Annotated in this window: 143 protein-coding genes, 6 tRNA genes, 3 rRNA genes and 4 pseudogenes (2 of these 156 running past the window's edge); 75 read left to right on the forward strand and 81 right to left on the reverse strand. The window is 35.2% G+C overall.

Annotated elements, in window-relative coordinates; translation table 11 throughout:
* On the forward strand, positions 1-1,433 hold the end of the coding sequence (rpoC, locus tag QLQ94_RS10310; protein ID WP_271334892.1) for a DNA-directed RNA polymerase subunit beta'. 2,878 nt of this gene lie to the left of the window's left edge; the window shows 1,433 of its 4,311 coding nt (coding positions 2,879-4,311); its start codon lies beyond the left edge, outside the window; it ends in the stop codon at positions 1,431-1,433.
* Positions 1,434-1,443: 10 nt separating this feature from the next.
* Positions 1,444-1,755, forward strand: coding sequence for a DUF3467 domain-containing protein (locus QLQ94_RS10315; RefSeq protein WP_072959407.1), 312 nt, complete (start codon positions 1,444-1,446; stop codon positions 1,753-1,755).
* 254 nt (positions 1,756-2,009) lie between these two features.
* Here QLQ94_RS10315 and QLQ94_RS10320 read toward each other — a convergent pair whose 3' ends face one another.
* On the reverse strand, positions 2,010-3,599 hold the full coding sequence (locus QLQ94_RS10320) for a peptide chain release factor 3 (RefSeq protein WP_482499662.1): 1,590 nt from the start codon (positions 3,597-3,599) through the stop codon (positions 2,010-2,012).
* A gap of 159 nt (positions 3,600-3,758) precedes the next feature.
* A complete protein-coding gene (locus tag QLQ94_RS10325) occupies positions 3,759-5,201 on the reverse strand; it encodes an alpha-amylase (RefSeq protein WP_271334890.1) in 1,443 nt (480 codons plus the stop codon).
* 540 nt (positions 5,202-5,741) lie between these two features.
* Here QLQ94_RS10325 and QLQ94_RS10330 point away from each other — a divergent pair.
* From QLQ94_RS10330 to QLQ94_RS10340, 3 genes are all read left to right on the forward strand, one after another.
* On the forward strand, positions 5,742-7,172 hold the full coding sequence (locus QLQ94_RS10330) for a peptidylprolyl isomerase (RefSeq protein WP_271334889.1): 1,431 nt from the start codon (positions 5,742-5,744) through the stop codon (positions 7,170-7,172).
* A gap of 78 nt (positions 7,173-7,250) precedes the next feature.
* Positions 7,251-8,204, forward strand: coding sequence for an AAA family ATPase (locus QLQ94_RS10335; protein ID WP_271334888.1), 954 nt, complete (start codon positions 7,251-7,253; stop codon positions 8,202-8,204).
* 147 nt (positions 8,205-8,351) lie between these two features.
* Complete coding sequence (locus tag QLQ94_RS10340) at positions 8,352-9,800, forward strand: IS1182 family transposase (RefSeq protein ID WP_482499663.1); 1,449 nt, start codon at positions 8,352-8,354, stop codon at positions 9,798-9,800.
* Positions 9,801-10,021: 221 nt separating this feature from the next.
* Here the strand turns inward: QLQ94_RS10340 and xrtN are convergent, their stop codons facing one another.
* Together xrtN and QLQ94_RS10350 are read right to left on the reverse strand one after the other, a co-directional pair.
* The gene (gene xrtN, locus QLQ94_RS10345) at positions 10,022-11,329 is read right to left on the reverse strand and encodes an exosortase N (RefSeq protein WP_482499665.1); all 1,308 of its coding nucleotides are present in this window, start codon (positions 11,327-11,329) and stop codon (positions 10,022-10,024) included.
* On the reverse strand, positions 11,257-13,755 hold the full coding sequence (locus tag QLQ94_RS10350) for an XrtN system VIT domain-containing protein (RefSeq protein ID WP_482499667.1): 2,499 nt from the start codon (positions 13,753-13,755) through the stop codon (positions 11,257-11,259). Before QLQ94_RS10350 ends, xrtN begins: the two co-directional genes overlap by 73 nt.
* 454 nt (positions 13,756-14,209) lie before the next feature.
* Between QLQ94_RS10350 and QLQ94_RS10355 the strand changes: the two genes are divergently transcribed.
* From QLQ94_RS10355 to QLQ94_RS10365, 3 genes are all read left to right on the forward strand, one after another.
* Positions 14,210-16,981, forward strand: a complete 2,772-nt coding sequence (locus tag QLQ94_RS10355) for a bifunctional aconitate hydratase 2/2-methylisocitrate dehydratase (RefSeq protein WP_482499960.1) — start codon at positions 14,210-14,212, stop codon at positions 16,979-16,981.
* Between the two features lie 124 nt (positions 16,982-17,105).
* Complete coding sequence (locus tag QLQ94_RS10360) at positions 17,106-19,370, forward strand: aconitate hydratase (protein WP_271337839.1); 2,265 nt, start codon at positions 17,106-17,108, stop codon at positions 19,368-19,370.
* A 355-nt stretch (positions 19,371-19,725) separates the two neighbouring features.
* Positions 19,726-21,159, forward strand: a complete 1,434-nt coding sequence (locus tag QLQ94_RS10365; protein ID WP_271337836.1) for a peptidoglycan endopeptidase — start codon at positions 19,726-19,728, stop codon at positions 21,157-21,159.
* 2 nt (positions 21,160-21,161) lie between these two features.
* Here the strand turns inward: QLQ94_RS10365 and QLQ94_RS10370 are convergent, their stop codons facing one another.
* The 4 genes from QLQ94_RS10370 to QLQ94_RS10385 all read right to left on the reverse strand — a co-directional run bounded on the left by QLQ94_RS10370 (position 21,162) and on the right by QLQ94_RS10385 (position 24,448).
* A complete protein-coding gene (locus QLQ94_RS10370; protein ID WP_271337835.1) occupies positions 21,162-21,554 on the reverse strand; it encodes a response regulator in 393 nt (130 codons plus the stop codon).
* Positions 21,544-22,965 carry a sensor histidine kinase gene (locus QLQ94_RS10375; protein ID WP_482499670.1) on the reverse strand — a complete coding sequence of 474 codons (1,422 nt, stop codon included), beginning with the start codon at positions 22,963-22,965 and terminating at the stop codon, positions 21,544-21,546. Before QLQ94_RS10375 ends, QLQ94_RS10370 begins: the two co-directional genes overlap by 11 nt.
* Positions 22,966-23,500: 535 nt before the next feature.
* Positions 23,501-23,911, reverse strand: coding sequence for a DUF5958 family protein (locus tag QLQ94_RS10380; RefSeq protein WP_482499672.1), 411 nt, complete (start codon positions 23,909-23,911; stop codon positions 23,501-23,503).
* Positions 23,912-24,016: 105 nt separating this feature from the next.
* The gene (locus QLQ94_RS10385; protein ID WP_482499674.1) at positions 24,017-24,448 is read right to left on the reverse strand and encodes a hypothetical protein; all 432 of its coding nucleotides are present in this window, start codon (positions 24,446-24,448) and stop codon (positions 24,017-24,019) included.
* Positions 24,449-25,063: 615 nt separating this feature from the next.
* Here QLQ94_RS10385 and QLQ94_RS10390 point away from each other — a divergent pair.
* Positions 25,064-26,473, forward strand: a complete 1,410-nt coding sequence (locus tag QLQ94_RS10390; protein ID WP_271337828.1) for an APC family permease — start codon at positions 25,064-25,066, stop codon at positions 26,471-26,473.
* A 283-nt stretch (positions 26,474-26,756) separates the two neighbouring features.
* Here the strand turns inward: QLQ94_RS10390 and QLQ94_RS10395 are convergent, their stop codons facing one another.
* The 6 genes from QLQ94_RS10395 to dinB all read right to left on the reverse strand — a co-directional run bounded on the left by QLQ94_RS10395 (position 26,757) and on the right by dinB (position 34,531).
* A complete protein-coding gene (locus QLQ94_RS10395) occupies positions 26,757-27,218 on the reverse strand; it encodes a DUF1810 domain-containing protein (RefSeq protein WP_271337826.1) in 462 nt (153 codons plus the stop codon).
* Between the two features lie 155 nt (positions 27,219-27,373).
* Positions 27,374-28,000: an alpha-ketoglutarate-dependent dioxygenase AlkB family protein gene (locus QLQ94_RS10400; RefSeq protein ID WP_427402896.1), complete on the reverse strand. Its 627-nt coding sequence runs from the start codon at positions 27,998-28,000 to the stop codon at positions 27,374-27,376.
* A 7-nt stretch (positions 28,001-28,007) separates the two neighbouring features.
* Positions 28,008-28,808, reverse strand: coding sequence for an exodeoxyribonuclease III (gene xth / locus QLQ94_RS10405; protein WP_427402897.1), 801 nt, complete (start codon positions 28,806-28,808; stop codon positions 28,008-28,010).
* Positions 28,809-28,855: 47 nt separating this feature from the next.
* Entirely contained in the window at positions 28,856-30,235 is a 1,380-nt protein-coding gene (locus tag QLQ94_RS10410; protein WP_271337821.1) for an exonuclease domain-containing protein, read from the reverse strand.
* A 48-nt stretch (positions 30,236-30,283) separates the two neighbouring features.
* A complete protein-coding gene (locus tag QLQ94_RS10415) occupies positions 30,284-33,346 on the reverse strand; it encodes a DNA polymerase III subunit alpha (protein WP_271337819.1) in 3,063 nt (1,020 codons plus the stop codon).
* A 3-nt stretch (positions 33,347-33,349) separates the two neighbouring features.
* Positions 33,350-34,531: a DNA polymerase IV gene (gene dinB / locus QLQ94_RS10420; RefSeq protein ID WP_271337817.1), complete on the reverse strand. Its 1,182-nt coding sequence runs from the start codon at positions 34,529-34,531 to the stop codon at positions 33,350-33,352.
* Between the two features lie 85 nt (positions 34,532-34,616).
* Between dinB and QLQ94_RS10425 the strand changes: the two genes are divergently transcribed.
* Positions 34,617-35,390: an XRE family transcriptional regulator gene (locus tag QLQ94_RS10425; protein WP_072965029.1), complete on the forward strand. Its 774-nt coding sequence runs from the start codon at positions 34,617-34,619 to the stop codon at positions 35,388-35,390.
* 315 nt (positions 35,391-35,705) lie between these two features.
* Here QLQ94_RS10425 and QLQ94_RS10430 read toward each other — a convergent pair whose 3' ends face one another.
* The 10 genes from QLQ94_RS10430 to QLQ94_RS10475 all read right to left on the reverse strand — a co-directional run bounded on the left by QLQ94_RS10430 (position 35,706) and on the right by QLQ94_RS10475 (position 49,169).
* Positions 35,706-36,467 carry a phosphatase PAP2 family protein gene (locus QLQ94_RS10430; RefSeq protein WP_271337815.1) on the reverse strand — a complete coding sequence of 254 codons (762 nt, stop codon included), beginning with the start codon at positions 36,465-36,467 and terminating at the stop codon, positions 35,706-35,708.
* A gap of 727 nt (positions 36,468-37,194) precedes the next feature.
* Positions 37,195-38,916, reverse strand: coding sequence for a sensor histidine kinase (locus tag QLQ94_RS10435; protein WP_271337813.1), 1,722 nt, complete (start codon positions 38,914-38,916; stop codon positions 37,195-37,197).
* A 102-nt stretch (positions 38,917-39,018) separates the two neighbouring features.
* Positions 39,019-40,146 carry a sensor protein KdpD gene (locus tag QLQ94_RS10440; RefSeq protein ID WP_271337811.1) on the reverse strand — a complete coding sequence of 376 codons (1,128 nt, stop codon included), beginning with the start codon at positions 40,144-40,146 and terminating at the stop codon, positions 39,019-39,021.
* A gap of 218 nt (positions 40,147-40,364) precedes the next feature.
* Positions 40,365-41,441, reverse strand: a complete 1,077-nt coding sequence (locus QLQ94_RS10445) for a porin (protein WP_482499680.1) — start codon at positions 41,439-41,441, stop codon at positions 40,365-40,367.
* A gap of 731 nt (positions 41,442-42,172) precedes the next feature.
* Positions 42,173-42,739 (reverse strand): K(+)-transporting ATPase subunit C, encoded by a 567-nt coding sequence (locus tag QLQ94_RS10450; RefSeq protein ID WP_427402900.1) that lies wholly within the window; start codon positions 42,737-42,739, stop codon positions 42,173-42,175.
* Positions 42,740-42,864: 125 nt separating this feature from the next.
* The gene (gene kdpB, locus QLQ94_RS10455) at positions 42,865-44,898 is read right to left on the reverse strand and encodes a potassium-transporting ATPase subunit KdpB (protein WP_427402901.1); all 2,034 of its coding nucleotides are present in this window, start codon (positions 44,896-44,898) and stop codon (positions 42,865-42,867) included.
* A 152-nt stretch (positions 44,899-45,050) separates the two neighbouring features.
* Positions 45,051-46,772: a potassium-transporting ATPase subunit KdpA gene (kdpA, locus tag QLQ94_RS10460; protein WP_482499683.1), complete on the reverse strand. Its 1,722-nt coding sequence runs from the start codon at positions 46,770-46,772 to the stop codon at positions 45,051-45,053.
* 107 nt (positions 46,773-46,879) lie between these two features.
* Complete coding sequence (gene kdpF / locus QLQ94_RS10465; protein ID WP_016362011.1) at positions 46,880-46,957, reverse strand: K(+)-transporting ATPase subunit F; 78 nt, start codon at positions 46,955-46,957, stop codon at positions 46,880-46,882.
* A 168-nt stretch (positions 46,958-47,125) separates the two neighbouring features.
* Complete coding sequence (locus tag QLQ94_RS10470) at positions 47,126-47,407, reverse strand: DUF7674 family protein (protein ID WP_089352131.1); 282 nt, start codon at positions 47,405-47,407, stop codon at positions 47,126-47,128.
* 418 nt (positions 47,408-47,825) lie between these two features.
* The gene (locus QLQ94_RS10475; protein ID WP_482499685.1) at positions 47,826-49,169 is read right to left on the reverse strand and encodes a sigma-54-dependent transcriptional regulator; all 1,344 of its coding nucleotides are present in this window, start codon (positions 49,167-49,169) and stop codon (positions 47,826-47,828) included.
* 284 nt (positions 49,170-49,453) lie between these two features.
* Here QLQ94_RS10475 and QLQ94_RS10480 point away from each other — a divergent pair, with 284 nt between their 5' ends.
* From QLQ94_RS10480 to QLQ94_RS10515, 8 genes are all read left to right on the forward strand, one after another.
* On the forward strand, positions 49,454-50,461 hold the full coding sequence (locus QLQ94_RS10480; RefSeq protein WP_271337797.1) for an LLM class flavin-dependent oxidoreductase: 1,008 nt from the start codon (positions 49,454-49,456) through the stop codon (positions 50,459-50,461).
* 979 nt (positions 50,462-51,440) lie between these two features.
* Positions 51,441-52,954 (forward strand): 16S ribosomal RNA (locus QLQ94_RS10485).
* Between the two features lie 126 nt (positions 52,955-53,080).
* Positions 53,081-53,154, forward strand: a tRNA-Ile gene (locus tag QLQ94_RS10490).
* Between the two features lie 100 nt (positions 53,155-53,254).
* Positions 53,255-53,328 (forward strand) — tRNA-Ala (locus QLQ94_RS10495).
* Between the two features lie 193 nt (positions 53,329-53,521).
* A 23S ribosomal RNA gene (locus QLQ94_RS10500) occupies positions 53,522-56,405 on the forward strand.
* Positions 56,406-56,557: 152 nt separating this feature from the next.
* Positions 56,558-56,667, forward strand: a 5S ribosomal RNA gene (gene rrf, locus QLQ94_RS10505).
* The 16S, 23S and 5S rRNA genes sit together here with 4 tRNA genes alongside, the layout of an rRNA operon.
* A gap of 73 nt (positions 56,668-56,740) precedes the next feature.
* A tRNA-Phe gene (locus QLQ94_RS10510) sits at positions 56,741-56,813 on the forward strand.
* A 6-nt stretch (positions 56,814-56,819) separates the two neighbouring features.
* A tRNA-Leu gene (locus QLQ94_RS10515) sits at positions 56,820-56,905 on the forward strand.
* Between the two features lie 83 nt (positions 56,906-56,988).
* Here QLQ94_RS10515 and QLQ94_RS10520 read toward each other — a convergent pair.
* The 6 genes and pseudogenes from QLQ94_RS10520 to QLQ94_RS10545 form a co-directional block, all read right to left on the reverse strand.
* Positions 56,989-57,129: a transposase gene (locus QLQ94_RS10520; RefSeq protein WP_482499961.1), complete on the reverse strand. Its 141-nt coding sequence runs from the start codon at positions 57,127-57,129 to the stop codon at positions 56,989-56,991.
* 36 nt (positions 57,130-57,165) lie between these two features.
* Positions 57,166-57,606 carry an ISL3 family transposase gene (locus tag QLQ94_RS10525; RefSeq protein WP_482499962.1) on the reverse strand — a complete coding sequence of 147 codons (441 nt, stop codon included), beginning with the start codon at positions 57,604-57,606 and terminating at the stop codon, positions 57,166-57,168.
* Between the two features lie 48 nt (positions 57,607-57,654).
* Entirely contained in the window at positions 57,655-58,638 is a 984-nt protein-coding gene (locus QLQ94_RS10530; RefSeq protein ID WP_482499963.1) for an ISAon1 family transposase, read from the reverse strand.
* A complete protein-coding gene (locus QLQ94_RS10535) occupies positions 58,631-58,978 on the reverse strand; it encodes an ISAon1 family transposase N-terminal region protein (RefSeq protein WP_482499687.1) in 348 nt (115 codons plus the stop codon). The genes QLQ94_RS10530 and QLQ94_RS10535 overlap by 8 nt, the downstream gene beginning before the upstream one ends.
* Positions 58,979-59,041: 63 nt before the next feature.
* The gene (locus QLQ94_RS10540; RefSeq protein ID WP_482499689.1) at positions 59,042-59,185 is read right to left on the reverse strand and encodes a transposase; all 144 of its coding nucleotides are present in this window, start codon (positions 59,183-59,185) and stop codon (positions 59,042-59,044) included.
* Positions 59,185-59,313, reverse strand: a pseudogene (locus QLQ94_RS10545) (proline iminopeptidase); the annotation flags it as partial. The pseudogene QLQ94_RS10545 and the gene QLQ94_RS10540, both read right to left, overlap by 1 nt.
* 119 nt (positions 59,314-59,432) lie before the next feature.
* Here QLQ94_RS10545 and QLQ94_RS10550 point away from each other — a divergent pair.
* A complete protein-coding gene (locus tag QLQ94_RS10550) occupies positions 59,433-59,723 on the forward strand; it encodes a hypothetical protein (RefSeq protein ID WP_482499691.1) in 291 nt (96 codons plus the stop codon).
* A 255-nt stretch (positions 59,724-59,978) separates the two neighbouring features.
* Here QLQ94_RS10550 and QLQ94_RS10555 read toward each other — a convergent pair whose 3' ends face one another.
* Together QLQ94_RS10555 and QLQ94_RS10560 are read right to left on the reverse strand one after the other, a co-directional pair.
* Positions 59,979-61,595, reverse strand: coding sequence for a hypothetical protein (locus tag QLQ94_RS10555; protein WP_482499692.1), 1,617 nt, complete (start codon positions 61,593-61,595; stop codon positions 59,979-59,981).
* A 34-nt stretch (positions 61,596-61,629) separates the two neighbouring features.
* Positions 61,630-62,190: a hypothetical protein gene (locus QLQ94_RS10560; protein WP_271336484.1), complete on the reverse strand. Its 561-nt coding sequence runs from the start codon at positions 62,188-62,190 to the stop codon at positions 61,630-61,632.
* A gap of 175 nt (positions 62,191-62,365) precedes the next feature.
* Between QLQ94_RS10560 and QLQ94_RS10565 the strand changes: the two genes are divergently transcribed.
* Entirely contained in the window at positions 62,366-62,773 is a 408-nt protein-coding gene (locus QLQ94_RS10565) for a helix-turn-helix domain-containing protein (protein WP_271336483.1), read from the forward strand.
* 507 nt (positions 62,774-63,280) lie between these two features.
* On the opposite strand, the gene QLQ94_RS10570 is transcribed toward QLQ94_RS10565, so the two are convergent.
* The 3 genes from QLQ94_RS10570 to QLQ94_RS10580 form a co-directional block, all read right to left on the reverse strand.
* The gene (locus QLQ94_RS10570; protein WP_271336482.1) at positions 63,281-63,952 is read right to left on the reverse strand and encodes a hypothetical protein; all 672 of its coding nucleotides are present in this window, start codon (positions 63,950-63,952) and stop codon (positions 63,281-63,283) included.
* Positions 63,953-64,362: 410 nt separating this feature from the next.
* Positions 64,363-66,408: a transketolase family protein gene (locus QLQ94_RS10575; protein WP_482499695.1), complete on the reverse strand. Its 2,046-nt coding sequence runs from the start codon at positions 66,406-66,408 to the stop codon at positions 64,363-64,365.
* A gap of 83 nt (positions 66,409-66,491) precedes the next feature.
* Entirely contained in the window at positions 66,492-69,119 is a 2,628-nt protein-coding gene (locus QLQ94_RS10580) for a beta-glucosidase (RefSeq protein ID WP_271336480.1), read from the reverse strand.
* Between the two features lie 245 nt (positions 69,120-69,364).
* On the opposite strand from QLQ94_RS10580, the gene QLQ94_RS10585 reads away from it, so the two are divergent.
* From QLQ94_RS10585 to QLQ94_RS10720, 28 genes are all read left to right on the forward strand, one after another.
* Entirely contained in the window at positions 69,365-70,405 is a 1,041-nt protein-coding gene (locus tag QLQ94_RS10585; RefSeq protein WP_271336479.1) for a LacI family DNA-binding transcriptional regulator, read from the forward strand.
* Between the two features lie 296 nt (positions 70,406-70,701).
* Positions 70,702-72,867 carry an alpha-glucuronidase family glycosyl hydrolase gene (locus tag QLQ94_RS10590; RefSeq protein ID WP_482499697.1) on the forward strand — a complete coding sequence of 722 codons (2,166 nt, stop codon included), beginning with the start codon at positions 70,702-70,704 and terminating at the stop codon, positions 72,865-72,867.
* A gap of 16 nt (positions 72,868-72,883) precedes the next feature.
* The gene (locus tag QLQ94_RS10595) at positions 72,884-73,621 is read left to right on the forward strand and encodes an SDR family NAD(P)-dependent oxidoreductase (protein ID WP_271336477.1); all 738 of its coding nucleotides are present in this window, start codon (positions 72,884-72,886) and stop codon (positions 73,619-73,621) included.
* Positions 73,622-73,639: 18 nt separating this feature from the next.
* Positions 73,640-74,824 (forward strand): mannonate dehydratase, encoded by a 1,185-nt coding sequence (uxuA, locus tag QLQ94_RS10600; RefSeq protein WP_271336487.1) that lies wholly within the window; start codon positions 73,640-73,642, stop codon positions 74,822-74,824.
* Between the two features lie 37 nt (positions 74,825-74,861).
* Entirely contained in the window at positions 74,862-75,980 is a 1,119-nt protein-coding gene (locus QLQ94_RS10605) for an endo-1,4-beta-xylanase (protein ID WP_271336476.1), read from the forward strand.
* A gap of 265 nt (positions 75,981-76,245) precedes the next feature.
* Positions 76,246-77,679: an MFS transporter gene (locus tag QLQ94_RS10610; RefSeq protein ID WP_271336475.1), complete on the forward strand. Its 1,434-nt coding sequence runs from the start codon at positions 76,246-76,248 to the stop codon at positions 77,677-77,679.
* A 28-nt stretch (positions 77,680-77,707) separates the two neighbouring features.
* The gene (locus tag QLQ94_RS10615) at positions 77,708-78,742 is read left to right on the forward strand and encodes a glycoside hydrolase family 43 protein (protein ID WP_271336474.1); all 1,035 of its coding nucleotides are present in this window, start codon (positions 77,708-77,710) and stop codon (positions 78,740-78,742) included.
* A 47-nt stretch (positions 78,743-78,789) separates the two neighbouring features.
* Positions 78,790-79,509 (forward strand): NUDIX hydrolase, encoded by a 720-nt coding sequence (locus QLQ94_RS10620; protein WP_271336473.1) that lies wholly within the window; start codon positions 78,790-78,792, stop codon positions 79,507-79,509.
* Positions 79,510-79,666: 157 nt separating this feature from the next.
* Positions 79,667-80,677: a GntR family transcriptional regulator gene (locus tag QLQ94_RS10625; protein WP_271336472.1), complete on the forward strand. Its 1,011-nt coding sequence runs from the start codon at positions 79,667-79,669 to the stop codon at positions 80,675-80,677.
* A 3-nt stretch (positions 80,678-80,680) separates the two neighbouring features.
* Positions 80,681-82,165 (forward strand): xylulokinase, encoded by a 1,485-nt coding sequence (locus QLQ94_RS10630; RefSeq protein ID WP_271336471.1) that lies wholly within the window; start codon positions 80,681-80,683, stop codon positions 82,163-82,165.
* Between the two features lie 4 nt (positions 82,166-82,169).
* Entirely contained in the window at positions 82,170-83,495 is a 1,326-nt protein-coding gene (gene xylA, locus QLQ94_RS10635; protein WP_271336470.1) for a xylose isomerase, read from the forward strand.
* A gap of 383 nt (positions 83,496-83,878) precedes the next feature.
* On the forward strand, positions 83,879-84,535 hold the full coding sequence (gene fsa, locus QLQ94_RS10640; protein WP_271336469.1) for a fructose-6-phosphate aldolase: 657 nt from the start codon (positions 83,879-83,881) through the stop codon (positions 84,533-84,535).
* 515 nt (positions 84,536-85,050) lie between these two features.
* Positions 85,051-88,140 (forward strand): SusC/RagA family TonB-linked outer membrane protein, encoded by a 3,090-nt coding sequence (locus QLQ94_RS10645; RefSeq protein ID WP_482499700.1) that lies wholly within the window; start codon positions 85,051-85,053, stop codon positions 88,138-88,140.
* A 12-nt stretch (positions 88,141-88,152) separates the two neighbouring features.
* Positions 88,153-90,096, forward strand: coding sequence for a RagB/SusD family nutrient uptake outer membrane protein (locus QLQ94_RS10650; protein ID WP_271336467.1), 1,944 nt, complete (start codon positions 88,153-88,155; stop codon positions 90,094-90,096).
* Between the two features lie 206 nt (positions 90,097-90,302).
* On the forward strand, positions 90,303-92,036 hold the full coding sequence (locus QLQ94_RS10655) for a glycoside hydrolase family 43 protein (protein WP_482499702.1): 1,734 nt from the start codon (positions 90,303-90,305) through the stop codon (positions 92,034-92,036).
* A gap of 152 nt (positions 92,037-92,188) precedes the next feature.
* Positions 92,189-95,164, forward strand: coding sequence for a glycosyl hydrolase 115 family protein (locus QLQ94_RS10660; RefSeq protein ID WP_482499703.1), 2,976 nt, complete (start codon positions 92,189-92,191; stop codon positions 95,162-95,164).
* 72 nt (positions 95,165-95,236) lie between these two features.
* Entirely contained in the window at positions 95,237-96,475 is a 1,239-nt protein-coding gene (locus QLQ94_RS10665) for an SGNH/GDSL hydrolase family protein (protein WP_271336464.1), read from the forward strand.
* A gap of 86 nt (positions 96,476-96,561) precedes the next feature.
* Positions 96,562-99,279 carry an alpha/beta hydrolase-fold protein gene (locus QLQ94_RS10670; protein ID WP_271336463.1) on the forward strand — a complete coding sequence of 906 codons (2,718 nt, stop codon included), beginning with the start codon at positions 96,562-96,564 and terminating at the stop codon, positions 99,277-99,279.
* Between the two features lie 82 nt (positions 99,280-99,361).
* Positions 99,362-101,899, forward strand: a complete 2,538-nt coding sequence (locus QLQ94_RS10675) for a glycosyl hydrolase 115 family protein (RefSeq protein WP_482499706.1) — start codon at positions 99,362-99,364, stop codon at positions 101,897-101,899.
* Positions 101,900-101,941: 42 nt separating this feature from the next.
* Positions 101,942-104,656, forward strand: a complete 2,715-nt coding sequence (locus QLQ94_RS10680) for a T9SS type A sorting domain-containing protein (RefSeq protein ID WP_482499708.1) — start codon at positions 101,942-101,944, stop codon at positions 104,654-104,656.
* 76 nt (positions 104,657-104,732) lie between these two features.
* Positions 104,733-107,030, forward strand: a complete 2,298-nt coding sequence (locus tag QLQ94_RS10685) for a glycoside hydrolase family 127 protein (protein WP_482499710.1) — start codon at positions 104,733-104,735, stop codon at positions 107,028-107,030.
* 11 nt (positions 107,031-107,041) lie between these two features.
* On the forward strand, positions 107,042-108,172 hold the full coding sequence (locus QLQ94_RS10690; RefSeq protein WP_271336459.1) for a glycoside hydrolase family 43 protein: 1,131 nt from the start codon (positions 107,042-107,044) through the stop codon (positions 108,170-108,172).
* 45 nt (positions 108,173-108,217) lie between these two features.
* Positions 108,218-109,789, forward strand: a complete 1,572-nt coding sequence (locus tag QLQ94_RS10695; protein ID WP_271336458.1) for a glycoside hydrolase family 43 protein — start codon at positions 108,218-108,220, stop codon at positions 109,787-109,789.
* A 55-nt stretch (positions 109,790-109,844) separates the two neighbouring features.
* The gene (xyl3A, locus tag QLQ94_RS10700) at positions 109,845-112,439 is read left to right on the forward strand and encodes a xylan 1,4-beta-xylosidase (protein WP_482499712.1); all 2,595 of its coding nucleotides are present in this window, start codon (positions 109,845-109,847) and stop codon (positions 112,437-112,439) included.
* A gap of 149 nt (positions 112,440-112,588) precedes the next feature.
* Positions 112,589-113,926 (forward strand): glycoside hydrolase family 43 protein, encoded by a 1,338-nt coding sequence (locus tag QLQ94_RS10705; protein ID WP_482499714.1) that lies wholly within the window; start codon positions 112,589-112,591, stop codon positions 113,924-113,926.
* Positions 113,927-113,991: 65 nt separating this feature from the next.
* A complete protein-coding gene (locus QLQ94_RS10710) occupies positions 113,992-115,359 on the forward strand; it encodes a glycoside hydrolase family 43 protein (protein WP_271336455.1) in 1,368 nt (455 codons plus the stop codon).
* 222 nt (positions 115,360-115,581) lie between these two features.
* Complete coding sequence (locus QLQ94_RS10715) at positions 115,582-117,462, forward strand: glycoside hydrolase family 97 protein (protein ID WP_482499716.1); 1,881 nt, start codon at positions 115,582-115,584, stop codon at positions 117,460-117,462.
* A gap of 131 nt (positions 117,463-117,593) precedes the next feature.
* Positions 117,594-120,038 carry a glycoside hydrolase family 31 protein gene (locus QLQ94_RS10720; RefSeq protein ID WP_271336453.1) on the forward strand — a complete coding sequence of 815 codons (2,445 nt, stop codon included), beginning with the start codon at positions 117,594-117,596 and terminating at the stop codon, positions 120,036-120,038.
* A gap of 178 nt (positions 120,039-120,216) precedes the next feature.
* On the opposite strand, the gene QLQ94_RS10725 is transcribed toward QLQ94_RS10720, so the two are convergent.
* The 8 genes from QLQ94_RS10725 to QLQ94_RS10760 all read right to left on the reverse strand — a co-directional run bounded on the left by QLQ94_RS10725 (position 120,217) and on the right by QLQ94_RS10760 (position 134,638).
* On the reverse strand, positions 120,217-123,336 hold the full coding sequence (locus QLQ94_RS10725) for a glycoside hydrolase family 2 TIM barrel-domain containing protein (protein ID WP_482499718.1): 3,120 nt from the start codon (positions 123,334-123,336) through the stop codon (positions 120,217-120,219).
* A gap of 335 nt (positions 123,337-123,671) precedes the next feature.
* Positions 123,672-124,391: a RagB/SusD family nutrient uptake outer membrane protein gene (locus tag QLQ94_RS10730; RefSeq protein ID WP_482499720.1), complete on the reverse strand. Its 720-nt coding sequence runs from the start codon at positions 124,389-124,391 to the stop codon at positions 123,672-123,674.
* 78 nt (positions 124,392-124,469) lie between these two features.
* Positions 124,470-124,670, reverse strand: a complete 201-nt coding sequence (locus QLQ94_RS10735) for a hypothetical protein (protein WP_482499964.1) — start codon at positions 124,668-124,670, stop codon at positions 124,470-124,472.
* 7 nt (positions 124,671-124,677) lie between these two features.
* Positions 124,678-124,956, reverse strand: a complete 279-nt coding sequence (locus QLQ94_RS10740; protein ID WP_482499722.1) for a RagB/SusD family nutrient uptake outer membrane protein — start codon at positions 124,954-124,956, stop codon at positions 124,678-124,680.
* Complete coding sequence (locus tag QLQ94_RS10745; protein WP_482499723.1) at positions 124,947-125,165, reverse strand: hypothetical protein; 219 nt, start codon at positions 125,163-125,165, stop codon at positions 124,947-124,949. The genes QLQ94_RS10740 and QLQ94_RS10745 overlap by 10 nt, the downstream gene beginning before the upstream one ends.
* 8 nt (positions 125,166-125,173) lie before the next feature.
* Entirely contained in the window at positions 125,174-128,182 is a 3,009-nt protein-coding gene (locus tag QLQ94_RS10750) for a SusC/RagA family TonB-linked outer membrane protein (protein WP_271336450.1), read from the reverse strand.
* A gap of 626 nt (positions 128,183-128,808) precedes the next feature.
* Positions 128,809-132,942 (reverse strand): hybrid sensor histidine kinase/response regulator, encoded by a 4,134-nt coding sequence (locus QLQ94_RS10755; RefSeq protein ID WP_482499725.1) that lies wholly within the window; start codon positions 132,940-132,942, stop codon positions 128,809-128,811.
* Between the two features lie 211 nt (positions 132,943-133,153).
* Positions 133,154-134,638, reverse strand: a complete 1,485-nt coding sequence (locus QLQ94_RS10760) for an MFS transporter (protein WP_271336448.1) — start codon at positions 134,636-134,638, stop codon at positions 133,154-133,156.
* 932 nt (positions 134,639-135,570) lie between these two features.
* On the opposite strand from QLQ94_RS10760, the gene QLQ94_RS10765 reads away from it, so the two are divergent.
* The 7 genes from QLQ94_RS10765 to QLQ94_RS10795 all read left to right on the forward strand — a co-directional run bounded on the left by QLQ94_RS10765 (position 135,571) and on the right by QLQ94_RS10795 (position 144,399).
* The gene (locus QLQ94_RS10765) at positions 135,571-138,030 is read left to right on the forward strand and encodes a glycoside hydrolase family 95 protein (RefSeq protein ID WP_271336447.1); all 2,460 of its coding nucleotides are present in this window, start codon (positions 135,571-135,573) and stop codon (positions 138,028-138,030) included.
* Positions 138,031-138,125: 95 nt separating this feature from the next.
* A complete protein-coding gene (locus QLQ94_RS10770; protein WP_482499728.1) occupies positions 138,126-139,370 on the forward strand; it encodes a family 8 glycosyl hydrolase in 1,245 nt (414 codons plus the stop codon).
* A gap of 17 nt (positions 139,371-139,387) precedes the next feature.
* Positions 139,388-140,005, forward strand: coding sequence for a hypothetical protein (locus QLQ94_RS10775; protein ID WP_482499729.1), 618 nt, complete (start codon positions 139,388-139,390; stop codon positions 140,003-140,005).
* Positions 139,957-140,511: an alpha/beta hydrolase gene (locus QLQ94_RS10780; protein ID WP_482499731.1), complete on the forward strand. Its 555-nt coding sequence runs from the start codon at positions 139,957-139,959 to the stop codon at positions 140,509-140,511. The genes QLQ94_RS10775 and QLQ94_RS10780 overlap by 49 nt, the downstream gene beginning before the upstream one ends.
* A gap of 137 nt (positions 140,512-140,648) precedes the next feature.
* On the forward strand, positions 140,649-143,225 hold the full coding sequence (locus QLQ94_RS10785; RefSeq protein WP_482499732.1) for a glycoside hydrolase family 9 protein: 2,577 nt from the start codon (positions 140,649-140,651) through the stop codon (positions 143,223-143,225).
* A gap of 15 nt (positions 143,226-143,240) precedes the next feature.
* Positions 143,241-143,846 (forward strand): hypothetical protein, encoded by a 606-nt coding sequence (locus QLQ94_RS10790; protein WP_482499734.1) that lies wholly within the window; start codon positions 143,241-143,243, stop codon positions 143,844-143,846.
* A 28-nt stretch (positions 143,847-143,874) separates the two neighbouring features.
* Positions 143,875-144,399, forward strand: a complete 525-nt coding sequence (locus QLQ94_RS10795; RefSeq protein WP_482499736.1) for an alpha/beta hydrolase — start codon at positions 143,875-143,877, stop codon at positions 144,397-144,399.
* A gap of 80 nt (positions 144,400-144,479) precedes the next feature.
* Here QLQ94_RS10795 and QLQ94_RS10800 read toward each other — a convergent pair whose 3' ends face one another.
* From QLQ94_RS10800 to QLQ94_RS10825, 6 genes are all read right to left on the reverse strand, one after another.
* Entirely contained in the window at positions 144,480-144,812 is a 333-nt protein-coding gene (locus QLQ94_RS10800; RefSeq protein ID WP_271336442.1) for a GNAT family N-acetyltransferase, read from the reverse strand.
* Positions 144,813-145,089: 277 nt separating this feature from the next.
* Positions 145,090-145,174 (reverse strand) — tRNA-Ser (locus QLQ94_RS10805).
* A 360-nt stretch (positions 145,175-145,534) separates the two neighbouring features.
* Positions 145,535-145,963, reverse strand: coding sequence for a DUF5958 family protein (locus tag QLQ94_RS10810; protein WP_482499738.1), 429 nt, complete (start codon positions 145,961-145,963; stop codon positions 145,535-145,537).
* A 6-nt stretch (positions 145,964-145,969) separates the two neighbouring features.
* Positions 145,970-152,668: a DUF6443 domain-containing protein gene (locus tag QLQ94_RS10815; RefSeq protein WP_482499740.1), complete on the reverse strand. Its 6,699-nt coding sequence runs from the start codon at positions 152,666-152,668 to the stop codon at positions 145,970-145,972.
* Between the two features lie 12 nt (positions 152,669-152,680).
* Positions 152,681-155,869: a hypothetical protein gene (locus tag QLQ94_RS10820; protein ID WP_482499742.1), complete on the reverse strand. Its 3,189-nt coding sequence runs from the start codon at positions 155,867-155,869 to the stop codon at positions 152,681-152,683.
* Positions 155,870-155,946: 77 nt separating this feature from the next.
* Positions 155,947-157,608 carry a T9SS type A sorting domain-containing protein gene (locus QLQ94_RS10825; RefSeq protein ID WP_482499743.1) on the reverse strand — a complete coding sequence of 554 codons (1,662 nt, stop codon included), beginning with the start codon at positions 157,606-157,608 and terminating at the stop codon, positions 155,947-155,949.
* A 1,348-nt stretch (positions 157,609-158,956) separates the two neighbouring features.
* Between QLQ94_RS10825 and QLQ94_RS10830 the strand changes: the two genes are divergently transcribed.
* The gene (locus QLQ94_RS10830; protein ID WP_482499965.1) at positions 158,957-159,277 is read left to right on the forward strand and encodes a DUF1016 N-terminal domain-containing protein; all 321 of its coding nucleotides are present in this window, start codon (positions 158,957-158,959) and stop codon (positions 159,275-159,277) included.
* A 72-nt stretch (positions 159,278-159,349) separates the two neighbouring features.
* Positions 159,350-159,526 (forward strand): annotated as a pseudogene (locus QLQ94_RS10835) (PDDEXK nuclease domain-containing protein); the annotation flags it as partial.
* Positions 159,527-159,567: 41 nt separating this feature from the next.
* On the opposite strand, the gene QLQ94_RS10840 reads toward QLQ94_RS10835, so the two are convergent.
* Entirely contained in the window at positions 159,568-159,777 is a 210-nt protein-coding gene (locus tag QLQ94_RS10840) for a hypothetical protein (protein WP_482500008.1), read from the reverse strand.
* A gap of 1,194 nt (positions 159,778-160,971) precedes the next feature.
* Here QLQ94_RS10840 and QLQ94_RS10845 point away from each other — a divergent pair.
* From QLQ94_RS10845 to QLQ94_RS10885, 9 genes and pseudogenes are all read left to right on the forward strand, one after another.
* Positions 160,972-162,177: a helix-turn-helix domain-containing protein gene (locus QLQ94_RS10845; RefSeq protein ID WP_482499745.1), complete on the forward strand. Its 1,206-nt coding sequence runs from the start codon at positions 160,972-160,974 to the stop codon at positions 162,175-162,177.
* A 927-nt stretch (positions 162,178-163,104) separates the two neighbouring features.
* Positions 163,105-177,063, forward strand: a complete 13,959-nt coding sequence (locus QLQ94_RS10850; RefSeq protein ID WP_482499746.1) for a PKD domain-containing protein — start codon at positions 163,105-163,107, stop codon at positions 177,061-177,063.
* A 61-nt stretch (positions 177,064-177,124) separates the two neighbouring features.
* A complete protein-coding gene (locus QLQ94_RS10855; protein ID WP_482499748.1) occupies positions 177,125-178,030 on the forward strand; it encodes a PorP/SprF family type IX secretion system membrane protein in 906 nt (301 codons plus the stop codon).
* 12 nt (positions 178,031-178,042) lie between these two features.
* Entirely contained in the window at positions 178,043-179,977 is a 1,935-nt protein-coding gene (locus tag QLQ94_RS10860) for an OmpA family protein (RefSeq protein WP_482499750.1), read from the forward strand.
* 211 nt (positions 179,978-180,188) lie between these two features.
* Positions 180,189-180,446: pseudogene (locus tag QLQ94_RS10865) on the forward strand (transposase); the annotation flags it as partial.
* A 635-nt stretch (positions 180,447-181,081) separates the two neighbouring features.
* Complete coding sequence (locus tag QLQ94_RS10870) at positions 181,082-181,291, forward strand: helix-turn-helix domain-containing protein (protein WP_482499752.1); 210 nt, start codon at positions 181,082-181,084, stop codon at positions 181,289-181,291.
* A 3-nt stretch (positions 181,292-181,294) separates the two neighbouring features.
* Positions 181,295-181,609, forward strand: a complete 315-nt coding sequence (locus QLQ94_RS10875; protein WP_072964549.1) for a HipA N-terminal domain-containing protein — start codon at positions 181,295-181,297, stop codon at positions 181,607-181,609.
* Positions 181,602-182,525, forward strand: coding sequence for a HipA domain-containing protein (locus QLQ94_RS10880; protein ID WP_482499753.1), 924 nt, complete (start codon positions 181,602-181,604; stop codon positions 182,523-182,525). The genes QLQ94_RS10875 and QLQ94_RS10880 overlap by 8 nt, the downstream gene beginning before the upstream one ends.
* A 493-nt stretch (positions 182,526-183,018) precedes the next feature.
* Positions 183,019-183,126, forward strand: a pseudogene (locus tag QLQ94_RS10885) (PDDEXK nuclease domain-containing protein); the annotation flags it as partial.
* Between the two features lie 1,266 nt (positions 183,127-184,392).
* Here the strand turns inward: QLQ94_RS10885 and QLQ94_RS10890 are convergent.
* The 23 genes from QLQ94_RS10890 to QLQ94_RS11000 form a co-directional block, all read right to left on the reverse strand.
* Positions 184,393-185,379, reverse strand: a complete 987-nt coding sequence (locus tag QLQ94_RS10890) for a PDDEXK nuclease domain-containing protein (RefSeq protein ID WP_482499754.1) — start codon at positions 185,377-185,379, stop codon at positions 184,393-184,395.
* A gap of 19 nt (positions 185,380-185,398) precedes the next feature.
* Complete coding sequence (locus tag QLQ94_RS10895) at positions 185,399-186,622, reverse strand: site-specific integrase (protein WP_482499756.1); 1,224 nt, start codon at positions 186,620-186,622, stop codon at positions 185,399-185,401.
* A gap of 261 nt (positions 186,623-186,883) precedes the next feature.
* Positions 186,884-186,971 (reverse strand) — tRNA-Ser (locus QLQ94_RS10900).
* A 139-nt stretch (positions 186,972-187,110) separates the two neighbouring features.
* Positions 187,111-187,509: an acyl-CoA thioesterase gene (locus tag QLQ94_RS10905; RefSeq protein WP_271335530.1), complete on the reverse strand. Its 399-nt coding sequence runs from the start codon at positions 187,507-187,509 to the stop codon at positions 187,111-187,113.
* 9 nt (positions 187,510-187,518) lie between these two features.
* Positions 187,519-188,652, reverse strand: a complete 1,134-nt coding sequence (ribB, locus tag QLQ94_RS10910) for a 3,4-dihydroxy-2-butanone-4-phosphate synthase (protein ID WP_271335529.1) — start codon at positions 188,650-188,652, stop codon at positions 187,519-187,521.
* Positions 188,653-188,654: 2 nt separating this feature from the next.
* Positions 188,655-190,109, reverse strand: a complete 1,455-nt coding sequence (locus QLQ94_RS10915) for an LptF/LptG family permease (protein WP_271335528.1) — start codon at positions 190,107-190,109, stop codon at positions 188,655-188,657.
* A gap of 8 nt (positions 190,110-190,117) precedes the next feature.
* Complete coding sequence (gene lolA1, locus QLQ94_RS10920; protein WP_479686985.1) at positions 190,118-190,744, reverse strand: outer membrane lipoprotein periplasmic chaperone LolA1; 627 nt, start codon at positions 190,742-190,744, stop codon at positions 190,118-190,120.
* A 73-nt stretch (positions 190,745-190,817) separates the two neighbouring features.
* Positions 190,818-193,265, reverse strand: a complete 2,448-nt coding sequence (locus QLQ94_RS10925; protein WP_271335526.1) for a DNA translocase FtsK — start codon at positions 193,263-193,265, stop codon at positions 190,818-190,820.
* Positions 193,266-193,283: 18 nt separating this feature from the next.
* Positions 193,284-193,658, reverse strand: coding sequence for a diacylglycerol kinase (locus QLQ94_RS10930; protein ID WP_427401873.1), 375 nt, complete (start codon positions 193,656-193,658; stop codon positions 193,284-193,286).
* A gap of 10 nt (positions 193,659-193,668) precedes the next feature.
* Complete coding sequence (gene tpx / locus QLQ94_RS10935; RefSeq protein WP_271335524.1) at positions 193,669-194,166, reverse strand: thiol peroxidase; 498 nt, start codon at positions 194,164-194,166, stop codon at positions 193,669-193,671.
* A 717-nt stretch (positions 194,167-194,883) separates the two neighbouring features.
* Complete coding sequence (locus QLQ94_RS10940) at positions 194,884-195,141, reverse strand: DUF6952 family protein (RefSeq protein WP_017495510.1); 258 nt, start codon at positions 195,139-195,141, stop codon at positions 194,884-194,886.
* A gap of 108 nt (positions 195,142-195,249) precedes the next feature.
* Positions 195,250-195,558 carry a thioredoxin family protein gene (locus QLQ94_RS10945; protein ID WP_041519142.1) on the reverse strand — a complete coding sequence of 103 codons (309 nt, stop codon included), beginning with the start codon at positions 195,556-195,558 and terminating at the stop codon, positions 195,250-195,252.
* Between the two features lie 175 nt (positions 195,559-195,733).
* On the reverse strand, positions 195,734-196,372 hold the full coding sequence (locus QLQ94_RS10950; RefSeq protein ID WP_271335518.1) for a peroxiredoxin: 639 nt from the start codon (positions 196,370-196,372) through the stop codon (positions 195,734-195,736).
* Between the two features lie 135 nt (positions 196,373-196,507).
* Entirely contained in the window at positions 196,508-198,115 is a 1,608-nt protein-coding gene (locus QLQ94_RS10955) for a glycoside hydrolase family 3 protein (RefSeq protein WP_276598210.1), read from the reverse strand.
* A gap of 10 nt (positions 198,116-198,125) precedes the next feature.
* Positions 198,126-198,575 (reverse strand): GNAT family N-acetyltransferase, encoded by a 450-nt coding sequence (locus QLQ94_RS10960; RefSeq protein WP_271335517.1) that lies wholly within the window; start codon positions 198,573-198,575, stop codon positions 198,126-198,128.
* Positions 198,576-198,599: 24 nt separating this feature from the next.
* Positions 198,600-198,941, reverse strand: a complete 342-nt coding sequence (locus tag QLQ94_RS10965; RefSeq protein WP_271335516.1) for a hypothetical protein — start codon at positions 198,939-198,941, stop codon at positions 198,600-198,602.
* 20 nt (positions 198,942-198,961) lie between these two features.
* Positions 198,962-200,227, reverse strand: coding sequence for an MFS transporter (locus QLQ94_RS10970; RefSeq protein ID WP_271335515.1), 1,266 nt, complete (start codon positions 200,225-200,227; stop codon positions 198,962-198,964).
* A complete protein-coding gene (locus QLQ94_RS10975) occupies positions 200,214-201,785 on the reverse strand; it encodes a glycoside hydrolase family 10-like protein (RefSeq protein ID WP_271335514.1) in 1,572 nt (523 codons plus the stop codon). The genes QLQ94_RS10970 and QLQ94_RS10975 overlap by 14 nt, the downstream gene beginning before the upstream one ends.
* A 299-nt stretch (positions 201,786-202,084) precedes the next feature.
* The gene (locus QLQ94_RS10980) at positions 202,085-203,293 is read right to left on the reverse strand and encodes an anhydro-N-acetylmuramic acid kinase (protein WP_271335512.1); all 1,209 of its coding nucleotides are present in this window, start codon (positions 203,291-203,293) and stop codon (positions 202,085-202,087) included.
* Positions 203,294-203,362: 69 nt separating this feature from the next.
* Positions 203,363-204,868, reverse strand: a complete 1,506-nt coding sequence (locus QLQ94_RS10985) for a sodium:solute symporter (protein WP_427401876.1) — start codon at positions 204,866-204,868, stop codon at positions 203,363-203,365.
* A 25-nt stretch (positions 204,869-204,893) separates the two neighbouring features.
* Entirely contained in the window at positions 204,894-205,715 is an 822-nt protein-coding gene (gene murQ, locus QLQ94_RS10990) for an N-acetylmuramic acid 6-phosphate etherase (protein WP_271335509.1), read from the reverse strand.
* 68 nt (positions 205,716-205,783) lie between these two features.
* Positions 205,784-207,061, reverse strand: coding sequence for a RagB/SusD family nutrient uptake outer membrane protein (locus QLQ94_RS10995; protein WP_271335508.1), 1,278 nt, complete (start codon positions 207,059-207,061; stop codon positions 205,784-205,786).
* A gap of 15 nt (positions 207,062-207,076) precedes the next feature.
* A complete protein-coding gene (locus QLQ94_RS11000; protein ID WP_271335507.1) occupies positions 207,077-210,139 on the reverse strand; it encodes a SusC/RagA family TonB-linked outer membrane protein in 3,063 nt (1,020 codons plus the stop codon).
* 224 nt (positions 210,140-210,363) lie between these two features.
* Here QLQ94_RS11000 and QLQ94_RS11005 point away from each other — a divergent pair, with 224 nt between their 5' ends.
* The 4 genes from QLQ94_RS11005 (at position 210,364) to QLQ94_RS11020 (ending at position 213,380) form a co-directional block, all read left to right on the forward strand.
* The gene (locus tag QLQ94_RS11005; protein WP_271335506.1) at positions 210,364-211,113 is read left to right on the forward strand and encodes a DeoR/GlpR family DNA-binding transcription regulator; all 750 of its coding nucleotides are present in this window, start codon (positions 210,364-210,366) and stop codon (positions 211,111-211,113) included.
* 115 nt (positions 211,114-211,228) lie between these two features.
* Positions 211,229-211,687, forward strand: a complete 459-nt coding sequence (locus QLQ94_RS11010; RefSeq protein WP_271335505.1) for a hypothetical protein — start codon at positions 211,229-211,231, stop codon at positions 211,685-211,687.
* Between the two features lie 179 nt (positions 211,688-211,866).
* Positions 211,867-212,424: a LemA family protein gene (locus QLQ94_RS11015; protein WP_482499762.1), complete on the forward strand. Its 558-nt coding sequence runs from the start codon at positions 211,867-211,869 to the stop codon at positions 212,422-212,424.
* On the forward strand, positions 212,424-213,380 hold the full coding sequence (locus tag QLQ94_RS11020) for a DUF3137 domain-containing protein (protein WP_271335503.1): 957 nt from the start codon (positions 212,424-212,426) through the stop codon (positions 213,378-213,380). The genes QLQ94_RS11015 and QLQ94_RS11020 overlap by 1 nt, the downstream gene beginning before the upstream one ends.
* Positions 213,381-213,395: 15 nt before the next feature.
* Here QLQ94_RS11020 and QLQ94_RS11025 read toward each other — a convergent pair whose 3' ends face one another.
* The 4 genes from QLQ94_RS11025 to QLQ94_RS11040 form a co-directional block, all read right to left on the reverse strand.
* Positions 213,396-214,292 carry a hypothetical protein gene (locus tag QLQ94_RS11025; RefSeq protein ID WP_482499765.1) on the reverse strand — a complete coding sequence of 299 codons (897 nt, stop codon included), beginning with the start codon at positions 214,290-214,292 and terminating at the stop codon, positions 213,396-213,398.
* A 78-nt stretch (positions 214,293-214,370) separates the two neighbouring features.
* Entirely contained in the window at positions 214,371-214,823 is a 453-nt protein-coding gene (locus tag QLQ94_RS11030) for a hypothetical protein (RefSeq protein WP_427401879.1), read from the reverse strand.
* A 368-nt stretch (positions 214,824-215,191) separates the two neighbouring features.
* On the reverse strand, positions 215,192-215,332 hold the full coding sequence (locus tag QLQ94_RS11035) for a hypothetical protein (protein WP_427401880.1): 141 nt from the start codon (positions 215,330-215,332) through the stop codon (positions 215,192-215,194).
* A gap of 65 nt (positions 215,333-215,397) precedes the next feature.
* A complete protein-coding gene (locus QLQ94_RS11040; protein WP_427401881.1) occupies positions 215,398-215,538 on the reverse strand; it encodes a hypothetical protein in 141 nt (46 codons plus the stop codon).
* Between the two features lie 533 nt (positions 215,539-216,071).
* Between QLQ94_RS11040 and QLQ94_RS11045 the strand changes: the two genes are divergently transcribed.
* Positions 216,072-218,978 carry an FAD-binding and (Fe-S)-binding domain-containing protein gene (locus tag QLQ94_RS11045; RefSeq protein WP_427401882.1) on the forward strand — a complete coding sequence of 969 codons (2,907 nt, stop codon included), beginning with the start codon at positions 216,072-216,074 and terminating at the stop codon, positions 218,976-218,978.
* 491 nt (positions 218,979-219,469) lie between these two features.
* Here the strand turns inward: QLQ94_RS11045 and pgl are convergent, their stop codons facing one another.
* From pgl to gndA, 3 genes are all read right to left on the reverse strand, one after another.
* Entirely contained in the window at positions 219,470-220,189 is a 720-nt protein-coding gene (gene pgl, locus QLQ94_RS11050; RefSeq protein ID WP_271335496.1) for a 6-phosphogluconolactonase, read from the reverse strand.
* Between the two features lie 78 nt (positions 220,190-220,267).
* Complete coding sequence (gene zwf / locus QLQ94_RS11055; protein WP_427401883.1) at positions 220,268-221,779, reverse strand: glucose-6-phosphate dehydrogenase; 1,512 nt, start codon at positions 221,777-221,779, stop codon at positions 220,268-220,270.
* Positions 221,780-221,818: 39 nt separating this feature from the next.
* Positions 221,819-223,225: an NADP-dependent phosphogluconate dehydrogenase gene (gndA, locus tag QLQ94_RS11060; RefSeq protein ID WP_482499768.1), complete on the reverse strand. Its 1,407-nt coding sequence runs from the start codon at positions 223,223-223,225 to the stop codon at positions 221,819-221,821.
* Positions 223,226-223,507: 282 nt separating this feature from the next.
* Between gndA and QLQ94_RS11065 the strand changes: the two genes are divergently transcribed.
* Positions 223,508-225,439 carry an amino acid permease gene (locus QLQ94_RS11065; RefSeq protein ID WP_482499770.1) on the forward strand — a complete coding sequence of 644 codons (1,932 nt, stop codon included), beginning with the start codon at positions 223,508-223,510 and terminating at the stop codon, positions 225,437-225,439.
* Between the two features lie 278 nt (positions 225,440-225,717).
* Entirely contained in the window at positions 225,718-226,812 is a 1,095-nt protein-coding gene (locus QLQ94_RS11070) for a DUF695 domain-containing protein (protein WP_271335492.1), read from the forward strand.
* A gap of 204 nt (positions 226,813-227,016) precedes the next feature.
* Here the strand turns inward: QLQ94_RS11070 and QLQ94_RS11075 are convergent, their stop codons facing one another.
* Positions 227,017-228,219, reverse strand: a complete 1,203-nt coding sequence (locus QLQ94_RS11075) for an aminotransferase class I/II-fold pyridoxal phosphate-dependent enzyme (RefSeq protein WP_271335491.1) — start codon at positions 228,217-228,219, stop codon at positions 227,017-227,019.
* A 421-nt stretch (positions 228,220-228,640) separates the two neighbouring features.
* Here QLQ94_RS11075 and QLQ94_RS11080 point away from each other — a divergent pair, with 421 nt between their 5' ends.
* Both QLQ94_RS11080 and lpdA read left to right on the forward strand, forming a co-directional pair.
* Positions 228,641-229,096: an Lrp/AsnC family transcriptional regulator gene (locus tag QLQ94_RS11080; RefSeq protein ID WP_133509395.1), complete on the forward strand. Its 456-nt coding sequence runs from the start codon at positions 228,641-228,643 to the stop codon at positions 229,094-229,096.
* 495 nt (positions 229,097-229,591) lie between these two features.
* On the forward strand, positions 229,592-230,686 hold the 5' portion of the coding sequence (gene lpdA, locus QLQ94_RS11085) for a dihydrolipoyl dehydrogenase (protein WP_427401886.1). Its footprint extends 309 nt past the window's final position; 1,095 of the gene's 1,404 nt are visible here — the first part of the coding sequence; its start codon is at positions 229,592-229,594; the stop codon falls past the right edge of the window.

The following is a 230,686-nucleotide window of genomic DNA, read 5'->3' on the forward strand; positions in this document are numbered from 1 at the left end:
CTGAAGAATCTAGTATTGTTACAAGATTTAACGGTAGACTTGAGATTGAAGATTTAAAAACTGTAAAAGGTGAGGATAGTGAAGGTAATGCGGTAGATATCGTAGTATCACGTTCAACTGAATTAAAATTAGTTGACGAGAAAACTGGAATCGTTTTAAATACACATAATATCCCTTACGGATCTAGTATTTTCGTTAAGGATGGTGAAGTAGTTACTAAAGGATCTACTATTTGTAAATGGGATCCATATAATGGTGTAATTGTTTCTGAATTTACTGGTAAGATTGCTTACGAGGATTTAGAGCAAGGACAATCGTTCATGGTTGAAATCGATGAGCAAACAGGATTCCAGGAAAAAGTAATTTCTGAAGCAAGAAATAAAAAATTAATTCCAACTTTATTGGTTTACGGTAAAGAAGGTGAATTAATTCGTTCGTATAACTTACCAGTAGGAGCCCACCTTATGGTTGAGAATGGAGAGAAAATTAAAGCAGGTAAAGTATTGGTTAAGATTCCACGTCGTTCTTCTAAAGCAGGAGATATTACAGGAGGTTTACCAAGAATTACTGAGTTGCTTGAGGCTCGTAACCCTTCTAACCCAGCGGTTGTTTCTGAAATTGACGGTGTTGTTTCTTTTGGAAAAATCAAAAGAGGTAACCGTGAAATTGTTATCGAATCTAAATTTGGTGAGATTAAAAAGTATTTAGTTAAACTTTCTAGCCAAATCTTAGTACAGGAAAATGACTTCGTAAGAGCAGGAGTACCATTGTCTGACGGTGCAATTACACCAGATGATATTTTAAGAATTCAAGGACCGGCTGCTGTTCAACAGTACTTGGTAAATGAAATTCAAGAGGTATACCGTTTACAAGGGGTAAAAATTAATGACAAGCACTTTGAGGTAGTTATTCGTCAAATGATGCGTAAAGTAAGAGTTCAAGATCCGGGAGATACATTGTTCCTAGAAGATCAATTAATTCACACTAAAGATTTTATCGTTCAAAATGATAAATTATATGGTATGAAAGTAGTTGAAGACGCTGGAGATTCTGCGGTATTGAAACCAGGTCAGATTATTTCGCCTCGTGATTTACGTGATGAAAATTCATTACTTAAACGTAATGATAAAAATTTAGTAGTAGCAAGAGATGTAATTACTGCAACTGCAACACCAGTTCTACAAGGTATTACAAGAGCTTCGCTACAAACTAAATCATTCATCTCTGCTGCTTCATTCCAGGAAACAACAAAAGTACTTAACGAAGCTGCAGTAGCTGGTAAAGTAGATAATCTGGAAGGATTGAAAGAAAATGTAATTGTTGGACACAGAATTCCTGCGGGAACTGGTATGAGAGAATACGATAATACTATCGTAGGATCTAAAGACGATTACAATGAAATGATGGCTAATAAAGAAGAATATATCTATTAATTAGGAAACTATGAGTAATCCGAAACAACAACAGGAGCAAATTAATATTGAGTTAGACGAGACTATTGCAGAAGGAATTTATTCTAATCTTGCGATTATCAACCACTCATCATCAGAGTTTGTTTTAGATTTTGTGAGTATTATGCCAGGTATTCCTAAAGCCAAGGTAAAGTCAAGAATTGTCTTGACACCACAACATGCTAAAAGATTATTAAAAGCAATTGGAGAAAATATTCATCGTTTTGAAGCAGCCCACGGCGAAATCAAAGAGACGGAACAAGCACCAATACCGCTTAATTTTGGTCCGGCAGGACAAGCATAAATTATTAAAGCCCCATTATTTTTTTAATGGGGCTTTTTTTTTAAGGTAAGAGTAAAATGTAATTCAACTGATTTAGTTTTACTTTCATCGACTAAATTTCTTAGTATGAAACTATTGTGCTAAATTGGTTTCTCCTTGTAGAAAAGGATTAATTTTTGGAATATAATAACTTATAAAGGTTGGTTTAATTCAAATTAAAAAAAAGCGCTAATTATAAATTAGCGCTTTTTTTATGTTGTATTTTAAATAAAAACTTAGTCAAATTCTGAAGTAAAGAATAGCTTCACGCTTGGATATTTACTTTGTGTCATCTGAATCGTAAAGTCAGAATCAGCTAAGAAAACCAATTGACCGTATTTATCGTGCGCTAGGAATTTTTGTTTAATACGTCTAAATTCTTTGAATTCATTGTTTTTAGCATCATCAGGTTTTACCCAGCAAGCTTTATGAACAGGGAAGTTTTCGTAAGTGCATTTTGCACCATATTCATGCTCTAGACGATATTGAATAACCTCATATTGAAGCGCTCCAACAGTTCCAATTATTTTACGGTTGTTCATTTCTAATGTAAACAACTGTGCTACACCTTCATCCATTAACTGATCGATACCTTTGTCCAATTGTTTGGCTTTCATAGGATCAGCGTTGTTAATATATCTAAAGTGTTCCGGAGAGAAACTCGGAATTCCTTTGAAACTCATTATTTCGCCTTCGGTTAAAGTATCTCCAATTTTGAAATTTCCTGTATCGTGCAAACCAACAATATCACCGGGATAAGAAATATCGACAATTTCTTTTTTCTCAGCAAAAAAGGCATTCGGGCTAGAAAATTTTAAATTTTTCTTCTGACGAACGTGGTAATAAGGCTTGTTTCTTTCAAAAGTTCCGGAAACAATTTTGATAAAAGCTAAACGGTCTCTGTGTTTAGGATCCATATTAGCATGGATTTTAAATACAAAACCAGTCATTTTTTCTTCAGTAGGATCTACCAGACGAGTTTCAGAATCTTTAGGTCTTGGAGACGGAGCGATTGCTACAAAACAATCTAACAATTCTCTAACTCCAAAATTATTTAATGCAGAACCAAAAAATACAGGTTGTAATTTCCCATCTAAATAATCCTGACGATCAAATTTAGGATACACTTCATCGATTAATTCTAATTCTTCACGTAATCTATCTGCTGGTTTCTGACCAATTATTTTTTCTAATTCCGGACTTTTTACATCAGAGAATGCGATCGTTTCCTCGATATTTTTACGACTGTCTCCACTGAAAAGATTAATGTTTTGTTCCCAAAGATTATAAATTCCCTGAAAGTCATAACCCATACCAATTGGGAAACTCAAAGGCGTAACCGTAAGACCAAGCTTTTGTTCTACTTCATCCATTAAGTCAAAAGCATCTTTTCCTTCACGGTCTAACTTATTGATGAAAACAATCATCGGAATATTTCTCATTCTACAAACAGCAACTAATTTCTCTGTTTGTTCCTCAACCCCTTTTGCAACGTCAATAACAACAATAACACTATCAACAGCAGTTAAAGTTCTAAAAGTGTCTTCAGCAAAATCCTTGTGACCAGGCGTGTCAAGAATGTTGATTTTTTTATCCTGGTAATTAAAAGCAAGCACAGATGTTGAAACCGAAATACCTCTTTGGCGTTCGATTTCCATGAAATCACTCGTTGCTCCTTTTTTAATTTTATTGTTTTTTACAGCACCAGCTTCCTGAATAGCCCCTCCAAACAATAATAATTTCTCCGTTAATGTTGTTTTACCGGCATCAGGATGCGATATAATTCCAAATGTTCTTCTGCGTTGTATTTCTTTTAAAAAGCTCATATTTCGTATAAATAGGTTGCAAAAGTACTATTAATTACGGCTTAATAAAAATATTCACTTCTTAAATTAGGAAGACTTTCGTTTTATTACAAATCAGCCAGCATTCAAAAAAATAAGGCTGTTTTTATTCAAACAGCCTTAAAATTATTAAAATTTAAATTATTGGTTAACTGACCAAACTGAATAACCTTTGGGTGGACATTGAATTTTTACCCATTTATCTGCTTGTGTGGTTGGTACCCATGTTGAATTTCCTGTAAAGTCTTTAATTTGAGTGTTTGCCCAATTGGTCTGGATCCATCTTTCTTGCCAAGTGTTTGAATTATTGATGTACACTACTAATCCAGGGTTTCCATTATATCCATTTCTGCGGGCTACATATTCGTCATCATCTGAATATAAAATCGAAGTTGTGCCTGTAGCCTTGTTATTATGAATCCAAATCAGATTGTTCAATTTATTTTTATCCAGCCATTCTTCATAATCTCTATAGAAAATTGTAGGATATCCTTCGTGAGTTAAAATATAAGAATAGGCTAATAATTTATTAGAAATTTCATCAGTATCATGATTTGTTACAAAAGTCACCGCTTTATAGGGGTTTCTTTTCCACATCATATCGTCATTTAATAATGCAAGATTATTTCCGTCGAATGCATCATTCATTTTATAATAACAAGCAAAATCAAAAACAGAACTATTGGCGTTATTAGCCCAGTCATTTAATACGTTTACATTTGAATCCCATAATTCCCCAACCGAAAACCCGCCTACATTAGCATTCCAGGCATTTACAACCCAAGCACCAAATCCTTTAACGTAATCGAATCTCCAGCCATCAAATTTCATGGTGTTTTTATAATATTTTCCAACCCCGTCAGCTCTTCCCCATAACCAATCCTGTACATACGGATTTGCATGGCATAAATCCGGAAATCCGCCAAAAGCACCTTCATCATTATTACCATAACTGTTTTTATAAAAGTCATTATAAGAACGTTTAAATTTTCCAGAAGCAATTCCGCTAAAATCTGTCCAGGTATTTGTTCCTGTAAACGGATTAGCTTCTGATTGACCGCCACTGTTATGATTGATTACTATATCTGCATATACTTTCATGTTCTCCGTATGTGCATTTGTGATCAGACTTACCAATTCGGTTTTAGAGCCAAATCGGGTTTCTACAGAACCATTTTGGTTGTAATCTCCAAAATCAAAATAATCCGTTGGATCATATCCCATAGAGAATGCCCCATTTTGAGCTTTTGAAGCAGGAGGTAACCAAATAGATCCTATCCCGGCATTTGACCACGCGGTTAATTTACTATTTACAGTATTCCACCAATTTCCTCCGGCAGGAACATCCCAATAAAAGGCTTGCATCATAACTCCTCCGCCCGGATTATCGACATATTTTCCTGTTAGGGATGAACTGGAAGTTCCGGTGCTGAATGGTTTTCCGTCATGATGGGTAACATTAATGATCTCAAATTGCTGACTTGAAGCTTTTAGATCTGTTTCATTTGTTTCGTTCTGCGAGCACGAATATAGGAATATAGTAATTGCTGCAAGCAGATAAATCTTTACAATAGGTTTTTTCATAGTTAGACTTGGGTTTAGGTTAGATAATAAAGTTTGTAATTTGATATTTATTAAAGGTTTTGTAAATGCTATTCGTAATTTTATCCCCTAATAATTATCAATTATTTATCTAAAGTATGTGTTTTTTGATTCGGTTTGTTTTTATAAGAAAATGTTTATACAGCGAAAACGTTGTAGTATTGATAACTTTTTTATTTTATCAAAAGTTGCTTCTTTTGAATGTATATAAAATATTCATCAAATCGATCTTTGTGAGCATTGTGGTAAAGATTACTGCCGTTTTTTTAAAGAGATTAATCCCATAGAAACAGTTGTCCTGTATGAAATTCAACGATCATCCATATAATTTTTTGTTAATAGTATAGCCGATAGTTGTATTATGTAATTGAATTGTTATTTTTGTTCGCTATAAGGTAAATTGAACTAGATCTTAATTATTTAGTATTTTCAGGATAAACATTGAAAATACATTGTAAAGTGATTTTAGTTTAAAACGAAATTCTAAAGCAAGATCTTTACATTCAAATTAAATTTAAAATAATGTTATTAAAAAAATTACAGTTAAAAACAATTGATTACAAGTTAATATTGACAATGTGTTTTTTATTTTTTTTCACCTCAATTATCTCAGCTCAGGAAATTATAAAAGATACTGTGATTAAGAAACCAGTTGAAATTCCTTCTGGACACAAGCAAAAAATTGATGGTATTATTGCTAATGTTGGAGATTATATTGTTTTAGATTCTGATATTGATAAAGGATATTTAGAAATTTCTGCATCAGGAGGTTCTACAAAAGATATTACAAGATGCCAGATGTTAGGTAAGCTTTTAGAAGATAAATTGTATGCGCACCAGGCAATTCAGGATAGTATTGTGGTTAGTGATGCTGAAGTTAGAAGTATGATGGATGACCGATTGAATTATATGATTCAACAAGTTGGGGATATCAACAAGGTTGTTGCTTATTATAAAAAGAATTCAGTAGAGGAATTCAAAACCTATTTTTCTGATATCTTGAAAGAACAAAAATTGGCGTCAGAAATGACTAAAAAAATTGTTGATGCAGTTGAAATTACACCAGAAGAAGTTCGTAATTTTTTTAAGAAAATACCAAAAGACGAATTGCCAACTTTTGGAGCTGAAATGGAAGTAGCACAGATTGTTGTAGAACCTAAAGTTTCAAAAGAAGATAAACAAAAAGTAATCGACAGATTAAACGCGATCAGAAAAGATGTTCTTGAAGGATCAAGCTTTGCGACAAAAGCCGTTTTATATTCGCTGGATCCAGGATCAGCACCTAATGGAGGGTATTACAAAATGACCAGAAAAACTCCTTTTGTAAAAGAGTTTAAAGATGTTGCTTTTAGTTTAGGTGAAGGTGAAATTTCTGAGCCATTTGAAACTAATTTTGGATATCATATTATTATGATTGATAAAATAAAAGGTCAGGAAGTTGAATTACGTCATATTTTAATTTCGCCTACAGTATCTGAAGATGCTCTAAAGGATGCTAAAGAAAGAATTACCAATATAAGAAATAAGATAGTAAACAAAGAAATTACTTTTGCTGAAGCCGCAAGAACTGAATCTGATGAAAAAGAAACCAGAGCAAACGGAGGAACTTTAGTAAATCCTAATACTCAGGATACTCGTTTTGAGTTGACTAAAATGGATCCAACTTTATACAGCCAGGTTTCTAATCTAAAAGACAATGAAGTTTCTCAGCCAATTCTGAACACTGATGATAAAGGTAAAAAAACATATAAGTTAATTACTATCACTAATAGAATTGATGCTCATACAGCAGATTATGCTAAAGATTACACTAAGATTAAAGAATTAGCATTGAAAGAAAAACAAATCACAACCATCTCAAAGTGGTTTGATACTAAAATAAAAGATACTTACATTAAGATTATTGGAGAATACAGAGATTGTAATTTTGTATACAATTGGTTGAAAAAATAATTTTTATTAAATAAATAAAAAGAGTTAGTTTTATGAATTCATAAAGCTAACTCTTTTCAATTTTAAAAACATATCTAAATGTCTGACGTAGCAGCAATTCATAATTTAGTTCAAAAAAGAAACGAATTAAAAACCGAAATAGCAAAAATCATTGTAGGCCAGGATGAAGTTGTAGATCAAATTTTACTTTGTATATTTTCAGGCGGACACGCACTTTTAATAGGTGTTCCGGGATTGGCAAAAACGTTAATGATAAATACTTTGGCGCAGGCTTTAGGATTAGATTTTAAAAGAATTCAGTTTACGCCCGATTTAATGCCATCTGATATTTTAGGAAGTGAAATTCTTGATGAAAGCAGGCATTTTAAATTTATCAAAGGTCCAATTTTTTCTAATATTGTTCTGGCAGATGAAATTAACAGAACGCCCCCAAAAACTCAAGCAGCTTTACTTGAAGCAATGCAGGAACGTTCAGTTACAATTGCCGGACAAAATTATAAACTGGATTTGCCTTATTTTGTTTTGGCGACTCAAAACCCAATTGAGCAAGAAGGAACGTATCCGTTACCAGAAGCTCAATTAGACCGTTTTATGTTTGCTATTAAGCTGGAATATCCAAGTTTTGAAGAAGAAGTTCAGGTAGTTAAACGTACCACGTCTGATGTTAAAACAATAATTAATCCTTTGTTTACTGCTCAGGAAATTATCGATTTTCAGCATTTGATTCGCAGAATTCCCGTGGCGGATAATGTGATTGAATATGCAGTAACTTTGGTAAGTAAAACACGTCCGGACAATGCATTGTCAAATGATTTTGTGAAAAATTATTTAGATTGGGGAGCGGGGCCAAGAGCATCACAAAACTTGATTTTGGCAGCAAAAGCACATGCAGCTTTTAATGGTAAATTCTCACCGGATATCGAAGATGTAAAAGCGGTAGCAACCGGAATTTTGCGTCATAGAATTATTAAAAACTATAAAGCAGATGCTGAAGGAATCACAGAAGAGATTATTATTCAGAAACTGATGTAAAAAAAGAATAAATAGAAAAGCCCGAATAAATAAATGAGGGCACTGAAAAAGTCCTTTTCAGGAATAATTTTTAATTAAAGGAGTAGAAGCTAAAAGTTTTCTACTCTTTTTTTTGTATCTTTTGGGTGTAATCATAAGGCTTTTTAGATGTTAATTCAACAGCAACAAATTCAGTTTAGTCCCTATTCTTCATTATATGATTTAATCGTTCCAAAGGATAATCTGCTAAGGAAAATCAACGAACTAATAGATTTTTCATTTATCTACGATGAGTTATTAGATAAATACTGTTCCAATAACGGTCGCACAGCAGAGAGCCCAGTGCGCATGTTTAAGTATTTGCTTCTAAAAACAATCTATGACGTTTCTGATGTTGATGTAGTAGAGCGTTCGCGTTTTGATATGTCTTTTAAATATTTCTTAGAAATGGCTCCGGAGGAAGGCGTCATAAATCCAAGCTCCTTGACAAAGTTTAGAAAATTGCGTCTAAAGGACACCGACTTATTAAATCTACTCATTGGCAAAACAGTATCTATAGCTGTTGAAAAAGGAATCATTAAATCCAGATCTATTATAGTTGATGCCACACATACTTTATCGAGATCCAATCCATTTTCAGCAATTGATGTATTGAGAGAGCGATCTAAACTGCTACGAAAAACGGTCTATTTATTTGATGACCAATTCAAAGAGCAGATGCCCAGGAAAAATGATACCAATGAATTAGAAAAAGAATTAGCCTATTGTAAAGAACTGGAACAACGCATAGAAAAAGAAGAATCTTTGAGTTCTATACCAGCTGTGAAAGAAAAGCTAAATCTTCTTAAAGAAACGATAGAAGATACTCAGGAAAATTTTATTTTATCAAAAGATACAGATGCTAAAACAGGTCATAAATCTGCTGATAGCTCTTTCTTTGGATATAAGACTCATTTAGCGATGACAGAAGAGCGTATCATTACAGCAGCTGTAGTAACTTCAGGAGAAAAAGGAGATGGTCCAGAATTACCAAAACTAGTAGAGATTAGCCAAGAAAACGGAATTGATGTAAACACTATTATTGGAGATGGAGCTTATACAGGAACAGAAAATATCAAGCAAGCGAGCGATCAAAATATTAAAGTGGTAGCCAAACTAAATATTACAATAGCGCAAGGAGCTAGAAAAGAGGAAGATAAATTTGATTACAATAAAGATGCCGATAGATTTGTTTGTCCTGCAGGGCATATAGCTATACGAAAAGCCAAACAGGGCAAAAAAAATGTCGGAAAAAATCAAGCAGAAACCCATTATTTTGATGTCGAAAAATGTAAGTCTTGTCCATTAAAAGAAGGATGTTACAAAGACGGATCAAAGACAAAAACATATTCTGTAACAGTAAAATCTAATTTACATCAAAAACAAATTGCCTTTCAGGAAACTGACTTCTACAAAGACAAAGCAAAACACCGATACAAAATAGAAGCCAAAAACAGTGAACTAAAAAATGTACATGGGTATGACAGAGCAACATCTTATGGGATAGATAGTATGCAAATGCAAGGTGCAATGGCTATTTTTACGGTCAATTTAAAAAGAATACTGAAATTGATATAAAGAAATTACAACCCAAACATGATTACTCAAAACACCTCTCTATAAGTCAAAAACAGACTCATGTAACCGCAAATAAAAAACAGTTATAAAACGAAAAACGCTTATAACGGATATTTTTAAATCCTGTTATAAGCGTTTTTTATTGTCTAAAAAATAAACCTGATCAAAAATAAGGGATGTTTTTCAGTGCCCTCGTAAATTATGATCAGACTTTTTTTATGTCATTTGGTAGTACTCGTTTCATTTATCAAACGTACAGATTTGTTGTAAAAAAGTTTTATTAAAAGCACCTCTACAAGCGAAGTATGTTTTTTGTGATCGCATTCGTACCACCAATAAGATGAATATTGAATGTTATTTTTCTCCATTCGAACCATCCATACTTTTTCATTATTTCTCTTAATCATTTTTGATTCAATAATTTTATAGCCAGTTCCTGTCCAGCAAACTAAAGGATTGTGAGATGGAGTTTTAATATAAATAAGCTTTTCCGGAGTTACGATTTTATAAACTTCATTATTAACCCATATTCTATCTTTGGTGTTGTATTCAGGATTTAGATTCTCAAGTAAATCATGTTTAATCTCTTTTTTAATCTCTACACTCGTTACGAATAGTATTAAGAACCCTATTATAATTGGAATAAAAGTAAATTGGGCAAGATTTATATGTACAATTTCTTCCTTTTTAGGTTTTAAGTAACGAATGAAAAACAACATTGGCACGATCTGATAAAATGCAAAGCAAAGCAAACCTATTGTATGATGCAGCGTATTTTCCTCGGTACAATTAAATAGAATTAATGTTATGATTCTAAAGTAATTCGAAATAATATTTAATCCGATCACAAGACAGCAAAAAAGGAAAATCTGTTTTACGTTGTAGTACTTTTGTTGTTTTCGTTCTTCTAATGTTAGTAAAAAAGCCCCAACAAGCAAACCTGTTTTGAACATAGATAATCCCATGCATGCAGTGTCGACTGTAATTTTTGCATTATTGATGTAGAAATTCACACCTTCTATTTTAGTAATCGGAATGAAATTTTTTAAGGTTAAATAAACAACATAACAAAGAGACTGTTTGATTTCTACAGTCAAATAATCGAAAAAAGTATTAAAAAGCGACGAGAATAATAGAATACAGATAAAAGCAATGAATGAAAATTTTTGAGTAAAACTATAATAGATGAAACATGCTAAAAGTGCCAAAGCTAAAAAATGCAAAGATTTAGTGTGCAAACGATAGCTTATAAATTCTAATAGAAAAATGAGACCCCAAAGAGGGTAGTTCATATTAAATGAAGTTTTTCTACCCCCGATAAGAAATAATACTATAGAAAATACAATTCCAAAAAGATTGCTGTCAAGACCTGATATAACTATATTCGAGTTTATAACCAATAAGCAAATCAGAGTCAATAGCACAATTGCTTTTTTATATTTAAGTAGTAGCTTCATTAAATCGCTTTCTTTTTGTTTTTTGCATAATAAATGAAAAGCATTGTTGATCCAAGAATGATTAATAACCATTCATGAGGTTCAGGAACTGATCCGTCATTGTTGATAGAAGCATTTCCTAAAGTATCTACGTTTTTCTCAATTCCATTGTTTTTATAATCATCATCAGTTTCAAGAACAATTAAAGATGAAATAGGGGTGACAATATTTGCGTCTTTTGCCAGTTCTACATATGAATTACTGGTTAATGTGTCGTTCTGGATTTTTACCTGTTCCTCAAGAACTTTTCCAAAAGCGTACATTCTGTAAATATGGTCCGGACCATTAATTTTTAAAGTATTGTTTTGAGGGTTTTGGGTAATAGAAATATTCGCCGGCTCAATATTGACACTATTGATGTCATTTTTAAATAAAACAAATTGATTCTCATTGATTAGTTGTAAAGTATTTTTTAGACTAGTCTGATAGTAATCTACATATTTTTGCTCCTTGGCAGTTTGCCAAAACGGATTGATATCAGATGATATATTAATTATCTTTAGGTTTCGCTGCTTAGTTTCGGTTCTTATTCTTCTTAAATAATTCGAGTCTTCAAGTTCTTCAAAATTGGCAGAAAAAGTTCCGCATTTTGTGATGATTAAGCTGTTTTGGGTAATTTTATAAAGAGGCAGTAAAGAATAATGGAGATCTTCAAATTCTAGTTCTATAGCCCTGAAATTATCATTATTGATTGCTTCTTTCTTTCCGTTTACAAAAACAAATACATTTTTTTTATTTAAGTTCACAAGAGATTCTATTTGTTTGGTAGTCCAGCTGCTGTTCAAATCCAATATGATTTCTACGGGTGCAAAAGGAATAACAGTTTTCTGGATGTCTTTTACTTCATAAACTTTGTTTTTCCACGTAAACGAACTTGATTGCAAAGGCTTGGTCAAAGGCATCAAAGCTTCCCAGTTGTCTAGGCCTTTTGATTGATTGATGTAAAAATCCTTTTTAAGCTCAAAATCTTTACTGGTCACGATTTTTGTATTTCCAACAGTCTGAATTCTTGAAATAGTTTCTGCATTTGAAATATTCGGGCCTTTTATAGAGAGACTTTGGTATTTCATTTCGTTATCTTCGACTTTTAGCGGAGTTGTAAAACCGCATTTAAATGTTCGTGGATTCTTTTGATTTATGGGGAAAACTCTAACAACAACTTTGTTTCCTTCTTTCCATTGCATTAATGATGGATCGCGGCTTTCTACACCAACAATTTGTTTGTATGCTTTATGAGCTTTTTCTTTAGTAGTCAAAACACCTTTCCTTTCAATTCCGTTAACCCATAACGAAAGAGATGTTGCAACAGAGCCTTCCGGTAGTTGAAAAGAATAAATGGCTTCCTGATCTCGCCATGAATCCTTAGAACATTCAATCTTCATTGTAATTTCGGTATAAGCCAAACGAGCTTCGGGATAAAGTTTTACATCTTCTTTGATCGTTTTGGTAAATAAATCTTCGCCGCTCCATAAGTGCTCCTCAGTTTCTAAACGTTTGTCAAAGTTTGATTTCAGGATATTTATTCTGTCATCGTTACTTAGATTAAGATCTTTACAAAATAAATAGGCAATAGAGATAAACGGATTGTGTGTTTTTTTATCATTGTATTGTTTGCTGCCAAATGAATTGAAACCTCCAAAAGAAAACAGATCGTGAAGCGGAATGTAGACGATGTCTTTTTTTAATAGAATTTCGTTAAAAAAATTAGGTTTTAAATGCTGTGAAATCGTAATGTAATTAGGAAGATCTGCATTTTGATCAAATGAATTTAGTCTCGCTGTTTGAGCTATTTTTCTGCTTTCAATACTTAATCCTATCGTAAAAACAGCTAAACTTATTAATATAAGTAAGAAGCCTGCACTAAAAGAAACAGCATATATTTTATTTCTGTTCAGGTATCGGGCAATTGTTGCTGTATGAATAATTAATACCAATGCAGGAACTAAACCGTAGAATCCTAATCCTAAGTCTATTATTCCGACAAAAGAAATTGGCATAACAGGAATTAAATATGCTGTGAAATATAAAATGATTCCAAATGACAAACCATTTATAAAAAACGGAATGGCAATATTGCGGCTTTCGTCTGAATTTCTGTAAATGAAAAAATTAGAAAGGCAGAAAGCAAGAGTTGCGAAATAAACCCAAATTGGCAGATCTTGAAAAACTGGGATAAAAATATTTAGGCAGAAACATCCAATAAACCAATTGAGGATTAAGAATGGGGTTAAGTGAATATAGGTCTCTTTTTTTCTAAGAATTATAAAAGAAAGACCAGCTCCGTAAACTAATTCAAAAATTAGACTCAGTATCGCAATTGAATCAAAATTGTGAAATCGTAATTCTTTAAAAAGAAGCGTGCCCATTAATAGAAGACTGCTAATAACAGTTACGATTAAGCTAATTACAACTTCAGGTTTTTGAGTGTAATATTCTAAAATTTCTAATTTGTATTTCATAGTTGTATTTATTTAAAAGTACTTTGAATTGCAAAGTTATAAGAAAAATTGAATTACACGTTTTTTATTTCATTTATTTGGCTGATGTAAAATTTTTAAAAATGCAGTCTAAGTTTTCTTTTAATTATGATGCAGCGAAGACGTACAATTAAAAACTATAACGTTGTAAATGCTAATTTAGAAAGGTTCTTAGTGAAAAACGGGATAAAATCTGACTTCGTTTGTAACATTAAATTTCGACTTTGTTAAAGAAAAGATTTTAAAATATCAATAATTTATTTTTTTAATGCAAAACTGATATTTTGATAAAAACAAGCAGTCAAAATCGTTTTTTAGCAATAATAATTTTTAAAAAGGCGACTTCTGTTATATTCTTTTTAATTCTCGGCTTTAATTTTTAAATTTGCGTACAAAAAAATAAAAATACCTATTTACTATGGCTTTTGATAATGAAATGAATATTTACAAAGATTATATTAAAGAAATTGAAGAGCGAAAAGAACAAGGACTTCATCCGAAACCAATTGATGGTGCGGAATTGTTAAGTGTAATCATCGCTCAGATTAAAGATTTAGATAACCAATATAGAGAAGACTCTATTAAACACTTTATCTACAATACTATACCAGGAACAACAAGTGCTGCCGGTGAGAAAGCTAAGTTTTTAAAGGAGATCATCCTTGGTGAGTCTGTAGTAAAAGAAATAACACCTGCTTTTGCTTTTGAATTATTGTCACACATGAAAGGCGGACCTTCTATTGAGGTACTTCTGGATTTAGCTCTTGGTGATAATGCGGCTATTGCAAAAGAAGCGGCAAATGTTCTTAAAACACAAGTTTACCTTTATGAGGCAGACACGGATCGTTTAAAGGAAGCATTTAAAAATGAGAACCCAATCGCTATCGAGATTATTAAAAGCTACGCACAAGCGGAGTTTTTTACTAAACTGCCGGATGTTGTAGAAGAAATTAAAGTAGTTACTTTTATTGCCGGAGAGGGTGATATTTCGACTGATTTACTATCTCCTGGTAACCAGGCTCACTCACGTTCTGACCGCGAACTTCATGGTCAGTGTATGATTACTCCTCAGGCACAACAAGAAATTAAGGCACTACAAGCACAACATCCTGATAAAAGTGTGATGTTGATTGCAGAAAAAGGAACTATGGGTGTAGGTTCATCCAGAATGTCAGGTGTAAACAACGTGGCACTTTGGACAGGTAAACAAGCAAGTCCATACATTCCATTTGTAAATATTGCTCCAATTGTTGGAGGTACAAACGGTATTTCTCCAATTTTCCTAACAACTGTTGACGTTACAGGTGGTATTGGTTTAGATCTTAAAAACTGGGTAAAAAAGCTTGACGCAGATGGTAACATTATTCGCAATGAAAATAATGAGCCAATTCTGGAAGAAGCATACTCTGTTGCTACCGGTACAGTACTTACAATAAATACTAAAACCAAGAAACTATATAATGGCGACAAAGAGCTAATTGACATTTCTAAGGCATTTACTCCTCAGAAAATGGAATTTATAAAAGCTGGTGGATCATACGCAATTGTATTTGGTAAAAAACTACAGACATTAGCAGCAAAAATTTTAGATATTGAGATTCCTCTTGTATTTGCTCCGTCAAAAGAGATTTCTTATGAGGGACAAGGTCTTACGGCAGTAGAAAAAATCTTTAACAGAAATGCTGTTGGTATACCTGCAGGTAAAGTGTTACACGCTGGATCAGATGTTCGTGTAGAAGTTAATATTGTGGGTTCTCAAGATACGACCGGTCTTATGACTGCTCAGGAATTAGAATCTATGGCAGCTACTGTAATTTCGCCAATCGTTGATGGTGCATATCAGTCTGGTTGTCATACAGCATCAGTATGGGATAAAAAAGCGCAGGCAAATATTCCAAAATTAATGAAATTCATGAACAACTTTGGTCTTATCACAGCTCGTGATCCTAAAGGTGTTTATCATGCAATGACAGATGTAATTCATAAAGTTTTAAATGATATTACAATAGATGAGTGGGCTATCATTATTGGTGGTGACTCGCATACAAGAATGTCTAAAGGTGTTGCGTTTGGTGCTGACTCAGGAACAGTTGCTCTTGCACTTGCTACGGGTGAAGCTTCAATGCCAATTCCGGAATCAGTGAAAGTTACGTTTGTAGGAGATATGAAAAGCTACATGGATTTCCGTGATGTAGTTCATGCTACACAATCTCAGATGCTTAAGAAATTTGGTGGAGAGAATGTATTCCAGGGTAGAATCATTGAGGTTCATCTTGGGACTCTTAATGCTGATCAGGCATTTACCTTTACAGACTGGACTGCAGAAATGAAAGCAAAAGCTTCTATCTGTATTTCTGAGGATGATACTCTAATTGAATCACTGGAGATTGCAAAAGGCAGAATCCAGATCATGATCGACAAAGGTATGGACAATGAAAAACAAGTTCTACAAGGCTTAATTAATAAAGCAGATAAGAGAATTACAGAGATTAAATCAGCTGAGAAACCAGCTTTAACTCCAGATGGAAATGCGAAGTATTATGCAGAAGTTGTTATTGACCTTGATCAGATTATAGAGCCAATGATTGCTGACCCGGATGTAAACAACGTTGATGTTTCTAAACGATATACTCACGATACTATCAGACCTCTTTCTTTTTATGGAGGAGTGAAAAAAGTAGATCTTGGATTTATTGGTTCTTGTATGGTTCACAAAGGAGATATGAAAATTTTGGCTCAAATGCTAAAAAACATAGAAGATCAACAAGGCAAAGTAGAGTTCAAAGCGCCGCTTGTAGTAGCGCCGCCTACTTATAACATTGTAGACGAACTTAAGGCAGAAGGTGACTGGGAAGTTTTGCAAAAATACTCTGGTTTCGAATTTAATGATAGTGCTCCTAAAGGTGCAGCACGTACAGAATATGAAAATATGTTGTACTTAGAGCGTCCGGGATGTAACCTTTGTATGGGGAACCAGGAAAAAGCAGCAAAAGGAGATACAGTAATGGCAACATCTACACGTCTTTTCCAGGGAAGAGTTGTAGAAGACTCTGATGGTAAAAAAGGAGAGTCATTACTTTCATCAACACCAGTTGTAGTTTTGTCGACAATCCTTGGAAGAACTCCAACATTAGAGGAATATACAACTGCAGTAGAAGGTATCAATCTGACTAAGTTTGCGCCATCTAACAAACAGTTAGTAATGTAATCATATGATTAGTTAATGATAATTGAAAAGCCCGAGTCACAAACTCGGGCTTTTTCTTTTCTAGCTCCTCAATTTTTTGTAACTTGTGATGATCAAATAAAAAAAACAAAAACAATTATAACTTATGGCTTTTGATATTGAAATGATTAAAAAAGTGTATGACAACATGCCAGGTCGTGTTGATAAAGCACGAGAAATTGTTGGTCGTCCACTTACTTTAACAGAGAAAATTTTGTACAATCACCTTTGGGATGGAAATCCAACCAAGGCGTTTGGAAGAGGAGTAGATTATGTTGATTTTGCTCCGGACCGTGTAGCGTGTCAGGATGCAACAGCTCAAATGGCATTGTTGCAATTTATGCACGCCGGAAAATCTAAAGTTGCAGTTCCTACAACGGTACACTGTGATCACTTGATTCAGGCAAAAGTTGATGCTGCAACAGATTTGGCAAGGGCAAAAACACAAAGTAATGAAGTTTTCGATTTCTTATCGTCAGTTTCTAATAAATATGGAATTGGTTTCTGGAAGCCAGGAGCAGGAATTATTCATCAGGTAGTACTTGAAAATTATGCTTTCCCGGGCGGAATGATGATTGGTACCGATTCTCACACTGTAAATGCAGGTGGTTTAGGAATGGTCGCTATTGGTGTTGGTGGAGCTGATGCTGTAGACGTTATGTCCGGTATGGCTTGGGAACTTAAATTCCCTAAATTAATTGGAGTAAAACTAACTGGTAAATTATCCGGTTGGACAGCTCCTAAAGATGTTATCCTTAAAGTTGCCGGTATTCTTACTGTAAAAGGTGGTACAGGTGCAATCGTTGAATATTTTGGTGAAGGCGCAACTTCGATGTCTTGTACCGGTAAAGGTACTATTTGTAATATGGGTGCTGAAATTGGAGCTACAACTTCAACTTTTGGTTATGATGATTCAATGAGTCGTTACCTGCGTTCTACAAACAGAGCAGATGTTGCAGATGCTGCAGATAAAGTAGCTTCTTACCTAACAGGAGATCCGGAAGTTTATGCTAATCCGGAACAATATTTTGATCAGGTTATCGAAATTAACTTAACTGAATTAGAGCCACACTTAAACGGTCCTTTTACACCGGATTTAGCTACTCCGATTTCTAAAATGAAAGAAGCAGCGATCAAAAACAACTGGCCATTGCAAATTCAGGTAGGTTTAATAGGTTCTTGTACCAACTCTTCTTACGAAGATATTGCTCGCGCAGCTTCTTTGGCAAGACAAGTAAGTGCTAAAAACTTAAAAACTAAATCTCAGTTTACAATTACTCCGGGTTCAGAAGTAGTTCGTTATACAATCGAAAGAGATGGATTTATTGATACTTTCGAAAAAATTGGTGCTACCGTTTTTGCAAATGCCTGCGGACCATGTATTGGTATGTGGGACAGAGAAGGAGCAGAAAAAGAAGAGAGAAACACAATTGTTCACTCATTCAACCGTAACTTCTCAAAACGTGCAGATGGTAACCCAAATACTTTAGCTTTCGTAGGTTCTCCAGAATTGGTAACTGCTATGGCAATTGCGGGTGATTTAGGTTTTAACCCATTAACAGACACTCTTATCAATGAAGATGGAGAAGAAGTAATGTTAGAAGCTCCAACAGGAGATGAACTGCCTCCAAGAGGATTTGATGTTAAAGATCCGGGCTTCCAGGTTCCGGCTGAAGATGGTTCCGGAGTTCAGGTTGTCGTAAGTCCAACATCTGAACGTTTGCAATTATTAGCTCCGTTTGATCCTTGGGATGGTAAAAATATCACAGGTGCTAAACTGTTAATCAAAGCCTTCGGTAAATGTACAACAGATCACATTTCTATGGCTGGACCATGGTTACGTTTCCGCGGACACTTAGATAATATTTCTAACAATATGCTAATTGGTGCAGTAAATGCATTCAACCAAAAAACAAATTCAGTTAAAAATCAATTAACGGGTACTTACGATGCGGTTCCTGCTGTTGCTCGTGCATACAAAGCAGCCGGAGTACCATCTATTGTTGTGGGCGATCACAATTATGGTGAAGGTTCTTCACGTGAGCATGCTGCTATGGAGCCACGCTTCTTAGGAGTTAAAGCAGTATTAGTGAAATCTTTTGCACGTATCCATGAAACAAACCTTAAAAAACAAGGTCTTTTAGGATTAACATTCGCTAATGAAGCTGATTATGATAAGATTCAGGAAGATGATACAATTAACTTCGTTGATTTGGTAGATTTTGCTCCCGGAAAACCATTAACGATAGAATTCGTTCATGCTAATGGTACTAAAGATATTATCTTAGCTAACCATACTTACAACGCCGGTCAAATTGGCTGGTTTGTTGCAGGCTCAGCATTAAACTTAATTGCTGCCGGTAAAGCTTAATCTTTAAGATTTTAATATACAAAGAAAACGCTCTGTGAAAACAGAGCGTTTCTTATTTAGAGCAGGTTCTCGACAACTTTGGTATTTGCTTTATTAAAAAAAGATATTTTTTTATCGTTTTTTGGTTTAAAAGTTGGTTTTGGTAATAAAAAGAGGAAGTAGTTGTAATATTCTTATTTCTAAGTTGTTGGCTCTGTTTTTATTTCGAGAATGTTAATTTGAACAAAATTAGATGTTAAAAAAGGTGTGTTTTTTACTTTAAAAAGTTAAATTCGCTTTTTAGGTAATATATTCACTTTTTTCGAGTTTAAATATTGTCTCAACTTAAAAGAGTATTCATTAAACTTTAATAGGTATGGTTTTTAGATTAATTATAGTGTTGTTTTTTTTTAGCGTTGGTGTCTTTTCTCAGGAGAAATTTATCAAGCACAAAATATCAAATGGAGAAAACCTTACTGTAATTGCTAAAAAATATGGTGTTAAAACAAAGGATATTGAAGATGCTAATCCAAATGCACCTAAAGTTCTAAAATTAAATTCGGTTCTGTTAATCCCGAATACCAATAAAAAAGCTACTACAAAAAAAAATGAAATTGTTGCTAAAACAACTCCTGCAATAATTTCAAATTCAGGTTTGCACGAAGTACAAGAGAGAGAAAGTCTTTGGGCGATTTCAAAAAAATATAATATCTCTGTTGATGATTTAAAAAAAGCAAATCCATCATTGGAAAGTGAAGGTTTGAAAATAGGACAGAAACTTAATATTCCGTCTAATGCTATTGTTTCAACTGAAAAAACAAAGAAAAATCCGCAAACAGAAAAACCAGAGCTAATTGCTTCAACAGATGTTGAGGTTAAAGTGAAGCCAAAGGAAACAAAATACCTTATTGCTAAAAAATACGGAATAACAGTCGCAGAACTGGAAAGACAAAATCCCTCTATTAAAAAGAAACTTCCTGTAGGGTATGTTTTAAAAATTAGAACTTCAAAAGAAAAAGCAGATCAGCAAATACAGGATATTGCTGTTGGATCTGAAACCCAGATTGCTGAAAATACTGTTTTGACATCAGAAAATATAATTAAAAATGATGAAGCAAAACCGGAAATTATACCTGCACAAAATGTAGATGTAGTTGTTGAGGTACAGCCAAGAGAAACTAAATATGCTATTGCTAAAAAATACGGATTAACGGTTGCAGAATTGGAGCGCCAAAATCCATCTATTAAAGGGAAATTGCCAGTAGGCTTTTTGTTGAAAATTAATGCTTTAAAAGAAAAAGCAGATGCAGCAGGATCAGTAATCACTCCGGATGTTAATGAAAATTCATCAACAACTACACAGGTTGCTGATAATTCTGATTTCAAGAAAGACACAACTTCAGTTTTTCATGTAAGCAATCATTCAGAATTAGTTAATCAATTGATTGATAATGCAACAGAAAATATTGGAACCCGTTACAGATCGGGCGGCACCACAAAAGCTGGTTTCGATTGTTCCGGATTAATGATTTGTACTTTTAATAATTTTGATATCAAATTACCAAGAAGTTCGATTGAGCAATCCCGCGTTGGTACTAAAGTGGGGACAGAAGAAGCTCAAAAAGGAGATTTGATTTTCTTTAAAACAAACGGCAGACGCCATATCAATCATGTGGGAATGGTTGTAGAAGTAGTTGATGGTGAAATTAAATTTGTGCACTCCTCAACTCATGGCGGTGTTATAATTTCATCTACAAAAGAACCTTATTACCAAAGAAGTTTTTCGCAAGTAAATCGTGTTTTACAATAGTCTTATTCCTTTAAATTAGCCTTGTTTTTAAACTCATCAATTTGGAATGGTTTATTTAAAAAACCGTTTACATAATTGATTTTCTTTATTCTTAGAATTTCATCAGAATCTAAAGTTGATGAAAGCACATAGATTTGAGTTTCTTTTTTAATCTCATCATTAAGTTTGTCAAACTCATTCAAAAATTCAAATCCATTCATTATTGGCATCTGAATATCTAATAAAATGACTAACGGTAACTGCTTCTGATTTCTATTAATCCATTCCAGACCTTCTCTTCCATTATTAGCAATTGAAATTTGATCAATATTAAGTACTTTCTTAAATAATTGTTTTATAATCAGCTGATCAATCAAATTGTCTTCAATTAATAAGAATGTAGTGTTAGATTCCATGTGGTTTTGGGATTGTTACAGTAAACTTACTTCCAATAGTACTTTCTGAGCATACAGAGATATTTCCTTTAATGTTCTCTACAGCTTCTTTAACAATATAAAGTCCTAATCCTGATCCTTTGTTTTTATTGGTTCCAAAGTACATTTCGAAAATAGAGTCTTTGAATTCATCGCTAATTCCAATTCCGTTATCAGTAATTTCAATTTTATAGTCATCAGCGGCATACGTTTTTATGGTAATAAACATTTCCTCTTTGCTAGTATCTGCATACTTTATTGCATTAGAAATTAAATTGCTAATGATAATCTTTAAACGAAATCCATCGCTCTGAATTTGATCGACAAGTAATTCTTGTGTAAAAGTAATTTTGTTTGCATTTTCAATATGCATTAATTGAGAAATTGCCTCATCAAATAATTCACTTAAATTAACAGGTTCAATTATTACCTGCTTGCGCTTGTTTTTAGAATAGTCAATGATGTCGTTGAGAAATTGATCTTGTTTGGCAAGACTTTGATACATCAAACGCAGGTAATCTTTTATTTGGTCAATATCATCTTCCAGTTGTGTAATTTCGATCAAGCCCTTTAATGAAGTTATTGGTGATCTTAAATCGTGGGATGCACTATAAACAAACCGATCTAATTCGCGATTCACGACTATAAGATCTTCATTTTTAATTTCAATTTCTTTTTTAGAAGCAAGAAGTCTTTTTACCATTATCGAATAGTAAGAGCAGACACTTAAAATAATAATTAAGATAAAAATAATATTAGCAATGATTAACAGGCTCTTGATTTTTCTTGTTCCTTCTCCCAGAGTATTTGAGAAATTACGTTCATTGATAGTTAGTTTATCACTAATGTTGCTAATTTGAGAAAGAAATTCCTGCTGATTAGTTGTTGTTAATACATTATACTTGATTTTAGCATTAATTTGTGTTCCAATAACAAAAAGTTCATCTATTAAATTATCGCCTTCTTCCCATTCGTGAATGGCTTTTGCTAAAAACGATATGTTTTTAAAATTTACAAATAGCCAAACAATATCATCTATGTCATCTTTATGATTGCGACCAGTAATAAAGCCTTGTCTTGCTACCTGATTGTCTCCAACCGCTAAAAGTGTTTTGCGGGCAATGCCATCGCCCTGAGGAACTTTTAATTCTTCAGTATATAATTTCCATTGATCAGGTTCTTTTGTATACAGATAGGTTATAAGATGGCGCGAAGCATCTTTTTGGCCTTTAGAATAATGAGATTCGCCATTGACATAAGCTCTGTTGGCCGATAATATTTTTATGGTAAAAAAGTTGATACAAATTAGTAAAGCGCAGGAAATGAAGACAATTATTAAAAGAATAAAAACATTCGAAAGACGAAAATTTTTTAAAAACTGACCTTTGGGCATAATTTTCGGATTTGTAGGTTTAAGATTCTAATTTTCTGCCTTGTAAAGTCTTTTTTTGTTTAATTATTCAATATTGATAATCGTTGAGGTTCAATTATTCTGCGAATAAAAAATAAACAATTGTTAATGAGATTTTTGGTATTTATGACTGTTATCACTTCTCTCAAATTTAATAAAAAAAGAATCTTGTTTTACAAATGATCTATTTTTTCTTGTTAAATTTCGTTTTTATTAAGGTGATGTATCTAAGGGGGTTATTTTTAATGCTTTATATTTTTTGTTTTTTAAGAAAATGTGATTAATTTATTCCTAGCAGCCATATGCGATCATTAAAGTTTTGCAAGTTAAGATCTAAAGTATAATAGGTTCTTAATTTGTCTTTTAGTTTAATAGACAAAAAAGCTACAGTTTTAATATAATTTTAAATTGGTGCATATCAAAATTCTCCAATAAACATTTTATTAGTTTCGTTTTGGAAAAGATTAATGATATTGCTATTTTTGATTAAATAGAAAACTTTGAGTTATAAATAGCTTTACTTAAGTTCATGCCAAAAATGTCCACAACCATTTTTGCATTCTGTATTTCTTCTTTCAGTGTCTGTTATTTTATAAATCCAAAGTAACGAAGTTATTATTTTTTTATATTCATTTTCAGGAAGTTCTGCCAATCTATAAAAAGAAATTCGTGTTGGGAATCTTTTTAGAAGTACAATTGGAGTATAAGTAGGTTTTAAAGGAATTGTCTTTATAGCGTTTTGATAAGTTTCTGTATTGTAATGTGTTTTCTCAGGAATAGCGTTGAATATATAATTTGTCAAAGTTGTAAAAAGCCTTCTGAAATTGTATTCAGGATCTTCTAATAAAAGTTGTAAGCCAGGATCAAAATCTATTTTGTCCTGCTCAATCTTGTTAATTATTTCTTCTTGTTGGGACATTATATACATAAAATAATATTTCGATTTTGTCTAAATTGTTGTCTTACACAAGTGACATTTTATTAATGCTAAAATATAAAAAGATCTATTTAAGTTGTTTAAAAGCTAGAATTCTTATTGACCCCTTTTATATTCTTGAATATCCTTAGAACCGTCATTAAAAGTTTGAATTATAGAGAGTTTATTATTTTTTTCGATAAAAGTGATTTTTTCATCATATTGTGAATCCCTCCATCTTCCATCTATATTTGACCAAATAATTTTAGTTCCATCAAATTTTATTTTATAATTGAATTTCTTTTTATCTGATTTTCTAATATACGATATATAATATAAATTCCCTTTTTTGATTGCAGAAATTATTTTCGGTTGCTGTCCCATAATAGATGCCATAGCATATCTGGCAATATCTTCATAAGTAAAAGTCTTTAAGGCAATTTCTTCGATTTTGTTTGCTTTTTGAATTTGATCTTCGATGATGATTTCTTTTCCTTCATTTTGTATGTAACTGAGAATAAGAATTAAAAGTGGGATTATTAATTTCATTTTTTTTGATTTAATTAGGAATGTCTTTTTTGTTTATCTTCTTTTGGGAGAACTTCGTGTGTGTGGTGCAACATAAGTCCCGTTTTTTCTTGTATAGCCCTTTACGTGAACAGTTCCTCCAGACGAAGTTCTTGTTGAGGATTTAGTATAATTACTATTAGAAGAGTTGTCGCTGCTTGAAGTGCTGGAAAAGAATGTATGGCTATATGCAGGATTTATGACACAACCTTTAAATTTTCTCCATTTTACTTTTCTTTCTTTTTTATCGCTTCTATTAATATATGCACCAGATCCTTCTGGAATTATAGTAACTGATTCTTTTCCATTTTTAGAAGTGAAAATAGGAGTGTCTTCGTTGATATTTACGGAATAATAATTCGTAGCACAAGAGTTGAGAATAAGCTAATAGTCTTCATTATTTGATTTTAAGATGTTTCTAGTCTTATTAGAGTAATACTTGTATTAGGTGTCAAATTTAAACAGATGAAAAAGTATTATTTTATGGAAATCCGTAAACGTAATTGTGATCATTTATACGCAACTTGGAATTTGAAGCTTCACGATTTGGAATTTCAGAAAAAAGTATATCTTTAACTAACCCAAAAAACCAAAACCATGCAGGAAAAAGACCAGGAACATTTTAAAAGAGAACTCGGATTATTAGACGGTACCATGCTGGTAGTTGGTTCTATGATCGGATCGGGTATATTTATCGTGAGTGCCGATATCGCCAGACAAGTAGGTTCAGCCGGATGGCTAACGCTAATTTGGCTTATCTCCGGATTGATTACTATTATTGCCGCTGTGAGTTATGGTGAGCTGAGTGCGATGTTCCCAAAAGCTGGCGGACAATATGTTTACCTTAAGGAAGCTTACAATAAATTGATTGCCTTTTTGTATGGCTGGAGTTTTTTTGCTGTAATTCAGACTGGGACTATTGCCGCAGTTGGAGTAGCTTTCTCAAAGTTCGCGGCTTATTTGTATATACCGTTAAGCGATGAAAATATTCTATACGAATTGGGTTCTTTTAAACTTAATGCAGCGCAGATTGTTTCGATTTTAACGATTGTTTTACTAACTTTTATTAACAGTCGCGGTGTCAAAAACGGAAAAATTCTACAAACAGTTCTTACAATTATCAAAATTTTATCATTGCTGGGTTTAATTATTTTTGGATTAACATTGGCAGCAAAAGCTTCGGTATGGGACGCTAACTGGGCAGATGCCTGGACAACACGCTCGTTTAATAAAGATACAGGATCGTGGCTGCCTATTAGCGGAACAGCTTTGATTAGCGGAATTTCGGCTGCTATGGTTGGATCATTATTCTCTAGTGATGCGTGGAACGGTGTAACATTTATTGCGGGAGAAATTAAAAACCCGAAACGTAACGTTGGTTTCAGTTTGTTTTTAGGAACTTTTATTGTAACAATTATTTATGTACTGACCAATTTAATGTATTTGGCGGTGATTCCGTTAGACGAAATTGCAACAGCAAAATCTGATAGAGTAGCGGTGGTGGCCTCTCAATATATTTTTGGTAATATAGGTACGTTGATTATCGCTATTATGATTATGATTTCGACTTTTGCCTGTAACAACGGATTAATTATGGCAGGAGCCAGAGTTTATTATACAATGGCAACTGATGGATTGTTCTTTAAAAAAGCAGCTGTCTTAAACAAATCGAGTGTTCCGGCTTGGGCTTTGTGGGCGCAATGCATCTGGGCTTCGGCTTTGTGTCTGACTGGGAAATATGGTGATTTATTAGATTTCGTAATTATCATCGTTTTGATTTTTTACATACTAACTATCTATGGAATTTTCATTTTACGTAAAAAAATGCCTGATGTAGAAAGACCTTACAGAGCATTTGGATATCCATTTTTGCCATTATTGTATATTGTGATTGCAAGTGCAATTTGTATTTCGCTATTAATTACAAAATTTTCAACATGTGGATGGGGAGTTTTTATTATGTTAACCGGAATTCCAGTATACTACTTAACAAAACCAAAAGAGTAAAAGTTTATTTCAGGTTTAAAGTTTCAGGTTAGATTTAGTTTGTGGTATTGCCCACAGGTTTTACGGATTTATACAGGTCTTATTTTTTACTTTGAGTAAGTTCAGAATATAAATGCCTTGTTTTTAGCAAGGCATTTTTTGTGTCTTAATTTTGAGTAATAAAAAATCAGCGTAAATCCGTTTAATCCGTAAAACCTGTGGGCAAAAAAAACACTACCAATCTGCAAAAGCAAAAAATGTAGTGTCTTTTAATTTAAATAATCTAATGAATTAGTAGTGGCAATTACGCCATTTCAGTTTCAAGAGAAGATTTTATAGATGAATTAATAATAGACAAAGTCAATGGATCTGATTCTCCGGAGAAGAATGCTTCTAATACTTCCTGAAATATAGGATTTGTATTTTCTACTAAAGAAAATAACGTCATAGAAGAGCGTAGTTTACGTGCATCTAAATCTCCTAAAATTCCATCTGCTGATTTTCTTCTAAAAGTCAAAAATAGCTCAGAAATTTCGATAAGATGTTTTCCTAAAATGGGATGTTCCAGGAACTCGGTTGCTTCTTTGAGATCGTTAATGGCATAATAATTTGCAGTATCGCTTTTGCCCAATCCTTTAATCTGAGGAAAAATAAACCACATCCAGTGAGTCTCTTTTTTTCCTTTTTTGATTTCAGAAAAAGCAGTAAGATAAAGTTTGTTTTGCGCATCTAAGAAACGCAATAAATCATTGTTTGAGTGAGCCATTGTGGTAATATATAGGTAAAAAAAGGTTGCAAAAGTAGTAAAAAAGATAGGTTCTGCCTAATAAAAGGTTCATGTACTGAGTATTTTAACTTTTAGAGGAGGAATTTTCCTCGTCGTTTTTGAACTTAAAAAAACTCATTTTGAGTGATTTAGAATCATTCACTTCGTTTAGTTCTTCTAAATGTTAAATTGATTCTTGGCAATACATTTTTGGCTGTTTTAGGAACCTGATGCTGCCAAAAACTATTAGTTGTTCCTGCCATTAATAGAAATGACCCGTGATGTAAAGGAATCTCTATCTGGGGAATTTCTTTTCGAAATTTATGGCGAAGTCGGAACATTCTGGTCTCCCCAAAAGTTACCGAAGCAATAATGGGGTTTGGCCCTGAATTATGTTCTTTGTCGCTGTGCCACGAAACACCATCATTGCCGTCTCGATATAAATTGAGCAACAGACTGTTAAAATCAAGCTGAGTTTCTTTCTCAACCCTGCCTCTAATAGTCAACAGTTCGTAAGTCCAGTTAGGTCCGTTTTGATCTGCTCCAACATTATCTTTATCTTCATACCAGGAAATCATTCGCGGAGCTGTAACGATTTTATCATACATTTCCATTTCATATTCTCTCCATTTAGTTTGATGAAGCAGTTTTTCATAAAAACGATCAGATTCTTCTTTAGTAAAGAAATTATCGATCAAAATAAGTTCTGCATCAGGCAGGTCAAATACTTTTCTTCCTGTTAAACCTGTGGCAAATAATTCAGTATCGCTAAATAGTGTCATTGTTCAATTATTTTGTGTCAATTTCAATCCATACCGGCGCATGGTCACTTGTTTTTTCCCAGCCCCGCACATAGCGGTCAACTCCCCCGGAAACCAATTTTTTTACTAATTCAGAACTAAGTAAAAAATGATCGATTCTAAGACCCGCATCTCTTTGATAGGCATTTCTAAAATAATCCCAAAAAGTGTAAATTTTCTCGTCAGGATATAACTTCCGAATTGCATCTGTCCAGCCTTGTGCCACAATAGCTGCAAAAGCTTTTCGCACTTCAGGTAGAAAAAGTGCGTCGTTTACCCATTTTTCAGGTTTATAAACATCCATTTCTGTTGGCATGACATTATAATCTCCAACCAATATTACCGGAGTTTTTAAACTTAATAAAGTTGCTGCACGATCAGTCAGGCGTTGAAACCATTTTAGTTTATATTCTAATTTAGGGCCCGGAGCAGGATTTCCGTTTGGAAGATAAAGGCATGCTATCACAATGCCATTGATCAAAGCCTCGATATAACGGCTTTGTATATCTTCATCATCACCCGGAAGAACGCGTGTTATTTCTTCAATTTCCATATTAAGAGCCAGAATAGCAACACCATTCCATTGCTTTTGTCCGTGCCAAATAGCATTATATCCTGCATCATTAATCGCTTTAAACGGAAATTTATCCTGTGGTGCTTTTAGTTCCTGCAGACAAACAATATCCGGCTTAGCTTCTTCAAGCCATTTTAATAATACATTTAACCGTCCGTTGACCCCGTTTACGTTATAAGTTGCTATTTTCATAGTAGATTTAATTAGTTGTATCATTAAATTTACAGCTTTTTGCGCCTTTATATTTACACAAATTCATGTTTTTATTTTAGAAACTGTTTGTTAAAGAATACTTTACGCGGATTTTTTTCGGCATAAGCAAAAATCAATTGCTCGATGTATTGATTACTTTTATAAGGTGTAGCATAATTTTTTACTTCTAGCAGATCTGTAATCGCAACATCTAAAGGAATATATCCCATACCATAAAAATGACCATTCTCGATCCAGATACAGCTTCGTTCGTGTGATGTTCTTCCTTTTTCTATAATCGCAAAAGTAGGCCTGTTGTTTAATAAAAAATCAATAGCATTGTCGACTTGCTCATTATGGTGCGAAACATCCGGCAAGTCTTTTATATCATTATTTTGAAATAATTCTCCGTCTTCAGGCCTTAGATATTTACAAAATCTATAATCAATTTCAAATTGTTCTGTCAGACTCCGCAATATATTTGTCCCTTCATTTATACTGCTGAAATGCTCAATGCACGACTGAAATTTATTGAGTTTCCCAAGTGCGAGATATTTGTATCCGTTGCGGGCTTCATATTGATACAATCCAAATTTTGGTTCAAACCGTTTTAATGCTCTATTATAGGTTGGCCATAGATGCTTGATTTCTGTACATTCTAACAAGAGCGCCATTAATTCGTTGCCACAGACTTCAAAAGAAATGGAATGTATATCCCTTAAAAAATGCTGTCTTTGCGGATTGATCTTATGACCGCTAAAGTGAGAAGCCACGCGTTTTTTTAGATTAATTGCTTTCCCTACATAAATTACTTTTTTTACCTCATTATAAAAATAATATACGCCCGGTTTTTCCGGTAAGTTATTAAAATCTTCAGGAGGTAAATTAGGAGGTAAACGCTGATCTTGTGATGTGTTTTTGATCATTTTTTCGATATGGCCTTCATCATCCCATTCGAGTAATCGTGAAAATAATATTGCAGTCGCATCTGCATCGCCGCCGGCACGATGCTGATTCTCTAAAGGTATGTCGAGCGAAATGCAAAGTTTACCTAAACTATACGATGCAAAACCAGGTCTGATTTTTCTTGCTGCGCGAACAGTACATAATTTTCTTGCGGTCCATTTAAAACCTGCTTGCTCAAGTTGATGGCGAACGAAAGAATAATCGAAGTTGACATTATGTGCCACAAAAACACGATCTGTAAGCATTTCTAAAACTTTATCTGAAATGTCATCGAAGATTGGTGCATTACGAACCATTTCATTATTAATTCCTGTTAAGGCAAAAATCGAAATAGGTATTTCTTTTTCCGGATTAACAAGCGTTTCATAGCGATCAATCACGTTTTCTCCGTCATGAATGATAATGGCAATTTCGGTAATGCGGCTGCCACTGGCGTTTCCACCGGTGGTTTCAATATCTACTATGGCATATTCTTGCTTTTTCATCTTATTTATATAACGTAAAACTGATTCTTATTCTTGTCAAATTTTCAATTATGTTTTTTGAAATTTCATTCGGTGTCTGGGTAAATTAATTTCATGTGCCTGCGGATAAGGTTCCCGATGCGTAGGACTTACGTCTTCCTTGATCATTCGTTGTGTTTTGTATTGATCTTTAGCATCCATATAACGAGGATCAGGAATAAAAGGCATTTTGGCCATTTTAGTCATCGTGATAGTCGGAAAATGATAATCAACTTCGACAGTTCCCAATAAAAGATAACAACCGCCACCTTCAAAAGGAAATTTTGCCAGACAATCAGGAAAATGTGCCGTGTCAAAATAAGTACCTTCATGATCAATCCAAGTCCCAAAATACATGTTTCCTTTTTTAGTAGGAACTTGTTTTCTTGAGATTAGATACGCCAGCATTCGAACTTGTTTTTTATGATGAACCACTAAATCTTTAGCCATAATATCGCCGCGATGTTTGGTTTGCAAAAGGTCAAAAACAGTACAAGAAACAGGAAAACTCAGTAATTCAATTTCATCAAAAGCATCTTCATATAAAGAACGTTCTAGAGTTGGGAGCTTATATTCTTTAACAGGTTCCTGTAAAAGCATCAAACTTCTGTTTTCGGGTTTGAAATTGTTTAAAAGTAAACTGGCAACAACCAAAAGCTGATTTTTGGTTTTTCCTGTAAAGCGAAAAGCATCTATAAAAATCAAAATTTTTATGCTTTCAATCCCAATTGGAATACGATTGATAAAATCCTCCAAAGAAAGAAAGTCACCGTTTTTCTCCCGATCCGATTCAATTAAATGAGCCGTTTTCGATTCTAGACTCTGCAAATGCATAAAACCGAGATAAATATCAGTTCCGTAAACTGTAGTTTGATATTCGCTTTTATTGACACATGGATTAAGAATTGTAGCACCAGACATACGTGCTTCGTGTACATACACTTCGGTTCTGTAAAAGCCGCCCTGATTGTTGATAACCGCGGTCATAAATTCTACAGGATAATTAACTTTTAAGTACAAACTTTGATAGCTCTCTACAGCATATGAAGCCGAGTGTGCTTTGCAAAAGGAATATCCTGCAAAAGATTCGATCTGGCGGTAAATTTCCAGACTCAGACCTTCAGGATGTCCTTTTTGGGCACAACTGGCAAAGAAATTATCTTTTACTTTTTGAAGTGCTTCGAGAGAACGTCCTTTTCCTGACATGGCGCGACGCAGAATATCGCCATCAGCAGCCGGAAGACCGCCATAATGTTGAGCAATTTTAATAACATCTTCCTGATAGACCATAATACCATAGGTTTCACCAAGATGTTCCTTAAAAACTTCATGAAAATATTGAAACTGATCCGGAAAATTATGACGAAAAATATACTCTTTCATCATTCCGGATTGTGCCACGCCGGGACGAATAATAGAAGATGCAGCAACCAGAATTTTATAATTATCGCAATTAAGCCGGCGCAATAATCCACGCATGGCCGGACTTTCGATATAGAAACAACCAATGGTTTTGCCTTGTGCCAGATAAACATTGCATACAGCTTCATCTTTAGAGATCGAAGTATCCCGAATGTTCACTTTAATTCCTCGGTTTTTCTCGATTAGTTTTACGCTGTCATCAATATGACCAATTCCACGCTGACTTAAAATATCAAATTTTTCAAAACCAATTTCTTCGGCAATATGCATATCAAAAAGCACGATAGGAAAACCTTTTGGAGGCATTTCAAGAGGTGTATAATTGGTAAGAGGTTCTTCAGAAATAATGATTCCGCAAGCGTGCATACTACGCTGATTAGGATATTTATTCATCATCATACTGTATTCCTGAACCAACTTTACGATAGAATTTGTTTCGTGTAATGCCATGGGATTTTTTGCCAGCATGTCCAGTTCTTCTTTTGGAAGACCAAATACTTTTCCGACTTCCCTAAAAATTGACCGGTGTTTGAATTCGACATTCGTGCCGCAAAAAGCCACATGATTGCGACCATATTTACCAAAGATATATTCTAAAATAGTATTGCGTTCTTTCCAGCTCCAATCGATATCAAAATCAGGTGGACTTTTTCTGTTTAAATTCAAAAAACGTTCAAAATATAAATCCAGTTCCAGCGGACAGATGTCGGTAATTCCTAAACAATAGGCAATAATACTATTAGCACCGCTGCCCCGGCCAATGTGCATAAAACCCTGGCTGTTGCTATACTGAATGATATCCCAGGTAATTAAAAAATAACCGCTGAATTCTAATTCATCGATTACTTTAAGCTCTTTTTCAATGCGGGCTTTTGCCAAAGTATGGTTTTTACCATATCGCCAAATCAAACCTTCCTCAGCCAATTGAGTGAGTTTTGCAATATCAGTCTGACGATTTTTAGTGTAAAATTTCTTATTCTTTGGAGATTTAAAATCATATTCGAAATGACATGAATCTATTATTAGCTGCGTGTTCGCTATAATTTCAGGATAACTTTCATAATAAGGTAAAAGATCTTCTAAAACCAACATTTTTTCAGAAGTTCTGCAGTAATCAGATTCAGTTAGCTTCGATAATATGATGTTGGTATCAATCGCTCGTAGAATTTTATGCAGATTAAATTCTCTTTTGTTTGTAAAAGTTACAGATTGAAGAATTACCATTTTGGAAATTCTATTTTTAAATTCTAAAGTAAAAAGCTTGGAAATTTCCTCAGGTCGCATTCCGATAAATTCATTTTCGCGAAGTATTTTCGGAGCATTTTCTAAAGTATAAATTACAAAAACCGAATCAAATTCCGGAGCAATTACAGGTAAAGGTTCTCCACTAAAATTATGTTCCGTTAAAAAGCGATTCATTTCCCCTAATCCTTCAGCGTTTTTAGCCAGACCAATATATCTAAATTGATGATTACATCGAAACTCCATTCCCACAAGAGGTTTAATTCCAACTTTATCACAGGCTCTTATAAAATCATAAATTCCGGTTACAGTATTAATATCCGTAAGTGCCATAGCTTTTACACCGTAAGAAACGCCCTGCTCGATAAGTTTATCAAGAGGAATCGTGCCATAGCGAAGCGAATGAAAAGAATGACAATTGAGATACATGATTTATTTGATACGTTTTAAAATTTCATCTTTAGTATTTGGTTTAAAAGAAGCACCGGCACAACGCATTACAGCATCAAAACCATAACGGCTTTTCATTTTGTCCATCGCTGCATAAAGCGATAACATTTCCTGAGTATCCTCAAAAAGATCAATTTGATATGTTCCGCGAACCAATCCGCTAAAGCGAATACCAATCAAACGTAATCGCATACGACGCTGATACACTTTATCAAATAACTCCATTACATTTTTGGTCAGTATATGATCTGCTGATGTATAAGCGATTTTGCATTGTTTGGTTTCAGTATCAAAATTGGCATAACGTATTTTTACCGTGATGGTTGAAGTTAGCCATTGTTCTGATCGAAGTTGATAAGCTAATTTTTCGACCATTCCAACCAATATCGATTTTAGCATGATAATGTCTATTGTGTCCTGAGAAAAAGTATGTTCTGTAGAAATAGATTTTCTTTCGGTATATGGTTCCACGGGCGTGTTGTCAATTCCGTTCGCTTTTTTCCAGATATCCAAACCGTTTTTACCAATCATTTGCTGTAAAACTTCGGGAGGCATTTCAGATAAAGTCTGAATTTTACGAACGCCAATTCGTGATAAAAGCTGAAAAGTGACATTGCCAACCATAGGGATTTTCTGGATCGATAACGGATTTAAAAAGGCTTGTACATTTCCTTGCGGAATTTCCAGATTTCCTTTTGGTTTGCCTTCGCCGGTTGCAATTTTAGAAACCGTTTTATTAACAGATAAGGAGAAACTAATGGGTAATCCGGTTTCTTTAATAACCGATTGTGCCAATTCATCTGTCCATTTATAACTCCCATGAAATTTATCCATACCGGTAATATCGAGATAAAATTCATCGATACTGGCTTTCTCCATTATCGGTGCTTTTTCCTGAATAACCTGCGTAACATCATGTGACAATCGAGAATATAATTCCATATCACCTTTCATTATTTTGGCTTGCGGGCAAAGTTTCATCGCCATATGAATAGGCATTGCAGAACGTACTCCAAAATAACGTGCTTCGTATGAACAAGAAGCGACAACACCACGATCACCACCACCAATGATAAGCGGAATACCTCTTAATTCTGAGTTGGTTAGTCTTTCGCAGGATACAAAAAAAGTATCCAAATCCATGTGTACAATTGCCCTTGTCATCTCCTTGTTTTTGTATGAAACAAAATTAGTACAGATGATAACATTTTTTTGTATATTTGTTGTTCCAAATTATAACAAATTAATTATGTCCTTATTTTCAGATAACATCAGAGCATTGAGGGTTAAGCATAAAATATCTCAGGAGAAATTAGCTGAAAACCTTAGAATTACCCGAGGAAGATACGTTAAGTACGAAGATGGAACCTCCGAAGCACCATATGATATCTTAAAGCAGATTGCTTTATATTTTCATATGAGTATTGATTTACTACTGTCTGTGGATATACGTAAAATCAATATAGAAAACCTGATAAAATTAGAAGGCAACCGACTTATTTTGCCCATACAAGTAGATAGTTTTGGCGAGAATTATATCGAAATTGTATCCCAAAAAGCAAAAGCGGGTTATCTAAACGGATATGCAGATCCGGAATATATAGAGAGTCTGCAGCAGGTTTCCCTTCCGTTTTTAGGACCGGGAAAACATCGAGGATTTCCTGTAGAAGGAGATTCGATGCCGCCACACGAAGACGGATCGATTATCATTGGCCGTTATGTAGAAAGGTTAGGAGAAGTAATGGATGGCAGGACGTATATCCTGATTACCAAAAATGAGGGAATGGTCTACAAACGTCTCAATAAAAACAAAAAGAATGCTTTGGTTTTGGAATCAGACAATCGTTTTTACCCGAATTATGAAGTAAAAGCCTCAGATATTTTAGAAATCTGGGAATACGAATGCAACATTGGCCGTAGTGATAAACGTCATGAACAAACAGAATCTCAAAGTATGAAAGATTTACTTTTGGAGGTGAAAAGGGAAGTGATGGAGATTAAGAATAATACGTCGAATACATAGAAAAGTTTTTTGCCACTCCCGATAGCTCAATGTCATTAAGTTAAGGAGAAATCTGTAAAATTACTTAACCGTTTAATCAAGAAAGTAATTAGAAAAATCTGTTTTTATCAGCGTTTTCGCTTTAGCGAATCAGTAAAATCAGCGTCTAATTTTGACGCGGATAAAACAGATTTACTTCGTAAAAACGCGGATAAAAACGGATTTGATCTGCAATGATTTTATTTTTTAAAAGCTTAACTTAATGACATTGCTCGATAGCTATCGGGAGTAGCTTTAAATAAACTTTGTGCCTTAGCTCCTTTGTGGCAAAAAATTCTAAAAAACCTTCACAAAACCCAATCCATATTGTTGTCCATTATAAAAAGGCATTACCATAGAAGTTGATTTATTTTCAGAGGATGATTTGAATAATTTTCTGGTAATATACGGATTCATCCAATACGCCAATTTAGTACTCAAAATCCCGATTCCGGCTCCGGCGGCAACATCTGTTAACCAATGGCGGTTGTTGTAAATTCTAAATAATCCCGTTCCGGTTGCTACGGCATAACCCGCGATTCCATACCAAATTGATTTGTCTTTGTATTCCTGCCATAAAAACTCAGCTCCGGCAAAAGCAGTTGCAGTATGACCTGAAGGGAAAGAATTATTCGAGCTTCCGTCCGGACGTTCTTCATGAACAATCGATTTTAATCCTAAAACTGTCGAAGCCATGATAACATACGAAGTCACAAAAATGACAGAGCGATCGCGCATATTGTTTTTGCCTTTTACACCAAAAGCGTTCAAAGCATAAACAGAAGCTGCAGGCGCATATTGAGAGAAATCATCAATAGTGATTTTGTTATCAATATCTTCGGTAACTTCATTTTTGATTTGGTGATTGAAACTTAAGAGCTGATCGTTTGCAATACCAATAACACCGTATCCAATCAATACACCGGGAATAATCAATTGTTTGTAATTGAATTTTAATTGATGTGACGTACTGTCAATTTTTGTTATGGAGTCGTTTTGTTGTGCATTTGTATTCAAAACACCAAATAAAAATACCAGAGAAATCGCTTTGTAAAACATCTTGCGTTATTGTTATAAGTTGCAATAATAACGAATGTATGATCTAACTATTTTGGACTTAATCTAACCTTAAGCGAATATTAATTTCTTGGTTTTAAATGAGATAGTTTGATTAAGATTGGCTAAATATTGGGAGGTGAAATGTTCAATATCAATGACAATATCAAAGCAAACATGTTCAATTGAAAAGGTGTAGTTCCTACGGAACAAATATATGGTTGGTGATTTTTTCTACCAACATATAATCTCTCCGAGATATACTTAGTTAGGAGTTAAATGTTGGTAGAAAAAACAACGAAGTATTTTGTACCAAATATAAATCTCTCCGAGATATACTTAGTTAGGAGTTAAATATTGGTAGAAAAAACAACGAAATATTTTGTACCAAATATAAATCTCTACGAGATATACTTAGTTAGGAGTTAAATGTTGGTAGAAAAAACAACAAAATATTTTGTACCAAATATAAATCTCTCCGAGATATACTTAGTTAGGAGTTAAATGTTGGTAGAAAAAACAACAAAATATTTTGTACCAAATATAAATCTCTCCGAGATATACTTAGTTAGGAGTTAAATATTGGTAGAAAAAACAACGAAATATTTTGTACCAAATATAAATCTCTCCGAGATATACTCCGTTAGGAGTTAAATATTGGTAGAAAAAAACAGCGATCAGTAAAAATGTCCCGTAGGGACTACACCTTGCAAAGTTTTACAGAAAAAAACTAAACCTTCAACGAAAACCAAAAAGTACTTCCTAAACCTAAATTGCTTTCAACGCCAACGGTACCATTTTGAGCCTCTATAAATTCTTTGCTGATGGCCAATCCCAATCCGGTTCCTGATTTCTGACTACCGGGTATCTTAAAATATTTATCAAAAATCTTGTCTTTAAATCTTGTTTCGATTCCTTTTCCGGTATCGATCACCTGAAATACAATCTGATTATTTTCATTTTTTAATTTGATAATAATTGTACTTTTTTCAGATGAATAGGTAATTGCGTTTGAAAGATAATTAATCAAAACCCAGCCCGTTTTTTCACTGTCAGCTTTCACATCTTGCAGATTTTCATCGGCATCAATAATCAGTTTAATTTGTTTTTGATCTGCCTGAACTTTTACGGCTTCGGTAGCATAATTTACAATTGCATACGGATTACTTTTTTCGATATTCAGCTGAATATTTCCTGTTTCTAATTGCGATAGATTTAGTAATTCGCCAGTTATTTTCAATAATCTTTGACTGTCATCTTTAATGCTTTCGACCAATTGTTTCTGATCGTCGTTCATATCACCTGTTTTTGCATTTTCAAGCAATTGTAAACTCAGTTTTATAGACGCAATTGGCGTTTTTAATTCGTGTGAAACCGTTGCAATAAAATTCGTTTTTGCAAAATCAAGTTCTTTAAATAAGGTAATATTTCGCAGAATTATAACATCGCCAATATTGATTTCTTTTTCTTCTCCGGTTGGCGTTATTGTGATGTTGATGGTTTCTTTATCAAAATAACTTTCTTTTCCATGGGCGAAAATTTTCATTGGTTGTTTTTTCTGAGAATCAGTTGCTAATTCTTTCAAAATCAAAGAACGAATCAAGTCATTCGATAAAGCCAATGTCGAAGCTGAATGGCCAATAACATCTTCAGATTTCATTCCGATAATTTTTAGCGCTTCATCATTTGCAAACAAAATAGTACCTTCATTATCCAGCCCAATGATAGGATCGTGCATATTGTTAATAAGCGTTTCGAGTCGTTTTTTCTCAAAGAATAATTTGTACAAATTACTATTGTTGTATTCCTGGAGTTTTTGTGCCATTGTATTAAACGATTTTGCCAGATCTCCATACTCGTTGTGATTGGTGAAATGCACACGTTCCGAATAATTTTTATTTGCAATTTCTTTAATACTCTGAGTCAATTCCTTAATTGGGTTGGCGATATTATTAGGTAGATTTATCAGTAAATTAAAGGCAATTAAAAAACACAAAGTTCCCACAATGGCAATCCATAAATTGGCAGTTTCTGCAGTATGTTTGGCGATATCACTTTTTTGCTTTATGGCATCGAGATTGAGTTTCATAATCGCAAAAATATCTTGTCTGATTTGTGTTTTTAGAGCCTCGTTAGAACTGTTTTTTTCTAAAAGAGCAAAGCTTTTCTCTAGATTAGCTGTTGCTTCTTTTTCTCCGGGTTCAGTAACATTTTGAGTCTGTTTTGCAAGATATTCTCTAAAAGTATGTAGCTTCTTATCTGTAGTCATTTTAGTTTCATCCAAAGACAAAATCATATTTCTCGAATATTCAAGCGTATTATAATTCGCTTTCAGAATATTTTCCGTGTCTGCTTTTATCAAAAAAACAGAATATCCACTCACTAATGAAAGTATGATAATCATTAAAAATAACAATCCAACTCCCAGATTCAATTTAGTTTTAATTCTCATGACGTTTATTTAAAAACAAGTTTTTTATATATGAACCATTAAGTTATTAAGTTGCATAAAGTCAAAGCTTAATCTTTCTTAATCTCTTAATGGTAAAAAAATTTACGATAAAATAACAAGGTCTACATTCGATAAAGACAGACTATTCAATAATCGTCTGAAAATCGTTGTAGACAAAATTACTTTAAATAAATTCAAATGTGGTTTCCCGATGCAAACAGTTGTAATATGTTTTTCTTCAACCGCAATCAAAATCGCTTCTGCAATATTTTTATTTTCTAATTTAATAACTTCGGCACCTAATTGCACCGCCAATTTAAAATTATTGATTAAATGACGTTGTTTGTCTAATGCAATTTTAATGCTGCTTTCTTTAGGTGTTTCTACATATAAAACATACCACGATCCGTTGTAATAACTTGCCAAACGTGCCGCTTTTCTAATTACAATTTTAGCTGTTTTATCATTACTGCTAATGCAAGCCAGAAGTTTTTCATGTCGTAAAGCATGTAGATTAGGCACTTCGCTTTCGACTTTTCGAACCACCTGACTGGCTACTTCTTTCAGAGCCAATTCACGCAATTGCAAAATCTGATCTGATTTAAAGAAATTTGTCAAAGCTGTCTGAATTTTATCAGCCGTATAAATTTTTCCTTCTTTCAAACGTGCGATCAAATCTTCAGCCGTCAAATCGATATTCACCACTTCGTCTGCCAATCGCAAAACATTATCCGGAATGCGTTCCTGAACATCAATTCCCGTAATCCGTTTTACATCTTCATTTAAACTCTCGATATGCTGAATATTTACTGCCGAAATCACATTGATTCCTGCTTCCAGAATTTCAAGAACATCCTGCCAGCGTTTTTCGTTTTTGCTTCCTTCAACATTCGTATGTGCCAATTCATCGACAATTACGACTTCAGGTCTTAGATTGATAATCGCCTGCACATCGAGTTCCTCGAGCTCTTTCCCTTTATAGAAAATGGTTCGCCGTGGAATCACAGGCAAACCAGATAAAAGCTCATGCGTTTCCTTTCGCATATGCGTTTCGATGTAACCAATTTTCACATCAATTCCGTTCTTCAATAACGAATGTGCTTCCTGCAGCATCCGATACGTTTTACCCACACCGGCACTCATGCCAATGTAGACCTTAAACTTTCCTTTTCGTGATTTCTGAATTAAATCGAGAAAGTGCTGTGCGTTATTTTCTTTTTCCTTTTCCATAGTATTCGCCGCGAAGACGCTAAGACATAAAGTTTTTTAATTTTTTTTAGCCACAGATTTCACAGATTAAAAGGATTTTTAAATGGCTTTGTGTAGATTTATTTGCCACGAATTACACAAATTTCCGCGAATTATATTTAAATAAAAAATTAGTGAAAATTTGTGTAATTCGTGGCGAAAAAAATCCGTTTAATCTGTGAAATCTGTGGCTGATAATACTAGAAACTAATCGCCAACGAAGTCGTTACAAACATATTTGTATCCGTTGGAAGATTGTCTTTTGTAAATATCTCATCTTTACTTGAAAGATTTCTTGCTTCTAATCTAAACATTACATTATCAGTAACTAAGTAATCAAAGTTAGCTGAAAATCCGTAAGTTTTAAAACCATTTGGAGTTCCTGTTGCGATAATAACTCCTTTTTCATCACTATAATATTCACCACGCGCTGCAAGCTGAATTTTATCCGTTGGTTTGTATTGCAAAATCAAAACAGGCGAAAACCACGTATCATATTTAGTACTGTTTTTGGCCGCTTGTTGAGAACCAATATCAAAACCAGCCGTAACATTTGTTTTATCCGTTACTTTAAATTGTCCGTAAAAGTTATTAAAGTAGCGCCATTTTTTGTCAATATCCGGTTGTTCATTTCCCACATAAGTACTCCAGTTCAAAACCACCCTGTCCGTTGGTTTGTAAGTAACCTGCGTTCCAAAAGCAGGCGTTTGATTGCCTTTTACTTTTTCAATACGTTGCCAGCCATTCAAATACATTCCGGCCAAATACCATTTTCCAGATTCTGATGTATAACCAATTTTAACTCCCGTTTCATAATAAGGTGAGTTTTCAGCCAGAATACTTCTAGTCAAAGTAGGGCAATCTTTCCCAATAGCACTTTCGAAACCTATGTGTGCCGGCATAATTCCCGCATCAATCCATAGATTATGACTTTGCGAAATTTTCACCCCCACATTTGCCTCATAAATATTTTTCAATAAACCTTGTTCTGCTGCCATGTTGTATTCGGCATAAGTTCCTGCCATTAGGGCAAAATTTCCACGAACATTATCTTTTTGATAGTTCACTTTTGCCAAACCTAAATTGATATTCAATTCATTGCTTTTATTATAATTGTAAAAAAAGCTCGGGCGAGTATGATTGTCTGGTTTCCCGAAATCATAACTATAATAAACGTCTACATATCCTGAAAACGTAAATGGACTTTTTGTTTCTTCCTGAGCGTGTAAATTGGTAAAACCAAAGGCAATTAAAGCCGTAAGTATAATTTTTTTCATTTTTTTAATGTGGTATTCAAACCCGACAGTTCTCTAAACTTATCACGTTTAATTAATTTTATTAGTAGGTTTTTTTGGAGCTAATCCCGCTATCCGTTTCAATCTTTTTCTTTTTAAAGAAAAAAGAAAAAGGATTTCCACTACTATCGGGGCTAGGGCACTTGAGGCTAAAAAGGGTGATTAGTATCCTAACAGGTTTTTAAAACCTGTTAGGTATTTAATTTTAGCGTTCCAATAGATCAACGCACAGATTTGTCATCCCGAGGAACGAGGGATCTCTGCAAGTAGCTCCATAAAGTACGTCGCCATTTTTGTCGAGTTTCTAGTGGAGATCTTCATTCCTCCGCATGACGAAGTTTGTGGTTATTCTATGATTAATGGTTGACGCTGATTTTCATATCTGTAATGTTTTGAAAACCTTGCAGGAGAAAACCTTAGAATTGATGAACGCATCACTTTGTCATACCTAACAGGTTTTAAAAACCTGTTAGGATAATCCATAAACTACGTTGCCATTTTTGTCGAGTTTCTAGTCGAGATCCCTCGTTCCTCGGGATGACGAAGTTTGTGGTACTCTATGAATAATGGTTGATGCTGATTTTTCATACCTGTAAGGTTTTGAAAACCTTGCAGGAGAAAACTCAGAATTGATGAACGCATCACTTTGTCATACCTAACAGGTTTTGAAAACCTGTCAGGATAAAAACCTTAGAATCTTAGCGACTCAGAACCTAAGAACCTTTCTTAGAAAGCTCATCCAAAGCCACATTCAATTCCAACACATTAACTGTTGGAGTTCCCATAACTTTTGGAGTATTAATTTTAGATTCAACTAAGGCTTTCACTTTATCTTCGGATAAATTTCTTTCTTTGGCAACACGTTTTATCTGAACCAAAGCACCTTGAGGAGAAATATTAGGATCTAAACCACTTCCCGAAGCCGTAACCATATCAGCAGGAATCTCTGATTTTCTTAAATAAGGATGAACAATCAGAAAAGTATCAATTCTTTTTTGAACCACAGCCAGATATTCAGCATTGCTTGGTCCTTTGTTACTACCACCACTTCCGGCAGCATTATAATCTACAGCCGAAGGGCGTCCCCAGAAATAATTGGATTTATCGAATTTCTGACCAATTTTTTGGTACCCAACCACTTTTCCGTTAACCGAAATAGTTTCTCCTTTTCCCTGATTCGGAGCAAATTGTGCAATTCCATAAATGGCTAAGGGATAAATAATGGCCAACAGAACCACCATAAGAAGGGTGAATTTTAATATTGAAAATATATTTTTCATTTTTTTTGAGTTTCTAAGGGACTAAGTCTCTAAGTTTCTAATATTTTTTTTGAAGATTCTGAGCGGTAAGTTTCTAAGACACTAAGAAAAAAACTTAGAAACTTAGCAAATCAGCGCCTTAGTAGCTACATAAAAAGCGCTACAGCCAAATCAATTAATTTAATACCGATAAAAGGAATGATCAATCCGCCTAAACCATATATCAATAAGTTTCTTTTTAAGATAGCACTTGCTCCGATTGGTTTATAATCAACACCTCTCAACGCTAATGGAATCAATATTGGAATGATGATCGCATTAAAAATCACTGCTGATAAAATCGCACTTTCCGGACTGTGCAAATGCATGATATTCAAACCTTCAAGCGCAGGAATCGCAGTAATAAAAAGAGCAGGAACAATAGCAAAATATTTCGCAACGTCATTTGCAATAGAAAAAGTAGTTAAAGTTCCACGAGTCATTAAAAGCTGTTTTCCAATTTCGATAATCTCAATAAGTTTTGTTGGGTCATTGTCAAGATCGACCATGTTTCCGGCTTCTTTTGCGGCCTGAGTTCCGCTGTTCATCGCAACACCCACATTAGCTTGTGCTAGGGCAGGAGCATCATTCGTTCCGTCACCCATCATGGCAACCAGTTTACCCAGGTTTTGCTCGTTTTTGATATAGTTCATTTTATCCTCAGGTTTCGCCTCGGCAATAAAATCATCAACACCGGCAGCTTCAGCAATAAATTTCGCCGTTAGTGGATTATCTCCCGTAACCATTACCGTTTTAACCCCCATTTTTCTCAAACGGTCAAAACGTTCTTTCATTCCGGTTTTGATGATATCCTGTAATTCGATAACACCTTGTACCTGATTGTTTTTAACCACCACTAATGGAGTTCCTCCTTTAGACGAAATATCAATTACTTTTTGAGCAGTATCTTCAGGGAAAGTATTTCCAGCCTGAAGCGAAATGTTTTTTGCAGCATCCTGAGCTCCTTTTCTAATATTGGTTCCGTCTTTTAAAATAACTCCGGAAGTTCTCGTTTCAGCGGTAAATTTAATTAAAGTAGCACCTTCAATAGATAATTTATTGGCAGTTTCGGCTCCTGCCAATTCCACGATACTTTTCCCTTCCGGAGTGTCATCTGCTAGTGAACTTAACACAGCAGATTTTATAAAATCTTCTTCAGATACGCCTTTTGCAGGATAAAAATTCGTTGCTTTTCTGTTACCAATCGTGATTGTTCCGGTTTTATCCAAAAGCAATACATCAATATCTCCGGCAGTTTCAACTGCTTTTCCGGATTTTGTAATTACATTGGCACGCAACGCTCTGTCCATACCCGCAATACCAATAGCAGAAAGTAAACCTCCAATTGTAGTTGGAATCAAACATACAAACAAAGAAATAAAAGCCGCAATCGTGATGGGTGCATTTGCATAGTCGGCAAACGGTTTTAGCGTAACGCACACAATCACGAATATTAAAGTAAATGCGGCTAATAAAATGGTTAAGGCAATTTCGTTTGGTGTTTTCTGACGGCTAGCACCTTCAACCAAAGCAATCATTTTATCCAGAAAGCTTTCGCCAGGTTCAGAGGTTACAATCACTTTAATTTTATCAGACAGTACTTTTGTTCCTCCGGTTACAGATGATTTATCACCACCGGCTTCCCGAATTACAGGAGCACTTTCTCCCGTAATGGCGCTTTCGTCGATAGTAGCTAAACCTTCGATAATTTCACCATCTGTTGCAATTAGATCACCTGATTCACAAACGAAAATATCTCCTTTTTTCAATTCTGATGAACTGATGTTTTTGATATCTCCGTTTGGCAAAATTTGTCTTGCAGGAGTTTCTTCCCGTGTTTTTCTTAAACTATCCGCTTGTGCTTTTCCTCTGGCTTCGGCAATAGCCTCTGCAAAATTGGCAAACAAAAGCGTTGCTAATAAAATTAAAAACACAATTAAATTATAGACAAAACTACCCTGATCTGTTGCTCCCATTAAAATGGAAATACAAACGGCGAACATAATGGCAGTTCCTATTTCTACGGTAAACATTACCGGATTTTTGATCATCATTTTTGGATTCAGCTTCACAAAAGATTGCACTAGGGCTTCTTTTACTTGCTTACTTTCAAACAATGAATTGGATTTATTAGTTGTCATTTTCTTGTAAAAAGTTAAATGTTATTTGTTAAATGTTATGCGTTGAAAACAATTAGAGGATAAAACATAGCCAACGGTTTCAACCGTTGGAGAGCAATGTATATCATAATTTTGTCCCCGTGGTTGAAACCACGGCCTATGTTTGTTGAGCATTATTTTAAAGTAAAGTATTCCGCTAATGGACCTAAAGCCAACGCTGGGAAGAAGGATAAGGCAGCAATAATTGCGATTACTGCAAAAACCATTACCCCAAAAATTGAAGTGTCAGTTTTTAAAGTTCCCGCACTTTCAGGGATATATTTTTTATTAGCCAATAATCCTGCAATAGCCAATGGGCCAATGATAGGAATGAAACGACTTAACAACAACACAATTCCTGTAGTGATATTCCAGAACGGATTGTTATCTCCTAAACCTTCAAAACCAGAACCGTTATTGGCAGCACTAGAAGTATATTCATATAACATTTCAGAGAATCCGTGATGTCCGGGATTGTTCAGCCAACCCGTTGCGTTCCCGTTAAACCAATATCCCATTGCGGTATCATGCGCAGCAAAATAAGAAGCCAAAGCTGTCCCGGATAAGATTAATAAAGGGTGAAGAATTGCAATAAAAGCAGCAATTTTAACTTCCCGCGCTTCGATTTTCTTTCCTAAAAACTCAGGAGTTCGACCCACCATTAATCCGGAAATAAATACAGCCAGAATGATAAAAATGTAGAAGTTCAGAATCCCGACACCACAACCGCCATAAAAAGCATTAACCATCATGGCAAGCAATTCCATAGCACCGGAAACCGGCATTGAACTATCGTGCATACTATTTACAGAACCTGTAGAAATTACCGTTGTAGCAATGCTCCAGAATCCTGAAATAGCAGGTCCAAACCGAACCTCTTTTCCTTCCATCGCTCCCGTTGCCTGTGCAATTCCCATTCTTTCGATTGCAGGATTCCCGTTAATTTCGCTCATAACAGTTGGCACAACCAGTAATGAGAATCCAAGGGTCATAACTCCGAAAATTACATAGGAGAATTTTCTTTTCTTTAGATAAAAACCTAAGGCAAAAATCATCGCAAACGGGATAATTAATTGTGCCCATAATTCGACAGCATTCGTAAAGTAAGTAGGATTTTCTAATGGATGTGCCGAGTTGGCACCAAAGAAACCACCACCATTTGTTCCTATATGTTTGATGGCAATAAATGCAGCAGCTGGTCCGCGGGAAACTTCAACATGATCACCTTGTAAAGTAGTAATAGCATCTTTACCTTCAAAAGTCATTGGTGAACCGCTAAATACCAAGGCAGTAGCTACAATAGCTGAAAGTGGTAATAAAATACGGGTACAGCTTTTAATAAAATAATTATAAAAGTTACCCAATTTATCAGTAGTTCTTTCCTTCATTGCTGTAAAAACCATTGCTGCAGCAGCCATTCCCACACCAGCAGAAACAAATTGCAGGAACATCAGGAATATTTGAGATAAATAAGAGACACCGCTTTCACCTGAATAATGCTGTAAATTACAATTCACTATAAAAGAGATAGCCGTATTAAAGGCCAAATCCGGGCTCATCGATGGGTTGTTATCAGGATTTAAGAATAACGATCCCTGAAACAATAAGATAAAAAAGCAAAGAAAGAACCAAACCATATTAATACTTAAAAGTGTTTTTAAGTGTTGCTTCCAGTTCATTTCTTCAGTAGAATTGATTCCACTGATTTTAAAAATAAGTTTTTCAATTGGATTGAAAATCGGGTCAAGAAATGTTTTATCACCCAAATAAACTTTAGCAATATATTTCCCTATCGGAATGGCTAAAACTATCGAAATGATAAAAATACTAATGACGCCAAGTAATTCTGTGTTCATAATTTTGAGATTATTTTTGTTGTGAGATGTAATTTGTAAAATGAAAGATGTAGATGAAAGTTGAAACATCAGCTGACTTCTAACTCTTAACATTCAACTTTACATCATTAAAATTTTTCGGGTTTGATTAATACATAAACCAAATAGCCAAAAACGGCGAGGGCAATAATAAATAGTGCAGTCATGATTTAGATTTTTTCAAAAAATTCAACTGATTTAAAACAAATAGCAAAAAGCAAAACAGCCAATGCGAGTAAAAGAAAAGTGATTAACATATTAGATGATTTTAGATTTTAGAATGTAGATTATAGATTTAGGGCTTTTGCGATTAACCAGTTAACCGATTAAACATTTTACACGCCCGAAGTATTAATTTGTTTGATATATTCTGCTTTAAGCGTTTGAGGAAAAAGGTGTGAAATGTTGCAATGACGTACTTCCATAAAAGAAGAAACAGAGAAAACATACACATTAGAAATAGCATTTTTAGTTTCGATACTTCCGGTAATAAATAGACGTTCAGCAAGAGCTAGGCATTTTTTTGCCCGTACGATATTACCCGAAATAATAGATTTTTTGGTGATCTCTGCAAAACGTTCTGCTTGTTTGTAGATTGAGGTGACTTGATTTTTCATGAGAATGAATTTTGTGTTCTTCCCACTTATGCCAAAAGTCAGACCGAAAAATGGTAGTAATAGATAAAGTATTGCCCATAAAGGCGTTGAGGTTTTGTGCCAAAAAGTGGCCATAAAAAAAGCCTATCAAAATGATAAGCTTTTATTAAAATGATAGGTTTGTTTTATTAAAAATCAGGAATTAAAAATGTCATTACTGGTGATTGAAACTTAGAATTTAAATCCCAGACGGATGCAATATTTATAGAAAAATATAGATTACGTTCATATAACCCGCCGCGGCGGATGACATACTTTGGTTTCAAAAGAAAAATTAAGACATCGTTCCACTGGAGCTTTTATAGAAATTTAAAGTTGAAATTTGCCATTACCATTGCTATTGGAATTTGGAATTTAATTTTTGGAATTTTTACTCTGTCTATTGTATACTATATTCTTCTAGTTTTCGATACAAAGTTGCAATTCCAATTTCCAGTAATCGGGCAGTTTCCGCTTTATTGCCTTTAGTGTAATTCAAAACCTTCTGGATATGCAACTTCTCAATGCTTTGCATAGAGAAAGCCGACATTGATTTGGTGGCTTTTTCTGGCTGATGCTGCATTTCGTAAGGTAAAACATCCGAGGTTAAAATACTACCGCTGCTTAAAATTACAGATCTTTCGATAACATTTTTAAGTTCACGAATATTTCCCGGCCAGGAATAATTTTCTAGTTTCTGAAGAAAATCGTCAGCAATATCTAAAGTCTTTTTATTAGTCTTCTCAGAAAATTGTTTGACAAACGAGTGGGTCAGAGGTGCGATATCTTTTATTCTTTCGCGCAAAGGCGGAAGAGTAATCTCAAAAATATTCAAACGAAAATACAAGTCAGAACGAAAACGGTGTTCCTCACTTTCTGTTTTCAAATCTCTGTTAGTAGCAGCAATTAACCTGAAATTTGATTTTTTGGGAGTTGTATCACCAATTGGGATATATTCGCTGGTTTCTAAAACGCGTAATAGTTTGGCTTGCAGTTCAATTGGCATTTCTCCAATTTCGTCCAGGAATAAAGTTCCGCCATTAGCCTCTTCAATAAACCCTTTCTTGTCTTTCAAAGCTCCGGTAAAAGCACCTTGTTTATGACCAAAAAGTTCACTCTCCAGAATTTCCTTACTGAAAGTACTACAGTTTAGCGCCACGAAAGATTTCCCAACGCGATTACTGTTTTCATGAATCGCTTGCGCAAAAACTTCTTTTCCGGTTCCGGTTTCGCCGGCAAGCAAAACGGTCGAATCAGTCTTGGCAACTTTTTTTGCAAGGTCAATAACTTGTTCAATTCCTTTTGATTTTCCTATAATGGTATTAAAAGAATATTTATCTCCAATACGTTTCTCGAGTTGCTTCACCTTTTTCTGCAAATGGACTTTTTCAACAGCTTTGTATAAAAGTGGAATAATTTTGTCGTTATCATCCCCTTTTACGATATAATCAAAAGCGCCGTTTTTCATCGCCTGAACACCATCAGGAATATTTCCAAAAGCCGTTAATAAAATAACTTCAATCAAAGGAAAGCTCCCTTTTATGTTTTGCAGAAAATCAACCCCATTTCCGTCAGGTAATTTTACATCACATAAAACAACATCAATATCAGTTTGCTCGAGTTTCTTAAAACCGGATTTTAAAGCTTTAGCTTCAATAACTTCAAATCCTTCTGATTTAATAATGCGTGCCAACAGACTTCTGAGTTTTTCTTCGTCGTCTATAATTAAAATTTTATGTGTCATTTGAGGAAAAGTCTAGGATAGAAATTGATTTTTGAGATACAAATTTAGGTTTTAAATCATTCAACTTTTTGATCGATAGGAAATTCTTGCGAAAAAATAATTTTAAGATCGTAAAGTTGTGGCTTCTATTATAAAATTAAATTTTAAGCTATCAAATGGCGATATTTCAATTACATATAACAGCATTAAAAAATTTAACACTGATAAATTTATAATTCTATTAACATGAAAAAATTTAAGCTTTGTAGTAAATGAATTAATTTTGTATAAAAGCTACATTATATATGAAAGACTCAATTTCAATCTCAATATTAGAATTAGCTATCATTACACAAGATAGCAACGCAAGCGAAACATTTCAAAAAACAAAAGAAATAGCCCAACTTGCAGATAACTTAGGTTATAAACGTTTTTGGTTGGCAGAACATCACAATATGGCACACGTTGCCAGTTCAGCAACGGTAGTTTTGATTGGTTATATCGCCAGTCAGACTCAAAGCATTCGTGTAGGTTCAGGCGGAATCATGCTGCCGAATCACTCTCCTTTAGTAGTAGCTGAACAATTCGGAACCCTGGAAACACTTTATCCAAACCGAATTGATTTAGGTTTAGGAAGAGCGCCGGGAACAGATCAGCCAACGGCCGAAGCCATTAGAAAAGACTTTTTTGAACAGGCACAACGCTTTCCTCAAAACGTAACGAAACTTCAGGATTACTTTTCTGCCGAAAATGCAACTGCAAAAGTGAGAGCTTTTCCCGCCGAAGGTACAAATGTTCCAATCTGGATTCTGGGCTCAAGTACAGAAAGTGCTGCCCTAGCCGCTGCTTATGGATTACCGTATGCTTTCGCCGGGCATTTTGCACCACGCCAAATGATTCAGGCTTTTGAGTTTTACCGCGAAAATTTCCAGCCTTCAGATGTTTTAGATAAACCAAAAACAATGGCTTGCGTCAATATCATTGCAGCCGATACAAATGAAGAAGCCGAAAGATTATCTACAAGTTTGTACCAAATGTTTCTAAACTTAATTCGAGGTGATCGTAAAGGCTTGCAACCGCCTGTAGATTCTCTGGATGATATCATGAGCGAAGAAGAACGTTTTCATGTCAATCAAATGACCGCGTGTACATTCACAGGAAACAAAGAGCAACTGATAACAGATCTTAAAAAATTCATCAATTACTCAAAAGTAGACGAGCTAATGGCAACAGGCCCAATTTTCGATCATCAGGCTAAACTCAAAAGCATCCACATTACAAAAGAAGTAATCGATAGTATAAACACTATATAAGGACACTTTTCTCTATCCTATATATAAGGTAAGATTTCCATCATCCAGCCCGACAGGTTTCCAAAACCTGTCGGGTTTATTTTTATGAGCCATATAAAAGAGTGACCATGTCCGGCTGAGCAAAGTCGAAGCCTGCTTTTTTAGAATTTCGGGTTTAATAAAGATCCAGAGCTATTTCCCGCTATCCGTTCCAATCTTTTGTGCCGAACCCCGACACAAAAGGATTTTCACTACTATCGGGGCTAGGGCAGTAGTTTTCATGAGAAGAACATTTGCAATAAGTATAAAGAGAACTTAACGTTTTACCAGAGATAGCAATCGGAATTCCGATTAAACCAGAAAACACAAGGAAAAGCAGGCTTTGCGTCTTAGCGTCTTCGTGGCAAAACCAGCACCTTTACGGTAAAACCAGCATAAACCAGTTAATCTGGAGAAAACTCAAAAGAAATCGGATTGTAAAAAACACCAAACCAGTAACTTAAGAAAAAGATTAAAAATACTTTGAAAAAGGTATTGTTTTACTAAACAAACTACCTACTTTTGCACCCGCAACAACGACAGACGTTCACTGAAATACTGACAAGCCTTACTAATCAAAACGAAAATTTATTTTCTAAAAAAGATTCTGAAAAGCTTGTGAGATTTGAAAACAGATGTTACATTTGTACCCCGCAAAACAACGGAAGTTCATTGATAGATTGGTTGGGAAATGAGAAGAAAAGGAAATGAAAATTTCTAAAAAAAAACTTCAAAATTTACTTGCCAGTTGAAAATAAATTTTCTACTTTTGCACCCGCTTTGAGAAACAAGCGAAACACAAAAATAAGAAGACACGTTCGTAGACATATTGAATTGACAGCCGTTTTAACAGAGATGTTAAAACAAAAGAATAAAGAGTAAGATAATCGAGAGATTGAAAAAGAACCGATAGAGACTGATTCGAATAACAATACGATCTAAGTGATTAGATCAACAATATACGATGAAGAGTTTGATCCTGGCTCAGGATGAACGCTAGCGGCAGGCTTAACACATGCAAGTCGAGGGGTATAGTTCTTCGGAACTAGAGACCGGCGCACGGGTGCGTAACGCGTATGCAATCTACCTTTTACAGAGGGATAGCCCAGAGAAATTTGGATTAATACCTCATAGTATTATGAAATGGCATCATTTTATAATTAAAGTCACAACGGTAAAAGATGAGCATGCGTCCCATTAGCTAGTTGGTAAGGTAACGGCTTACCAAGGCTACGATGGGTAGGGGTCCTGAGAGGGAGATCCCCCACACTGGTACTGAGACACGGACCAGACTCCTACGGGAGGCAGCAGTGAGGAATATTGGACAATGGGCGCAAGCCTGATCCAGCCATGCCGCGTGCAGGATGACGGTCCTATGGATTGTAAACTGCTTTTATACGAGAAGAAACACTACTTCGTGAAGTAGCTTGACGGTATCGTAAGAATAAGGATCGGCTAACTCCGTGCCAGCAGCCGCGGTAATACGGAGGATCCAAGCGTTATCCGGAATCATTGGGTTTAAAGGGTCCGTAGGCGGTTTAATAAGTCAGTGGTGAAAGCCCATCGCTCAACGGTGGAACGGCCATTGATACTGTTAGACTTGAATTATTAGGAAGTAACTAGAATATGTAGTGTAGCGGTGAAATGCTTAGAGATTACATGGAATACCAATTGCGAAGGCAGGTTACTACTAATGGATTGACGCTGATGGACGAAAGCGTGGGTAGCGAACAGGATTAGATACCCTGGTAGTCCACGCCGTAAACGATGGATACTAGCTGTTGGGAGCAATCTCAGTGGCTAAGCGAAAGTGATAAGTATCCCACCTGGGGAGTACGTTCGCAAGAATGAAACTCAAAGGAATTGACGGGGGCCCGCACAAGCGGTGGAGCATGTGGTTTAATTCGATGATACGCGAGGAACCTTACCAAGGCTTAAATGTAGATTGACCGGTTTGGAAACAGATCTTTCGCAAGACAATTTACAAGGTGCTGCATGGTTGTCGTCAGCTCGTGCCGTGAGGTGTCAGGTTAAGTCCTATAACGAGCGCAACCCCTGTTGTTAGTTGCCAGCGAGTCATGTCGGGAACTCTAACAAGACTGCCAGTGCAAACTGTGAGGAAGGTGGGGATGACGTCAAATCATCACGGCCCTTACGCCTTGGGCTACACACGTGCTACAATGGCCGGTACAGAGAGCAGCCACTGGGCGACCAGGAGCGAATCTATAAAACCGGTCACAGTTCGGATCGGAGTCTGCAACTCGACTCCGTGAAGCTGGAATCGCTAGTAATCGGATATCAGCCATGATCCGGTGAATACGTTCCCGGGCCTTGTACACACCGCCCGTCAAGCCATGGAAGCTGGGGGTGCCTGAAGTCGGTGACCGCAAGGAGCTGCCTAGGGTAAAACTGGTAACTAGGGCTAAGTCGTAACAAGGTAGCCGTACCGGAAGGTGCGGCTGGAACACCTCCTTTCTAGAGCCTCAAGTGTTAGTTGATTTATCAACACGCTGAGGAAAAAAGAAGAAGCTTTATAGGTTTTGATTTTAAGACTATTTTACTCTTGCTGTTAGTTCAAATAATAAATTTTAAGAATAAGAGTGTCTCGTAGCTCAGCTGGTTAGAGTACTACACTGATAATGTAGGGGTCGACAGTTCGAGTCTGTCCGAGACAACTATTTTACTCTTAAAAAGAAGGAAATTTTAGAAGTTGAAAGATTAAGGATCACATAGTTCATAATTTTTAATTCACGATTTTTAATTTTTAATTAAAAAGGGGGATTAGCTCAGCTGGCTAGAGCGCCTGCCTTGCACGCAGGAGGTCAACGGTTCGACTCCGTTATTCTCCACTATCTTTAAGGAGATAGAATATAGAAAAAGAATATAGACTTGGTCTATTATCTATTCTCTATGTTCTTTATTCTGAAAAAGAAAAAGTTCATTGACATATTGAGATAAGAAAATAATAAAAAGTAGAAAGCGTTTTTTACAATTTTATTGTAAAAGACAAAAAAAAACGGTCATATTAATTTATGATTGGTACAATAAGCAAAATAAGGGCGTATGGGGGATGCCTTGGCTCTCAGAGGCGATGAAAGGCGTGATAAGCTGCGAAAAGCTACGGGGACGGGCACACACCGATTGATCCGTAGATACCTGAATGGGGCAACCCACTATGTTGAAGACATAGTACACCGATAGGTGGGCAAACCCGCTGAACTGAAACATCTAAGTAGGCGGAGGAGAAGAAAACAAAAGTGATTCCGTAAGTAGTGGCGAGCGAACGCGGATTAGCCCAAACCAATGTTGTTACGGCAAGATTGGGGTTGTAGGACCACGATATTTTATGTACAAGGAACCGGAAGTTACTGGAAAGTGACACCATAGAGGGTGATAGTCCCGTATGGGTAACGAGTATAATAGATAGTGGTATCCTGAGTAGGGCGGGGCACGTGAAACCCTGTCTGAATTTGGCGGGACCATCCGCTAAGGCTAAATACTCCTGAGAGACCGATAGTGAACCAGTACCGTGAGGGAAAGGTGAAAAGAACCGTGAATAACGGAGTGAAATAGATCCTGAAACCATACGCTTACAAGCGGTCGGAGCCCTTTCGTGGGGTGACGGCGTGCCTTTTGCATAATGAGCCTACGAGTTAACGTTGCTGGCAAGGTTAAGTGGTTAAGCCACGGATCCGTAGCGAAAGCGAGTCTGAATAGGGCGCTTTAGTCAGTAGTGTTAGACGCGAAACCGTGTGATCTACCCATGGGCAGGTTGAAGCTGTGGTAACACACAGTGGAGGACCGAACCGGTTGACGTTGAAAAGTCTTCGGATGACCTGTGGGTAGGGGTGAAAGGCCAATCAAACTCGGAAATAGCTCGTACTCCCCGAAATGCATTTAGGTGCAGCGTTAGTTATAAAGTTATATAGAGGTAGAGCTACTGATTGGATGCGGGGGCTTCACCGCCTACCAATTCCTGACAAACTCCGAATGCTATATAATGTTCACTAACAGTGAGGGCTTGGGTGCTAAGGTCCAAGTCCGAGAGGGAAAGAACCCAGACCATCAGCTAAGGTCCCCAAATATATACTAAGTTGAAAGAACGAGGTTTGTCTGCCCAGACAGCTAGGATGTTGGCTTGGAAGCAGCCATTCATTTAAAGAGTGCGTAACAGCTCACTAGTCGAGCGGACGAGCATGGATAATAATCGGGCATAAGTATATTACCGAAGCTATGGATTTACAAGCAATTGTAAGTGGTAGGGGAGCATTCTAACAGGGTTGAAGGTGTATCGTAAGGTATGCTGGACTGGTTAGAAAAGAAAATGTAGGCATAAGTAACGATAATGCGGGCGAGAAACCCGCACACCGAAAAACTAAGGTTTCCACAGCTATGCTAATCAGCTGTGGGTTAGTCTGGTCCTAAGGCGAACCCGAAAGGGACAGTCGATGGCTAACGGGTTAATATTCCCGTACTACTAATTACTGTGATGGGGTGACGGAGTGATGAAAGCGCCGCGAACTGACGGAATAGTTCGTTGAAGTACCTACCTATAAGACCCGCAGGCAAATCCACGGGTTTTGGGGAAATACGATAGTACTCGGAGTCTTCGGACAAAGAGATAGTGCGCCTAAGGGCTTCCAAGAAAAACCTCTAAACTTCAGGTAATTAGTACCAGTACCGTAAACCGACACAGGTAGTTGAGGAGAGAATCCTAAGGTGCTCGAGAGATTCATGGCTAAGGAATTAGGCAAAATAGACCCGTAACTTCGGGAGAAGGGTCGCCCTGAGTAATCAGGGCCGCAGTGAAGAGGTCCAGGCGACTGTTTATCAAAAACACAGGGCTCTGCAAAATCGTAAGATGAAGTATAGGGCCTGACACCTGCCCGGTGCTGGAAGGTTAAGAGGAGATGTTATCTTCGGAGAAGCATTGAATTGAAGCCCCAGTAAACGGCGGCCGTAACTATAACGGTCCTAAGGTAGCGAAATTCCTTGTCGGGTAAGTTCCGACCTGCACGAATGGTGTAACGATCTGGACACTGTCTCAGCCATGAGCTCGGTGAAATTGTAGTAACGGTGAAGATGCCGTTTACCCGCAGTGGGACGAAAAGACCCTGTGCACCTTTACTATAGCTTAGTATTGACCTTGGATAAATGATGTGTAGGATAGGTTGGAGACTGTGAAGTGGCGTCGCCAGGCGTTGTGGAGTCATTGTTGAAATACAACCCTTTGTTTATCTGAGGCCTAACCCCGTTTTGCGGGGGACATTGCTTGGTGGGTAGTTTGACTGGGGTGGTCGCCTCCAAAAGAGTAACGGAGGCTTCTAAAGGTTCCCTCAGTACGCTTGGTAACCGTGCGTAGAGTGCAATGGCATAAGGGAGCTTGACTGAGAGACATACAGGTCGATCAGGTACGAAAGTAGAGCATAGTGATCCGGTGGTTCCGCATGGAAGGGCCATCGCTCAAAGGATAAAAGGTACGCCGGGGATAACAGGCTGATCTCCCCCAAGAGCTCATATCGACGGGGGGGTTTGGCACCTCGATGTCGGCTCGTCACATCCTGGGGCTGGAGAAGGTCCCAAGGGTTGGGCTGTTCGCCCATTAAAGTGGCACGCGAGCTGGGTTCAGAACGTCGTGAGACAGTTCGGTCTCTATCTACTGTGGGCGTTAGAAATTTGAGTGGATCTGATTCTAGTACGAGAGGACCGAATTGGACAAACCTCTAGTGTATCTGTTGTTCCGCCAGGAGCATCGCAGAGTAGCTACGTTTGGAAGGGATAAGCGCTGAAAGCATATAAGCGCGAAACCCACCACAAGATGAGATTTCTTTTAAGGATCGTGGGAGATGACCACGTTGATAGGCTATAGATGTAAAGGCAGTAATGTCATAGTCGAGTAGTACTAATAATCCGTAAGCTTATGTACACCCTTTTCTCCCACCGTAAGGTGGGAGAAGAAACTTTCTAAATCAATACTTTTTTCTTTATCTCAGTATGTTAAGATATTACTTCAATTATAGATTTTGAATTAAAAATTAAAAATTGAAGAACAAATTGCCCAAAGCAATTATAACTTCTTAAGGTGGTTATTGCGGCGGGGCTCACCTCTTCCCATCCCGAACAGAGTAGTTAAGCCCGCCTGCGCAGATGGTACTGCAGTTATGTGGGAGAGTATGTCGTCGCCTTTCTTTTGAAAACCCTGTTTCTAACAAAACGGGGTTTTTTATTCTTATTTTGCTTTTCAAGTTATAAGCAAATAAAGGTACCTTAGCTCAGATGGTAGAGCAATGGACTGAAAATCCATGTGTCCCTGGTTCGATCCCTGGAGGTACCACATAATGCTCGGATGGTGAAATTGGTAGACACGCTGGACTTAAAATCCAGTGAACAGCAATGTTCGTGCGGGTTCAAGTCCCGCTCTGAGTACTAAAAACTTCAATTGGCTTTGCTAATTGAAGTTTTTTTTTGCTTAAAAATGAAAATTTTGGATCAAACGCAAAAGTTGGGGATTACGCAAAAATATTGCATAATCTGAATAAGAAAAAATCTACTTTTCGTACTCCTCTAAATTGACTTCTAAATGCTTTTACTTTGGCATTAAAAGATTCTGCTGAAGCATTTGTACTTCTATTGTCAAAATAGTTTAAGATTGAGGATCAAGACGAAAACCTGTGGAGCAGTAGAAATTAAGCATAAATATTAGTTAGTCTAAAAAGGAAGTATTCTATATTTCTAACACCTCTGAATTTTGATCTGAATGCTTTTATTTTAGCATTGAAAGATTCTGCCGAAGCATTCGTGCTTCTGTTGTCAAAATAATTTAATATGGTTTGATAATGATTCGTAATTGTACGAGAGATTGTACTGAAAGACTTAAATCCAGATTGATTTACTTTTTCATTCCATTTGGCTAATTTTGCAAAACCAATGATTTTGTCTTTTGTATTCTCAAAGATGCTACGGAGCTCTTGAGTTAAATTATATCCTTTTTGAATATCAGGATATAATTCAAATAGTAACGCAGCACGTTCTGTTTGATTTTGAGTCCATTTCGATTTGGTTTTGTATAAGAAATAACGGCTTCTGGCTAGTAATTGTTTAAGGGTATCCCCATTTGAGAGTGTTATAGATTGGAAAGTTACTTTTGACTTTGGATCAAACGCAAAAGTTGGGGATTACGCAAAAATATTGCATAATCTGAATAAGAAAAAATCTACTTTTCGTACTCCTCTAAATTGACTTCTAAATGCTTTTACTTTGGCATTAAAAGATTCTGCTGAAGCATTTGTACTTCTATTGTCAAAATAGTTTAAGATTGACTGGTAATTAACCGTTATGGTATTTAAAAGGATATTAAAATTTTTAAACCCTGACTCCTCTACATTCCTGTACCAATGTGCCAGTTTGGTCATCGCAATGTGTTTATTGTTATTATTGTTGTAAATACCTCGTAGTTGTTGGGTTAAACTGTATGCTTTTTTAATATCTGGATATAAGCCAAATAACAATTGGGCTCGTTCGTTTTGTCTTTCGGTCCATTTATCGTGGGATTTATAAAGAACATATCTACTTCTGGCGAGCAACTGTTTTACAGAGTCTCCATTAGATAAAAGATCTGGGAGATAAGTTTTGTTTTCTCTTTTCGCTTGTAATATCAATCGATTCTCAGTATCCATCGCTTCCCAACGATATTTTATTCTAATCTCCTGTAATGCTTCTAGAGCTAATTTTTGAACATGAAATCTATCGGTAACTTGTACCGCTTTTGGAAAACATTTTTTGGAAATCATTTTCATGGAATTAGCCATGTCAAGTGTTATTTCCTGGACATCACTTCTTTTTTTATAGTCAATTTTGCAGATGTGTTCAATGACCTGATCTGCCTTTGTCCCTGCAATAATAGCAACTAGGCAGCCTTTTTTACCTCTAGCTTCCTTATTGGTTACAATAGTAAATAGCTCACCCTGAGACAAGGCTACTTCATCAATTGACAAGTGGGTACCTATATTTTCAGGATAAATAATCCACTCATGCGCATGTTCACGTGGAGCCCACGTACTAAAGGAGCTTAAAAATTTTTTGTATTGTCTTTGTAATTTTTTCCCATTGACTCCAAAGAAACCTCCAATGGTACGACAGTCAATAGCAGTTTTATCTATTAATTTCTTTTAAAAAAGCCGCAAACTCTTGAGTCATGCGGGTTCCTTTAGCTACTAAATTCCAATCTCTTTTAACGATCTCACCTGTATTTTTATTAGTCCAGCGACGTCTTTTGATATGTAAATACACAAACTTACCCCTCAGAGGAAAGTCCTGTATGGTAATCTCATCTTGAAAACCCTTTGAGACTAATTGAAGATCACTAAACTCTTCTGGAGGTTTAGCATTCTCTTCAAAATAGAGGTGTAGTATTTCTTCGGTATTAGTAGATGAAACTACTTCAAAATGGTCAACTAAAAAATCAGGAAGCATAAACTTCAAAAGCTCTATAGGGGTCATATAAAATTCTTAGATTACAAAGTTCTTATTTTATTTTGACATTTCCTCCCCAAGCTTTGCGCTTCATCCGAAATCTACTTTACGCACTCCTCTAAATTGACTTCTAAATGCTTTTACTTTAGCATTAAAAGATTCTGCTGAAGCATTTGTACTTCTATTATCAAAATAGTTTAAGATTGACTGGTAATTCCGCCCCAGGAGTTTCATAATACATAAAAATTATTTTTATCAGCACCAATGGCTTTACGTACTTATTCTACTTCTTCTACAAAACGTTCCGTTGTCCATAAGATATTATCTTTAGGCTGATCACTATAGTAAGATCCTAATTGATCCGTTAAAAGATGTTTACGAATTCGCCATGCGCGATCTCGAATTCGCTGCCAAATACCTTCCGGAAACATCCGGTCAGGCTGGACGGAATCTAATTGCTTCGGGGCCTCTTTTTAAAGCAATGAAAGAAAAAGAAAACAAATTAATCCTGAGTTTTACGGACACAGGATCAGGCTTAATGGCTGGAGATAACGGTATATTAAAAGGATTTGTCATTGCAGGTCATGATAGAAAATTTGTTTGGGCAAATGCGGTAATCCAAGGAGATAAAATTATAGTTTGGAGTGATGCTGTGATCAGTCCATCAAAAGTTAGATATGCTTGGGCCGATAATCCCGTAGAGGCAAATATATGTAATAAAGAAGATTTTGCCGACTTCACCTTTGAAGCGGATTCGAATGGCAGAGAATAGGTGAGGTTTGAGATAGTCGCGAATGTAAAAATCCAAAGTAAATAAATTATTTGCTTTAAACTCGTTTAAGGCTTGTATAAGGTCAAAAATGAGGTTAAAATTTCGCAAACGGATTTTTGTTATCCATTTATAAAGTTGTGACCAATAGCAATCAGGCCAAATTAAATATTTACTTTGGCTATTTTGGTAAGTATAATTTTTTTAAATCCTTAAATATAGTGTTGATTACAATAAAACGTTATGAGCAACAATCTATTAATCTTGCTCATTGTCCAATAATAAACCACTTACAATAACTAAATTATGCAATTCATACAGTAGTTTACTGACAATAATATTCATTTGATTAACCTCTTCTTTATTGAGATTTGACAACTTATGATGAAGTGTCATATGTCTGTCCAAATAAGGAAAGAAATCACTCCAAAATTCCTCTATTAAATAGTTATACTTTCGCATGTCCGGATCTGCATATATACATATATTCCATAACATTCGACTGGATAGGTAATTAGGTAGGTAATATGTTTTTACAAAAATGTAAGTTCTGCAAAAGTACATGAAAAATAATGCAAAAAAGTATTCTAACCCTTGATAGTTTTCTTTAGTATTAGTGACTATTTTAAAAAATTGCAAGGCAATATCTTTAGTTGGCTTATAATAAAAATGCAAATCATCATGATAAGGATTATGAGGTATCTCCCAATGAAATTCAGGAAGGTATCTGCTGGATGAATATATCCGGTGCTTATCTTGTATAATGTTGGCAAAGAAACTTTGATGCTGATATAAGTTAGTTTGTATCCAGTAGCGACTGTGACTTATCAGAACAAAATCATATTTTCCTCCTATTTTGTTTTTTAAGAATAGATTAATTAATCTTAATTTTTCATTGCCCGCACCCACGGCTATAAGCATCAGATAATAAGTAGTTTTTTCAGCGTACGTAATTTGATGATATAAGTAGATCTCTTCGACTTCAACAGACTGTAATATGGTTTCTATTGAAACACTGAGAATTGCATCGTTAGGCTTTTCATCAATCTGGCATGCAACTTGTTTGTTCTGTACAAATCCTTTTTTTATCATTTTCTTGAATTCGTCAAATCTCTTTTCAATAAGGCGACAAAGACCGTGCTGGGAAATTGCAATCGCTTCATACATTTCATTTTCATGTATAGAATCATCATCTGTGATTGCTTCTTTCGCTTTTATAAATAAATCAATAAGATAATATTTACTTCGACTATTTTTCACAAAGTATTTTTGAATATCAGGAATGTATTTTATAAGGTTACTGATCCTTTCATCTAAACTTAGCGAAGTGAATTTATTTCCCCGGTATAATTCTTCTAAATATTCAAGATCATATTCAATAAGTCTTGCATACGATGTGAAGACACTGTTTGAAGAACCTTCTGAAATGAGATTTTGGATTTGTGAGATATGAAGATCGTGATCATGGTAAAAATTGTTTTGATACACATTAAGCCTCTTTTTGTATTTCTTCCATTCCCTTGTAATGATAAGCGAATATTCCCATTCTTCATTTTGGTAAATAAGAGCCGATGGCTGACAGTAAAATTCAATAAATGGATCTCCTAAAGAAAATCGATGCTGGAGTTTTAGGGAGTCGATGAAATTGACATCAATTTCACTACGTTTTTTAACTCTTTTTACCCATTTGTTTTCCTGCAGTTTTTTCGCATCTATACTTTTATCAATATGGATAATTACATGTGAAAATGTAGGAGACTGCCCTCTGGTAAAAAATATTTGAATAATATTATACTTGCGCACCAGCTGTCTCAGTATATTTTCCAAATACTCGTTTTCGAGTTTTGGAAATGAAAGTTTTTCTAAAGTTTTCATAATATTGTGTCTTTGAAGTTTTGATAAAGGATGTTTATTCTATGACAGGATCAGTATGGTCAGTTTTCTTGATCCTCTCAAAACCTCGTTCTCTCACAAGTTCTCCCGCATCGAGCATTTTTATTAAAGGGATATAAGGTGTCGTAAGGTCTGAGTCAGAATCACCATCGTAGGAAGGCAATGAAAACTCTACGATTTCAGATAAAAAAAAATCAAATTCTTGCAGTGTTTTCTCTTGAAATGCTTTTTGAAGTACAAGAAAAGGATTATCATATTCTTCCTTTGTCAAAGAAGAAAGATGAAATACTGTTTCAGAGCGAAACGAATCTTTCAATTTCCATTTTTTGCTTTTGTCTTTCAGACAGTAACAAACCTTGAGAAAAGAGCAGACAGCAGTATAAAAAACAAAAACATTGCATGGATTTTCCTGTTCGTAGATTTTTCTCTTATAGCAATGAAGTACTGCTTCACTTAAGTTCCGCTTATAATAATCAAGATGTGCAAAGTCAAAGACGGCGTCAAATGCCTCAAATAGATTTCCTTCTACAAAACCTGCGCAAAATCTTATTTCGAATGATGTTTTATTTTTTTTCATAATGGTAGCTTTAAAATTCATAAGCGAAGTTCCATTCTTTGAAAAGGATAATCTATTCGAGAAGAGGATATATTATCTGACAAAAAGGATATTATACAGGATATTTATCTATCTTTGAAAGCCAGACTTTTTAATCCGAATGGCTCTATGAGCATTCAGAAAATCAATAATCATTATGGAACAGAAAATACATCAGGGAAGAAACATAAAACGTTTCAGGGAAATGCTTGGCATCAAACAGGAGGCATTGGCTTTTGATCTGGGAAATGAGTGGAATCAAAAGAAAATTTCTATACTAGAGCAAAAAGATGTAATTGAAGATGGTCTGCTCAAACAAATCTCATCCGCACTGAGGATTCCAGTCGAAGCATTTCAAAACTTTGATGAGGAACAAGCGGTAAATATTATATCGAATACATTTAATGACCAATCCAATGGTTACAATTACTATCCAACTTTCAATGTGAATCCAGTAGAAAAATGGATAGAAGCATTAGAAGAAATTAAACGATTAAATTTAGAACTTTTAAAATCTAAAGATGAACATATTAAGGCTTTAGAGAAGTTATTAAATATGAAATAAACTTCAATAAAAAGTATATTAATTCCACAAAGAGACTTTACAGTCTCTTTTTTGTTTTGAAACATAAAACCGTCTTTCATTTGGTAGGACGATCTAAAATAATACTCTTTAAATTAACACATTACAAAAAATGAACTAAAAAAAACACCAAGATCTTTAGTAGAGTTTAAAATTAAATTACATACCTCGGGAGTCGGCGGCGGAGAAAGCAGGATTCGAACCTTAAGCCCGCAGCCCGCTTTTATACTGCATTTCTAATATTTTTTTTCTGTCGCGCCACGATTCTGCCACAAACTTTAAAACACGCTTTTTTACGTTGTAATGTCTTGTTTTTTAACAGGTTATGATTCTGTTTTTTTTTAATATGACAAAAATATACTTTTTTATGTTATAAGTAACATTTTAGAAAATTTTATATATCAATTAAAAGGCAGTTGGAAATGTTTGAACTTAATTTAAATATGTAAAATATTTATATTTTACATTAATGAAAGAAGTACATTTATATTAAACAGCTTTGTAAGCCTGGTCGGGATGATTTGGCATATCTATTATTGTATGCTGTAATCTGCCTTCATCTTTCATCGGCAGGATATAGTTTCGATAAATGTAATTTTCATTTCTATTAAGTATTAGAGCTATCTGTTTTGCAGAATAGCTTTTAAAACTGCATATTTTATAAACTATATCTTTTATTTTATTTTGATCATTTTCTCTAACTCCTAGGTTGGATATTTGTTCTCTTATATCAGAAGGTAGCTCCTGTGTTAGATCATAGGGTTCTGTTGTAAGATCATTAGCTTCTGTGTTAAGATCATTAGGTTCTGTGTTAGGAACATCATCATCTGTGTTAAGAACTCCACCAGTAGTATAATATGTAGATCTTCCTTTTCCTTTTTGTTCAATAAGACCTTTGTCTCGGAGACTTCTTAATTCATTACTTGCTTTTAATACATCACATGCATTTAATTGTCGATATGTTGAATTATCAATGGCACCAGCTTCTCTAATGAAAATCAATCCTTTTTTCTGCTCAGTATTTAACTCATATTCAGCAAAAGTATTTAGCCATTGAAGGTCACTTTCATTAAGAAAATGATGCAGTAAAAGGCGAGTGGTAAATAAATTTGCGGTGTGGTCACTTTCAAATGTCGGCGGTGCTAGGGAGGATTTTTCCATTAAAATTCTCATTGTCCTTATACCACTCCCTTTTGTTTCTGCAAGATTGGACCGTATCGTTCTTTAAATTGTGTCGACGCTGCCGACACAATTTGGAAAACTTTATGAAAATGGGGATGTAACTCTTAGAGTTTGGAAAAAAAATTGTGCATTTTGTTATTGATTCGTGGTGGTTTACTTTTAAAGCTTCTTCCAAAAAAGAAGCGCCAATAAGCTTGATATTTTTCATCTTCAGGACTTTCTTCAAAAAACACCTCATATTAGGCAGATAAGGAATTGGCACATTACGCCAATTCCTTCTTTAGCATTATAAGGAGCTCAATCCTTAATTAAAATAATTTAAGTTTATTGTTGTAATTACTCTGTTATTTAAACTGAAAATTAAGCTTACAAAAGCGGCTAGAAATAAGTCAGTTTGAGTTATTTTCTTTTAAATATTTAAGGATTTGTTCACTGGCATTTTTACTTGTAAATCCGAATTTTTGATCTAAAACTGAGGCTGGTGCTGAATATCCAAAATGATCCAGTCCAAAAACTTTTCCTTGGCGTCCAGCGAGATTTTCAAGATTAACAGGAAGTCCGGCTGTTAGGCCGAAAACCAGTCCATCCTTTGGAATAATACTTTCTTGGTATTCTTTAGATTGAGATCTAAAAAGACCCTCTGAAATAATTGAAGCTACATTTATTTTAATTGTAATACTCTTTTCTAACTCATTAGCGGCTTCAATAAGTGTACTAACTTCTGACCCGTTTGCTATCAAAGTAATGTCTGGATTTACAGTTGATTTTACCAGATATCCGCCTTTTTTAGCAAGGGAAGCTATTTCAAATCTGGATGCTCCGCTTGAAGGGAGATCTTTAATATCCTGTCTTGAAAGAATCAATCCCGTTGGTGTTTTATTATTCTCAAGAGCTATCTGCCAAGCTACTGAAGTCTCGATAGCATCGGCAGGACGAAGCGCTACAAAACTTTGATCGCCTGAATGATTTTTAATTTTTTCCAATAACCTAATCTGTGCTTCCTGTTCAATTGGCTGATGTGTAGGTCCATCTTCTCCAACCCGGAAGGAATCGTGTGTCCATACATATTTCACTGCAAGCTCCTGAATTGCTGCAAGGCGAATCGCAGGTTTCATATAATCTGAGAAAACAAAAAATGTTGCCACAACAGGGATTACGCCGCCATGAAGTGTTATTCCGTTAGCGATTGCCGCCATAGTTAGCTCGGCAACACCGGCTTGGAGAAATCCTCCACTAAAGTTGTTTTTTTGAAAAACTGAAGATTTTTTCAGAAAACCATCCGTCTTGTCACTGTTGGATAAATCGGCAGAAGAAACAATTATATTCTCTACATTTTCTGCGAGGTATCCCAAAACGGCAGCAGAAGCATCGCGAGTTGCTGCATTTGCTTTTTGGGGGATAGAACTAAAATCCAATTTAGGTAAATCCCCGCTGAAAAACTGTTTTATCTTTTTTGATAATTTCGGGTTTTGGTTTTCCCAAGCTGAAATTTTCACTTTCCTTTCTGACGCTTCTTTTGTCTTTTGGTTTAAAACTTCTTTATAATGAGCTTGGACATCGGTATAAACAGCAAATGAATTTTCCGGATCTGCTCCTAGATTCTGCAGTGTTTTTGTAAAATCAGCTTTTGTGGATCCGATTGGTTTTCCGTGTAACTCGCACTCTCCTTCATACATACTGCCATCAGCAGTAACACATCCTCTTCCCATGATAGTTCTACCTATGATCAAGGTTGGTCTATCTAATTCGGCATGAGCAGCATTTAAAGCGGAACGGATATGTATATGATTATGACCATCAATTGTGATTACTTTCCATCCCCATGATTCATATTTCATTGCTGTATTTTCGGTTGTAACCTCATTGGTCATAGAGGAAAGCTGCACGTCATTTGAATCATAAAACATGATAAAATTGTTGAGTCCTAAGTGTCCGGCAATTCTTCCTGCACCTTGTGATATCTCCTCCTGAACACCTCCATCGGTTATAAAACCATATATTTTGTGATCAAATAAATTATCGAATCTTGCCGATAAAAATTTTGCTGCAATAGCCGCTCCAACGCCCATTGCATGCCCCTGACCTAAAGGTCCGGATGTATTTTCGACACCTCTTTTAACATCGATTTCAGGATGACCGGGTGTAACTGATCCCCATTGTCTAAAATTTTCTAAATATGTTTTCTCATAATTTCCAAGCAGATAATACTGTGCATACATTAGGGCGGAAAGATGTCCTGCATCCATAAAAAAGCGGTCTCTGAAAATCCACTGCATATCAGAAGGATCATATTTTAGATATTCAGTATATAAAATATGCATAAAATCGGCTCCACCCATTGAACCGCCAGGATGGCCTGAATTGGCTTTTTCGACCATCGAAATTGCCAATGCTCTAATGTTATCTGCTGATAACTGGTCTATTTTGTTGTTCATTTTTTTTGGTTTTTCTAGCTAATATTTATTTTTTTAATTCTATTTAGATAGCTTGCGATGCGTATTTATATAATTGCAATTTTTTATTTCTCTATCTGAATTATTTTAGAAATGATATTACTTTTTATTTCATTTTTTTCATCTGGCTGAGAACCCCCAACAGTAAGTTTAACTTTTCCTTCATATTGTTTTAAGTTTCCTTCAGCAGTAACATACGACAGGTCTTCAGGAGAAAGATTAAAGGTGATTGTTTTGCTTTCACCTTGTTTTAGGTTAAGTCTCTCAAATCCTTTTAAAGTTTTAATTGGTGCCTTTACAGCTGAGTTCTGATTTAATACATACAATTGAGCAACTTCTTGACCTTCAGTTTTACCTGTATTGGTAATTCTTACGGAGACTGAAACATTTTTATTTTTTTTTATTTTAGAAGGAATATTCAATTGATCATATTTGAATGAAGTATAGCTCAAACCATATCCGAAGCCGTAAAGAGGACTTCCCTTGAAATAACGATACGTTTTGTTGTCCATATTGTAATCAACAAAAGGGGATAAGTCTGAATCGCTTTTGTAAAATGTTACAGGCAATCTTCCTGCCGGATTATAATCTCCAAAGAGAATATCTGCCACTGCCGTTCCTGTTGCCTGACCTCCGTACCAAGCATTAAGTATTGCAGGAATATTTTCTGATTCCCACGGAATGGCAATTGCGCTGCCGGTCATCATAACAAAAACGACTGGTTTTCCTGAGGATTTTAGCGCTTTCATCAATTGGGTTTGTACTTCCGGAAGCAGGATGGAGGTGCGGTCGCCTCCTGAGAATCCGGGAAAGTTTACAGGCATTTCTTCTCCTTCAAGCTGCGGAGATATTCCGCCCACATAAATAAAGGCGTCTGTATCTTTATTTCGATCTCCCAATTTTGTAAAATCAGTTTTTTCGAAATTTCCGGTATTTAAGGCTACGTTTGCTTTTCCTTCTCCTTGCCAGTATTCTAAAACTAAATTATAAACCGTATTCTTTTTGGTAATTAATTTAAATGTTTTTTCTCCCCATCTGTTTCTCTCCCATGCGTTTATTACTTCTTTTTCATCGATTAAAAAACGATACCCATCATCAGCATTGATTTCAAAAGTAATGGAGCCATCCTGGTCGGCTTTAAAATGAGTGGTGTAACGGGCAGAAAAATGGTTTGCTTTTATGTTGTTTAAAACAGTTTCGCCTTCCTGCCAAAAGTTATTTATTTCTGATTCTGTTCGTACTGCGGCTGGGTTTCCAGACAAGTTAATATTGTCGTAATATTGTGCCTTAAAACCCTGCTTCCCTTCGAAAGAATATTGATTTTTAAGATCCTTATATATTAATAAAGTGTCATTGGTAAAATTAATGGCTTTTTCATAGACTACTTCTGTGTTTTTACCGAGCTTTTCTTTAATACCTTGTAAAACAGTTGTCAATTTACTTGGAGTTCCGTTGTAATTTCCTAAGATAGAAATTGAATTATCTGCATTAGGACCCAGAACCACAATCTTTTTTAACTTTTTACTCAGTGGCAGGGTGTTCTTTTCATTTTTCAGTAAAACCATTGATTGTCTGGCCATTTTTAAGGCGTGATTGCTATGCTCGGTACTTTCCAGAACAGAATCCGGAGTTTGGGCATATTGTACCATTGAAACAGGATCAAACATACCGAGTCTGAAACGTATCATAAAAAGACGTTTTACAGAAATATCAATTTGATTTTCGCTGATTTTTCCGTTTTTTACAGCCTGAACCAGCGCTTTATAAGCATCTGTGCCGCAGTCAATATCTGTACCATGAAAAACAGCATCTGCAGAAGCTGATTCTGCATCGGGATGCGTTTTATGATTTTTAAAAAAGTCGTCAATTGCCCAGCAGTCTGAGGTTACATAGCCATCAAACTTCCATTGGTTACGAAGAATATCCGTCATAAGGATGTCACTGGCACAACAAGGCTGTGTTCTAAAAGCATTATAAGCGCACATAACTCCGGCCACTTTTGACCCAGTTACTAATTTTTTAAAAGCAGGAAGATAAGTATCCCAGAGTTCATAAGGAGTTACATCAACATCAAAAGTATGACGCAGAGATTCAGGTCCACTATGTACGGCATAGTGTTTTGCACAAGCGGCAGCTTTTAAATATTTAGGATCATCTCCCTGCAGACCTTTAACAAATGAATCACCTAAAATACTTGTCAAATAAGGATCCTCACCATATGTTTCCTGTCCGCGTCCCCAACGTGGGTCACGAAAAATATTAATGTTTGGTGTCCAGTATGTTAATCCCATATAACGCTCGTTTGTTCGGTTTAGCTTAACGGCCTTGTTATAAATCGCTCTCCCTTCCAGTGCTGAATAATCAGCCATTTTATAAAGAGAGTTTTTATCAAATGTTGCAGCCATTGCAATTGCCTGAGGATAAACGGTGGTTTTAAAAGGAGTCCGTGCTACACCATGTAATGTTTCATTCCACCAGTCATAAGCAGGTATTCCCAGGCGTGAAATTGCAGGAGAAGAATTCAGCATCTGAGATACCTTTTCTTCCAGTGTCAAATGTTTTACAAGATCATTTACCCGTTCTTCAAAAGTTAATTCAGGATTCTGAAATGGAAAACTTTCTGTTTTTGCTTGTCCATAACAATAAGAAGTTATTATGAGTGTGATTATGTAAGTAAATTTTTTTGGTCCCATTAGCTTTTTCTTTTATTGATTATTAAAGTGCTGAATTTGATTTATTTCTATAACTTAAAAACAACCGATTGTGTAAAGAAATACTTTTTTTTTGAAAATAAAAAATAATGTTTCAAAAATAATTATAGAAGATTTTAGGGTATCAAAATATTTCTCGTGTAATTGATACAACAGGCTTAATTTTTAAAGAATTTACTATTATATCACTAAAATAATTACATTTACTAATTATAGTATTTTAATTTATGGAAGAGCACAAGCATGTAACGATTTATGATATTGCCAAAAAACTGAATCTTGCAACATCGACTATTTCAAGGGCTTTAAAAGATCACCATAGTATAAGTGATAAGACAATTAAAAAAGTAAAACAAACTGCCAAAGAAATGGGGTTTGTTCCTAATACTTTAGCAGCTGGTCTTCGCGGTAATAAGTCTAAAACTATCGGTATTTTAATCCCAACGGTTACACAGCCTTTTTTATCCTCTCTAATCAGCGGCATTGAGATTGCGGCTCGTAAATCTGAATATTCAGTTATTATTATGCAGTCGCATGACTCTTACGATGTCGAAGTAAATCTGGCTAAATCCTTGTATAGTAACCGTGTAAGCGGGGTTATATGTTCTTTGGCGATGGAGACAAAAGATACTTCTCATTTTAAGCAGTTTTCAAATAATAATATTCCACTTGTATTTGTTGACAGGGTTCCCAGGGATTATGATACTTTTAGGGTTGTAATTAATAATCATCTGGCTGGTTACAAAGCAACAAAACATTTGATAGAACAAGGTTGCAAAAGAATAGCGCACTTAACTGCCGGTTCAGAATTTGGCACTCTTTATAATGAAAGAAAAAGGGGGTATATTGATGCCTTAATAGAGCATGATTTGCCTATTGATGAGGATTTAATCATAAGCTTAAAACATATGACCTATGAAGAAGGAGTAAAAGCCTGTAATCACTTATTTAATTTGAAAGAAGCGCCGGATGGTCTATTTGCTCCCGGAGATATTCTGGCGGTAAGTGCCGTTCAGACTGCTAAAAAAAGAGGCATTAAAGTACCTGAAGATTTTGCAGTTATAGGATTTAATAATGACCCAATCTCAGAAATAATTGAACCAAACATTTCGACTATAACCCATCCTGCAGAGAAAATGGGCAAGGCTGCTGCCGAGTTAATTATTAAAAATCTTAAATCTGTTAAAGATGAGGAAGATGATGCAAAAGAAATTACTTTTCTAAATACACAAGTATTAATTCGTGAGTCGTCCTCAAGGAAAATTTAAGCAACATTTTTAAATCTAAAAAAGGCCTGGTGATATAAATTATATTACCAGGCCTTTTTTTATCAAATATTCTAATGATCTAAATATGGAAGGATGATTTAATAGACCAGAGTAGTAAGTAAAATATTTTTTTTATTTTTTTATTGCATTTTTTTTGTATTTTAGCACAACCGATTGCGATTCTCATAATATTTTTAATAACATATTTTTTTGGTATTTTTTCTGCTGATAGGTTTGTTTTAAATGGGAATAAGTGATTTATGTTTAAAATTAAACACAAAAAAAAATAAAATTAAATGACCTGTATAAAAAAGACTTTTCTAAGATTATTGGCACTATTTTTTATGATTTCCGGGACTGCATCAGCACAAAAGGATTATAAATTATGGCTTCGATACGATAAGATACAAGACGCTGTAATTGCTTCAGAATATAAAAACAATCTTAAGGGAATTGTTTCATTGGGAAGTTCTGAAACTGCAAAAATTTCTTTAGCGGAATTAGAAACGGGAATATCCCATATGCTCGAAAATAAACCTGAAATTCGATCAGCAATCAATGGAGAAAATAATTTAATTGTGGGGTCTCAAACGGCTCTAAATTCGGATTTGAAAAAAGTGCTTGCATCTGATTTCGACAAAATAAACAATGAAGGCTTTATTATTAAATCTATTTCATTAAAAAATAAAAAACAGATTGTCATTACCGGAAAAAATGATGTTGGGGTTTTATATGGTGTTTATAGTTTTCTGCGATTGATTCAGACTAATAAATCAATTAAAAACTTAAGTATTGTTGATTCTCCAAAAATAAATCTTCGGGTATTAAACCATTGGGACAATTTAGATCGTACTGTTGAGCGTGGTTATGCTGGTTTCTCTTTATGGAATTGGCAAAAATTACCTGATTTTATCGATCAGCGTTATATTGATTATGCCAGAGCAAATGCCTCAATTGGGATTAACGGTACAGTTTTGACGAATGTAAACGCAAACGCCTTGATCCTGACACCACAATATTTAGAGAAAATAGAAGCGCTGGCGAATGTATTTCGACCATACGGGATAAAAGTATATTTGACGGCTAGGTTTTCGGCACCAATCGAAATTGGAGGTTTAAAAACGGCAGATCCAAAAGATGTTGCAGTGGCAAATTGGTGGAAAGATAAAGCGAAAGAAATCTATAAAAGAATCCCTGATTTTGGTGGGTTTTTGGTAAAAGCAAATTCTGAGGGTCAGCCAGGTCCTCAAAATTACGGAAGAGATCATGTCGACGGTGCTAATATGTTGGCCGATGCCGTAGCACCTTTTGGCGGTGTAATTATGTGGAGGGCTTTTGTATATTCTGAACATGATGCAAATGATCGTGCCAAACAGGCTTACGCCGAATTTCAGCCGTATGACGGAAAATTTAAAGACAACGTAATTGTTCAGGTAAAAAACGGAGCGATCGATTTTCAGCCCAGAGAACCATTCCATCCGTTGTTTGGGGCAATGAAAAAAACGCCTATAATGATGGAGTTTCAGATTACGCAGGAATATTTGGGTTTTAGTACGCATTTGGTTTATTTGCCAAAATTATTTCAGGAAGTTTTAGCATCAGATACTTATCAAAAAGGCAAAGGCTCGACAGTGGCCAAAGTTATTGATGGATCACTAACCCATACAAAACTTACCGGAATTGCCGGGGTTTCGAATATAGGAAACGATCTTAATTGGACCGGGCATCCTTTTGCGCAGGCAAATTGGTACGGCTTTGGTCGATTGGCCTGGGATCCGTATTTAGACTCAGAACTTATTGCTGACGAATGGTTGAGATGTACTTTTTCGAACGATGAAAATTTCATTAAACCAGTAAAAGAAATGATGATTACCTCAAGAGAAGCAGTGGTCAATTATATGACACCTCTTGGTTTGCATCATATTATGGACACTGGACATCATTATGGCCCGGGCCCGTGGATTTCTGATTTATCGAGACCGGAATGGAATCCGACTTATTATCATAAAGCGGATAAAAACGGAATTGGATTTGATCGTGCAAAAACCGGTACCAATGCGACAGCTCAATATGCGCCGGAAGTAGAAAAGGTTTTTGATAATCTCGAAACTTGTCCGGAACAGGATTTACTATGGTTTCATCATGTTTCGTGGGATTATAAACTAAAAAACGGTCAGACACTCTGGAACGGTATGGCTTTAAAATATCAGGAAGGTGTAAATCAGGTTCAGGAAATGCAAAAGACCTGGAATAATGCAGGGAAATATGTTGATGAAGAACGTTTTAAAGAAGTTCAAATGTTGTTAGAAATTCAATCTAAAGAAGCGAAATGGTGGCGAGATGCCTGTTTGCTTTATTTTCAGCAATATTCAGGTAAAGAATTGCCTGTAGGAGTAGAGAAACCAAAACAAACATTAGAGTATTTTAAATCATTAAAATTTCCGTTTGCACCCGGAAATTAATTATATAAGAAAAAAAATGAGCACAAAAACAGCCATTGTAACTGGAGGAAATTCAGGTTTGGGTTTTGCAACCGCGAAAAAATTATGTGATAACGGAATCAAAACGTATATCATTGGAAGATCAAAAGAAAAGACAGAAGAAGCTTGCGCAGAGATTGGTGCAAATGCCATTGCGATTTTATACGATCTAAATGATATTGCCGGAATTCCTGCTATGATCGAAAGCATCACTAAAGATAATCCGATTGGCATTTTGGTGAACAATGCCGGAATCAATCTTAAAAAAGAATTTCTGGAGGTTACGGATGAAGATTTTCTATCGATAATTCATACCAATCTTTTGAGCGTTTTTGCCATAAGTAAAGCTGTGGTGCAAAACATGAAAGAAAATAATGGGGGAAATATTGTCAACATCAGTTCGATGGCATCTCAATACGGAATCCCGAAAGTAATTGCGTATTCGGCAAGCAAAGGCGCAATCGAATCGATGACAAGGGCAATGGCAGTAGAGTTGGCTCCGTTTGGCATTCGTGTCAATTGTGTGGCGCCGGGTTTTATCAAAACAAAAATGTCGGCAAAAGCTTTAGACAGCGATCCTGAGAGAAAAAATAAAGTACTTTCAAGAACGCCAATGGGAATTTTAGGAGAACCATCGGATATTGCAGATGCCGTATTTTATTTTGCATCAAGCGAATCAAAATTTACAACAGGAACTATTTTGCCTGTAGATGGCGGGAATAGTATTGGATTCTAATTTTAAAATACAATGATTATGATCAAAATGCAGCAAACCATGCGCTGGTTCGGTCCTCAGGATTCTGTAAAACTATTAGACATTAAGCAGGCAGGAGCAGCGGGAATTGTAACAGCTTTGCATCAAATTCCGGTTGGAGAAATCTGGACCGTTCCCGCTATTAAAGAAAGACAGCAAATAATAAAAGAAGCAGGATTAGAATGGATAGTGGTAGAAAGTTTGCCGGTTCATGAAGAAATAAAAAGAGCTACGGGAAACTATTTGCTGTATATAGAAAATTATAAAATCAGTATAAAGAATCTTTCAGATTGTGGCATTAAAGTGATTACATATAATTTTATGCCCATTTTAGACTGGGTTCGAACCAATCATAATTTTGTAAATGAAGACGGAAGCAAAGCACTTTTGTACAATCAGGACGCTTTTACTTATTTTGATGTTTATCTTTTGAAAAGACCAAATGTTGAAAATGATTATTCTGAAACAGAGAAAGAAAATGCGCTGCAATTTGGCAGCCAACTTTCCGAAGAAGAAAAAGCATTACTTTTTAAAAATGTTTTATTGGGATTACCGGGAAGTAAAATCAATTTTACAGCAGAACAAATTCTTTCATTATTAGAGGATTATGCTGATATTGATAATGCGAAACTAAGAGAAAACCTGATTTATTTTTTAACGCAAATAGCTCCAATTGCTTCAGAATATGGTGCGAAATTAGCGATTCATCCTGATGATCCGCCATTTTCGGTTTTGGGTTTGCCCAGAATAGTTTCTACAGAAGAAGATCTGAAAGCAATTTTTGACGCAGTTCCGTTCAATTTAAATGGTTTGTGTTATTGTACAGGTTCTTTAGGAGCAAATCCTGATAATAGTCTGGAGAGAATTATAGACGATTATGGAGACCGAATTCACTTTTTGCATCTCCGAAATACTTTCCGTGAAAGCGAAACTATTTTCAGGGAATCAGAACATTTAAAAGGTGATACTAAGATAGAAATTATTGTAGAAAAGCTTCTTCTGTTAATGAACAAAACAAAAGTAAGTCTACCCATGCGTCCGGATCATGGCTTCTTGCATTCGGTTGATGCAACCAAAGAAACATATCCCGGATATTCTCTTGTAGGCAGATTAAAAGGCCTTGCTGAATTAAGAGGGTTAGAAATGGGAATTGCTTATAAATTAACCCAATTGTCAGCCGAATAGAAAAATAAAATCTAACTATTAATCTAAAACCATAAAAATGAAATTTAGTAATTATTATTTGCTGCTGGTATCTCTAATAGTATTAAGCAGTTGTAATGCGAAAAAGCAAGAAGTAAAAACAGTCTCTTTAAAAGACAGTTATAAAGATGATTTTTATATCGGGACAGCTTTAAGTGCTGATCAAATCGAGGGAAAAGATGCCAAAGTAGATTCTTTGGTTAAAAAAGAATTTAATGCTATAACAGCAGAAAATATTATGAAGTCGATGTTTGTGCATCCTTCCCCAGATAAATACGATTTTGCCTTAACAGATAAATTTGTGGCCTATGGCGAAAAAAATAAGATGTTTATTCATGGTCATACTTTGATCTGGCATAGTCAATTGGCTCCGTGGATGGAAAAAATTAAAGACAGTACAGAGATGAAAGCTTTCATGAAAGATCATATCACTACAATTGTTTCCAAATACAAAGGAAGAATTAATTCCTGGGATGTTGTCAACGAAGCTCTAAATGAAGATGGTACTTTGAGAAAATCTGTTTTTTTGAACACACTGGGAGAAAGATATCTTGTTGATGCTTTTAAATTAGCTGCTGCTGCTGATCCCAAAGTAGATTTGTATTATAACGATTACAATATCGAAGAACCTGCTAAAAGGGAAGGTGCTATTAAGTTGATAAAAAAAATAAAATCAGCCGGCGGAAAAATTGACGGCGTTGGTATTCAGGGGCATTGGAGATTGGCGAGCCCTTCTTTAGATGAAATCGAGAAAAGTATCCTGGCTTATTCCAAGCTTGGTATTAAAGTGGCTATTACTGAACTTGATATTACAGTGCTTCCAAATCCGTGGGACTTAAAAGGAGCAGATGTGAATCAGAATTTTGAAGGAAGTGCAAAAATGAATCCTTACCCGGAAAAACTTCCAGATTCTATTCAGGTTAAACTTGCGGAGCGTTATGCTTCAATCTTTAAATTATTCTTAAAACATAAAGATAAAATCAGCCGTGTAACATTTTGGGGAGTTCATGACGGGCAGTCCTGGTTGAATGACTGGCCCATAAAAGGGCGTACAAATTATCCATTATTGTTTGATACAAAGCTACATCCTAAAAAAGCATACAACAGTGTTCAACAATTAAAAGAATCAAAAGAATAATTTTTGAGGTCTAAAAGGCTTGTTTTTTGTGAATTGTTTTACAATCGGTTGTTTTTAAAATCATTATAATAATTAAGCGAAGTATATTTGCATAATATGTTTTTTTAGCTAATTTTACACAACCGATTGTTTGAAACGAAAGACTTTTTTTTTAAGCATTACATCAAATAAGGAGACCGGAAAAATGATAAAATAAATTCTTATTATTATAAAATCAAAAATTGTTTTTTGATTTTGAATTAACCAAAATAACCACAAACCAATAATGAATTACATTTCTCAAAAATTATCCATTAAAGAAAAAATCGGATATAGCTTAGGCGACCTGGCAGCCAATTTAGTTTTCCAGACTCTGATGACCTATCTGGCTTATTTTTATACGGATATCTACGGATTATCACCAACAGATTCTTCAATAATAATGCTGGTCGTGGGATTAATTGCAGCCTTTATATTTAACCCTATTATTGGTATATTGGCCGACAGAACGAGTACCAAATGGGGAAAGTTCAGACCCTGGATTTTAATTACGGCAATCCCGCTGGGCGTTATTGCTTTATTGGCTTTTTCGACACCTAATTTTTCGTATCACGGAAAAGTAATTTACGCAGTAGTAACCTACACTTTATTATTGCTTTTTTATGCGAGTAATAACTTGCCCTATTCGGCTTTAAGCGGGGTAATAACAGGTGATATGCGTGAGAGAAATAGTATGTCGTCATATCGTTTTGTGGCAGTTATGTTTGCACAGTTTTTTGTTCAGGTTTTCATGCTGGGTATTATTAAAAGTGCCGGAAACGGAGATAAAGCTGTGGGTATCGAAAAAGTGATGACAGTACTGGCTATAATAGGTACAATCATGTTGTTAATCACGTTTTTAACAACTAAGGAGCGTATTATTCCAAAGCCGGAACAAAAGTCAAGTATTAAGGAAGATCTAAATGATTTAAAGAAAAATACACCATGGCTGATCATGCTTGCCCTTACGACTTTGGTTTTTATAACCCTGGCGATGAAAGGCGGTTCGTATGTGTATTATTTTGAAAACTATGTTAATAAAGAGCAATTGGCTCTTTTTATTCAGCCCATTTTAGAAGTTTTGTCTAATATAGGATTAAATTATTTTGGAAATGATGCCGTATCGGCTGGATTTGGATTGTTCAATGCTGGTGGTATTATCTTTATGATTGTCGGAATTACATTGTCTAAAAATCTTGCAGATAAATACGGAAAGCGAAATGTATTTAGATTGTTTTTGTTTATTTCGACACTATTTGTGCTTGCATTTTACTTTTTTACACCTCAATCTATCAGTTTGATGTTTTTCTCCCAAATCCTGCACGGATTTTTCTACGGAATCACAATTCCAATTCTTTGGGCAATGATTGCAGATGTGGCTGATTACTCCGAATGGCTAAACAATCGTCGTGCCACGGCCATTATCTTTTCGGCTATGATGGTGGGCTTAAAAGCAGGTTTGAGCATAGGGGGAGCGTTGACGACGTTATTTTTGGGATATTTTCATTATGTACCAAACTCTACAGTACAAACGGATATTGCGATAAACGGAATAAAATTATTGGTGAGTATTTTTCCTGCTATTCCATTTTTGGTGGGAGTTGCCTTGTTGTTTTGCTATAAAATCAATAAGAAAATGGAAGTGCAGATAGAAACCGATTTAAAAGAACGAAGAAATTAATTATTTAAAATAAAACCTAAAAACGAATATGCCTGAAGATAGTATTGAACAAATTAATTTCGAGCAAATTAATAAATTAGCCATTTCGAAACCTTTAGTTTCGCACATGTACACGGCTGATCCATCAGCGCATGTATTTAACGGTAACATTTATATTTATCCTTCGCATGATATTGATGCCGGGATTCCATTTAACGATAATGGCGATCATTTTGGTATGGAGGATTATCATGTATTTTCGATGAATGATATTCAATCAGAAGTTGTTGATAATGGTGTTGCTCTGCATGTAGATGAAGTTGCCTGGGCCGAAAAACAAATGTGGGCGCCTGATGCGGCCTGCAAAAACGGAAAGTATTATCTGTATTTTCCGGCCAAACGTGCCAACGGAATTTTCCAGATTGGTGTTGCCATAAGCGATTCTCCGGTTGGGCCATTTATGCCGGAACCCGATGCTATAAAAGGAAGTTATAGTATTGATCCTGCTGTTTTTGAAGATGAAGACGGTAAACATTATATTTATTTTGGCGGAATTTGGGGCGGACAACTTCAAAAATACCGAAATAATAAATACGACCCGGCTCACGAAGAACCAATGGGCAGTGAACCTGCTTTAGGTCCTATTGTGGCGCTGTTGAGAGAAGATATGTTAGAGTTTGCCGAGGAACCAAAAGAAATCAAAATTCTCGATGAAAATGGAGAAATCTTATTGGCAGCAGATAATGATCGTCGTTTTTTTGAAGCTTCCTGGGTACATAAATACAACAATAAATATTACTTCTCGTATTCTACTGGCGATACACATTTTATCTGTTATGCTATAGGTGATAGTCCTTATGGACCATTCACATATCAGGGGAGAATACTGAATCCTGTAGTTGGCTGGACTTCGCATCATTCTATTTGTAAAGTAGAGAATGATTGGTATTTGTTTTACCACGATTCGAGCTTGTCAAAAGGAGTAACGCATTTGCGAAGTATGAAAGTAACCAAAATTGATTATGCAGAAGATGGTTCAATTGTTACCATAGATCCGTACGGGATAAGAAGATTGATTGATTAGATAGCTGCTTATTGAAAATAATAGTAATAGTTTTAAATTTATTTTCTATGGATAAAGGAGATGAAAAAAGGAATAATACCAGCAATCAATATAGTACAAATCCAATAGAAATTGATTGTGTGATCTTTAATTTTGAAGGAGAAAGTCTGAAAGTTTTGCTGGTCAAACATAAAGACAATCAGGGAAATCTAAATTTTGAACTGGCGAATGATTATATAAAAGAGGGGGGGACCATTTCGAGTACTGCCCAGAATATTTTAAAAAAGTACATTGGTATTGACAATTTCTTTCTTGAACAATTGAAAGCCTTTGGTTATCCGTCTCCATCATCTTGTCAGGAAGATATTTCGATAGGATATTATGCGATGGTAAAAAAAGATATCGAGGATATAGAAAATGAAATTTTTAACCCCAATGTTGCATGGATTGGTATTAACGAAATTGCTGGTTTAAACGATAAACACAAAGTTATTTTAGATTATAGTCTAAAAGAATTACGGAAGAATATTTGCAAAAGCGCGATTGGATTTAATTTATTACCGGAGAAATTTACGTTGTTACAAGTCATGCATCTTTACGAAGAAATTTTGGGAATCGAAATCAATAAATCTAATTTTAGGAGAAAGATATTGCAAATGGATTTGATACAGGATTCAAACCAAAAAGAAGAAGCAGTTTCGCACAGGGCTGCAAAACTTTACAGAATAAATTTACAACAGAATGAAATGCTATCACAAAGAGAACTTAATTTTAATTTTAATAGTTGATTTCGATAGTCGTAGATTTAACTGATGTTTTCCTGATGAGGTTTACGAAGCAATGTTTGTGCAATTTTAATAAGATTAAAAAGTTAACATTTTTTGCCTGAATAGTATTTTTTTTTAAAAGACATTTGCCTATATTAGCATACCAGAACAGAACAGTATGCATAACAAAGAACAGGAAGAATTTGTCTTTACAATAAATCACGATAGTGACATTCCAAAATACCAGCAATTGGTCAACGGAATCAATAATGCGATTGCGGAGAATATATTGCAAAAGGGTGATTTGCTTCCGTCGGTGAATAGTATATGCAAGACGAATCAGTTGTCGAGAGATACGGTTTTTAAGGCATATTCTATTTTAAAAGACCAAAACAGCATTGATTCTGTGCCCAATAAAGGCTATTATGTATCGGGCGAAACGAGAAAAGTACTTTTGGTATTGGATACTTTTAAGGCGTATAAAGAGGTTTTGTATCATTCGTTTGTAAACAATTTGGGAGATAATGTGATTACGGATGTGCAGTTTCATCATTATAATATTGATGTTTTTAAAACGATCATTAATAATAGTGTGGGGAAGTATTACAAATATGTGGTGATGAATTTTGATCATAAAGAAGTGTCACCTACTTTGTCTGTAATTGCCAATGAAAAGCTGTTGCTGATCGATTGGAACATTCATACACAAAAGCAAAATAATTATGTTTTTCAGGATTTCGGGAAAGCATTTTATAATGCGCTGGAGGAGGCGGTGGATTTGTTTAGAAAGTATAAAAACATACAGTTTATTTATCCAGATTATACAAATCATCCAAAAGAGACATTGGAATTTTTTAAGAAATTTTGTGCTGATTTTAGTTTTGAATATGAAGTGATTACTGATGCAAAAAAGTTTAATATAGAGAAAGGAATTGCTTATATCAGTGTGAGTGATCGAATACTGGGGCACTTTCTGGAACAATGCAAAGAGAAAGATTTAGAGCCGGGAACGGATGTTGGTTTTTTGTCGTACAACGAAACGCCAATGAAGAAATTTATATACAAAGGGATTTCGGTTATTTCGACTGATTTCAAAGAATTAGGAACAAAAGCGGCAGCGTTTATTACACAGGATGAGGTTGTTCAGCGCTACGTGCCAACGAAATTAATAATAAGAGAATCATTATAAGTTATGTATTATATAGGATATGATATTGGAAGTTCTTCGGTCAAGGTTGCCTTGGTGGAAGCCGAAACAGGAAAAAGAATAATCGTTTTGCATGAACCGCAAAACGAAATGGAAATTGTGTCACTGCATCCCGATTGGGCAGAGCAGGATCCTGAAATCTGGTGGCAGCACATTTGTGTAGCGACTAAAAGAGCGATTCGTGAAGCGAATATTGAAGCTTCTAAAATTCAGGGAATTGGTATATCCTATCAAATGCACGGACTCGTTATTGTGGACGAAACACGCAACCCATTGCGTAATGCGATCATCTGGTGTGACAGCCGTGCGGTCGAAATTGGGAATGCGGCTTTCGCTGAAATAGGGCAGGAAAAATGTATGGACCACTTATTGAATTCTCCAGGAAATTTTACCGCTTCGAAACTAAAATGGGTCAAGGAAAATGAACCTGAAATTTACAAGCAGGTGTACAAATACATGCTGCCAGGAGATTATATCGCCTATAAATTGACGGGTGATATTACGACCACAAAAAACGGTCTCTCTGAAGGGATGCTTTGGGATTATAAAGAAAACAAAGTGGCCAATTGGCTGCTGGATTATTACGGAATCGATCCATCATTAACGCCAGATATTGTAGAGAATTTTACGAATCAGGGCGTTTTAAACGAAAAAGCTTCGAAAGAATCAGGATTACCAATTGGGATTCCTGTGGTATACAGAGCAGGAGATCAGCCCAATAATGCGCTGTCACTGAATGTGCTGAATCCGGGTGAAGTAGCGGCAACAGGTGGGACTTCGGGAGTTTTTTACGCGGTTGGCGAAATGACATCCGGGAAAAGTACAAGAGTAAACAATTTTGTACATGTGAATTACGAATTAGAAACTCCCAGAATTGGTAAATTATTAAACATCAACGGAGCCGGAATTCAATACCGTTGGCTGCGAAATAATATGGGCGATGAAACCTATGAATCGATGAACAGGAAAGCGTCGAAGATTGGCATAGGTTCAGATGGAGTTGTGGTGATTCCGTTTGGGAATGGTGCTGAGCGTATGTTTAACAATAAAAATATTGGTACGCACTTTTTGAACCTCAACTTAAATATTCACAATAATGCACATTTGTTCAGAGCTGCCTTAGAAGGAATTGCTTTTTCGTTTGTGTACGGAATGGAATGTCTAAAAGAGGATCATGCGACGATTAATGTGATTAGGGCGGGGAATGATAATTTGTTCCGTTCAGAGATTTTTTCGAATACGGTTGCAACATTAATTGGGCATGAAATCGAAATTTATAATACAACAGGAGCAGTTGGAGCGGCAAGAGCGGTAGGTTTAAAAGATGGTGATTACAATAAATTTGGATCAAGCATTACGACCAACGATCACGTGATGACTTTTTTACCGCTAAAAAATAGGGAGCCGTATGATAAGGCGTATCAAAAATGGAAACAAGAATTAGAATTTATATTAACACATAAAAAATAAAGAAATGGTAGTTTTAGGAAATAAAGAATACTATAAAGGTATTGGTCAAATTAAATTTGAAGGAAAGGATTCTGATAATCCGTTGGCATTTAAATATTACAATCCGGATCAGGTTGTAGCGGGAAAAACAATGCGCGAGCACTTTAGATTTGCCATTGCGTACTGGCATACGTTCTGCGGACAGGGAAGCGATCCGTTTGGCCCGGGAACACAAAATTTTGCCTGGGACCAATCTTCAGATCCTATTCAGGCAGCAAAAGACAAAGCCGATGCAGCGTTTGAATTCATCAGTAAAATGGGATTTGATTATTTCTGTTTTCACGATTATGATTTAGTGGCTGAAGGGCCAACTTTTGCAGAATCTGAAAGACGTTTAACAACGATTACAGAATATCTTAAAGAGAAAAAAGCAGCATCAGGAATAAAATTGCTTTGGGGAACGTCGAACTGTTTTTCGAATCCAAGATTCATGAACGGAGCTGCGACAAATCCTGATTTTAATGTGTTGGCAAGAGCCGGAGGACAAGTAAAACTGGCGCTTGACGCAACAATTGCTTTAGACGGAGAAAATTATGTATTCTGGGGCGGACGTGAAGGTTATATGTCATTATTGAATACAGATATGGGTAGAGAACTGGACCATATGGCGCAATTCCTGGCGATGTCAAGAGATTATGCAAGATCGCAAGGTTTTAAAGGAACTTTCTTTATCGAGCCAAAACCTATGGAGCCATCAAAACACCAATACGATTTTGACTCGGCTACCGCAATTGGTTTTTTGAAAGAATATGGTTTAGACAAAGATTTTAAAATCAATATCGAAGTCAACCATGCGACATTGGCACAGCATACTTTTCAGCATGAACTTGAAGTGGCTGCAAAAGCAGGAATGTTAGGTAGCATTGATGCCAATAGAGGAGATTACCAAAATGGCTGGGATACAGACCAGTTTCCAAACAACATTCAGGAAACGACAGAAGCGATGTTGGTATTCCTGAAAGCCGGGGGATTACAAGGCGGGGGAGTGAACTTCGATGCAAAAATCAGAAGAAATTCGACTGATCTTGAAGATGTTTTCCATGCGCACATTGGCGGGGCTGATACTTTTGCAAGAGCTTTATTAACGGCTGATAAAATTATTACTTCTTCTCCGTATGAAAAATTAAGAAAAGAAAGATACAGTTCATTTGATTCCGGAAAAGGAAAAGATTTTGCTGACGGAAAATTGAATTTGAAAGATTTATATGCGATCGCACATGATAATGGAGAATTGAATCTTCAAAGCGGAAAACAGGAATTGTTTGAAAATATTATCAATCAATATATTTAAGACATTGAAAGACCTAACAGGTTTTAAAAACCTGTTAGGTATCATTAAAAAAAATAGAGTAATAAAAAAAATCACTAAGGAATTATTATCTTAATATGATAGCTATAAAAGTTAATCCTTTTAAGGCTTTTTCAATAACGATATTTTTTTTGAGATGAAAATTATGCGAATGTGTATTAAGATTATGGTTAAATTTTAAAGATATGGATTCTGAAATAGATTAAGGTTAGTTACTGTTTTTTAATTCAGAACTTTAAAAGAAACCATTTTAATAAAATAATTAATGAGGTTATTTTATTAATGTTTTTTGAAGAATAAAATCGAGATACACATTTTTGCTTACTACATTTTACTACTAACCAAAAATTTAACCACAAAAAACTATGAAATTTTTTATTGATACCGCTAATTTAGAAGATATTAAAGAAGCACAAGCCTTAGGTGTCCTGGATGGTGTTACTACAAATCCGTCCTTAATGGCCAAAGAGGGCATTACCGGAAAAGATAATATTTTAAAACATTATTTAGACATTTGTACTATTGTCGATGGTGATGTTTCAGCAGAAGTAATTTCGATAGATTTTGAAGGAATGATTAGAGAAGGTGAGGAACTTGCTGCTTTGCATCCGCAAATAGTAGTCAAATTACCTATGATCGCAGACGGTGTAAAAGCCTGTAAATATTTTTCTTCCAAAGGCATCAGGACCAATGTTACTTTAGTATTTTCGGCAGGACAAGCTTTATTGGCTGCAAAAGCAGGCGCCACTTATGTTTCGCCTTTTCTGGGAAGACTCGATGATATTTCGACAGACGGCATGCACTTAATTGCTGAAATCAGGGAAATTTATGATAACTATGATTATCAGACACAAATACTTTCAGCCTCGATAAGGCATACGATGCATATTGTAAACTGTGCAAAAGTAGGCTCAGATGTAATGACAGGGCCACTTTCGGCGATAAAAGGACTGTTAAAGCATCCTTTGACAGACATTGGCTTGAACCAATTTATAGAAGACGCTAAAAAGATGAAGTTGTAAGTTTTTAACATGAGCACGGTATAATTTTTTTTTAGGGAATATTATAATAAGCAAGTCTCTTTTCAATACAATTTTGAAAGGAGACTTTTTTTTACTTTAGAAACAACCGATTGCTTGCTTGGTTTAATTTCCGTTTTTTTTACCAAAGTCGCTTTTATGTTAGATAATTTATAAAGCAACCAGTTGTATTTTTCTTTTTTAACAATACTTATATTTCAATAATGACAATTATTCTAAAAATAATGGGCTTTGTGCTCTTTTATGATTTTTTTAATAAATAGCAAGTAACTTCTTTAACTTTTTAAATTTTAGTTCAAAACAACTTATTTGGTTATTAATAATTTATTTTATTGGCAATATAAATAAGTAGAATGTTTTTTATTGTCTATTTTTTTTATTAAATCGCAAATAAAAACATAAACAACCGATTGTGTATTGATTGTTTTTTTTATATTTGTTATAAATACACTTATTAACTAACCAAAAAGAATTTTAACTATCTAAATCAATTTTTTATGACTAACTTTTTTGTTACAAGTAAATCGAAGCATCTAAAATGCTTTTGTTTTTTGATCTTAATGTTTATGCTGTCGCTCCAATCGAGTGCTCAGACAAAAGTCACAGGGACAATATCGGATGCAGGCGGTCCAATTCCTGGAGCAAATGTTAATTTAAAAGGTACAAAAAATGGAGTAAGTACCGGTTTTGACGGTACTTATACTATTAATGTTCCTTCAAATGGAATACTTGTTTTTAGTTTTATAGGTCTGAAGAGCAAAGAAGTTGCTGTTAATGGACAGACCCAGATTAATGTAAAACTTGAAGAGGATTCAAGTGTTTTAAAAGAGGTTGTTGTTATTGGATACGGAACTCAGGTGAAAGAGGCAGTAACAGGTTCAGTAGCTTCTATTGGAGGAAAACAATTAAGTGAAGTGCCAGCTGGTAATATTACTCAGGCATTACAAGGAAGACTTCCTGGTGTAGAATTAACGCAGACTTCTACAAAACCTGGAGCTTCAATGCAGATCCGTATACGCGGAACAAGATCTTTAACAGGGAGTAATGACCCTTTAATTGTTCTTGATGGAGTTCCATTTGCAGGTTCCATAGGAGATATAAATCCTGTTGATATCAAATCAGTTGATATCTTAAAAGATGCTTCTGCAACTGCTATCTATGGTTCGCGTGGTGCAAACGGAGTAGTGCTAATTACAAGTAATAAGGGACGTAAAAACCAAAAAGCTACATTTAATTATAATGGGTTTAGCGGTATTAAGCAGGTTTTTGGTAAATATGATATGATGAATGGAGCTAAGTTTGCAGCACTTCGTGATTATACTGGTTTATATACAGACGGTGTTGATGAATCCAGAGGAACCAATACAGACTGGCAGGATTCACTTTATGGAGCTGGTGAAATGATTAGTCACGATATAAGTGTTACAGGAGGTACAGAACGTGGTGCGTATAACGCGGGTTTAGGATATTATAAAGAGGAGTCTGTTTTACCAGGTCAGAGTTATGAACGTTTTACCCTTAGAGCGGGTTTAGACCAGCAGTTCGGATCATCTTTTCGTATGGGATTCAATACTAATAGTAATTATGCTGTTACTAATGGGGATAATATTGGTACAGGTAATATATTGGGAACTTCTCCCCTGGCAAATCCGTATAATGCAGATGGATCCTTGAAAAGGACAGTAAGGATGGCCGCAGACGATCAATGGGTTTATACAAGGGAATCTATTAAAAATCTTGGAGAATCGTACGTTAATCAAACAAGAGCTTTTAGTTCTTATAATAATATTTTTGCTGAGGTAAAAATACCAGGAGTGGAAGGTTTAAAATATCGTATGAACACGGGGTTAAATTTACGATTGTCTAATAGTGGTTATTATGAGGGACAGGGTGTATTTGATGTAAATGCTACTACAATATCAAATGCCTCTATCAGCAATACTTTATCAACGCAGTGGCTTATTGAGAACCTGATAACCTATGATAAAACTTTTGCCCAAAAACACACTGTTAATTTTGTAGGATTATATTCCAATGAGCAATATACAGGAAATACCTCCCAGATATCAAGAAACGGAATTACTTCTGATGCATTTCAGTTTTACAATTTAGGACAGAGCGAAGAAGAAGCAGTTATAAATCCTGCAAATCAGGATTATACACAGTGGGGATTAAGTTCTTATATGGCAAGGGCAATGTATTCATATGATAATAAATATTTTATTTCCGGAACAATTCGTTCAGACGGTTCATCAAGATTATCCGAAGGAAATAAATGGGTAACATATCCGGCTGTTTCTGCAGGATGGACTATTTCAAATGAGTCTTTTATGAAAAAACTATCTTGGGTTAATTTACTAAAATTGCGTGCAGGTTACGGAGAAACTTCTAACCAGGCTGTTAATCCATATGCTACTTTGGGAGCTTTAAGCACAAGGCCATATAATTTTGGAACTACAAACTCTACAGGTGTATATGTTACAGAATTGCCAAATCCGGATTTAGGATGGGAATTTTCTACCACTTGGAATTATGGAATAGATTTTGGATTTTTTAATAATCGCCTGTCTGGTACAGTTGAATATTATAAGACACATACAAAAGATTTGCTGCAAAGAGTAGGTTTGCCAGCAACATCTGGTGTTAGTGGGTACGTTGCAAACGTTGGAGAAACTGAAAACAAAGGTTACGAAATATCTTTAAACGGGGTCATTTTGGATAATCCAAAAGGATTGAGCTGGTCAGTTGGATTTAACTTATATTCCAATAAGAATAAACTCGTTGCACTTGCTTCGGGATCTCAAAGAGATGAGAGCAACTCTTGGTTTGTAGGGCATAATATAAATTCTATTTATGATTATCAAAAAGTAGGTATCTGGCAGGAGGGTGATCCATATATGTCTATCCTGGAGCCTGGACCAACTGGTATAAACCAGCAGGGAACAGTAGTAGGATCAATAAAAGTTAAATATACAGGAGATTATAATGCCGATGGATCGCCAACACGTGCAATTAATGCAAGTGATAGACAAATCATTGATACTGATCCTGATTTTCAAGGAGGATTTAATACAAATCTAACGTATAAAGGTTTTGATTTTTCAGCTGTTGGAGCCTTTAAAAGCGGTGGGGTATTAGTAAGCACCCTTTATGGAGGAGCTGGTTACCTTAATTTACTTAACGGAAGAAGAAGTAACGTAGATGTGGACTATTGGACACCAGATAATAGAGATGCTGAATACCCAAATCCAAGAGGTATCAGAAGTGGTGATAATCCAAAATATATGTCAACAATGGGTTATTTTGATGCTTCGTATGTGAAAATAAGAGCATTAACTCTGGGATACACATTAGATCAGGAGTTTATGAGGAATTTAGGAATTGAAAAGTTGAGACTTTATTTTACGGCACAAAACCCTTTTGTTCTCTTCTCTCCTTATCATAAACAGTCAGGAATGGATCCGGAAACAAATTCATACGGAGATGAAAATCAGGCTGTAGCTTCTTATCAACGTAGATTCCTGGTCATTGGTACAAATACACCTACCACGAGAAATTATTTATTCGGACTTAATTTAATATTTTAATCAAGAAGAAACATGAAACGATATATTTTTAAAAATTTAATTATAGGATCAGCAGTTTTGTTCTCCTTAGCAGGCTGTTCAGATATTTTAGAAGAAAAACCACATGATTTTTATGAGCCTGGCTATTTTAAGACGGAGCAAGGAGTAATACAGGGATTAACCTCGCATTATGCCCATTTGAGATGGATATATGGACAAGCTTATTATTATAATTCTGTTGAAACCGGTACAGATGAAGCTACTTACGGACAGCAGGCAGATGGAAATTTTAAAGATCATGATTTATCAGGAGTAGGAGTTATTAATCCTACTTCGAGCCGAGCTGATGTAGTGTGGAATAATTCATACAATGATATCAATACGGCTAGCGGAATTATAGAAAATGGTGCGGCTGTAGGGGTTGCAAGCAGCTTAATTGCTGAGTCAAAGTTTTTTAGAGCCTTTGATTATTTCTTACTTGTACAGACATTTGGAGGTGTGCCTTTAGATTTAGGAACGGGTGAACTAAAATTTAACAGCAAGCCATCGAGATCTTCAAAACGCAATACAGTAACAGAGGTGTATACTAAGGCTATTTTTCCTGATTTAGTATCAGCTGTGAATGAACTACCTGATGCTCCCAGATTAACTGGTACTGCAACTAAAACTTTAGCTCGTTTAATCTTGTCAAAAGCTTACCTGACATATGCATGGTGGTTGGAAAACCCAAATAGTATTCCAACATATCCCGATACGCCAAGAACAGATCCAGATGGTCACAATGCACAGTGGTATTTTCAACAGGCTTATAATTTAGCCTTAGAGGGTATAAATAATCCTGGATCATATGCATTATTGCCATACTATTATGATGTGAATTTAGGATCTAATGACCGTAATAAAGAATTAATGCTTTATGCAGACCATACGGAGGCAAGTGAATATTACAATGGCGCAAGTCTTACCTATGGCAGCGGAGGTTCACCTGATAATTTTGCAGGCTGGATGGGGACATTTAATTATACGGCAATAAGAAGTAAAAATGCTGCCGGAGCTGCAGTTTCTACTGTGCAGCGTGCAGCTGATCAATTTTTGGGACGTCCCTGGGTTAGAATGGTACCGCCAATTGAAGTTTTTACAAAAACGTTTGCTGATAAAACAAATGATTCAAGATATGATGGAACCTTTGCGGCCGTTTACCATGGAAACTGGAATTTGATCGGAACTGGATTAACCGATGTTCCGACATTGTATAATGCAAATGGATTACCGGTAAAACCAGGTGACGCTATTATCACTTTTCTGAACAACGAACCAGGTACACCGATTGTATATCCTTCGGGAGCAGGTGATAATGGTGTAGGTGCCGGAGTTTTACCAGGCAGAGCTGATTATGTAATCTCTCCCTTAGGAATTAACCGAATAGTATATCCGGGTTTATGGAAATTAGGACCATATCGTACTGATAATGCCGGGGGATTAGGACAGCCAAATTCCGGCAGTACCAGACCATTTCCGGTTGCTAAATTTTCAGAACTTTATTTTGTTGCCGCAGAAGCTGCAGTAAAAGGGGCTACTGGTTCCATGACAGCAAGAGATCTTGTAAATGTAATAAGATCCCGTGCAGGGAAATGGCGCTGGGATAATAATGGTAAAGTAGCAAAAAGTGCCGATAATAGTGTCTTGTTGACAAGTACAACTCCTGCTATCATTGATATTAACTATATTTTAGCTGAACGTTCCCGTGAATATTACGGGGAAGGCTATCGTTGGTATGATTTAGTAAGAACTCAAAAATGGAACGAACTTGCTGGAACCTACTCTATTGGAGGCTCAAATTACGGTGATCATACACCACAGGTAGTTACAAGAACTATAGAACCACATCATTATTTGCGTCCGATACCGCAAGGCCAGTTAGATGGTATGGAAATGTCGCAAGCAGATAAGGCCGCCTACCAAAATCCAGGCTATTAATATTAATGCTAGAGTAAATTTTACCGCAATTGTAAGTGTTGATTTTACAGAATAACTTCTGTGAGTTGGTTTATAAATTTGCTTTAGTAAGAAGCCGGGGGGTAATTCCCTCGGCTTTTAAATTATGAATTCAGTTACAATATCCAGGTCTCTTAAACTTACATTTTAGCTTTTCAGAATTTTTAACAATAAATGAACAATTACAAATGAAGCCGCAAAAAATATTTTTCTTATTTCCATTATTGTTTCTCTTGTCTTTCAAAATAATAGGTGCAAATGACACTCTTATAAAAAAACAAAATAAAAAAACTCCTGTTTTCTCTAATGTTATCTACCAGGGTAATGATAACATTTATAGAAATAATCCATTAAAACCGAACGAATTTTATTCTCCAATTCTACAGGGATGTTATCCTGATCCTGCAATAACCAGAAAAGGAGATGATTATTATATGGTATGTTCGTCATTTGCGATGTTTCCGGGCGTGCCCATTTTCCATTCTAAAGATTTAGTAAATTGGACTGACCTTGGAGGGGTATTAAATAAGGTTTCAGAATTTAATCCACATGACACCGGTATCAGTCAAGGTGTATATGCCCCAGGTATTACTTATAACCCGCACAATGATACTTTCTATATGATTGTGACAGCATTTTCAGGAGGTCTGGGCAATATTATAGTAAAAACAAAAGATCCTCTAAAAGTTTGGGGAAGCCCTATAAAGTTAGCTTTTGACGGAATAGATCCCTGCATTTTTTTTGATGATAACGGAAAAGGGTATGTCGTACATAACGATGCTCCGGATAAAGGAAAAGAATTGTATCAGGGCCATCGTGTAATCAAAGTTTGGGAATATGATGTTGAAAATGATAAAGTAATTCCGGGTACTGACAAAATTATAGTGGATGGAGGTGTAGATCTTTCTAAAAAACCAATATGGATTGAAGCACCTCATTTGTATAAAAAAGACGGACGTTATTATTTAATGTGTGCCGAGGGTGGTACAGGAGGAAACCATAGTGAAGTTGTTTTTGTGAGTGACAGCCCCAAAGGGCCTTTTAAACCCGCATCAAATAACCCGATTCTTACACAAAGATATTTCCCTAAAGACAGAGCTGATAAAGTAGACTGGGCCGGACATGCAGACTTAGTATTAGGTCCCGATAATAAGTATTATGGAGTTTTTTTAGGTGTTAGGCCAAATGATAAGGACAGAGTAAATACAGGACGCGAAACTTTTATGCTGCCTGTAGACTGGTCGGGCATTTTTCCGGTGTTTGAAAACGGATTAGTTCCTTTGGAACCAAAAATTAAAATGCCTAAAGGAGTTATTGAAAATAAAACCGGCAAAGATGGATTTTTCCCTAACGGAAATTTTACGTTTACCGAAAATTTTACCGCTCAAAAGTTAGATTATAGATGGATTGGACTCAGAGGACCGCGTGAGAGTTTTGCTTTAGTAACTAAAAAAGGATTGGAGATCAAACCCTTTGAAGTAAATATCAAAGAATTGAAACCAACATCGACACTTTTTTACAGACAACAGCACAATACTTTTTCATTTTCAGCAACAATTGATTACAAACCAGCATCTGAAAAATATTTAGCTGGTATTGTATGTTTACAAAACGAGCATTTTAATTATGTTTTTGGTGTAACAAAAAAAGGAAAAGATACCTATATCTTGTTGGAAAGAACAGAAAAAGGACAATCAAAAATTGTAGCAAGTACTAAAATTGATATTAAGAAAAACATTCGTCTTCAGGTAAAAGCAGCAGGAGACAGTTATGAGTTTAGTTATGCTCTAAACGGCAGCGATTTTGTAAACTTAGGCGCGCCAGTTTCCGGAGATATTCTGTCAACAAATGTAGCAGGAGGTTTTACAGGAGCATTAGTAGGATTATATGCTACAGCTGCAAATGACGCTCAGCCGCAATAAGACATTAGAGAAATGAATATTAATCAAACCGTCACAGCTTTTAAGGGATAGATATTAAAAAAAACTTTCATATTTGAGTTTAGGAAACCGTATGTCTAACCATCATGCACTATTTGCCAAATTCTAAATTATTATAATAAAAATAGGTAATCATGATTCCATGCAATTTGAACTTTTACAGACTAATAGTAATGCTGTTCTTAGTGACCAATGCATTTGGCCAGTCAATTAAAACAAGTGACTATAAAAGCCCTTCTCAGTATGTTTTACATCAAAAAGAAGAGAAAGCTTTTACAATTGCTTCTACTGGTAAATCAGCTTCAATTTTTGTTGATTCAAAAGATTGGAAAGGCATTATTCGTGCAGCTAAAGATTTAGGAAATGATATTGGCAAAGTAACAGGTACAACTTCTATGGTTTTTGAAAATGCCAGACCGCAAAGCAACTCCATTGTTATAGGAACCATTGGCAAAAGTGCTAGTATTGATAAATTAATTGCAGCAAAAAAAATTGATGTTTCTGAAATAAAAGGACAATGGGAATCTTTTTTAATTCAAACAGTAGATGGCCAGTTAATAGTTGCGGGGAGCGATAAAAGAGGAACCATCTATGGAATTTATGATATTTCGGAAAAAATTGGAGTATCGCCATGGTATTTTTGGGCTGATGTTCCAATTCAAAAATCAGAACAGCTTTACGTAAAACAGGGCAGGTACATTCAAAGTTCGCCAAAAGTGAAATATCGCGGAATCTTTATCAATGATGAAGAGCCTTCATTTGGACAGTGGGCAAGAGAAGCCTATGGCGGAATCAATTCTAAAATGTATGTCAATATTTTTGAATTGCTGCTCCGCTTAAAAGCCAATTATTTATGGCCGGCAATGTGGGGGAAATCCTTTAATGAAGATGATCCTCTTAATCCTGTAACGGCTGATGAATACGGAATAGTAATGGGAACTTCACATCATGAACCAATGATGCGTTCACAAAAAGAATATACAGATAGAAAAACAGAAATTGGAGAATGGAATTATGCCACAAACAAAAAAAATATTGATCAGTTTTTTTATAAAGGGATAGAGCGCAATAAAAATTTTGATAATATGATTACCATAGGTATGCGTGGTGAAGGGGATGTGGCAATGGGCGAGGGAAATGACGTTGAAAACATCAAAACACTTCAAAATGTTATTAAAGGACAGCGGGAAATCATTCAAAAAATATATAAAGACAGTCCTGAAAATCATCCGGAGGTCTGGGCTATTTTTACAGAAGTACAGCGGTATTACGATGCGGGACTTACAGTGCCCGATGATGTAATCCTTCTGTTTTGTGATAATAACTGGGGCAATATACGCCGCACTTATCCGGAAAAAGAAAAGAATAGAAAAGGCGGAGGCGGACTGTATTATCACATTGATATGAATGGCGGTCCATGGAACGATCGCTGGATCAATACCACCACAATTCCTAAATTGCAGCAGCAGTTTAATTTAGCTTACCAGTCAGGAATCGATAAATTGTGGATTGTGAATGTAGGAGATCTTAAGCCAAAGGAACTTCCTATTGATTTTATTATGCGTTTTGCCTGGAATCCAGATGGAATTACTGCTGATCAGGTATGGAATTATACTGTTGACTGGGCGGGCAGAATCTTTGGAAAAGAACATGCGGAGGAAATTGCTGATATCGTATCAAAATATACTAAATATAATCTTTGGCGCAAGCCTGAAGCCCAGACAGCTAATATTTTCAGCATTGTCAATTACCAGGAATCAGACCGGGTTTTGAAACTATGGAAAGAGGTAGCGGACAAAGCAGAAAAACTGCAGTCAAAAATACCTGCTGAGGCTCAGGATGCTTATTATCAATTAGTATTGTATCCAGCTAAAGCTTCAGCCACAGTGGCTGAAATTTATCTTGCAGCAGATAAAAATATGCTTTATGCGAAACAAGGCCGGGTTAGTGCGAATGATTTTTATAAACGTGCTCAGGACCTTTTTGAACAAGATAAAAAGTGGAGCGACTATTATAATGATTCAATAGCAAAAGGAAAATGGAAATATATGATGAGTGATGTTCATATAGGTTATAAAATGTGGTCAATGCCAAAGGCCAATGCACTGCCCGAAATGAAAGAAATAAAACCATTACCTGAACCAAAGATTGGAGTAGCTATCGAGGGAACTGAATTGTCATGGCCTGATACAGCTGAAAAAGCAATACTACCCTTATTCGACGCATTGGCTAAATCAAGCTATTATATTGATGTATTTAACCGTGGTACAGGAAGTTTTGAATTTACAGCAAAAGCAGATAAACCCTGGATTAGATTGAGCCAATTTGGTGGAATTGTTCAAAAAGAAACCCGTATTCAGGTAGCTATAGACTGGAATACTTTATTGGACGGAACCTTTAACGGTAAGATCGAAATTAGCCAGGGAAAAAAAAGAGTTGAGGTACAGGTAACTGCTGAAAAAGGAGCGGTGCCAAAAGTGGAGGAACCTTATTTTGGAAGTTTGACTGGAGAATTTTCTATACCTTCAAACAAATACAATGCAAATATAGCGGGCAAGAATGCAAAGTGGATTGTTCTCCCTGATTTAGGAAGATCAGATGCCAGTATGGGAATTACTCCTGTAACCGCCCCAAGTGCAAATCCCGATACAGCGCCCAGATTAGAATATAAAATATTTCTCCCCAAAGCAGAAAAAGTAAAAGTCTGTTTAGGCATTCTTCCTACCCAGGATATTAATCCGGAGAGAGGACTTAGGATTGCAGCATCTTTAAATGATCAGGCGCCAAAATTTATTGATGCCAGAAAAGGACTCGTTGATACTTTTGGAGAGTATACACCATCAAATTTAGCGCATTCAAAAGTGCTAAAACCACTCCCGGCTTTAAATGATGACATTACTTTTATTGGCAATGGCAAACAGCGTCGAAATGAAGTTTTTGATAATTTAAGATGGCTCGATGTCGAGTTGGAAGTAGAAGAACCAGGTATGCATACCTTAAAAATTTTTATGATTGATCCGGAAATTGTACTGGAGAAAATTGTAGTGAATCCCGATAACAAACACCCAAGTTATTTTGGAGCTGTACCAATACAGCATAATGTAAAATAATTTAGGTGAAGTCTGCTAAAATAACGGCGGATAAAAAGAATAAAAATTAGTATTCAATCTTTAAAAAGAAACATGAAAAAGGAATATATCAAATTGTTACTGCTTTCAAATCTCTTCTTTTTGGTTTTGGGCTGTAAATCCGGCCAGACACAGGAAAAAGTATCAGCCAGGGCTGGTATTGAGAACTGGACTGGTACATGGGCTACTGCCCAGATGCTTGTGGAGCCCAATAATATGCCTCCTGAACCGGGGCTCTCAGAGAATACACTCCGACAAATTATTAAGGTTTCCATCGGAGGAAATAAACTGCGTCTGCATTTTTCCAACATATTCAGTGATCAGCCAACTGTTTTGAAATCCGTAAGTATTGCAGATGTTGCAGCTGCTCCGATTATTGACTTGAAAAGTCAGAAGATCCTTAGTTTTAATGGAAGTTCCGGTATAACCATAAATCCTGGAGAGGAAGTGTTTTCAGATGCTTTTAATTTTGATTTAAAGCCAGGTCAGCTTTTAGCAGTTACCATTTATTATGGAGCCACTTCACAAAAAACATCAGGTCATCCCGGTTCTCGTACGACTTCTTATATACTGAAAGGAGATCATCTTAATGATAAAGATTTTGCCGGAGCAGTAAAAACAGACCACTGGTATTCGATTATGGGAGTAGATGTTAGTGCTTCTAAAAATGCAGCTAATATCGTCTGCATGGGAAATTCTATTATAGACGGCCGAGGATCCGGCACAAATAAGCAGAATCGTTTTACAGATATTCTGGCGGCACGTTTGCTGGCAGATAAAAAAACGGAGCATATTGGAGTTTTAAATTTAGGGATTGGAGGAAATTGTGTGCTGCAGGGAGGATTAGGTCCCACGGCATTGAATCGTTTTGATAGAGATGTACTTTCTCAGCAAGGAACAAAATGGTTAATTCTTCTGGAAGGAATAAATGATATTGGTGGCATAAAGCGTGCTGAAGATGCGCCTCTAAAAGCCAAAGAACTTATTGAAGCGTATAAAATAATGATAGGTAAAGCACATGCTAAAGGGATAAAAGTGTACGGATGTACCATTTTACCCTTTCAAAAATCATTTTATGATGCGCCCTACAAACAAGATGCGCGTGATATTGTAAATGAATGGATTCGCTATAGCAACAGCTTTGATGCTGTAATTGATTTTGATAAAGTAATGGCTTCAGGAGTTGGCTCAAAAACGATTTTAGCGAACATGCATGACAATGACTTTCTGCATCCAAACGAACTGGGTTATCTCACAATGGGACAAGCTGTAGATTTGGATTTATTTAAATAAAAGTATGATGGGAACTAAATGTTTGAAAGCAATTTCTAAGTTCCCCACCGCTAAATGATTTTTTGACACTAAACAAATTATGTACTATGAAATCAATAATTAGATTTTTTGCATTTGCAGTCTTATTTTCAATCGGACAAAAAGGGTATTCTCAAGATCCTAATTTTCAGGTTTATTTAAGTTTTGGACAGTCTAATATGGAAGGCAACGCTAAAATAGAACCTCAGGATACCGTTGGGATCGATGATCGATTTCAGGTTTTAGAGGCCGTAGACTGTCCCGAAATCGGCCGTAAAATGGGGAATTGGTATAAAGCCGTGCCGCCATTATGCCGTTGTACGACCGGATTAACGCCAACTGATTATTTTGGTAAGACAATGACAGCAAATCTTCCGGAATATATAAAAATAGGCATTATAAATGTTGCCGTTGGAGGTTGTAAAATTGAACTTTTTGATAAAGATAAGTCTGAGGATTATACTGCAACGGCACCTGACTGGATGAAAGGCATGATCAAACAGTACAATGGCAATCCGTATCAAAGACTTGTGGATATGGCCAGAATTGCACAAAAAAAAGGAGTCATTAAAGGAATCTTGGTACATCAGGGTGAGTCGAATACAGGTGATACGCTCTGGACAAAGAAGCTAAAGATAGTCTACGACAATTTGATAAAAGACCTGAATTTAGACCCAAAAAAAGTGCCGCTGCTTTCTGGAGAAACGGTAAACGAAGACCAGAACGGTAAATGTGCCAGCATGAACAAAATCATTGCTACGCTTCCGCAGACCATACCTAATTCCTACGTGATTTCATCCAGCGGCTGTAAAGCAGCATCTGATAACTTACATTTTACTGCCGATGGTTACAGAGAATTAGGAAAACGCTATGCACAGAAAATGCTTTCCTTATTAGGATATAAATTTTACAACGGGAAAGAATTTTTTAGAATTCATGCCCCCATAGGTTTTGATCAGTTAAATTCAGATGTACCAGCTGGAAAAATTGAAAGCATCAGCTATGAATCTCAAACAGTAGGTGCTGTCAGAAAAGCAACTGTTTATACGCCACCCGGATTTGATAAAAAGAAAAAGTACCCTGTATTGTACCTTTTACATGGAATAGGCGGGGATGAAAAAGAATGGCTTAACGGAGGAAGTCCCCAGATAATATTAGATAATCTTTATGCAGAAGGAAAAATTGAACCTATGATTGTGGTGATGCCAAATGGCAGAGCTATGAAAGACGATAGTGCTTCCGGAAATATAATGTCTCCGGATAAGATACAAGCCTTTGCAGTATTTGAGAAGGATCTGCTCCATGATTTAATTCCTTTTATAGAAAAAAAATACCCCATTTTTAAAGATAGAGAACATCGCGCCATTGCCGGTTTGTCGATGGGTGGAGGCCAGTCCCTGAATTTCGGATTGGGGAATTTAGATAAATTTGCCTGGGTGGGCGCATTCTCTGCAGCTCCTAATACTAAAATGCCGGAGGAATTACTTCCTAATCCGCAAGAAGCAAAAAAGAAGCTAAAATTACTTTGGATTTCCTGTGGTGACGATGATGGTCTTATCGGTAACAGCAGGCGTACACATGATTATCTCTTTAAGAATGATGTACCTCATATTTATTATATAGAGCCTGGTGTTCATGACTTTAAAGTATGGAAAAATGGTTTATATATGTTCTCACAATTTTTGTTCAAAACTGTCGATCAGTCCACTTTTCCCGAATATACTATTTTAGGAGAGGCAGCTCAAACCAATATCCGTAACAGTAAATATCCTCGAATTCTGCCTGATAATAAGGTGGTTTTTAAAATCAAAGCACCAGAAGCTTCCAGATTACAAATTGATTTAGGCAGGAAATACGATATGACGAGAGATGAATCAGGATTATGGACAGTTACTACTGATGTTATAAATAAAGGATTTAATTATTATTCCTTAATTATTGACGGTGTAGCTGTAGCTGATCCGGCTAGTGAATCATTCTATGGTATGGGACGTATAGCCAGCGGGATAGAAATTCCAAATAAGGAAGGAGATTTTTATGATTTAAAAATGGTCTCACATGGCAATATTGTAATTAAAAAATATTTTTCAAAAGTAACTAATTCGTGGCGCGAAATTTATGTTTATACACCTCCGGATTATGAAAACGGTGCAGAGAAATTCCCTGTTTTATATCTTCTGCACGGCGGAGGTGAAGATCAGAGAGGCTGGACGGCTCAAGGCAAGGTAAATTTAATTCTCGATAATTTAATAGCACAAAAAAAGGCAGTACCAATGATAGTTGTCATGCTTGATGGTAACATACCTGGTGGTGGCGGATTGAAGGGTTTTAACGAAAATGTACTTAAAGCTTTTGAAAATGAATTGTTAACAGCAGTTATTCCTTTTGCTGAAAGTAATTTTAGGACTGCAGCAGGCACTAAAAACCGTGCTTTAGCAGGATTGTCAATGGGCGGCCTACAGGCTCTTTATACTGGAATTAAAAACACAGACATGTTCAGTTACCTGGGAGTTTTTAGTTCTGGCTGGTGGGCTGATAATCCAGCTTTATCAGATCCTCAGTATGAGTTTATGAAAAATAATGCAACAAAAATTAATTCAAATATCAGACAATTATGGATTTCAATGGGAGGGAGAGAAGATATTGCTTTCAATAATTGTAAAATAATGATAGGTAAATTTGATCAGATGGGAATTAAATATAAATACAGTGAATATTCAGGCGGGCATAGCTGGCCTGTATGGAGGCACGATTTATTTATGTTTGCTCCATTATTGTTTCAATAATAGTCTTTTAGATATGCTGAAAAAGAGATTATAAAAATAAAAGATCATTACGATTAATTGAATCATCTAATTTAAAAATACAATGAAAAGGTTCTCCATATTTATAATAATATTAATCCTAATCTGCACTTGTATTCCTTCAAGAGCAGCCCAGCCTTTTATAACAAAGGAAAGAACTCCTGATGTTATCGCTCTTAAAGAAAAGAATTCAAGTCTTTCTTTTCTTGTGAATAGCGGACTAGACGCAGGTATTTTTCGTGCAATTAATAATTTACAATCTGATTTTGAAAAAATTACCGGCAGCAGACCATTAATTTTTAATCAAAATCCAAATCAGTCTTCGCCCCTAATTATAATTGGAATGATAGGCACTAATTCGGTGATTGATGAACTAATAAAACAGAAAAAAATAGATGGAAAACTCCTCAAAGGAAAAAATGAAAAATTTATTATCCAAAACGTAAAAAATCCATTCAGAGGAGTAGAAGAAGCAGTTGTAATTGCAGGCAGTGACAAGCGCGGAACTATTTATGGAATTTATGAATTATCCAGACAAATTGGTGTTTCACCCTGGTATTACTGGGCAGATGTTCCCATAGAAAAAAAAGAAAATATTTATTTTCTAAAAGGAATATACAGCGATGGGGAACCTGCTGTAAAATATAGAGGAATTTTTCTAAACGATGAAGCTCCGTCACTAAGCGGCTGGTCAAAAGCGACATTTGGAGGTTTCAGCAGCAAGTTTTATGAAAAAGTTTTTGAATTACTGCTTCGTCTAAAAGCCAATTATATTTGGCCGGCAATGTGGGGAAGTGCTTTTTATGATGATGATCCGGCAAGCGGACCTTTGGCGAATGAAATGGGAATTGTAATGGGTACATCCCATCACGAACCGATGGCTCTGGCACAGACTGACTGGCATCGGTATATTAAAAAAAATAACCTTCCTAATATTTGGGATTACACCAAAAATAAAGAAGTTTTAGATCAATTCTGGAAAAGCGGTATCAAGCGCAGTAAAAACTGGGAGAAAGTGGTTACTGTAGGAATGCGCGGAGATGGAGATGAAGCAATGAGCGAAGGAACTAATATAAGCCTTCTGGAGAATATCGTAAAAGAACAGCGCCGTATTATTGCAGAAGAGACGGGTAAAAATCCTAAAAAAACCCAACAGGTTTGGGCTTTATATAAAGAAGTACAGGATTATTATGACCAGGGAATGCGGGTTCCTGATGATGTTACGCTGCTGTTTTGTGATGACAACTGGGGAAATGTGCGTAAACTACCTGATCTCACTAAGCCGCTTCACAAAGGCGGTTACGGCATGTACTATCACTTTGATTACGTTGGAGGTCCCAGAAACTCAAAATGGATTAACATAAGTCCGATACAGAGAGTTTGGGAGCAGATGAATCTCACTTATTCGCATGGAGTTGATAAAATTTGGATTGTAAATGTAGGCGATCTTAAACCAATGGAGTTCCCTGTCAGTTTCTTTTTAGACATGGCATGGAGCCCTGAAAAATTCAACTCTCAGAATCTTTTGGAATTTACAGAGAAATGGGCAGCCGAGCAATTTGGTGCAAAACATGCAAAAGAAATAGCAGGCATATTAAACACCTATCCAAAATTCAACAGGAGAGTTACCCCTGAAATGCTGGACAGCAGTACCTACAGTCTGGACAACTATAACGAATTTGAAACCGTTGTCAATGATTACAAAAATTTAGCACTCGATGCCTATCGAATTTACAACGATATTCCAACTGAATATAGAGATGCCTATTTTCAATTGGTTTTATATCCTGTAGATGCCTGCAGCAACCTTTATGAAATGTATCATGCACAGGCTAAAAATAAAAAACTCGCTGCTGAAGGAAATGTCCTTGCCAATAGTTATGCAGATAAAGTAAAAGTCTATTTTGAAAGGGACTCTATTCTTCAAAATAAATACAATAATGAAATTGCCGGCGGGAAATGGACCCATATTATGGATCAGATGAGAATTGGATACAAAGCGTGGCACGACTCTCCTAAAAACATATTGCCACAAATTACTTATGTTTCTAAACCGAATAAACCTGCAGCGAAAGTATTTCGCGAAAAAGACGGTTATGTTTCCATAGAGGCAGAACATTTTTCTCAATTAAATAACTCAGAGAAAATCCATTGGGAAGTGATTCCTGATTTTGGAAAAACAAAAAGTGGTATTACTACATTTCCACAGCAAATTTATCCGGGCACAGGAGAAAATATTTTTGTAGAATATGAAATTGATTTTGTCTCAACAGGCGAATTTAATGTCGAACTGCTTCTGGCTCCTACTCTTAATTTTAACAGTAATAAAGGCCTCCGTTATGAAATTTCTTTTGATGGAGAAAAACCAAAGCTTGTGAATTTTAATGGAAAATACCGCGGAGAATTGGGAAAATGGCAGGCAGAGCATTTAATACATTCCTCAACCAAACATATTATTTCAAAAGCAGGAAAACACACCATGCGTTTTCGGGTTTTAGATCCCGGAATTGTACTGGGGAAAATTCTAATAGATACAGGAGGATTAAAACCAGCATATTTGGGAGCTCCGGAAAGTGATATTTTTTACCAGGATAAATTCTAATTTTTTAATCGATTACTATTATTAACTAATACTATAAAGGTTATGAGAAAATTATACCAATTAAGTTTAATATTGATTGCGGTTTTATTTACATCATCTGTTGAGGTAAGTGCTCAAAATGCAAAAGTACAAATTGATAAAAACAAAACGTATCAAAAAATTACTGGTTTTGGAGGGTTTGTATGCAGCCCCCAATTTGGTTATAATTACATGTCTACAGATGAAATAAAAAAAATTTGGGGTACAAACAGTGAAGCAGATTATAACATTATGCGGCTTTATATTCCGGCTGAGAATAACTGGCCCTCAACCCTTGCAACGGCAAAATTAGCCAAAAATGATTTAGGATTAAAGATTTTTGCCAGTCCCTGGACAATGCCAGCAGAATGGAAAACGAACAATAGCGAAGTTGCGGTTTATACAGATGCAAATGGAGTTCAGCAAATTGGCTACCTGAAAGAAGAGCATTATGAGGATTATGCCTTGTATCTTAATCGTTATGTAACATATCTTCGGGATAATGGAGTAGAACTCGATTATATTTCAATTCAAAATGAGCCTGATGAAAGGGCAACCTATCAAGGCTGTATATGGACACCTGTACAGATAGCTGCTTTTGTTAAAAATTACGGTCATCTGATTAATTGTAAAGTTATTGCGCCAGAAAGTGTAGGGTATTCAGATGCTTTTTCAGATGCTTTTTTGAATGCTGACACCATGCTAAACTTTGAAGTTTACGGAGTCCATCAGTATGGTGGCATTCAGTCAAAATACAAAGAATTTCAGAATTATAACAAGGAAATATGGATGACAGAATATTTAATTAACTGGAATTCCGGAGGTACAGTTCGTGATTTCAATTGGGGAATTGATGCTTTTAGTTTTGCAAATAGTGTCAATGATGCTTTATTAGGAAATGTCAATGCCTGGATCCACTACGCCGCTAAACGATATTATGGACTAATGGGAGATGGTACAAACGGAACACTGGACGGAGCAATTACCAAAAGAGGCTATATTCTTTCTCAATATGCAAAATTCACTACAGGTACAACGCGCATAGAATCAACATGGAGTGATGCTACTGCCCAACTTAAAGGGTCTTCGTATATAAATGATGCCGTTGATAAAATTGTTCTCACCATAATTAACCCATCGCAAAACACCTATAATCTTACTGTCGATTTACCATTTTATTCGGTAAAAGGCACTAAAACAATTACCAGTCAGAGCATTGATATGCAAAATACGGCAATGAATTTTGCTGAAACATTTCGTCCGGTAATAAGTATTGAGGCTTCGAGTTTTATTACATTGACATTTGAAAAGAATAAGGAAAAAATAGCTTCACAAATGAGCAGTAAAGAAGTTCATTACGCTAAAATTGAGAATCAATCTGTTACAAGTCCTACATTTGGAACAACGTATCAGATTAGTGGCAAAACAGTGACGTTTTCAAACGCAAGTCCCCTGATAAGTCCCAATATGAATGATGCTAATGGATACTTGAAATTAGATAATCGTTACAATAAATTTATAATGCATGTTAAAAGTTTTACTACTGCAAATCAGGGCAATACTGATAATACAACATTGTATTATATCAATGATAATGGAGAAGTAAAGTCTAAAAATTATGGAAAATTTAATTTTCCTGCAGGGGTTGAATTTGATTTGACATTTGATATTTCTAAATCCGTTCTTACAGATGGATGTACGGGAGTTATTGGCTTGCGAAACTCTAATTACAGTTCAGTACTTACTTTAAATTTGGGTGATGTATATTTTAATATTGCTGATGAAAAAGCAACCGAATTTGGAGGGATATATTCAGATGATGACAGCCTTCTGATGGATGCACTGCAAAGTATCAACTATGTATCATTAGATTTTAGAAACATCAGTGGCATCAGTTCATCCCAGAATTGGCGGGCCAAATCTGCAAATAAAAACAGTGTTTTTTATGTCACTGCCAATAACACTGCTGACAATGTAGTATCTGCAATGTCGTGTCAAAATTTAAATCTAATCGATCAGGGAGGTGATTTTAATGTTCCTTTCGGTTTTTCAGCTGTATCTGCATCCTTTTCCAAAACTATTGCAGGTTATGATGTTTTAGTTCTTCCATTTGAAGCCCATATACCTCAGGGTATAACAGCTTATACGATGCAGCCTTCATCTACTAAAATTACCTGCGATATAATTCAGGGTATAATTCCGGCAAATACACCTGTTTTATTGAGTGGCTCAGGTATATTTATTTTCAATGGAACCGGAAATGTCTCAACACCAAAAGCCTTAACTGTTAATCAAATGAATCCGGTTTACATTGGTATTAAGGCACCTGCAGGAAGTTACACATTAAAGACAGTAAATAATACTGCAGGATTTTATCCTGTGACAGTCGGAAGTGAGCCGCTAGTTTCATCATTTCATTTTTACTTAAGTGAAAAAAACGGATATAATGCCGCTGCGCTTCCGTTGGAGTTTACCACATTAGGCACAGTTCAAAATCAATTAGATGATCAGGTTGGTTTCAAATTATATCCAAATCCTGCTTTGGAGGAAATTTTTGTTGATAAGCTGTCTTCTGATTTTGATTATAAAATTTTTAATGCCCAAGGAACTTTAATGAATTCAGGAACTTTGAAAAGCGGGAATACCAGAATAAAAATAGAGTTACTTCCTGCCGGAGTTTATTTTATTAACGGAATCAATGGGACATCTACAATAAGTAGAAAATTTATAAAAAGATAAGACTTCAGGTTGATGAAACACTTGCAAAAGGCTTTTAAAGTTGAAAACAGCAGGCTTTTAATTACAAAAAAATATTATGAGAAATCTTTTATTGAAATACAAAATTTCATATTGTCTGCTGGGATTATTCATTGGATCCTCTGCCGTAGCTCAAATGCAGCCATTTAATTTAAGTGAAGTAAGATTAAAAGACGGGCCATTTAAAAATGCTCAGGATGTAGATCTTAAGTATATTTTTGCGCTTAATCCTGATAAACTTTTAGCTCCATACCTCATGGCTTCAGGACTTCCTGTAAAAGCAGATCGATACGGCAATTGGGAAAGTATAGGACTGGACGGGCATATTGCAGGGCATTATCTTTCTGCTCTGGCAATGATGTATGCTTCTACAGGAAATATTGAGCTTAAAAATCGGCTGGACTATATGGTTTCAGAGTTAGCGGTATGCCAGGAAAAAAATGGTAATGGTTATGTGGGCGGAATTCCACAGGGAAAGATTTTTTGGGATCGGCTTCACAACGGCGATATAGACGGAAGCAGTTTTGGCTTAAATAATACATGGGTACCGCTATACAATATCCATAAACTTTTTGCTGGCTTAAATGATGCTTATCATTATGCCGATAATGAAGAGGCAAAGGATATTTTGATAAAACTTGGAGACTGGTTTATAGAACTCATCCGTCCTCTATCTTATGAGCAGATACAGAACATCTTAAAAACAGAACATGGCGGTATAAATGAATCTTTTGCAGATTTGTATATCATCACAAAGGATAAGAAGTATCTGGAAACAGCAGAAAAAATATCCCATCTGGCGCTTCTAAATCCGTTATTGAAAAAAGAAGATAAATTAACAGGACTGCATGCCAATACCCAAATTCCAAAAGTTATTGGCTTTGAAAAAATTGCAGTACTTTCCGGAAATAAGGAATGGTCAGACGTGGCAGAATTTTTTTGGAAGAATGTTACTCAAAAACGCAGCGTAGCTTTTGGAGGTAATAGTGTCGGGGAACATTTCAATCCAACGGATGATTTCAGCAGTATGGTCAAGTCAAATCAAGGGCCTGAAACCTGCAACTCGTACAATATGGAACGTTTAAGCAAGGCCTTGTTTCTGGATAAAAATGATGTGAGTTATCTCGATTTCTATGAACGCACGCTTTACAATCACATTCTTTCAAGCCAGCATCCCCAAAAAGGAGGTTTTGTATATTTTACTCCTATCAGGCCCAACCATTATCGTGTTTATTCCCAGCCTGAAACCAGTATGTGGTGCTGCGTAGGTTCAGGGCTTGAAAATCATTCTAAATACGGGGAGTTAATTTACAGTCATACAAACAATGACGTTTTTGTAAACCTTTTTATTCCTTCAGTATTGCAATGGAAAGAAACAGATATTCAGATAGAACAAACCACAAAATTTCCGTTTGAAAATAATACCGATTTAGTGTTGAAACTAAAAAAAGCGAAAACATTTTCATTGAATATCCGCTGTCCGCAATGGGCTGAAAATTTTGAAATTTCAATAAATGGAAAATCTCAAAAGATAGAAGCCAAGCCCTCTGACTATGTGGTACTGAAAAGAAAATGGAAATCCGGTGATCACATAAGGGTTAAATTCAAAACTTCTACACATTTAGAAGGTCTGCCTGATGGTTCAAACTGGAGTGCTTTTGTCAACGGCCCTATTGTACTGGCCGCTAAAACATCTGCAAAAGATTTAGATGGCTTGTTTGCTGACGACAGTCGAATGGGGCATACCGCAAGCGGCAAATATTACCCACTGGATCAAGCGTATACTTTGGTAGGGGATAAGGCAGATTATATTAAAAAACTTAAGGAATTAGGCCATATGCGTTTTAGTTTAGATTCATTAGAATTAGAACCTTTTTTTGAGGTACATGATGCACGTTATCAAATGTATTTTCAAAACTACTCAAAAGAACAGTTCAAAGAAAAACATGACGTATTGAAACAGCAGGAAATTGATGCAATGGCTATTGAATCTAAAACTGTAGATAAAATTAACTGCGGCGAGCAGCAGTCAGAAGTAGATCATTTTTATAAAGGCAAAAAAAGCAATTCTGGCTACGATGATGGAAAGTCATGGAGAAGTACCCGTTCCTTTATTTCATATCAATTATTAAATAAAAATAAGTCAGGTAAATTTTTAGATATAAGTATTATAGATGAGTTTAAAATGGATAACATGACAATTCTTGTAAATGATAAACCTGCTCAGATCGTGTCTTTGGAAAATAATGTAATGAGGCTAAATATAGATAAAATGGAAATGATAAACATCAAATTAATAGCTAAAGAGGATCATAATAGTCCAAAGTTTTATCAGCTAATAATTTTAAAATTTTAAAAAAAACAGAAATGATGCGAAACCAGCTTATGGTACTTTTTTTGATTTTTTTCTCTGTTTCATCTGCACAAAAAAACGATACAGCAAAAAAACTAAAAACAAATGAGGCCGAAAAAGTATTTAAATATACAAATCCCATAACAAGAGATTCTCTACTTTCCATGCGTGATTATATGATTAATAAAGTAGGTGAAAAGTGGTATGCCACAGGAACTTCTAATCCTGTATGGACAGGACCCAATCCGGGCGTTAAACTCTTAGTTTCAGATGATCTGATACATTGGAAATTTCATTCCTATTTAATTGATGCCAGGAAACTGCAGGAAGACTGCCCTTATAATGGCCGTTTCTGGGCACCTGAAATTCACTTTATTCAAAATAAATACTGGCTTACTGTAAACAGCGGTAAGGTTACCAAGGAAGATCCAAAAGGAATGATTACACACAGTATTTGGCTTTTTTCGGCAGATAAAATTACAGGACCCTATAAATTAGTAAACGGTCCGCTGACCAATCAGTATAATAACGATGCTACTTTATTTGAAGATGATAATGGCGACACCTATTTATACTGTAGTGGTAACGGGCTTTTTCAGGCAAAAATTGATTTGAGAACAGGAAAACTAACCACTCCAATAGAGAAGTTTTTAGACAAAAAACAGCCGGGTTATCCCGATTGGATGATCGGTGGAATTGAAGGTCCATTTGTAATTAAAAAGGAAGGAACTTATTTCATGTTTTTCTCTACCTGGACCCGCGGATATGAAGTAGGATTATTAAAATCAAAATCCCCAATGGGGCCTTGGGAATTGGTTTCCCGCGAACCTATTTTTGGAACCCGAAAAAAAGGGTATCGTCCAGAATTAGCAATCAGCGGAGGATACGATAATGGACAATTTACAGACACTCAGGATCCCTATGAGGAAACAGGTCACAATGCTTTGTTTGAGGGACCCGACGGCAATTTATGGACATCGTGCCATTATTTAATGGATGAAAAAAGACCTTATCCGTATAGTCAAAGCTTTCATTCATGGGAAAAACTTCCTCAATTGGGGATTGAACCTGTACACTATGCTGATGGTAAGTTTTATATCAATAGTCCAACCTGGACAGAACAGATTGTACCTCTGAAAAAATAGATCATGATGAGGTATTTATTTCTAATTCAATTCTAAGATAAAACGATGAAAATAAGAAACGCTTTTTTATGCATTATTCTGGTTGTTGGCTTGGTCAAAACCAATTACGCACAACAAAACAGAGCACAAAATTCAGTCATTTTTGCTGATGTTCCCGATATGTCCATAATTCGTGTAAACGATATTTATTACATGAGTAGCACGACCATGCACATGAATCCGGGCGTGCCCATTATGAAATCTAATGACTTAGTAAATTGGAAAATAGTCAATTATGTTTATCAAACATTAGAAGATGATAATGATAAACTAAATCTGGATAATGGAAAAAATGATTATGGCCGAGGTTCATGGGCCAGTAGTCTGCGTTATCATAATGGCATTTATTATGTGAGTACTTTTTCCGGAACAACTGGTAAGACCTATATTTTTTCTACAAAAAACATTGAAAAAGGCCCTTGGAAAAGAACTGTTTTAAATGATTCGTATCATGATCACACGATTTTTTTTGATGACGATGGTAAAGTTTACATGGTTTGGGGAGCAGGAAAACTGCAGATTATAGAGTTGAATTCAGATCTCTCGGATGTAAAAAAAGAAACACAAAAAGTGTTGATTGAAAATGCCAGTGCTCCTGCCGGAAACAATATCATGCTTCAGTCTGAGGGTTCACAGCTTTTTAAAGTCAAAGGGAAATATTATTTGTTTAATATAACCTGGCCAAAAGAAGGTATGCGCACTGTTATCATACATAGAGCAGATCGTATTTCAGGGCCTTGGGAAGGGAAAATAGGTCTGCAGGATTTGGGAGTTGCACAAGGCGGGCTTATTGATACACCGGATGGAAAATGGTTTTCGTATTTGTTTAAAGATTCCGGAGGTGTGGGCCGTATTCCTTATCTGGTTCCTGTGCAATGGAAGGAGGGCTGGCCAATTCTGGGCGAAAATGGTAAAGTACCGGAATATCTGGATTTACCCGCCAGTAGAGGTTTGATTCCGGGGATTGTTAATTCTGACGACTTTAACCGCAAAAAAGGAGATAAAGAACTGCCATTAGACTGGCAGTGGAACCACAATCCTGATAACTCCCTGTGGTCTGTTAAGGAAAGAAAAGGATATTTAAGATTAAAAACAGGCCAGATAGACAGCAGTTTTGTTCAGGCTAGAAATACCCTTACACAAAGAACTTTCGGACCTGAATGTGCAGCAGCTACAGTATTGGAAGTTTCAAAAATGAAAGAAGGCGACCTTGCGGGGATTTCTTTGCTGCAAAAAGAATATGGACTTTTAGCCGTTAAGGTTGAAAATGGTGCGAAAAAATTGGTCATGATTGATGCTGTTAAAGGCAATCCGCGTGAAGTTGAAAGCATTCCTTTAACCCAGGATAAAGTGTATTTCAAAGCAACATGTGATTTTAAAGAGAAAGCAGATACCGGAAGATTTTTTTACAGTTTGGATGGTAAAAAATGGATCAGTATCGGAAACGATATAAAACTGCCTTATACAATTCCTCATTTTATGGGGTATCGATTTGGGTTGTTTAACTATGCCACTAAAAATAAAGGAGGTTATGTAGATTTTGATTATTTCAATATTGAAGGTCAGACTCAAAAATGAAATTTACCAGTTTTAACAGTATAATACTTCGTACATTAATTTCAATAGTAAAAATATGAAAATCACTTGCCTGTATATTTTAAGTTTAATGTCTTTTTTTAGTGTAAACGCGCAGCAATATCCTTACAAGAATCCCTCGCTCAGTTCAGCAGAGCGGGCAAAAGATTTAGTTTCGCGATTAACTCTTGAAGAAAAAGCGGTATTAATGTGTGATCAAAGTGATGCGATACCCAGACTTGGAATCAAAAAATTCAATTGGTGGAGTGAAGCGCTACATGGGTATGCCAATAATGACAATGTTACTGTTTTTCCGGAACCTATAGGTATGGCAGCCTCGTTTGATGATCAATTACTATATCGCGTTTTTGATGCGGTATCAGATGAAGCGCGCGCAAAATATAATCAATGGATTAAAAACGGTAATGAAAACAAACGTTTTTTAAGCCTCTCGGTCTGGACTCCTAATGTTAATATTTTTCGGGATCCGCGTTGGGGCCGTGGTCAGGAAACCTACGGAGAAGATCCTTATCTTACTTCCCGAATGGGAATTTCAGTAGTCAAAGGACTGCAAGGCCCGACAGATGCTAAATACCGTAAACTTTTAGCCTGTGCAAAACATTTTGCTGTTCACTCAGGACCAGAATGGAGCAGGCATGAATTGAATTTAAATAACGTAGATCCTCGCGAGTTGTATGAAACTTATCTGCCGGCATTTAAAGCACTTGTGCAGGATGCTGATGTGCGCCAGATAATGTGTGCTTATCAACGTTTAGACGATGAGCCCTGCTGTAGCAATACCAGATTATTACAGCGTATTCTAAGAGATGATTGGGGATTTAAATATCTGGTAGTTTCAGATTGCGGTGCTGTAACTGATTTTTATACAACTCACAAAGTTTCATCAGATGCGGTGCATGCTGCATCAAAAGCGGTCCTTGCCGGAACAGATGTGGAATGTGTCTGGGAGAAATATCCCTTTAAAGAACTCCCGGCAGCTGTTGCTAAAGATCTGATAAAAGAAGCGGATATTGATAAGAGCCTGCTTCGCGTATTAGTTGGCCGTTTTGACTTAGGTGAAATGGATGATGATGCCATAGTGCCGTGGGCTCAAATTCCCACATCGGTTCTTAATAGTAAAGAGCATCAGCAACTAGCACTTGAAATGGCTCAAAAGTCCATGACGCTTTTACAAAATAAAAACAGCGTGCTTCCTTTAAATAAATCAATAAACAAAATAGCAGTACTAGGACCAAATGCTAATAATGAACCCATGTTATGGGGAAATTATAATGGAACACCCGTTAAAACAATTACCATTAAAGACGGAATAGAGTCAAAAATTCCGAAAAATAAAATCTTTTATGATAAAGCGTGCGATCTGGTAGAAGATAAAGTAAACCAAAGTTATTTTAACCAAATCTCATTTGAGGGAAAAAAAGGAATGAAAGCAACCTATTGGAATAATCCAAATAGAGAGGGGAGCAGTATAATATCCCAGCAGATTTTAAATCCTATTAAAATGACTACTGCCGGTCAGCATGAATTTGCCTCAGGGGTTAAACTAGAAGGCTTTTCAGCAAAATATGAAACAGAATTTTCAGCACAAGCAAATGATATACTTGTTTTTAAAACAGGAGCTACTGGTGTTTTTGAATTACTGATTGACGGAAAATCAATTGCAAAATATACCAATTGGCGTACTGTTCCAGGAAATATTTCATTTCCGGTTCAGGCGGGTAAAAAATATAAAATCGAACTTCTTTTTGCCCAGTCAAACAATTGGCAGGCGAATCTTGAATTTGATTTTGGAAAAGAATTTGATATTGATTTCAGTTCATTAATTCAAAAATTAAAAGGTATCGATACTGTAATTTTTGCAGGTGGGCTCTCTACTTTGCTGGAAGGAGAAGAAATGCCTGTTTCTTCGCCGGGTTTTAAAGGCGGTGACCGTACAGATATTGAACTTCCGGCCGTGCAGAGAAAATTTTTGAAAGAACTTAAAGCAGCAGGTAAAAAAGTAATTTTTGTAAACTGCTCGGGCTCTGCAATTGCCTTAACGCCAGAAACGGAAAGCTGTGACGCTATTCTCCAGGCATGGTATCCGGGTGAAGCCGGAGGTCAGGCCGTTGCCGACGTTCTTTTTGGAGATTATAATCCTGCCGGAAAACTACCTGTTTCATTTTATAAAAACTCAGATAAATTAGGTGATTTTGAAAATTATTCGATGAAAGGGCGCACCTATAGATATACAACAGATGTTTTGTTTCCGTTCGGTTTTGGCTTAAGCTACTCTAAATTTACTATTGGTGAGGCAAAATTGAATAAAGCCAATATAAAACCTAATGAAAATACGCAATTAAGCTTTCCTGTAAAAAACATTAGTAAACGTGACGGAACAGAGATCGTACAGGTTTATGTTAGAAAAGAAAATGATACCGATGGCCCCTTGAAAACATTAAAAGCATTTAAAAGAGTCAATTTAAAAGCGGGTGAAAAGCAACTTGTAACTATAGATTTACCAGCTTCTTCATTTGAGTTTTATGATGCCACTACTATAGCAATGAAGGTAACATCAGGCCTGTACGAGGTCTATTATGGTAATAGCTCGGAGACCAAAGATCTAAAAATGATTAAAGTATCTGTTCAATAAATCTATGAACAGCAATTAACAAATAAATGCCAGATTGAGAACTGGTGTGACAATGGTTAATTATCAGTAACAAAAAAAAGATTCGTTTGTAATAGGTTTACAATTAATGAAATAATTATGATACTCTGCGTTTAATAAAAAATGGCTAAATGATGAAAAAATCGAATTTCTTACTACTATTTTATTTGTTTATGACTGTAGTTTTTAATGGCAGCGCCCAAAGTAATATCAAACAGCGACCTATAATTCAAACAAAATATAATGCTGACCCTGCCCCGATGGTGTATAAGGACACCGTTTTTTTATATACATCACATGATGAGGACGATGCAAACGGCTTTAAAATGATCAACTGGCTTCTTTATACTTCAACTGACATGGTTAACTGGACTGATCATGGTGTAGTTGCATCCTTGAAAGATTTTAATTGGGTAAAGCATGATAATGGAGCATGGGCCGTACAAGCAATTGAACGAAACGGGAAATTCTATCTCTATTGTCCCATGCACGGACAGGGGATAGGCGTATTGGTAGCTGACAGTCCTTATGGACCTTTTAAGGACCCACTTGGAAAACGATTGATTGACACCAATCATTTATGGAATGACATTGATCCAAATCCATTTATTGATGATGATGGCCAGGCCTATCTTTATTGGGGGAATCCTGATTTGTATTATGTCAAACTAAACCCTGATATGACATCTTATTCAGGTGAAGTTATCAGTGTACCTTCAAAGCCGAAGAACTATCAGGAAGGGCCTTGGATCTATAAGCATGAAAAACAGTATTATTTGTCTTACGCATCTACGTGCTGTCCTGAAGGAATTGGGTATGCTATGAGTAATTCACCCACGGGACCTTGGGAATACAAAGGCATGGTGGTTGAAGCAAGTGAAAAAACCAGGGGAAATCATCCTGCAATTATTGATTACAAAGGAAAATCATATTGTTTCGGACATAGTTACGATATTTTAAAGAGAGAAACCTCTACTTTTTATGAAAGACGTTCAGTAGACATGGATGAAATAGTTTATAACCAGGACGGAACAATTAAAACATTATTTTATTGGTCAGAAGATGGACCCAAGGCAGTAGGTACCATAAATCCTTTTAAGAGGGTTGAGGCTGAAACTATGGCATGGAGTGAAGGGTTGAAATCTGATATAAATAGTGAAAAAGGAGTTTTTGTAACCCAAATAAGCAATAATAATTTTATTGAGGTGCAGGCTGTTGATTTTAATAGAACTGCTAAAAAATTTGAAGCCAATGCTGCTTCAATCAAAGGAGGAAAAATAGAAATCCGTTTGGATAATAAAGAAGGCCAGATTATTGGAGTCTGCGAAATTGGGAGTACAGGAAATTTAAATACCTGGAAAGAATTTCAGTGCAGTGTAAAGAAAGTAAAAGGATTACATAGTGTTTTTTTTATTTTTAAAGGAAACGGAGAATCACTTTTTAATTTAGACTGGTGGAAGTTTATGTAGCGTTCTCAAGCTGTGATTAAAAGTAATAGGCAGATAAGTAAATTTTCAAGAGAAAAATAAACAATATGTATTTTAAAAAAAATAACCTTGCAGCAGTATTATTTATAATTTCTATAATCGGATTTGCTCAGAATCCTATTATACAAACCAATTATACAGCAGATCCTGCCCCAATGGTATATAACGGAAAAGTCTATTTATATACGACCCATGATGAAGACGAATCGACCTGGTTTACTATGAATGACTGGAAATTGTATACCACTGAGGATATGGTAAATTGGACAGATCATGGTACGGTTTTGAATTATAAACATTTCAACTGGGCTAAGATGAATGCATGGGCTGCTCAATGTATAGAACGCAATGGAAAGTTTTATATGTACGTTCCTATAACCAATAAAGAAGGTCAGGGATCAATAGGAGTTGCCGTTTCTGATAGTCCTTACGGACCTTTTATTGATCCGTTAGGAAAACCACTAATTCGAAATAGTAATGCTGATATTGATCCGTCGGTTTTTATCGATGATGACGGACAGGCATACTTGTTTTGGGGTAATCCGGAATGTTATTTTGTGAAATTAAACGAAGATATGATCTCTTATAACGGAGAGATAAAAATAATTCCCAATACTATTGAATCTTTCGGAAAACGTGATGGAAAAGAAGATCCCCGAAGACCTACTACCTACGAAGAGGGACCCTGGCTTTATAAGAGAAATAAATTATATTATTTGATTTTTGCAGGCGGGCCTATTTCAGAGCATATTGGGTATTCGACCAGTAAAAGCATAACCGGTCCTTGGAAATATCAGGGCATTGTAATGTCTACACAGGGAAGTAGTTTTACCAATCACCCAGGTGTAATTGATTTTAAAGGCAAGTCCTATTTTTTCTATCATAACGGAGCATTGCCTGCAGGTGGAGGTTTTACCCGATCTGTATGTGTTGAGGAATTAACATTCCAGCCAGATGGAAAAATTAATCAGATCAATATGACCGAAGGAATAAAAAAAGGTATCAAAACCATTAATCCTTATCTTAAAACCGAAGCCGAAACAATAGCATGGTCAAACGATGTAAAGTCAATGCAGAATGAGCAAGTTGGCGTTTTTATTACAGCAATGAAAAATGATGCTTTTACGAAGGTAAGAGATGTCGATTTTGGTAAAGAAGGTGCTTCAAAATTTACAGCGCGTGTAGGGACTGTCCATAATGGTAATGTCACTATGGAAATAAGATTGGATAAAGTAGATGGGGAATTGATTGGTACAATTCAGGTTCCAATGACTGGAGGAAATGATCGATGGGCCTTAGTGAAAAGCGATGTAAAGAAGGTGTCTGGGATACGTGATCTTTATTTTGTATTTAAAGGAAAAGCTTCGGGACAAATTTTATATTTTGATTATTGGATGTTTTCTAAGGGAGTATAGCCAATTATCGAAATGCAGTGATACGGAAATTTATATTACAACCGAATCTTTTTCTTTAATTTAGACTGCAGTCTGTTAAGAAAAATGATTCCATATTATGATGTAGCACGTCTTTTTGCAAATAAAAATAAATTAATAAACCAATAACCAGTATAAGTTATGAAATTTAAATATGCATTATGTTTATTTCTCTTTAGTTTTTTGAAATTAAATGCACAATCAGTGGTGAAAAGTCCAGATGGAAAGCTCATAGTAGTTTTGGCTGTAGATAATAATATGCCGGTATACAGTGTTTCCTATAACGGGAAAATTTTCCTGAAAAATTCTCCCCTTGGTTTAAAAACAAATGTTGGGGATTTTACCACAGGATTAATTTTGCAGGCCAATGTACATCAAAAAAATATTGAAGAAATCTATCAGCTTCCTAATATAAAACAGCAAAGCGTGCATTATGCAGCTAATGAGGCTGTATTTTCTTTTACTAAAGGAGGGAAAGAAGCTATTGATGTCATATTTAGAGTAAGTAATAATAATGCAGCTTTTAAATATAAAGTATATCCTCAAAAAGAAGCCCGCTCCTGTGTGGTGCAGGAAGAAGCATCTGGTTTTGTTTTACCGGATGGTACCACTACATTTCTTTGCCCGCAAAGCAAACCCATGACAGGATTTGCCAGAACTGCGCCAAGTTATGAAACATCCTATACACTAGATGCTCCAATGGGAAAGAACGGAATAGGAGAAGGGTATACCTTTCCATGCCTTTTTAAAGTAAATAATCAAGGATGGGTTTTAATCTCAGAAACCGGCGTAGACAGTGGTTATTCTGGCAGCAGGTTAATTGGTCACGATAAAGGACTGTATACGATAGGATTTCCAATGGAAGGAGAAAACAACGGAAACGGCACAACTGCTCCGGGGATATCACTATTTGGTGAAACTCCATGGCGCACCATTACTATTGGAGAAACCTTGGCTCCTGTTGTAGAAACTACTATCCCTTTTGATTTGGTTAAACCAAAATATAAAGCCTCTAAGGAGTACCAATATACTAAAGGTTCATGGAGCTGGATTATCAAAATGGATAACAACACCACTTTTCCGGTTCAAAAACAATATATAGATTTCAGTGCGGCGATGGGATACCAGACTATTTTAATTGATGCACTTTGGGATACTCAGATAGGAAAAGATAAAATTGCTGAACTGGCCCGATTTGGAGAAGCAAAAGGGGTAGGTTTGTATTTATGGTACAACTCGAATGGATATTGGAATGACGCACCCCAAGGACCACGTGGAATGATGGATAATGTAATACTGCGTCGTCAGGAAATGGCATGGATGAAAAGTATCGGTATAAAAGGAATTAAAGTTGATTTTTTTGGGGGAGATAAACAAGTAACCATGAAATTATATGAAGAGATCCTGACAGATGCTAATGATTTTGGACTAATGGTTGTTTTTCATGGTTGTACCTTACCGAGGGGATGGGAACGTATGTATCCAAATTTTGCCTCTAGTGAAGCTGTCCTGGCAAGTGAAAATCTGCATTTTGGACAAAAAAGCTGTGATAACGAAGCTGTTAATGCTGCAACACACCCTTTTATTCGAAATACGGTCGGAAGTATGGACTTTGGAGGAAGTGCTTTAAATCAGTTTTATAACAGTGAAAATGAGCCCAATAAAGGTTCAAAACGTATAACTTCTGATGTATTTGCCTTAGCCACCGCGGTGCTTTTTCAAAGCGGTGTACAGCATTTTGCATTGGCACCAAATAATTTAATCGATGCTCCTGCCTGGGCTATAAACTTTATGAAAGAAGTTCCCACGACTTGGGATGAAGTTCGTTTTTTAGAAGGTTATCCCGGTAAATTTGTAGTGCTTGCCCGCCGAAAAGGAGTTAAGTGGTACATAGCAGGAGTGAATGCTCAAAAAGAAACGGTAAAATTAAAAATCAAGCTGCCAATGATTGCTTCAGGGGAAACTTTAAGATGTTACCTTGATGATGACCATTTAAAGGGAACTGTAAAAACAATGAAGCTTAAAAATAGTCATGAAATTGAAATAGCAATTCCTTGTAATGGAGGAATGCTGCTATTGAATTAGCTCTAAATTATTGCCGTCATAAAGGAGCAACCGATAAAAATTTAATATTTCTGAAATTTTTAAAACTATACCAATTATAAAAGGTATTAGTTTTAGAAAATTAAAAACAAAAAACTAATCCATTTATAAATATGAAACGAATTTGTTTTATGCTCGTTCTTCTGGTGCTGTCCGTAAACGGACTTGCACAGTCTTTTCAGAAGACTAAACTGGGAGTGAAAGCCAGTGTCGACGGCAGTAATGTAGAAGTACGGTTCTATTCGCCTTCAATAGTTAGGGTTATTAAAGTGCCTAATGACAAAATATTCTTAAAAGAAAGTCTATCAGTAATAATGCAGCCATCAAAAACTGCTTTTACAACCAAGCAAAATGGCACTATAGTAACGCTGAAATCCAATAAAGTAACGGTTACTGTTGATCTTACTGATGGGAGCATTGAGTTTTCTTCCGTTTCTGGCCAGGGGCTATTAAAAGAAAAGGTTAACGGCACAAAATTCACCCCATTCGATGATACCGGTGCTGCCAGTTACAATGTTTATCAATCTTTTAGTCTCGATAATGATGAAACCATTTATGGACTAGGACAGCATCAGAGAGGAGATCTTAATCAACGAAATCAGAAATATCATCTGGAACAGGGTAATGTAGAAGATGCTATAACCTTTTTTCAATCGGTAAAAGGTTATGGTCTGTTTTGGGATAATTATTCTCCAACAGAGTTTACAGATAATGCCACAGAGACTTCTTTTAATTCCCAGGTGGGCGACGGAGTAGACTACTATTTTATGTATGGGGGAAGTGCTGATGGCGTAATAGCCGATATGCGCGAACTTACAGGTAAGGTTCCTATGTTTCCCTTGTGGACCTATGGCTTTTGGCAAAGTAAAGAGCGATATAAGAGTCAGGACGAACTGGTAAATGTAGTAAAAAGATACCGGGAATTGGGTGTACCACTCGATGGCATTATACAGGACTGGCAATATTGGGGAAATAACTATCTGTGGAATGCCATGGATTTTTTGAATCCCGATTTTCCTGACGGGAAAAAAATGGCTGAAGATGTACATGCTCAAAATGCACATTTGATAATTTCGATCTGGGCTTCATTTGGGCCGAAATCTAAGCCGTATCGTGATATGGATAAAAAAGGAATGCTTTTCAATATTGCTACCTGGCCCGAATCAGGTTTAGAGCAGTGGCCTCCCAATATGGATTATCCTTCCGGGGTAAGGGTCTATGATGCCTATAACCCTGAAGCGCGCGATATTTACTGGAAATATGCCAATGATGGACTTTTTTCTAAAGGGATAGACGGCTGGTGGATGGATTCAACCGAACCCGACCATCTACAGGTAAAACCCTCGGATTATGATACAAAAACTTTCTTGGGTTCCTTTCGTAAAGTGCGTAATGCTTTTCCGCTTATGACAGTTGGAGGGGTTTATGACCATCAGCGTATGACTACATCAGATAAGCGTGTATTTATTCTTACCCGTTCTGCATTTGCAGGCCAGCAGCGTTATGGTGCCAATACGTGGTCGGGTGATACCGGCTCGAGCTGGGAAACACTCCGAAATCAAATACCTGCGGGATTAAATTTTTCATTGACCGGAATACCACATTGGAATTCAGACATAGGAGGTTTTTTCGCCGGGGTTTATAATAAAGGAAGATATACTGGTTCCGGGGCTAAAAATCCGCTATATCAGGAATTATATGTCCGCTGGATACAATTTGGGACTTTTAATCCCATGATGCGTTCACATGGTACAGATGTACCTAGGGAAATTTATCAGTTTGGGAAAAAAGGAGAACCTATATTTGATGCCATTGATAAATTTATTAATTTGCGTTACACGCTTCTGCCTTATATATATTCGACTTCTTGGGATGTTAGTGCGAACCAATCTACTTTTATGCGTGCTCTATTTATGGACTTTGTAAACGATAAAAAAGTATGGGATATCAATAATGAGTATATGTTTGGAAAATCAATATTGATAGCTCCTGTAGTAAAAGCCCAATATACTTCTGAAACTGTAGTAAAAGTCGATGAACAAAGCGGATGGAACAAACAGGGAAATAAAGCAGGAAAAGATGAAGCCGCGATAGACTTTACCACTGAAAAAACGACGCAGGTATATCTCCCATCAGGTACTAATTGGTATGACTTTTGGACCAATGAAAATTTTAAAGGAGGGCAGGAAATTACAAGGAAAACCACTATTGATATGATTCCGCTTTACATCAGGGCAGGTTCTATACTGCCATTAGGGCCACAGGTGCAATATGCTGCCGAAAAAAAATGGGACAACCTTGAAGTGAGGGTATATCCGGGTTGTGATGGATCATTTGTATTATATGAAGATGAGTTTGATAACTATAATTATGAAAAAGGAGCGTACACTGAAATAGCGTTTTTGTGGAATGATTCAGTAAAAAAGCTTACCATATCCAGCCGAAGAGGGGCTTATAAGGGAATGCTCCAAAATAGAAAATTTACTATTGTTCTGCCCTCAGGTGTAAGGAAAGATGTTGCCTACAATGGTAAAAAAATAGAAATAAAATTTAAATAGAAAAGAGTATAATATAAAAAAACCTAAAGTCTGTCTACAGGCTTTAGGTTTTTAGAATATAATGTACTGCAGTCTATCATTTATAAAGATCATGAAAGTAGTATGGACAAATTTTGAGTAATCATTATTTGAGCTTATTTAGTAATTAATAGTATTCATGTTCAATCAAATTTACAGATTAAAACAAGCATAATGTATATGTAAATGAAGTTGGGAGGGCAAAAACCTGATATTGCTCAAGTGGTCTTGGACCACAGCTAGCCGATCCTACGCCTAGTGTTTTAGTTGAAAGACAGAACACAGTTGAGGTACTGGGAGGTAAGTCAATTTTATATTCTACTGGATACATTTGCTCATCGGTATGGGGAAGAGCAGAAACCTGCATCAATTTTTCATCCGCTTTCACCATCACCCAGGGCATATCTTTACCGCTTAGTTTTGCCCAACTGACTTCTTCATGGTTACCGTGTTCCATCGGTTTTTCATATTCATATTGTTCATTTACACCCAATTCGTACAGGCCAACATGGGCAGAACTCTTGCGATCGGAATAATTCTCGGATGGCCCGCGACCTAAAAAAGTCATGTGATCAAGCTTTTTGTCGAGTAACATCCGCACACCAATTCGGGCTAAGTTGATACTTAAACCAATAAAATGAACCTGATTATCAACTTTTATTGACCCATCGCCTTTAATGGTATAAGTTGCTGTATGATAAACGCCAAAACCTTCTTTACCATCTGCTTTTGTTACAGAAGTTACTTTCACGCAGGCTTTATCAATGACTTCTACTTTAAAATTAACTACTTTATATTCAAGTGTCGTTACTCCGTACTTTTGCCATTGCTGGTAAGCCCAATCATCGTCGTTACGGTGAGAGGCGCGCCATAAGTGCAGTTTAGGTGAACCATCTGAAGCTAAAATATTAATTCCCTTTTTTGTCAGCTGATTTATAAACCCCGTTTTTTTATCAAAACTTACAGAAAAGTCTTTTCCGGAAATCACGGCTGATTGCTGGTTTTGAGCTAGTTTTACAGGCTGAGTGACTTTTAATTCTTCTACAGAAAATGTGTTTACAGGAAGTAAAAACTGCTCTGTTGCAACTTCAAAACCTTTATGAGCCCAAAGTGTTTTTTCTTTTAAGCGGTATGAAACGCGCAAATAGTATTTAGCGCCTGCTTTTGGATGCTCTATTTTATAAGGAATATTTGCTGCAAAAACTCTTTTTTCTCCCCATGTAGGACGGATTTCAGTTTTACCATTATCAATTTCCTGCCCGTTTTCGCTTAGACTCCAAAGGAGCTCAAAACCATCAAGGGAAATAAATTGGTATTTGTTCTTAATTTTAAGACCGCCATTAGCAGGATCCGTTAGTTCGGTATCGACCCATTGAAATGCTTTTTTCATTTCAGGATAATGTGGCTTTACATTGTTTCCTTCGGTTGCACGATCGTAAGAAACCACTCCTTTATGAATGAAATAATGATCATTTGGATATTCGCCAAAACCTCCTCCATAGGCTAAGATTGGGTGGTTCGGATCGCGCTTGTTCAATAATGCCTGATCCTGGAACTCCCAGATAGCACCACCCAAAATTTCAGGATTTTGATCAAAAGCTTTAGAGTATTGTTCAAGAGAGCCCATAGAATTAAACATAGCATGAACAAACTCACAGATATAAAGTGGTTTAGTCAAACCCCAATTTCTGGCCATATCAACATAATCTGCTGCACTGCCATACATACGGCCATCCAGGTCGGCAGGATTATTTTTACCGCTTCCAAATCTTTCGTAGTGAACAAAACGAGTAGAGTCGATAGCCTTAACAGCAGACATAGCAGCCTTGAGATTCGTACTGATGCCGCCGCCTTCATTTCCAAGCGACCAGATAATCACCGATGGATGGTTTTTGAAATTCTCAACATTGGCCACATTGCGATCAATAATAGCTGCTTTTATTGTTGGTTCTTCATCAAATCGGGTATCATAACCATGGTATTCCATATTGGCTTCAGCAACCAGCCAAATTCCCCATTCGTCACAAAGCTCATACCAGCGTGGATCATTTGAATAATGACTGGTGCGGATGTGATTACAATTTCCTTGTTTAATTACTTCCAAATCACGAATCATCTGTTCTTCAGTTACGGCATGACCTACATCGGACCAATGCTCATGACGGTTTACGCCTTTCAATTTGATTGGTACTCCATTTGCCATGAAAATTCTTCCGTTGATTTCTACTTTCCGAAAACCTATTTTTGACGATATTATTTCGCCTTCTGAACTGGTCAATACAACGGTGTACAGATTAGGGGTTTCAGCAGTCCATTTTAACGGATTATCTATCTTGATTTTTACATTTAATAATTCTTCGTTATTGGGTTTAATTATATTTCCCGTGGTATTGCCTCTGGCTATTTCTTTGTTTTGGTTGTCGTAAAGTGTTACGGTAAATTTTTGTGCTTTGGTAGTTTTGTCACTATAATTTTTAATTTTAGCAGATACATCCAATGTTGCATTTTTATAGTCTCTATCTAAATCTGTTTTTACAAAAAAATCGCGAATATGTACTTGTGGGGCGCTCCAGAGCGTTACATTGCGAAAAATTCCGTGTAGACGCCACATATCCTGGTCTTCCAGCCACGTACCGGAACTATATTGATATACCTCTACAGCAATCATGTTTTTACCAGGCTGCAGATATCGGGTTAGGTCAAACTCGGCGGCATTACGGCTATTTACGCTAAAACCTACTTTTTTACCATTTACCCATAAAAAAAATGCACTATCCACACCATCAAATGTAATAAAATTACGGCGCCCTATCCATTGTTCAGGAATAGAAAATTCCCTGCGATAACTTCCCACAGGGTTTCGCTCATTATATGCTGTATAAGATTTATCAGGCTCACTCATCACATGTGGATAATCTTTTTTGATGGTATAACCTAAGTTTCTGTAAAACGGTGTCCCGTAACCTTGCACCTCCCAGTTAGAGGGAACAGTAATTTCTTTCCAGCTGGAAACATCATAATCAGGCTCATAAAAATCCGCAGGTCGTTTTTCCGGTGTGTTAACCCAGTTAAATTTCCAATCCCCATTTAGACTTTTGCAAAATGAGGAAGCATGTCGCTTGGCAGTCAAAGCTTCCTGGAGGCTGCCATAGGGCATTAATGTAGCGTGATAGGCTTCTTTGTTTATACCAAGTAATTCGGGGTTTTCTATTTCAGGTGGAATTAGATTTTCTACGGCAGTAGTTTGGGCAGCGGTAGGGTTTAAGAAAGATATCGACAATAAAATAAATAGTAAGAAAGTGTTTTTTTTTCATTGGTATTTAATTGTTTTTGCAGTTTGACGCAATGTTATCTTTAGGACAATAGCTGGGTCTGTAATTTGTAGTTATTCAATTACGACTAAAGTAAAAAAAAATAGTATATGATTTTTTTTCTGGATTGATTATCAGAACTGACAAATAAAACAGGTGCAATAATTTGAGTAAGTTGAAAAAAGGTCTAAAATTTATTATGGAAACTCTCGCCAGTATAACAAATGTTATTATATTGAAAAACAGCGCATTCTCATGCGCTGTTTGACCAAATTACTAACTTAAACTACCAAAATTTAATTCCTTAATAACCCGGGTTATTATCACTTGATTTTATATTAGGATTTGAAGATGTTTCCCTGTTTGGTATTGGCCATAATTCGCTTTTACCAGCCTGAAAACCAGTGCCTGCTAATTCTGTACTGGCGTTACCCCATCTTATAATGTCATCAAATCGGCTTTGCTCGCCGGCAAATTCTACTTTACGTTCATGAACAATTGCGGTAAAAACAGCCTCTTTTGTTGGGGCAATAGTAGTTGTTAAACCTGCGCGGTCTCTAACTTCTTTGATATACGCTATGGCAGTTGTTTGAGAACCTCCTGCTCTTTGGTTTTCACATTCTGCTTTCATAAGCAATACATCTGAATAACGCATAACTTTGAAATTTATACTTGACTGTGTAGCTTCATCCTCTCTTTTATAATAGTTTTGGTATTTTTTCCAGCCTGCATTTCTAATACCTGCTGATGTACTAAAGTTTTGCGCTGTCATAGTACGGGTTCCGTTTAAATATTTAGAGCCTGGTACATAAAAAGTATCTCCAAAACGCAAATCTCCTGCCTCAAATGAGTTTAACAAATTGTCTGGCGGATAGACATTGTACCAGCTTAAATTGCCATATTCCTGACCTCTAAGCGTTGATTCGGCAAATCCAGTTCCGCCACTATTACCAGCATCATCCCATTTATTACCTGTTCCGTTGTTTTCATTAAATTTCAATTTCAAAAATTGATTCTTTACCATGTTCAGTTTCGTCCATAAAGTTATTATAAAAATTACCTTTATCTTCAAGACTAAACCCTGTAACACCATTAAAGGCAACTAAGCTTCATCCATATTCTTTTGGTATAAAAGTACTTTACCCAAATAGGCATAAGCAGCTTCTTTGGTTGCTCTTCCAACTACTTCAGCACTTTTGGATAATAAATTTTGAGAAGCAAATTCAAAATCTGCTCTAATCAAATCATAAGCTTCTGCTTTAGGACTTCTTGCGGCACCTATGATAGTTCCTGTTTTATAAATTGGTAAATCACCAAAACGTCACTAAAAGAAAATAATAATACGCTCTTAAAAAGTGGGCTTCTCCTAAAAATTTATTTTTTTGCTCTTGTGAAAGTACGGCACCTGGTAAAGCATTAATTTTTGCTTCATTATCTAAAACAAAATTAGCCCTTGATATCCCTAAATAACAGGATTCCCAATAGTACTGAATAATATCATTGCCTGCATTAAAAGAAAAATCCTGAAAAGGCTTTTTATTTCCCTCTAATTGTGGATTTCCTGCAGCATCCTGTCCCATTAAATCCATTGCAAGGAAAAATTTCGTGCATAAAGTCCTCTTGTCTGCAAATTTGCATAGGCTGCATTTACAGAAGATTCAACCTGCGCTGCTGTTTTAAAGAAAGTATCGGGCGATAACGTGTTTGGATTAGTTAATTCTAAATCTGCCGTGTCGCATGAATTGATAACTAAAATTCCGAACATTGCTGCAACTATATATTTTATTTTTTTCATCATCTTATATATTAAAATTTAACATCAAGTCCAAAAATTACTGATTTAGGCTGTGGATATCTCCCCAAGTCAATACCTGCGGAATTTGCGTTAGTATCTGCACGTGCAATTTCAGGATCCAGACCGGAATATTTCGTAATTGTAATAAGGTTTTGTCCGCTTACATAGAATCTTATATTTGAAAAATGGCTGCCGAATGTTTCTCCTGATAGGGTGTATCCTATAGTAACATTTTTTAATCTGGTATAAGAACCATCTTCTATATAACGCTGATTAGCTGTTGACCAGTTTACATCTGCACCCTGAGCTCTGGGTAAAGTAGCAGATGGATTAGTCACTACACCGTTTACAACATTTGCTCTGTCTAAAACATCTGTACTGGCATTAAACAAACGATTCATTCCTTTTAAATCAAAGGTGTTGGCATTATAAATGTCGTTACCCTGAACTCCTGTTATGAAACAGTTGAAATCGAACTTTTTATAGGCTGCCGTAAGGTTTAAACCATAGGTGAAATCCGGATAAGGATTCCCGATATTTGTTTTGTCATCTGAGTTGATTACTTTATTGCCATCACGGTCAACAATTTTAATATCACCTGGTTTCACAATAGTCTGTCCCGGGCCAAAAACAGCATCTACTTCTGCCTGATTTTGATAAATTCCATTGGTTTGGTACCCGTAAAAATAGAATAATGGCTGACCTACTTCAAGTCTTGAGAAGTTTTCTAAACCAGCTCTTGCAGTTGGGCCGCCCAATACACTAGTCACTCCCGGTGCTAAACTTGTTACTTCATTTTTACTTGTTCCTAAATTAGCGATGGCTGACCATGTAAAATCTCCTTTTCTATCATTATAACCTAATGATATTTCATAACCTGTTACTTTTACATCGGCAATATTTTGAATCTGAGTTCCGCCACCGGCAGATCCTACAGAGGCAGGTAATGGAACAGCAAAAAGAATATCACTGCTTTTATTATTGAAATATTCAAACGATCCGGTAAATTTCTCGTCAAACAAACCAAAATCCAAACCTATGTTTCGGTCATTTTTAGACTCCCATTTTAAATCAGGATTAGAGGCAACTCCAAGAGAAACACCTGGAGCATTTCCTCCATTAATAGGATAATTATAATCAGCAAGTAATGTAGCGGCATATTGATAATTATCTATTCTGTCATTTCCTGTTGTTCCTGTACTGGCCCTAAGTTTTAAGGTACTAAAAACAGAGTTTGCCATAAAACTTTCCTTGGCTATATTCCATCCTACTGCAACTGAGTAGAAGTTCCCCCAGCGGTTGTTTGCACCAAAACGGGAAGAGGCATCCCTACGTCCTGAAACAGCAAATATGTATTTATCATCGTAATCGTAGTTGATACGGGCAATATATCCAATATTTTTTTCAACATAGTTAGCAGAACTCAAGCTTCCTTCATTGTATCTCAGCTGATCTATTTCATCTGAAATATTATAACGGCTTCCGGCTACTAAATTTTGTGATTTTCCATCAATTTTAGTGATAACCCCCAATACTTCAATGTTATGTTTAGCAGCAATAGTGGTTTTATAGGTTAAGCTATTATCAAAAACAATGGTTTGTCCCTGAGTATTTGTTTCATTAGTGGTCGAATAGGCTTGTTTATGATAGGAACCATCGCTATAACTAGGAACAAACGTATGATCTTTACCCGTGTAGTAATCTAATGAAACCTGCGATCTGAATTTTAAGCCTTTATAAATTTCTAACTCAGCGTAAATATTTCCTATGATAGATAAATTATTAATTTTTTGATATCCTAAATTTGCTACTCTTACAGGGTTTTCGGCGTCATTACCGTCAACAGCACTTGGTCCTTGATATCCGCCTAAATTTGTATCATTGTAAATAGGTAAATAAGGTGCCATTTTAATAGCATGTTCCAATAGTGTTCTTCCTCCCGAACTACGCTCGGGATTGATTGTACTAAAAGAGATCCCAATATTACTTCCTACTTTAAGTTTTCCTATATCCTGTGTATTATTAGCTCTAAAAGAATAGCGTTCAAAACCTGTATTGATAACAGCTCCTTCCTGCTTTAAATATTCGGCAGAATAACGGCTTGTAGATGTCTCGGTACCATTTGAAAAACTCAAATTATAATCCTGCATCAAACCACTTTGAAAGATTTGGTCTTGCCAATTGGTATTTATATTTCCAAATTCAGCAGCTCTTGCTGTTAAATCACTTCCTAAATCTTTAGCATATTGAAGATATTGTTGTGTATTTAAAACATTATATCTTTTGGTAATAGTCTGTGATCCTATGTAAGTGCTAAAATTTAGCTGACCCGGGCCTTTTTTTCCTTTTTTAGTCGTTACCATAATTACTCCGTTAAAAGCTTTTGAACCATATAAAGCCGTTGTTGAAGCATCTTTTAAAACAGACATTGACTCTATATCATTAGGACTTAATCCGGATAAATTACTGGTCAACACACCATCAATTACATATAAAGGAGCACTGTTTCCCATGGTAGCCAAACCTCTAATCGTAACTGTAGGATTAGAACCCGGAGCACCATTTACAACAGTAACACCCGCAGCTCTACCCTGTAAAGCTGATTCTGCATTAGTAATAGGCACTGCTGCAATATCTTTTGAGCTTACTGTTGAGATTGCTCCGGTTACTTTTGTTCTCTTTTGAGTTCCGTAACCTACTATAACCTCGTTTAAGGTTTGGGTGGATAACGCTAATACAACATCAATTGTAGTTCTGGTACCGACAGTTATGGTCTGCGAAATCAGGCCTACATAAGAGTATGTTATTTTGTCTGTAGGATTAACTCCTTTTAAAGAGTATTTACCATCAAAATCTGTTGAGGCGCTATTTTTTGAACCTTCTACATTAACACCCGCACCAGGCAAAGGAAATCCCGAAGGATCAGTAATCACCCCCTGTACCGTCTTTGATTGCGCCATTATATTCTGACTGCTAATTATTAGCAATGCGATTATTGCAAATTTAAATTTTAACATCATTTTAATTTGGTTTTTTGATTAGTTTAAATAGTTTGTTAGGTTGTAAAGTTTAGTTATTATAATAATTATAATTTTAGCTCATTTGCTTTTTATAATTTTTTTTAAGTACTACTACTAAGAAGAATCGTCTAAAATTTTAATAAAAAAAAAGGAGCTTTTAACTATATTATTTTTGGTTTTCAGTTCATACTTTAAAGGGTTTTAAATTGTTAATAATAGTGTTTAAGTTTAGTTGATCGTGTTAGGTCAAAAGTATAATGTTAACATAAAATTCACATACCAAATTTGTAGCAAAAATTATAAAATTTGTAGCATAAAGTTTATAATAGTGTAGTATTATGTATTTTATCGTTTATTTAAAATTAATAAGTCAAAAAAAATATTAATATTTTCTGTATATAGTTTTTTTATTATTTATAAAAAAGAAAGACTATTTGTGTTGATTTAATGATTAGTTCCAGGAAAAGTGAAGTTGATTTAAATGCAAAAAGCAGCCTGATTATTTTTTTAATTAAATAATGGCATTAATCTCGAAAACTCAAATTTTTGAAACTGAAGAAGAAGTTTAGTTATTTATGAAGCAAAAAAAAGACGGTATAAACCGTCTTTGATATTTCTTTAAAATTTTATTGTTTGTTATTTTGGGTGGGCAAGTATCCGTATTTTTCTTTATAGCATTTTGTGAAATAAGAAGGAGAACTAAAACCAACCTTAAAACTGATTTCGGTTATGGTGTCATTACCGAGTTCTATTAATTCTTTCGCTTTTTCTAAACGAACATTACGAATAAATTCAGTTACAGTTACTCCTGTAAGTGTTTTAGTTTTTCGATACAATTGGCTTCTGCTTAAAAATACTTTCGATGCCAAAACTTCAACACTTAACTCCGGTTTACTTATGTTTTCAGTAATGTAATTCAGAATGTTTTTTATAAATTCATTATCTAAAGTGGTTGTTTTTTCTTTTGCTTTTGGAGTAATTCCGTTATAAAATTTATTAAACATAATTTGCCTGCTGTTAATGAGCTGGACCAGGCTGGATCTTAAAATATCCATATCAAAAGGTTTACTCAAATATAAATCTGCACCAGAGTCAATCCCTTCTAATTTATCTTTAATTAAGGCTTTTGCAGATAGCATCATTAAAGGAATATGGCTCGTTTTTAAATCAGCTTTAATGTTTTTGCACAATTCTAAACCATTCATGACCGGCATAATTACATCTGTTAATATTAAGTCAGGCAGTTTTTGTAAAGCTAGTTGTAAACCAACCTGACCGTTTTCTGCTGTTATAACTTTATATTCTTTTTTGAGTTCGTTTTTTAGATAATTTCGAAGTTCTACATTGTCTTCCACGATCAAAATGGTATGAACCCTATCTTGTTTCTCCTGGTTATCCTGTGATGGTATTGATGCTTTTTCCTCAATAGGCGTAAAGCTTATTTTTTTCTCGTTTTTAAATTCTTCAATTAGTATTTCGTTTTCATTAAAAAATTCCTTTCCGATAGGAAACAATAGTTTAAAAATAGTGCCGATGCCCAGTTCACTTTCTACTTCAATTATTCCTTTATGTAATTCTACGAATCCACGCACCACTTCCAATCCTATTCCTGTACTTCCGTAATAAGTTTTATTTAAATTATTTACCTGATAGAAACGGTCAAAGATTCGTTTAATATCTTTTTTATCTAATCCCGTTCCTGTGTCTTCAACAATAACCATAAAGTAAGAATTAATACTGGTGGAATTTATTAGCGGAAAATTTCTTAATTCTTCATTAACTACTATTTTGATTTTTATTATCCCATTATCTGGTGTAACTTTAAAAGCATTGGCAATAAGATTAAAAATAATTTTTTCAAACATTTTGGGATCTATCCAGTCTTTTAATGCTGATGTGTCAGACTCAAAACCGAGCTTAATTCCCCGGCTTAATGCTTCTTCGTCAAAATAACTCACAATTTCTTTTGTAAAATCAATTACCTCAATTAGCTGTAATTGAAGGGGCATTTTATTAAACTGCAGTTGATTAAAATCCATTAACTCATTGATTAATCTCGAAAGCCTTTCAGAACTTTTCTGAATGGTCTGCAGTTTATGTAATACAGTGCCTGATAAATCTGGACTATTATTTTTAATTATATCTGCTAAAGGATTTAAAATCAAAGTCAGGGGAGTCCTGAACTCATGTGAGATATTGGTGAAAAATTGTAATTTTTTATTATTTAACTTTTCAATTTGAATGGCTTTCTGTTTTTCAAATTGTATAATTTGCTTTTGTTTAAAACGATTTTGATAGTATTGATTACCAAAATGTACCGCAGCCAATAGTAGTAGGGCATAAAAGAGATAAGCAAAAGATGTTTTCCACCAAGGGGGTAAAACTTCTATTTTTAGTTCTAATGGTTGGCTCCAGACTCCATTTTTTTCGGCTGCTTTAACCTTGAAAACATAGTGGCCCGGGGCTAAGTTCGTATAAGTTGCCGAGCGTTTATTACCAACGTAATTCCATGAATCCTCGAAACCTTCCAGATAATAAGCAAATTCATTTCTGGCCGGAAAAGAATAGTTAATGGCAATAAAATCAATTGTAAATACAGACTGATCATGTTTGAGGATTATTTTTTTTGTTTCTGATATTACTTTTATTAAAGGTGAGTTTTCTTCAAGCGGGCCAATTGACTTATTAAAAATTTTCAGATCACTTAAATAAATTGGAAGCTGTTTTTTACTTTTTACTAAATTTGCAGGATTGAGGTAGTTTAAACCTTCATAACTTCCAAAATAGAGTAATCCGTTTTCATCTTTAAGAACAGCATTATTATTGAAGTCATTTCCCGGTAAGCCGTCATAGGTGGAGTAATTTATGGCAGTCTTGTTTTTTAAATTTAGTTTTGTGATACCTTTCTTTCCGCTTAACCAAATGTCGTGATCATTAGATTCTACAATCGACGAAATTGATTTTTCACGAAGCCCTTCAAAATTGATATACCACTTGAGTAAATCTGTTTTTTTATTGTAGCTGAATAATCCGGCTCCATCAGTACCAATCCAGATTTCTTTGTTTCCGGATTCATATAACGTATTAATGGTATGTGTGCTTTTATGATTTTTAAGTTTTTCGGACATTTTATCCCGAAAAGAAATTACTGAAAAAGAAACGTAATCGTTTGTTGTGACCTTGTATAAACCCGTTGTTGAACCAATCCAGACTGCATCATCAGAATCTACCATTACCTTTCTAATGTCTAAATTGACTATTCCATTTCTATAAAAAGGTTTGGCATTACAATGATGAAAACTACCATCTGAAGGAGTATAATAATGAAGGCCTTTTGAAAAGGTTCCTATCCAAATCACACCTTGCGAGTCTTCATCAATACTCATAATATTGTCTGAGGTCAAATCAGTTGTATTTTTTGTGTTGTAATTAATAAAGTTTCTGCTTCCTTTCTTTAAAAGAAAAATCCCCTCATTCCAGCTGGATAACCAGATATTCTGCTTTTTATCAATAAAAACATTTGTGATATTATCATTGGTTAATCCGGAATAAAAACTGTTATTCGATTTTGTAATATGCCCAAATATTTTGTTCTCAGGGTTATAAATATCGACACCGCCGCCTTCCATAGAAATCCATAACTGGCCCTGATGATCTTTTGCAACACTGGTAACACAATTGGTTTGTAATGATTGGGAGTTTCCGGGTAAACTTTCGATTACGCTTACCTTACTGTCTGTTTTATCAAAAATTCCTAAACCCTTGTTGTAATACCCCAGCCAAATTCTATTTTCTTTGTCTAAAAATAAAGACCAGACAGAATTAGAACTTAAACTACGGATATTGAATTTGTTGTTTACATATTTTTTTTGAACAATACCCTGATCGTTCACAACAATTAAACCGTCATTTTCTGTAGCACAAAGAATCGTTTTAGTATCTGTAGCCAGAATCGACATAATCCTTTTTTTTGTAATGGGATAAGAAACAACCTGTTTTTTTTTAGAATATAAGTCTACTTTAAGAAGACCTTTGAATCCATTTCCAATCCACAAGTTTTGATTACTGTCAAAAAACATCGAAATGATAGTTGAAGAGCGCAATTCAGTGTCTTTGTAGATGTTTACTTTTGTAATCTCATTTTTTATTGGGTCAACTACTTTTAAACCGAAGGTAGTACCCAAATAAATAATTCCTCTTTTGTCTTTTACCAGGCAGTTAATAAGGTAATTTGTAGTATTGGGAACCTCTGGCTTAATTTTAGTGATTTCTCGTGATTTTATATTGAGCCTGAGTAAACCGCTATTGAATGTTCCTAAATATAGATTACCCAGATTGTCCTCTATAATACTTTTAACAGAAATGACCGTTTCTTTTTTGATTTTTTTTTGAATATCAATACTTTCAAAAGTATTTAAATTCCGATTGTAAAGACATAAGCCTTCATCAGTCCCTACCCACAACCGGTTGTGTTTATCGACGTAAGTAGCGTAAATTAAATTGCTATTAATAGAATTACGAAGCTTGGAGTTTTGCTCGTACGCTTCATAATTTATACCATCATATTTATATAAGCCTGCACCATTTGTTCCATACCACATAACGCCAAATTGATCCTGTGTAATGGTATAAATGCCGCTCTTTGAAGTCTCATTAGTGAGTAACCGAAATTGATAGTTTTCAAATGTATTTTGAGAAAACAAATTATTTATTATAAAAAATAATATGACGCTGACTCTAAAATATTTTTTTTGGGACATTATAAAATGATTAGTAAATTAAAATTAAATATATAATATTAAATCCAAAACCAATTATTTGTTTTTCAAAAGAATACATAATAATGACAATTTTTAAGTTTTAAAAAAGGTATTGTGTGTGTTCTTTACTGGTAGAGAGAGGAATTATAAAGCTGGTTTTACACTCTATCTTAATTTGAAAATTAATTTAAAAGTTAAGTTTTATTCTAATTTAACCCTTCGTTTTTTTCTCATTATTCCTTCTTTCATTTAAATCTTTTTCAATCTGAATTTCTAATTTTTTATCTATTACATAAAAGCACAAAAGAACTGCACTTATGATAAATATAAAGCCAGGATAGATACTTATAGAAAGTTTGATTCCTTCTACTGCTGCTGGTACCTGATTGACCTCTTCGGCTACGTAGCCATATTTAGATAGAAAAGCAGCGCCTAATGCACCACCAATACTTATCCCTATTTTTAATCCAAAAAGCATAGCCGAAAAAACAGTGGCAGTTGCTCTTCGATTGTTCTTCCATTCGCTGTAATCAGCTACATCAGCCATCATAGCCCACAATAGCGGAATCGTGATTCCGTAAATAAATCCATGCAGTAACTGGGTTATAAAAACCAGCGCAATAGCTGTTCTGCTGTATAAATTAAAAACCAGTAAACTAATAGCGGATAAGAAAATAAAGAGGATGTAAATGTTTCTTTTACCAAAGGAATCGGCAAGCGATCTGGAAGAAATAATCCCAAAGATCATGAAAATAATTCCTCCGGCATTAAAGAGGCTAAATGCTGAAGTAGGAACGTCTTTTGGCCACTGAAAATCTACAAATCCCATTGCTGTTAAGGAATTATTCAGTCCATTAACGAGTGAAGTAAAACCAATATCATTCAAAAATTCAGTTTGAGCAGCTGGATCTAAATAATATTTAAAGTAGAAAACATACATTCCCCCTTTTAACGACAAGGTTATAAAAACCAGAATGGTAACTAGTAACATCACCAGCCACGGTCCGTTTTTAGATAAATCAATAAAATCCTGCTTAACTGAAGATTCCTGATTCTTTGTAGGTATAATTCGTTCTCTGGTTGTAAAAAAAGTAATGAGTAAGCAAATCACTCCAACTACAGCAAACAGTATCATCGTATTTTTAAAACCAATTGCTTTATTACCATGTCCCAAAATTAGAACCAATGGTAACAAAAGGGACTGAATTATAAATTGGGCTATCATAACAGCTACAAAACGATAGGAAGAAAGGCTGTTTCGCTCTTTCATGTCGCCAGTCAATACACCACTTAAGGCCACATAAGGTAAATTATTGGCTGAATATATCAGGACCAAAAAAAAGTAAGTCAGCAAGGTATAGATGATCTTACCGTTTGTTCCAAAATCAGGAGTTAAAAAAGAGAGCACAGAAGCAATTCCGAAAGGTAAAGCTGTCCATAATATCCAGGGTCTGAACTTCCCCCAGCGCGACTGAGTACGATCAGCAATAACTCCCATAATGATATTAAAAAAAGCACCAATAAAGCCACCAACAAAAATAATTATACTAGCTGTTCCGGCAGGAATTTTATAAACATCTGTATAAAAGAAGGCCAAAAAAGTCAGCAGGGTTTGAAAAATCAAATTAGCTGCAAAATCACCTAAACCGTAGCCTATTTTTTCTAGCACAGAAAGTTTTTGCGATGTATTACTCATAATGTATACTGGTTGTTTTGTTCTTTTTCTACCTATTGTTTTACTTTAAAAATATTTTGACTGATTGTTTATCAAAAAAAAATGAAACCCTCAATTTGTATTTCAACATTTGCAAAATCAAAAGAGTAAAAATAGTTTGAAATCTCAAAAGCGATTATCATTTTTGAAGCCTTTAATAGTTCATTTGAAGCATCATTTAGTTTAGTAAATCTATTATATAAATTGCTATGGCAATTTATTATCTTGAGAAAAACTTTTCATTATTCTTATTTAGATCTATATTATTTATTGATGGTTGTTTAAAATACATTAGATGGTATGACAGCAAGCCCATTTATGCCTAATTTTTCCCCCGATAAAGAAATAATTCCTTGATTGTTTAATGAAGGATTAGCAAAAGAAAAGTACTCTTTTAATGATTCTTTAACCAGGTATTGTTAATCTGAAAAATGACATAAATAGGGACCAGTTTACATATTCTTCCCTGTCCTGTTCTAAGCTAAATCAACCAATTGTAGCTACAAAAATCACTTTATAATGAAGTTGGTTAGGTGTGTTTAGTCTATTTTTTTGGCTTTAAAAATAGATATAATGTTTTTTATTTGTGCTTTTTTTGATAAAATGTTTATTTAAAAATTAAACAACCGATTGTTCTTTTGATATTTTTTTTATATTTGTATTAAACACACTTGTTAAGTTAGTCTTGGAAATGTTTTTAAAGAAGGGTAGTTTATAACTATAGGTTAGGACTAGTTTTTTACAGCAAAAGGCGGAAGTTAAATTCCTTTCGGCTTTTTCATTAGTTTTGAATTAGAGCTATTTAGAATTCGATTTCCATTATTTTAAAAGATTGGCAAAATGCTGCATTTTCCTGGCCTATTTGAAGGAGTCATATGCTCAAAATATATTAGATCAAAAATTATTTATAGATTATGAAAAAAATATTTTCAATGCTCTTATTCCTTTTATTCCTTATCGGATTTTCACAGGATAATCCGAATCTAAAGCTTTGGTACAATGAACCATCAGGTAATGTATGGGAAAATGCCCTTCCTATTGGTAATGGGTTTTTGGGTGCCATGGTCTATGGCAATGTTGAGCATGAAGTTATACAGTTAAATGAAAATACGGTCTGGAGTGGTGGCCCCAATAGAAATGATAATGCGGATGCCTTGGCAGCTTTGCCAAAAATCAGGAATATGATTTTTGAAGGAAAACATAAAGAAGCTGAAAAATTAGCAGATCAGACTTTTATTTCTAAGAAATCACAGGGACAAATATTTCAACCAGTGGGAAATCTTAATCTAAATTTTGAAGGTCATCAAAAGTATTCTAATTACAGACGGGAACTTGATATAGAAAAGGCAATTTCAAAAACCAGCTATAAGGTTAATGATGTTAGTTATACCCGGGAGGCTTTTGTCTGTTTTTCAGAACGGGTAGTTGTAATTCATCTGACAGCAGATAAAAAAGCAAGTATTTCTTTTACTGCAAATTATAGTACACCTCATAAAGTAAATAATTTTGCTGTAAGTACTTCAAATGATCTTGAGATTACCGGCACTTCCAGCGACCATGAAGGAGTAAAGGGGGCGATTAACTTTAAAGGAATAACCCGAATAAAGTTAGATAAAGGAAAATTAGAACAAACTGATAGTTCGCTTATTGTAAAAGATGCAGATGAAGTTACTATTTATGTATCGATAGCTACCAATTTTAATAATTATCATGATGTTAGTGGCAATCAAGACAAAAAAGCTGCTGACTATATGGATAGGGCTTTTAGTAAATCTTATGAAAGAATTAAAAAATCTCACATCGTAGCCTATCAACAATATTTTAATCGTGTTAAATTTAATTTAGGACAAACTCCTCAAAATGATTTACCTACTGATGTAAGGTTGAAAAATTTTAGAGACACAAATGATCCGCAATTTGTGACATTATATTATCAGTACGGCCGTTACCTGCTCATATCTTCCTCTCAGCCTGGAGGCCAGCCAGCCAATCTGCAGGGTATTTGGAACAATAATCTTAATCCTGCCTGGGATAGTAAATATACAATCAATATAAATGCCCAAATGAATTATTGGCCAGCAGAAAAAACGAATCTTTCAGAGTTGCATGAGCCTTTTTTAGAGATGGTAAAAGATCTGGCAGCAACGGGACAGGAAACAGCCAGAACCATGTATGGTGCAAGAGGATGGATGGCACACCACAATACAGATATCTGGCGTTCTACTGGTGCCGTAGATGGTGCTTTTTGGGGATTATGGACTGCTGGCGGTGGGTGGGCAAGCCAACACCTATGGGAGCATTATCTTTATACAGGTGATAAAGAATTTTTAAAATCTATTTATCCAATATTAAAAGGAGCGGCATTATTTTACGTAGATTTTCTTGTAGAGCATCCTTTGTATAAATGGCTTGTAGTGAATCCGGGAAATTCACCTGAAAATGCACCGAAGGCTCATAATGGTTCATCGCTTGATGCAGGAACTACGATGGATAATCAAATTGTTTATGATGTTTTTACAACTGCAATTCGGGCAGCAGCAATTTTAAAAGAAGATGCTGTTTTTGTTGATACTTTACAACAGCTACGCAGTCAACTCCCACCAATGAAAGTAGGGAAATACAATCAGCTTCAGGAATGGCTTGATGATATTGATGACCCTGAAGATCATCATCGGCACGTGTCTCATTTGTATGGATTATTTCCTTCCAATCAAATAGGAGCTTATAAAACACCTGAGTTATTTGCGGCTTCGAAGAATACTTTAATGCAACGCGGAGATGTTTCAACAGGTTGGAGTATGGGCTGGAAAATCAATTGGTGGGCTAAACTGCAAGACGGGAATCATGCTTATTTGCTTATAAAAAACCAACTCACTCCTCTGGGAGTAAATATAGAAGGCGGAGGTACTTATAATAATCTTTTTGATGCTCATCCTCCATTTCAAATTGATGGAAACTTTGGATGCACTTCCGGGATAACCGAAATGCTTGTGCAGAGTTCTGATGGAGCTGTTCATTTGCTTCCTGCCTTACCGGATCTCTGGCAAGAAGGAAGTATTAAAGGAATACGTGTAAGGGGGGGATTCGAAATAGTTGAAATGAAGTGGGAAAATTATCAGCTTATTAAATTAATTGTAAAATCAGAATTGGGAGGAAATTTAAGACTACGGATGCCTAATAATTTAATACTACAATCTGGTGGTAAAGTGACAGCGGCAAAAGGAGAAAATCCTAACCCCTTTTATTTTGTTGATCAAATACCAAAAGCTGTTATCTCTGAAAAATCTAATATAAAACCACTTGAACTTAAGCCTACAATATTGGTTGATGTTGCAACAAAAAAAGACAATTTATACAGATTTGTAAACAAGTAAAAACAATTTAATAAAGTTTAAAATTAAATCAATTAAAAAAAAACATGGTTATAAATAATTTACTAAGTGAACCTCTGGTTAAAATCCGACTTTTAATGATTTTTTTTATGGTAATTATTCCAGCTTTTGTTATAAGTCAAAATAAAAATAAAATAGAAAAATCAGAATATAAAAGACCTTATTACCGGAATCTTTTTAAGGAAGCAGGTTACAGCCAAATTGAAATAGACAAGAAATTAGCCAAAGCTTATTATGATGTTTTTGAAGGACCCAATCGAGTGTATTTTGAAGAAGGCGATTCGCTAGGATATGTTTCTGATGTAAAAAATAAGGATGCCCGTACCGAAGGAATGTCTTATGGAATGATGGTAGCGGTTCAGCTCAATAAAAAAGAAGTTTTTGATCGTCTATGGCGATGGTCAGTAAAATATATGCAGCATCAAAACGGACCACGAGAAGGTTATTTTGCATGGAGTGTGAATCCGCAAGCCAAGATACAAAATTCTCCCGGTTCTGCCTCAGACGGAGAATTGTATTATATAACCAGCCTGCTTTTTGCATCTAATAAGTGGGGCAATGCTACAGGAGTAAATTACTACAAAGAAGCCAGAAGAATATTGGATGCCATGTGGGAAAAAGATGGGACTGCCAATGTACATAATATTATAAATACTGAACATAAACAGATCTCTTTTGTACCTGAAGGAGGTGGATACCACTGGACAGATCCGTCCTATCATGTTCCTGCATTTTACGAAATATGGGTGTTGTATGCTAAAGATGGACATGAGAAGTTTTATAAAGAATGTGCCGATGTTTCTCGTGATTTTCTGCATAAAGCCTGCCATCCTTTAACGGGGCTGACTTCAGATTATTCGGAATTTAATGGCGAACCGCATCCCACACCTTGGATGCCTCCTGCATTTCGCTATGATTCCTGGCGTGTTCCTATGAATATAGCTATGGATTATACCTGGTACGGAAAAGATCAAAAATGGCAGGAAGATTATGCTAAAAGATTTCAATATTTCCTTAGGTCTAAGGGATTAGATACTTATAAGGATCAATTTAATCTGGACGGTTCTACTCCTGATTTTATTCTTCAGGCCGGTCCGGTCAAGAAACTCAGACACTCGATAGGTTTAGTATCAACAGCGGCAACTGCATCATTAGTCAATCAAGATAAAGAGAGTATGGATTTTGTTCATGCTGTCTGGAATGTAAAACTCGAACCATATGATGACGGTTATTTTGATCCTTACTATGACGGACTCATGTATCTCTTTAGTCTTATGCATCTTAGCGGAAAATATCAAATTATAGTTCCGGAAGTAAAATAATTTTTTAAAAAAAAAATATGAAACAGTATACAATTGTTCTTTTAGGGGCGTTGATTTTATCAGGTGTCGTAGGTTTTGCGCAGACAAGTCCAGCTTCTATTATAGAAGATTTTAAACCATCAGCAGTTAATCAGCCAGGACAGGAATATCCAAAAGTGAATTCTCAGGGTTATGCGCGATTTCAAATTTTGGCTCCCGACGCTAAGTCTGTTGTAATAAGTCTGGGACTGGGGGGAGCAAAAGGAGGAACGGTTCTTATAAAAGAGCAGGATGGTTACTGGAGGGGTACAACAGCTGGTTCACTGGATGAAGGTTTTCACTATTATCATCTCACCATCGATGGCGGTATTTTCAACGATCCGGGCGCACTCAATTTTTATGGTTCAACTCGTTGGGAAAGCGGTATCGAAATACCAGCCCATGATCAGGATTTTTATGCGCTCAAAGATGTTCCGCACGGAAATTTACAGCAGATTTTTTTTCCCTCAAAAAGCACCAATACATCACGCAGGGCTTTTGTGTATACGCCACCGGATTATCATAAAGATAAGACAAGTAAATATCCGGTTTTGTATTTACAGCATGGATGGGAGAAGATGAAACGGCCTGGAGCAATCAGGGACGTGTCAATTTAATTATGGATAATTTGATTGCAAGGGGCAAAATAAAACCATTTATTATCGTCATGACATACGGTATGACAAATGAGGTTAAATACGGCGGTCTGGCAAGTTTCAGGATAGAACCATTTCAGACTGTCCTTGTAGAAGAGCTAATCCCCTATGTTGATTTAAATTTCAGAACGCTTTCTAATCAGTCAAATCGAGCAATGGCGGGCTTATCAATGGGAGGAATGGAAACGCATAGCATCACAGTCAATAAACCCAATGTTTTTTCTCATTATGCGCTTTTAAGCGGAGGAATTTATAAACCTGAGGAAATTAAAGATAAATCAAAGATTAAGCTGATTTTTATAAGCTGTGGTAGCCGTGAAAGACCTGAATCTGTGCAGGCTGCAGTAAAAACGCTGAAAGATGCCGGATACAATGCTGTTTCTTATATTTCTGAAAATACAGCTCATGAATTTCTAACCTGGCGTCGCAGCTTCAAAGAATTAGCGCCACTTTTATTTAAAGACTAGAGATTGTTCAATATAACAAATCCATTGATTTAATATACAGTATCTGGCGGTGAATTGAATTTAACCTAAAACATGACAAATAAAAAGTTCATCAGTCCAGGTACTTGTTGCTGGGTTGCAACATTAAATATATAATTATGCGCAAACTTACTAGCATTTCAACGGTTATTTTCAATAGAATTTCATTAAAAAAAGTAATTATATTTCTTTGTTTATTTAATCTGGCAAACAATTCTTTTTCTCAAAATTTGCTGTTAAATGAAAAAGAGTATTTTGAAACGTTGGGTCTGAATATATGGGTTTTTAATAATGAATACAATGGAATGTTTTTTGACGAAAAAGCAGCAGGAATAGAGTTTATTCATCACGGTGTAAGAACGGTAACTGGCGGTGCAATAAGGCTTCAAAACACACCGGAACAATGGGATTTAATTCCTAAAATGATCAGTCGAAAAGTCAACAGGGCTATCAATTCTATTGAAGTCACACTCAGATATGAAGATTTTGACTTTGATTCCAAAATTATAGTTACGCCACAGGGAAAAGGTTTTGTAATAAATGTTATGTTGGATAAACCAGTTCCAAAACAGTTAGAAGGCCGGGCCGGGTTTAATTTGGAATTTTTACCAACTTCTTATTTCGAAAGTAATTATTTGGTTGATGGAAAAGCCGGAACATTTCCCAGATATCCTTCTGGCAACACTCAAGTTTGGCCTTCTTCTCAAAAAATACCACAGTTTGCAGGGCACAATACATTTGATGATCGCGGAAAAAATGAATTTATAGTTGCCCTGCCTCTGGAATCTGGTAAAAATTTGATCCTGGCACCTGAAAACCCTGAGCGTACTGTAAATATTTACTCTGAAGATCAGGATGTAATGCTCTTCGATGGAAGAAATTTGGGGCAGAACGGATGGTTTATAGCCCGCAGTATTCTTCCTGCCAACAAAAAAGGAAAAGTGCTCACCTGGTATGTAGAGCCAAATGTCATCCCGAGTTGGACAAGAGAACCCATAATAGGATTTTCGCAAGTAGGCTACATGCCAAGCCAAAAGAAAGTTGCTGTTATTGAGCTTGATATAAACGATAAGGCTTTAGGTAGTGCATCGGTTTTTAAACTTGGTGATGATGGAAAATTTATAGAGAAACTAAAAGCTGATGTCAAAGTTTGGGGAAATTATCTTAGATATAGTTATGCAAAATTTGATTTTAGTACTGTAAAAGAAAAGGGGCTTTATTACATTCAATATGGAGACCAAAAAACAAATACTTTTCAAATTGAGGATGATATTTATTCAAAGACATGGCATCCCACCATGGATGTATGGTTTCCTGTGCAAATGGACCATATGGAAGTAAACGAGGCGTACCGGGTTTGGCATGGAAAACCTTTTTTAGATGATTGTCTTCAGGCACCACTAAATCACGATCATTTTGATGGCTATAAGCAAGGCCCAACTACAGATACTAAATATAAGCCATTAGAGCGTATTCCGGGAATGGCAGTAGGGGGCTGGTTTGATGCAGGGGATTTTGATATACAAACTTTTTCTCATGTTAGTGTTATCAATAGTTTTGTAGAATCATGGGAAGCATTCAAAGTAAACAGGGACGAAACTTATATCGATCAAAAGACGCAATTTGTAGACATCCATCGCCCTGATGGCCAACCCGATTTATTACAGCAAATTGAGCATGGGGTATTAAACCTTGTGGCACAAGTTGAAAATATTGGCCATCCGGTAAGAGGCATAGTGGTGCCCAACCTGCATCAGTATCATCATCTTGGTGATGCCTCTACTGAAACAGATAATCTGCCCTATAACGCATCTCTTAAGCCATATGAATCTAATGGAGGTTCAAGTGGAACACTTGATGACAGATGGGCATTTACAAACCGAAGTTCATTTTTAGATTATAGGACTGCAGGAGCACTAGCTGCCGCAAGCAGGGCATTAAAAGGGTATAATGATAAACTCTCTGTAAAGTGTCTGTTTATTGCTGAAAAGTTAATGAGAGAAGCAACTGCTTTAGAAAAAGAAGGAAAACCTGATGAGGGGCCAATGTCAAAAAGGGGCAGAGGTAGTGATATGATTGCCATGCTTCAATTGTACTTAAGTACAAATAATGAGCAATATAAAATGGGTTTTTTAGATAAAATTTGGAAATTGCTGGATGAAAATTTGGAAGTTAATATTAATTCAGCCCTATTGGCTTTGCCATCTATGAATGATCAGTATAGAATAAAATTACGCGCTTATGTGCTTAATTATAAGAGTAAAACTGATATGGAAAATACTGCAAATCCTTATAATGTTCCTATTGCACTCAGAGGATGGGGAGGTAGTTCACAGGTTATTAATTGGGCAATTAGCAATTATTATATTCATAAAAGTTATCCGGATATCATGGACAAAGAATATGTTTACCAGGGATTGAACTATATTTTTGGATGCCATCCTTATTCTAATTTATCTTTTGTAAATGCGGTAGGAAACAGATCCAAAAAAGTAGCTTATGGAAGTAATCGGGCTGATTTTACAACAATAGCAGGAGGAGTAGTTCCGGGGCTTATTTTTCTAAAACCGGACTATTTAGAGAACAAGGATGACTGGCCATTTTTTTGGGGAGAAAATGAGTGTATCATAGATGGTGGTGCATGGTATATTTTTCTCGCAAATGCAGCAAATGACTTAGCACAAAAAAAGGGATAAACTAAAAAAAATCATATGAAATTATTTCTTAGTACAGTTATTATAATTTTCAGCTTATCTGCTCAGGCCGCATGGAGTCAGGAAAAACAGATTGTTGTTGAAGATTTTAAACCTTCATCTGTCAATCAGCCAGAAAAAAAATTTCCTCAGGTTAATTCGCAGAGACGTATACGTACAAGTATTCTGGCACCAATTGCACACAGCGTGCAGCTTGATATTGGAGGTGTAAAATATGATATGCAAAAAGACAGTAATGGGATATGGATTGGAGAATCCAATCCTCAGGACGAAGGTTTCCATTACTATCAGCTGAATATTGATGGAGCTTCGGTTCCTGACCCGGGAAGCCTTTATTTCTACGGCGCAGGGAGACTGGGCAGCGGTATAGAAATTCCGTCATCAGATCAGGATTTTTTTGCTTTGAAAAACGTGCCCCATGGTCTTGTAAGCGAAAATATTTACTTCTCAAAACTGACTAATTCTCACAGACGTTGCCTTATATATACTCCTGCAGGTTATAATGAGAATGAAAAAACACGCTATCCTGTACTTTATCTGCAGCACGGAAGTTTTGAGAACGAAACAGGCTGGACTACTCAAGGTAGAGCAAATTTAAGATAATTTGCTTGCCTTAAAGCAAGCGATACCAATGATCATTGTGATGGACAATGGTTATGCCTATAAATCTCAAAGTAATAAAGTCAAAGAGGGACGAGAAGAATCTGTCTTTGAAGAGGTGCTTATTACAGAAGTTATTCCAATGATTGATGCTAAGTTCCGTACTATATCTAAACGGGAGAGCAGGGCCATTGCGGGTCTTTCGATGGGTGCCAATCAGACCATGAGAATTATGATGAATCATCTTGATACTTTTTCATACTACGGCGGATTTAGCGGTACGGCAAATTATCCCAGTACAGATGTCATTAACGTTTCTACCTTTTTAGATGGGAAATATAAAGAAGGCAATGCACTGAATAAAAAAATTAAGCTTTTTTGGCTGGGTTTAGGCACTAAAGAGCCTATTCCTTTTCCTGGATCAGTTGGAGCATTTCGAGCAATGCTGGAGCAACAAGGAATTAAGTATGAATATTACGAATCACCTGAAACTGCTCATGAATGGCTTACATGGCGCAGATGTCTGAATCAGTTTGCATCTAAATTATTCAAATAGCATTTTAATTCTAAAATGATAAAACAATTTTAGTTTAATCGACATATTTTGCAAGCTGGAATACGATAGGAGTAGGTTACTTACACTTGGTCAAGATTAAAATATATTGTTTCAAGTCCAAACTCATCTTCTCTTCTGAATTTTTCTAAAAAGCCAATTTTCAAAAGTACTATTTCGGAAACTCTATTAGCAGGATCTATTGATGCAAAAATCGTTTTAATTTTTAATTTTTCAAAACCATATTTGACTATAGCATTTGCTATTTCTGTTGCTAAACCTTTTCCCCAATATTGCTTATCTAAAGCATAAATTAATTCATAATCATTGATATCTGACGATAAAATCAAACCGCAGTATCCAATAAGTGTATCATTCTCCTTAGAGAATACTCCGTACATGCCAAAACCTTTCAATTTATAATTTAAAATTGAAATGTCTATCTGGCTTTAATCACTTTTAATTTGCATTTTTGGCTATGTCACGATTCTGCCACAAAATTTGGAAAGCGTAATATTTGTGGCGCAGGTACGCTCACTTCCGAATGCGCCACGAATGTGCCACAAAACTTCAGATTATAAATCTGCAAAGAGTTTAAAAGAAAAAACCCTGCAGATCTAATGATTTGCAGGGTTACTAATTTTTAAGGCCTTTTCAATAAGTCTATATATACTAGACTTTTTAAGCCTTCAGCGGAGGAAGAGGGATTCGAACCCCCGGACCTGTTACAGTCAACAGTTTTCAAGACTGCCGCATTCGACCGCTCTGCCATTCCTCCAGTAAGACGCAATCATTTTCTCATTGCGGGTGCAAATATAAGATGTTTTTTCGATTGCAGAAATTTTTTTGATACTATTTATAAAGAAAAGTAGATATGAAGCTTAAGTAAATGAAATCCTCAATAAAATTTAAAAGTTTCTTTATAAATAATCAGCCTAATTTATTTAAGTACTGTGTTGTCTGATTTTTTCATTTTAAAAGTATTTATACCATGATTCTGCCACAAAAGTTAGACAGTTGAAATATCTTTAAAAACCGCCTTAACTTTTTGTGGTAAAAAAAGGTATCAACTCCAAAATAATAGTAATGAGAAAGTGACATACAATCTGCCTATCTTTATTAGGTTGTTTAATCTTTTTTATTTATATTTTTTTAAAATAGTTTCAACTTTTTTATCATCAGACAAGTCCCAGTACCACCATTTATAAACATCAATTTTTTCCGCTTCAAATCTTTTCTGATAAGCTATTTTAAACAGATTTAAAAGTAGTATCAATGATTTATTAAGTTCGTTTTCCGGAAGTTCTGTAAGTCTTTTTAAATTGTTTGTTGCTACACCTTTTTTTATTAATACGCAAGGTGTATAGGTGTTTTTTAAACCGCTTTGTACTATAGCAGGTACAATGTCTTCATCACTTGCTTTAGATTGTAGGATAAAAAAAAGTAGCTCGTATAAAAATCGTCTTTTCTCATTTAAATTAAATGAATTAAAAATAAGTATTAAATCTTCAATGTCAATAACACTTTGTGCATATTTATTTATTAATATTTCTTTTTCTATTTCCATTAATTTCTATTTTATACGTGGATTAATAATGATATGAGGCTTTTCCGTTTGTAATGCATTTATGAAAAGGTCAACATCACGTTTGATATTATCTATTGATGATTTTTGGCCAGGAAGTGAATTCTTGATTTGATGCCATTGTTTGCTATTAAGCCCTCCTTCAATTAGATAATCCCAATCAGCTATAGTACCTTTTAAAGTATTCATTCCGTTAGCAACTCTACCTGGAGTTGCACGGCTACCAACAAGAATTATTGGTTTCCCTATTCTTGTAGCCGCATTTTCGATTCTTAAGTATTCACCTGCAGTAATTGTACCTTTAGCGTATTTAGCTCCTTTGGCGGCATCACCTATGTAAGGAATTATACTAATTGCTGCAATGGCAGCATTACCTGTCTGACCTCTTAACAAATATCCAATAGCATTTATACCATCAACTATTCCGGAAGGGTCAGCAGCACCTAATCCGTCTAAACTTTCTTGAAGATCATCCATCTGTTTAGTTCTAAAGCGACTTCTCCAACCTTCATAATATCTTCCAGTAGAGTACAATCGACTTGACATTATGCCGTCCAGATTTCCTACATAACTTTGGGTTGATACTTTATACCCAACGTTAACAGCCTTTAAACTTTCAAAAGGAGTGTATTCACCAGTTGTGGAGTCTACCATTCCACTTCCATTTGCATTGGAAAATGTACCACCGCCGTCATTTTCCCACAAAGTATTTTGACCACTTGGACTATTATCCCATAATGATTGAGCAAATGAAGCAGAAATTAAACCGGAAGGATCTGCCCAATATATTGGATTATTATATCCAAAATGGTTTGGGGTCATTGAAGGGGTTGTTTCAGCTAGTGCATCAATTCCATAAAATCGTCCTAATGTATTGTCATACATTCTGAAATCCATTGCAGTTACATTAAGACCTAGCTCTTCTTGGATTTCCTTCCCATTAAACTTATACTTTAATCCTTCATTGTTTTCAATTTCATTTGAAGGGCTGTATCCAGTGTGTTTTAATCCGTACGGATAGTAATTATTTTCTTCAATAATTTCAATATCCTGTGTCGTTGGATTTTTAGTATAGCTTAATCGTATATTTCCTACATGATCTTTATATTGAAAAACATATGAAAAAACATTATTAGTACTACTAACATATCCTTCTGACGTGGGAAAAAAACGAAGAACATTGTCTTTGTATTGAAATTCTTCCGAATAGTTGGTAGTAATTGTAGAAGCTTGCTCAACAACTTTTTTTTCCAACTTGTGACCAACTGCGTTGTAAATATAGTCAATACTACCAGTTGAACCAAAAAGTATTTTTTTAGGTAGATTAAGATGATTGTATTGAATTTCAGTAATGTTTTTATTTTTATCACTTGTTAAATTACCGTTATCATCATATCCAAAATCGTCACCAATTTTATTAGTATCAATAAATCCTTGATTATCATTGCCAGATGGACCGTCAGTTACTTTTATAAGTTGGTTTGAATTGGTTAAATAGTTATATGTTAAATGATCAATTTCCAAAGGCTCCAATTGAGGATCTATAACACCATTTCTAATTAAGGACTCAATATTCCCATTCTTGTCATATGTTAAAGTTTCTCCGTAAGCATTGGTAACTAATCCATTTTTCTCATACACAGCATTTGTTAATCTATTTAGTTTATCATATTGATATCCATAACCACGCTCTAGATTGTCAGATCCTGTTTTCCAAAAGGTTTGCGCAATATTACCATTATAGAGAGCTTTAATTTGAGCATTTTCTGGTTCATTAGTATAATTTAACTTAAATGCAAAAAGATCTTCTGGATCGGTATCTTGTTGTAAATCAGAAACTTTGTTTATATCTGTAAGCCAGCCTCTAACATTATATAAGAAATCAATTTTTTGCAGAGGGTTATTTGTATTTTGACCAGTTATTTTCCAAATCAGTTGCCCGAGATCACTGTATTCATTATGAGCTAAAAGTTCTATTGGACCATCGTTTATCTGGTGTGTTTGTGTTAATAACCTATCTTGCTGAGAATAAATAAAATCTTCTTTAATTTTTATTGCATTTACCTCAGGAGTATATTTATGCGTTTTTATGTTATAAACTAATTTACCTGCAAAGTCAAGTTTATTATCAAGGTAGGTATAACCTCCTAAATAATTTTGATTGTGGTTTCTTATTAATCTTCCCTTATCATCGTATACTATGGTAGTGGTTTCTCCAAATTTTTCAGATAAACTAGTCAATACCCTTGTCCATTTTCCAGTAGATAAGCCTTTCGTGTTGATTAAAACAGTATCCTCAAGCACAAGAGAGGGCAAGTCAGGTGCATTAGGAAAATCATAATTATCGTAATAATTGACTGTTAGTAATTTAAAATTTGTTGGCTCATTTGCATTAGTATAATAAGCAGGAATCTCATCAATAGTACCTGAGTTTGTTTTACTTTCATATAATAACGTTGTACTGTTTTGAATGTTTTGTAATGATTTTCTAGTTGAAGAATTTACACTTTGATTGATCCATCCTGTATAGATTGGACGATCATAAATATCATATTTTGTTATTAACCATCCCACCGAAGCATCTTCTTTAAAAGGGGAAAATGCCGGTCCTGTCGCCACAAGCCTATCTAGTTTATCATATACAATAAAATACCATTGTTTTCCAGGTAATTTCTTTTCAACTAGACGGTTACGATAATCATATTTATATTGATAGCATAGATTCTTTCTAACTTCATCATTAATTTCTCCATCGGCTTTTGGAGGTATAATGTAAGTTAAATTTCCTGCTATGTCGTAAACATAGTACGTATCATGTTTGGTTCCTGACTCGTAAGTTCGCTTTAAAACTATATTGCCTTCCTTGTTTTTGAATTCAATACTTGAACCTGAGGATTCCACAGGATCGGCTAGCGTATTTTCATCATAGAATATTGTTTTGTATAATTCATTTTCATCATAATGTCCCTGATCGGCAAAGGATATGTCATATAAACCTAAGTTTTCGTCCCAGGTAGAAGTTGCTTTAAAATGTCTCACTTCATCCGATTCATTATTGGTCTGGTAATCCATTTTGATTTCATGACCACTATCCATCTCCCAAGGAACCCCAGGAGCAGATTGTTTTAAAATTTTGCCAAGCGGTGACGTTTCGTATCTTTTTTGAGAAAAAGGCTTAGAAGTATTCCCGTACTTTTCTACATTGTAAAATTCTATTGTTTTAGCAGCCGCATCCTCCTGAAATTCCATATTGGTAGACGTTGCAACATAAGGCAAATAGTTTTTTTCTAGTCTACCAAGAATATCATAATCGATATGTGTTACAATATCTGTTCCTGATGCAGATTGTTGTTGGGAGACCTGTTGTATTGGTCTTCCAATTCCATCAAAGTACGTAATATTAGTGTTTGCTTGGTCTGGTGTTGGAGATGTAAAAACACTTTTTGTGGGTTTTTTATATATTTTAGTAATTATATAGTTTTGGCTTAATAGCGGATTTGCTAAACTTTCACAGTCAGTACTTGTCCCAGCTACAAGTGGACAATTATCGCTATTATTTAATACATGCTTTTCGCTTGGAGATGTACATTGTTGCAGGTAATTTGCAGGATCACCAAAGCCGTCTAAATCATTGTCAGCGTACCATTTAGTATTTGGATTGATAGCAATATCATTATCATTGCAGTCTGTATTATTAGTTACATAATTTAAAGGTTTTACACTATAATAAACGCTTGAATCTGGGTTACCAAAACCATCCCCATCTCCATCATGATAAAACCTTTGAGGAGCGATATTGGTTATGTTAGTTGTAGTATCATCGTAGTCAGATTTATTGGTAACATAATTTATAGGTTGAACACTGTAATGAACACTGATATTTGGATTTCCATAGCCATCACCGTCATTATCTAAATAAAATGTCTGTGGTGCGATATTTGTAATATTAGTTGTTGTGTCATCATAGTCCGAATTATTGCCTACATAATTAGCAGGTTGAGTACTATAATAAACACTAGCATTTGGATTTCCAAATCCATCACCATCAGAATCCTGATAAAAAAATTGTGGTGCTATATTGTTAATATTAGTTGTTGAATCATCATAGTCACTTGAATTCATTACATAACCAAGGGGTTGGGTACAGCTAGCCACGAATACGGTGCTTGATCCATAGCTATCGCCATCAGCATCAAGATACCATTTTGTATTTGGATTTACAGCAATATCACTATCATTGCAATCTGTATTATTAGTTACATAATTTGAAGGTTTTATACTATAATAAACGCTTAAATTTGGATTACCATAACCATCTCCATCTTCATCATAATAAAAAGTCTGAGGAGCGATATTGGTTATGTTAGTCGTCGTATCATCGTAGTCGAAGTTATTGGTAACATACTTTGCAGGCCGAACACTGTAATAAACGCTGATATTTGGATTTCCATAGCCATCACCGTCATTATCTAAATAAAATGTCTGCGGAGCGATATTTGTAATGTTAGTTGTTGTGTCATCGTAGTCAGAATTATTAGTTACATAATTAGCAGGTTGAGCACTATAGTAAAGACTAACATTGGGATTCCCAAAGCCGTCACCATCAGAATCCTGATAAAAAATTTGTGGTGCTATGTTATTAATATTAGTGGTAGAATCATCATAATCACTTGAATTGAGAACATAACCAATGGGTTGGTTACAGCTTCTTACAGATATTGTGCTTGATCCATAGCTATCACCGTCAGCATCACTATACCATATTGTATTAGGGTTCAAAGCTATGTTGGTATCGTCACAATCATAATTATTGGTTACATAATTGGCCGGCTGTACACTGTAGTATACACTTGAATTTGGATTTCCGAATCCGTCGCCATCTGCATCCTGATAAAAAAATTGTGGAGCTATATTGGTAATGAGATTCGTGTTGTCATCATAATCACTTGAATTACGAACATATCCCGTTGGCTGAGTGCAATTTTTTGTAGAAATTGTAATTGTACCATATCCATCGCCATCCGCATCAAGATACCAAATTGTATTGGGGTTAAGAGTCTGATCCGAGTCATTGCAATCGGTGTTATTCAATACATAATTGGCTGGCTGTATACTGTAATATACACTTAAATTTGGATTTCCAAATCCGTCTCCATCAGCATCGTAAAAAAAATATTGAGGCGCTATATTAATAATAAAACTGGTGCCATCATCATAATCAAGTGCATTTCTAACATAACCCGACGGTTGCAAACATCCACTAGCGGTTGAGGCTGGGGATCCAAAACCATCACCATCCTGATCCTGATACCAGATCGTACTTGGTTTTAATGAACTATCATTATCATTGCAGTCCAGATTATTAGAGACATAATTAAGCGGTTGTATGCATCCTTTTACTGTATTTGAATTAGTTCCATACCCATCTGAATCACCATCATAATACCAAACTGTTTCAGGATTAGAAATCATACCGTTAGGATCAATACATTCACCTGGTAATGAGCCGGGTCCTGTTCCGACCGGACCATAATGATCAGTGTAGCCGGGAGGCTGGATGCAGCTGGTTATCTCAGGATAATAGATGTTAGGATTATTACTGTTTTTAAACCATACAGTTTCTGGACTGATAGTAGTATCATCGTCATTGCAATCGCTGCCTCTTAAGACATAACCGTAAGGTTTCAAACAACCAGTTATAGTTGGATGATTGACAGATCCATAACTATCTCCATCCTGATCCCTGTACCAAATTGATTCAGGGTTGATTGCGGCATTTGAATCGTCGCAATCAGTATTGTTGGACACATAACCCGCCGGAGGCGTTGCGGTTCCTGAAGCAGTATCATAGGGCGAACCGTAGCCATCGTGGTCTGCATCTTTATACCACATTGGCGCTGTATGTGTATTTAAGTCGTAAGCAAAATTTAACGAACAACCTGTTGGGATTCCAGGAAGATTTTCAGTACTGTAAATAACCAATTGGTTATTTTCTACTTTTCCTTTATAAACTGTATTTCTACCATTATTTTGCAGAATTCCTAACTCAGTATTGGGTATATTAAAGTAGTAATAATAATTTCCGCGATCAACCCGCTCAGGAAATGTGAAGATAATTCCTGAAGGATTTGGATCTAAAGACCACAGTTCAATATTATAATTAAACGATAATTTATTCTGATTTATAGAAACATTCCCAGAGCCATTGATTCCAAAAAAAGGAAATTCATTATCCTCAATATAAGAGGATAAAGTTATAGGTGTAGCAGTACTCAGATTGTCGACAAAGTAAGAAGAGTAGATAATGATATCATTATTTTCAATCCTAGCATTATAACCTGTCTGACCAGCTCCACCATAATTAAGGATAGGACCAAGGTCTACATTGGGTAAAATAGGATAGACATCAAGATGTTTTATTATTCCAACTTTAAATGCTTGTTGTGGCCACGTTTTACTAATATTAAGACTTAAAATATTATTGTTTATTGATATACTACCAATTGATTGGGTACTCGTTGGATCGTCAAAGCCTGTGAAAATTATATCAGAAAGAATGAGTTCCTGATAAAAATTAGGGTAATTGTCTAATGTATATTTGAAAGATTCATCTTTATATCTATCTGCACTTGGTTGTGCAAGACCAAAAGATGAAAATAAAACAAAAAAGAAGATATATTTTTTCATGTCGTTTCCGTTCTATTTTTTATAATGATATTCGTTCTCACTCAAGATGTTTCCTTCTGAATCCTTTACAAACTGAAGCCTTCCAAAATTATCGTATTTATAGGTCATTGTAAATCCTTTAGTGTCGGTAACAGAACTAAGCCCTACCATAGGTATATAGGTATAAGTGCTCACAATTGCAGCTGAAAAGACTGGGGCATTTCGAAGAGTTTTTAAAGCTTCCAATAAACTAAGCTCAGTACCTGTATCTGAAATAGTTTGTAAGTTGTTTACATAAGGAGAAACTTCGCTGTATGATGCATTTTCAATTTTGGCGATAGGTCGTGTTTTATTGTACCCCCAAACAATACATACAGGAGTTCCACTCTCAAGGGTGTATTGCAGAATATTTCCTTTTTCGTCATATTGATCATAAGACATTTTTTTTTCCAATGCACCTTCTCTGAATTGTGTAAATTGATATTTGGGCACAAACTGATTTTGGTTGGACGGATTTTTTATAAAATCGGTGTGAGATAATGTAATTCTTGTATCATTTTTTTTTGTTTCGGATTCTATAATTACACCAGTAATATGGCTTTCAATCATATTACTATAAACATCGGACGCAGAAACAGCAAAATCACCGGGGTATCTGTTTATTTGTTTGATTATATTCTCACCAGCTAATTTTTCAATTTCTCTAACATATCTGTAATTGTTATCATACTTAAAATTTGTTGTTGTTATAACATTATTATCGGCGAATGATTCTGTTACAGTTGTTTTTTTTAAGTATGGAAAATAAGTATATATTAAACCCGCCGTGTAACACATGGAACGAATATTACCTGATGTTAAATCATAAACAGGATTAGCATATCTCTTTAGTACCCTGATGTTATCATTAAACCTATTGTTATCATCATTATATTCATAAATTATTTCTTTGACACTTTTTTTAGACACGCTTTTCCCTGGGGTATAATAGGACTCCGATAGTATTTGCCCACGTTCAAGATTCATACTAATTATATCGGTATTTGTCCAGAATCTTTTTTTTGCACCATTCTCATCAACAAAGGTATCGGGATGATCAGTTTTGTAATTTACCAGTGGTTTATCCTGAAAACCATTGTCATGGTTTTTATATTTATAAACTATATAACTTCCATCTTCACTAAGTTCAGTTACTTCGGAATAAGTTATAGGGCTGCCGTCTAATCTACCCATAGGGAAAATATCTTCGGTACTGAAATGAAAGTAATCTAAATTATTATAATCTGGAGCGTACCAGGAAGTAGTTCCAGTTCGAATAACGCTTGTTGCGGTTCCTTTTATTACATCAAAATAGGTTGGTTTGTGCGAGCATACACCGCTTGAGAGAGTACCATTTTTTTGGTAATCTTTCAGGTAATAAAATTCTTTTGAAGTTAGTTTTTGATTGTTGTAATCAAAATTAGCTATTTTTTTTATTCGCAACCCTCCAGTTTTAATATTTTGGTTTCCAGTATTAATTATATTCTCAAAAGGCCACTTTTTTGCCACAGTACCATAATCGTTTTGTTCGTATTCAAATTTTGTGTACCCTTTTGTAGGATAGATTATTTTTGTTAATATTTCAGCAGTCGAATATGCGAAATTTGGCTCTCTTGAATTATAATAATTTTGTTGTTCGCTGGAGTTATTTTTAAAATTTAGCAGAATACCATAGTCACTGGTAGTTAAATTGGGAATGTAGGTGTTACTTCCATTATAGTAGCCATAATGATCAGTTTTGTATGAATTATAATCCGGGAGTGGAGTAGGATTATATTCAAATTTGTAGCTTTGTTTTTCTGCTAAAAGACTTTGTCCCGAAATCAAAACCTCGCTTAATTTTAATCTTGTATTATTTTCCAGATAGGAAAAGTCAATTTTTTTGTAAAGATCTCCCATTTTGTCTTTTACAATGATATCAACGAGTTTTTCAGGAAAGAAATTTTTTACTCTTGCATTTGCTACATCTAAATTCCAATGATAATTTACATTCCCATATTCAAACATTTCTGTATCAAATCGCGATGGACCATACAAAAGCTGATTTGTAACAGTATTATTAAAAGTAATTGTCTCCATAGGGGTACTTATTTTAGTTAGATAACTGGGATTTACTAAAAAACCATATTCTCCATTTAAAGTTTCATTTTTATTTATTGCCTGATATACTTTTTTACCATTAGCAGTCAGTTCCCATACACCTTGCTGAATTTTGCTGTATCTTTTAGAAGAGGTAATTACCTGACCTCTTTTGTACTCCAGTTTGATCTCATCTCCATTTGGGGCTTTAATTGCAGTAAGATTCCATACAACTGCTTTAGGTGCAATTGTTAATGCATCATAAGCTATAGCATGACCAGGACGGCTAAATTCAATTGATTCGTCTGTTCCTCCGAAAATATACTTCACACCATAGGTATCTGTTAAGGTCATTTTGTATAAAAAAGAAATTGAATTTATTGTAACGTAATTGGTATATGGACCTACATAATAAGGATATGGATAATAGGGAGGAGCCTGAAGGTTTTCTAAACTAGGCAACATAAACCTTTTATTGCTATTTGGTTGAAATAATTCCACTTCAATGTCAAAATGTACTCCTTCATTACATCTGATTTTAAATTTTGAATTATGATCCATATAAATATCTCCTGATAGACCGTTAAAACTAAACGAGAAGAAATCTCTTTTTATAGGATTGTTGATGTCAGTCAAAAGTATTTCACGATTTAAATGTCCACTCAGTTTAAGGTCTGAATCCCAATCAGGTTCAGATGTGGGGTTAAAAGTAAGTTCACCTGCTTGATTTGGATCATAAAAATTATTATTTTCTACTCTTGTAATAGATCCCCCCGCATTAAGTAGCCAGCCAAGTCCTACTGATCCAGGAATTACATCAGGCTTATTTCCAACTGCGTTGTGATACATTAAGGAAACAGGGAGATTTAAACTTTTATAAGCAACGTTATATAATGGAATATCTATAGACGGAATTCCAGTAAAATTTCCCGTAGGAATATTTCCAAAAGTACCTAATGTGGAAGCATTGGGGGAGATGTTTAGTAAATCTCTTGTAGGATTTGAGGCATTTTGCACAGAAACCTGGATTTGTCCGGCTAAAGAAAAACAAAATAATAATGTGAATAAAGTGATTATTTTATGTGGGAAAGTATACGGGATCATAGGAATGAATTATATGGTTATGATTTAAAGAAAGATATTACAACAGAAAAAACTATAACTATATTAACTACATACTTTTAATTATGAGCAGATATTTGTTTTATTACTTTTACGGATTCTGTTTTTACATCTGTTTTTACATTGATAATGTAGACGCCATCTGAATATCTACTTAAGTCTACAGGTACCGTTCTGCTGTTAATTTTAAGTTGCTGCAATATTCTCCCAGTCATATCTACCAAAGTGGCAGTACCTTCATTAAAGTCGTAGCCAATAATTACATTGGTGTAAGTCACTACCGGATTTGGAATAGCCTCAATACTAGATTTGGTTTTTTCTATCTTAGTTTTGTCTTTAAGTTTAACCACCCAAAAGTCATTACCTCCAATATTTGAGTTTTTATCTTTTGAAGAACTGGAATTAGAAGTACCGGCCATTAAATACCCACCATCTCTGGTTTCTATTAATTTTCGCAGAATATCTTCTCCGTTACTACCTACAGATTTACGCCAAATTTCTTCTCCTTTATCATTTATTTTTAACGCTATAAAATCATTAAGTCCGTCCTTATCTTTATCAACTAACCCCATAACTTTACCTGTTAACCCATTTGTTGTTCTGCGGGTCTCATTTTTAGAATAACCACCAATTAAATAAGAGAGGTCATTATTTTCAACTAATGAAGTTAGAATGTCTATTTTCCCGAAATCATAAGTCTCAGTCCAGATAATTTCTCCAGTCTTATCTAATTTAAGAATCCAATAATCTGTACCATTATTCACAATTCCTCCCAGCGAAGTTAGTGCTTTAGTACTATTGGAATTTCCTCCGATAATATATCCTTCGTCCTTTGTCTGGTGAATTACATACAAATGATCATCACCATTACTACCGTAAGTTTTTTGCCATTCTATGGCTCCAGTTCCATTTATTTTAATTATCCAGTAATCACCTATTCCTTTATTACTGTCTGTTTTATCTCCAGATATAGGAGAACTCGAATATCCTCCTAAGATATAGCCACTATCACTTGTTTGTTCCATGCTTCTTAATAAGTCAGCATATTTTCCTCCATAAGTTTTTTGCCATTCTATTGCGCCTTGTGTGTTTAATTTTACAACCCAATAATCCATGTTTCCCCTACTTTTTTCAGATTTGCTAAATGAATCTCTTTTGGGATCAGCTGGATCTGTATTTGTATGTGAAACCGGAGGATTAGAACTCGAAGAACCTCCTAAAATGTATCCACCATCTTTAGTCTGAAAAGCACAAATAAGATCATCCTGGCCTGATCCACCAATTGTCCTTTGCCACTGTTCTTCTCCTGACGCATTTAATTTTATAACCCAAAAGTCAGTGTTGCCTTTTGAAGCATCCTTTTTTTGGAAGTCACCAATAGAACTTGAAGTTCCCGCTAAGAAAAAACCTCCATCTTTAGTGTTTTTAATGCTTTGCAGCATGTCAAATCCACTTCCCCCAAAACTTTTTTGCCAGTCCTGGTCTCCCTTTTCATTCATTTTCCAAATCCAGTAATCTAAGTCTCCGTGATTTGTATCTGTTTTATTCCCCGTTTTATCTGACAGAGAACTTCCAGCCAAAATAAAACCGTAATCTGCTGTAGGAAGAGCATCAATAAGATAATCGGAGTTTTTTCCACCATATGATTTTTCCCATAGTATATCTTGAGAATACATAATCACGGAAAAACAAAGGGAAAGTAGTAGGTAAAGTTTTTTCATAAGCATTTTTATTAAATTTTACTCTCTTTTATCTCAAAATAAAACCATAAAAAGTGATTACATTTATTCGTAATAATTGCTCTAGAATTATTAAAGATAGCGGCTAAATTTAATGATTTTGTTTTTTTAAACATTACGGTTTTCCTCATTGATTAGCTAATTTTTGAATTTTTTTATTCATAAAGTTGTTAATATTTAATCAATAAGTAACAACAAATGAGTAAATACGGACTGGTAGGTAATATTTTTTAAACTGCATAAAGAAATTAAATTTTAAATATAAGTTGTAATTATAAACAAGGATAAGTGAGATGAAGCTGAAAAGAAGAGAGTATAATTATTATGTGTTAAATAATATTTATCCACCTTTATGCAAATTATGATAAGAAGTGGATATTTTAACGTTGACCATAAATTAGCAAGCGATATATCAATTTTAAGATTACCACCGGTATATTGTCTTTTTAAGAAATTATAACAATTGATCCTTATACGGGAACCTTGATCCTATAAGATTTAATTACTTGAGATGAGTAAAGACGGAATAATAGTAGCTGAATACTGGACCGATTTGCCGCCTAAAAAGCAGTTTGAAGAAAAAAAATCATTCATAATTGATTGAAGCAAAGTAAAGAATAGAAAGAAAACACCTGTCAGAATAACTATATATGTAATTATGTCCGCATTGTGGACACAATTGAAAACATAAGGGAAATTAATTTTGTTAAATGGTCTTTTTAAAATTGAGATAGATCAATTTTTAAGTTCACTAGAACAACAATAATGCTATCGTGTTTAATATAGTCGAAGGGTTAAATTAGACTTTAGGGATTCCTAGAGCAATGGAAATTTTAAGATGACTCATTATTCATAAAGACTTTGTTTAGTCTGGGAGCTTCACTGGAGAAACATCTTAGTGCGGAACTTCAGACTCCGCAATATAAAGATGACTTGATGAATTACCTTAACAGATTCATCAGAAAGACTGGATTTTAAGAAAGTCTGCAGAAAATCTGCAGGCTTTCTGTTTTGTACCTTATCTGTACTCCATTCCACTGCATCGCCTGCGAATGCTGTATTGCGAATTTCTGAGACTGTTAATTATGTCTACATGGTATGTTAATCCTCGCATATTGTAAAATGATTGTGGTGACCGTAAAATAAATTTTGAAAACATATTTATATCTGAGCTAATTTAGTTTTAGTATTTTGTTTTTGTAAGAAACATTCTATGATACTTATTGTTAATAATTGCATCATGACTGATAAAGAAAACAATATAACATTTATTGACATTGATTTACTTAATGAATTATCTCAACTTGTAGAGTAAAGTCAAAAGCAGGTTATCGTTCAGAATAATTCTATCTTGAGATTACTTTTTTGGCAAATAGGTTTTAGAATTAATGAAACGATACTTCAAAATAAGCGTGCTGAATATGGAAAACAAATTGTGCCGACACTGTCGGCACAATTAGAAACTAAATATGGCAGAAGTTTTACTGAAAAAAAATTAAGACGAATGCTTCGTTTTGCAGAACAATTTTCAGATAAGCAAATGGTGATAGCATTCTCTCAAAAATTAAGCTGGTCACATTTTATTGAATTATTACCCATAAAAAATCATGATGCCATGATTTTTTATGCAAATCAGGTTAGCAGTCAATAAATGAGTGTAAGGGAGTTGCGAAAACAAATAGAAACGAAAACTTTTGAACGTACAGAAATAGCAAACTTACAGATGCCCGCTTCTTATAAGAATTTACAATATAATTTCAAAGATCCGTATTTACTGGATTTTTTAAATTTAGGGAATGGCTATTTAGAAAAGGACTTAGAACAGGCAATATTGTATGAGTTAGAAAAATTCATTCTCGAGCTTGGGAAAGGATTTATATTTGTGGAGCGTCAGAAAAGAATGATCATAGATGGCGAAGATTTCAATTTAGATTTGCTTTTTTATAATCGTAAATTAAAGCGGCTAGGCAGCAGAATCAAGTTTTCTAAAATAATTGACTGCAGGACCTGTTCGTCTGGTCTTTCATCTGCCAGTTTATCAATATGAAAGGTATACGGCCTTACAATTTCTACTAATTCTTCAAGTGAAACACTGCTGCTAAAATTTTCAGCCATTGCTTTTAGAATTAGATCGCTTAATTTTACTGTCATGTCTTTTGATGTATGCAGATTTAAAGTTATGACATTTTTTATTTAAAATCATTGTAGTGAAAAATATTCTCAAAAATATTATGGTAGTGTTATCAAGAAAGGTAAGATGATAAAAGCGGTTATATTTCTGAAATAGTTTGATTATTAACTGCAGCAAAAAAAATGAAAGCAAAAATATTTTTGAATAATTATAAGTCTAATTGTGTCCGCACTGCGGACACAATTAGACTTATAAAACTTGATTATTATTTTACCAAAAAGTGTTTTTTTTAGCGGCTTCAACTTGTCAATTAGACCAACAGCTACAAAGGAATATGAATAAATTTATCAAAGGTAATTATGGATAACATGCACTGAATTAATTATTCGTAATATGATTCAATTGCGTCCGCACTGAAGTCGCAATCAAATTTATCCCAGATTTTTCTTAGTAGATCAGATCGCTCTGCCATTAGAACCTCAGTAGAGAAGGGTTTGATTTTAATGAATTAAGTGCCATGTGAAGAGTTATGCGTCACGATTCTGCCACAAAACTTCGACTTATGAAATATTTCTAAAAAAGCGTCTTAGCTTTTTTGATAGAAAAGGTATCCACTCCAAATAATGTGTGCCAGGATTGTGTTACAAAACTTTATACTGATGAATTTGATTAAAAGACACCTTAATTTTTTGTTGCAAAAAAAGTATTCCTTCCATATAATTTATTTATTTGCCATTGAAATTTTTGCATTATGATCATTGAACTAAAATTGAAGTAAAAAAGAATATGTAAAAAACGTATAAATACGCATTGCCATTTTATTTTTTTATTGTTGGCTGAAAATATTGTAACAAAATTGATTAGTTAGACAATATACTTCCGGTATAGTTTGACTAGTAGTTTCGGGATACGGTAAGCAGAATTATTCAATTTAATTGATCATCGTTATTTTGAATTAATTCCAGTGTAAATTGTTGTTCGTGATTATTTACTCTTACTTTTAATTGATTGGAATCAAACGCAATTCAAGAAAAAAATAACTTTTTAGTTTAACTATCTATTTACTAATAAGTTTATTGAAATGAAGAATATAAAAAATATGATAAGTATTGATAAAAAAACTTTAAAAGGTAATATAGTATGTAAGTAATATTTTTTTTATTTTTGCCTACCACCGAGATTTAAGCCACTTATAAATTTCCAAAACAAATCAAATGATTTCTATCTTTTCTGCCTGCATAGCGGTAGTAATTCTTATATGTATGCTAGTTTCAGTTCTTTTAATTGGTTATTCTTTAAAAACAAAGAGTTATAACATATTGCTTGCTATATTTTTTATTTTGTTATCTTATCCTTTCTTCATTTTATTTTTAGTTGACACAGGACTTATAAAATATGTACCACATGTTTACCGAACTAGTTTAATAGCCCATCTATTATGTATGCCTGCTTCCTATCTTTATGTGCGGTCAGCTACCAAAAATAAAGGTTTAACAAAAAGAGATTTTATATACATCATTCCCGCCTTGATATATATAGTGGACTATTTGCCTTTCTTTTCGCTCACAGGAGCTGAAAAAATTGGTATTATGCATTCTTTACAGTTAAATAAGAAAGTTTTATTTTTTTATGAAAGTCGGTTTTTTCGTGCGGGATTTTATATTGTTTTTAAGTACGTTTTGGCATTTGCATATTGGATCGCTCAGGTTAATTTTATAATTGGACTTTACAGAGTTAAAAATTCAGATTTTAAAAAAGAAAATCGCATATGCCTTATGTGGTTTACTGTATTTGTTTCGTCGCAGATTTTTTTGTTTTTTCCTTTATTAAACCTCCTGGAGTTAAGCGAATCTTACGATAAATTAATTGTGTTTTTATTTACGGGTGGACCTACGGCACTATTTGCTATTAGCCTTTTTTTATTTCCCAGAATTTTATTCGGAATCAGAGGAATTGTATTAGTGGATGCAAATCCCGCTTTGGCTAAAAAGACAAGTAATTTAATCCCTCTGATTTTAGATCAGAATCAACAACAGTCCACAACCCCTAAATATTTATCTCATTCAAAAATGAAAGAAATTGCATTGCAGATAAAAATGCATATTGATCAAAATAATTCCTATTTAGATGCACAATTTACGCTGCGGCAATTGTCAGAAGAGCTCTCGATTCCTATGCAATATATTTCTGCAGTAATTAATGAATGTGAAAAGGTAAATTTTAATGACTTTATTAATTCTTACAGAATTGAATATTGTCTGAAATTACTAAAGGAAAATGATCATAAGAATCAAACACTTGAATCAATAGCTGCAAAAAGTGGCTTTAATAATAGAAATACTTTTACTATTGCCTTTAAGAAAGTAATGGGACAAACACCTTCAGATTATATAAAAAAATCTGATTCCTTCGTACTATAAAAGTTTTTTTTATTCTCATTTTGCCTCTTTTTATCATTCATGGCAGATAAAATCTACAATATAATATAAATATAGACTTGCCTCTATTTTTTTAAGAAAAGTGTCTTGTTCAAATTTGATATTCATTATTTATTATTCTCACATTTTATCGTTAAAGCATTGAAAATTTGTGTTTGTGATGGATTTATTTATATTTTGAATATTCTTTTCTGATAATTTTTAAAAGATTTTTTTTTGCTTTTTAAGCTTCTGATTTATCCTTTTATTTGCCCGAAATGATAAAAACGTGCAAAATGAGCTTTTAAAGAGAAAGTCAAAAAAAATATTTATTCTACTTTCGTTCTCATTTGCCAAAGCCCCAAGGCAAATTTTCTCAACCTACGTCTTCGCTACTTGTTTTTTTGCTTTTAAAATAATGCAAAAATAAAATTTGCTTTAGATAAATTTTGTTCATAGATAATTATAGTATTCGTTAAAAAAAATTAACAGGATTTATTTTAAAATAATATAATAGTAACGAATTCTTTATCCAATTTTAAGAAGTGTTTTTTTAATCTGTTGAAAGCTGTAGACTATTTAATTTCAATTTAATTAATAAATATGAAAGCTATTCATGCAGCAAAAATCACTTTCTTTTCTAGAGATTTATATAGTCTTTTTCACGAAGTTCTTAGGGATTTTAATGCTTAATTTCTGCAATTTTAAAGGCTATTACAGAATAGTAATTTTTAATCCTATCGTATAAATGAAACTTTTTTTGTGAAAAAAAAATATTTTTAATTTTTATCATATCATTGATAATGAGCGACTTTTATCTTGTTGATTGAAGATTTGAAGTGATTACAAATAATAAATAATTCAAATCTAATAGTTGTGTTCTTTCGTATTTATAAATAAACCATTTTTTTAATTTAATGCCGTTTGCCTATGAAACTATTTTACTCTTTTTTAAATTTTAGAATTTTAAAATTTGTTTTAGTATTCTTTTTGTTTTTGCCTAATTTGTCATTTTCACAAAACTGTACTGTAAATGCAAATGTGGATACTGATGTATGTCCTGGTAATAATAATAACTTACCGATAGGTGATTTTATGCTGGTAGGGACTGCAAATGCAAGTGTAGGAACTTATTTATCTCCTCCAAAGTGGACACAAATTGGTGGTTCTGCTGTTCAAATTGTAGATCCTAATGCATTACAGACTATTGTAAGCGGTGGAGTACCCGGAAATACATATCGTTTTAGGTTATCTGCGAAGTGTGCAGATGGATATACTGTTTTTGATGACGTTTCTATTAGAATTTTGCCCATAACAGTTGCAAATGCAGGGGACGATAAAACGTATTGTCAGGGGACATACAACTTGGCAGGGAATCCTTTGACATCTGGTGAAACAGGTCTTTGGAGTATAGTAGGAGGTAATGGGGCAGGAATTAGCATTAGCAATTCTACTTCTGCAAATGCTTCAATTTCTGTTTCAGGAAATAGTGCAGGTACAACAACTCTAAGATGGACAATTACAAATTCATCTGGGGATTGTGCGACTTTTGATGATGTCATAATTTCTACATTAGGAGGTATACAGCCAGTTACAGCTGGATCAGATATAAACCTTTCAAACTGTTATTCCGCAACTCAAAGCGCAAATCTAAATGGCAGTTTTGGAGGAAATAGCCCGGGACAACAGCAGGGAACCTGGACAGTAGTTTCCGGACCAAATATACCTTCTTTTGAAAATGCAAATAATAATAAAACAACAGTCAACGGTTTAAGTGAAGGAACTTATGTACTTCGATGGACTGTTGCTGGAAAATGTGCAAATGGTGCTGACGAAATAACTATTACTGTTCCGCCGCCCACTGCAGATGTTACTAATTTAAAGAATGAAGATTTATACTTCTGTGACGGAAGAACTTCTATAGTTTTGCAGGGAACAGTTCCCTTGTATGTTAATGAAACAGTACAATGGAGCCAAATTGGCGGGCCGTCAGCAGTCATTGGAAACCCAACTGCATCTTCAACACCAATTTCTGGTATGTCATCTTTTGGACTGTATACTTTTGCTTATACTTTGACTAATAATACAACTAGCTGTGTGCAAACAGGTATATATAAAGTTAATTTAGAACAGGGCATATCTTTATCTGGTGGAGTGGATCAACGTTTAGCCTGTAATATTTCTACTGCTATAATACCTATTACTACAACGGGCAGTGGAAAAATGAGTTGGAGTATAATTGACGGACCTTCAAATCCTGCATATCCAATTTATCCAACGCCTTCTATTGATCTTAATACAAACAGTCTTACCGTTAATAATTTAGAGGTAGCAGGAACTTATGTAATAAGAATTGTAAAGGTTCCGAATTCAGGTAGTCAGTGTGTAACAGTTACTGATGATATTGCAATAGTAGTATCGCAACCTACCCTTGGTTCAAATGCCGGAACATTACAAAATCTTGCTTGTAATTTAACTACTACCAGTCTGGCGGGAAATATACCAAGTGTTGGTAAAGGTAAATGGTCTCAGGTTTCTGGGCCCTCAACAGTAGTTTTTGCAGATGTTAATGATGCTGAAACAATAGTTTCATCATTAGTAAATGGTCGTTATAAATTTAGATGGACTATATCTGGTGGTGCAGATTGTGATATCACGCAAAGTACTGTTGATGTTGTTGTAGCAAGCGATTTACCAACTACCGCAAATGCTGGAAATAATCAATCAACATGTTATGGAACTCCGGTTCAGTTGCAGGGAAATCCAACAATCAGTACAGAAACAGGAACATGGACTGTGTCACCTGATGCTGGCGTAAATATTAGTAATCTAAACGATCCAAATGCTATTGCAACTGGTTTAGCACAAGGTACAGCCTACACTTTTACATGGACAATTGCAAACGGATGTGGCAGTTCTTCTGATACTGTTGAGATAGTTACAAATAATACTCAAGGTTCAAATGCCAATGCAGGTGTAGATCAATGTCTTGAAGTTGGAACAACATCTACCGGCCTGTCTGCAAATAATCCTTCTTCAGGTACTGGCCTTTGGACACAAATTTCAGGTCCTGCTGCTGTGATAACAAACCCAAGTTTATACAATACTACGGTTACAGGTTTAAACAATGGGGACTATGAATTTAAATGGACTGTAAGTAACGCTGGTTGTAAAACAACGGAAGATACAGTTGCAATAACAATTGCTCCGGCCATTACTGTAGCTCAGGCAGGTAATGATCAAAATGTATGCGGTACAAGTGTAACAGTAACGGGTAATACTCCGGCACTAGGAGAATCTGGTTTATGGGAATTTGTAAGTGGAGGTGATGGTCCGGTTATTACCAATCCATCAAGTCCTACTACTACAATAACTGGTTTTACTTCAGGCTCATGGGTTTATAAATGGACTATTTCCAGGGGTGCTTGTACAGCTTCATCTGATTTAGTAAAATTTAATATTGATGAAGCTCCTTCACCAGCTGTTGCAGGACCGGATCAGACAATATGTAATCAGAAAAGTATAACATTGGCGGCGACAGCTCCTGCTGTTGGAACCGGAATATGGTCTTTAATAAGCGGGCCTAATTCACCTGTTTTTTCTGATTTAAAATCAGCAACCTCAAATTTATCGGGACTAATATCAGGTGAATATATCTTACAGTGGAAAACTTCGAATGGTTTTAGTTGTCCTTCAAATAAAGCTCAGGTAAAAATTAAAGTAACTGAACTAGCCGATGCGGGTTCAGATTATTCTACTTGTTTGCAAGGCTCGCTTCCGTTAGTAGGAAACAACGGAAGTACCGGAACATGGGGTCATGTTTCGGGAGGAAGTACTCCGCCAGTAGTAACTCAAACGGGGAGTAACAGCGCATCAGTTACTGCTTTATCTATAGGTACTTATGTTTTTAGATATACAATTGCTGCTCAGGGATTATGTCCAGAATCTTTTGATGATGTAAGTGTAACTATCAGTGGTGATGTGACAATTCCTCCCAATGCAGGAGTAGATCAGTCACTTTGTAGTGCTGATCTAGCATTGCAACAAATTCAGCTTGCGGCTGATTTACCACAAACAGGTACAGCCGGAAAGTGGACTGTGTTGGCAGGACCTTCAGGCGGATCATTTTCTGATGATACGAATCCTAATGCTGTTTACATGAACCCTGGTTCTGGAGTTTATGTTTTTAACTGGACAGTGAGCGCAGGAACCTGCAGCAGTTCAGATCAGGTTCGTGTAGAATATTGGGCAGAACCTTCGCCGGCTATTCCGGAAGCAGACAATGCAATTTGTGGTTCGACTACAGAACTGACTGCGATACCTCCTTTATCGGGAACGGGAAAATGGGCTCAGGTTTCAGGACCAACAACAGCAATTTTTAGCTCTCAAATTTCACCAAACACGACTGTTTCTAATTTAACTCAAACGGGGGGTGTTTATGTATTTAGCTGGACAGTTAGTAATGGACCTATCTGTGCTTCTAAAACAAATAATGTTACCATCACAGTAACGGCTGATTTAACGACGCCTATTGCAGGTTCGGATCAAACAATTTGTATAGCAGATACAGCTTTATTGGCTGCAAACATTATTACAGTAGGAACTGGCGAATGGTCTATAATCAGTGGGCCAACAGGTTCTTTTTCAAATACTGCAAGTCCTTCTTCGACCTTTACGCCTACTGATGCAGGAACTTATATATTGCGCTGGACATCGAGAAATCTTAGTTGTACTTTTTTCGATGACATGACATTAATAGTAAATTCTTTGCCATCAAATTCTATCGCAGGAAATCAAATTTCAGTATGTCAGTTTGAAGCTATAAATTTAAACGCAAATGTGCCAACAGTTGGTACGGGATTATGGACACAGTTTTCAGGACCAACACAGGCGGTTTTTAAAGATGCGACTTCGCCATCAACGGCTATTTTAGGGACAGAACCAGGAGCGTATGTTTTTAAGTGGACTACTTCAAACGGAACTTGTGAATCAAACTCAAGTACTGTTGCTGTAACAATAAATGAACTGCCTAGTTTAGCAGTTGCTGGACCGGATCAAACAATTTGTAATACGTCAACAGTATTATTAGACGGAAATATTTCTTTAACAGGAACAGGTTCTTGGTCTTTTGTAATGAATGCTGGAAATACTGCTGTAATAACAAATCCAAATGACTATAATACCACGGTAAGTAATATTTCTGCTGGTATAACACGATTAAAATGGACTATCACAAACGGTTCATGTACACCATATGCGGCCGAAGTAAATATCAATAGGCTATCAGATTTAATAACTTCTGATTTAGTTCCGGAAAGTATGATTTGCCAGGGAGGAACCCTGAATCTGAATACAACTGCTTCCGGAAGTCTGACACCTTATAGTTATCAATGGCAGGTTTCAGCAGATGGAATTTCAGGATGGTCTGATCTCCCTGGTCAATCAAATTCGTCCTACACAACTGGCAGCAGTTTACCTATTGGTGAATATTTTTACAGAGTAAATGTTTCTAATTCATGTACTCAAGTTACAAGTAATACCGCCAAATTAACGATTATTTCAGATCCTGTAGTTACCCTTCAACCTGTTGGAAATACAATTTGTTCAGGTGGTACACATACGATGAGCGTTGCTGCAACAACCACGGACTTGTCAGCAGGAACACTTAGTTATCAGTGGCAAAGTTCTGTTAATGGGACTTCAGGCTGGGCTAATGTTTCAGTAGGAAGCGGAGCAAATACAGCTAGTTATACAACTGGGGCATTAACATCAAATTTATATTACAGAGTTAGAATATTTCAATCAGCAAGTGGCTGTGAAACTTTTTCAAATTCGGCGAGAGTATTTGTAACAACCATAACAGCTCAGCCAACTACACCGGCAGCTGTTTGTATTGGAGGAACAGTATATATGAGTGTCGAAGCTTCAGTAAATGAAGGCGCAGGAATACTTACTTATCAGTGGCAAAGTAATTCAGGTTCTGGATTTGTAAACGAAACCAATGCTATGGCTACAACGGCTAATTTTAGATCAGATGCTTTAGCCGGATCTACACAATTCAGATGTTTAGTTACTTCATCAGCCACAAATTGTACTTTGACTTCGAATGTGGTTACGGCAACTGTAGTTGCAAATCCAAGTATAACAGTACAGCCAACAAGTGGAGTAATTTGTACAGGTGGGACACGCTTATTGTCTGTAACTGCAACTGGTGGTACGCCAGGTTTAAATTACAAATGGTTGAGCAGTACAGATAATTTTGCATTTACTCCAATTTCAGGAGCAACTTCGGCCACATACACTACACCTGTTTTAGCTCAGACCACTTATTATAGAGTTGAAGTTAGCGCTAGTGGAAATAGCTGTATATCAGTTATATCAAGTATTGCTGAAGTTTTAGTAATACCAGATCCTGTAGTTACCCTTCAGCCTGTTGGAAATACAATTTGTTCAGGTGGTACACATACGATGAGCGTTGCTGCAACAACCACGGACTTGTCAGCAGGAACACTTAGTTATCAGTGGCAAAGTTCTGTTAATGGGACTTCAGGCTGGGCTAATGTTTCAGTAGGAAGCGGAGCAAATACAACTAGTTATACAACTGGGGCATTAACATCAAATTTATATTACAGAGTTAGAATATTTCAATCAGCAAGTGGCTGTGAAACTTTTTCAAATTCGGCGAGAGTATTTGTAACAACCATAACAGCTCAGCCAACTACACCGGCAGCTGTTTGTATTGGAGGAACAGTAAATATGAGTGTAACGGCTTCATTAAATGCAGGTACAGGAACACTTAGCTATCAATGGCAGAGTAATTCAGGTTCTGGATTTGTAAACGAAACCAATGCTACTGCTACAACGGCTAATTTTATATCTGACGCTCTACTTGCGTCTACACAATTTAGATGTATCGTTACTTCTTCAACCACAAATTGTACTTTGACTTCGAATTCTGTTACAGCAAATGTAGTTGCAGATCCAAATATTACAGTACAGCCAACAGGTGCAGTAATTTGTACAGGTGGGACACGCTTATTGTCTGTAACTGCAACTGGTGGTACGCCAAGTTTAAACTATCAATGGTTCACAAGCACAGATAATAACGCATTTACTCTAATTGCAGAAGCAACTTCTGCTACATATACGACGCCTGTTTTAACACAAACTACTTATTACAGAGTTGATGTTGGTGCTAGTGGAAATGACTGTGGTTCAGTTACTTCAAATAGCGTTGAAGTTTTGGTAATACCAGATCCACTAATTAATACCCAACCTGTTGGAAATACAATTTGTTCAGGTGGTACACATACGATGAGCGTTGCTGCAACAACCACGGATTTGTCAGCAGGAGCACTTAGTTATCAGTGGCAAAGTTCTGTTAATGGGACTTCAGGCTGGGCTAATGTTTCAGTAGGAAGCGGAGCAAATACAGCTAGTTATACAACTGGGGCATTAACATCAAATTTATATTACAGAGTTAGAATATTTCAATCAGCAAGTGGCTGTGAAACTTTTTCAAATTCAGCGAGAGTATTTGTAACAACCATAACAGCTCAGCCAACTGTACCGACACCTATTTGTATTGGAGGAACAGTAAATATGAGTGTAACGGCTTCATTAAATGCAGGTATAGGAACACTTAGCTATCAATGGCAGAGTAATTCAGGTTCTGGATTTGTAAACGAAACCAATGCTACTGCTACAACGGCTAATTTTATATCTGATGCTCTACTTGCGTCTACACAATTCAGATGTGTAGTTACTTCATCAGCCACAAATTGTACATTGACTTCGAATGGGGTTACGGCAACTGTGGTTGCAGATCCAAGTATTAGTGTTGATCCTTCAGGAGCAACTATTTGTCCAGGAGCTACTCATAGTTTATCTGTAACGGCTGCAAACGGTACGCCAGGTTTAAACTATCAATGGTTAAGCAGTACAGATAACAGCACATTTACTGCAATTGCTGGAGCTACTTCTGCTACTTATACAACGACTGCTTTAACTCAGACTACTTATTACAAAGTAGATGTTTCTGCCAGTGGAAATGGCTGTAATACCATTACTTCAGCAGCAGCTACTGTATCAGTATTACCAGCTATTACAATTACAACTCAACCAGTCAGTTCTACGATCTGTAACGGTTCAACAGCTGTATTAAATGTAACAGCTAATGGCGGAACTGGAAATTATAACTACCAGTGGAGAAGTGCTGCAGTTTTGGCTGGTCCTTATACTGCTATAACAGGAGCTACTTCCTCTAGTTATACAACTGGGGTATTGTCTCAAAATACATACTATCAGGTAGCTGTTTCAGATGCTACTCAAAGCTGTGGAGCAGCAACAATTTCAAGTAATGCATCAGTATTTGTTACTACAATTACAACACAGCCTGTAACTCCTGCAGCTATTTGCGTTGGAGGTACAGTAAGTATGAGTGTAACGGCTTCACTAAACGGAGGTAGCGGATCGCTTACTTATCAATGGCAAAGCTCTGCAAATGGAACTTCCGGTTGGGGTAATGTTTCAGGAGGAACAGGCGCAACCAGTAATTCATACATTTCGGAAGTATTATCAGTAGATACTTTTTATCGCTGTTTAGTTACTTCATCAACAACAAATTGTACTTTGATTTCTAATGCGATAAGAGCAACAGTAGTTCCAGATCCGTCAATTACGACTGAGCCTTCTGGTGCCACTATTTGTCCGGGAGTTAGTCATACTTTGTCTGTAACGGCTGCAAATGGTACACCAGGTTTAACTTATCAATGGTTAAGCAGTACTGATAACAGCACATTTACTGCAATTGCTGGAGCTACTTCTGCTACTTATACAACGCCTGCTTTAACTCAGACCACTTATTATAAAGTTGAAGTTGCTGCCAGCGGAAATGGCTGTAATATGATTACTTCTGCAATAGCTACTGTAAGAGTATTGCCAGCTATTGTAATTACAACCCAACCCGTTGGTTCTACGATTTGTAATGGTTCGACAACTTCATTAAGTGTATCTGCTACAGGTGGATCAGGAAATTATAACTACCAGTGGAGAAGTGCTGCAGTTTTGGCTGGTCCTTATACTGCTATAACAGGAGCTACTTCCTCTACTTATACAACTGGGGCATTGTCTCAAAATACATTCTATCAGGTAGCTGTTTCAGATGCTACTCAAAGCTGTGGAGCAGCAACAGTTTCAAGTAATGCTGCAGTATCTGTTACTACAATAACAGCTCAGCCAACTGCACCGGCAGCTATTTGTGTTGGAGGAACAGTAAATATAAATGTAACAGCTTCACTAAATGCAGGTACAGGAACACTTAGCTATCAATGGCAGAGTAATTCAGGTTCCGGATTTGTAAATGAAACTAATGCTACAGCTACAACGGCTAATTTTATATCTGACGCTCTACTTGCGTCTACACAATTCAGATGTGTAGTTACTTCATCAGCCACAAATTGTACATTGACTTCGAATGGGGTTACGGCAACTGTGGTTGCAGATCCAAGTATTAGTGTTGATCCTTCAGGTGCCACTATTTGTCCGGGAGCTACTCATAGTTTATCTATAACGGCTGCAAACGGTACACCAGGTTTAACTTATCAATGGTTAAGCAGTACTGATAATAGCACATTTACTCCAATTTCAGGAGCCACTTCTGCTACTTATACAACGACTGCTTTAACTCAGACTACCTATTATAAAATTGAAGTTGCTGCCAGCGGAAATGGCTGTAATACCATTACTTCTGCAATAGCTACTGTAAGAGTATTGCCAGCTATTGTAATTACAACCCAACCCGTTGGTTCTACGATTTGTAATGGTTCGACAACTTCATTAAGTGTATCTGCTACAGGTGGATCAGGAAATTATAACTACCAGTGGAGAAGTGCTGCAGTTTTGGCTGGTCCTTATACTGCTATAACAGGAGCTACTTCCTCTACTTATACAACTGGGGCATTGTCTCAAAATACATTCTATCAGGTAGCTGTTTCAGATGCTACTCAAAGCTGTGGAGCAGCAACAGTTTCAAGTAATGCTGCAGTATCTGTTACTACAATAACAGCTCAGCCAACTGCACCGGCAGCTATTTGTGTTGGAGGAACAGTAAATATAAATGTAACAGCTTCACTAAATGCAGGTACAGGAACACTTAGCTATCAATGGCAGAGTAATTCAGGTTCCGGATTTGTAAATGAAACTAATGCTACAGCTACAACGGCTAATTTTATATCTGACGCTCTACTTGCGTCTACACAATTCAGATGTGTAGTTACTTCATCAGCCACAAATTGTACATTGACTTCGAATGGGGTTACGGCAACTGTGGTTGCAGATCCAAGTATTAGTGTTGATCCTTCAGGTGCCACTATTTGTCCGGGAGCTACTCATAGTTTATCTATAACGGCTGCAAACGGTACACCAGGTTTAACTTATCAATGGTTAAGTAGTACTGATAATAGCACATTTACTCCAATTTCAGGAGCCACTTCTGCTACTTATACAACGACTGCTTTAACTCAGACTACCTATTATAAAATTGAAGTTGCTGCCAGCGGAAATGGCTGTAATACCATTACTTCAGCAGCAGCTACTGTATCAGTATTACCAGCTATTACAATTACAACTCAACCAGTCAGTTCTACGATCTGTAATGGTTCAACAGCTGTATTAAATGTAACAGCTAATGGCGGAACTGGAAATTATGCATACCAATGGAAACGCGCTACAGTTCCGGCTGGACCTTATATTGATATAGCAGGCGCTACTGCAGCCACTTATACAACTGATGCATTGTCTCAAAATACCTACTATCAGGTAGCTATTTTAGATGGTACACAAAGTTGTGACGCTGCAATACTTTCAAATAATACAGCTGTTTTTGTAACAACAATAACGGCTCAGCCAACTGCACCTGCAAATATTTGCGTTGGAGGAACAGTAAATATGAGTGTAACAGCTTCATTAAATGGAGGAACAGGAACACTTAGCTATCAATGGCAGAGTAATTCAGGTTCCGGATTTGTAAATGAAACCAATGCTACAGCTACAACGGCTAATTTTGTATCAGATGCTTTAGCCGGATCGACACAATTTAGATGTATCGTTACTTCTTCAGAAACAAATTGTACTTTGATTTCTAATGCGGTTACAGCAACTGTAATTCCTGATCCGTCAATTACGACTGAGCCTTCTGGTGCCACTATTTGTCCGGGAGCTACTCATAGTTTATCTATAACGGCTGCAAACGGTACACCAGGTTTAACTTATCAATGGTTAAGCAGTAATGATAATAGCACATTTACTGCAATTGCTGGAGCTACTTCTGCTACTTATACAACGACTGCTTTAACTCAGACTACTTATTACAAAGTAGATGTTTCTGCCAGCGGAAATGGCTGTAATACCATTACTTCAGCAGCAGCTACTGTATCAGTATTACCAGCTATTACAATTACAACTCAACCAGTCAGTTCTACGATCTGTAACGGTTCAACAGCTGTATTAAATGTAACAGCTAATGGCGGAACTGGAAATTATGCATACCAATGGAGAAGTGCTACTGTTTTGGTTGGTCCTTATACTGATATAGCAGGAGCTAATTCATCCAGTTATACAACCGGGTTATTGTCTCAAAATACATACTATCAGGTAGTTGTTTCAGATGCTACTCAAAGCTGTGGAGCAGCAACAATTTCAAGTAATGCTGCTGTTTTTGTAACAACAATAACAGCTCAGCCAACTGCGCCTGCAAATATTTGCGTTGGAGGAACAGTAAATATGAGTGTAACAGCTTCATTAAATGGAGGAACAGGAACACTTAGCTATCAATGGCAGAGTAATTCAGGTTCTGGATTTGTAAATGAAACCAATGCTACAGCTACAACGGCTAATTTTGTATCAGATGCTTTAACCGGATCAACAGAATTTAGATGTTTAGTTACTTCATCAGCAACAAACTGTACTTTAATCTCTGATGCCGTGACAGCAATAGTAATTCCGGACCCTGTTATTGCGGTTCAGCCAATAGGTGGGGATATTTGCAAGGGAGGAACTTTTGTACTGACATCTAATGTTACAAGTGGATCTGGAAATTATAGTTATCAGTGGCAAAGATCTATGGACGGAAGTTCATGGGCAGATGTTACTGATGGTACAGGAGGGCTTACCACGACTTATACAACTGGAATTCTTACCGAAAGTTTCTTTTACAGACTTCAGGTTAGCAATTTAGGTATTGGCTGTAACATAGTAAATTCTAACGCTGTGAAAGTGGCTGTTTATGAATCTCCTGCTATTAATTTACAACCAGTAGACGCTACTATATGTACCACTCAAAGTTATACCTTGTCTGTAAATGCTTCAGGAAATATTCCATCAGGTATTTTATTGTATCAGTGGCAGACAGCAACAGCTTTAGCTGGACCATTTTCTGATGTAGTTGATGGTTCAGGAAGTGAAACTGCATCTTATACTACGCCTATTTATAGTACAATTGGGGAACGTTATTTTAGAGTTTTGGTTTCTCAGGCACAATCAGCATGTCAAACTATTTCTGATCAGATTATGTTAAGTGTTGTTGATTTTCCTGCTGCTCCAATAGGGCAGATAACAGAAATGACTTCATGTGATACAGAATTTGGTACTATTACCATTTCTAATCCTTCTTTAGGTTCGGGATATGAATATAGCATGGATGGGATTACATTCCAAACTAGTAATGTTTTTACAGGTCTTACTCCTGGAAATAAACAAACTTATGTTAGAAGAATTGGATTAAATAATTGTGTTTCTCAAAGTACTTCATTTGTTTTGAATAACAGGATTTGTGCTGGTAGTGAGACTTTTGTTTCAATACCGGGTAATACGGGAGGAAATACAGGACCACAAACTATTTTGGATTCTGACTCAATTAACGGTATAATTTTGAATCCTGCTGATGTAATCGTGACAGTGGATTCTAAATCTGATTATTTAATATTTAATCCTCAGACCAATAAAATAAGTGTAGCCCCTGGAACACCAGCAGGCACCTATACGTTCACCTATACTATTTGTGAGAAAATAAATATGATGAATTGTGCTACTGCTACAGAAACTATTGAAGTGATAGTAACAGAAATTATTGCGAACGACGATGTGAGTGATGTTATTAATGGTCTGGATGGTTCAGATAATATTTTGAATGTCTTAGGTAATGATATATTAGATAATATTGCGCCTACTTTATCTCAAGTAAAGATTACCGTAGTCACACCAGCAAAAATCATTGAATCCCAACAAGTGCCAATTCTGGATCCTGTTACAGGATCAGTAAGTGTTCCGGCAGGAACTTCATCAGGAGTTTATACCATTGTATATGAAATCTGTGAAAATCTAAATGCTGCAAATTGCGATCGTGCGACCGTTACAATCACTGTATTAGAACCATCAATTACTTTAGTAAAACGCGGTGTTTTCTCTGATACAAATGGAGATGGTTATGCACAGCCTGGTGAGTTAATTAAATATTCATTTTTGATTACAAACACAGGAGGAATTGATTTGAACAATGTAATTGTTACAGATCCAAAAGCAGTTATAAGCGGTAATCCAATTGCGATTTTAAAAGCTGGCCAATCAAATGACACCAACTATACAGGTGTTTATGTTTTAACTCTTGTAGATATTAATGCAGGTCTTGTAGAAAATCAGGCTTTAGTTAGTTCTGATACATCAAAAGGAACGGTAATTAAAGATCTGTCAGATAGTGATGATCCGACATTGTCAGGGAAAAATGATCCCACAATAACAAAATTACCTCAAAATCCTCGTTTAAAATTATTGAAACAAGGAATATATCAAGATGCAAATCATGATGGAGAGGTAAGTGTAGGGGATCGTATCAATTACGTTTTTACAGTGATAAATTCAGGAAACGTTACGATCACGGACATTGTAGTTTCTGACCCTATGGTTACAGTTTTAGGTGGGCCAATTTCTTCACTTGATCCTTTAGCTTTTGATGCAAAAACTTTTACAGCAAGTTATTTTCTTACACAAGAGGATATTGATCTGGGAGCTGTTTATAATTTAGCTTTTGTTAGCGGAATAGATCCAAATGGAAAAAATGTGGATAGTGACTCCGAAGATGTAGCACCATTAGATCCAAATGATATAAATTATATACCAAGCTGTCCTAATTGTACTGTGACAACTTTGGAACAAAAATCTAGTATTGCCTTAATTAAGACCGCTGTATTTAACGATGAAAATAAAAACGGAAATGCTGAGGCAGGAGAAACCATTACTTATAGTTTTGTTGTCACCAATACAGGAAATGTTAGGCTGACAAATATCATGATTAAAGATCCGCTTCCCGGAATTGTTATAAACGGTGGCCCAATATCTCTGGCGCCAGGAGAAAGTGACAGTACAACTTTTAAAGCAATTTACACTACTAAACAAAGTGATATCAATGCAGGAAAAGTTTCTAATCAAGCTTTTGTAACAGGGGAGAATCCTTTAGGTGTTATTGTAAGGGATGCTTCTGATGATACTGACAACCTAGGAGATAATCCAACAATTTTGACATTATCAGGGTGCACAATAAAAGTTTTCAATGCTATATCTGCAAATGGGGACTCTAAGAATGAAAGATTTTATATCCAGGGTATCGAATGTTATCCGAACAATACTGTTGAGATTTACAATCGTTGGGGAATTTTGGTATTCGAGCGCGAAAATTATAATAACGAAGAACGTGCTTTTAGAGGAATATCTGAAGGACGCGTAACAGTGAAACAATCGGATGGATTACCAGATGGAACCTATTATTATATTCTAAAATATAAAGACAGTGATTCCAATCCTTATCAGCAAGCAGGATATTTATACCTTACTAAGTAATAGTGAAAACAAATAAAATGGCTTAGTCTAAATGGCTAAGCCATTATTAAAAGAAAAATAAATGAGAAAATTAGTTATAGTTTTTATGTTTTTTTCCGCTGTGGGATTTGCGCAACAAGACGCACAGTACACACAATATATGTATAACACCATTAATATAAACCCCGCATATGCGGGCTCAAGAGGGGCTATGAGTATTTTTGGTTTGTATCGTACCCAATGGATCGGACTTGACGGAGCGCCGGAAACGAGTAGTTTTTCGTTAAATACACCAATAAACAATAGTAATCTGGGACTAGGAGTTTCACTTGTAAATGATAAGATAGGGCCAACTAATGAGAACACTTTCTCTGCTGATTTATCTTATACAATACCAACATCTGAAACATTCAAACTTTCCTTTGGAATCAAAGGAACAGCAAATTTATTCAATCTGGATATCACCAAATTGAATCCAGAACATCAAGGGGATCCACAATTTCAGGACTTGGGGAATAAATTCTCACCCAATATTGGAGCGGGAGTTTATTGGCATTCAGATAAAGCTTATATCGGTTTATCAGTACCTAATTTCATCGAAACCACAAGGTACAGTGATAATGATTATGCTATTTTTAAGGATAAGATCAATTACTATCTTATAGCTGGTTATGTATTCGATTTAGATTCTTATACCAAATTCAAACCGGCAGTACTGACTAAAATGGTAGAAGGTGCGCCATTGCAGGTTGATCTTTCAGCAAACTTTATGTTCAATGATAAATTTACAATAGGACTAGCTTATAGATGGAGTGCAGCATTAAGTGCTATGGCGGGATTTCAGGTTACTGATGGATTATTCATTGGTTATGCTTATGACCGTGAAACGACAAGACTTAACAATTATAATTCAGGTTCACATGAGATATTCTTGAGATTCGAATTTTTAAATAATTATAGCCGAATAACCTCACCAAGATTCTTCTAAATCCTTCAAAAGATGAAAATTAAATATATACTTTCCGCCATTTTAGTACTTGTGGTTCTAAAAGCAAGTGCGCAAAAAGCAAGTCAGAATAAAGCAGATAAAGAATATAACCAATATGCTTATATTGATGCAATTGAAACCTACGAAAAAGTTGCCGAAAAAGGATATAAAGATGAGAAAATGTTCCAAAGGTTAGGTAATGCTTATTATTTTAACGGAGAATTAATCAAGGCAGCCAAATGGTATGATGCCCTTTTTGCAATGAATGCTGAGCAGGAACCCGAGTACTATTATCGTTATGCACAAACTTTAAAAGCAACAGAAGATTATCCCAAAGCAGATAAAACCCTGGAGACTTTCAACAAAAAAATAAAGACTGATAAAAGAGGTATATTATTTGAAAATAATAAAAATTATCTGGAGCAGATAAATGCCAATTCAGGAAGATTCGAAATAGCTAATGCTGGAATTAACTCTACACAAACCGATTATGGAAGCACTTTTTATAACAATAAAGTTGTATTTGCATCAGCCAGAGATACAGGAGGTATAGCAAAAAAGACATTTAAATGGACTAATAAATCTTTTACTAATCTGTACTCAGCCGAATTAAAAGTTGATGGGACATTAGGAAAACCGGAACGATTTGAAAAGAAAATCAATTCAAAATTCAATGAATCTACGCCCGTTTTTACAAAAGATGGAAAAACAATGTACTTTACAAGAAACAATTATCTGGATGGAAAAAGAGGAAGGGATGAGCAGAAAATTACATTATTAAAACTGTATAAGGCTGAATTTTTAAATGGAAAATGGATTAATATTACTGAGTTACCTTTTAATAGCGATCAGTACAGTACGGCTCATCCGGCTTTAAGTGTGGATGAAAAGAAACTGTATTTTGCATCAGATATGCCGGGAACGCTTGGTCAATCGGATTTGTATAGTGTAACTATTAATAGTGACGGAAGTTTTGGTACGCCTAAAAACTTGGGAGCCGCAATAAATACCGAAGGAAGAGAGACTTTTCCTTTTATATCGGCAGATAACGAATTGTATTTTACCAGTGATGGACGACCGGGATTGGGAGGACTGGATGTATTTGTTGCGACAATTAATAATGATACTTTTTCTGAAGTACAAAATGTTGGCGCCCCGATAAATAGTAATAAGGATGATTTTGCTTTTATCATTAACAACGAAACCAAAAAGGGATTCTTTTCTTCAAACAGAGAAGGCGGTATAGGAAACGATGATATTTACAAGCTCACTGAAACAAGAAAATTACTATGTGAGCAAAAATTGAAAGCAATAGTTCTTGACCAGGAAAACAATAAGGTACTTGATAATGCCAAAATTACCCTGTTGGATGAAGAATTTAAAATCGTAGACGAAGTTGTAACAGGAGCAGATGGAAGTTATAGCTTCAAAGTAAATTGTAACGCAACTTATCATGTAAGAGCCGCGAAGCAAGATTACGAAACAAAAGAAGTTCAGTTAACCATAAAAGGCGAGGCAGGCGAAACGAACCTGACGGTTCCATTAGAAAAAAGAATCAAAGAGATAGGCGTAGGAACTGATTTGGCAAAAACGCTTAATATTCCGATTATCTATTTTGATTTAGATAAATCTTTTATTCGCAAAGATGCTGCTTTCGAACTGGAGAAAATCTTAGCAGTGATGAAACAATATCCAAAACTCAAAATAGATGTTCGCTCGCATACTGATAGCAGACAAACAGCTGTATACAATATGGCTTTATCTGATAGACGAGCCAAATCGACCGTACAATGGCTGATTAAAAACGGTATTGCTCCAAGCAGGTTAATAGGAAAAGGATATGGAGAGAGCCAGCTTGTAAACAACTGCTCTGATGGAGTGGCCTGTACAGAAGCTGAACATCAACTAAACAGACGAAGTGAATTTATTATTGTTTCGATGAAATAATACGGGACTATTTTATTCTTTATTGTAACTTTGATATTTAAAGATTAATGGATTGTTTTTTTTAAGAAACAGTCCATTATTATGGTAATGTTTCAAAGTTAGTGATATGAGATTTTAGATTTCTAATATGTTGAAATAGAATAAATATCAGCAAAAAATAATTTAAAAATGGGCAGTAATGCTCATTTTTTTTGTTTTAATATTGCCTTAAATGAGATTTAATAGTAAAAATGCGACATCGTGCTCCAGAGTTAGTGATGGTATAAATTGCTTAAAATGTAAAGAGGGAAAGGTTATTAAAAATGGGAGAACAAAAAACAATAAACAGCAGTATTACTGTAAAATCTGCTGTCACCGTTTTATAGAATATTATACAAATCAAGCTTGCAAATCAGAAATCAATCAAAATATCATTCAATTAACCAAAGAGGGATTATCAATAAGAAGTACAGCAAGAATATTAAAAATTTAAACTACTACATTATTGAAAAGAATTGTTTCGATTGCCATTTTAAAGATTTGTTTTTGGTTTTGAGGTCAGTTAATCAATTGTTTTTATGGGTTTAACTTAACGGGACTCGAACCAATTTTCTTTGAAAACACTGATGGTTTTTATTTTAAAAAAATGAAACAAGATTTTTCGAAAAAAAAAAGCCTGAGAAATCTATATTTCTCAGGCTTTTACTTATTCTAGTAGCGGGAACGGGACTCGAACCCTCCTGATAAAAAAACTAAAAAAAAACAGCGTATTTCTAAAAGTTTGGAACCTAAACTTCTTAGAGCTTTATTTTACTGAGGTTGTAACTTTTTAAATTCCAATGTGCCACGATTTTTCTACAAAACTTGAAATACTTAGATGATGATATATGTCTATGTTTATAATTTTAATTTGAGTCTTAACTTGTCATCTTAAATATGCATAAACTCAGTTTATCAATAAATATTACCTCTAAGGCAGTAATATTTATTGATTGATGCATTAACCTTGGATTAATTTAAATATTTCCAACTATTTACTGTTAAAGCGGTAAAATATATCAAAAATTATAGTTTTTAAATTTTGTAAGATAAAAAATAACTATATTTACTGCCTAGACAGTAATTATGAATGATTTTGATTTAGGGCAGTTAATTAAAGGACATCGCAAAGCTGCCGGACTGACGCAGCTTCAATTAGCAGATTTAGCAGGTATCGGCAAAACAACTGTGTTTGATATTGAAAAGAATAAAAAATCCGTAAGATGGGACAGTTTGATGGCAGTCTTGGATGTTTTGAATATTGATGTTCAATTTATAAGCCCATTAAAAAAATAAGAGATGAGAAAAGCAGTAGTTTATGTTCACGGTACCAGGGCAGGTGAGCTTATGGAAGAAAAAAGCGGAAGATATTTATTTATCTATGATGATGATTATTCTTCAGAGCCCGTGTCATTAACTATGCCATCTTCCCACAAAAAATATTCATTTCTGGATTTCCCGCCGTTTTTTGAAGGGCTGTTACCAGAGGGTATAATGCTTGAAGGTCTTTTAAAAATAAATAAAATAGATAAGAAAGATTATTTTTCACAGCTTATGGCTGTAGGAAATGATCTGGTGGGGGCAGTAACAGTTAAAGCTGAAAGCGATGAATAGATGTCCAATTACTTATAAACCTTGCGGAGGAGATCTTTATAGCATAGAAGGCTTGAAATTATTATCTTCTAAATTGCTCTCATTAGAAACGCTTCCTTTTTCTGCATCAGAACTACGTCAGGAAGCAGCAAATAGAGCAACTAAGTTATCAATTCAGGGCGTTCAGCCTAAATTAAGCGCCGTATTATCGGTTAAAAACCAGCAATTTGAAATTGTAGATCAGTACGGTAATTTTATTATCAAACCGCAGAGCGATATATTTCCGGAATTACCCGAAAATGAAGATCTTACTATGCGAATGGCTAAGGTTTATGGAATTGAAGTACCACTTCACGGACTGATATATTCTAAAGATAATTCGAAATCTTATTTCATAAAAAGGTTTGACCGGTATGGTAAAGGCAGGAAATATGCCACTGAAGATTTTGCACAGCTGACAGGGAGTTCCAGGGATACTAAATATAATTTTACGATGGAGAAAATTGTAAAAGTGATAGAGGACTTTTGTACATTTCCTTCAATTGAAAAAGCAGAGTTTTTTAAGAGAATTCTATTCTGTTTTATCACTGGTAATGAAGACATGCATCTCAAAAACTTTTCCTTGATAACAAAATCAGGAAAAACAACTCTAACGCCTGCTTATGATTTCCTGAATTCGTCTATTGCTATAAAAAATCCGCAGGAAGAAATGGCTCTTAAATTAAAAGGAAAAAAAAGTAATTTTAAAGCTGGTGATTTTATTGATTACTTTGGAAAAGAAAGATTAGGGTTAAATGACAAAATTATCGATAGCGCTTTAAAATCAATGTTTGAGAAGACAATGAAATGGAATGAATTAATTGAGATTTCTTTTTTGTCTGAAGCAATGAAAGAAAAGTATTTTAAACTGATGAAAGAACGATTGGCGAGATTTTAGTTATTGATATTTTTGAATTTTGTATTTTTTTTATTGCTTCAATTTTTAGTCCAATTTTTCATATCAGCTTAGTCGTTGGTTTGCAAAAAAAAGTAAAATCAAACGTGCTTTAATTAGTATATTTGGTTGTGTTAAAATTAGTAAACAGTAAGGCAACTTATTCAATTGTTCATTTTGTAACTCTTTTTATTTCGAGTTGTACACTAAGTATTTGTTGGATATTGTCTTTTAATTTTTCCATAATAAACTAATAAAATTAATAGTAAACCATATAAGTTTATTGTGCAAGTATAGGTTTATTATATTGAAAATTAATTTATTAATGAATAAAGTATAGTGATTATTCTATAAAAGAAATCAGTTTATATTGAAATAATAGCTTTATCATTAAATACTGTATTTTCATTGTACTTAATATAGCCTAATTGATTGGTTATTCGTTTTGTATTTCCAATCTCAAAATCAGCAACGTTGACGTGATGGTGCTGAATATGGAAAACAAATTGTCCCGACAGTGTCGGCAAAATTAGAAACTAAATATGGCAGAAGTTTTACTGAAAAAAAATTAAGACGAATGCTTCGTTTTGCAGAACAATTTTAAGATAAGAAAATGGTAATAGTATTCTCTTAAAAATTAAGCTGGTCACATTTTATTGAATTATTACCCATAAAAAATCATCATGCCATGATCTTTTATGCAAATCAGGTTAACAGTTAATTAATGAGTGTAAGGGAGCTGTGAAAACAGATAGAAAAGAAAACTTTTGTACGTACAGAAATAGCAAACTTACAAATACCTGTTTCTGATAAGAATTTACAATATAATTTCAAGGATGCGTATTTACTGGATTTTTTAAATCTAGGGAATGGCTATTTAGAAAAGGACTTAGAACAGGCAGTATTGTATGAGTTAGAAAAATTCATTCGTTATTAACTGAAGCAAAAGAAAAAATAGAAAGAAAATACCTTTCTGAATAAATTTCAAATCCAATTATGTCTACACTGTAGGCACAATTGAAATTAAAGAATAGTTAATTGAGAGATAAAGCAATTTTCATGCTTCGAACGGTGTAATGCAGTTTCTAATCTACACTTCCTATAGCCTTATTTTTCTAGATTTGTGTTATTCAAGACACACATGAGCCACAAGTCTGTTACAAAACCGTTTAAGGCTAAATGTCTGCCGAATTCGCCTTAGCTTTTTGTGGCAGAAATAGTATCTAAGTCTATCCCGCAAATAAGCCGTGTGTGATGTATTATCTTATCTTATCTTATCTTATCTTATCTTTCTACCTAAATATACTATAGACGTTTTTTTATAAATAGTAACTAGAAACTTTTTTTACTGTTTTTTCTGGAGGTTTATGTTTGAAAACTGAAATGTATACAATTATGAAATGAAGTTGGTTTTTTGCATTTTTGTAATTATATAGATGTATTAGTTCATATATAGAAAGCTATATAGATATATAGGGTTAAATATAGAAATCAGTAGATTTTTTTTGTTATTTATTGACTTTTAATAGTTTTGCTGCTTGTTTTATTCAACTGGTTATATTGTGTCCGCACTGCGGACACAATTGGAAATGTTGTGTGAAATTTTCAATATCAATTTAATTGGCGTTCTGAAAATCCATTTTCGTACTGAAGGAACTATTCTTCTGGAAGCTATTAAATCAAGTATTTCCCGTTATCTGCCCTTTCTTTTCTCTGTAGTTCAATTAGTAAATATAAACGTGCTTAAATTAGTATATTCACTTGTGTTAAAATTAGTAAACAAGGCCAATTAAAAATGAATATGCTTTTGCGCCCATGTCAATTGCGTCCGCAGTGCGGACGCAATTAAAAATGTTTAGAAAGAATAGATTTATTCAATTTGTAAATTGCTGTTGAATAATTCATGGATTTTTTGCTGGAGTATATTTTTATCTGGTAGGTGAGTTTTATATTCGGCTACCATAGTAGGAGAAAGACTTCGACTCAAGGCATATTCTACAACTTCACTATCCTTATCTTTACAAAGTAAAATTCCGATACTTGAATTTTCGTTTTCTTTTTTTACATCTCTGTCAAGGGCTTCTAGATAAAAATTTATCTGACCTAAATGTTCTGGCTTAAACTTATCTGCTTTCAATTCAAAAGCCACAAGGCACTGCAGCACTCTGTGGTAAAATAATAAATCAATATAGAAGTCACTGTTTCCGACCTGAACTTTATATTCTTCGCCTACATATAGAAAGTCTCTGCCCAGCTCAAGAATAAAATCTTTCATCTGTTTGATCAGCCCTTTCTTGAGATCTTTTTCATTGTGAGGCTCAGAGAGATTTAAAAAATCAAAAATGTAGCTGTCTTTGAGTGAATTGATTATTTTAGGGTGTATTTCTCTCAACGCTGTTGAGAGTTTTGCATTTCCCAGCATGGTACGTTCAAAAAGGCTGGAGGAAATTTGCCTCTCAAGTTCTCTAAAGCTGTAGTTTTCCTCTTTAGTGATTTTAAGGTAGAACTCCTTTTCTTCTACACTTTTACATCTGGAAAAAATAGCAAGATTGTGTGACCAGTTAATTTCTCTCAACAGTGTTGAGAGATTTGGATAATCTTTATATTGCTGATAGAATTGTTTCATCCTCCAAATATTTTTATTTGAAAATCCTTTTAACGTCGGTTCATTTATAAGTAGATAATTTGATAATTCATCAACAACAGAAAGACCCCACTCTTCAGATTCTAATCTTTGACTGATGTATTCCCCAACGTTCCAATAAAGGTCTATTAATTCTGTATTGACTGCTTTTAAAGCTTTGAATCTTGATTGTTTAATAAGATTTAAGATATCTATAAATTGATTTTGAAGCATAGTCTGAAATTTAAAGTTACTAGTTAAACTTAGATTTCAGTTTCGCCATGTCTTCCATTATGTTCACATCCAAAACCTTTGCATAGTGCTGGGTTTGTTTAGTGTTGGTATGCCCCATCATAGCAGATACGTTCTCAAGTCTTACTCCATTTCCTAAAGTGACAGTTGTGGCAAAAGTATGTCTTGCAACATACCATGTAAGATGTTTGTTTATGCCGCAGACATCCGCGATTTCTTTAAGATAAGCATTCATTTTCTGATTGGAAATTTTCGGGATAAGACCTTTCTGCTGGTTTTTGTATTTCGAAATAATCTTCTCAATAGTCGGTAAAACTGGGACATTGGCTCTAATGGCAGTTTTTGCTCTACTTGTCATAATCCATAAATTTCCATTCGAATCTTCGGATAAGTTTCTTTCGGTAAGTTCCAAGGCATCGACAGGTGCGTACCCTGTGTAGCAGCTGAAAAGAAATATATCCTTAACCTTTTCCAGACGAGGCGTTGGAAATATTTTATTCTCAATTGTATTCAATTCCTGCTGGGTTAGGAAAACAGCATCTTTTACGCTGAGCCTGCCGTCATAAATATTGAATGGGTTTTTTATGATCAAATCCATCTTAATGGCATAATTGCATGCAGTTTTATACATTTTCATATATTTTACCACCGAATTGTTTTTAATACCTCTCTGCTCTTTAAAACTGCTCTCATATTTAAGGAACTGTTCCAGTTTAAAGACAAAAGAGCTGGATAGTTCAGATGCTGGCATATCCTCACTCTTGTAAGTGCTGCTGATGAAATTTAAAAGCAGCTCTTTTGCTCTTTTGTATTTCTGCAGTGAGGCTGGTGCACGTTCTCCCGAGCTCACTCTTTTGGTGAAATATATATTGTATGTTTCCAAAATTTCAATTATGCTAGGCCCTTGTGGCTGTTCTATTTGGGCTTTGCCTGTAATTTCAGCTTTTAATAATTGAAGGTTAACCTCAGGATCAATTCTGAATAGTTCAGTGAATTTTTTGGCTGCATTAAGCTGGAAAAGATCTAGTAAATTTTTGATTACTATTTCCTTTTCAATTTTAAGCTGGTTTCTAAGGTTATTAGTTCTAGCCCATCTTTCTTTTGAAATGGCTTGTCCGGTTGACATTGAAATTTGTTTGTCATTGTAGCTCAAACGTGCATAGATTGGAGATTCGCCGTTCTTGTTTACTCTGTCGGATTTCTGGTAAAAAATTACTTTTAACATGTTATCTAGTTTTAAAATTAATAATCAAATTGAATTAAAAATTTTAAGAGAGCCCATTGATAGCAGGGAATTCCCGGGGAATTCTTTCTTTTTAGTTACCCATTTTTGAGAAAAAAGATCCTAAAAAATAGTGGGTAACTAATAGGGTAACCGTTCTTTGATAAAACATGTGCTTTTTGAAAAGTGTGTAAAAACGAAAAAGCCTTTAAACACTAGTGTTTAAAGGCTTTTGACTTTTAAAGTTTCTTTTGAAACTTCTACTGGCGGAGAAAGAGGGATTCGAACCCCCGGACCTGTTACAGTCAACAGTTTTCAAGACTGCCGCATTCGACCGCTCTGCCATTTCTCCAGTATGTTGCGATCATTTGATGATTGCGAGTGCAAATATAGTGCGCTTTTCCGATTATAAAAACTTTTTCGGTGATTTTTTTAAGATAATTTTTAAGTGTCTAATTACCAGTATTCCGAAAAAGAGATTTTGATAAAAATTATTCCAAATCGTCTAAAATCGGTGTTGGTTTTTTGTTTTCGTCTACCGCAACGAACGAAAAAGTTCCTGAAACTACCGTTTCGCGAAGTTCTGAATACATTTGTTCCATGAAAATATCAACGTGAATTTTACAGCTTGTTCTTCCAACGCTATCAACTTTTGCTACCAATTCGATTAAAGTACCAGCCGGAATTGCTTTTTTAAAGTCAATTTGACCTGTAGATATTGTTACTACTTTTTTACGGCTAAAACGGGTAGCACAAATAAAAGCAACTTCATCCATGAGATGTAATGCTGTACCTCCAAATAAAGTGTCATAATGATTTGTAGTGCTCGGAAAAACCGCTTTAAAAATACGTGTCTCAGATTTTACAATTCTTTCTTCTAAAGTCCCCATATTCATATATTAGTAGCTTACGTATTCTGTGATTTCAAGTCCATATCCAATCATTCCCACACGTTTTGTTTGTTCAGTGTTTGAAACTAATCTTATTTTAGAAATATCAATGTCATGCAAAATCTGCGCTCCAATTCCGTAATCTTTGCTATCAATGATCACTTTTGGTGCTTTCATTATTCCTTCTGCCTGAAGTGTTTTAAGCTCAGCAATTCTATTCAATAAGTTTACTGCTGTCATATCCTGGTTAATGAATAAAACGGCACCTCTGCCATCTTCATTGATAACCTTAAACATATCATCTAATTGTTGCTCGGCATTATTGGTCAAAGTTCCCAATAAGTCATTATTTACCTGAGACGAATTGATTCTCGTTAAGATCGGTTCCCCAAGATTCCATGTTCCTTTTGTTAAAGCAATATGAATTTGTTTGTTTGTAGTTTGTTCGTAAGCTCTCAGTCTAAAAGTCCCAAAGCGAGTCTCGATATCAAAATCTTCTTTTTTTACAATCAGGCTATCGTGCTGCATTCTGTAGGCAACCAAATCTTCGATTGAAACTAATTTTAAATTAAATTTCTTAGCGACTTTTACTAATTCAGGTAAACGGGACATGGTTCCGTCCTCATTTAGAATTTCGCAAATTACGCCAGCCGATTTAAATCCGGCTAATCTTGCAAAATCAATTGCAGCTTCTGTGTGTCCGGTTCTTCTTAAAACACCACCTTGTTTAGCTACTAATGGAAAAATGTGTCCTGGTCGTGCTAATTCATGTGGTTTTACATTTGGATCTGTCAATGCTAAAACTGTCTTAGATCTGTCAGCAGCAGAAATTCCTGTTGTAACTCCATGTCCTTTTAAATCAACTGAAACTGTAAAGGCAGTTTCCATATGATCGGTATTATTGGTAACCATTGGTCTTAAATCCAATTCTTTGCAACGGCTTTCAGTTAATGGAGCGCAAATTAATCCGCGTCCGTGAGTAGCCATAAAATTGATCATTTCAGGAGTCACTTTTTCGGCTGCTGCCAAAAAATCACCTTCATTTTCGCGATCTTCATCATCGACTACAATGATTACTTTACCTTGACGAATATCTTCTATAGCTTCTTCAATAGTATTCAGTTGTATTTTTGTTGTTGACATAGTTATTTTTTATTTTGAGCAGGGAAAAACCGCTCTGAAATTTTTTGGAATAATTGTAAAATTGGAGTTGTAATAGCATCAAAGTTGATTAATCCGTTGTCGTTTGTTGCACGATACGTTAATAATACAGCTAATGGTAATAATACAAAAGAGGACATCCATGAACCCATAAATGGAGACATTGCAGCTTCTTGGGAGAGTCTTTTTCCAAAAGTATTGATAAAGTGGAAAGTAATAAAGATTAAAACGGCAAAAACAATTGGTAAACCAAGTCCGCCTTTTCGAATAATAGCACCTAATGGAGCTCCAATAAAAAACATTAAGAAACAGGCAAATGCAATTACGAATTTTTCGTATAAAGCAGTTAAGTGTTTATTGATTTCACGCTGTTTGTCTTTTAAATCTTTTTGAGTTGATTCAATCGAATAGATATTGCTGGTAACATTGCTGCCGGCCATTTTTAGAATATCGGCCTTCTGTTTATTTGTATATAAAGATAAAATATTATTAGGCAAAGCCTTTTTCTTTTTATCAGTTTTTACAGGAATTGGAGATTTTCTAATTCCAACACGCTGATTGATGTTTTCTGAAAATGAGATAATTTCATTCTCCATGTTTTTATTTAACGAATCTAAAGTATAGCGTAATTCGTTAACATTCAGCATTGCATTGGTGCTTCCTACATTTTCTTTGTCTTCGTCGACCTTGTTTAATTCAGATAAATCAATGTTGATAATCTGCTTTTTAAAAGAGCTTTTTATAAAAGGAAGTTTAGCGCGGTCTTCATATTTTTTTGGGGTTACATCCTGATAGTAATAGCCATCATTTAAAACCAGTTTTAAAATACTTGACTTTTCGCTACTCATTAATTTACCATCTTTTGCTTTGATAACGGTTTTGTTTTCGCCAACGTTATTTGGTTTTTCGTGAATAGTAACTCCGGTCAGAATGTTTCCGTTCTCACCTGATTTTTTATTTACTTTGATGTTATAAAAGCCAACATCGTTAAACTGACCTTCGGCAATTGCCATTGCAGGCTTGGCCTGGGCGATGTTTTTTCTGAAATTTATAAATTTATATTCGGCGTAGGGAATCACATTGTTGGCGAACCAAAATGCCACGATGCTTAAGACAAATATAAAAGCAATCAAAACCCTCATGGCTCTCTGAAGAGATATTCCGGAAGATTTCATAGCTGCGAATTCATAATTCTCAGCTAAATTTCCAAAAGTCATAATAGAAGCCAGTAAAACCGATAAGGGTAAAACCAAAGGAATTATTCGGGGCATCGAGAATAGAAGGAATTTTACAATCAAAATCAAATCAAGATCTTTACCTGCAAGTTCAGAAATAAAGAGCCATACGGTTTGAAGTATGAATATAAAAAAAAGGATTACAAATACCGTAGTAAATGTAATCAGAAATGTTTTTAGTAAATATTTGTCTAAAATTTTCAACCTTGTAATTAGTCTAATTTATTGATGTAGTATTTTGGATATTTGCTCGCTACAAATGTAAATTGATTTTTTGATAAAGGCTGATTGGTTTTAAAAGAATTAACGGTTAAAGTGGTTTTTGTTCCATTTTTACCAGTTTCGATTAAGTTGTAAATGTGTTTTGTCTGGACATCAATACCTAAAAGAATCTCTTTTCTTTGATCTTTTGCGTTTGTAGGTGCTAATTTAATGTATTGAATTTTTCTTCCTTTTACATTTTGTACAATATCCATATTGTATTTGTATCCGGAATTAAAAAAAGTAAGCATTTTTGACGGTGTTATAGCAGCGTCATCTTTTTCGTTTACTTTAGAAACCGTAACTTCTTCGTCTTCGGGAACTATAGTGTATGTTTTTTGACCATCAAATATTTTAGTAACCCCCATGAAATTAAGAACATATTGATTGCCTTTCATTGTTACGTTTCCTTTACTGTCTTGATTGATGTTTTCTTTGGCATTATTCAAAGAATATTTAAAATCAATAACAATATTGTCGTAACTTTTTATTTTGGCAGTCACTTCGTTCAATAAATCTTTGGCTTTTTTATCCTGAGCCTGAGTAGAAGTGAAGCTCAATAGCAATATAACAGCCATTTGAAAGCACTTTTTAGTCAACTTAGTAATAGAATTGTTTGGGATTTCCTGAATTTTTGTTCTCATGATAGGATTAATTTTGTTCATTATTAAAAAATTGATCAAGAGCACTTAAGTCAGATATGTTCACACTTCTTGCTTTACTGCCTTCAAACGGACCAACAATTCCAGCTGCTTCCAGCTGATCGATCAAACGACCGGCTCTGTTGTATCCTAATTTTAATTTTCTTTGCAATAATGAAGCAGAACCTTGTTGTGCATTGACAATAATCTCAGCAGCTTCTCTAAATAAGGTATCTCTGTCGGAAATATCCACATCAAGATTAATGCCAGTTTCTTCTCCAACAAACTCGGGAAGCAAATAAGCTGTGGCATATGCTTTTTGCGAACCAATAAAATCCGTGATTTTTTCTACCTCAGGAGTGTCAATGAACGCGCATTGTACACGAACGACATCATTTCCGTTGGTATATAATAAATCTCCACGACCAATTAACTGATCAGCTCCTTGTGTATCCAGAATAGTTCTGGAGTCAATTTTTGATGTTACCCTAAAAGCAATTCTGGCAGGGAAATTCGCTTTAATCAAACCTGTAATAACGTTTACAGATGGTCTTTGTGTTGCGATAATTAAGTGAATACCAATAGCACGCGCCAATTGAGCCAAACGCGCAATCGGGATTTCGACTTCTTTACCGGCTGTCATTATCAAATCGGCGAACTCATCGACAACCAATATAATATACGGTAAGAATCTGTGTCCGGCTTCAGGGTTTAATTTTCTGGCTTTAAATTTATCGTTATATTCTTTGATATTACGAACCATTGCATCTTTCAATAATGAATAACGATTATCCATTTCAACGCAAAGTGAGTTTAAGGTATTTACCACTTTCGCATTGTCTGTAATAATTGCATCATCAGTATCCGGAAGTTTGGCTAAATAATGTCTTTCAATTTTATTGAATAATGTTAACTCTACTTTTTTCGGATCTACCAGGACAAATTTTACTTCGGCTGGATGTTTTTTGTATAAAAGTGAAGTTAGAACGGCATTTAATCCAACAGATTTTCCTTGTCCTGTAGCTCCTGCCATCAATAAGTGAGGCATTTTTGCTAAATCGACAACAAAAGTTTCGTTTGAAATTGTTTTTCCCAAAGCAATTGGTAATTCCATTTCAGCTTCCTGGAACTTCGCAGAACCGATAACGCTTTTCATAGAAACCATTGTTGGGTTCTTGTTTGGAACCTCGATACCAATCGTTCCTTTTCCTGGGATAGGAGCAATAATACGAATTCCTAGTGCCGAAAGTGATAAAGCGATATCATCTTCCAAACTTTTAATCTTAGAAATTCTGATTCCGGCTTCCGGTACAATTTCGTATAAAGTTACCGATGGTCCAACGGTTGCTTTAATCTGTGCAATTTCAATTTTATAGTTACGAAGTGTATCTACAATTTTGTTTTTATTTTCTTCTAATTCTTCCTGATTAATTGTAATTCCTCCAGTCGAATATTCTTTTAATAAATCGATGGTTGGGAATTTATAATTCGATAAATCCAATGTTGGATCAAATAATCCAAAATCAGCAACCAGACGTGAAGCCAGGTTTTCTTCGATAATATCTTCTTCTTCGGCTTTTTCGATAACAAATTCTTCTACGTGTACAGGAGGAGTTACTGTTGCCGGTTTTATTTCCATTTGAACAGGTTTTACAACCGGATTCAAATCTATTTCTGATGAATGAGAAATAGTAGGCTTTAGGGCTTCTTTGTTGATTTCGAATTGTGTAACATCAGATTTTAAGTGAATATTATCTAATTCGGGATCTTCTTCAATAACAAATTCTTCAAGATTATAAGCACTTTCTGCCTGTTGCGGTTTTAGAGAACCCAATTCTGATTTGAACTCTTTTTTAGTAGAATCAAAATAGGACTGAATTTTCTCGGGAGATAATTTAATTTTAAAGATCAGATAAATAATTAATCCAAAAAGCAATGTCAGTAAAGTACCTGTTTTTCCGATGTAATCCTGCAGAAATAGATTTAACTCATATCCAATTGTTCCGCCAAGTTCAGGTGCTGAAGTTGCGAAAAAGCCAAATAAAATTGAAACTATAATAATGGCAAATATATCCCAGAACCAGATGTTTTTTAGTTTTTTCAGAGATAGCTCTAAAGCTAGAAACATTCCCGTTAAGAAAAAGAGTCGAACCAGTAAAAATGAAGCGATACCGAAACCTCTGTATACGAGTAAATCGGCAAGATAAGCGCCAAATTTTCCTAGCCAGTTTTGTACCACTTCAGAGCGATCGCCAAGTTGGCTTACCGCGCTTTGGTCAGTCTGCCATTGTCCGTTGACATAAAAAGAAATAAATGCGACTAATAATGAGATAGAAAATAGTACCAAAAGACAGCCCAAAACAAAACGTTGCTGTTTGTTGGGTCTCCAAGATTTTAGCGTCTCAGTTTTTAATCCGTTTTTTTTGTCTAAAGTTTCTTTTTTTGTTGTTTTTGCCATTCTTGCGTTGCCTGTTGCCTATATGAATTTTGGGATATAAATGATCAAGCCTATTGCTATTGCTGTCATTGCGGCAAAAAATACCGCTCCTGCAGCAATATCTTTAATAAAACCGATTCTTTCATGATAATTAGGGTGAATGAAATCGGCAATTTTTTCTACTGCCGTATTCAGTCCTTCAACACTTAAAACTAAACCTATGGCTAATGTTTGACATAGCCATTCGGTTTGTGAAATATGAAAATAAAACCCGGCAATGGTCATTAAAATCCCCAATGAGAATTGAACCATAATGCTGTGTTCCGTTCGAATAAGTTTTACAGCTCCGTTAAAAGCATAAGACATGCTTTTTAATCGGCCAGTAAAAAAAGTATTATCTTTTTGAAATTCCATTTAAAGGATATTATAGTGCCGCTAAAGCAGCTTCGTAATTTGGTTCATTTGCAATTTCAGCAACTTGTTCCGTGTGAGTGATTTTTCCGTTTTCATCAACAACAATAATCGCTCTTGAATGTAAACCAGTCAAAGGTCCGTCAACGATTTCTAAGCCATTAGCTTTTCCAAAAGTTCCGGCTTGAAAATCAGATAAGTTAACTACATTTTCTAATCCTTCAGCTCCACAAAAACGTTTTTGAGCAAATGGTAAATCTCTTGAAATACATAAAACAGTTGTGTTCTCTAAATTGCTTGCACTTTCGTTGAATTTTCTAACAGAAGTTGCGCAAGTTCCTGTGTCAATACTTGGAAAAATATTTAAAACTAATTTTTTTCCTGCGAAGTTACTTAATGAAGCAACTGATAAATCGTTTTGTACTAATTTGAAATCAGCAAGTTGTGATCCAACTGTTGGTAATTCGCCTGAAGTATGAATAGGATTTCCTCCCAATGTTATTGAAGCCATGATTTTTAATTTTTTATGAGGTTCAAAAGTAAGGATTAATATTTGAATCTAAAAGTATTTGTTGTGGGTTTAAGTATAGATTAAGATGTGAATTTGTCTTTGCGAAGAACTGAGCAATCTCATATAGGATTGCGCATATTTTGCCCGCGGATGACGCAGATTAAACGGATTATTACGGATTTTATTGTTGTTTTATGTTATCCCGGGGAATGTGGGATCTCCGGAAGCGATTATTTGATTTAGGTGTCTTTGCGAGGAACGAAGCAATCTCACTAACGATGAGACATAAAATTGATTTTGTAAATGTAGCTGCTTCGTTCCTCGCAATGACTTTGCTTGCGGTTATGATTGCGAAAGATAGATTTTAATCCGTTGAAAAGAACAAAAGATTTGGTGTTATCATGGAAATCGCAATGACAAGATTGCGCTGAAAACTGAGACTGAGAATGAAAACCATTTTCTTGCTCTCGCTCAAATGATTTTTAGAATTTAGATTTTAAGATTTATGCAGTTTGTCAGGCTGAGCGGAGTCGAAGCTCACGTTCCAATTGGCGCGCCCTTCGACTCCGCTCAGGGTGACAAAAGATAATAATGCATGTCTCAGGATGAGGAAGTTGAGATAAATTGAAAGCTACAACTGAAAGTTTGAAACAAAAAAACGCTTTCTTGGAATGAAAGCGTTTCTTAGGTCATGTTTTTTTAATTTGTAGTGCTCGATTATTTATCGATAGAGCCTAAAACACGTTTCATGAACGCATTTAAAGCTTCTTTTTTATCTGTGCCCTGAACTACCATTTTGTGTACTTCAAGTGCACCATACATATTGGATATTAATTCGCCAATTACATCTAATTCTTCATCTTTTAGAGAAGGAATTTCAGTCATTGCTTCAAGAACTTCTATCGTTTCAATGATATAATCCTGATCGTTTTCTTCGATGAATTGGGTTAATTGCTTTATTACGGGTAACTTCATAATTAGATTTCTTAGATTTTTAGACATTCTTAGACTTCTTAGATTTTTTTTGAAACTTTAGACAACATCTAAGAAGTCTAAAAATCTAAGCAAGTCTAACCAATTTCATTAAGCAATAGCGTTTACCAAGTCGATTAAAACTTCTTGTTTGTTAGTTTGAGTTTCTCCAACTAATTTTCCGTTTACGAAAGTAGCGAAAGTAGGCAAGTTGCTTACATTGGCTAATTTTCTTGATTCCGGAGAATTTTCAGCATCAACCAAAACAAAAGTGATAGCTTCATTTTCTGTGGCTAATTTTTTGAATTTTGGTTTCATAATACGGCAATTTCCACACCATGAAGCTGAATATTGTACTACTACTTTTTCGTTTTTAGCAACTAAATCTGCTAACGTATCTTCGTTTAAGTCGATTAACATAGTTTTGTTTTTTAAGGTTCTGAGGTGCTGAGTATCTAAGTTGCTAAGTTTTTTTTAGCATATCTTCTCAGTTCTCTTTTGATATTTTTAGGCAGTGAGATTTTAAGTTACTAAGGCTATAAGCTAAAAAAACTTAGAACCTTAGCAACTTAGTATCTTGTCAACTTATAAAAATTTAGTTTGCGCTTAAGTACTCAGCAGTACTGATTCTGTCAGCAGACATTGCTTCTTTACCAGCTTCCCAGTTTGCAGGACAAACTTCTCCTTTTTCCTGGATGTGAGTATAAGCATCAACCATACGTAAGTATTCGTTTACGTTACGGCCTAATGGCATATCGTTTACACTTTCGTGGAAGATTTTTCCTGTTTCGTCAATAAGGTAAGTAGCTCTGTAAGTTACGTTTGAACCTTCGATGATAACTGAATCAGTTTCTTCGCTGTATTCTGTAGATTCGATATCAAGGATACCTAAAATGTTAGCCAAATTACGGTTTGTATCAGCTAAGATTGGGTACGTTACACCTTCGATTCCACCATTGTTTTTTGGAGTGTTTAACCAAGCAAAGTGTACTTCGTTTGTGTCGCATGAAGCTCCAATAACGATTGTATTTCTTTTTTCAAATTCTGGTAATGCAGCTTGAAAGGCGTGTAATTCAGTTGGGCATACAAAAGTAAAATCTTTTGGGTACCAGAACAATAATACTTTTTTGTTGTTGTTTACTGCTTCTTCAAGAATGTTGATTTTTAAATTATCACCCATTTCTGAGATAGCATCTACTGCAATACTTGGGAATTTTTTTCCTACTAAAGACATATTTTTCGTTTTACGTTAAAAATTTATTTCTGGTGCAAAAGTAGCGCATAACTAAGTGTTCTTGCAATAAGAAGTGATTATAAATATTTATATATTGATAGTATTTGACTATTGTGTAGGTTTTGTTTTTATAACTTAGTGTAAGTCAATATTTACAGGGAGTTTTCCGTTGCAAACTGAATTTTCAAGAAATTGAATTCCCGCATTTTTTTGAAACTCCTCAAAATCCTGATAGACCTGAATTAATCCTGAAGCCTTTTTAATATTAGGAATAATAGGCAATGCATATGGATTTCCGAATACGTAAATAATACATTTTTTAGTTTGCAGCAAGTTCGAAAGCAATCCTAAAACTTCATCATTGATTTCGAAATTATTCATTGGTTTTGCTTTTGGAACAAATAATGAAATGATAATTGTTTGGAAATTTTCTAAATCATTTGCAATAGATTTTATATCAGAAGCTTCTAAACTTTCAAAAGCAAATTCAGGAGAATCTAATTTTGAATTTAAAGTCTGGAAAAAAGTATTCTCTGTGTTCTTATATAAACTTAGTTTGGCTAACTGATTGTTTTTATGTGCTTCAAAAGCTAATTGAGTATTCGAATTATCAATAATTTTTGTGATTGAATTTTGAGCAATTTCAAAATTTAGTGCTGATGCTTTTTCGAAGTCCAATTCTCCGGAAGTAAAAGTGTCAGTAAATAAAATCCCTACTTTTTCTTTAGCGTTTATGATTCTGTTGAAGCTTTCTTCGATACGTTCCGGCGAAGCATTTTTAAGGATTGCCTGAATTCCTTCGGGAACATTTTCGGCAAAACATAAAATATCGTTTCCGGCGTTGAAGGCTTCCCATTCCAATTCTCCTTTTGTATCGTATAGTTTAGAAACGCTGTGCATGTTTAACGCATCAGAAATTACCAAACCATCATAACCTAATTGCTCGCGTAATAGTGTTTCGATAATAGGTTTTGATAAAGTAGCCGACGTATTTTTTCCGTCATTTAAACTTGGAACGGCAAGATGTCCGATCATAATTGAATCGACATTATTTTCGATTCCTTTAATAAAAGGGTATAACTCGTTTTGCATTAATTCTTCCAGAGTTTCATTTAAAACCGGTAATCCCAAATGCGAATCGACATTGGTGTTTCCGTGTCCGGGAAAGTGTTTCAGACAGCCTAAAACGCCAACTTCTGACATTCCTTTGAGATATTCTACAGAAAAATCAGCTACTTTCTTTTTGTCTTCTCCAAAAGAACGATAGCCAATAACCGGATTATTGGGGTTGTTGTTGATGTCTGCAAGGGGAGATAAATTATAATGAATTCCAGCTGCTTTTAGGTCTAGTCCAATTTGTTTTCCAACCTCGTAGACCAAGTTCGCTTTACTTTCAGGCAAAGCGCCAAGTGTAATGGCGTAAGGATATTGCGGTGTTTTTTCGATACGCATTGCTAAACCCCATTCGGCGTCAATACTGATTAAGAGTGGAGTAGGAGCGGCTTTTTGGTAACGAACAATAAGGTCTTTGATTTTTTGATAACTGTCGTCATTAAAAACAATTTTCTTTTTGCTTTCGAAATTGGTTGCTGCGCTGGCACGACTATGAAAAAAAGTCAATCCGCCAATATTATGTTCTTTTATTAAACGTTCTGTTTCCTGAATGTTTTCTTCGGTGTCGTTTATAAATACTGCGGGAAAAAAGAATTGTCCCACTTTTTGTATTAAGGTTTGATTTTTCATTTTTATAATATTATAACGCTTTTTTCATGCAAACACTATTATCCATGCTTTCGTACGGTGGATAATTAGGTATTACAGAATAGCCTAGTTTTTGGTATAGATTAATTGCTTCGGGTTGTTTTTTTCCTGTTTCCAGAATGGTATAATTATAGTTTACTTCGGTAGCCCAAATTTCTAATGCTTCGAGCAAAGTTGTTGCAATTCCTTTTTTGCGATAGTCAGGATGTACAAACATCCGTTTGATCTCGACGGTATCATTTTCTTTTTCTCTAAAAGCACCGCAACCCACGGCAATATCATTTTCGTAAAAAACAATTACATGTTTTATAGCATCGGTTTTATTAAACTGATTGTAAAAGGCGTGATCTTCTCCGTCTCTGATTTTTAAATCGCGGTCTAATAAAACAACCAGATTTTTAAAATCGATATCGTCAGAATTCGTTCTTTTTAAGGTGATCATAATAAAATGTACTAAAATTTATTTTTATTTGAGCTTGCTTTTCTTTTGTTTGGCAAGTTGAGCCTTAGTGTGCAAGGCTTTTTCGAGTCGGTTCTTGAAACGGAAAAGTTTTGGTAAACCTTCCAGACGGTCTTCCAGTGTAATTTCTTCGTAAACAATAATGGCTTTTTCTAGAATCCGAATCTCATTATCAAGATCGATTTGGTTTTTGTAGATTGTCGCCAATCGATCATAAGGATGATTTCCTTTAAAACCTTCGGTAATATTTTGTTCGTATAACGCAATTGCTTTCTCAATCTCTCCTGCTTTTTCAAATTCAATTGCTTTCAGGTTTCGTTCAACCTGGATGTTTTCATTGATTTCCATGGGCGTTATATGTATAGCTGTTATGCTGTTTTTTTACCGAAATCTTTTGGAAAAGTTATAAATCGGGATAAAATAATTCCGGGAATTGTAGCCAGAAATACCCAAATGAAGAAATTTCCGTAGCCTAAATATTTCTGAATAAAACCACTTAACATTCCGGGTAACATCATTCCTAATGCCATAAAACCAGTTGCAAGAGCGTAATGTGCTGTTTTCGATTCTCCCTCTGCCACATGAATTAAATACATCATGAAAGCGGCAAAACCAAAACCGTAACCAAATTGTTCTATAATAACAACGGCATAGATGTAATAAACTGATGAAGGATGAAAATGTGCCAATAATATGAAACCAATAATAGGCAGGTGCATCGTTAAAATCATTGGTAGCATCCATTTGGTTAACCCTTGTTTAGAGATTGCAATTCCGCCTAAGATTCCTCCAATGGTTAAAGCTGCAACTCCAAAAGTCCCGTAAATGATTCCAACATCCTGAGTATCTAATCCCATTCCGCCCACATTTACCGGATCAATTAAAAAAGGACTTAACATTTTGATTAATTGAGATTCTCCTAATCTAAACAACAATATAAAAGAGAGTATTAAGCCAATTTGCTTTTTCTTGAAAAAGCTGATAAAGATGGTGATGAAGCTTTTCTCGTTAACGTCTTTTGGTTTTTCTCCTGCATTTATTTCTGTTCTTGGAGTCGAAAAATAATTATATATCGTAATAAAAGTCATTAGTAAACCTACAAAAATCATGGTGTATGACCAGGCTTTGGTATTATCACCATATTTATGTTCGAGATATCCTGCTAAAAGCACGATTAATCCGTTTCCGGCCAGCATTGAGAGTCTGTAAAAAGTACTTCTGATTCCTATAAAAAAAGATTGTTTATCTTCTGGCAATACTAATAAATAGAATCCGTCACTGGCAATATCATTTGAAGCTGATGCAAAAGCAGCAACCCAAAATATGGCTAAGGTCATCATAAAAAAACCGCTGGTTGGGATTGCCAGTCCAACCAATAAAAAGGCAATAGAAATAATAAGCTGCATGGTCAGAAACCATTTTCTTTTGGTTCCTACGATTTCGATAAGAGGGCTCCAAAGTGGTTTTATAACCCAAGGCAGATACAATAAACTGGTGTAGACGCCAATATCTTCATTTGAAATCCCCAGATTTTTATACATAATTACTGATACGGAGATAATTACAGCATACGGCAAGCCAGATGCAAAATTAAGAAGAGGAATCCAAAACCAGGGTTTGTTATCTGTTTTCATTAGGTTGTGCAGGTGTATAAATTTTAAATGTCTTTTTTAAATCGATGGTAGTTGGAGTGCTTTCGTTTGCATAATAATCTATAAATGTTACAGCGCAAGCTTTGTATTGATTCATTTTTTCAGCCGGGATAGAAAACTGAATAGTTCCGTTGGTTTCACAAACTGTAATCTTATCAATTATTTTTGATGGATCATTAATGTCAACTTTCGATGTGCTTTCTCCTCCATATATTACCATATAACGCACTTTTGTATTCAACGGCGCTTTTATGTTGAAAGCATAATGTATACTGTCTTTTTGATATTCATTTACGACAGGAATATCGATGACAATGTGTTTTAAATTAGGAACTGCAGCAGGAAGCGCAGGATATTTGTATTGGTTTTCTTCTAAAATACGTACAAGATCAAAGTTTTTGTTCATGAACCATTTTGAACTGAAATAAGCACTTCCGCTTACTTTTTTGAAACTTCTGGCAAAGTCGATTTGGGTTGGGATTTCATTTATAAAATTCCAGCTTTTATCGCTATCGCCCCTGATTTTGTACGATGCATGACCAATATAAAGTGCAGTATTATTAGAATTTTCAGACCACCATTTTACCAATTTAGAATAAGAAGCTCTTGGGTTGTTCATGCTCCAATACAATTGAGGCAAGATATAATCGATCCATTTTTGATCCATCCATAAAACAGGATCGGCATACAAATCATCATAATTTGATGTCGATTGTGTTTCAGAGCCTTTAGGGTCTGCTGATTTATTACGCCAAACTCCAAACGGACTAATTCCGAATTGAACCCATGGTTTACTTGCTTTGATAGTAGTCGAAATTGTGTGTACAAAATTGCTCACATTCGCACGACGCCAGTCAGAAAGGCTTAAACCTGCACCATATTTTCTAAACGAAGCGGTATCGTTAAATGATTTTCCGGGAACTGTATAAGGATAGAAATAATCGTCAAAATGAATCGCATCGATATCGTATTTGTCAACAACTTCTTTTACGACTTTGGTTAAATGTTCCTGAACTTCAGGCAATGCCGGATCGTAATATAGTTTTCCGGCATATTCTATCATCCATTCCGGATGTTTGAAAATGTCGTGATTAGGGCTTAAAAGATTTTTGTTTAAATCGAAAGTAGCGCGATACGGGTTCAGCCATGCATGAAACTCAAAGCCTCTTTTATGCGCTTCCTCAATCATCCACGCCAATGTATCGTAATATGGGTTTGGAGCTACACCTTCTTTACCTGTTAAAAAACGGGACCAGGGAGCAAATTCTGATGGATAAAAAGCATCACCAACACTTCTGATCTGAACAATTACTGCATTATAATTTAGTTTTTTGTACGCATCTAAAATTTCCAGATAATCTGCTTTTTCTTTTTCTACGCCATCAATAGCCGTTTTTGGCCAGTCGATGTTGACCACAGTTGCAATCCATACCCCTCTGAATTCGTTTTTAGGGTATAGTATTTTTTCTTGTGAATTGGCGCTCCAATTAAAGAACAATAAAAATAGAAAAGGAAATATTAAGTGCTGATTTTTATGCATTTTAATCTTTTTTAACAGAATCCAAAAATAGTTTTTTTAGCGGACTATTTGAAATTATAATTTTGATGTGATATTTTTAATAGTTTACACCTTAAAAACCATGCCTTTTTTATAAAAATAACATAATACTAAACTCTAAATTAGAGTATAAAGTATAGGTAGCTTAATGATTCCGGTATTTGATTCTCGAAAATGGCGCTAATTCAAAAGAATAAGCATAATTATAAGCGTACGATTATTGCTTTTGAAGCAGCTGATTAAATGATACGGTCTTTTATTTTTTTTAATTTAAATTGTATTTAGTCTGGTAATGAAATTTTGCCCATAGTAACAGATGGAATTCCTTTTTGAGTGCCAAAATTAAAGCCGTCTCCGGCGACAGTTTCATTGGCTAAAATAGCAAACAAAACGGCTTCTTTAGCATCTCCGGAAATGCCGAGATCATCACTTTTGTGAAATTTGCAAGGCAATAATTCTTTCAGCCATTTTACTAGCAGCGGGTTATGCGTGCCTCCGCCAGACATATAGATTTTGAAATCTTCAAGTTTATCTAAAGAGTTTTTTACAGAATACTGGATGGCTTCAGCAATTGTTTCGGCACTAAAACGCGTTAAAGTAGCTAATAAATCAGGAGCAGAAATATTGTTGATGTTGCTTTTTGAGAGTGCTGCTTTTACATAATCGGCCCCAAAAAGTTCCGGGCCAATCGTTTTTGGAAATTGCTGGACAAAAAAAGCATTGTCTTTTAAATTGTCTAATAATACCTGATTCAATGTTCCTTTTTGTGCTATTTCAGCGTCTTTGTCGTAGCTTTTTTCAGGATAGTATTGTTTTACAAAAAGGTCAATCAAAGTGTTTCCGGTTCCTGTATCTGTTACAAAAGTTTCTTCGGGGTTTAGGGAAGCGGGTAAAAATGTAAAATTGGCAATACCACCCATGTTAAGCATAATGCGGTTTTCGCCTTTTTTTCCAAATAAAAAATAATCCCCATAAACAGCTAACGGTGCACCTTCGCCACCAGCGGCAATATGTTTTTGTCTAAAATCAGATAGTGTGATAATTCCTGTTTTTACAGCTATATGATCGCCATCTCCGATTTGTAATGTGGCGTTTGGAAATTTTTCAAGTTGGTGTAAAAACTTAGGAGCATGCAAAACAGTTTGTCCGTGTGAGGCGATCAGATCAACTTCTTGTGATGGAATATTCCACTTTTGAAGACAATTATTGATCATCTCAGCATGCAAAAGACCAATCCATTCGTTGAGAACAACCAAGTGCTGAAAATCGATAATTTTCTTGGCAAAAACTTCGCGGATTTCGATTTTGATATCTTCGGAATAATCAATCGTTTCAAATTGACTTAATTTAACGGTTGTCTTTTCACCGGAGCCTGAAATTTCGCATAAAGCGATATCAAGTCCGTCAAGAGAGGTTCCTGACATTAACCCAATAATTTTTCGGGTTTCTTTTTGTGCAATTTTATAAAGTGCATTAATATTTTTATTCATGAAAATTGAATTTTATGAAAACGGTTTCAATTGAAATGCTAAAATCAGATTATTTTAAATACAAACTAATTAAAAAGATATTCTTTCTTCAGAAGTGCTGCTGGTAAAATAAAGTCCAATATAAGTAAAAAGGCCGTTTAGTATGATGAGTTCATTATCAAATGTATATCCGATAAGTGAGGCTGAATGTTCGCTGATAAAATAAGTCAAAACTGGAGCAATGATACAAATTACCGGAACTAATTTATCGTTTACACGCCTTGACTTTTGCAATAATCCAAAAGCGTATAATCCTAATAGTGGTCCGTAAGTATAAGAAGCAGCTTTGAAAATCAGGGTAACTACAGAACTGTCGTTGAAAGAATTTAAAATAATAATAACCAGAAACAGCAATATAGAAAATCCGAAATGTACCAGATGTCTTCTTTTTACATTATTAGTATTAGAGGCATTTTCGGTTTTGTCCATTCCCAGAAAGTCTACACAAAATGAAGTTGTCAGAGCAGTTAGGGCTGAATCTGTTGTTGCAAATGTTGCTGCGATAATTCCTAAAAGAAAAATAAAAGCAGGAACAAGTGATAAATGATTGAGCGCAATTTCAGGAAAAAGTAAATCAGTTCTTGGTTTATTAGTCACTAAATCAAGCGGTACTGATATTCCGTTTTTGTTTGCATAGATGTACAATAAAGCACCTAAACTTAAAAAAATAATATTGATCAGTACAAATACTCCTGTAAAGGTAAACATGTTTTTTTGTGCTTCTCCAATGTTTTTACAGCTTAGGTTTTTTTGCATTAAATCCTGATCAAGACCAACCATTGCAATAGTAACAAAAATTCCCCCCAGAATTTGTTTTACAAAATGATATTTACTGGTCATGAAATCATCAAAGAAAAAAACTTGTGAATAATTACTTTTTCTAATGGTCGAAATGGATTCTATAACACTCAAATTAAGGCTGTCGCACACAAAATAAATGGTGATAAAAACAGAGGTTACCAAGAAGAACGTTTGTAAAGTATCTGTAATAATTATCGTTTTTAAACCGCTTTTGTAGGTATACAGAAAAATAAGTGTTAAGGCTAAAAATACTGTCATTGGAAACGGAATGCCATAGTAATCAAAAACATAGCGCTGCAAGACAATAATCACGAGATACAATCTAAAAGCGGAGCTTACGGTTCTGCTTACCAGGAAAATAGATGCGGCTGTTTTATAACTATTCACACCCATTCGTTGTTCGATATAGCTGTAAATAGAAGTAAGATTCATTCGGTAATAGAGAGGAAGCAGTACTTTTGCGATGATAATAAAACCAATTGCGTTACCTAATACAAACTGAAAATACTTGAATTGTTCTCCGTTTGGAGATCCCACTTCACCGGGAACCGATATAAATGTAACTCCGGATAATGCTGTACCAATCATTCCAAAAGCGACTAAGTACCATTTCGAGTTTTTATTGGCTTTAAAAAACGAATCGTTGTCTTGTCCTTTTTTGCTGATAACATGAGAAATGAATAGCAAAAGTCCAAAATAGACGACTATAAAAATTAATATTGTGCTTGAAGACATTTTGGTTTTTGGTTAGTTGAGGAAATTATTTTTTAGCACTATGGTCTAATAAAACGGCTCGTACACTTTTGTGTTTTTGAAGAAGTTCTGCTGCTAAATCAGATTCGATGTTGAGTTCTTCCATAATCATTTTAATGGCTCTTTTTACTAATTTTTCGTTAGATAATTGCATATCTACCATCTTGTTGCCTTTGATTTTTCCTAATTTAATCATCACCGATGTTGAGATCATATTTAAGGTTAACTTTTGAGCTGTTCCGGCTTTCATACGGGTACTTCCGGTTAAAAATTCCGGTCCAACAACAACTTCTATCGGGTGATCTGCAACCTGAGCAATAAGGCCATTGCTGATACAGGAAATGCTTCCCGTTTTAATATTGTTTTCTTTTGCTTTTTCAAGTCCGCCCAAAACATAAGGAGTATTTCCGGAAGCTGCGATTCCTATGATAAAATCTAAACTTGAAATTTGATATTGAGCCAAATCTTTCCAGGCTTGTTCTGTGTCATCTTCGGCATTTTCAACTGCTTTTCTAATAGCGGTATCTCCTCCTGCAATAATACCAATAATCATATCATGTGGCACTCCAAAAGTAGGAGGGCACTCAGAAGCATCCAGAATTCCGATACGTCCTGAAGTTCCGGCACCAATATAAAACAATCTTCCACCGAGCTGCATCTTTTTTACGATCGCTTTTACCAGTTTTTCAATTTTGGGAATTTGCTGTTCGATAATGTGCGGTACCTTTTTGTCTTCTGTATTGATGTTTTTAAGAAGCTCTTTAACGGTCATTTGATCTAGATCTTTATATAAAGATTCTTGCTCAGTTTCTGGATTTTTATTTTTCATAACAAATAAATTGGGGTTATAGTATAAAAAATCGGGGCATAACAGGATGCCCCGATTTTAGGAGGGTCTTAAATTTTTGGGTCAGCCGGAGTATTAGAATTGTTGTTTCTTTCAGAGTCCGGATAAGGATACCAGTTACGGTTTCTCTCAGCTCCGGTTGTTCCGGCGGCAGGACGCTCAAATCTTCTGCTGTCTTCGAATTTTAAACTGGACATGTACATTTCGATACAACGGTTTCTGTAAATTTCAGTCAAAATAGCAGGTTTGGTAACTGCTCCGGTATATGGTGCAAGGTTTGCTCCAATTCCGTAAGCATCAGCCGCTGCAGTTTTAGTCAAAACTTTATTTAATTCAATAACTGCCTGAGGTAAATTATCTTTTCGGGCATATGATTCTGCTGTAATTAATGTCATTTCTCCCGGTAAATAAGCAGGGATTGGTTTTATGTTAGAATCAAAAAATCCAGTTGCAAGTGTAGGGTTTGAACCCGGTTTGATGTAAAAATTCAATCTTCCGTCAGTACTTGCAGGAGCTAAAGATGCTGGTAATCCCAATGTTAAATCTATTGGTTGGAATACGTTATTAGTCGTGATCGAAACATAAGCAATTGGGTTAGGGCTTATTTGATCAAAAGCAAATACTGATTTTGCAGCAAGATCAACTTTAGCGGCATAAGCAATGGCGTTATCATAGTCTCCCACCATTAAATACGTTCTGGCTAAAAGAGCATAAACTGTGTTTTTATAATTAAGTGTGCTAACTAAACCTGGTGCACCAGTTGCTTTATCCAGCAAAGGCTCTGTTGCTTTTAATATCTTAATAGCCTCATTTAATACATCAGTTCTTGAATCGAAAGTAGCATTTTTTGCCGTTTTTAGCGGAACACTCTGAAAATATTGTACAAGAGTAGTAAGCGCCATTGCCTTAAAAATAGTAGCATGAACAAGAACACTTGATCTTTCAGTTTCGGCTGTTAGAACATCAATATGATCGATTACTTTTTGAGATTCAGATTTAATCACCAAACATTGCGACCATAGATTGTTTACTACGGCATTTTTGGTAGAAAGAACCTCGCCACCAACAGAAAGTTCACCTTCGTCAACATTTCCTGCATTTATAAGTCGGAGTTCTTTTGTTGTAAATCCGTTACCGGTAATGGTATTGTAAACAGGGCTTGTTCTGTCTACAGACCAAAGCTGTTGCAATCCGTTTGCCGCACCAATAATACCTTCTCTGGATCCAAAAACTAATTCCTGAGACGGTTTTGTTGGGTCTAAATAATCTTCGTTGCAGCTAACAAAAAGGGATGCAAAAGCAACTATAGGGATGAATATTTTTTTCATGATGTTTTTATTTGATTAAAATTGAACTTTAACGGCCAATGAATATGAACTAGGAATTGGCACTGTTCCAAAATTGTATTTCGCAACTGAAGATTGTCCGCCTGAATTTGTTTCAGGATCAAAACTGGTAAATTTATCCCATGAAATCAGGTTTCTACCACTTCCGGTAATGCTTAAATCATTAAAGAAATTGTTTAATTTTCCAAAAGAATAACTCAAAGAAACTTCTCTTAATTTCAGGTAACTTCCGTCAACAACTCTAAATTCTTCAACATTATAAACAGACCAGATATATCCACGAGGCAATTCTCCGTTAAGTTCTTTTTGAACCAATGCTCCTGAACCAACACCTTGTCTTGTTCTGTAATCAGCATCAAAAACATCTACGCCCTGAACACCATCAAATAATACAGATAAACTGAATTTTTTGTAGTTTAAATTCGCCCCAAACGAAATGATATAATCCGGATTTGGATTTCCAATTTGTTTGTTCAAAATCGTTCCTGTTGGTTGTCCGTTAGCATCTCTTTGTGCTACTCCGGTATTTACGTCTCCTTTTTCAGTTTGAGGATATCCGTTAGCAGTCAACAATAAACTTCCATCAGTGTTTCTTGCAAAATAAGTACCGTAGTAAATTCCAACTGGTTTATCCATTTCAACAAAAACAGGAGCTCCTGCTAAATTGCTGTCTAATTTAAAACGTTGCTGTGGTAATCCTGTTACTTTATTTCTGTTGCTGCTATAGTTTACAAAAACATCAAGATGCAGGTTTTCTTTTTGGATAAGCGCATATTTAAGATTCAATTCGAATCCTTTATTGTTCATTTGTCCAATGTTTTTAATAGTGTTTGTAGCACCTTCAGAAGCTGCTAACTGAACAGGTAACAATAAGTCGTCAATGTCAGCATTATAATAACTGAATGATAAGTTTAAACGATCTTTTATGAATCCAAAATCACCACCAACTTCATAAGTAACACTTTGTTCTGGTCTTAAATCTAAATTTCCTTGTTTGAAACCTTCGATAGTAAAAGTACTGTTTCCTAAAAGTGTTCCTGTAGAATAATTGGTAAAACGTGCATAAGGTTTAATAGCTGTTAAACTTCCTGATTTACCCCATGATCCTCTAAGTCTTACAGAGCTTACTACATCATGAATGCTTTCCATGAATGTTTCATCAGAAAGTACATAACTCAAACTTGCTTTTGGATAAAACTGAGATCTGTTATCGCTTGAGAAAATGGTCGAAGCATCTTGTCTTCCGGCAACAGTCAGATATAATTTATCTTTATAACCAATCGTTTCCTGAAGGTAGTAACCCCATAAATTGTATTTTGACTGGCTTGAACTTGGTGAACCCGGAATTAAAGTATTAAAAGCATTTATAGTCTCGATAAATGGTTTTAAGTTACGTCCTTCAATCGCTACGAAATTATCACGGTAAGTTTGTACATTATAACCCGCGTAAGTTGTTGCTTTCCAGTTTGAGTTGATATTATAAAGGTATCTTAAATTTAAATCATTATTGAATTGCACTACTCTGTTAGTTGCTTCAGAAACATATCCATCATTATAATAAGCAGGGTTAACGGTGTAGGTATATCTTGGGATAAATACATTTCCTCTTTGGTTGTAATTGTCTAAACCAAAAATCATATCGGCATTGAAGTTTTTAAACGGAACATAGTTCAATTGTAAATCTGTAATAATACGGTCTGTATTTTGTTTGATTTTAAAATCGTCTATGATAGAAAGCGGATTAATCCTGTTAGGATCAACAGCTAAATAATTACCGTTGGCATCTTTTTGTTTGATATCATAAGTATTGTTGGTAATGTTTATAGAGTTTATTGGACTCCAGAAAACGTTTCCATCCGGTTTTTCATTTGAGCCTGAATTAATATAATTCAATCCTACAGTAGCAGATAATTTCGAATTGAAGTCATGTTTCAATCTTACTTTTGCACCGGCTCTTTTAAAATCTGTATTTTTTATAATTCCTTCGTTTACTAAATAACCAAGCGAAGCAAAATATTTTGTTTTTTCGTCTCCGCCTTGTAGAGAGAAGTAAGTGTCAGTTCCTACACCTGTAGTAAAAATATCATCTTGATAATCATATCGCTGAACGTTTGTAGTTCTGGTTTCAAGATCTCTTCCCAATACATTTACAGTAGTTGCGCTTGCAGGATTGCCCTGGATAGGAAACAAAGCTGGCGAAGTACTCACAAATTGTTTGTCAGACATATTCATGTCTAATTTTTTTCTAATTTGATTTGAGGTTACACTAGTAGAGAAAGTATATTTAGTTTCGCCTGCAACACCTTTTTTAGTAGTAATCAAAACAACACCATTTGCAGCTCTTGAGCCATAAATCGCTGCAGCGGCTCCTCCGTTTAATACTTCAACACTCTGGATGTCGTTAGGATTAATATCAGACGATCTGTTTTGACCAATTTGCATATTAGAGTTTCCGGAAGTTACATTCAGGTTGGTAACGTTTGTAGTTGCATTATTCAAAACAACACCATCAATAACATATAATGGGTCAGAAGAACCTAATATAGAAGAAGTTCCTCTAAGTTTGATGCTGAAACCACCTGCTGGATCACCTGAGTTTTGAGAAACCTGAGCTCCGGCAATCTTACCTTGCAAAGCTGTAGAAAGTCCGCCTGGTTGCGCCTTTACTAAATCTTCACCTTTTAAGCTTGTCACTGCGTTTCCTAACTCTTTACGAGTAGCACGCACAGTAGATCCTAATACAACAACTTCAGAAAGTGTGTTCGTCTCTTCTGCCATTTTAAGATTGACTACACTGGAGTTAGCTGAAATTTTAACTTTTTTAGAAGCAAATCCAACGAAGCTAAAAACCAGTGTTTCATTCTGGTTTACAGCGATGCTAAATTTTCCATCTAAATCTGTTACCGTACTTTTAGATGTTCCTTCAATAAGAACAGATACTCCTGGTAGAGAAAGTCCGTCAGATTCACTTGTAATTGTACCGGTTACGGTTTTTGATTGGGCAAATATGGGTTGCGCAAACAAAATAATTCCAAATAAAATAAATAATAGTTTTTTCATTTTATAATTTTTGTTTAGTTAGAGAACCGAAATATATAAACATTTTTTTTAATTAATGCGATTTTGTGCGATATTTTAAAATAAAATGTTTGATAATGCATAATAACGCATTATAATCGTTTTAAATCAAAAAAATTTCATAATAAAACTCCTATTTTTTAAATTTGTTCAATTAAAACGTGCATAATAATGCATTATCTTTTATATTTGTTTAAAAAAAGAAAATGTTGAAAAAAGAAAGGCATCAATTTATCATGGATAAATTCAAAGAGGCCGATAAAGTAAATACGATCGATCTCGCTCTCGAATTAGAGATCTCTGAGGATACAATTCGCAGGGATTTCAATGAATTGCACAACAAAGGACTTATTGAAAAAGTATATGGAGGTGCCTTTCTGGTAAAGGATAAGTCGCGTAATATATTTGATATCAATATCGTCAATGAAGATAAAAAAATAATTGTAGGCCAAAAAGCGTTGTCGTTTTTACGCGAAGGTCAAGTAATTATTATGACAGGAGGTACCACCAATTTGTCGTTTTGTAAACTCATTCCAATTGATTTCTCTGCTACAATATATACCTATAGTTTGCCTATCGCGATGCAATTGTCACAACATCCTAATATTGAATTGATTTTTATAGGTGGAAAACTGCAAAAAAATGCAATGGTAACTGTTGGTATCGATGTGGTTCAGGTTTTGTCGAAAATCAAAGCTGATGTTTGTTTTATAGGCGTAAGTAGTTTAGATGTCAATCAGGGACTTACAGAAATGGGTTATGAAGTTTCGATCATCAAAAAAGAAATGATCAACGCCTCAGACAAGATTATTGTTTTAGCAACTTCAGACAAGATCAACGGCAAAATGCCTCATAAAGTTTGCGGACTTGATAGAATAGATGCCATAGTAACAGAGTTGAGTCCTACAAGCCCCCGAATTAAAAACTTTGCAGATGCCGGTGCTCGTTTGTTTTAACTAAATATGTTTTTTTGCAGCGGTAATAATCAATCCTATTCCTGAGTTTAATAAAGAATGATATATTTGAAGTTTATTTTCGGGGAAACAGTATAACCATTACAGCTAAAAAAGAATGAAACAGTTTGGTATTCAATTTATAATTTCAAATAGTGTCATTGTGATGCTGGCTATAATCGCTTTTTTTAGCTCTCCCGTTATGTTTGCTATGTTTTTTGTGCCGGTATTACTTATTTGTATTGTTACAAACGCAACTTTTTCTGGTATTATTTATTATATAAACCATAAAGTATCGATATTCCTATCGGTATTCATTTTTGTACTATGCGCTTGGTTTCTCAAAGTAATAAATAGAAATTCTAATGACTATAGTGATTATGAGAATTGGCAATTTTACAATCATCAGCAGATAATATCTACCAAATTAGACCTGATTATAGGTAGGAATTTATTAGGTTTTCAGCTTTTTTTGTTTATGATTTTATTGAATCTCTTTTCGGGTTTTATCGTATTTCTGATCAATTATTTTAGAAACAGGAAAAATAGGGAATTAGATTTTGTGGAAGAGGATTAATAGGAGCCCTCTTATTTTTTTAAGGTAATTTCGTGGTTTCCAAAACTTAAGGTTGTAAATTTCAGCTCTTGTTTCAGGAAAATTTATAGATTCCTTAAAAGTAAGATTTAGTTTACAAAATTAAACGTAGTATTATTTCGTTTTTATTTATATTTGACCAAACTAATAAAACTAAATTCATGTTTGTCATATTACCAATTATTATCATCTTTATATTTTTGTGGATATTTTATTACAATTCACTTATCGGAAAAAGAAATCAGGTAACGAATGCTTTTTCGGCAATCGATGTAATGCTGAAAAAACGTTTTGATCTAATCCCGAATTTGGTTGAAATTGTAAAACAATATACCAATTACGAACAAAGTACATTGACTAAAATTGTGGAGCTTCGTGCCAAAGCAACTTCCGGAGCGATTAGCGATACAGAAAAAGCCAGTCTTGATGGTGAATTGAGTACTACTGTAAGAGGTTTAATGGTAAATGTTGAGAATTATCCCGATCTAAAGGCGAACTCAAGCTTTACTAATTTGCAAACGACCTGGACAGAAAGCGAAGAACAAATTGCGGCAGCCAGAAGAACTTACAATGCTGTAGTTACAGATTTTAATAACGCTATTATGATGTTTCCAGGCAATTTATTTGCAGGAATGCTGAGTTATACTCCAATTCAAGTTTTGGCAACGGCAGAAGAAGAACGTAAAAATATTAGTGCAAAAGAACTTTTTAATAATTAATGGATTCAGAAATCACTAATAATCCAGCCTTACAAGAGATTTTGAATACATTAGAGGTCGACAGAAAAAAAATCGCGTCGACTTATACTGTTTGTTATACTGTATTTGGGATTGCGGTAGTACTTATCGTGGGCGGCCTACTTGTGGGAGCTGCTAGTGTTGCTTTTATATTAAGTTTGATTCCTATAATTGTTGGGATTGTAATGCTTTTTCAGATCGATGGTGATGCGCGAAAATACAAAGTCTCTTATAAAACGAATGTTGTGGCAACGGCATTAAAAAACATCAACGAAAGCCTCACTTTTATACCTCAAAGCGGACTTCCTGAAAATGAATTTATAAATTCGGATCTTTTTACAACAGAACCGGATCGCTATAAAACGCAGGATTTAATAACCGGAACTGTCGATAAAACTTCTTTCTCATTTGCCGAAGTGCATGCCGAATATAAAACCGAAACACAAACCAAAAATGGAACACGCACGGAATGGCATAACATCTTTAAAGGAATTATTTTTGTAGCTGATTTTAATAAAAATTTTACGGTTTCTACAGTCGTTCGTCCAAAAAGTTTTGGGAATACGGTTGGCGCATGGTTCTCTAAAAATGTTTTTAGTTTTGGAAATACCGAAATTGTACAGTTAGAAAATTCCGATTTTGATAATCAGTTTGTTACGTATTCGAGAAATCAAATCGAGGCAAGATATATCTTAACGCCCGCCATGATGGAAAGAATTCTGAACCTAAACAACAAATCCAAGGAAACAATTTCGATCTCGTTTATAAGTTCAAAAATGTATATCGCTTTCCCGTTAAGCACTAATTACTTCGAAGCGCCTATTCATACTTCGCTTTTAGTTCCTGATTTACTTACAGATGATCTTTCGATTGTTCAGTTTATGCATGATATTGTTCATGAGCTGGATTTGAATACCAGGATTTGGGGGAAGGAGTAGGGTAATTTATAAAAATCAAAATTCACAAAGTAAAGACACGGGATATTTTTGTTCTCTGAATATGGTAATATGATTGTCAAGGTCTATAAAAATTTTTTCAAATCGATCAAAAGAAGATTCGTATCCGTATCCAGCATCTCTTTTAAAACTCTCTTTTATTTTGAGTTTACCAACAATTTCAAACTTATCTTTGAACGAAATCATATCTCTATGAGTAACCAAACTATAAGAAAGTCCGAAGAAAAAATTGTCTCGATTCACATATTCCCAAATTTCATCAACGTTTGGCTGTTGTAGTAAAGTTGTTTTCCAGTCATAACCAGATCCAATTTTCTGTCCTGCAATAAAGCAAGATTTCAAATCCTCAACAGTTGGTTTATTTTTTCCTTTATAGGTTGTAGCAACTAAATCATACGTGCATTGTCCTCTATGTTGCGTTATTTTTGCACAGATTATGGCATAATAATTTTGGTCTGAAAGTTGAAACGTTAATAAGTCGTCAGGTTGAAAATAAAGGTTTTTAATTAATCTGTATTTTTTTCTTTTCCTAATTTTCAAATTGGGTTGACTAATCTTCTTTATAAGTTTATCAAGTTCTTTTTGTCTTTTTTTACCTTCGTTTGTATCACATTCCTCTGTCCATACTTTAACGCCGGCTTTTAATTCAATCACTCGTTTTACTTCTTCAATAATATCTTCTGTCATTTCTCCAATTTCCCAAAATGCAAGTGCGTAAGAAGTCACAAATATTTCGTGATAAAAATCGGTTTCCTTTCCGTAATCTTCTTTAATAAAAGGAATTTCTTTTTTAATGGTTTCAGTACTTGCATCACTATCATATAAATCCATTATTTGCTCGTAGGTATCTCGTGCTAAGTCTCCGTCAATTATTTTTATTCCGTCTGTTGCCATTTTATTTCAATAAATATTTAAAAATTGTAAGCTAATATAGTGCGTGTGTTTATGTGAAATTTAAATGTTTTCCTTGTTTTATTTGGATTTACCAATGAAATACTTTTCGATGCTGGCATTGTATCTTTTACTATTGTATTTTATAATAGGTTTATTTTTTCCATCAAAAATAACCATTGCTGTTCTTTTCTGAAGCTTTGTAATATCTATTAGATAGGTTTTATTGTTAGTTACAAATTTTAATTGTCGGGCATTTGTTCTTCCTATGAATCTATTATCAGTTGCTGGGCCATAATTATTGTAAAGAGAGTTTGCTACTTTCGTATGGATTTCAATTTTGTTTTTTGAAGCTGGAATTTTCTGATTTTCTACAAAAAAAACACCTCTTGAAGGTGAGGTTAGAGTAATACCGAACTCAGTTTTTGTATCTGGACTTACAAGTTTAATATACTTTGAAGAGCAAGCATTCATAACAATGATAATTACTAATGAGCAAATAGCAAGAGTTGTATTATTTTTTAAATTATTCATTTGTTTTAATGTTAATGTTTTTTTTATTTTATCTCTGTTTTTTATGAATAGTTTTACCAGACTTCAAAAGATCTAAGCAATTTATCAACTCATTTTTTTTTGTTCTGTTCATTCTTAATTTCTCTCATGCTTTTCTTTGTGCTATCATCAAATTTTATTATTTCGGATAACGATTTATTGTGATCAAAATTTAAAAAACCAGTTTGATCTACTTTTGTCAACTATAGAATACCATTCATTACTTATACCATGAGTATCTTCATATTCAGTCTGTCCTTTAGTTGGTAAAACAAATATAAGTTTATTCGTACTCTCTTTTAATGAATCTTTTTCGATATTATAAAAACTTATCTTATTTTTCTGACACCCTAATCTAAATAATCTAATTCACCATCACTATCAAAATCTGCAAAAACTCTTGCGTCATAGAAGCTATTATAAAAAAGCCAGAAACCTATTAGTTGATTTTGATCCATCTTAATTAGAAGATAACTAAAGATAGTTCCCATTCATATTAAAATTTCTATTTTCTAACCCTATCAAAATAAAATCATTTTTAGTGAAATGTAAATAACTAAAATTTACCTGCCTTAGTGCTTTCGCCATTTGATCTGGCGCGATGGTGTTGTTGAAAAAAGACATAAGCCTGAATTCGGCTTCTTTCGAAAGGTTTTTTGTACTCATAACTTGATATTTTTTTGAATGTAAAACCCATGTAAATAAGATGTTATATGTCTTTAAGAACATTATTGTTGATTACAATATACCATCATACCGCAAGGGCAAATTTATTTAATTCTCAATGTGAAGTTTAAGAACGGCAAATATAATAAAAAACAGATGTCTAAAAAGTTAAAAGAAGAAAAATACTGTTAAAATAGCACAGACTGAATCTGTCGATTCCAATAAATCTTCTGATAAAACCAAATGCCTAGCCTTGATAAAAGTGGAAATCCTTTTGCTTTTTCCTTTAAAAAGCAAAAGATTGAAACGGATAGCAGGAATAGCTTCGAATTAAAATTTTAATGAAAAAACAAATTCCCATTTTACGTGCTGAAATTCAGTTTTCATAAGCCTTTTCCCGATGCCTCGGAATCGCTCAGGTTGACAATTGGGTGTGTAAATTCTAAATTAGAACTCAGGAAAGCCAAAGAAAAGAAAATCTCTGAACCTTTGGCACTTTGCACCTCTGAACCTTAAAAAATAACTATTTTTGTAACTGAAAGAAAAGCCATAAATTCAGCGATAATGTCAATAAATAAGGAGTTAGAACAATTAGCAACGTCATTAGAAGGAACACTTTTATACGATGATCTTCATAAAACGCTTTATTCGACCGATGCTTCGGTGTACAGAATTCGACCAAAAGCGGTTTCTGTTCCTAAAACTATCGAAGATATCAGTAAAGTGATTCGGTTTGCGGCGCAGCATCATATTTCGATTACGCCCAGAACGGCAGGAACTTCACTTGCCGGACAAACGGTTGGTGACGGAATTGTGGTCGATGTTTCGAAAAACTTTACCAAAATCCTGAATTTCGACCCCATTAAAAAAACGGTTACAGTTCAGCCCGGTGTAATTCGTGATGAACTGAATTTATTTCTGAAACCACATGGCGTTTTTTTCGGACCTAACACTTCAACCACAAACCGTTGTATGATTGGCGGAATGGTGGGCAATAATTCTTCGGGAACGACTTCGATTCGTTATGGTGTGACGCGCGATAAAATTGTCGAAATCAAAGGACTTTTAAGCGATGGTTCTCAGGTGGTTTTTAACGAGTTGACTTCGGCGGAATTTATTGCAAAAACCAAAGGAGATACTTTAGAAAATAAAATATATAAAAGTCTTTATGAGGAACTTTCGAAAAAAGCAACGCAGGACGAAATTATCAAGGAGTTTCCAAAACCGGAAATTCACAGACGAAATACAGGTTATGCCGTTGATATTCTATTAAAATCGGATTTGTTTGGCGGAACTGAACCCACAATAAACGTAGGGAAATTACTTTGCGGAAGCGAGGGAACGCTGGTTTTTACAACCGAAATTACTTTAAAAGTTGATGATTTACCGCCAGCGAATAATATTATGGTCGTGGCGCATTATCATAGTATTCAGGAATCGCTGGAATCTGTCGTAGTAGCAATGAAACATCATTTGTATACTTGCGAAATGATCGACGATACAATTTTAGATTGTACAAAAACAAGTCGCGAACACATTAAAAACAGATTTTTTCTGGTTGGAGAACCTAAAGCGATTATGATGTTTGAAGTCGCTTCACATGATGCGGCAGATGCCGAAAATCAAGCAAATGCTTTAGTGGCCGATTTAGAAAAAAATAACTTTGGTTACGCGCTCGTAAAAATATACGGTGCTGATATTGATAAAGTAAACGAACTTAGAAAAGCCGGTCTCGGACTTTTAGGAAGTATTGTTGGCGATGACAAAGCAGCTGATTCTATTGAGGATACGGCAGTTCAATTGAGTGATTTACCTGCTTATATTGCAGAGTTTTCGGCCATGATGCTACGCCACGGACAAGACGCTATTTATTACGCACATGCCGGAGCGGGAGAACTGCACTTGCGTCCGGTTTTGAATTTAAAGAAAACATCAGATTTAAAACTCTTTAGAACCATTGCGACCGATGTGGCCATTTTGGTAAAGAAATACAGAGGTTCGCTAAGCGGTGAACACGGCGACGGAATTGTGCGCGGAGAATTTATTCCGTTTATGATTGGCGAAACCAATTATGAGTTGCTGAAAAGAATCAAATTGACGTTTGATCCGAATTCGGTTTTGAATATCGGGAAGATTGTCAACGCTTTAAAGATGGACGAAAACCATCGTGTGATTTCAGGCAGGACAGAACCGGATATAAAGACGTTTCAGGATTTCTCAGACAGTTTAGGGATTTTGCGTGCTGCCGAAAAATGTAACGGATCAGGAGATTGCAGAAAATTACCATCGGCAGGAGGATCAATGTGTCCGAGTTATCGTGCGACAAAAAACGAAAAAGAAACAACGCGTGCGAGAGCGAATGCGTTGCGTGAATATTTAACGTATTCTGAGAAAGAAAACAAATTCGATCAGAAGGAGTTATACGAAGTTTTTGAGTTGTGTGTGAGCTGTAAAGCTTGCGCAAGTGAATGTCCTAGTAATGTGGATGTTGCAACCTTAAAAGCAGAATTTTTATACCAATATCAAAAAGCAAACGGATTTTCGACCCGAAATAAGATTTTTGCACACAATGCAAAACTGAATAAAATGGGAAGTTTGTTTCCGTCGATTACGAATTTTATTTCGAATCAATCCCTGGTGAAGAAAAGTATGGGAATTGCACCGGAAAGACAAGTTCCGTTGCTAGCCAAAAAGACGTTTAAAAAATGGTATGAAAACCATAAGCCACAACAAAATAATTTCCCGAACGGACAAGTGTATTTGTTTAATGATGAATTTACGAATTATTACGATGTCAATATCGGAATCGATGCTTTCGAATTATTAACCAAATTGGGTTACGAAGTTCTGGTTGTAAATCACGAAGAAAGCGGAAGAACCTATTTGTCGAAAGGATTTCTGGAAGAAGCAAAGAAGATCGCGAATATCAATGTCAATATTTTCAAGGATTTAATTTCTGCGAAAGCACCTTTGATAGGTATAGAACCATCGGCAATTTTGACTTTTAGGGACGAATATTTACGTTTGGCAGATGATAAAGAAAGCGCTCAGAAAGTAGCACAAAGTGCTTTTACGATCGAAGAATTCTTTAAAAAAGAAATTATAGACGGTAAGATCAAACCTGATTCTTTTTCAGAAGAAAAGAAGGAAATCAAAATTCACGGGCATTGCCATCAGAAATCGTTGAGTTCGGTAGAAGCGACTTTCGCAATGCTGAATTTGCCAACGAATAATACGGTTACTATCTATAATTCGGGCTGTTGCGGAATGGCAGGATCATTTGGCTACGAAAAAGAACATTATCAGGTAAGTATGCAAATGGGAGAGGATGCCTTATTCCCTAAAGTCCGTGCTACTGCCGAAAACGTAAAAATCGCCGCCGCAGGAACGAGCTGCCGCCATCAAATTTTTGACGGAACGAGTAGGGAAGCACAGCATCCGGTAAGCATTTTAAGGAATTGCTTGCGTTGAGATAGTATGCCCACAGATGATACGGATTCACTACGTGAAAACGCGGATAAGCGCGGATTTTTATGTTTTATCTTAAGTTTTAGCCACTCATTAAAAAGATTCTTTCACGCAGTCCCGATAGCTATAGGGAGCGTGAGAAATAATTTGTGCTAATTTGTGAAATTTGTGGCAAAAAAATCTAAGTAAAGAAATGTTCAGCCAAAGACTATTAATATTAAAATGATTTTGTTGCGCGCAGTCCCGATAGCTATCGGGAGCAGATTATAGCAGATTTAATTTTAGATTTTTATTAAATAATCTGCGCTTATCTGCTTAAATCTTTTTAAATCTGCGAGAAATTTTTATTAAAAGAATCTATGGCTAATTTTTTCTCTCGCAGATTTATCAGATTTTTTTTGACAAAGATTAAAAAGAAACCGGCGTCAATCTGTTTTGTCCGTAAAATCCGTGGGCAAAAAAGCTCTCCGGGAATCTCTGTGAGATACCTCGCCTTATAGCAAGCTGGAAGCTGCTTCATCAACAAACCAGGTCAATTTTCCGTCGATAGGCTGTATCAATTGAGAAGGGTAGTTGTTCACCTCTTTTTGCTCGTCTTTAATTACGTGTTTTAGTGCTTCGGCTTTGTTTGCTCCAAAAACTAAAAATGCCACATTTAGCGCTTTATTGATTAACGGAGCTGTTAAGCTAATACGATGTGTATTTAATTTTTCTACAAATACTGATGCTACAGTAGCTTCTGTATCAGCAACCAAAGTAGTATGCGGGAAAATAGAAGCTGTGTGTGCATCATCTCCCATGCCTAAAAGAATTAAATCAAAAACAAGATCATTGTTGTCAAAATGTTTGTCGATTCTGCTTTTATAATCAGCGGCTGCGGCTTCAGGATCTAAAGTAGTATTGACATAAAAAATATGATTTTCGGATGTTTCTAAGATATCAAAAAAAGATCTTTTAGCCATTAAGCCGTTATAGTTTTCATCGTTTGCAGGAACAGTACGTTCGTCGCCAAAAAAGAAAAATACCTTGTTCCAGTCGATTTTGTTTCTGTATTCAGTAGCTAGAAAAGTATAAAGTGCTTTAGGTGAATTTCCTCCGGTAAGCACAAAATTAAAACGGTCGTTTTTTTCTATTGCTGTTTGTGCAATCTCAATAATGTAATTGGCTAAATCCAGCGTTAATTCTTCGGTTGTTTTGTATATACGTAAGTTCATGTTTTTTATTCTAAATAAGTAATAACGAAGCACAAATAATTTTTTAATTGATTTGTACTTCGTTCAATTACGTTTGTATTATTCTTTTTCTTTTAATGGTAGATTAAACCAATGAAAACCATCTCTGGCAATCAATGCTTCAGCTTTTTCAGGTCCCCAGCTGTCAGCTTGATAATTAGGGAAGTTAATCGATTTTTTGCCTTCCCACGAGTTCAGGATTGGCATCACCAATTCCCAGGCAGCTTCTACCTGATCGCCACGCATAAATAACGTTTGATCGCCCATTATGGCATCTAGCAGCAATGTTTCGTAAGCTTCCGGACTGTCATTTTTATAAGTGCCTTTATAATCAAAAATCATGTCTACAGGATTTAGGACCATATTCAGCCCCGGTCTTTTAGCCAATACTTGCATTCGAATACTCATCTCTGGCTGAATACTGATTATTAATCGGTTTTGCTGCCAGTTTTCGGTCGCGCTTCCGGAAAAAATCTGATGAGGTACGTCCTTAAATTGAATAGTGATTAAAGACGAAGTTTGGTTTAAACGTTTTCCTGTTCTTAAATAGAAAGGAACGCCTTGCCATCTCCAGTTGTCGATATGAAATTTAGCCGCTGCAAAAGTTTCTGTATTAGATTCCGGGTCAACACTTTTTTCCTGGCGATATCCAAGTACTTCTTTGCCCTCGACCCAACCTTTGCTATATTGTCCTCTTACGGTGTTAAAACGAATGTCTTCCTGAGAAAACGGACGAACAGCTTTTAGAACTTCTACTTTACGATTTCTAATTTCAGTCGCATCAAAACTTATAGGAGCTTCCATTCCAACTAAACAAAGCAATTGCAAAAGGTGATTTTGAATCATGTCTCTTAATGCTCCGGCTCCTTCATAATAGCCACCGCGATCTTGTACGCCCAATTGTTCCGTTACCGAAATTTGGACATGATCAATATATTGCCTGTTCCATAAAGGCTCAAACATAGCATTTGCAAAACGGAAGGCCATCATGTTTTGCACTGTTTCTTTTCCTAAATAGTGATCGATACGATAGATTTGCTTTTCAGTAAAAATGCTGCTTAACAGCGAGTTTAAATCTTTTGCAGTTTCTAAATCGTAGCCAAAAGGCTTTTCGATTATAATTCGGCTATTATCTTCGTCTTCAGTTAATTTGTATTTTTTTAAGCTTTCGGCAATTACAGGAAAAAAACTAGGTGCTACAGCTAAGTAAAAAATTACCTGTGTATCTTCTCCATATTCCTGTTGGTATTTTTCGATACAGGCTTTTAAATTTTCAAAAGTTTGAGGCTGATCAAAATCCGTTGCACAATAATGTAAGGTATTACCAAAACGATCCCATTTTTCCTTGACTTTTCCGGTGCGCGAAAATGCGCAAACAGCGTCTTCCAGTGCATCTTTATAGCCTTGATCAGTATATTCTGTTCTCCCTGTGCCAATGATAGCAAATTGATCAGGCATATAACCTTCGATAAACAAATTATAAAGTGCCGGCGCTAATTTTCTTTTATTTAAATCACCTGTTCCTCCAAAAATTACAAAAATAGTGGGGTTTAACTTGGCTTTAGTTTTCATATTTATATTGTGATTCGTGTATTAAAACATTGATGCTGGTTAATTCCATTTCGCATGAAAAACACCTTCTTTATCAATGCGTTCAAAAGTATGAGCTCCAAAGAAATCTCTCTGTGCCTGAATTAAGTTCGAAGGCATTCGGGCACTTGTAATAGTGTCAAAATAAGTAAGAGTCGAAGCAAAAGCAGGAATACCAACACCAGAAGTTACACAAGCAGCAACTGTTTTGCGAGTACCTGCCAAAGTAGATTTGATGATTTCCTGAATACCGGCATCTCCAAACAAATGTTCTAATGTGTTGTTTTTATCATAAGCCTGATAAATATTTTCTAAGAATTTGGCTCTAATGATACATCCTCCACGCCAAATTTTAGCAATTTCGTTTAATTTCAATTCGTACTTGTATTCTTTAGAAGCTTGTACAAGCAAATGCAAACCTTGTGCATAAGCAGAAATCATCGAAAAATAGAATGCATTTTCAAGATCCTCAAGCGAAATATCAATTTTAGAATCTTTTTTGCCAAAAACATCTTCCAGAGAAACTCTCAGTGCCTTGTATTTAGATAAATCACGATTGGTAACAGCTTCATTAATGGTAGGGACAGGCAATTGCAGTTCCATCGAAACCTCTGAAGTCCATTTTCCAGTACCTTTTGATCTCGCTTCATCTTTTATCATGTCCAGAAGGTCGTTTGGTGTTTCGGTATCTTTAACAGGGAAAATATCTGTTGTAATTTCTAATAAAAAAGATTGAAGCCTTCCTTCATTCCATTTCTTAAATACATTGTGAATTTCCTGATTCGAGTATCCCAAACCATTTTTAAGAATTCCGTACGTTTCGGCAAGAAGCTGCATGATAGCATATTCAATTCCATTATGCACCATTTTTACAAAATGTCCGGATGCACCAGGACCAATATAAGTTACACACGGATCGTTGTTTACTTTTGCAGCAATGGCTTCAAAAATATCTTTCATGACATTGTAGGCATTTTTGTCTCCGCCAGGCATCATACTAGGACCAAATCGCGCACCTTCTTCACCACCGGAAATACCCATACCAAAGAAATGTAAACCATCATTTTCTAGTTCTGCAACTCTTCGGTTCGTATCGCTAAAATGAGAGTTCCCACTATCGATAATGATATCGCCTTTGCTCAAAAGCGGTTTAAGTTCAGCTATAACACTATCAACAATTGGTCCGGCAGGCACTAATAAAATTAGCGTGCGGGGTGTTTGCAGACTGTCAATAAAGTTTTCGATATTATCAAATCCTTCCAAGTTATGATTCTTACCTTCCTCTTCAAGTTTCGTAATCATTTTTTGGTCTTTATCATACCCTGTAACAGAAAAACCTTTGTCTGCCATATTCAATAAAAGGTTTCGGCCCATTGTGCCTAATCCAATCATTCCTAATTTATATTTTTTAGAATCGTTATTTGCCATTTTTTATACATTTAGAACATCAAAAATAAGGTTTAAAATTTATATTATTAAGGATTAGTCCTGATTTCGAATTAAGGATCCGGTATTTTAGCTTTGAGGTTATTCAGATAAATTAAGTTATAAAGAAAAATCCTTAATTATGTTGTTTAAATTTAATTTTATCAGAATAACTAAAGAGAAAACAAAATGGTTTTATATATTTGAAATCAGGATAATTTTTGCATTATTTGCAAAATAAAACAGCAAACACCGATTTAAATTAATTTAAAAGCAAAACCATATATGGCATTATCAGGTTTATTCCGTAAAAAAACGGTACAAGATATTCTGAAGCAAGTTGCAAAAAACGAAGCAGATGGTCATAATGCATTAGGAAAACATTTAACCACGAGAGATTTAACTGCGTTTGGAATTGCTGCAATTGTGGGAGCAGGAATTTTTAGTACCATCGGAAAAGCCAGTGCTGATGGTGGACCGGCGGTAATTTTCTTGTTTTTATTTACTGCTTTAGCCTGTAGTTTTGCTGCTTTTGCTTACGCCGAATTTGCCTCAATGGTTCCGGTTTCAGGAAGTGCTTATACGTACTCTTATGTAGCTTTTGGAGAAATAGTTGCCTGGATAATTGGTTGGGCTTTAATCATGGAATATGCTGTAGGAAATATAACCGTTGCCATATCGTGGAGTGATTATTTTACAGGACTGCTCCAGAGTGGCGGAATTCATCTCCCGCAATGGATCCAGATGGATTATCTAACGGCTTCAAACGGATTTAAAGATGCCACGGCTTTAATGCAGGGCGGAAAATCATATGAGAATTTAGGCAGGGGATTACAGGAAGCTTATACGGCCTGGACAACATCACCAACGATTGGATCTTTCCATTTTGTTGCTGATTTACCGGCATTGTTTATCATTATTTTGATTACAGCGTTGGTTTACAGAGGAATGAAAGAGTCCCGTAATGCCAGTAACTTAATGGTTGTAGTAAAACTTTGCGTAGTGCTTTTAGTAATTGCAGTGGGTGTATTTTATGTAGATACAGCAAATTGGGATCCGTTTGCACCAAATGGGGTTAGTGGAGTTTTAAAAGGAGTTTCGGCTGTTTTCTTTGCTTATATTGGTTTTGATGCAATCTCGACAACTGCCGAAGAATGTAAAAATCCACAACGTGATCTACCACGCGGAATGATGTGGGCGATTATCATTTGTACTATATTATATATCGCCATAGCCTTGGTTCTGACCGGAATGGTAAATTATGACGAACTAAATGTTGGAGATCCTCTGGCGTTTGTTTTCGATAAATTAAACTTAAAATGGATGTCCGGAATTATAGCCGTAAGTGCTGTAGTTGCAATGGCAAGCGTTTTGTTGGTTTTCCAGATGGGTCAGCCCCGTATCTGGATGAGTATGAGCCGTGATGGTTTATTGCCAAAGAAATTTTCTACCGTGCACCCAAAATTCAAAACACCATCATTTGCTACTGTTGTAACAGGTTTTGTGGTGGCAGTTCCAGCTTTGTTTTTGAATTTGACAATGGTAACAGATTTATGCAGTATCGGAACTTTATTTGCCTTTGTCTTGGTTTGCGCCGGAGTTTTGGTTTTACAGGATAAAAAAGATATCCCGAGAGGAAAATTCAAAACACCTTACGTGAATTCAAAATATATTTTGCCAGTTTTTATGATTGTCGGACTGTATTATGCTTTCAATTTCAATACTAAAGCAACAATGGCTTTTATTAATAATGAAGAGCAGACTTATGACGCAACGACAATTATCACATCATTAAATAAAGAAGAATCAACCAAAGTTTTCAATTATTTAGAAAGTATCGATCTTCATAATAAAACTGCACAAACCGCAGATTTAGAGCATTTATTAAGCCAGTATCAAGACGATGATGCTAAATATGCTGCCGTTGTAAAAGGATTGCCAGTCAGTGATTCTCTAAAATACGAATCAGGATTCAGCTTATTCAAACACAAAATCCCAATGTGGATATTTTTAGTAGTTTTAGTTGGATTAGCAGTTTGGGCCTTTAGAAAAAACTTGTCTTTAATTCCGTTATTAGGTCTTATCTGTTGTCTGTATATGATGGCTGAATTAAGCGTCTGGAATTGGATCTACTTTACCATCTGGTTATTAATAGGATTGATTATTTACTTTACGTACAGTAGAAAAAACAGTAAGCTGAATACGATTGAAATATAATTAACTATAAATTATATATAGAAATCCGCTCTGAAAATAATCTCGGAACGCTACAAACACGAATTTTATCAATTGTCAGTACTAACTAGTTTGTGAAATAAATTTTACAAACTAGTTTTACGCAATTAAACTTGGTGCTAAGACGTGAAATTCGTGTTCATAACAGATTTATAATACTTCCATAATTAGTTCAGAACGACTTTTTTATCAATATATTCTTATGTTTTTCTAAAAGGTTTTCTTAAGTTTGAGGATTGTAATTTTTAAATTCTAAACGAATGAGTTTTCTTAAAAATATTCTGGGTAAAAAAGATACTCCGATAAATTCTAGTAGCGATTTTTGGAATTGGTTTCTAAAAAATGAAAAAGAGTTTTTTAAAATTGTTCAAAGCCGTAAAAACATAAATACAGATTTCTTTGATAAACTTGCTCCAAAGTTAAATGAAGTGCACTCTGGGATTTATTTCCTGACGGGTATGTTTGACGATCAGACTGTCGAATTAATTTTAACACCGGATGGGGCAATTAAAAATATTTACGTAATTGAAGAGTTGGTAAATAATGCTCCGCAAATTAAAGGCTGGAAATTTACAGCTCTTAAACCGGCATCAAATATTAAAGACGTTAGTATTAATTATGAAGATTATGAATTTAAGAAAGAAAATTTAAAATTTTATCCTAATCTCGATAAAAACTATCCGGACGAAATTGATCTTACAATTATTTACGATCATTTTACAGAAGAAAAAAAAGGAATACTAGCGAATGGAATTTATATTTTTCTGGATAATTACCTGGGCGAATTGCATTCAGTTACTTTGATAGATAATATGAGAGTAATTGGCAACAATGAAGTTGCTGAGGAGCTGATTCCAATCGAAAAATTAAAAGATTATTTAATTTGGAGAGAAAAAGAGTTCATCGAAAAATACGAAGGCACAAGGCATAATACAGAACATGATGGTTACGCAAGTTTTGAAGGGAAAACAAAAGAGGGTGGAATTGTTTTGGCAGTAATCAATACAACTCTTTTGCAATGGGATAAAAAAGCATCCCATCCCTGGATTTTGATAGTTGGAATTCCGTATGAGGAAACTGACGAAAGTGGTTTGCCGGATAATGAAACTTACAAACGATTGGATGAAATTGAAGATGAAATAACGTTAAGTTTAACTGATGCAGATGGCTATCTAAATGTTGGACGCGAAACAGCAAATAACAAACGAGAGATCTTTTTTGCCTGTAAAGATTTTCGAAAACCTCCTAAAGTTTTAGATGCATTAATAAAAAAACACAATAAAACGTTTGAAATAAATTACGAAATTTATAAAGATAAATATTGGAAATCCTTTAGGCATTACGAACCAAAATAAAGTAAAAATCCGTTCTGATAGATTTCAGAACGGATTTTTTGTTTTGCTACAGATAAAAAAGGTTTTTTTTTCACGCAGATCTTGCAGATTTCAGCACATTTAATGTAGATAGTAATAAATAAGACCTGTTTATATCTGCCTAAATCTTTCAAAATCTGCGTGAAAAAACTTTAGTGCAACACTGCGAGCCTCTGTGAACCAAGGCTACAATATGCCAAGCTCCACCATACAAGCCTTCATCATTTCATAAGTACGCTCAATATCGTTATCCAACCCAATAGAGAAACGAATCAAACCGTCCGTTAATCCCATTTCGTGTTGTTCTTCTAACGGAATCTCACTAGACGTCGAAGTTCCGGGAGCACTAAATAGTGTTTTGTAGAATCCTAAACTTACAGCGAGATAACCTAGATTTCTGGCTTGCATCAATTCCATTAGTTCATTCGCTTTTGCCAGAGTTCCAACATCAATTGTCAGCATTCCGCCAAAACCATATTCCGGATTGATCATCGTTTTGTAAAGTTCATGGCTTGGGTGACTTTTCAGTCCCGGATAAACTGTTTTGAGTCCGTCTTTTTCGAATTTATCCGCCAGGACATGAGCATTATGACTGTGTTGTTTGATACGGATATGTAAAGTACGAAGGTTTTTCATCACAGAAGCTGATCGCAAACTGTCCATTGTTGGACCCAAAAGCATACTTGCTCCCGAGTTTACATTTTTAAGCGAATTGATGAATTCTTTCGATGCGCAGGTCACGCCGCCAACTGTATCGCTGCTTCCGTTGATGTATTTGGTCAAACTATGAATCACGATATCGGCGCCTAATTTTGCCGGAGAAACAGACAAAGGCGAAAACGTATTATCGACCACCAATTTCAAATTATGCTTTTTAGCAATTTTGGACAAACCTGCAATATCAGCAACTTCTAATAACGGATTACTCACCGTCTCGCAATACAAAACTTTCGTTTTTGGCGTAATTGCAGCCTCTACAACATCAAGTTTTGTAATGTCTACAAAGCTTGTTTCGATCCCGAATCTAGGAGTGAAATTCTTCAAAAAAGCATAAGTTCCGCCATAAATTGTTCTGCTCGAAACAATGTGATCGCTCGTACCACACAACTGCAACAGAGTAGGTGTAATCGCGCCCATTCCCGAAGCCGAAACATTTGCCGTTTCCGTTCCTTCCATTGCCGCCAAAGCCTGATCTAAGTATAAATTGCTTGGAGACGAATGACGTGAATACAAATAGCAGCCCTCCATATTCCCCTCGAAAGTGTCGAACATCGTTTTAGCCGAAAGAAACGTATATGTCGAAGAATCAGAAATAGAAGGGTTTACACCGCCAAATTCACCAAAGTATTGCAAATCCTGAATTTTATCTGCTGGATTAAAGTTTTTCATTTTTAGTTAGTTTCAAGTTTTTATTTGTTTTAAGTTTTAGGTTTCAAGTTGTTGGAACTGATTATCAAATTTTAATTTTTAACCATTTTCATTGGAATTCAAAATTTGGAATTTGATTTGTCATCCTGAGCGAAGTCGAAGGAAGGAACTATTCCTGCTATCCGTTTCAATCTTTTGTGCCGAACCCCGGCACAAAAGGATTTCCACTTCTATCAGGGCTAATACATTCGTATTCAAAAGAAATTCTATTCAAAATAAGGACTATTTAGAAAATTAATCAATTGAGTAAGTAATAATTAGAATTTAAAACTATAAAAAGTAATTTTTAAAGATTTTTAATCTAAATTTGATAAAGAAAGTCTAACGCAGTAGATTTTCTATCTTTTCGTAACAAACTATCAACCAAAAACCATCAACTATAATGACTTTAGACGCCACCGATAAAAAACTCTTAGTCTTACTACAGACCGACAGTAAAAAGACCACCAAAGAATTATCTTTAAAACTGAATCTGTCAGTAACTGCAGTTTACGAACGCATCAAAAAGCTAGAGCGCGAAGGAATCATCAAAAACTACGTAGCATTAGTAGACAAAACCAAAATCGACAAAGGATTTGTCGTTTTCTGCCACTTAAAACTCATTCAGCATACCAAAGAGTTCCTCACCAAATTCGAAAGCGAAGTGATCAAACTCAACGAAGTTTTAGAATGCCATCACGTAAGCGGCGATTATGATTATATCCTGAAAGTATTAGTAAAAGATATGGAAGAATACAGAGAATTTCTGGTAACCAAATTGACTTCGCTACAGCATATTGGCAGCACGCAAAGTATGTTTATGATTAGCGAGGTAAAGAATTCGACGGTGATTTTTTGAGGAAGGTTCAGAGAGGCAAAGGGACGAAGGTTTTTCTCATCATTTTTGTCATCCTGAGGAACGAAGGATCACATGAGATATTCCGCAAACAGAATCGCCAATCTTTGCCGAGCCCCATATGTGATCCTTCGTTCCTCTGGATGACAAGTTTATGTATAAGCTTTGCGACTATGTGACTTCTAAGTTTTTTTAAAACTGCTTTATCTGTAAAATCAGCCTGAAACATTCTTTTTCATTTTCAAAATCAAAAAGAAAATTTAAAAAATTTGCGTCTCTTCACGAGACTAAAAAACAACAACTTTGCGAGCTTTCGCGTAACTCTTCGCGAACTTCGCGGTAAAAAAAACTTTGTACCTTCGAGACTTCGTGGTAAAAAAACAAAACTTCTTAGCAAAACCCTCCACCCAAAATTTCACACAAAAAACATTGAGATTTAAACTTTAAACAAAACTTTATTCCTTAATTTTGTATCGCTAAAAATAAAATAGACAAACTATGAGTTCATTTGACGTAGTCATTATAGGTTCAGGTCCTGGAGGATATGTATCAGCAATTCGTTGCGCACAATTAGGTTTCAAAACTGCGATTGTAGAAAAATATAATTCATTAGGCGGAACTTGCCTTAACGTAGGTTGTATTCCTTCAAAAGCATTATTATCATCTTCTCATCATTATGCAGAAATTGCACATTTTGCAGATCACGGAATCGAAGTTTCGGGTGAAGTAAAAGTCAATTTAGAGAAAATGATTGCTCGTAAACAAGCAGTTGTAGATCAAACCGTAGGTGGAATCAACTACCTAATGGATAAAAATAAAATTACTGTTTTCAACGGTTTAGGATCTTTCGTAGACGCAACGCACATTGCAGTTGCAAAAGCTGACGGAACTTCTGAAACTATCGAAACAAAATATGCTGTAATCGCTACAGGTTCAAAACCATCTTCTTTGCCATTTATCAAAATTGATAAAGAAAGAATTATCACTTCTACTGAAGCATTGGCTTTAAAAGAAGTGCCAAAACACTTAGTAATTATTGGTGGTGGAGTTATCGGAATCGAGCTTGGACAAGTTTACTTGCGTTTAGGAGCACAAGTTTCTGTAGTAGAATTCATGGACAGAATCATTCCCGGAATGGATAGTTCTTTGTCTAAGGAATTGACTAAAGTATTGAAAAAACAAGGAATGAAATTCTACGTTTCTCACAAAGTAAAATCAGTAGAAAGAAACGGTGATGCTGTTGTCGTTCAGGCTGAAAATGCAAAAGGAGAAACAATCACTTTAGAAGGAGATTATTCATTAGTTTCTGTTGGTCGTCGTCCGTACACAGACGGATTAAATGCTGACAAAGCAGGAGTTAAAATTTCAGACAGAGGACAAGTAGAAGTAAACGATCATTTACAAACTAACGTTCCTAATATTTATGCAATTGGTGATGTTGTTCGTGGAGCAATGTTAGCACACAAAGCAGAAGAAGAAGGAACTATGGTTGCTGAAATCTTAGCAGGTCAAAAACCACATATCGATTATAACTTAATTCCTGGTGTAGTTTATACCTGGCCGGAAGTTGCTGCAGTTGGACAAACAGAAGAG

The organism is Flavobacterium sp. B114r, from assembly GCF_056824125.1.

Bases quoted from the DNA above. Each gene is read 5' to 3' on its own strand.
- QLQ94_RS10950 (WP_271335518.1), bottom strand. From the start codon at position 196,372: ATGTCTTTAGTAGGAAAAAAATTCCCAAGTATTGCAGTAGATGCTATC.
- QLQ94_RS10980 (WP_271335512.1), bottom strand. From the start codon at position 203,293: ATGAATAAAAATATTAATGCACTTTATAAAATTGCACAAAAAGAAACC.
- QLQ94_RS11000 (WP_271335507.1), bottom strand. From the start codon at position 210,139: ATGAAAAAACTATTATTTATTTTATTTGGAATTATTTTGTTTGCGCAA.
- QLQ94_RS10775 (WP_482499729.1), top strand. From the start codon at position 139,388: ATGAAACAGTATACAATTGTTCTTTTAGGGGCGTTGATTTTATCAGGT.
- QLQ94_RS10670 (WP_271336463.1), top strand. From the start codon at position 96,562: ATGAAATCAATAATTAGATTTTTTGCATTTGCAGTCTTATTTTCAATC.
- QLQ94_RS10890 (WP_482499754.1), bottom strand. From the start codon at position 185,379: ATGCTTCAAAATCAATTTATAGATATCTTAAATCTTATTAAACAATCA.
- QLQ94_RS10540 (WP_482499689.1), bottom strand. From the start codon at position 59,185: ATGAAACTCCTGGGGCGGAATTACCAGTCAATCTTAAACTATTTTGAT.
- QLQ94_RS10845 (WP_482499745.1), top strand. From the start codon at position 160,972: ATGATTTCTATCTTTTCTGCCTGCATAGCGGTAGTAATTCTTATATGT.
- QLQ94_RS10955 (WP_276598210.1), bottom strand. From the start codon at position 198,115: ATGAAAAATCAAACCTTAATACAAAAAGTGGGACAATTCTTTTTTCCC.
- pgl (WP_271335496.1), bottom strand. From the start codon at position 220,189: ATGAACTTACGTATATACAAAACAACCGAAGAATTAACGCTGGATTTA.
- gndA (WP_482499768.1), bottom strand. From the start codon at position 223,225: ATGGCAAATAACGATTCTAAAAAATATAAATTAGGAATGATTGGATTA.
- QLQ94_RS10330 (WP_271334889.1), top strand. From the start codon at position 5,742: ATGTTATTAAAAAAATTACAGTTAAAAACAATTGATTACAAGTTAATA.
- QLQ94_RS11015 (WP_482499762.1), top strand. From the start codon at position 211,867: ATGTTTGTCATATTACCAATTATTATCATCTTTATATTTTTGTGGATA.
- QLQ94_RS10380 (WP_482499672.1), bottom strand. From the start codon at position 23,911: ATGTATATAATGTCCCAACAAGAAGAAATAATTAACAAGATTGAGCAG.
- QLQ94_RS11010 (WP_271335505.1), top strand. From the start codon at position 211,229: ATGAAACAGTTTGGTATTCAATTTATAATTTCAAATAGTGTCATTGTG.
- QLQ94_RS10335 (WP_271334888.1), top strand. From the start codon at position 7,251: ATGTCTGACGTAGCAGCAATTCATAATTTAGTTCAAAAAAGAAACGAA.
- xylA (WP_271336470.1), top strand. From the start codon at position 82,170: ATGGTAGTTTTAGGAAATAAAGAATACTATAAAGGTATTGGTCAAATT.
- QLQ94_RS11075 (WP_271335491.1), bottom strand. From the start codon at position 228,219: ATGAAAAACTTTAATCCAGCAGATAAAATTCAGGATTTGCAATACTTT.
- QLQ94_RS10645 (WP_482499700.1), top strand. From the start codon at position 85,051: ATGACTAACTTTTTTGTTACAAGTAAATCGAAGCATCTAAAATGCTTT.
- QLQ94_RS10390 (WP_271337828.1), top strand. From the start codon at position 25,064: ATGCAGGAAAAAGACCAGGAACATTTTAAAAGAGAACTCGGATTATTA.
- QLQ94_RS10315 (WP_072959407.1), top strand. From the start codon at position 1,444: ATGAGTAATCCGAAACAACAACAGGAGCAAATTAATATTGAGTTAGAC.
- QLQ94_RS10615 (WP_271336474.1), top strand. From the start codon at position 77,708: ATGCCTGAAGATAGTATTGAACAAATTAATTTCGAGCAAATTAATAAA.
- QLQ94_RS10945 (WP_041519142.1), bottom strand. From the start codon at position 195,558: ATGTTAATCGACTTAAACGAAGATACGTTAGCAGATTTAGTTGCTAAA.
- QLQ94_RS10765 (WP_271336447.1), top strand. From the start codon at position 135,571: ATGAAAAAAATATTTTCAATGCTCTTATTCCTTTTATTCCTTATCGGA.
- murQ (WP_271335509.1), bottom strand. From the start codon at position 205,715: ATGAAAAATAAAAATCCAGAAACTGAGCAAGAATCTTTATATAAAGAT.
- dinB (WP_271337817.1), bottom strand. From the start codon at position 34,531: ATGACAAGGGCAATTGTACACATGGATTTGGATACTTTTTTTGTATCC.
- QLQ94_RS10930 (WP_427401873.1), bottom strand. From the start codon at position 193,658: ATGGAATTTCAAAAAGATAATACTTTTTTTACTGGCCGATTAAAAAGC.
- QLQ94_RS11080 (WP_133509395.1), top strand. From the start codon at position 228,641: ATGACTTTAGACGCCACCGATAAAAAACTCTTAGTCTTACTACAGACC.
- QLQ94_RS10755 (WP_482499725.1), bottom strand. From the start codon at position 132,942: ATGTCCCAAAAAAAATATTTTAGAGTCAGCGTCATATTATTTTTTATA.
- QLQ94_RS10705 (WP_482499714.1), top strand. From the start codon at position 112,589: ATGATGAAAAAATCGAATTTCTTACTACTATTTTATTTGTTTATGACT.
- QLQ94_RS10630 (WP_271336471.1), top strand. From the start codon at position 80,681: ATGTATTATATAGGATATGATATTGGAAGTTCTTCGGTCAAGGTTGCC.
- QLQ94_RS10995 (WP_271335508.1), bottom strand. From the start codon at position 207,061: ATGAAAAAAATATTCATCCCTATAGTTGCTTTTGCATCCCTTTTTGTT.
- QLQ94_RS10975 (WP_271335514.1), bottom strand. From the start codon at position 201,785: ATGCATAAAAATCAGCACTTAATATTTCCTTTTCTATTTTTATTGTTC.
- QLQ94_RS10570 (WP_271336482.1), bottom strand. From the start codon at position 63,952: ATGGAAAAATCCTCCCTAGCACCGCCGACATTTGAAAGTGACCACACC.
- QLQ94_RS10550 (WP_482499691.1), top strand. From the start codon at position 59,433: ATGAAAGAAAAAGAAAACAAATTAATCCTGAGTTTTACGGACACAGGA.
- QLQ94_RS10620 (WP_271336473.1), top strand. From the start codon at position 78,790: ATGGATAAAGGAGATGAAAAAAGGAATAATACCAGCAATCAATATAGT.
- QLQ94_RS10355 (WP_482499960.1), top strand. From the start codon at position 14,210: ATGAATATTTACAAAGATTATATTAAAGAAATTGAAGAGCGAAAAGAA.
- zwf (WP_427401883.1), bottom strand. From the start codon at position 221,779: ATGAAAACTAAAGCCAAGTTAAACCCCACTATTTTTGTAATTTTTGGA.
- QLQ94_RS10690 (WP_271336459.1), top strand. From the start codon at position 107,042: ATGATGCGAAACCAGCTTATGGTACTTTTTTTGATTTTTTTCTCTGTT.
- QLQ94_RS10450 (WP_427402900.1), bottom strand. From the start codon at position 42,739: ATGAAAAATATATTTTCAATATTAAAATTCACCCTTCTTATGGTGGTT.
- QLQ94_RS10440 (WP_271337811.1), bottom strand. From the start codon at position 40,146: ATGGAAAAGGAAAAAGAAAATAACGCACAGCACTTTCTCGATTTAATT.
- QLQ94_RS11025 (WP_482499765.1), bottom strand. From the start codon at position 214,292: ATGGCAACAGACGGAATAAAAATAATTGACGGAGACTTAGCACGAGAT.
- QLQ94_RS10655 (WP_482499702.1), top strand. From the start codon at position 90,303: ATGAAGCCGCAAAAAATATTTTTCTTATTTCCATTATTGTTTCTCTTG.
- kdpA (WP_482499683.1), bottom strand. From the start codon at position 46,772: ATGAACACAGAATTACTTGGCGTCATTAGTATTTTTATCATTTCGATA.
- QLQ94_RS10395 (WP_271337826.1), bottom strand. From the start codon at position 27,218: ATGGCTCACTCAAACAATGATTTATTGCGTTTCTTAGATGCGCAAAAC.
- QLQ94_RS11020 (WP_271335503.1), top strand. From the start codon at position 212,424: ATGGATTCAGAAATCACTAATAATCCAGCCTTACAAGAGATTTTGAAT.
- QLQ94_RS10425 (WP_072965029.1), top strand. From the start codon at position 34,617: ATGTCCTTATTTTCAGATAACATCAGAGCATTGAGGGTTAAGCATAAA.
- xrtN (WP_482499665.1), bottom strand. From the start codon at position 11,329: ATGGTTATTAATCATTCTTGGATCAACAATGCTTTTCATTTATTATGC.
- QLQ94_RS10795 (WP_482499736.1), top strand. From the start codon at position 143,875: ATGATCATTGTGATGGACAATGGTTATGCCTATAAATCTCAAAGTAAT.
- xth (WP_427402897.1), bottom strand. From the start codon at position 28,808: ATGATACAACTAATTAAATCTACTATGAAAATAGCAACTTATAACGTA.
- QLQ94_RS10740 (WP_482499722.1), bottom strand. From the start codon at position 124,956: ATGGATTTAATGGGACAGGATGCTGCAGGAAATCCACAATTAGAGGGA.
- QLQ94_RS11070 (WP_271335492.1), top strand. From the start codon at position 225,718: ATGAGTTTTCTTAAAAATATTCTGGGTAAAAAAGATACTCCGATAAAT.
- QLQ94_RS10905 (WP_271335530.1), bottom strand. From the start codon at position 187,509: ATGGGGACTTTAGAAGAAAGAATTGTAAAATCTGAGACACGTATTTTT.
- QLQ94_RS10445 (WP_482499680.1), bottom strand. From the start codon at position 41,441: ATGAAAAAAATTATACTTACGGCTTTAATTGCCTTTGGTTTTACCAAT.
- QLQ94_RS10470 (WP_089352131.1), bottom strand. From the start codon at position 47,407: ATGAAAAATCAAGTCACCTCAATCTACAAACAAGCAGAACGTTTTGCA.
- QLQ94_RS10430 (WP_271337815.1), bottom strand. From the start codon at position 36,467: ATGTTTTACAAAGCGATTTCTCTGGTATTTTTATTTGGTGTTTTGAAT.
- QLQ94_RS10605 (WP_271336476.1), top strand. From the start codon at position 74,862: ATGAAATTTAGTAATTATTATTTGCTGCTGGTATCTCTAATAGTATTA.
- QLQ94_RS10760 (WP_271336448.1), bottom strand. From the start codon at position 134,638: ATGAGTAATACATCGCAAAAACTTTCTGTGCTAGAAAAAATAGGCTAC.
- QLQ94_RS10580 (WP_271336480.1), bottom strand. From the start codon at position 69,119: ATGGGACCAAAAAAATTTACTTACATAATCACACTCATAATAACTTCT.
- QLQ94_RS10820 (WP_482499742.1), bottom strand. From the start codon at position 155,869: ATGATCCCGTATACTTTCCCACATAAAATAATCACTTTATTCACATTA.
- QLQ94_RS10555 (WP_482499692.1), bottom strand. From the start codon at position 61,595: ATGAAAACTTTAGAAAAACTTTCATTTCCAAAACTCGAAAACGAGTAT.
- QLQ94_RS10480 (WP_271337797.1), top strand. From the start codon at position 49,454: ATGAAAGACTCAATTTCAATCTCAATATTAGAATTAGCTATCATTACA.
- QLQ94_RS10695 (WP_271336458.1), top strand. From the start codon at position 108,218: ATGAAAATAAGAAACGCTTTTTTATGCATTATTCTGGTTGTTGGCTTG.
- QLQ94_RS10590 (WP_482499697.1), top strand. From the start codon at position 70,702: ATGACCTGTATAAAAAAGACTTTTCTAAGATTATTGGCACTATTTTTT.
- QLQ94_RS10585 (WP_271336479.1), top strand. From the start codon at position 69,365: ATGGAAGAGCACAAGCATGTAACGATTTATGATATTGCCAAAAAACTG.
- QLQ94_RS10680 (WP_482499708.1), top strand. From the start codon at position 101,942: ATGAGAAAATTATACCAATTAAGTTTAATATTGATTGCGGTTTTATTT.
- QLQ94_RS11005 (WP_271335506.1), top strand. From the start codon at position 210,364: ATGTTGAAAAAAGAAAGGCATCAATTTATCATGGATAAATTCAAAGAG.
- QLQ94_RS10730 (WP_482499720.1), bottom strand. From the start codon at position 124,391: ATGGTAAAGAATCAATTTTTGAAATTGAAATTTAATGAAAACAACGGA.
- QLQ94_RS10940 (WP_017495510.1), bottom strand. From the start codon at position 195,141: ATGAAGTTACCCGTAATAAAGCAATTAACCCAATTCATCGAAGAAAAC.
- QLQ94_RS10780 (WP_482499731.1), top strand. From the start codon at position 139,957: ATGGGAGAAGATGAAACGGCCTGGAGCAATCAGGGACGTGTCAATTTA.
- QLQ94_RS10685 (WP_482499710.1), top strand. From the start codon at position 104,733: ATGAGAAATCTTTTATTGAAATACAAAATTTCATATTGTCTGCTGGGA.
- QLQ94_RS10855 (WP_482499748.1), top strand. From the start codon at position 177,125: ATGAGAAAATTAGTTATAGTTTTTATGTTTTTTTCCGCTGTGGGATTT.
- QLQ94_RS10435 (WP_271337813.1), bottom strand. From the start codon at position 38,916: ATGAGAATTAAAACTAAATTGAATCTGGGAGTTGGATTGTTATTTTTA.
- QLQ94_RS10370 (WP_271337835.1), bottom strand. From the start codon at position 21,554: ATGGAATCTAACACTACATTCTTATTAATTGAAGACAATTTGATTGAT.
- QLQ94_RS10325 (WP_271334890.1), bottom strand. From the start codon at position 5,201: ATGAAAAAACCTATTGTAAAGATTTATCTGCTTGCAGCAATTACTATA.
- QLQ94_RS10475 (WP_482499685.1), bottom strand. From the start codon at position 49,169: ATGACACATAAAATTTTAATTATAGACGACGAAGAAAAACTCAGAAGT.
- QLQ94_RS10340 (WP_482499663.1), top strand. From the start codon at position 8,352: ATGTTAATTCAACAGCAACAAATTCAGTTTAGTCCCTATTCTTCATTA.
- QLQ94_RS10785 (WP_482499732.1), top strand. From the start codon at position 140,649: ATGCGCAAACTTACTAGCATTTCAACGGTTATTTTCAATAGAATTTCA.
- QLQ94_RS10985 (WP_427401876.1), bottom strand. From the start codon at position 204,868: ATGTCTTCAAGCACAATATTAATTTTTATAGTCGTCTATTTTGGACTT.
- QLQ94_RS10925 (WP_271335526.1), bottom strand. From the start codon at position 193,265: ATGGCAAAAACAACAAAAAAAGAAACTTTAGACAAAAAAAACGGATTA.
- QLQ94_RS10840 (WP_482500008.1), bottom strand. From the start codon at position 159,777: ATGACAGTAAAATTAAGCGATCTAATTCTAAAAGCAATGGCTGAAAAT.
- QLQ94_RS10970 (WP_271335515.1), bottom strand. From the start codon at position 200,227: ATGAAAACAGATAACAAACCCTGGTTTTGGATTCCTCTTCTTAATTTT.
- QLQ94_RS10790 (WP_482499734.1), top strand. From the start codon at position 143,241: ATGAAATTATTTCTTAGTACAGTTATTATAATTTTCAGCTTATCTGCT.
- QLQ94_RS10965 (WP_271335516.1), bottom strand. From the start codon at position 198,941: ATGGAAATCAATGAAAACATCCAGGTTGAACGAAACCTGAAAGCAATT.
- QLQ94_RS10575 (WP_482499695.1), bottom strand. From the start codon at position 66,408: ATGAACAACAAAATAGACCAGTTATCAGCAGATAACATTAGAGCATTG.
- QLQ94_RS10565 (WP_271336483.1), top strand. From the start codon at position 62,366: ATGGAACAGAAAATACATCAGGGAAGAAACATAAAACGTTTCAGGGAA.
- QLQ94_RS10385 (WP_482499674.1), bottom strand. From the start codon at position 24,448: ATGAAATTAATAATCCCACTTTTAATTCTTATTCTCAGTTACATACAA.
- lolA1 (WP_479686985.1), bottom strand. From the start codon at position 190,744: ATGGCTGTTATATTGCTATTGAGCTTCACTTCTACTCAGGCTCAGGAT.
- QLQ94_RS10815 (WP_482499740.1), bottom strand. From the start codon at position 152,668: ATGAAAAAATATATCTTCTTTTTTGTTTTATTTTCATCTTTTGGTCTT.
- QLQ94_RS10895 (WP_482499756.1), bottom strand. From the start codon at position 186,622: ATGTTAAAAGTAATTTTTTACCAGAAATCCGACAGAGTAAACAAGAAC.
- ribB (WP_271335529.1), bottom strand. From the start codon at position 188,652: ATGTCAACAACAAAAATACAACTGAATACTATTGAAGAAGCTATAGAA.
- QLQ94_RS11040 (WP_427401881.1), bottom strand. From the start codon at position 215,538: ATGGGTTTTACATTCAAAAAAATATCAAGTTATGAGTACAAAAAACCT.
- uxuA (WP_271336487.1), top strand. From the start codon at position 73,640: ATGATCAAAATGCAGCAAACCATGCGCTGGTTCGGTCCTCAGGATTCT.
- tpx (WP_271335524.1), bottom strand. From the start codon at position 194,166: ATGGCTTCAATAACATTGGGAGGAAATCCTATTCATACTTCAGGCGAA.
- QLQ94_RS10360 (WP_271337839.1), top strand. From the start codon at position 17,106: ATGGCTTTTGATATTGAAATGATTAAAAAAGTGTATGACAACATGCCA.
- QLQ94_RS10870 (WP_482499752.1), top strand. From the start codon at position 181,082: ATGAATGATTTTGATTTAGGGCAGTTAATTAAAGGACATCGCAAAGCT.
- QLQ94_RS10675 (WP_482499706.1), top strand. From the start codon at position 99,362: ATGAAAAGGTTCTCCATATTTATAATAATATTAATCCTAATCTGCACT.
- QLQ94_RS10665 (WP_271336464.1), top strand. From the start codon at position 95,237: ATGAAAAAGGAATATATCAAATTGTTACTGCTTTCAAATCTCTTCTTT.
- QLQ94_RS10365 (WP_271337836.1), top strand. From the start codon at position 19,726: ATGGTTTTTAGATTAATTATAGTGTTGTTTTTTTTTAGCGTTGGTGTC.
- QLQ94_RS10860 (WP_482499750.1), top strand. From the start codon at position 178,043: ATGAAAATTAAATATATACTTTCCGCCATTTTAGTACTTGTGGTTCTA.
- QLQ94_RS10610 (WP_271336475.1), top strand. From the start codon at position 76,246: ATGAATTACATTTCTCAAAAATTATCCATTAAAGAAAAAATCGGATAT.
- QLQ94_RS11030 (WP_427401879.1), bottom strand. From the start codon at position 214,823: ATGAATAATTTAAAAAATAATACAACTCTTGCTATTTGCTCATTAGTA.
- QLQ94_RS10710 (WP_271336455.1), top strand. From the start codon at position 113,992: ATGTATTTTAAAAAAAATAACCTTGCAGCAGTATTATTTATAATTTCT.
- QLQ94_RS10595 (WP_271336477.1), top strand. From the start codon at position 72,884: ATGAGCACAAAAACAGCCATTGTAACTGGAGGAAATTCAGGTTTGGGT.
- QLQ94_RS11035 (WP_427401880.1), bottom strand. From the start codon at position 215,332: ATGGGAACTATCTTTAGTTATCTTCTAATTAAGATGGATCAAAATCAA.
- QLQ94_RS10850 (WP_482499746.1), top strand. From the start codon at position 163,105: ATGAAACTATTTTACTCTTTTTTAAATTTTAGAATTTTAAAATTTGTT.
- QLQ94_RS10660 (WP_482499703.1), top strand. From the start codon at position 92,189: ATGATTCCATGCAATTTGAACTTTTACAGACTAATAGTAATGCTGTTC.
- QLQ94_RS10320 (WP_482499662.1), bottom strand. From the start codon at position 3,599: ATGAGCTTTTTAAAAGAAATACAACGCAGAAGAACATTTGGAATTATA.
- xyl3A (WP_482499712.1), top strand. From the start codon at position 109,845: ATGAAAATCACTTGCCTGTATATTTTAAGTTTAATGTCTTTTTTTAGT.
- QLQ94_RS10560 (WP_271336484.1), bottom strand. From the start codon at position 62,190: ATGAAAAAAAATAAAACATCATTCGAAATAAGATTTTGCGCAGGTTTT.
- fsa (WP_271336469.1), top strand. From the start codon at position 83,879: ATGAAATTTTTTATTGATACCGCTAATTTAGAAGATATTAAAGAAGCA.
- QLQ94_RS10875 (WP_072964549.1), top strand. From the start codon at position 181,295: ATGAGAAAAGCAGTAGTTTATGTTCACGGTACCAGGGCAGGTGAGCTT.
- QLQ94_RS10650 (WP_271336467.1), top strand. From the start codon at position 88,153: ATGAAACGATATATTTTTAAAAATTTAATTATAGGATCAGCAGTTTTG.
- kdpB (WP_427402901.1), bottom strand. From the start codon at position 44,898: ATGACAACTAATAAATCCAATTCATTGTTTGAAAGTAAGCAAGTAAAA.
- QLQ94_RS10825 (WP_482499743.1), bottom strand. From the start codon at position 157,608: ATGAAAAAACTTTACCTACTACTTTCCCTTTGTTTTTCCGTGATTATG.
- QLQ94_RS10745 (WP_482499723.1), bottom strand. From the start codon at position 125,165: ATGATGAAAAAAATAAAATATATAGTTGCAGCAATGTTCGGAATTTTA.
- kdpF (WP_016362011.1), bottom strand. From the start codon at position 46,957: ATGACTGCACTATTTATTATTGCCCTCGCCGTTTTTGGCTATTTGGTT.
- QLQ94_RS10750 (WP_271336450.1), bottom strand. From the start codon at position 128,182: ATGATGTTAAAATTTAAATTTGCAATAATCGCATTGCTAATAATTAGC.
- QLQ94_RS10770 (WP_482499728.1), top strand. From the start codon at position 138,126: ATGATTTTTTTTATGGTAATTATTCCAGCTTTTGTTATAAGTCAAAAT.
- QLQ94_RS10350 (WP_482499667.1), bottom strand. From the start codon at position 13,755: ATGAAATACAAATTAGAAATTTTAGAATATTACACTCAAAAACCTGAA.
- QLQ94_RS11045 (WP_427401882.1), top strand. From the start codon at position 216,072: ATGTCAATAAATAAGGAGTTAGAACAATTAGCAACGTCATTAGAAGGA.
- QLQ94_RS10720 (WP_271336453.1), top strand. From the start codon at position 117,594: ATGAAACGAATTTGTTTTATGCTCGTTCTTCTGGTGCTGTCCGTAAAC.
- QLQ94_RS10400 (WP_427402896.1), bottom strand. From the start codon at position 28,000: ATGACACTATTTAGCGATACTGAATTATTTGCCACAGGTTTAACAGGA.
- QLQ94_RS10625 (WP_271336472.1), top strand. From the start codon at position 79,667: ATGCATAACAAAGAACAGGAAGAATTTGTCTTTACAATAAATCACGAT.
- QLQ94_RS10375 (WP_482499670.1), bottom strand. From the start codon at position 22,965: ATGCCCAAAGGTCAGTTTTTAAAAAATTTTCGTCTTTCGAATGTTTTT.
- QLQ94_RS10535 (WP_482499687.1), bottom strand. From the start codon at position 58,978: ATGACCCCTATAGAGCTTTTGAAGTTTATGCTTCCTGATTTTTTAGTT.
- QLQ94_RS11065 (WP_482499770.1), top strand. From the start codon at position 223,508: ATGGCATTATCAGGTTTATTCCGTAAAAAAACGGTACAAGATATTCTG.
- QLQ94_RS10960 (WP_271335517.1), bottom strand. From the start codon at position 198,575: ATGATCACCTTAAAAAGAACGAATTCTGACGATATCGATTTTAAAAAT.
- QLQ94_RS10410 (WP_271337821.1), bottom strand. From the start codon at position 30,235: ATGAAAAAGCAAGAATATGCCATAGTAGATATTGAAACCACCGGTGGA.
- QLQ94_RS10415 (WP_271337819.1), bottom strand. From the start codon at position 33,346: ATGTATCTCAATTGTCATTCTTTTCATTCGCTTCGCTATGGCACGATT.
- QLQ94_RS10810 (WP_482499738.1), bottom strand. From the start codon at position 145,963: ATGGAAATAGAAAAAGAAATATTAATAAATAAATATGCACAAAGTGTT.
- QLQ94_RS10880 (WP_482499753.1), top strand. From the start codon at position 181,602: ATGAATAGATGTCCAATTACTTATAAACCTTGCGGAGGAGATCTTTAT.